At 44.7% G+C, this 230,686-nt stretch carries 242 protein-coding genes, 1 pseudogene, 1 riboswitch and 1 other annotated feature; of the genes and pseudogenes, 31 read left to right on the top strand and 212 right to left on the bottom strand.

The window, feature by feature from the left end; all coding sequences use genetic code 11:
* Window positions 1-47: 47 nt before the first annotated feature.
* The 4 genes from CXF70_RS12260 to CXF70_RS12245 form a co-directional block, all read right to left on the bottom strand.
* Window positions 48-677 carry a CBS domain-containing protein gene (locus CXF70_RS12260; RefSeq protein ID WP_084245474.1) on the bottom strand — a complete coding sequence of 210 codons (630 nt, stop codon included), beginning with the start codon at window positions 675-677 and terminating at the stop codon, window positions 48-50.
* A 60-nt stretch (window positions 678-737) separates the two neighbouring features.
* Entirely contained in the window at window positions 738-1,424 is a 687-nt protein-coding gene (locus CXF70_RS12255; RefSeq protein ID WP_101802900.1) for a LysM peptidoglycan-binding domain-containing protein, read from the bottom strand.
* 80 nt (window positions 1,425-1,504) lie between these two features.
* Window positions 1,505-2,932 (bottom strand): RecQ family ATP-dependent DNA helicase, encoded by a 1,428-nt coding sequence (locus CXF70_RS12250; protein ID WP_101802899.1) that lies wholly within the window; start codon window positions 2,930-2,932, stop codon window positions 1,505-1,507.
* Window positions 2,929-3,954 carry a YpbB family protein gene (locus tag CXF70_RS12245; RefSeq protein ID WP_101802898.1) on the bottom strand — a complete coding sequence of 342 codons (1,026 nt, stop codon included), beginning with the start codon at window positions 3,952-3,954 and terminating at the stop codon, window positions 2,929-2,931. The genes CXF70_RS12250 and CXF70_RS12245 overlap by 4 nt, the downstream gene beginning before the upstream one ends.
* Window positions 3,955-4,061: 107 nt before the next feature.
* Between CXF70_RS12245 and CXF70_RS12240 the strand changes: the two genes are divergently transcribed.
* Window positions 4,062-4,313, top strand: coding sequence for a ferredoxin (locus tag CXF70_RS12240; RefSeq protein WP_101802897.1), 252 nt, complete (start codon window positions 4,062-4,064; stop codon window positions 4,311-4,313).
* An 83-nt stretch (window positions 4,314-4,396) separates the two neighbouring features.
* Here the strand turns inward: CXF70_RS12240 and CXF70_RS12235 are convergent, their stop codons facing one another.
* The 11 genes from CXF70_RS12235 to CXF70_RS12185 form a co-directional block, all read right to left on the bottom strand.
* The gene (locus CXF70_RS12235; RefSeq protein ID WP_084245464.1) at window positions 4,397-4,978 is read right to left on the bottom strand and encodes an ECF transporter S component; all 582 of its coding nucleotides are present in this window, start codon (window positions 4,976-4,978) and stop codon (window positions 4,397-4,399) included.
* Between the two features lie 147 nt (window positions 4,979-5,125).
* Window positions 5,126-5,259: riboswitch (FMN riboswitch) on the bottom strand.
* A gap of 82 nt (window positions 5,260-5,341) precedes the next feature.
* Window positions 5,342-6,580 (bottom strand): GerMN domain-containing protein, encoded by a 1,239-nt coding sequence (locus CXF70_RS12230; RefSeq protein ID WP_101802896.1) that lies wholly within the window; start codon window positions 6,578-6,580, stop codon window positions 5,342-5,344.
* The gene (sigX, locus tag CXF70_RS12225; RefSeq protein WP_084245460.1) at window positions 6,570-7,103 is read right to left on the bottom strand and encodes an RNA polymerase sigma factor SigX; all 534 of its coding nucleotides are present in this window, start codon (window positions 7,101-7,103) and stop codon (window positions 6,570-6,572) included. Before sigX ends, CXF70_RS12230 begins: the two co-directional genes overlap by 11 nt.
* A gap of 45 nt (window positions 7,104-7,148) precedes the next feature.
* On the bottom strand, window positions 7,149-8,930 hold the full coding sequence (locus tag CXF70_RS12220) for an ATP-binding protein (protein WP_101802895.1): 1,782 nt from the start codon (window positions 8,928-8,930) through the stop codon (window positions 7,149-7,151).
* Complete coding sequence (locus CXF70_RS12215; protein ID WP_101802894.1) at window positions 8,923-9,639, bottom strand: response regulator transcription factor; 717 nt, start codon at window positions 9,637-9,639, stop codon at window positions 8,923-8,925. The genes CXF70_RS12220 and CXF70_RS12215 overlap by 8 nt, the downstream gene beginning before the upstream one ends.
* A 181-nt stretch (window positions 9,640-9,820) precedes the next feature.
* Window positions 9,821-11,005: a c-type cytochrome biogenesis protein CcsB gene (gene ccsB / locus CXF70_RS12210; protein ID WP_101802893.1), complete on the bottom strand. Its 1,185-nt coding sequence runs from the start codon at window positions 11,003-11,005 to the stop codon at window positions 9,821-9,823.
* Window positions 11,002-12,678, bottom strand: a complete 1,677-nt coding sequence (locus CXF70_RS12205; protein ID WP_101802892.1) for a cytochrome c biogenesis ResB family protein — start codon at window positions 12,676-12,678, stop codon at window positions 11,002-11,004. Before CXF70_RS12205 ends, ccsB begins: the two co-directional genes overlap by 4 nt.
* A 12-nt stretch (window positions 12,679-12,690) precedes the next feature.
* Entirely contained in the window at window positions 12,691-13,251 is a 561-nt protein-coding gene (gene resA, locus CXF70_RS12200; RefSeq protein ID WP_101802891.1) for a thiol-disulfide oxidoreductase ResA, read from the bottom strand.
* 89 nt (window positions 13,252-13,340) lie between these two features.
* Window positions 13,341-14,072: a pseudouridine synthase gene (locus CXF70_RS12195; protein WP_101802890.1), complete on the bottom strand. Its 732-nt coding sequence runs from the start codon at window positions 14,070-14,072 to the stop codon at window positions 13,341-13,343.
* A 31-nt stretch (window positions 14,073-14,103) separates the two neighbouring features.
* Complete coding sequence (gene scpB, locus CXF70_RS12190; RefSeq protein ID WP_101802889.1) at window positions 14,104-14,700, bottom strand: SMC-Scp complex subunit ScpB; 597 nt, start codon at window positions 14,698-14,700, stop codon at window positions 14,104-14,106.
* On the bottom strand, window positions 14,678-15,451 hold the full coding sequence (locus CXF70_RS12185; RefSeq protein WP_101802888.1) for a segregation/condensation protein A: 774 nt from the start codon (window positions 15,449-15,451) through the stop codon (window positions 14,678-14,680). The genes scpB and CXF70_RS12185 overlap by 23 nt, the downstream gene beginning before the upstream one ends.
* Before the next feature lie 59 nt (window positions 15,452-15,510).
* Between CXF70_RS12185 and CXF70_RS12180 the strand changes: the two genes are divergently transcribed.
* Window positions 15,511-16,011 (top strand): DUF309 domain-containing protein, encoded by a 501-nt coding sequence (locus CXF70_RS12180; RefSeq protein ID WP_101802887.1) that lies wholly within the window; start codon window positions 15,511-15,513, stop codon window positions 16,009-16,011.
* 2 nt (window positions 16,012-16,013) lie between these two features.
* On the opposite strand, the gene CXF70_RS12175 is transcribed toward CXF70_RS12180, so the two are convergent.
* The 7 genes from CXF70_RS12175 to CXF70_RS12145 form a co-directional block, all read right to left on the bottom strand.
* Window positions 16,014-16,373, bottom strand: a complete 360-nt coding sequence (locus CXF70_RS12175) for a GNAT family N-acetyltransferase (RefSeq protein ID WP_101802886.1) — start codon at window positions 16,371-16,373, stop codon at window positions 16,014-16,016.
* A 233-nt stretch (window positions 16,374-16,606) separates the two neighbouring features.
* Window positions 16,607-17,926, bottom strand: coding sequence for a diaminopimelate decarboxylase (lysA, locus tag CXF70_RS12170; protein ID WP_101802885.1), 1,320 nt, complete (start codon window positions 17,924-17,926; stop codon window positions 16,607-16,609).
* A 61-nt stretch (window positions 17,927-17,987) separates the two neighbouring features.
* Entirely contained in the window at window positions 17,988-19,292 is a 1,305-nt protein-coding gene (locus CXF70_RS12165) for a pyrimidine-nucleoside phosphorylase (RefSeq protein ID WP_101802884.1), read from the bottom strand.
* 18 nt (window positions 19,293-19,310) lie between these two features.
* On the bottom strand, window positions 19,311-20,495 hold the full coding sequence (deoB, locus tag CXF70_RS12160; RefSeq protein WP_101802883.1) for a phosphopentomutase: 1,185 nt from the start codon (window positions 20,493-20,495) through the stop codon (window positions 19,311-19,313).
* 68 nt (window positions 20,496-20,563) lie between these two features.
* Window positions 20,564-21,466, bottom strand: a complete 903-nt coding sequence (xerD, locus tag CXF70_RS12155) for a site-specific tyrosine recombinase XerD (RefSeq protein ID WP_101802882.1) — start codon at window positions 21,464-21,466, stop codon at window positions 20,564-20,566.
* A 100-nt stretch (window positions 21,467-21,566) separates the two neighbouring features.
* On the bottom strand, window positions 21,567-22,046 hold the full coding sequence (gene fur, locus CXF70_RS12150) for a ferric iron uptake transcriptional regulator (protein ID WP_084245431.1): 480 nt from the start codon (window positions 22,044-22,046) through the stop codon (window positions 21,567-21,569).
* A 103-nt stretch (window positions 22,047-22,149) separates the two neighbouring features.
* A complete protein-coding gene (locus CXF70_RS12145; protein ID WP_101802881.1) occupies window positions 22,150-22,701 on the bottom strand; it encodes an NUDIX hydrolase in 552 nt (183 codons plus the stop codon).
* Between the two features lie 83 nt (window positions 22,702-22,784).
* Between CXF70_RS12145 and CXF70_RS12140 the strand changes: the two genes are divergently transcribed.
* Both CXF70_RS12140 and CXF70_RS12135 read left to right on the top strand, forming a co-directional pair.
* Window positions 22,785-23,687, top strand: a complete 903-nt coding sequence (locus CXF70_RS12140; RefSeq protein WP_101802880.1) for an aldo/keto reductase — start codon at window positions 22,785-22,787, stop codon at window positions 23,685-23,687.
* Between the two features lie 286 nt (window positions 23,688-23,973).
* On the top strand, window positions 23,974-25,431 hold the full coding sequence (locus tag CXF70_RS12135) for a UDP-N-acetylmuramoyl-L-alanyl-D-glutamate--2,6-diaminopimelate ligase (RefSeq protein ID WP_101802879.1): 1,458 nt from the start codon (window positions 23,974-23,976) through the stop codon (window positions 25,429-25,431).
* 97 nt (window positions 25,432-25,528) lie between these two features.
* On the opposite strand, the gene guaC is transcribed toward CXF70_RS12135, so the two are convergent.
* The 3 genes from guaC to CXF70_RS12120 form a co-directional block, all read right to left on the bottom strand.
* A complete protein-coding gene (gene guaC / locus CXF70_RS12130; RefSeq protein ID WP_101802878.1) occupies window positions 25,529-26,512 on the bottom strand; it encodes a GMP reductase in 984 nt (327 codons plus the stop codon).
* Window positions 26,513-26,666: 154 nt separating this feature from the next.
* Window positions 26,667-26,876, bottom strand: coding sequence for a DUF3886 domain-containing protein (locus CXF70_RS12125; protein ID WP_233208628.1), 210 nt, complete (start codon window positions 26,874-26,876; stop codon window positions 26,667-26,669).
* Between the two features lie 13 nt (window positions 26,877-26,889).
* Window positions 26,890-28,074 (bottom strand): acetyl-CoA C-acetyltransferase, encoded by a 1,185-nt coding sequence (locus tag CXF70_RS12120; RefSeq protein ID WP_101802876.1) that lies wholly within the window; start codon window positions 28,072-28,074, stop codon window positions 26,890-26,892.
* 80 nt (window positions 28,075-28,154) lie between these two features.
* On the opposite strand from CXF70_RS12120, the gene CXF70_RS12115 reads away from it, so the two are divergent.
* Both CXF70_RS12115 and CXF70_RS12110 read left to right on the top strand, forming a co-directional pair.
* Window positions 28,155-29,054 carry a hydroxymethylglutaryl-CoA lyase gene (locus tag CXF70_RS12115; RefSeq protein ID WP_101802875.1) on the top strand — a complete coding sequence of 300 codons (900 nt, stop codon included), beginning with the start codon at window positions 28,155-28,157 and terminating at the stop codon, window positions 29,052-29,054.
* Window positions 29,055-29,067: 13 nt separating this feature from the next.
* A complete protein-coding gene (locus CXF70_RS12110; RefSeq protein WP_101802874.1) occupies window positions 29,068-30,033 on the top strand; it encodes an alpha/beta hydrolase in 966 nt (321 codons plus the stop codon).
* Between the two features lie 43 nt (window positions 30,034-30,076).
* Here CXF70_RS12110 and CXF70_RS12105 read toward each other — a convergent pair whose 3' ends face one another.
* From CXF70_RS12105 to yneA, 5 genes are all read right to left on the bottom strand, one after another.
* On the bottom strand, window positions 30,077-30,328 hold the full coding sequence (locus CXF70_RS12105; protein WP_084245413.1) for a YneF family protein: 252 nt from the start codon (window positions 30,326-30,328) through the stop codon (window positions 30,077-30,079).
* 125 nt (window positions 30,329-30,453) lie between these two features.
* A complete protein-coding gene (gene tkt / locus CXF70_RS12100) occupies window positions 30,454-32,454 on the bottom strand; it encodes a transketolase (protein ID WP_101802873.1) in 2,001 nt (666 codons plus the stop codon).
* Between the two features lie 86 nt (window positions 32,455-32,540).
* Entirely contained in the window at window positions 32,541-32,774 is a 234-nt protein-coding gene (locus CXF70_RS12095) for a DUF896 domain-containing protein (protein ID WP_084246794.1), read from the bottom strand.
* Window positions 32,775-32,831: 57 nt separating this feature from the next.
* Window positions 32,832-33,485, bottom strand: a complete 654-nt coding sequence (locus CXF70_RS12090) for a YneB family resolvase-like protein (RefSeq protein WP_084245409.1) — start codon at window positions 33,483-33,485, stop codon at window positions 32,832-32,834.
* On the bottom strand, window positions 33,482-33,799 hold the full coding sequence (yneA, locus tag CXF70_RS12085; protein WP_101802872.1) for a cell division suppressor protein YneA: 318 nt from the start codon (window positions 33,797-33,799) through the stop codon (window positions 33,482-33,484). Before yneA ends, CXF70_RS12090 begins: the two co-directional genes overlap by 4 nt.
* Window positions 33,800-33,961: 162 nt before the next feature.
* Between yneA and lexA the strand changes: the two genes are divergently transcribed.
* Entirely contained in the window at window positions 33,962-34,582 is a 621-nt protein-coding gene (gene lexA, locus CXF70_RS12080; RefSeq protein ID WP_084245405.1) for a transcriptional repressor LexA, read from the top strand.
* 73 nt (window positions 34,583-34,655) lie between these two features.
* On the opposite strand, the gene CXF70_RS12075 is transcribed toward lexA, so the two are convergent.
* From CXF70_RS12075 to CXF70_RS12065, 3 genes are all read right to left on the bottom strand, one after another.
* Window positions 34,656-35,396 carry a class I SAM-dependent DNA methyltransferase gene (locus CXF70_RS12075; RefSeq protein ID WP_101802871.1) on the bottom strand — a complete coding sequence of 247 codons (741 nt, stop codon included), beginning with the start codon at window positions 35,394-35,396 and terminating at the stop codon, window positions 34,656-34,658.
* 94 nt (window positions 35,397-35,490) lie between these two features.
* Window positions 35,491-35,685: a hypothetical protein gene (locus tag CXF70_RS12070; protein WP_084245401.1), complete on the bottom strand. Its 195-nt coding sequence runs from the start codon at window positions 35,683-35,685 to the stop codon at window positions 35,491-35,493.
* Between the two features lie 156 nt (window positions 35,686-35,841).
* A complete protein-coding gene (locus CXF70_RS12065) occupies window positions 35,842-36,042 on the bottom strand; it encodes a hypothetical protein (RefSeq protein ID WP_101802870.1) in 201 nt (66 codons plus the stop codon).
* A gap of 274 nt (window positions 36,043-36,316) precedes the next feature.
* Between CXF70_RS12065 and CXF70_RS12060 the strand changes: the two genes are divergently transcribed.
* Complete coding sequence (locus CXF70_RS12060; RefSeq protein ID WP_101802869.1) at window positions 36,317-36,553, top strand: hypothetical protein; 237 nt, start codon at window positions 36,317-36,319, stop codon at window positions 36,551-36,553.
* A gap of 35 nt (window positions 36,554-36,588) precedes the next feature.
* Here CXF70_RS12060 and CXF70_RS12055 read toward each other — a convergent pair whose 3' ends face one another.
* From CXF70_RS12055 to CXF70_RS12035, 5 genes are all read right to left on the bottom strand, one after another.
* Window positions 36,589-36,789, bottom strand: a complete 201-nt coding sequence (locus tag CXF70_RS12055) for a hypothetical protein (protein ID WP_101802868.1) — start codon at window positions 36,787-36,789, stop codon at window positions 36,589-36,591.
* A gap of 57 nt (window positions 36,790-36,846) precedes the next feature.
* Window positions 36,847-37,668 carry an STAS domain-containing protein gene (locus tag CXF70_RS12050; protein WP_101802867.1) on the bottom strand — a complete coding sequence of 274 codons (822 nt, stop codon included), beginning with the start codon at window positions 37,666-37,668 and terminating at the stop codon, window positions 36,847-36,849.
* Window positions 37,669-37,927: 259 nt separating this feature from the next.
* A complete protein-coding gene (gene glnA, locus CXF70_RS12045) occupies window positions 37,928-39,262 on the bottom strand; it encodes a type I glutamate--ammonia ligase (protein ID WP_084245391.1) in 1,335 nt (444 codons plus the stop codon).
* A gap of 39 nt (window positions 39,263-39,301) precedes the next feature.
* Window positions 39,302-39,685 (bottom strand): MerR family transcriptional regulator, encoded by a 384-nt coding sequence (locus CXF70_RS12040; protein ID WP_084245389.1) that lies wholly within the window; start codon window positions 39,683-39,685, stop codon window positions 39,302-39,304.
* Between the two features lie 96 nt (window positions 39,686-39,781).
* Window positions 39,782-41,014, bottom strand: coding sequence for a methionine gamma-lyase family protein (locus tag CXF70_RS12035; protein ID WP_101802866.1), 1,233 nt, complete (start codon window positions 41,012-41,014; stop codon window positions 39,782-39,784).
* Between the two features lie 107 nt (window positions 41,015-41,121).
* On the opposite strand from CXF70_RS12035, the gene CXF70_RS12030 reads away from it, so the two are divergent.
* Window positions 41,122-41,727, top strand: a complete 606-nt coding sequence (locus tag CXF70_RS12030) for a trimeric intracellular cation channel family protein (protein ID WP_084245385.1) — start codon at window positions 41,122-41,124, stop codon at window positions 41,725-41,727.
* Between the two features lie 51 nt (window positions 41,728-41,778).
* On the opposite strand, the gene CXF70_RS12025 is transcribed toward CXF70_RS12030, so the two are convergent.
* The 123 genes from CXF70_RS12025 to CXF70_RS11430 all read right to left on the bottom strand — a co-directional run bounded on the left by CXF70_RS12025 (window position 41,779) and on the right by CXF70_RS11430 (window position 157,117).
* Window positions 41,779-42,078, bottom strand: coding sequence for a rhodanese-like domain-containing protein (locus CXF70_RS12025; protein ID WP_101802865.1), 300 nt, complete (start codon window positions 42,076-42,078; stop codon window positions 41,779-41,781).
* Window positions 42,079-42,230: 152 nt separating this feature from the next.
* Window positions 42,231-42,455, bottom strand: a complete 225-nt coding sequence (gene hfq / locus CXF70_RS12020) for an RNA chaperone Hfq (protein ID WP_033544068.1) — start codon at window positions 42,453-42,455, stop codon at window positions 42,231-42,233.
* A gap of 10 nt (window positions 42,456-42,465) precedes the next feature.
* On the bottom strand, window positions 42,466-43,422 hold the full coding sequence (gene miaA / locus CXF70_RS12015) for a tRNA (adenosine(37)-N6)-dimethylallyltransferase MiaA (protein WP_101802864.1): 957 nt from the start codon (window positions 43,420-43,422) through the stop codon (window positions 42,466-42,468).
* Window positions 43,415-44,335, bottom strand: coding sequence for an alpha/beta fold hydrolase (locus tag CXF70_RS12010; RefSeq protein WP_084245377.1), 921 nt, complete (start codon window positions 44,333-44,335; stop codon window positions 43,415-43,417). Before CXF70_RS12010 ends, miaA begins: the two co-directional genes overlap by 8 nt.
* A complete protein-coding gene (locus CXF70_RS12005) occupies window positions 44,332-45,996 on the bottom strand; it encodes a glycerol-3-phosphate dehydrogenase/oxidase (RefSeq protein ID WP_101802863.1) in 1,665 nt (554 codons plus the stop codon). The genes CXF70_RS12010 and CXF70_RS12005 overlap by 4 nt, the downstream gene beginning before the upstream one ends.
* Before the next feature lie 12 nt (window positions 45,997-46,008).
* Window positions 46,009-47,502: a glycerol kinase GlpK gene (glpK, locus tag CXF70_RS12000; protein ID WP_101802862.1), complete on the bottom strand. Its 1,494-nt coding sequence runs from the start codon at window positions 47,500-47,502 to the stop codon at window positions 46,009-46,011.
* Between the two features lie 15 nt (window positions 47,503-47,517).
* Window positions 47,518-49,329, bottom strand: coding sequence for a DNA mismatch repair endonuclease MutL (mutL, locus tag CXF70_RS11995; RefSeq protein WP_101802861.1), 1,812 nt, complete (start codon window positions 49,327-49,329; stop codon window positions 47,518-47,520).
* A gap of 4 nt (window positions 49,330-49,333) precedes the next feature.
* Complete coding sequence (gene mutS, locus CXF70_RS11990) at window positions 49,334-51,859, bottom strand: DNA mismatch repair protein MutS (RefSeq protein ID WP_084245368.1); 2,526 nt, start codon at window positions 51,857-51,859, stop codon at window positions 49,334-49,336.
* A gap of 124 nt (window positions 51,860-51,983) precedes the next feature.
* Window positions 51,984-52,421 carry a YlbF/YmcA family competence regulator gene (locus CXF70_RS11985; protein ID WP_084245366.1) on the bottom strand — a complete coding sequence of 146 codons (438 nt, stop codon included), beginning with the start codon at window positions 52,419-52,421 and terminating at the stop codon, window positions 51,984-51,986.
* Window positions 52,422-53,969: a tRNA (N6-isopentenyl adenosine(37)-C2)-methylthiotransferase MiaB gene (miaB, locus tag CXF70_RS11980; protein WP_101802860.1), complete on the bottom strand. Its 1,548-nt coding sequence runs from the start codon at window positions 53,967-53,969 to the stop codon at window positions 52,422-52,424.
* Between the two features lie 100 nt (window positions 53,970-54,069).
* Entirely contained in the window at window positions 54,070-54,867 is a 798-nt protein-coding gene (locus CXF70_RS11975; protein WP_101803046.1) for a TIGR00282 family metallophosphoesterase, read from the bottom strand.
* Between the two features lie 65 nt (window positions 54,868-54,932).
* Window positions 54,933-56,489: a ribonuclease Y gene (rny, locus tag CXF70_RS11970; RefSeq protein WP_101802859.1), complete on the bottom strand. Its 1,557-nt coding sequence runs from the start codon at window positions 56,487-56,489 to the stop codon at window positions 54,933-54,935.
* A gap of 270 nt (window positions 56,490-56,759) precedes the next feature.
* Window positions 56,760-57,821 carry a recombinase RecA gene (gene recA / locus CXF70_RS11965; protein WP_084245360.1) on the bottom strand — a complete coding sequence of 354 codons (1,062 nt, stop codon included), beginning with the start codon at window positions 57,819-57,821 and terminating at the stop codon, window positions 56,760-56,762.
* A gap of 192 nt (window positions 57,822-58,013) precedes the next feature.
* Entirely contained in the window at window positions 58,014-59,249 is a 1,236-nt protein-coding gene (locus CXF70_RS11960) for a competence/damage-inducible protein A (protein WP_101802858.1), read from the bottom strand.
* Window positions 59,250-59,285: 36 nt separating this feature from the next.
* Complete coding sequence (pgsA, locus tag CXF70_RS11955; protein ID WP_101802857.1) at window positions 59,286-59,864, bottom strand: CDP-diacylglycerol--glycerol-3-phosphate 3-phosphatidyltransferase; 579 nt, start codon at window positions 59,862-59,864, stop codon at window positions 59,286-59,288.
* Between the two features lie 50 nt (window positions 59,865-59,914).
* On the bottom strand, window positions 59,915-60,796 hold the full coding sequence (locus CXF70_RS11950) for a helix-turn-helix domain-containing protein (RefSeq protein ID WP_233208627.1): 882 nt from the start codon (window positions 60,794-60,796) through the stop codon (window positions 59,915-59,917).
* A gap of 14 nt (window positions 60,797-60,810) precedes the next feature.
* Complete coding sequence (locus CXF70_RS11945; protein ID WP_084245354.1) at window positions 60,811-61,614, bottom strand: YmfK family protein; 804 nt, start codon at window positions 61,612-61,614, stop codon at window positions 60,811-60,813.
* A 108-nt stretch (window positions 61,615-61,722) separates the two neighbouring features.
* On the bottom strand, window positions 61,723-62,442 hold the full coding sequence (gene ymfI / locus CXF70_RS11940) for an elongation factor P 5-aminopentanone reductase (RefSeq protein ID WP_101802856.1): 720 nt from the start codon (window positions 62,440-62,442) through the stop codon (window positions 61,723-61,725).
* Complete coding sequence (gene yfmH / locus CXF70_RS11935; RefSeq protein ID WP_084245350.1) at window positions 62,439-63,743, bottom strand: EF-P 5-aminopentanol modification-associated protein YfmH; 1,305 nt, start codon at window positions 63,741-63,743, stop codon at window positions 62,439-62,441. Before yfmH ends, ymfI begins: the two co-directional genes overlap by 4 nt.
* Window positions 63,736-65,010, bottom strand: a complete 1,275-nt coding sequence (gene yfmF / locus CXF70_RS11930; RefSeq protein ID WP_084245348.1) for an EF-P 5-aminopentanol modification-associated protein YfmF — start codon at window positions 65,008-65,010, stop codon at window positions 63,736-63,738. Before yfmF ends, yfmH begins: the two co-directional genes overlap by 8 nt.
* A gap of 574 nt (window positions 65,011-65,584) precedes the next feature.
* Window positions 65,585-66,544 carry an ABC transporter permease gene (locus tag CXF70_RS11925; RefSeq protein ID WP_084245346.1) on the bottom strand — a complete coding sequence of 320 codons (960 nt, stop codon included), beginning with the start codon at window positions 66,542-66,544 and terminating at the stop codon, window positions 65,585-65,587.
* Between the two features lies 1 nt (window position 66,545).
* On the bottom strand, window positions 66,546-67,595 hold the full coding sequence (locus CXF70_RS11920; protein WP_101802855.1) for an ABC transporter permease: 1,050 nt from the start codon (window positions 67,593-67,595) through the stop codon (window positions 66,546-66,548).
* Window positions 67,585-69,144 carry an ABC transporter ATP-binding protein gene (locus CXF70_RS11915; RefSeq protein WP_101802854.1) on the bottom strand — a complete coding sequence of 520 codons (1,560 nt, stop codon included), beginning with the start codon at window positions 69,142-69,144 and terminating at the stop codon, window positions 67,585-67,587. The genes CXF70_RS11920 and CXF70_RS11915 overlap by 11 nt, the downstream gene beginning before the upstream one ends.
* 168 nt (window positions 69,145-69,312) lie before the next feature.
* Window positions 69,313-70,398, bottom strand: a complete 1,086-nt coding sequence (locus tag CXF70_RS11910; RefSeq protein ID WP_084245340.1) for a BMP family lipoprotein — start codon at window positions 70,396-70,398, stop codon at window positions 69,313-69,315.
* 47 nt (window positions 70,399-70,445) lie between these two features.
* Window positions 70,446-71,174, bottom strand: coding sequence for a GntR family transcriptional regulator (locus CXF70_RS11905; protein ID WP_084245338.1), 729 nt, complete (start codon window positions 71,172-71,174; stop codon window positions 70,446-70,448).
* Between the two features lie 175 nt (window positions 71,175-71,349).
* Entirely contained in the window at window positions 71,350-73,698 is a 2,349-nt protein-coding gene (locus CXF70_RS11900) for an FtsK/SpoIIIE family DNA translocase (protein WP_101802853.1), read from the bottom strand.
* An 82-nt stretch (window positions 73,699-73,780) separates the two neighbouring features.
* On the bottom strand, window positions 73,781-75,448 hold the full coding sequence (locus CXF70_RS11895; RefSeq protein ID WP_101802852.1) for a ribonuclease J: 1,668 nt from the start codon (window positions 75,446-75,448) through the stop codon (window positions 73,781-73,783).
* Between the two features lie 117 nt (window positions 75,449-75,565).
* Window positions 75,566-76,579, bottom strand: a complete 1,014-nt coding sequence (locus tag CXF70_RS11890; protein WP_233208637.1) for an aspartate-semialdehyde dehydrogenase — start codon at window positions 76,577-76,579, stop codon at window positions 75,566-75,568.
* Window positions 76,580-76,691: 112 nt separating this feature from the next.
* On the bottom strand, window positions 76,692-77,915 hold the full coding sequence (locus CXF70_RS11885) for a M16 family metallopeptidase (RefSeq protein WP_101802850.1): 1,224 nt from the start codon (window positions 77,913-77,915) through the stop codon (window positions 76,692-76,694).
* Between the two features lie 155 nt (window positions 77,916-78,070).
* Window positions 78,071-80,188 carry a polyribonucleotide nucleotidyltransferase gene (gene pnp / locus CXF70_RS11880; protein WP_084245328.1) on the bottom strand — a complete coding sequence of 706 codons (2,118 nt, stop codon included), beginning with the start codon at window positions 80,186-80,188 and terminating at the stop codon, window positions 78,071-78,073.
* 146 nt (window positions 80,189-80,334) lie between these two features.
* A complete protein-coding gene (gene rpsO / locus CXF70_RS11875) occupies window positions 80,335-80,604 on the bottom strand; it encodes a 30S ribosomal protein S15 (RefSeq protein ID WP_084245326.1) in 270 nt (89 codons plus the stop codon).
* 144 nt (window positions 80,605-80,748) lie between these two features.
* Window positions 80,749-81,693 carry a bifunctional riboflavin kinase/FAD synthetase gene (locus CXF70_RS11870; protein ID WP_101802849.1) on the bottom strand — a complete coding sequence of 315 codons (945 nt, stop codon included), beginning with the start codon at window positions 81,691-81,693 and terminating at the stop codon, window positions 80,749-80,751.
* A gap of 1 nt (window position 81,694) precedes the next feature.
* On the bottom strand, window positions 81,695-82,624 hold the full coding sequence (gene truB / locus CXF70_RS11865) for a tRNA pseudouridine(55) synthase TruB (protein ID WP_101802848.1): 930 nt from the start codon (window positions 82,622-82,624) through the stop codon (window positions 81,695-81,697).
* 66 nt (window positions 82,625-82,690) lie between these two features.
* Window positions 82,691-83,044 (bottom strand): 30S ribosome-binding factor RbfA, encoded by a 354-nt coding sequence (rbfA, locus tag CXF70_RS11860; RefSeq protein ID WP_084245320.1) that lies wholly within the window; start codon window positions 83,042-83,044, stop codon window positions 82,691-82,693.
* Window positions 83,045-83,062: 18 nt separating this feature from the next.
* Window positions 83,063-83,341: a DUF503 domain-containing protein gene (locus CXF70_RS11855; protein ID WP_084245318.1), complete on the bottom strand. Its 279-nt coding sequence runs from the start codon at window positions 83,339-83,341 to the stop codon at window positions 83,063-83,065.
* The gene (infB, locus tag CXF70_RS11850) at window positions 83,338-85,662 is read right to left on the bottom strand and encodes a translation initiation factor IF-2 (protein ID WP_101802847.1); all 2,325 of its coding nucleotides are present in this window, start codon (window positions 85,660-85,662) and stop codon (window positions 83,338-83,340) included. The genes CXF70_RS11855 and infB overlap by 4 nt, the downstream gene beginning before the upstream one ends.
* Before the next feature lie 4 nt (window positions 85,663-85,666).
* Window positions 85,667-85,987, bottom strand: coding sequence for a YlxQ family RNA-binding protein (locus tag CXF70_RS11845; protein WP_084245314.1), 321 nt, complete (start codon window positions 85,985-85,987; stop codon window positions 85,667-85,669).
* A 1-nt stretch (window position 85,988) separates the two neighbouring features.
* The gene (gene rnpM, locus CXF70_RS11840; RefSeq protein ID WP_084245312.1) at window positions 85,989-86,267 is read right to left on the bottom strand and encodes an RNase P modulator RnpM; all 279 of its coding nucleotides are present in this window, start codon (window positions 86,265-86,267) and stop codon (window positions 85,989-85,991) included.
* A gap of 20 nt (window positions 86,268-86,287) precedes the next feature.
* Window positions 86,288-87,415 (bottom strand): transcription termination factor NusA, encoded by a 1,128-nt coding sequence (gene nusA / locus CXF70_RS11835; RefSeq protein WP_101802846.1) that lies wholly within the window; start codon window positions 87,413-87,415, stop codon window positions 86,288-86,290.
* 19 nt (window positions 87,416-87,434) lie between these two features.
* On the bottom strand, window positions 87,435-87,923 hold the full coding sequence (rimP, locus tag CXF70_RS11830; RefSeq protein WP_084245308.1) for a ribosome maturation factor RimP: 489 nt from the start codon (window positions 87,921-87,923) through the stop codon (window positions 87,435-87,437).
* A gap of 136 nt (window positions 87,924-88,059) precedes the next feature.
* Window positions 88,060-92,367, bottom strand: coding sequence for a PolC-type DNA polymerase III (locus CXF70_RS11825; protein ID WP_101802845.1), 4,308 nt, complete (start codon window positions 92,365-92,367; stop codon window positions 88,060-88,062).
* Between the two features lie 760 nt (window positions 92,368-93,127).
* Window positions 93,128-94,831, bottom strand: a complete 1,704-nt coding sequence (locus CXF70_RS11815) for a proline--tRNA ligase (protein WP_101802843.1) — start codon at window positions 94,829-94,831, stop codon at window positions 93,128-93,130.
* Window positions 94,832-94,937: 106 nt separating this feature from the next.
* Complete coding sequence (gene rseP / locus CXF70_RS11810) at window positions 94,938-96,197, bottom strand: RIP metalloprotease RseP (RefSeq protein WP_101802842.1); 1,260 nt, start codon at window positions 96,195-96,197, stop codon at window positions 94,938-94,940.
* 41 nt (window positions 96,198-96,238) lie between these two features.
* On the bottom strand, window positions 96,239-97,384 hold the full coding sequence (gene dxr, locus CXF70_RS11805) for a 1-deoxy-D-xylulose-5-phosphate reductoisomerase (RefSeq protein ID WP_101802841.1): 1,146 nt from the start codon (window positions 97,382-97,384) through the stop codon (window positions 96,239-96,241).
* A gap of 14 nt (window positions 97,385-97,398) precedes the next feature.
* Window positions 97,399-98,190 (bottom strand): phosphatidate cytidylyltransferase, encoded by a 792-nt coding sequence (locus CXF70_RS11800; RefSeq protein ID WP_101802840.1) that lies wholly within the window; start codon window positions 98,188-98,190, stop codon window positions 97,399-97,401.
* A complete protein-coding gene (locus CXF70_RS11795) occupies window positions 98,187-98,978 on the bottom strand; it encodes an undecaprenyl pyrophosphate synthase (protein WP_084245294.1) in 792 nt (263 codons plus the stop codon). The genes CXF70_RS11800 and CXF70_RS11795 overlap by 4 nt, the downstream gene beginning before the upstream one ends.
* Before the next feature lie 150 nt (window positions 98,979-99,128).
* Entirely contained in the window at window positions 99,129-99,686 is a 558-nt protein-coding gene (gene frr, locus CXF70_RS11790) for a ribosome recycling factor (RefSeq protein ID WP_101802839.1), read from the bottom strand.
* Window positions 99,686-100,411 carry a UMP kinase gene (gene pyrH / locus CXF70_RS11785; protein WP_084245290.1) on the bottom strand — a complete coding sequence of 242 codons (726 nt, stop codon included), beginning with the start codon at window positions 100,409-100,411 and terminating at the stop codon, window positions 99,686-99,688. Before pyrH ends, frr begins: the two co-directional genes overlap by 1 nt.
* Before the next feature lie 80 nt (window positions 100,412-100,491).
* Window positions 100,492-101,376, bottom strand: a complete 885-nt coding sequence (gene tsf / locus CXF70_RS11780) for a translation elongation factor Ts (RefSeq protein WP_084245288.1) — start codon at window positions 101,374-101,376, stop codon at window positions 100,492-100,494.
* A gap of 88 nt (window positions 101,377-101,464) precedes the next feature.
* Entirely contained in the window at window positions 101,465-102,181 is a 717-nt protein-coding gene (gene rpsB / locus CXF70_RS11775) for a 30S ribosomal protein S2 (RefSeq protein WP_084245286.1), read from the bottom strand.
* 590 nt (window positions 102,182-102,771) lie between these two features.
* Window positions 102,772-103,551, bottom strand: coding sequence for a GTP-sensing pleiotropic transcriptional regulator CodY (codY, locus tag CXF70_RS11770; protein ID WP_101802838.1), 780 nt, complete (start codon window positions 103,549-103,551; stop codon window positions 102,772-102,774).
* A gap of 85 nt (window positions 103,552-103,636) precedes the next feature.
* The gene (gene hslU, locus CXF70_RS11765; RefSeq protein ID WP_101802837.1) at window positions 103,637-105,034 is read right to left on the bottom strand and encodes an ATP-dependent protease ATPase subunit HslU; all 1,398 of its coding nucleotides are present in this window, start codon (window positions 105,032-105,034) and stop codon (window positions 103,637-103,639) included.
* Complete coding sequence (gene hslV / locus CXF70_RS11760) at window positions 105,031-105,579, bottom strand: ATP-dependent protease subunit HslV (protein WP_084245280.1); 549 nt, start codon at window positions 105,577-105,579, stop codon at window positions 105,031-105,033. Before hslV ends, hslU begins: the two co-directional genes overlap by 4 nt.
* A gap of 14 nt (window positions 105,580-105,593) precedes the next feature.
* Window positions 105,594-106,487 (bottom strand): tyrosine recombinase XerC, encoded by an 894-nt coding sequence (xerC, locus tag CXF70_RS11755; protein WP_101802836.1) that lies wholly within the window; start codon window positions 106,485-106,487, stop codon window positions 105,594-105,596.
* A gap of 112 nt (window positions 106,488-106,599) precedes the next feature.
* Entirely contained in the window at window positions 106,600-107,910 is a 1,311-nt protein-coding gene (gene trmFO, locus CXF70_RS11750) for an FADH(2)-oxidizing methylenetetrahydrofolate--tRNA-(uracil(54)-C(5))-methyltransferase TrmFO (protein WP_101802835.1), read from the bottom strand.
* Between the two features lie 19 nt (window positions 107,911-107,929).
* Complete coding sequence (gene topA / locus CXF70_RS11745) at window positions 107,930-109,999, bottom strand: type I DNA topoisomerase (protein ID WP_101802834.1); 2,070 nt, start codon at window positions 109,997-109,999, stop codon at window positions 107,930-107,932.
* A gap of 101 nt (window positions 110,000-110,100) precedes the next feature.
* A complete protein-coding gene (dprA, locus tag CXF70_RS11740; RefSeq protein ID WP_101802833.1) occupies window positions 110,101-111,006 on the bottom strand; it encodes a DNA-processing protein DprA in 906 nt (301 codons plus the stop codon).
* Window positions 111,007-111,347: 341 nt separating this feature from the next.
* Window positions 111,348-111,713, bottom strand: a complete 366-nt coding sequence (locus CXF70_RS11735; protein WP_101802832.1) for a YhjD family protein — start codon at window positions 111,711-111,713, stop codon at window positions 111,348-111,350.
* A 55-nt stretch (window positions 111,714-111,768) separates the two neighbouring features.
* Window positions 111,769-112,509, bottom strand: coding sequence for a Panacea domain-containing protein (locus CXF70_RS11730; protein ID WP_101802831.1), 741 nt, complete (start codon window positions 112,507-112,509; stop codon window positions 111,769-111,771).
* A gap of 1 nt (window position 112,510) precedes the next feature.
* Window positions 112,511-113,197, bottom strand: a complete 687-nt coding sequence (locus tag CXF70_RS11725; protein WP_101802830.1) for a hypothetical protein — start codon at window positions 113,195-113,197, stop codon at window positions 112,511-112,513.
* 127 nt (window positions 113,198-113,324) lie between these two features.
* The gene (locus tag CXF70_RS11720; protein ID WP_101802829.1) at window positions 113,325-114,491 is read right to left on the bottom strand and encodes a LysM peptidoglycan-binding domain-containing protein; all 1,167 of its coding nucleotides are present in this window, start codon (window positions 114,489-114,491) and stop codon (window positions 113,325-113,327) included.
* Window positions 114,491-114,760 carry a holin gene (locus CXF70_RS11715; RefSeq protein WP_101803044.1) on the bottom strand — a complete coding sequence of 90 codons (270 nt, stop codon included), beginning with the start codon at window positions 114,758-114,760 and terminating at the stop codon, window positions 114,491-114,493. Before CXF70_RS11715 ends, CXF70_RS11720 begins: the two co-directional genes overlap by 1 nt.
* 24 nt (window positions 114,761-114,784) lie before the next feature.
* Window positions 114,785-115,138 (bottom strand): hypothetical protein, encoded by a 354-nt coding sequence (locus CXF70_RS11710; RefSeq protein WP_101802828.1) that lies wholly within the window; start codon window positions 115,136-115,138, stop codon window positions 114,785-114,787.
* A gap of 69 nt (window positions 115,139-115,207) precedes the next feature.
* Complete coding sequence (locus CXF70_RS11705) at window positions 115,208-115,450, bottom strand: hypothetical protein (protein ID WP_101802827.1); 243 nt, start codon at window positions 115,448-115,450, stop codon at window positions 115,208-115,210.
* Window positions 115,451-115,604: 154 nt separating this feature from the next.
* Window positions 115,605-116,294 (bottom strand): acyltransferase, encoded by a 690-nt coding sequence (locus tag CXF70_RS11700; protein WP_101802826.1) that lies wholly within the window; start codon window positions 116,292-116,294, stop codon window positions 115,605-115,607.
* Window positions 116,295-116,378: 84 nt separating this feature from the next.
* Complete coding sequence (locus tag CXF70_RS11695; protein WP_101802825.1) at window positions 116,379-119,150, bottom strand: hypothetical protein; 2,772 nt, start codon at window positions 119,148-119,150, stop codon at window positions 116,379-116,381.
* 48 nt (window positions 119,151-119,198) lie between these two features.
* Window positions 119,199-119,330, bottom strand: a complete 132-nt coding sequence (locus CXF70_RS18540; RefSeq protein WP_255400089.1) for a hypothetical protein — start codon at window positions 119,328-119,330, stop codon at window positions 119,199-119,201.
* Complete coding sequence (locus tag CXF70_RS11690) at window positions 119,331-119,600, bottom strand: hypothetical protein (RefSeq protein WP_101802824.1); 270 nt, start codon at window positions 119,598-119,600, stop codon at window positions 119,331-119,333.
* 11 nt (window positions 119,601-119,611) lie between these two features.
* Window positions 119,612-122,395: a phage tail spike protein gene (locus CXF70_RS11685; RefSeq protein WP_101802823.1), complete on the bottom strand. Its 2,784-nt coding sequence runs from the start codon at window positions 122,393-122,395 to the stop codon at window positions 119,612-119,614.
* Complete coding sequence (locus tag CXF70_RS11680) at window positions 122,392-123,831, bottom strand: distal tail protein Dit (RefSeq protein WP_101802822.1); 1,440 nt, start codon at window positions 123,829-123,831, stop codon at window positions 122,392-122,394. Before CXF70_RS11680 ends, CXF70_RS11685 begins: the two co-directional genes overlap by 4 nt.
* A 17-nt stretch (window positions 123,832-123,848) precedes the next feature.
* Entirely contained in the window at window positions 123,849-126,656 is a 2,808-nt protein-coding gene (locus tag CXF70_RS11675; RefSeq protein ID WP_101802821.1) for a phage tail tape measure protein, read from the bottom strand.
* Between the two features lie 11 nt (window positions 126,657-126,667).
* A complete protein-coding gene (locus tag CXF70_RS11670; RefSeq protein ID WP_101802820.1) occupies window positions 126,668-126,907 on the bottom strand; it encodes a hypothetical protein in 240 nt (79 codons plus the stop codon).
* A gap of 50 nt (window positions 126,908-126,957) precedes the next feature.
* Entirely contained in the window at window positions 126,958-127,371 is a 414-nt protein-coding gene (locus tag CXF70_RS11665; protein WP_101802819.1) for a hypothetical protein, read from the bottom strand.
* Between the two features lie 71 nt (window positions 127,372-127,442).
* The gene (locus tag CXF70_RS11660) at window positions 127,443-128,012 is read right to left on the bottom strand and encodes a hypothetical protein (RefSeq protein ID WP_101802818.1); all 570 of its coding nucleotides are present in this window, start codon (window positions 128,010-128,012) and stop codon (window positions 127,443-127,445) included.
* Window positions 128,013-128,429 (bottom strand): minor capsid protein, encoded by a 417-nt coding sequence (locus CXF70_RS11655; RefSeq protein WP_101802817.1) that lies wholly within the window; start codon window positions 128,427-128,429, stop codon window positions 128,013-128,015.
* A complete protein-coding gene (locus CXF70_RS11650; RefSeq protein WP_101802816.1) occupies window positions 128,426-128,893 on the bottom strand; it encodes a hypothetical protein in 468 nt (155 codons plus the stop codon). The genes CXF70_RS11655 and CXF70_RS11650 overlap by 4 nt, the downstream gene beginning before the upstream one ends.
* Window positions 128,886-129,203 (bottom strand): hypothetical protein, encoded by a 318-nt coding sequence (locus CXF70_RS11645; RefSeq protein WP_101802815.1) that lies wholly within the window; start codon window positions 129,201-129,203, stop codon window positions 128,886-128,888. The genes CXF70_RS11650 and CXF70_RS11645 overlap by 8 nt, the downstream gene beginning before the upstream one ends.
* Window positions 129,200-129,577: a hypothetical protein gene (locus CXF70_RS11640; RefSeq protein WP_101802814.1), complete on the bottom strand. Its 378-nt coding sequence runs from the start codon at window positions 129,575-129,577 to the stop codon at window positions 129,200-129,202. Before CXF70_RS11640 ends, CXF70_RS11645 begins: the two co-directional genes overlap by 4 nt.
* Window positions 129,578-129,586: 9 nt before the next feature.
* Window positions 129,587-129,889 carry a DUF7210 family protein gene (locus tag CXF70_RS11635; RefSeq protein WP_101802813.1) on the bottom strand — a complete coding sequence of 101 codons (303 nt, stop codon included), beginning with the start codon at window positions 129,887-129,889 and terminating at the stop codon, window positions 129,587-129,589.
* Between the two features lie 49 nt (window positions 129,890-129,938).
* Window positions 129,939-131,009, bottom strand: coding sequence for a major capsid protein (locus CXF70_RS11630; protein WP_233208626.1), 1,071 nt, complete (start codon window positions 131,007-131,009; stop codon window positions 129,939-129,941).
* A gap of 35 nt (window positions 131,010-131,044) precedes the next feature.
* The gene (locus CXF70_RS11625) at window positions 131,045-131,416 is read right to left on the bottom strand and encodes a head decoration protein (RefSeq protein WP_101802811.1); all 372 of its coding nucleotides are present in this window, start codon (window positions 131,414-131,416) and stop codon (window positions 131,045-131,047) included.
* 18 nt (window positions 131,417-131,434) lie between these two features.
* Window positions 131,435-132,211, bottom strand: a complete 777-nt coding sequence (locus CXF70_RS11620) for a scaffolding protein (protein ID WP_233208625.1) — start codon at window positions 132,209-132,211, stop codon at window positions 131,435-131,437.
* A gap of 97 nt (window positions 132,212-132,308) precedes the next feature.
* The gene (locus CXF70_RS18535) at window positions 132,309-132,440 is read right to left on the bottom strand and encodes a hypothetical protein (protein WP_255400088.1); all 132 of its coding nucleotides are present in this window, start codon (window positions 132,438-132,440) and stop codon (window positions 132,309-132,311) included.
* Window positions 132,441-132,631: 191 nt separating this feature from the next.
* Window positions 132,632-132,946 (bottom strand): transglycosylase, encoded by a 315-nt coding sequence (locus CXF70_RS11615; RefSeq protein WP_101802810.1) that lies wholly within the window; start codon window positions 132,944-132,946, stop codon window positions 132,632-132,634.
* Between the two features lie 16 nt (window positions 132,947-132,962).
* The gene (locus CXF70_RS11610) at window positions 132,963-133,991 is read right to left on the bottom strand and encodes a phage minor capsid protein (RefSeq protein ID WP_101802809.1); all 1,029 of its coding nucleotides are present in this window, start codon (window positions 133,989-133,991) and stop codon (window positions 132,963-132,965) included.
* Window positions 133,984-135,501 carry a phage portal protein gene (locus tag CXF70_RS11605; protein ID WP_101802808.1) on the bottom strand — a complete coding sequence of 506 codons (1,518 nt, stop codon included), beginning with the start codon at window positions 135,499-135,501 and terminating at the stop codon, window positions 133,984-133,986. The genes CXF70_RS11610 and CXF70_RS11605 overlap by 8 nt, the downstream gene beginning before the upstream one ends.
* Window positions 135,502-135,525: 24 nt before the next feature.
* The gene (locus CXF70_RS11600) at window positions 135,526-136,944 is read right to left on the bottom strand and encodes a DEAD/DEAH box helicase family protein (protein ID WP_101802807.1); all 1,419 of its coding nucleotides are present in this window, start codon (window positions 136,942-136,944) and stop codon (window positions 135,526-135,528) included.
* On the bottom strand, window positions 136,934-137,830 hold the full coding sequence (locus CXF70_RS11595; protein WP_101802806.1) for a terminase small subunit: 897 nt from the start codon (window positions 137,828-137,830) through the stop codon (window positions 136,934-136,936). Before CXF70_RS11595 ends, CXF70_RS11600 begins: the two co-directional genes overlap by 11 nt.
* A gap of 36 nt (window positions 137,831-137,866) precedes the next feature.
* Window positions 137,867-138,307: a hypothetical protein gene (locus tag CXF70_RS11590; protein WP_101802805.1), complete on the bottom strand. Its 441-nt coding sequence runs from the start codon at window positions 138,305-138,307 to the stop codon at window positions 137,867-137,869.
* A gap of 188 nt (window positions 138,308-138,495) precedes the next feature.
* On the bottom strand, window positions 138,496-138,984 hold the full coding sequence (locus CXF70_RS11585; protein ID WP_101802804.1) for a sigma factor-like helix-turn-helix DNA-binding protein: 489 nt from the start codon (window positions 138,982-138,984) through the stop codon (window positions 138,496-138,498).
* Window positions 138,985-139,151: 167 nt separating this feature from the next.
* Entirely contained in the window at window positions 139,152-139,358 is a 207-nt protein-coding gene (locus CXF70_RS11580) for a DUF3954 domain-containing protein (protein ID WP_233208624.1), read from the bottom strand.
* Window positions 139,359-139,376: 18 nt separating this feature from the next.
* Window positions 139,377-139,595, bottom strand: coding sequence for a hypothetical protein (locus CXF70_RS11575; protein ID WP_233208623.1), 219 nt, complete (start codon window positions 139,593-139,595; stop codon window positions 139,377-139,379).
* Between the two features lie 307 nt (window positions 139,596-139,902).
* A complete protein-coding gene (locus tag CXF70_RS11565) occupies window positions 139,903-140,082 on the bottom strand; it encodes a hypothetical protein (protein WP_101802802.1) in 180 nt (59 codons plus the stop codon).
* A 12-nt stretch (window positions 140,083-140,094) separates the two neighbouring features.
* Window positions 140,095-140,511 (bottom strand): RusA family crossover junction endodeoxyribonuclease, encoded by a 417-nt coding sequence (locus CXF70_RS11560; RefSeq protein WP_101802801.1) that lies wholly within the window; start codon window positions 140,509-140,511, stop codon window positions 140,095-140,097.
* Window positions 140,511-140,675, bottom strand: a complete 165-nt coding sequence (locus CXF70_RS18380) for a DUF6011 domain-containing protein (RefSeq protein ID WP_199172827.1) — start codon at window positions 140,673-140,675, stop codon at window positions 140,511-140,513. Before CXF70_RS18380 ends, CXF70_RS11560 begins: the two co-directional genes overlap by 1 nt.
* A gap of 13 nt (window positions 140,676-140,688) precedes the next feature.
* Complete coding sequence (locus tag CXF70_RS11555; protein ID WP_101802800.1) at window positions 140,689-141,012, bottom strand: hypothetical protein; 324 nt, start codon at window positions 141,010-141,012, stop codon at window positions 140,689-140,691.
* Complete coding sequence (locus CXF70_RS18465; RefSeq protein WP_233208622.1) at window positions 141,009-141,914, bottom strand: MazG-like family protein; 906 nt, start codon at window positions 141,912-141,914, stop codon at window positions 141,009-141,011. Before CXF70_RS18465 ends, CXF70_RS11555 begins: the two co-directional genes overlap by 4 nt.
* 39 nt (window positions 141,915-141,953) lie before the next feature.
* Window positions 141,954-142,259, bottom strand: a complete 306-nt coding sequence (locus tag CXF70_RS11545; RefSeq protein WP_101802799.1) for a hypothetical protein — start codon at window positions 142,257-142,259, stop codon at window positions 141,954-141,956.
* A gap of 271 nt (window positions 142,260-142,530) precedes the next feature.
* Window positions 142,531-142,683, bottom strand: coding sequence for a hypothetical protein (locus CXF70_RS18215; protein WP_158241194.1), 153 nt, complete (start codon window positions 142,681-142,683; stop codon window positions 142,531-142,533).
* A gap of 69 nt (window positions 142,684-142,752) precedes the next feature.
* On the bottom strand, window positions 142,753-143,523 hold the full coding sequence (locus CXF70_RS11535) for an N-6 DNA methylase (protein WP_101802797.1): 771 nt from the start codon (window positions 143,521-143,523) through the stop codon (window positions 142,753-142,755).
* Window positions 143,524-143,538: 15 nt separating this feature from the next.
* Window positions 143,539-143,670 carry a hypothetical protein gene (locus CXF70_RS18530; protein ID WP_255400086.1) on the bottom strand — a complete coding sequence of 44 codons (132 nt, stop codon included), beginning with the start codon at window positions 143,668-143,670 and terminating at the stop codon, window positions 143,539-143,541.
* A 38-nt stretch (window positions 143,671-143,708) separates the two neighbouring features.
* Entirely contained in the window at window positions 143,709-143,885 is a 177-nt protein-coding gene (locus CXF70_RS18210) for a hypothetical protein (RefSeq protein ID WP_158241193.1), read from the bottom strand.
* Window positions 143,882-144,448 carry a hypothetical protein gene (locus tag CXF70_RS11530; protein ID WP_145990725.1) on the bottom strand — a complete coding sequence of 189 codons (567 nt, stop codon included), beginning with the start codon at window positions 144,446-144,448 and terminating at the stop codon, window positions 143,882-143,884. The genes CXF70_RS18210 and CXF70_RS11530 overlap by 4 nt, the downstream gene beginning before the upstream one ends.
* Before the next feature lie 34 nt (window positions 144,449-144,482).
* Window positions 144,483-144,686 carry a hypothetical protein gene (locus tag CXF70_RS11525; RefSeq protein WP_101802795.1) on the bottom strand — a complete coding sequence of 68 codons (204 nt, stop codon included), beginning with the start codon at window positions 144,684-144,686 and terminating at the stop codon, window positions 144,483-144,485.
* A 1-nt stretch (window position 144,687) separates the two neighbouring features.
* Window positions 144,688-145,041 carry a hypothetical protein gene (locus CXF70_RS11520; RefSeq protein WP_101802794.1) on the bottom strand — a complete coding sequence of 118 codons (354 nt, stop codon included), beginning with the start codon at window positions 145,039-145,041 and terminating at the stop codon, window positions 144,688-144,690.
* Window positions 145,042-145,056: 15 nt separating this feature from the next.
* Entirely contained in the window at window positions 145,057-146,301 is a 1,245-nt protein-coding gene (locus tag CXF70_RS11515) for a DNA cytosine methyltransferase (RefSeq protein ID WP_101802793.1), read from the bottom strand.
* A gap of 3 nt (window positions 146,302-146,304) precedes the next feature.
* On the bottom strand, window positions 146,305-146,487 hold the full coding sequence (locus tag CXF70_RS11510; protein ID WP_101802792.1) for a hypothetical protein: 183 nt from the start codon (window positions 146,485-146,487) through the stop codon (window positions 146,305-146,307).
* A gap of 88 nt (window positions 146,488-146,575) precedes the next feature.
* Window positions 146,576-146,878 (bottom strand): hypothetical protein, encoded by a 303-nt coding sequence (locus CXF70_RS11505; protein ID WP_199172826.1) that lies wholly within the window; start codon window positions 146,876-146,878, stop codon window positions 146,576-146,578.
* The gene (locus tag CXF70_RS11500) at window positions 146,875-147,381 is read right to left on the bottom strand and encodes a hypothetical protein (protein WP_101802791.1); all 507 of its coding nucleotides are present in this window, start codon (window positions 147,379-147,381) and stop codon (window positions 146,875-146,877) included. Before CXF70_RS11500 ends, CXF70_RS11505 begins: the two co-directional genes overlap by 4 nt.
* Window positions 147,378-147,575, bottom strand: a complete 198-nt coding sequence (locus CXF70_RS11495; RefSeq protein WP_101802790.1) for a hypothetical protein — start codon at window positions 147,573-147,575, stop codon at window positions 147,378-147,380. The genes CXF70_RS11500 and CXF70_RS11495 overlap by 4 nt, the downstream gene beginning before the upstream one ends.
* 11 nt (window positions 147,576-147,586) lie before the next feature.
* The gene (locus CXF70_RS11490; RefSeq protein ID WP_101802789.1) at window positions 147,587-148,369 is read right to left on the bottom strand and encodes an ATP-binding protein; all 783 of its coding nucleotides are present in this window, start codon (window positions 148,367-148,369) and stop codon (window positions 147,587-147,589) included.
* Entirely contained in the window at window positions 148,350-149,210 is an 861-nt protein-coding gene (locus CXF70_RS11485) for a DnaD domain-containing protein (RefSeq protein WP_101802788.1), read from the bottom strand. Before CXF70_RS11485 ends, CXF70_RS11490 begins: the two co-directional genes overlap by 20 nt.
* Window positions 149,211-149,275: 65 nt before the next feature.
* Window positions 149,276-149,977, bottom strand: coding sequence for an MBL fold metallo-hydrolase (locus CXF70_RS11480; RefSeq protein WP_101802787.1), 702 nt, complete (start codon window positions 149,975-149,977; stop codon window positions 149,276-149,278).
* On the bottom strand, window positions 149,977-150,906 hold the full coding sequence (locus tag CXF70_RS11475; RefSeq protein ID WP_101802786.1) for a RecT family recombinase: 930 nt from the start codon (window positions 150,904-150,906) through the stop codon (window positions 149,977-149,979). The genes CXF70_RS11480 and CXF70_RS11475 overlap by 1 nt, the downstream gene beginning before the upstream one ends.
* Entirely contained in the window at window positions 150,907-152,880 is a 1,974-nt protein-coding gene (locus CXF70_RS11470) for an AAA family ATPase (RefSeq protein ID WP_101802785.1), read from the bottom strand.
* On the bottom strand, window positions 152,877-153,533 hold the full coding sequence (locus CXF70_RS11465) for a MerR family transcriptional regulator (RefSeq protein ID WP_101802784.1): 657 nt from the start codon (window positions 153,531-153,533) through the stop codon (window positions 152,877-152,879). The genes CXF70_RS11470 and CXF70_RS11465 overlap by 4 nt, the downstream gene beginning before the upstream one ends.
* Window positions 153,534-153,632: 99 nt before the next feature.
* A complete protein-coding gene (locus tag CXF70_RS18070) occupies window positions 153,633-153,995 on the bottom strand; it encodes a YqaI family protein (RefSeq protein ID WP_233208621.1) in 363 nt (120 codons plus the stop codon).
* Window positions 153,996-154,141: 146 nt separating this feature from the next.
* Window positions 154,142-154,372, bottom strand: coding sequence for a hypothetical protein (locus tag CXF70_RS11455; RefSeq protein ID WP_101802783.1), 231 nt, complete (start codon window positions 154,370-154,372; stop codon window positions 154,142-154,144).
* A gap of 17 nt (window positions 154,373-154,389) precedes the next feature.
* Complete coding sequence (locus CXF70_RS11450; protein ID WP_101802782.1) at window positions 154,390-154,764, bottom strand: hypothetical protein; 375 nt, start codon at window positions 154,762-154,764, stop codon at window positions 154,390-154,392.
* A gap of 279 nt (window positions 154,765-155,043) precedes the next feature.
* Entirely contained in the window at window positions 155,044-155,556 is a 513-nt protein-coding gene (locus tag CXF70_RS11445) for a helix-turn-helix domain-containing protein (RefSeq protein WP_101802781.1), read from the bottom strand.
* A gap of 88 nt (window positions 155,557-155,644) precedes the next feature.
* Window positions 155,645-155,950 carry a DNA-binding protein gene (locus tag CXF70_RS11440; RefSeq protein WP_369916942.1) on the bottom strand — a complete coding sequence of 102 codons (306 nt, stop codon included), beginning with the start codon at window positions 155,948-155,950 and terminating at the stop codon, window positions 155,645-155,647.
* Window positions 155,951-156,156: 206 nt separating this feature from the next.
* Window positions 156,157-156,879, bottom strand: a complete 723-nt coding sequence (locus CXF70_RS11435; protein ID WP_101802779.1) for a phage antirepressor KilAC domain-containing protein — start codon at window positions 156,877-156,879, stop codon at window positions 156,157-156,159.
* Window positions 156,880-156,895: 16 nt separating this feature from the next.
* On the bottom strand, window positions 156,896-157,117 hold the full coding sequence (locus CXF70_RS11430) for a helix-turn-helix transcriptional regulator (protein ID WP_199172825.1): 222 nt from the start codon (window positions 157,115-157,117) through the stop codon (window positions 156,896-156,898).
* Between the two features lie 149 nt (window positions 157,118-157,266).
* On the opposite strand from CXF70_RS11430, the gene CXF70_RS11425 reads away from it, so the two are divergent.
* The 5 genes from CXF70_RS11425 to CXF70_RS11405 all read left to right on the top strand — a co-directional run bounded on the left by CXF70_RS11425 (window position 157,267) and on the right by CXF70_RS11405 (window position 160,565).
* The gene (locus CXF70_RS11425) at window positions 157,267-157,698 is read left to right on the top strand and encodes a helix-turn-helix domain-containing protein (RefSeq protein WP_101802777.1); all 432 of its coding nucleotides are present in this window, start codon (window positions 157,267-157,269) and stop codon (window positions 157,696-157,698) included.
* 113 nt (window positions 157,699-157,811) lie between these two features.
* Entirely contained in the window at window positions 157,812-158,513 is a 702-nt protein-coding gene (locus tag CXF70_RS18460) for a coiled-coil domain-containing protein (RefSeq protein ID WP_233208620.1), read from the top strand.
* Between the two features lie 82 nt (window positions 158,514-158,595).
* Window positions 158,596-159,063 (top strand): ImmA/IrrE family metallo-endopeptidase, encoded by a 468-nt coding sequence (locus CXF70_RS11415; RefSeq protein ID WP_101802776.1) that lies wholly within the window; start codon window positions 158,596-158,598, stop codon window positions 159,061-159,063.
* A 14-nt stretch (window positions 159,064-159,077) separates the two neighbouring features.
* Window positions 159,078-159,266: a hypothetical protein gene (locus CXF70_RS11410; protein ID WP_101802775.1), complete on the top strand. Its 189-nt coding sequence runs from the start codon at window positions 159,078-159,080 to the stop codon at window positions 159,264-159,266.
* Between the two features lie 105 nt (window positions 159,267-159,371).
* A complete protein-coding gene (locus CXF70_RS11405) occupies window positions 159,372-160,565 on the top strand; it encodes a tyrosine-type recombinase/integrase (protein WP_101802774.1) in 1,194 nt (397 codons plus the stop codon).
* Between the two features lie 89 nt (window positions 160,566-160,654).
* On the opposite strand, the gene sucD is transcribed toward CXF70_RS11405, so the two are convergent.
* From sucD to CXF70_RS11280, 25 genes are all read right to left on the bottom strand, one after another.
* Window positions 160,655-161,557, bottom strand: coding sequence for a succinate--CoA ligase subunit alpha (gene sucD / locus CXF70_RS11400; protein ID WP_084245158.1), 903 nt, complete (start codon window positions 161,555-161,557; stop codon window positions 160,655-160,657).
* 18 nt (window positions 161,558-161,575) lie between these two features.
* A complete protein-coding gene (gene sucC, locus CXF70_RS11395) occupies window positions 161,576-162,736 on the bottom strand; it encodes an ADP-forming succinate--CoA ligase subunit beta (RefSeq protein ID WP_084245156.1) in 1,161 nt (386 codons plus the stop codon).
* A gap of 122 nt (window positions 162,737-162,858) precedes the next feature.
* On the bottom strand, window positions 162,859-163,650 hold the full coding sequence (locus CXF70_RS11390) for a ribonuclease HII (RefSeq protein ID WP_101802773.1): 792 nt from the start codon (window positions 163,648-163,650) through the stop codon (window positions 162,859-162,861).
* 97 nt (window positions 163,651-163,747) lie between these two features.
* A complete protein-coding gene (ylqF, locus tag CXF70_RS11385; RefSeq protein WP_084245152.1) occupies window positions 163,748-164,617 on the bottom strand; it encodes a ribosome biogenesis GTPase YlqF in 870 nt (289 codons plus the stop codon).
* Window positions 164,618-164,628: 11 nt separating this feature from the next.
* Complete coding sequence (gene lepB, locus CXF70_RS11380) at window positions 164,629-165,186, bottom strand: signal peptidase I (RefSeq protein WP_101802772.1); 558 nt, start codon at window positions 165,184-165,186, stop codon at window positions 164,629-164,631.
* A gap of 100 nt (window positions 165,187-165,286) precedes the next feature.
* Entirely contained in the window at window positions 165,287-165,631 is a 345-nt protein-coding gene (gene rplS, locus CXF70_RS11375; protein WP_084245148.1) for a 50S ribosomal protein L19, read from the bottom strand.
* 135 nt (window positions 165,632-165,766) lie between these two features.
* Window positions 165,767-166,492 (bottom strand): tRNA (guanosine(37)-N1)-methyltransferase TrmD, encoded by a 726-nt coding sequence (gene trmD, locus CXF70_RS11370; RefSeq protein ID WP_101802771.1) that lies wholly within the window; start codon window positions 166,490-166,492, stop codon window positions 165,767-165,769.
* Window positions 166,489-167,007, bottom strand: coding sequence for a ribosome maturation factor RimM (gene rimM, locus CXF70_RS11365; protein WP_084245144.1), 519 nt, complete (start codon window positions 167,005-167,007; stop codon window positions 166,489-166,491). The genes trmD and rimM overlap by 4 nt, the downstream gene beginning before the upstream one ends.
* Window positions 167,008-167,405: 398 nt before the next feature.
* Complete coding sequence (locus CXF70_RS11360) at window positions 167,406-167,639, bottom strand: KH domain-containing protein (protein WP_101802770.1); 234 nt, start codon at window positions 167,637-167,639, stop codon at window positions 167,406-167,408.
* 13 nt (window positions 167,640-167,652) lie between these two features.
* Entirely contained in the window at window positions 167,653-167,925 is a 273-nt protein-coding gene (gene rpsP, locus CXF70_RS11355; RefSeq protein WP_084245140.1) for a 30S ribosomal protein S16, read from the bottom strand.
* A gap of 93 nt (window positions 167,926-168,018) precedes the next feature.
* On the bottom strand, window positions 168,019-169,377 hold the full coding sequence (gene ffh, locus CXF70_RS11350; RefSeq protein ID WP_101802769.1) for a signal recognition particle protein: 1,359 nt from the start codon (window positions 169,375-169,377) through the stop codon (window positions 168,019-168,021).
* A 12-nt stretch (window positions 169,378-169,389) separates the two neighbouring features.
* Window positions 169,390-169,713 (bottom strand): putative DNA-binding protein, encoded by a 324-nt coding sequence (locus CXF70_RS11345; RefSeq protein WP_084246789.1) that lies wholly within the window; start codon window positions 169,711-169,713, stop codon window positions 169,390-169,392.
* Window positions 169,714-169,780: 67 nt separating this feature from the next.
* On the bottom strand, window positions 169,781-170,797 hold the full coding sequence (ftsY, locus tag CXF70_RS11340; RefSeq protein WP_101802768.1) for a signal recognition particle-docking protein FtsY: 1,017 nt from the start codon (window positions 170,795-170,797) through the stop codon (window positions 169,781-169,783).
* Window positions 170,798-170,813: 16 nt separating this feature from the next.
* Window positions 170,814-174,362: a chromosome segregation protein SMC gene (gene smc / locus CXF70_RS11335; RefSeq protein ID WP_101802767.1), complete on the bottom strand. Its 3,549-nt coding sequence runs from the start codon at window positions 174,360-174,362 to the stop codon at window positions 170,814-170,816.
* 3 nt (window positions 174,363-174,365) lie between these two features.
* Window positions 174,366-175,121: a ribonuclease III gene (gene rnc / locus CXF70_RS11330; protein ID WP_084245132.1), complete on the bottom strand. Its 756-nt coding sequence runs from the start codon at window positions 175,119-175,121 to the stop codon at window positions 174,366-174,368.
* A 133-nt stretch (window positions 175,122-175,254) separates the two neighbouring features.
* Window positions 175,255-175,491, bottom strand: coding sequence for an acyl carrier protein (locus tag CXF70_RS11325; RefSeq protein ID WP_033543709.1), 237 nt, complete (start codon window positions 175,489-175,491; stop codon window positions 175,255-175,257).
* 40 nt (window positions 175,492-175,531) lie between these two features.
* A complete protein-coding gene (gene fabG, locus CXF70_RS11320; protein WP_101802766.1) occupies window positions 175,532-176,278 on the bottom strand; it encodes a 3-oxoacyl-[acyl-carrier-protein] reductase in 747 nt (248 codons plus the stop codon).
* Window positions 176,275-177,210, bottom strand: a complete 936-nt coding sequence (gene fabD, locus CXF70_RS11315; RefSeq protein WP_101802765.1) for an ACP S-malonyltransferase — start codon at window positions 177,208-177,210, stop codon at window positions 176,275-176,277. Before fabD ends, fabG begins: the two co-directional genes overlap by 4 nt.
* Complete coding sequence (plsX, locus tag CXF70_RS11310; RefSeq protein ID WP_101802764.1) at window positions 177,207-178,199, bottom strand: phosphate acyltransferase PlsX; 993 nt, start codon at window positions 178,197-178,199, stop codon at window positions 177,207-177,209. Before plsX ends, fabD begins: the two co-directional genes overlap by 4 nt.
* Window positions 178,196-178,780, bottom strand: coding sequence for a transcription factor FapR (gene fapR, locus CXF70_RS11305; protein ID WP_101802763.1), 585 nt, complete (start codon window positions 178,778-178,780; stop codon window positions 178,196-178,198). Before fapR ends, plsX begins: the two co-directional genes overlap by 4 nt.
* Before the next feature lie 91 nt (window positions 178,781-178,871).
* Window positions 178,872-180,914, bottom strand: coding sequence for an ATP-dependent DNA helicase RecG (gene recG, locus CXF70_RS11300; RefSeq protein WP_101802762.1), 2,043 nt, complete (start codon window positions 180,912-180,914; stop codon window positions 178,872-178,874).
* Window positions 180,904-181,803 (bottom strand): L-serine ammonia-lyase, iron-sulfur-dependent, subunit alpha, encoded by a 900-nt coding sequence (gene sdaAA, locus CXF70_RS11295; protein ID WP_084245120.1) that lies wholly within the window; start codon window positions 181,801-181,803, stop codon window positions 180,904-180,906. The genes recG and sdaAA overlap by 11 nt, the downstream gene beginning before the upstream one ends.
* A gap of 16 nt (window positions 181,804-181,819) precedes the next feature.
* Entirely contained in the window at window positions 181,820-182,482 is a 663-nt protein-coding gene (gene sdaAB / locus CXF70_RS11290) for an L-serine ammonia-lyase, iron-sulfur-dependent subunit beta (RefSeq protein ID WP_101802761.1), read from the bottom strand.
* A gap of 183 nt (window positions 182,483-182,665) precedes the next feature.
* Window positions 182,666-184,318, bottom strand: a complete 1,653-nt coding sequence (locus tag CXF70_RS11285; protein ID WP_101802760.1) for a DAK2 domain-containing protein — start codon at window positions 184,316-184,318, stop codon at window positions 182,666-182,668.
* A gap of 18 nt (window positions 184,319-184,336) precedes the next feature.
* Window positions 184,337-184,699: an Asp23/Gls24 family envelope stress response protein gene (locus tag CXF70_RS11280; protein WP_084245114.1), complete on the bottom strand. Its 363-nt coding sequence runs from the start codon at window positions 184,697-184,699 to the stop codon at window positions 184,337-184,339.
* Between the two features lie 221 nt (window positions 184,700-184,920).
* Here CXF70_RS11280 and rpmB point away from each other — a divergent pair, with 221 nt between their 5' ends.
* Window positions 184,921-185,109: a 50S ribosomal protein L28 gene (rpmB, locus tag CXF70_RS11275; RefSeq protein ID WP_084245112.1), complete on the top strand. Its 189-nt coding sequence runs from the start codon at window positions 184,921-184,923 to the stop codon at window positions 185,107-185,109.
* A 489-nt stretch (window positions 185,110-185,598) separates the two neighbouring features.
* Here rpmB and CXF70_RS11270 read toward each other — a convergent pair whose 3' ends face one another.
* From CXF70_RS11270 to gmk, 12 genes are all read right to left on the bottom strand, one after another.
* Window positions 185,599-186,240: a thiamine diphosphokinase gene (locus CXF70_RS11270; protein WP_101802759.1), complete on the bottom strand. Its 642-nt coding sequence runs from the start codon at window positions 186,238-186,240 to the stop codon at window positions 185,599-185,601.
* Window positions 186,237-186,902 (bottom strand): ribulose-phosphate 3-epimerase, encoded by a 666-nt coding sequence (rpe, locus tag CXF70_RS11265; protein ID WP_101802758.1) that lies wholly within the window; start codon window positions 186,900-186,902, stop codon window positions 186,237-186,239. Before rpe ends, CXF70_RS11270 begins: the two co-directional genes overlap by 4 nt.
* Window positions 186,895-187,791, bottom strand: a complete 897-nt coding sequence (gene rsgA / locus CXF70_RS11260) for a ribosome small subunit-dependent GTPase A (RefSeq protein ID WP_084245106.1) — start codon at window positions 187,789-187,791, stop codon at window positions 186,895-186,897. Before rsgA ends, rpe begins: the two co-directional genes overlap by 8 nt.
* Window positions 187,792-187,805: 14 nt before the next feature.
* Window positions 187,806-189,788 (bottom strand): Stk1 family PASTA domain-containing Ser/Thr kinase, encoded by a 1,983-nt coding sequence (pknB, locus tag CXF70_RS11255; RefSeq protein ID WP_101802757.1) that lies wholly within the window; start codon window positions 189,786-189,788, stop codon window positions 187,806-187,808.
* A 2-nt stretch (window positions 189,789-189,790) separates the two neighbouring features.
* Complete coding sequence (locus tag CXF70_RS11250; protein WP_233208635.1) at window positions 189,791-190,540, bottom strand: Stp1/IreP family PP2C-type Ser/Thr phosphatase; 750 nt, start codon at window positions 190,538-190,540, stop codon at window positions 189,791-189,793.
* Between the two features lie 40 nt (window positions 190,541-190,580).
* On the bottom strand, window positions 190,581-191,927 hold the full coding sequence (rsmB, locus tag CXF70_RS11245) for a 16S rRNA (cytosine(967)-C(5))-methyltransferase RsmB (protein ID WP_084245102.1): 1,347 nt from the start codon (window positions 191,925-191,927) through the stop codon (window positions 190,581-190,583).
* Entirely contained in the window at window positions 191,924-192,856 is a 933-nt protein-coding gene (fmt, locus tag CXF70_RS11240; protein WP_101802756.1) for a methionyl-tRNA formyltransferase, read from the bottom strand. Before fmt ends, rsmB begins: the two co-directional genes overlap by 4 nt.
* On the bottom strand, window positions 192,853-193,362 hold the full coding sequence (gene def, locus CXF70_RS11235; protein WP_084245098.1) for a peptide deformylase: 510 nt from the start codon (window positions 193,360-193,362) through the stop codon (window positions 192,853-192,855). Before def ends, fmt begins: the two co-directional genes overlap by 4 nt.
* 19 nt (window positions 193,363-193,381) lie before the next feature.
* Window positions 193,382-195,778 carry a primosomal protein N' gene (gene priA / locus CXF70_RS11230; protein WP_101802755.1) on the bottom strand — a complete coding sequence of 799 codons (2,397 nt, stop codon included), beginning with the start codon at window positions 195,776-195,778 and terminating at the stop codon, window positions 193,382-193,384.
* A complete protein-coding gene (gene coaBC / locus CXF70_RS11225; RefSeq protein WP_101802754.1) occupies window positions 195,768-196,973 on the bottom strand; it encodes a bifunctional phosphopantothenoylcysteine decarboxylase/phosphopantothenate--cysteine ligase CoaBC in 1,206 nt (401 codons plus the stop codon). Before coaBC ends, priA begins: the two co-directional genes overlap by 11 nt.
* Window positions 196,974-197,047: 74 nt before the next feature.
* On the bottom strand, window positions 197,048-197,272 hold the full coding sequence (rpoZ, locus tag CXF70_RS11220) for a DNA-directed RNA polymerase subunit omega (RefSeq protein ID WP_084245091.1): 225 nt from the start codon (window positions 197,270-197,272) through the stop codon (window positions 197,048-197,050).
* A complete protein-coding gene (gmk, locus tag CXF70_RS11215; RefSeq protein ID WP_084245089.1) occupies window positions 197,272-197,892 on the bottom strand; it encodes a guanylate kinase in 621 nt (206 codons plus the stop codon). Before gmk ends, rpoZ begins: the two co-directional genes overlap by 1 nt.
* Before the next feature lie 133 nt (window positions 197,893-198,025).
* On the opposite strand from gmk, the gene CXF70_RS11210 reads away from it, so the two are divergent.
* The 4 genes from CXF70_RS11210 to CXF70_RS11195 all read left to right on the top strand — a co-directional run bounded on the left by CXF70_RS11210 (window position 198,026) and on the right by CXF70_RS11195 (window position 202,682).
* Complete coding sequence (locus CXF70_RS11210; protein WP_101802753.1) at window positions 198,026-199,690, top strand: Rqc2 family fibronectin-binding protein; 1,665 nt, start codon at window positions 198,026-198,028, stop codon at window positions 199,688-199,690.
* 183 nt (window positions 199,691-199,873) lie between these two features.
* Window positions 199,874-200,707, top strand: a complete 834-nt coding sequence (locus tag CXF70_RS11205) for a transporter substrate-binding domain-containing protein (RefSeq protein ID WP_101803035.1) — start codon at window positions 199,874-199,876, stop codon at window positions 200,705-200,707.
* A 157-nt stretch (window positions 200,708-200,864) separates the two neighbouring features.
* Entirely contained in the window at window positions 200,865-201,542 is a 678-nt protein-coding gene (locus CXF70_RS11200) for an amino acid ABC transporter permease (RefSeq protein ID WP_084245085.1), read from the top strand.
* Window positions 201,543-202,010: 468 nt separating this feature from the next.
* Entirely contained in the window at window positions 202,011-202,682 is a 672-nt protein-coding gene (locus tag CXF70_RS11195) for a nucleoside deaminase (protein ID WP_101802752.1), read from the top strand.
* A gap of 366 nt (window positions 202,683-203,048) precedes the next feature.
* On the opposite strand, the gene CXF70_RS11190 is transcribed toward CXF70_RS11195, so the two are convergent.
* The 7 genes from CXF70_RS11190 to CXF70_RS11160 form a co-directional block, all read right to left on the bottom strand.
* Window positions 203,049-203,480, bottom strand: a complete 432-nt coding sequence (locus CXF70_RS11190) for a VOC family protein (protein ID WP_101802751.1) — start codon at window positions 203,478-203,480, stop codon at window positions 203,049-203,051.
* Window positions 203,481-203,558: 78 nt separating this feature from the next.
* Window positions 203,559-205,250: an arginine--tRNA ligase gene (gene argS, locus CXF70_RS11185; RefSeq protein ID WP_101802750.1), complete on the bottom strand. Its 1,692-nt coding sequence runs from the start codon at window positions 205,248-205,250 to the stop codon at window positions 203,559-203,561.
* A 55-nt stretch (window positions 205,251-205,305) separates the two neighbouring features.
* Window positions 205,306-205,510 (bottom strand) — a binding site (T-box leader).
* A 15-nt stretch (window positions 205,511-205,525) separates the two neighbouring features.
* Window positions 205,526-205,840, bottom strand: a complete 315-nt coding sequence (locus CXF70_RS11180) for a TIGR04104 family putative zinc finger protein (protein ID WP_101802749.1) — start codon at window positions 205,838-205,840, stop codon at window positions 205,526-205,528.
* 34 nt (window positions 205,841-205,874) lie between these two features.
* Window positions 205,875-207,206, bottom strand: coding sequence for a D-serine ammonia-lyase (locus CXF70_RS11175; RefSeq protein WP_101802748.1), 1,332 nt, complete (start codon window positions 207,204-207,206; stop codon window positions 205,875-205,877).
* 108 nt (window positions 207,207-207,314) lie between these two features.
* The gene (locus CXF70_RS11170) at window positions 207,315-208,037 is read right to left on the bottom strand and encodes a 3-keto-5-aminohexanoate cleavage protein (RefSeq protein WP_101802747.1); all 723 of its coding nucleotides are present in this window, start codon (window positions 208,035-208,037) and stop codon (window positions 207,315-207,317) included.
* Between the two features lie 174 nt (window positions 208,038-208,211).
* On the bottom strand, window positions 208,212-208,493 hold the full coding sequence (locus CXF70_RS11165) for a hypothetical protein (RefSeq protein ID WP_101802746.1): 282 nt from the start codon (window positions 208,491-208,493) through the stop codon (window positions 208,212-208,214).
* Between the two features lie 101 nt (window positions 208,494-208,594).
* Window positions 208,595-209,038 carry a hypothetical protein gene (locus tag CXF70_RS11160; RefSeq protein ID WP_101802745.1) on the bottom strand — a complete coding sequence of 148 codons (444 nt, stop codon included), beginning with the start codon at window positions 209,036-209,038 and terminating at the stop codon, window positions 208,595-208,597.
* A 317-nt stretch (window positions 209,039-209,355) separates the two neighbouring features.
* Here CXF70_RS11160 and CXF70_RS11155 point away from each other — a divergent pair.
* Window positions 209,356-209,631: pseudogene (locus CXF70_RS11155) on the top strand (transposase); the annotation flags it as partial.
* Between the two features lie 193 nt (window positions 209,632-209,824).
* On the opposite strand, the gene CXF70_RS11150 reads toward CXF70_RS11155, so the two are convergent.
* Window positions 209,825-210,847 carry an alpha/beta hydrolase gene (locus CXF70_RS11150; protein WP_101802743.1) on the bottom strand — a complete coding sequence of 341 codons (1,023 nt, stop codon included), beginning with the start codon at window positions 210,845-210,847 and terminating at the stop codon, window positions 209,825-209,827.
* Between the two features lie 246 nt (window positions 210,848-211,093).
* Between CXF70_RS11150 and CXF70_RS11145 the strand changes: the two genes are divergently transcribed.
* Window positions 211,094-211,525, top strand: a complete 432-nt coding sequence (locus tag CXF70_RS11145) for a MerR family transcriptional regulator (RefSeq protein WP_101802742.1) — start codon at window positions 211,094-211,096, stop codon at window positions 211,523-211,525.
* A gap of 72 nt (window positions 211,526-211,597) precedes the next feature.
* The gene (locus CXF70_RS11140; protein WP_101802741.1) at window positions 211,598-212,446 is read left to right on the top strand and encodes an aldo/keto reductase; all 849 of its coding nucleotides are present in this window, start codon (window positions 211,598-211,600) and stop codon (window positions 212,444-212,446) included.
* A gap of 275 nt (window positions 212,447-212,721) precedes the next feature.
* Here CXF70_RS11140 and CXF70_RS11135 read toward each other — a convergent pair whose 3' ends face one another.
* On the bottom strand, window positions 212,722-214,851 hold the full coding sequence (locus tag CXF70_RS11135; protein WP_101802740.1) for a copper-translocating P-type ATPase: 2,130 nt from the start codon (window positions 214,849-214,851) through the stop codon (window positions 212,722-212,724).
* Window positions 214,852-214,988: 137 nt separating this feature from the next.
* On the bottom strand, window positions 214,989-215,192 hold the full coding sequence (gene copZ / locus CXF70_RS11130) for a copper chaperone CopZ (protein WP_029336157.1): 204 nt from the start codon (window positions 215,190-215,192) through the stop codon (window positions 214,989-214,991).
* Between the two features lie 272 nt (window positions 215,193-215,464).
* Here copZ and CXF70_RS11125 point away from each other — a divergent pair, with 272 nt between their 5' ends.
* Window positions 215,465-215,797, top strand: a complete 333-nt coding sequence (locus CXF70_RS11125) for a four-helix bundle copper-binding protein (protein WP_101802739.1) — start codon at window positions 215,465-215,467, stop codon at window positions 215,795-215,797.
* 59 nt (window positions 215,798-215,856) lie between these two features.
* On the opposite strand, the gene CXF70_RS11120 is transcribed toward CXF70_RS11125, so the two are convergent.
* From CXF70_RS11120 to CXF70_RS11110, 3 genes are all read right to left on the bottom strand, one after another.
* On the bottom strand, window positions 215,857-216,534 hold the full coding sequence (locus CXF70_RS11120) for a response regulator transcription factor (protein ID WP_199172824.1): 678 nt from the start codon (window positions 216,532-216,534) through the stop codon (window positions 215,857-215,859).
* Window positions 216,509-217,915 (bottom strand): sensor histidine kinase, encoded by a 1,407-nt coding sequence (locus tag CXF70_RS11115; RefSeq protein WP_101802738.1) that lies wholly within the window; start codon window positions 217,913-217,915, stop codon window positions 216,509-216,511. Before CXF70_RS11115 ends, CXF70_RS11120 begins: the two co-directional genes overlap by 26 nt.
* A gap of 98 nt (window positions 217,916-218,013) precedes the next feature.
* Window positions 218,014-218,919, bottom strand: coding sequence for a F510_1955 family glycosylhydrolase (locus CXF70_RS11110; protein ID WP_101802737.1), 906 nt, complete (start codon window positions 218,917-218,919; stop codon window positions 218,014-218,016).
* Window positions 218,920-219,133: 214 nt separating this feature from the next.
* Between CXF70_RS11110 and CXF70_RS11105 the strand changes: the two genes are divergently transcribed.
* From CXF70_RS11105 to CXF70_RS11080, 6 genes are all read left to right on the top strand, one after another.
* A complete protein-coding gene (locus CXF70_RS11105; protein ID WP_101802736.1) occupies window positions 219,134-219,748 on the top strand; it encodes a YdhK family protein in 615 nt (204 codons plus the stop codon).
* A 387-nt stretch (window positions 219,749-220,135) separates the two neighbouring features.
* Window positions 220,136-221,596: a UDP-N-acetylmuramoyl-L-alanyl-D-glutamate--2,6-diaminopimelate ligase gene (locus CXF70_RS11100; RefSeq protein ID WP_101802735.1), complete on the top strand. Its 1,461-nt coding sequence runs from the start codon at window positions 220,136-220,138 to the stop codon at window positions 221,594-221,596.
* Window positions 221,597-221,608: 12 nt separating this feature from the next.
* Entirely contained in the window at window positions 221,609-222,769 is a 1,161-nt protein-coding gene (locus tag CXF70_RS11095) for a D-alanyl-D-alanine carboxypeptidase family protein (RefSeq protein WP_101802734.1), read from the top strand.
* 153 nt (window positions 222,770-222,922) lie between these two features.
* Window positions 222,923-223,402 carry a TVP38/TMEM64 family protein gene (locus tag CXF70_RS11090; RefSeq protein ID WP_101802733.1) on the top strand — a complete coding sequence of 160 codons (480 nt, stop codon included), beginning with the start codon at window positions 222,923-222,925 and terminating at the stop codon, window positions 223,400-223,402.
* Between the two features lie 188 nt (window positions 223,403-223,590).
* Window positions 223,591-225,414: an asparagine synthase (glutamine-hydrolyzing) gene (gene asnB, locus CXF70_RS11085; RefSeq protein ID WP_101802732.1), complete on the top strand. Its 1,824-nt coding sequence runs from the start codon at window positions 223,591-223,593 to the stop codon at window positions 225,412-225,414.
* Window positions 225,415-225,618: 204 nt separating this feature from the next.
* Entirely contained in the window at window positions 225,619-226,485 is an 867-nt protein-coding gene (locus tag CXF70_RS11080) for a C39 family peptidase (RefSeq protein WP_145990723.1), read from the top strand.
* A gap of 169 nt (window positions 226,486-226,654) precedes the next feature.
* Here CXF70_RS11080 and CXF70_RS11075 read toward each other — a convergent pair whose 3' ends face one another.
* A complete protein-coding gene (locus tag CXF70_RS11075; RefSeq protein WP_101802730.1) occupies window positions 226,655-228,187 on the bottom strand; it encodes an FAD-dependent oxidoreductase in 1,533 nt (510 codons plus the stop codon).
* Window positions 228,188-228,610: 423 nt separating this feature from the next.
* Between CXF70_RS11075 and CXF70_RS11070 the strand changes: the two genes are divergently transcribed.
* The gene (locus CXF70_RS11070; RefSeq protein ID WP_101802729.1) at window positions 228,611-229,135 is read left to right on the top strand and encodes a hypothetical protein; all 525 of its coding nucleotides are present in this window, start codon (window positions 228,611-228,613) and stop codon (window positions 229,133-229,135) included.
* Window positions 229,136-229,327: 192 nt separating this feature from the next.
* On the top strand, window positions 229,328-230,686 hold a 1,359-nt coding region (locus CXF70_RS11065; RefSeq protein WP_101802728.1), incomplete at its 3' end, for an MATE family efflux transporter.

Genomic DNA, 230,686 nt, shown 5'->3' with positions numbered 1-230,686 from the left:
ATAAAGGGGCATAAGCAAGTTCTGCTTAAGCCCCTTTTATTTTCCTATTAATCTTCTGAAATATCCAGTACACGGAATCCGGATTTTTCAAGTTCTTTTACGAATTTATCAACATTGTCTTTTTTGCGGATTTTCAAGACGATTCGCCGTACGACTTTATCGGTTTCATCAAAAGTCACAAGTGAAATGACCGATTCTTTGAATTTTTCGATCAGCTCACCAAGACGACCGATGCGGCCTTCGGATTCAACAGACGTAAATGTGATGCGGTAACCGGATTTCTTCATACCGAATGCGCTTTGCAGCTGGTTAACCAGGTCAAAGCGAGTAACGATCCCAAGGAATTCCCCTTCTTCCACAACAGCTATGATCGGGAAATCACTTAGCTCCACTAAAGCTTTTTCATAGACATCATCCAGGCTAAGGAAAACATCTTCATTCACCAAAACATCTTTAACTTTTGTTGAACTTATGTACTCTTCCTTGCTTTGTCCTGCATTGAAGAAAGCCTTATAGGCATGGTACCAGGTGAAGATGCCTTTGAATTTATTGCCTTCCACTACCGGCAAGGCATCGACCGAAAATTTCTCCAGCAAATCCAGGCCAATCTGCACTGAATCCTCCGGTTTAACAGTATAGCATTTTTCTTTTTTGATCATTGCACTTTTTACGAACATTTGCCCACTCCTGTCTCATGATATGATTTAAGTTTTTACTCAATATAAGAGTACCCTCTATTATGGAAGGATTAACTTCTGTCCTGCATAAATTTCATTCGAACTCAAACCATTAGCTTGTTTGATTTTTTCTACAGCAGCTCCAGCTCCTGAAGCTCCATAATTATTCACCGCGATCCGGTACAAAGTTTCGTTGTCTTTTACAATGACCGTTTTCGCTCCAACAGCATCACTGCCCGCAGGTTCTTCCGGTTCAGGTGTACTTGGTGTTTCCGCTGCAGGCGTTTCCTGTTCTGCAGGCGTTTCACTTTCAGCCGGTTCTTCTGTTTCTTCAGGCGTATCTTCTTTTACTGTGTCATCCTTTTTCTCTTCAGCTGCCGCATCAGTTTCCTCGGATTTTTCGTCAGCGGCTTCTTCCGTTTCCTCGGCCACATCTTCCTCTGTTTCTTCCGGAACGAGAACTGAGTTTTCTTCAGGTGATGCCGTGTTTTCAAAACTTACTTCGTTTTCATTTTCCGCTCCGATCAAGGTGTCATTCGGCTCATAAACAAAAGCCACATATATCAGGATTGTTACCGGAATCAGGATGAAAATGAAGAACAATGCAGGCAATAAGAGATTTTTCCGTTTTTGGGTCTTCTGACTGCCTGTTTGTCGATGCGCTCTCCTTGACAGGGTGGAATTGCTATCCGTAATGATTTCCTGGCGATCTTTTTCCAAGGATTCACGATAATTTTTTTTGTCCATTCATTAATTACCCCTATCTTATCTGATAACTTCATTATGACGAAAAAAGTCCCATTTGTAAATGCCATAATAATACATTATTAACAAGGTAAGATTGCATTCAAGCGACTTTCCCATGTATCCAATACTTGAAAATCCTCAATTTTCCGGTGGGTAAGAAAGTCAGCAAAATTCAGATGATCATTGATGCAGCAGTTTTCCGGCTTGATATGCAATTGCTGATCAAAGCATTCCAGCACATATTCTCTAACACAGCTTTCCAAATTGATCAATTTCCTGATTTTAGCAGACTGTTTTATTTTTTCATTTTTTTGTTGTGCGATTTGAATAATGGTGTCTTGCTCACTTAAATGATTCTTCCAATAGGAAATCACTCTCAAAGAAGTTTCTCTTACAATCCCCTGATCGACCAATTGTGCCGGGTCACCTTCATTCTGGTAAATTTCCCTTATTTCATGGTTCGTTGGCAAATCATCCAGGACAAGGTTTTCAAGAAGATCCTCGTCTCCCGCAGCGTACAATAAGGTTGCCAGAGCCGGATCACCATTCCTGCCTGCTCGCCCAACTTCCTGAACATAGCCTTCTATGGAAGTCGGCACCTGAAAATGGATTACATGGCCAATATCCGGGATATGTACGCCCATTCCAAAAGCATTGGTTGAACAAACCCATTCCAATTCACCATTCTGAAATTGCTGCTGGACAAAAATCCTGTCCTGATGTTCCATGCCCCCATGATAGAACGCCGTACGGATTCCGGATAGGCTGAGAAGGTTGGATAATTCCTGGGATTTTTTCCGTGTACCGGCGTATATGATACCCGGTCCTTTATTGGCTGCCACAAAAGTGGTTAGCCACTCCAATTTCTCCTTGCCGTTTTCAAATTTCTTTATATCATAAGCAATATTTTTTCGGTCCATCGGGTGTGTATAGATAAATGGTTCTGAAAGCTTCAGATACTGTTTGATTTCCTCCGTTACTTTAGCAGTGGCAGTGGCGGTCAGCGCCAGAACCCGCGGATAGCCGAGAGCTGGCATAATTTCTGCTATCCTAAGATAATCCGGACGAAAATCAAAGCCCCATTGTGAAATGCAATGAGCTTCATCAGCAACAAGCAATGAAATGTTCAGTCCCATCAATTTATTTTTGATATAGGGCTGTACCAGCATTTCAGGAGAAATAAAAATAAAACGGTAAGTATTCAAGTTGTGCAGAATGTTTGAGCGCTCAGCAGGATCAAGGAAAGAATTGATAGCAGCCACTGATTTTTCCCCCATCTTTTTCAATTGAGCTACTTGATCCTGCATCAGCGATAAGAGCGGCGAAACAACCAGTACACTTCCTTCCATCAGATGAGCAGGAAGCTGGTAGCACATCGATTTGCCCATCCCTGTCGGCAATAAGGCGATTACGTCTTGGCCCCCAAGGATTTTTTCAATCACTTCCTTTTGTCCAGGACGGAAAGACGTAAATCCGTACGTATCAAATAATGTTTTTTCCAGATTCATAACGTTTCCCCCTTTTTCGCTAACGCAAGCCGAATTTGGAAGTAACCTGCCTCCGGTATGGCTTCTTTAATATCCCTCAGCCTTTTGGTATTCCGGGAATGGCTGACTGCAATTATCTTGCTGTAGAGACTTCCATCCATAAAAGCAAGAATATCGAACCCCGGGTCATTCATTGCCAGCTCTACAAAATGGTCTTCAATCGTACTCGTCTTCAACCCTCTCAAAGCGGCAATTTCTTCAAGGCTTTGGCCATTTCTGAAATAATATTCGGTCCTTCTTGCAGTTTCCGTCAAAGAAGATTGTTGGATGACACCCTCCAACAGTTCACTCATCATAGGAAACTGTCGGGTTTCCAGAACATCCATCCACGCATGCAATGTTTCAATCGCTTGCAATTGGACATCAATGACTTCCAATCTTTCTGCGGCTGCTATTTGTTCCCAGGTCAAACCTCCGATTTTAAATCCTGAAAGTCTTTGGACAACAATTCTTTTACCGGCAGCATCCACATCAACCTTCGACAGGCTGACTGCCAACTCTGTTTTGAAGTTCCGACAACTTGCAGCATCACGGTAATTAATTTTATGTAAATATTTTTTCACCCATTGCTGTATGTCTTCCGCAATCACTACCGGATCGAAAGCTCGCTGATTCTGATGAATTTGTGAAAGTGACTGGACAATCAAGGAAAGCCGCGCCATAAACAATTGTTCTTTTCCGCGATACTTCCATCCATTAAGCAAAGGAACCGGCGTCTGCAGTGCCATGGATGCTTCCGTCATTCTCACAACCTGTCCATCTGTTATGATGAACCCTTGTTCAAATAATTTTCGGACGGCTTTATCATAGACCTTTTTTTCTAATTTCGGCATAACCCCGAAATATGGATGAAGTTTATAATAGCCGATGTCCTGAATTGTCTGTCCGGATTTTTTCCCTTTTATCAAATGATAGGGTGAGGAAATCGTCCGCTCGCCATCCACCGCTTTTAAAATCGTGATAAGAATATCTTCAAATAACAAGACTGCGCCCCCTAGCGGTTTTTGGTTGAAAAACTACTCAAACACCTTTAGAATGAAAACGATAGTATAACTGAACTTGTTCGGAGATAAAGGAGAGGAATAAGATTATGGCTAAGTATACCATTGTCGATAAAGATACTTGTATCGCTTGTGGCGCTTGTGGAGCTGCAGCACCCGACATTTATGACTATGATGATGAAGGAATTGCGTTTGTTATCCTAGATGATAACATGGGGAACACTGAAGTTCCAGACGAATTGGAAGAGGATATGGAAGATGCATTTGAAGGCTGTCCAACAGATTCCATCAAAGTGGCGGACGCTCCTTTTGAAGGCGATCCATTAAAATATGAAGACTGATTATTGATTGTACAGAAAATCCCCTGAGAAAATTTTTCTCAGGGGATTTTCTTATTTCATCTATTAATATGTCGTTATTTATTTCAGGCTTGATAGAAAAGGCGCTGCTTCTCAATCCACCTGTGCATGCTGCTGAACATCAGCAGAACCACCAGCGTCAGTAAAATGCCTTTAATCAAATTGAACGGCAGAATACCCAAAACGATCGTTCCGAACAGTGCATTGCCGGTTTCAGCGGGCATATTCAGGAAATACGTGTACATTGGCAGAAATACCAGGTAGTTGAGAATGCTCATACCGATTGCCATTGAAAGTGTTCCGGCGGCCAATCCAAAAATCATGCCTTTTTTAGTCGAAATCTTGTTATAGATGTAATAGACAGGCATGAAAAATAAGATGCTTGTCGCAAAGTTCGCCAGATGTCCTACTGGGACGCCTGTCGGGCTTCCTTGGAATAACCAATCCAGCACGTTCTTAAAGAACGCTACCAGTATACCGGCTACCGGCCCCATTGTAATAGCCGCTATCAAAGCTGGCACATCACTAAAATCCACTTTCAAAAATGCCGGCAATGCTGGCAAAGGGAAATTAAACAGCATCAAGATAAATGAAATACTGCTCAGCATCCCGATTACAATCATCGACTGTAATTTTTTGTTCTTCATTATTCCTCTCTCCTTGTCGTGATTCACCAGAAGAAAGGCTTGGATCGTGTTGTTACATAGCAAATCCCTTAAGCCGAAAACCACTTAAGGGAGAAAAGGCACACTTAAAACAGCGTTCCGTTTACAGTAAACGACACACGTCCGCACCTTCACCTTCTCCCATCCAGACTATACTGTCGGCTTTGGAATCTCACCAAATCATGCGTTTTACGGCTCGCGGGCTTATGAACAATCGTTCAATTACCGCCGGTAGGGAATTGCACCCTGCCCCGAAGATGAATCGATATTTTATTGGATTACAAATTAATGATAATTGAAAAAAGGCGCATTGTAAACAGCTTTGCTTACAATGCGCCTCGTCTATTAATAATTATACTCCTTAATGTTTATCCCTGCAGGAACCGGTAATGGTTTCGTGAAATCATACTTGTTCCAGTTTGTATCCACGGTATTGGCAATCATCAATTCCTTGCCGAAAGAGTCCGCGGTCAGAACCATTCCTTCTATCAAGAATACTGCTTCTCTATACTCATAAGAATTGAAATCCACCGGTTCAGTAAACTCCACCGTAACTGTTCTGTCGTTTTCAGAAACGGAATACTCCAAATCCTGGGGCACGACAGATTCATATAGATCGTTCGGTGAGGATTTCATGGCTTCCAAAGCTGCTGAAACATTTTCATGCGGCATATCATAACCAGGTACAAGATAGCGTTCTGTATTTGCGGTACTATACGAATAGTAGGAGATATTTGTGATGCCAGGCTGAATCGCTTGAACCTGTCCTACCTGATCAAAATTCGCAGCATTTCCGGATTCGTCGACGATTGAAATTTCAGAGGCATCGGAAAACGTAGCTGCCAATGAATTGAAATAAACATTCATCGCGGCGGAAGCCATGTCGTATTCATGAGCAGCGGGCAATTCATGTTGAACCCCTTCTGCAGTCGCATCAATTGTTCCGCTGTATGGGTGATATTCATCAAACCCCAATGCTTCTTCATCAAGTTCGGCTGCATATCGATTATAGAGTTCAACTGCATCCACATCAGCGGTTCCAAAATCTTCCACCAACCGGTCCTCCCATATCACAAATGACACTGGGATAACAATAGCGTTTTCAGTCAAGCCCACAGTGAACAAGGAAATGCCTTCCAATTGCTCTTCATTAAGAGTAATTTCAGGTGGACCTGCGGCGGATTCCATAGCATTGAAAGAATCTGAACCTTCTTCTGAATCCGCTTCTTCAGAAGATTCCGTTGCCGCTGACTCCGATTCTGCACCTCCACTATCTTCCGTAGCAGATGAGTTAGCGTCTTCGCTTTCTGCTGTACTTTCTTCAGCACCCTCGCCTTCCGAACCGCTCATATCATAAGCACTCTCATCGCTGCTTTGGCCGAGCATGGACGCCAGCAGCACACCGAACGTGATAAATGCCAGAGCGGCAACTAGAAGCGGCACCCAGTTCTTCGATTTTTTATGGGGTCTTTCTGTTTTTTGGAGCCGTTTAAAAACTTCTTCTTTTGGTCTTTCGTCTTTGATAGCGGGGAAATCCTTTAACAAATTTTCGATGTTTTCTTCATCCCATTTGTTATTCGGCATTTTGCAATCCCCCTTCCTTTGCGGTTAATTTTTGGCGCAGGGATTTGATTGCACGGTGCTGGGTCGTTTTGACCTTTCCTTCTGACCAATCAAGGATTTCAGCAGTTTCGGCAATGGACAAATCCTGGAAGAAGCGCATGATGACGACCATTTTCTGGTCTCCTGTGCAAGTATCCAACGCTTTATATAATGAGAGCTTATCTTCATTCAATAAAGACAGTTCTTCCGGCAAACGCTCAGAAGAAGTCAACTGCTGCGTTTCCCAGTCGAAATGCTCCATCGAATGCTTTTGCCTCACTGAAGCTTTTCGGAAATGATCGATAGCAACATTTTTGGCGATGGAAAAAAGCCATGTCTTCTCAGTGCTTTTGCCTTCGAAACGGTCATAAGCCCGAAATACCCGAATATAAACTTCATGCATGAGATCTTCCGCAATATGGCGGTTCTTAACCAAATAAATCAGGAATTGGAAAACATCCTGATGGTACTGGTCATAAAGCCTGTGGAAAACGGAGTCATTCATATACTCCCCCCGTTCTTAGAATTAGTCGTTTTATGTCGAATTAAGTTACATTTTTTTCAATGGCAGCAGGAAAAAGAATGAAGTTCCTTTACCAAATTCACTTTCCACATCGATTACACCGTCGTGAGCCTTGACGATATTGCTGGCAATCGCCAATCCAAGCCCGGTTCCGCCTTTGCCGAGCGTACGTGCTTTGTCTGCTTTGTAGAAACGCTCAAAGACAAAAGCTTTGTCCTCTTCAGATATACCCGAACCTGTGTCATTGACGGATATCTTTGCAAAATTATTCTGTTGCTGCGCCTTCACAACAACCCTTCCGCCTTCTGGTGTATGGCGCAGCGCATTGTCGATAAGATTGGTCATTACTTGCTCAATTCTGTCTTCATCAATTTCAGCAGCTGTCCAATCATCAATATCCGTATCAAAAGACAATTCAATTCCATTTTCTTTCGCAGCCTGAGCGAATTTAAGGGTCATGCGCTCGATGACATTATTTAGCTGGACGACTTCTTTATAAAGTCGCATGTGTCCGGATTCCAGTCTGGCCAGATTCAGCAAATCTGTTACAAGCCGGCCCATCCGCTGAGATTCTTCATAAATGATTTTCGTCATTTCCCGGCGTTCTTCCTCCGTTGCACCGACATCATCAAGCAGAGCTTCGCTATATCCCTGAAGCATGGCTATTGGTGTCCGCAATTCATGGGATACATTGGAAATGAAGTCTTCACGCAGTTTTTCCAGTTTATGCTGTTCTGTCATATCATGCAGGACAGCCACAGCCCCACGGACCGAGTCGCCGCTGTATAGCGGGCTGAATGAAACTGCGTAATAAGCTCCTTCAATTTCAAGCTCTTCTTCCAGCTCTTCCTCAAAATGAAGAACGTGGTCCAGCATATGATACAGTTCGAGCGGAAGAGGCTTTCCTTCAGGAATCGCTTTTTTCAACAGCCAGTTTTCATGCAGCTTTTCTGCAGGGGGATTGCTGAGCAGGACAGTTTTATCTTGATTGAAAGTAATAACAGCATCAGCCATTGATGTCAAAATGCTGGATAATTGTTCTTTTTCCTGACTGATAACTTCGAGATGATGTTTTAATTGGCCGCCCATCTGATTGAATGCAGTTGCCAATTGGCCGATTTCATCTTTGGAAGTGGATTTGACTCTGGTATCAAAATTACCTTTCGCCAGCTCAAATGCACCTTCACGCATTTTGCGCAGTGGCGAAGTAATGCGGGAAGAAAGGAAGAATGCAAAAAATGTTGTAAGCAATAATGCGATGAAAGCTGACAGGAAAACGATGTTCGTGGTTCTCTCAGCCGTACGATCCATCACTTCAAGTGACTGGTAGATGAACACTGTTCCATGCAGTTCCTGTCCTGTCTGAAGCGGACTTGCTAAAACAATATAGGATTCCATTCTGTCTTCTCCTGACAAAGCAGGAAGAAGCATTTCCTTCATAACGGTTTCATCACTTTCAAAAACTTTCTGGAACGCAGGTTCATTCAGAATGCGTTCACGGATTTCATCGCCATTCATGCCGTCATGCAAAAAATAAGAACTTTCATATGGTGCTTCGGCGATGACAGCATTTGTTTCAGGACCCAGAATATCGTCGATGATGTTTAATGATATGTCCAAATTGCCATGTTCATTGAAAATACGGGCAATTGTAGCCGCTTCCTTATTCAAAGTTTCTTCAACCGTTTGGCTGTGATAATTTCCCAAAAATTCCAAAAGGAGTACAGTAACAATAAAAAGGACAAAGGAAACGAGAAGCAGGATGGTAATCCACAGCTTCCCGACGACACTATTCCATATTCTATTCATTGCCGACCTCGAATTTATAACCTACTCCCCAGACTGTCACAATCATTTTGGCAGCAGATTCCGAGACCCGGTTCAATTTTTCGCGAAGTCGTTTTACATGTGTATCAACTGTCCGAAGGTCTCCGAAGAAATCGTAATGCCAAACTTCTTTGAGCAGATGCTCCCGGTCAAAAACTTTATCCGGTGCTTTGGCAAGGAAATAAAGCAACTCGTATTCTTTAGGAGTCAGGTTCACTTCGGTACCGTCAGCTGTGACCCGGTGAGCATCATGATCAATCGTCAGATGCGGAAACACGACTAGATCTTTGGAAACAGTTGAATTGGCGGATGGCGAATAGGCGGATGAGCGGCGAAGAATCGCTTTTACCCGCAGCACCACTTCCCTTGGACTGAAGGGTTTGACGATATAGTCATCAGCTCCGGATTCAAAACCTTCGACCCGATTCGCTTCTTCGCCTTTCGCAGTCAGCATGATAATTGGGGTCATTTTAGTTTCACGCAGTTCCGTCGCTACTTCAATCCCACCTTTTTCAGGCATCATCAAATCCAGCAGGATGCAGTGATAGTCTTTTTCAGTGGCCATTTCAAGGGCTTCAACGCCATTTTCCGCTTCTTCGACAAGGTACCCTTCGCGCTCAAGGTACATTTTCAACAACCTGCGGATCCTTTCCTCATCATCGACAACCAAAATTGTAATTTCCTCAGACATCGTAATCCCTCCAACTTTCTTCTATTCTTACATTGTACCGATAACATTTCCAAAAATAAATAAAAATGGGTTTCTATATAAGCAGTCAAATCTTATTGAAAAAGCGGATGGAGAAAAATAATGCTTTTTCTCCATCCGCTTTGATTTGATTCCTTTATAAATTCATATGGCTCCGTACCTGTTACGCGTAAGAGTGAAGACCCGCAATAATCAGGTTGACGGCCACCAGGTTGAACATGATGATCGCAAATCCGACAACACCAAGCCAAGCGGATTTCTCCCCTTGCCATCCTTTACCCAGACGCAAGTGAAGATAAGCAGCATAGAACAACCAGGTGATGAGGGCCCATACTTCTTTTGGATCCCAGCCCCAGAAACGTGACCAGGCAATCTGCGCCCAGATCATCGCAAAGATCAATGCACCTAACGTAAACAATGGGAAACCGATGATTACAGCACGGTAATTGATTTCATCCATCAACTGCAGGCTGACGTTTTTGACGAACGGCTTGAAGATTGCCGCAATGCGTTTGCGTGCAAGCAGCCGGATCAGCCAGTACAGAATTGTTCCGACGAAGAACGACCATAATACTGTCGTAATTTTGCTGGCATTGATGATTGCCGGGGTTTCGAAAAACGGCTCCATAGCGCCTTCAGTCAACGAAGTGTATTCATTCATCCCGACTAACGGCGGCATGTTATACGTTATGGAAGACTCATTGCCATCCTTATTGACGTAAGTGAAATCAGCCTCGTAACCCGTCAGTGAGAAATAGCTGCTGGCAATTACAAAGCCCATCACCACAACAAGTGAATACATAATAGCTTCAAGCCAGAAACGCTGTTTCGACTTTTTGTTCATATCAACGACTTTTAAAAGATAAACCAGTCCCGCTCCTGCACTGATTGCAAGTATTCCTTCTGCAATTACGACGGTACTGACGTGAATTGCCAGCCAGTTTGTCTGCAAAGCAGGAATCAGCGGACTGACTTCGCTTGGGAACATACTGGCGAATGCAATGATCAATAATGCAACCGGAAGTACGATCATACCAAGAACCGGTGTTTTATAAAGCAGGTAAAGGACGATAAATCCACCTACTAATGTCATTCCGAAAGCTGTCGTGAATTCAAACATATTGCTGAGTGGTGCATGCCCGGTTGCTGCCCACCGGGTTATAAAATACCCGAGATGTGAGAAGAAACCGATTAAGGTGATGATGAAAGCAATTTTCCCCCAGCGGCCTTCGGATTTAAATGATCCTTCCTTATTGCCTCTGACTGCTCCACCAAAAACAAATGTGGCAATCAAGTACGCTACAAAAGCAACGTACAATAAATTTGAACTTATTTCCTCCATTGTCATGACAATTCATCACCTTCCAGTTTCTGCTCTTTCTTCAGCTTTTCCTGCTTCTCAATTTCTTCCTGCTGGTCAATATAAGGAGGAAGTGATGCGAAGGCGGAAACCTGATCCAGATCTTTCTTTAAACCAAACCAGTTTTTATTGGTATGGCCTGCTAATACCAGTCCGCCGTCCTCTTGTTTTTGAATCCAGAAACGGCGGTGGTTGAAGTACATGCCTTGCGCTACACCTATCATAAAGATCAGGCCGCCAAGACCAAGAATCGGCAATGTTCTGTCTTTACGAATGGTCAGTCCCGAAACATCGCGGGTTTCCGCACTCTGGAATGTTAACTTATACTGGTTTTCTCCCAGAGGTTCAATCGTATTTTGAATGACGATGAAGCTGACTTCACCGTCGGGAGTTTCAGGTGTAAACATTCGTACAAGGAAACCTGGGTTATTCGGAATTGGTGTTTCTGTTTGAGGTTCACCATTTTCAAATCCTGAAAAGTCAGGATAATAGCCGAGCAGATCTACACGTGTGTCATTGCCCAAATCATAGGATTTCTCAGGGTTGACAAGGTCGATTGTGAGCGAACCAAGTGATTCCTCAGTTTCTTTATTCGTCAGATCGAATGTCATCGCTCTCAGTTCGTTTTGACGGAAGTCCATCTGGTAAACTGCGTAGCCATCAAATTTTAAGGGCTGATTGACCCGAATCGCATGCTCTTTAACTTCTTCCATCTCGTCAGTAGCTCCCGGCAGACTTTCTTCCGGTGTCTGATAGAGGACGATGTCCGTCTGATAATTTTTGGCTACGGATCCTACACGATCGATTGCTTCTTCGAATTTCGCATCTTCGCCTTCACCTGTGTAGGTTTCCATTGTGAAGTTTTTGTTTTCTAGGAAGTACCCCGGTGTATCGGGAATAGCCCGCGTTTCACCTTCACGTATCCAAAGCGTTTCGTCCACATAGAATCCAGGCATCATACGCAGCATAACACCAAACAGGAAAATGATGAGGCCTATGTGATTGATGTAAGGGCCCCATCGTGAGAAGCGGCCTTTTTCAGCGAGAAGGCCATTCTTATCCAGTGTAACCTTATACTTCAAATTCTTCAGCTTTTCTTCCGCTTTTTGCATCGAATCCTCAGGTGCAGGACCTTCAGCGTAAATGCGCTGTTTGTTCATAAAGCTGCTGTGGCGCAAAACACGCTGGTTTTTTAATGAACGGTATAAAGGCACGAATCGGTCCAGACTGGCCACAATAAGAGAAATAGCCAGCATCCCGACTAAAAGGATGAACCAGGCAGAACTGTATAAATCATGGAAACCGAGGAAATGATAGATTTTACCGATTTCACCGTAAACATCTGCATAATATGCTTTAATGGTGGCATCATTTCTGACTGGAACATTTACATATTGAGCTTGTGGCAGTATCGTCCCGATTGCTGCTGCAATCAGCAGGATTACGATGATAGAGACTCCGACTTTAACGCTCGAAAAGAAATTCCAGACTTTGTCTATAATCGATTTGTTATAAGTTTGAGATCGACGGGCAGTTCCTTCATAACGCATGTCCGCCAATTTCTTATTTTGTTCTTCTTCTGTCAAAGAACGCCCGCAGGATTCACATAATATCGTCCCCGGCGGATTGACATGGCCACATTTACATTGCATTTTTTCCATCCCAAAAACTCCTTATTGAGGTTTGATTTCTTCCATGAAGCCTTTTATATCCTGTTCCGACATTTCACCGGTGACTATCCTCTGGATGTCGCCTTCCGGATTGACCAACACGGTTGTCGGCAACGGGCGGATATTGTAAGCCGTCATAACCGACTTTGATCTGTCTATCGCTATCGGAAAGGATAAATCAAAACGGTCAGCGAATGACTGCACTTCGAAATCAGATTGGGCGATATTTACTGCAAGTATATGGACGCCTTGATCTTCATACTCTTTATATTGTCTGTCCATAGCCGGCATTTCCTTGACACAAGGTTCACACCAAGTGCCCCAGAAGTTCAGAAATACTCCTTCGCCTTTGTAATCGGAAAGTTTATGTCGGTTGCCCTCCATGTCTTCCAAAGCAAAGTCAGGCGCTTTATCGCCTACTTTAAGCACTTCCACATCATCAGCTGTTACGCTGTTGTAGATGGTGTATCCGATTGCCAGCACTAGCAAAGATAATATAGCTAAACGCATAAAAGCGCGATTTCTTTTTCTATTCGTTTTTTTTGCTTTTTTGTCTTCCGCCATGCTTTTTTCCTCCTCCGAGGTCATTGATGAACCAATTATAGCAAAGTTTCATAGGCAAAAAACCTGGAGTTTTGAAGGGTTTGTGAACGTTAATGCCTCTTTCCGGTTTCAGCCATCACCCGCAGCAATTTCACTTCATGGGCGGTTAACTGGCGTGATTCACCGGCATTCAAACCGTGCAAAGTAAGGAAGCCGAACTGTTCGCGGCTCAGTTTTTGGACTGGGTAGCCGATTGCTTCGAACATTCTTCTGACCTGCCGGTTCCGTCCTTCATGGATGGTTATCTGGACGATTCCCTTTCCTTGTTTCTTATCACCGGACAGAAGTTTCACTTTTGCCGGTGCTGTCATACCATCTTCAAGCTTAAAGCCGCGTTCAAGTTTCTGAAGGTCCTCCTTGGCCGGAATTCCTTTTAACCGTGCTACATAAGTTTTGTCGATTTCATATTTCGGATGTGTGAGGATATTCGCGAATTCACCATCGTTCGTCATGATCAGCAATCCTGAAGTATCATAATCCAATCTTCCAACCGGATAGATCCGTTTGTCGACATCATCGAAAAAGTCTGTTACCACTTTCCGGTTTTTGTCATCGGTCACCGCAGAGATGACACCGCGGGGTTTGTATAATAAATAATATACTTTCTGTTCTTTTTCCAGTTGAACGCCTTCAACTTCAATAGTATCGGATGAAGAAACTTTAGTGCCCAATTCCTTTACCACTTTACCGTTCACGCGTACTTTGCCATCCAAAATCATCTGTTCCGCTTTACGTCGTGAAGCGACGCCGGCATGTGCCAGCATTTTCTGCAATCGTTCCATAAATTCACCCCGTCTAATTTAATCTTCTCTTTTATACTTTTGCTTCTTCTTTGAATGCTTCCTGGAATTTGGTCATGAAAAGATCCGTGTCGCCGTCGTCCTGGTCGCCTTCCGCTTCTTCAGGAAGCGCAGGCAATTCATCCAGATTTTTCAATCCGAAATAATTTAAAAATTCACTGGTCGTTCCGTAAAGGATAGCTCTGCCTGTTCCCTCAGCTCTTCCCACTTCCTGGATAAGCGCTTTGCCGGCCAGTGTGTGAAGCGCTTTTTCACTTTTTACGCCTCTAAGATCTTCAATCTCAACCCTTGTGATTGGCTGTTTATACGCAATGATGGCTAAAACTTCCAATGATGCCTGCGACAGCGATTGGACAGTAGGATTTTCAACAAGCCGCTGAATCGTGTCAGCAACTTCTGTTTTAGTTACCAATTGATAAACTCCAGCCAATTCTTTTATCGTAATGCCTGAGGTCCCGGTTTCTTCATATCTTTTACCCATAACAGCAATTTCATCTTTGATATCTTTTTCTTCGGCTTCTGTTAAGAATTCCAACTGTTTCATCGATAATCCATCGTCCCCTGCAACAAACAGCAATGCTTCTATTTTACTCGAAAGATGCGTCATCATAATCCCACGTTTCCTTTCTAAGCTCGACCATCAGATCGGTGAAATTTTTTTCCTGATCGACCGCCACAACTTGCCGTTTCATCAGCTCCAGCAGCGACAGGAATGATACCACCATCACAGTCTTATCATCGGAAGGGAATAGTTCAGTGAACGGCGTCCTGCCTTTTGCAGCTTTTAAAGTATCGACAATGGATACCATCTGGTCCTTAATGGAAATTTCCTGACGGGCAATCCTTGCTGACAGCGGAGCTTTCAGTTTCTTTCTCCGCATCAGTTTTTGGAATGCTGCCAGCATATCGTATGCATTCACTTCAAGGTCGATATTTTCGAATGGAGCCAAAGTTTGATACTCCGACAAGTCCATCGGCGGTTTAGTGAAAATCGCTGCCCGATTAGCTTCCAGTTCCTTCAGCTGCCCGGACGCTTCTTTGAATTTCCTGTACTCGATAAGACGTGAGACAAGCTCATCTCTTGGATCCTGATCTTCAAACTCATAATCCGGATCTTCAAGGTCGCCCTGGTGCACAGGCAGCAGGGTTTTACTTTTAATCGCCAGCAAAGTTGCTGCAAAAACAAGGTATTCACTTGCTTCATTTAACTCAAGGACTTGCATTGCGCGAATATGCTCCATATACTGAGTAGTGATTTGTGAAACCGGTATATCGTATATATCAATTTCCAAACGGTGTATTAAATGCAATAATAAATCCAGAGGCCCTTCAAAAGCCTCAATCTTTACTTCATAGGACATCCTGCCAACCACCTGACTGTTAAAGATACTCAATATATTATAGTAGAAAGGGGATCAAAATGCACCCACTCCATCACCCGCTCTTTATCCAATACATTATACACTTTAATTTTCATGAAGATTATTTTGAATGCCATGAAGTAGGGGAAGAATACTGGAAAAGTGTCGCACCAAAAGATAAGATGCATCCTCTGGCAGGCTGGATCCAGATGGCAGTCGGCATGTATCATTGGCGCAGAAGCAATTATCCAGGTGCTTTGCGCTCGTTTATCCGCGCAAAAGACAAACTTTCAGATGCAGGGATCTGGACGGAAGGATTCGATGGCACTGTGCTTGCCGAACAATTGGCCGATGCCATAGATGGAGTAACAACACGCCGTGAATTCTCTGCTTATCAACTTCCAATCGTTTCTGATGAACTGACAGCTGAAGTCAGCCGTTATATGACAGAAAACCCGTCAGAAACCCTTGAACCCTATTACCTGATGCATAAACACAGATTGCGGGACCGAACATCCATCATAAATTTAAGGGAACAAAAAAAAAGGCGGAAACTTTAAAATTAAAGTTCGCCTTTTTTTTGTGGACATTTTGTAAGGAAAGCTTCAGTTTCTTTTGTTGCAATCATCTCGCGGTCCTGCATGATCTGTTGGATCTTCTCGATCATCGCATGCCCTATGCCTTCTCCACGATGGGATGGGTTAACGGAAATGTGATGAATGATGAATCGGCTTTCGTCAACTTCAACGCCAAGCAATCCGACGAAATCCTCGCCCTTTTTCCAGAGGTATAACTGCCAATCAGGATTTTCTTCGTATATATGCATAGTCTGCTGCAGCTTTTTAAGCTCACGCTCTTTCGGCATGAACGACAGCAAACCCATCGCTATTTTCTCGAATGATTTTTTGTATCTGAATAACATAGTAATCCCTCGTTTTCTTCTTGAAACAACTTAACTTATCCTACTATATTCTAATCAATAACTCAAGTCTAGGAGAAAAGCGACCTGAAGTCTGGACACAATGAAAAGCTCACCGCTCAATCCTCAAAATCAGACACCCGGAACCTGATCTGCAAAGAAAATCCAATACACGACTCCCCAGCCGATAGCCATCAGCAATAACATTAGAAGCAGTATGATATTATTCTTTTTCATTACAGTTCCGCCTTTACGCCATATTCAAGATCCAGGCTGACAATGTCTTCATGTGTTTCACGTCTGACAGCGAGCTGATGCTTCCCATTTTCAGTGAATACTACTGCAGGACGGGCAATCCGGTTATAATTGCTGGCCATTGAATAGCCGTATGCACCCGTACAGAAAACAGCCAGAATATCCCCTGCTTCCGCTTTCGGCAAAGTTGCCTGTTCAATCAATTTATCCCCGGATTCGCAGCATTTTCCTGCCACCGTGTAAGTTTCAGACAATGCCTGGTGCCCTTTATTGGCAATCATCGAACTATAAGCAGCACCATATAAAGCAGGTCTGATATTATCCGACATTCCCCCGTCCACCGCAATGTATTTCCGTATTTCTGGTACTTCTTTCATCGAACCGATGGTATATAAAGTTGTGCCGGCGTCTCCTACAAGTGAGCGCCCTGGTTCAATCCAGATTTCAGGAACAGGAAAACCGGATTCTTCCGTAATCTGCTTGACCGTATCGATCATTTCCTTCACATATTGTGATGGCTCAAGCGGCTGGTCTTCTTCTGTATAACGGATGCCGAAGCCGCCGCCCAGATTCAGTACTTTACATTGATAATTAAATTCTGTTTGCCATTCAGCCATTTTGGATACCAGCTTGCCGGCTGCCAAGCGGAACGCTGCTGTATCGAAAATTTGGGAGCCGATGTGGCAATGGAGGCCCAGCACATTTAAATATTCATGGTCATATGTCTGTTCAAACGCTCTGTCTGCCTGCCCATTATTCAGATCGAAACCGAATTTCGAATCTTCCTGGCCGGTTGTAATATAGTCATGCGTATGTGCTTCTATACCCGGTGTGACCCGCAGCAGAATATTCATCGGCTGTTTCAACTCTTCCGAGAGAAGTTTCAGCTGTCCGATTTCATGGAAGTTATCAACTACGATGCAGCCGATTCCTTCTCTAAAAGCCATCTGTAATTCATCCAGGCTTTTATTGTTCCCGTGAAAATGGATTTTTTCTTTAGGGAATCCGGCTTTTACCGCAGTAAACAATTCCCCTCCCGAAACGACATCGAGGGATAAGCCTTCCTGAGCCGCGACCTGATAGATGGCGATACTGGAAAAAGCTTTGCTGGCATAGGCTACCTGATAACCGATGCCGGCGGATTCGAATGTTTCCTGAAATGCACGAGCCCGTTTCCTGAACAGCTCGATATCATAAACAAAAAGTGGAGTTCCGTATTCTTTGGCCAATTCGATTGAATCAACCCCTCCGATAGTTAAATGGCCTTGCCCGTCAATGGCTTGTGTACCGTATAAATGCATAGTCACCCTCCTGGAATATGTATTCGAAAAAATCTTGCCGGGAAAACCCGGCAAGATTCTTTTAGTCAGTAATCAATTTTGAAATCAGTTGGATTTTCTCAACCGCTTCATCTTTGAATTCTATACTATTATATAACATTTCTGTGCATTTCGCGATATCCTCTGTATTTGAATAGACAGTTGCGATTGCTTCGCCTTTTTTGACGAAATCGCCGACTTTCTTATGGAGAACGATGCCGACCGCCAAATCGATTTCCGATTCTTTCGTCGCTCTTCCTGCTCCGAGGACCATTGCCGCTGTACCAATTTCATCAGCTTCCATAAAGGAGATATAACCTTCTTTTTGTGAAGGTACTTTTTTTACGAATTTTGCCTGCGGCAATAAGCTGACGTCGTCCACTACTGCAGGATTACCGCCCTGTGCTCCGATGAACTGGCGGAAGATATCCAACGCTTTACCGTTTGCGATAACTTCTTCCAGCATGTTGCGCGCCTCTTCCAGGCTGTCCGCTTTTCCGCCGACTACAACCATCTGGCTGCCCAGAACAAGGCAAAGTTCGGTAAGATCTTCAGGCCCTTTGCCCTGCAACGTTTCAATGGCTTCTTTGACTTCAAGTGCATTACCGATCGCAAAGCCAAGAGGCTGGCTCATATCGGAAATGATCGCCATTGTCTTGCGTCCTGTTGCATTGCCGATGCCGACCATGGCATGCGCCAATTCTTCAGCGTCTTCAGCTGTTTTCATGAATGCGCCTTCGCCAGTTTTGACATCAAGTACGATGGCGTCCGCTCCGGCAGCAATCTTCTTGCTCATGATCGAACTTGCAATCAACGGAATGCTGTTTACAGTAGCCGTTACATCACGAAGTGCGTAAAGCTTTTTATCTGCAGGCGTCAAATTGCCGCTCTGGCCGATGACTGCCACTTTAATATCATTTACCTGCTTGATGAAATCTTCGGTGGATAATTCCACATGGAATCCTTCAATCGCTTCAAGTTTATCTATCGTACCGCCTGTGTGGCCCAGTCCACGGCCGCTCATTTTCGCTACCGGCACGCCGCATGCAGCAACCAATGGCCCAAGCACCAATGTCGTTGTATCCCCGACACCGCCAGTTGAATGTTTATCTACCTTAATGCCGTCGATTGCCGACAAGTCGATCTGATCGCCTGAAGCCGCCATGGCCATTGTAAGATCCGCACGTTCACGGTCGGTCATGTTCTGGAAGTAAGTGGCCATCAGGAATGCGCTCATTTGGTAATCATCGATGTCGCCTGCTGTATAGCCCGTTACTATAAATTGAATTTCTTCTGTCGACAGTTCAAATCCGTCTCTTTTTTTCTCAATCAAATCTACCATTCTCATGAATGTCATCCGCCTTTTTTATTTTAATTTGGATAGGAAGCTTGTGCCGAATTCTGGCATCGGGACGGAAAAGTTCTCCGCAATTGTTGCGCCGATATCTGCAAATGTAGATCCGTGCCCCAATTCTTTCCCAGTTTCGAATCTTGGTGAATACGCCAGCAATGGGACGAATTCGCGAGTATGGTCCGTCCCTGGGAAAGTCGGATCATTGCCATGGTCTGCAGTGATGATCAACAGATCATCATTACCCATTTTTTCAAGCACTTCAGGCAAGCGGCGGTCAAATTCCTCCAATGCTTCTCCATATCCTTTAGGATCGCGGCGATGTCCGAACAATGCATCGAAATCGACCAGGTTAAGGAAACTCAAGCCATTGAAATCTTCTCCTGCCACAGCAGCCAGTTTATCCATTCCATCTCCATTATCTTTTGTGCGCAATGCTTTCGTTACACCCGCTCCATTGTAAATATCATCGATCTTGCCGATGGCAATTACATCTTTGCCATTATCTTTCAACTCATTCATGACTGTGCGGTTAAATGGAGTCAGTGCATAATCATGACGGTTTGAAGTCCGTTTGAAAGCACCTTCTTCTCCGATGAACGGACGGGCGATGACTCGGCCAACCAGGAATTCAGGCGACAAAGTCAATTCACGCGCTATTTCACAGATTTCATATAATTCTTCAAGAGGCACGATGTCTTCATGAGCCGCAATCTGAAGCACGGGATCAGCAGATGTATAAACTATGATCGCCCCTGTTTCCATGTGTTCCGCACCGAGCTCATCCAGAATCTCGGTACCGCTCGCCGGCTTGTTGCCAATCACTTTACGGCCGGTTTTCTCTTCCAGCTGTGCAATCAATTCCTGTGGAAATCCTTCAGGATACACTTTAAATGGCGTGTCGATGTTTAAGCCCATGATTTCCCAGTGCCCTGTCATCGTGTCTTTGCCGACAGATGCTTCCTGAAGCCTTCCATAATAGGCTTCAGGGGCAGAAACTGGTGAAATCCCCTGAACAGTCTTAATATTCCCAAGGCCCAGTTTTTCCATATTCGGCATATTGAGTCCGCCGATTGATTCTGCTATATGGCCAAGGGTATCCGAACCGGTATCCCCGAACGCTGCCGCGTCTGGAGCTTCACCGATCCCTACTGAGTCCAAAACAATTAAATGAATGCGGTTAAAAATTTTATTTGTCATTTAACATCCTCCTTATTTACAATTATATTCTATCATATATTCCACTATTGTCAGATGTCAGACCTATTCTAAGCTCTCGGATGAAATTGGGAGTATACGTCTTTTAATCTTGTTTTGCTTACATGAGTATAGATTTGAGTCGTGGAAATATCGGCGTGTCCCAACATTTCCTGCACCGCGCGCAGGTCTGCGCCGTTTTCGATTAGATGTGTGGCAAATGAGTGTCTTAATGTATGCGGTGTCAATTCTTTCTGAATGCCAGCTTTTTGTGCATGCTGCTTCAGTAATTTCCAAAAACCCTGCCTAGTAAGTCTTTTACCCCGTTGGTTGATGAATAATGCGTCAGTTGTCACACCTGTTTTCGCCAGTTCGCTGCGCGGGCCAGATAAATAGTCTTTGCAGGATGCGAGTGCTGATTTGCCCAGTGGAATAATACGCTCCTTGCCGCCTTTCCCGAAGCAGCGGACAAAGCCCATGGTCAAATTGACATCTTCCATATCGAGATTTATGCATTCGCTTACACGCATGCCACTGGCATACAACAATTCAAGCATCGCCTGATCTCGCTTTCCATTGGCTTTTGAAGTATCGGGTGCTTCTATCAGTGCATCAACTTCTTCAATCGATAATACATTCGGCAATTTTTTGTCCATTTGCGGCATTTCAAGGTGTACTGTCGGATCTTTATCCACAATACGTTCCCTGATCAGAAACTGATGGAACGAGCGAATAGACGAAATATGCCTTGCCACAGTTCTTGAAGACATGGTGGTCTCCTTCAAGTGGCTGAGGTGATTCAAGATATGTACTCTTTCCACATTACGCAGTGAATCCAATTGCTCCACTTCTTTTAAATATTGGAGGTAACTTTTCAGATCGCGCTCATATGAGGTTAATGTATTGGCAGCAAGTTGCCGTTCGACTCTCAAAAACTGCAGATAATCATCCAATGCATCTTTTCCGTATTTCATTGTCCACGCCTCCTTCGTTTATCTCAATTCCCTTGTGCCGATATCTAAAAATCACTTCATATAAACGAAATGAAACAAAAAAAACGGCCATAACTGGCCGTTACTCCCCATCGCCTCGATTTTCTGGTGAATCCTGTGAGCTGCGGTCATGGCAGCGCCAACAGATGCCATGGAAAGTAAGACGATGGTCTTTAATTTGAAAGTTCCAGCGTTTTTCTACGACATTTTCTACATCTTCCAGTAAATCTTCCTGTATTTCATCCACTGCCCCACATTCAAGGCATACGAGATGGTGATGGAAATGCGCGGCGCCTTCCTGACGCAAATCATAGCGTGACACGCCATCACCGAAATTTATTTTGTCGACAATTTTTAATTCAGTCAATAGCTCCAATGTCCGATAAACTGTAGCCAGCCCGATTTCCGGTGCGATATCCTTCACTAACAGATAGACGTCTTCTGCACTTAAATGGTCCTCTTCATGGTCTAGCAAAACTCGAACTGTCGCTTCGCGCTGTGGCGTCAATTTATAGCTCGCAGCGTGTAATTGCTTCTTGATCCGATCAATCCTGGTTTCCATGCGACGCCCTCCCTCAAACTGACTCCATTATATCAAATGTCAGTTCTCAATTACAAGGATCCTTGCCGCGATTAATTATAATCATTATAAAGTACGAATCGTACTAATTCTCAATTGATAATCGTTGTTTTGCCCAAAGCACGGCAAAAGCAGTTTTCGCATCAAAGATCCGGTTGTCCTGCATCATTTTTTCTGCTTCTTCAATCGATACTTCCAGCAATTCGACGAATTCGTCATCATCGAGTACTGCTCCTGATTCGGCTTTTCGCAGTCCTTCAGCTAAAAAGAGGTGTATGACTTCATCCGCGAATCCTGGAGATGTAGAGAATGATTGGATCAACTCGAGCGATTCAGCCGTATAACCGGTTTCCTCTTCCAGTTCCCGCATAGCAGTCGTTTCAGGAGCCTCCCCCTTTTCAAGCTTGCCAGCCGGGACTTCGATGATCGAACGCTCCAACGCTTTTCTGTATTGCTCCACCATGATGATTTTCTTATCCGGGGTTATTGCCAGTATCGCCACTGCACCTGGATGTTCGATTAATTCGCGCTTGGATGTATGACCATTGGGCAATGTGACTTCATCCACTTTTAAATTAATGACCTTTCCTTCATAAATACGTTCAGAACTGATTGATCTTTCTTCAAATTTTTTCATGCCGCGCCTCGTTTCATTTGTGGTTTTTCTAACGCAAAGTATACCATAGAAAGAACATCAATCTTATAACGGGGTGAAGCAAATTGAGAAAGAGAAGATTAGGAAACAGCAGTCTTAATGTCAGTGAAATTGCGCTCGGGTGCATGTCTTTGCCGGACAATCCGAAAGAAGCGAAGGCTATTGTGGACGAAGCGCTTGATTTTGGCATAAGTTATTTTGATACCGCCGATTTTTACGGCAAAGGGCAAAACGAAGAACTTGTGGGTCGAAGCCTCGGAGGCAAAAGGCAAGACATAATTTTGGCCACTAAAGTCGGCAATGAGTGGAACGAGGAAACAGACGATGTAACATGGAATCCATCTGCCGTCTATATCAAATCGCAAGTGCATAACAGCCTCCGCAGGCTGAAAACGGATTATATCGATTTGTATCAGCTGCATGGCGGAATGATAACCGATCCTTCCGATGAAACAATCGATGCGTTTGAATCGTTGAAAAAAGAAGGGGTGATACGGGAGTACGGCATTTCGTCAATACGGCCGAATGTCATCAGACGTTTCTTGAAAAATAGCGACATCGCATCCATCATGATGCAATTCAGCCTTCTTGACCGTCGTCCCGAGGAATTCCTTGATGAGATCGCTGAGGCCGGGGTGTCTGTAGTGACTCGTGGATCGCTGGCCAAAGGTCTATTGACTTCCGAAGCTTTGGTCCGCGCTGGCGATACTGATGGCTATATGGATTACAGCCAGCCTGAACTTCTGGCAGCTCTTAAAGAACTTCTTTCTATTGAAAACAACTTAAACGCACTGGCGCTTCATTCGGTGCTGCAACACGATACAGTTGCATCGGTTGTGGCCGGCGCAAGTTCACCTGATCAAATACGAAATACCATCGCCGCTTACGACAGTGCAATTTCTGCCGAGCAAATCGAAGCTGCCGGCTTGATCACCAAGCAGTCAAGGTATAAAGAACACCGTGAATAAAAGAATTTTCCTTATCTCTAATAATCCAAAATAATGCAAGGGGCTGATACGATTTTAATTGTATTCGCCCTTCTTTTGTAATAGACTGAATAGTAAGAATTATTCGTATAATAAAAAAGTAGTAGTGCTAAAGTTGCTTGGTTTCAAATCAATGGCATGCTCTAATGGTATAAGGCCCTCGCCTTTCAATAATTGAATCACGATGTATATAAACAGCCAGAAGATGTTCAGCCACCCCAGATAAGCTGAGTGTAAAAAATTATCGATAGAAAGGTCAGCATATCTAATGAAACTAACTCAACTAATTAAAGGACTCATACCCCAAAACAGCATAGAAGAAGATTTACATGACCTGGTTATCAAAGGCATAGCTGACAGCTCCCAGGAGGTCGAAGAGGGGTTTGTTTTTATTGCCATAAAGGGCTATAAGGACGATGGGCACAATCATATCGCGCACGCTATTCAAAAAGGCGCCACGTTAATAGTCGGTGAACAGGAGCTGGAAGAATTGCCTATCCCTTATCTTCGTGTGGAAAATGCACGGATGGCCCTAGGAATCCTTTCCAAAAACTTCTATGGAAATCCTGCCAGCGGCAAGTTGATGATCGGCATAACCGGGACTAATGGCAAAACAACAACCAGTTATCTTGTAAAGCATCTTCTTGAGCAGAATGGCATTACATGCTCCGTTATGGGAACAATACAAAATATCGTCAATGGTGAATCGATTAAAAGTGCCAATACCACCCCCAGTTCGCTGATCCTGCAAAAATTGCTTGCAGAAAGCCATGACGATGCGGTCGTGATGGAAGTCTCTTCACACGGATTGACTCAACATCGTATAGAAGGAATCGAATTTGATGTCTGCATGTTTACGAACCTTCATCATGAACACCTCGATTATCACGGGTCAATGGAAAGTTACTACGAAGCTAAGTCAATTCTTTTCGAACATCTGAAGCCGACGGGTACAGCAATCATAAATACAGATGATGAATGGGGAGAAAAGCTGGACCGGGAACTCCGTGCAAAAGGACGGGACGTCTGGAGCATCGGACAGGCTCAGCACAGCAGATTCCGTATAGAGTCTTTCGACATGGAGCATTCGACCCTTTGTTTGGCGGGCGAAGAAAAAACATTAATCCAGTCTCCTATGGCAGGCATCCATAACATCTATAATTCGCTGATGGCATACGCAGCTGCTTTGGCGGTTGGTGTAAAAAAAGATGATATCCTCTCCAGTATAAAAAATTTTCCGGGCGTCGAAGGCAGATTTGAAACATCCAAAACTGGAAAAGGCGTTATTGTAATTGTAGATTACGCTCACACGCCCGATGCGGTTTTTCATTGCCTGACCACCGCCAAAGAAGCAGGTGCCAACCAGATTACACACATCTTCGGCTTCAGGGGTGACCGTGATTCTTCCAAGAGACGGGAAATGATCGAGATTACATCGAATATCAGTGATCGGTATATCATAACCACTGATGATCTGAATTCAGTGCCCGCTGAAGAAATGCAGTTGCATTATATAGAATTGAACGAGCAGTACGGCAACGAAAAAGGGCTCATTCAGATGGACCGGACAAGGGCGATTAAAGATGCGATCGACAGCAGTTCCGAAGGCGACTGGGTTGTGATAACCGGAAAAGGGCATGAAAAATACAGTCATCAATTCGAGCTGCCGACTGAATCCGATAAGGAAACGGTGAAATTCATGGTTGAACCGCCAAGCGCCGAATGACTGGCCGCTCCTTTTTGACATATTGAAAAACCGCTGTGGAAAGAAGAGTTGCCTCACTCTTTCCACAGCGGTTTTATTTATGGTCTAAAGTTTTCTATCAATAAACCTTATCACCGTTAAAGATTGAATTTTTAACAATTACATAATCCACATAGCGGATGGCTTCCAGTTTATCCCCGCCTGCATAAGAAATGGACGATTGCAGATCCTGCTCCATTTCAGTTAGCGTGTCCTGCAGTGACCCCCTGTATTCCACATACAACCGTTTACCTTCCACATTCTTCTTTTCCCCTTTTTGGAATTCAGAAGCAGATCCGAAATATTCTTTGTATAACACTCCATCTGTCTCCACTGTTTCCCCTGGAGATTCTTCATGGCCAGCGAACAATGACCCGATCATCACCATGGAAGCTCCGAAACGAACTGATTTAGCGATATCCCCATGTGTACGTATTCCACCATCAGCGATTATCGGTTTGCTTGCTGCTTTTGAGCATAATCTTAATGCCGCCAGCTGCCAGCCTCCGGTTCCAAAACCAGTCTTGATCTTTGTGATACATACTTTTCCGGGTCCGATCCCGACTTTCGTGGCGTCCGCTCCCGCATGTTCCAACTCTCTGACCGCCTCCGGTGTACCAACGTTCCCGGCAATGAGAAAACTTTCAGGCAGCAGCCCTTTAATGTGTTTGATCATATTTATGACCGAATCGGAATGGCCGTGCGCCACATCAATCGTAATGTACTCCGGCACTAATCCTTCATCAGCCAACTGCTGGATGAAGCTGTATTCTTCTTCTTTTACGCCTACACTTATGGATGCAAAGAGATTCCGGTTCTGCATATCCTTCACAAAATCAATGCGCTGTTCTGGTTTGAACCGGTGAAGTATATAGAAATAATCATTTTCCGCAAGGTATACCGCAATTTTTTCATCGATGATCGTCTGCATATTGGCAGGCACAACCGGCAGTTTAAAGCTGCGGCCTCCGAACTTGACTGATGTATCACAATCAGAACGGCTATTTACAATTGCTTTTGCAGGAACTAACTGAATATCTTCGTAATCAAATACATTTTCCATCATTAACACTCCTATATACGAACATTTAATTTAAATCCATAGGTTATCGTACGTCATTTGAGAGCGTATTGCAAGTGTTCGATATACAAAAAATTCACGTGATAAAAAAAGACCCGAAGCTGCTGACGCATGCTCCGGGACACTCGAATTCAAACTAATATTTACCGCCTTGGTCGCCATGCTTTTCCAGTAGTTCAGCGAAAGACATATTTTTTTCACGCTGTTTCTTTTCAAAAAGCCGTTTGGCTTCTTCCTCTTCCCTTCGCTGCTGTTCTTCAGCCTGCAACGCTTTTTTAGTATCTTTCAGCTTTGCCAATACTTCGTCATTGAATAATGAATTATCCTGATTTTCCTTTTTTGCCAATAAAAACAGCTCCTTATGCGCGTTTAACGATTGTGGCGACTCCTTGGCCCCCGCCGATGCACAAGGTTGCCAGTCCTGTTTTGGCGTCACGTTTCTGCATTTCATGTAAAAGTGTGACAAAAATGCGTGTTCCGCTCGCTCCAATCGGATGTCCGATTGCAATAGCCCCACCGTTGACATTCAAAATTTCGTGGTTGAATTTCAATTCGCGGTCGACTGCAATGGATTGAGCGGCGAATGCCTCATTCGCTTCGATCAACTCGATGTCTTCCAGCGTCATATCCGCTTTTGCCAAAGCATTTTTGACTGCTTGAACCGGTCCGATGCCCATGATTGAAGGATCTACTCCCGCATTGCCGTTTGCCGCAATAGTTGCGAGAGGTGTCAAACCAAGTTCATCCGCTTTCGCTTTTGTCATTACAACTACCGCGGCAGCCCCGTCATTGATGCCTGATGCGTTTCCGGCTGTTACACTGCCGTCTTTTTTGAAAGCCGGACGCAATTTGCCCAGTTTTTCTTCTGTTGAAGAGGCTTTAATATATTCATCTTGTGAGAAAACAATCGGATCCCCTTTGCGCTGCGGAATTTCAACAGGTACGATTTCGTCCTGGAATTTGCCCGCTTCAACCGCAGCAGCAGCTCTAGCCTGCGAACGCGCTGCGAATTTGTCCTGCTCTTCCCGTGAAATCCCATACATATCGCAGAGATTTTCAGCAGTGTTGCCCATATGGTAATCGTTGAAAGCACATGTCAGTCCATCTGAGATCATGCTGTCGACAACTTTCTGGTCGCCCATACGGAATCCGCCGCGTGCATTTTCAAGCAAATAAGGTGCACGGCTCATATTTTCCATTCCGCCGGCAACAACGATTTCAGCATCGCCCGCAAAAATTGCCTGATACGCTAAATGGATCGATTTCAGCCCTGAACCACAAACTTTATTGATTGTCATGGATGGAACAGTTTCCGGCAGGCCGGCATTGATAGCCGCCTGGCGTGCAGGGTTTTGGCCCAAGCCCGCCTGCAGGACGTTGCCCATGATCACTTCCGATATTTGATCAGGTTTTAAAGATGCGCGATTTACCGCTTCTTTTATAACGATAGCCCCGAGTTCCGTGGCCGGCACATCTTTTAGACTCCCCTGGAATGCTCCAACAGCAGTTCTCACTGCGCTTACGATTACGATTTCCTGTGACATTTTCCTTTTCCCCCTTGTTTGATTGAAACTGGTTGCTCTTTTATCCCCCGCATAGATACAATGGAATCAGGGGGGATACTATGTTAAGTTTACCAAAAAAAGTTACGATTATCGAGGTCGGACCGCGTGACGGCTTGCAAAATGAAAAGCAGCTGGTTGCAACCGAAGATAAATTGCAGTTTATCGAAGGGCTTCAGCAAGCCGGCGTGGAAGAAATGGAATTGACTTCTTTCGTGTCACCTAAATGGGTGCCTCAAATGGCGGATTCAAAAGAAATCGTGGCCGGCACTAAAAAAATGGGCCGCCAATTTGTGCTGACGCCGAACGAACGAGGAATCCAATCCGCGTTGGAAGCCGGCGCGGATGCACTTGCCGTATTCGTCGGAGTTTCAGATTCTTTTAATAAGAAGAACATCAATAAATCTACAGCAGAAAGCATGGAAGCTTTAAAACCGTTGATCCACAAACTGAAAGAGGATGGCATTTTTGTCCGGGCCTGTATATCGACAGCATTTTACTGCCCATTCGAAGGCGCCGTGAAACCGGAAGACACTATCCGCTTATGCCGGCAGTTCGTTGATTGGGGTGTCGATGAATTGAGTGTTGCCGATACAATCGGCATGGCAAATCCTGCTGAAAGTTATCGTTTATTTAAACAATTAAAAGAAGCTTTTCCAACAACTTTGATCACTGCCCATTTCCATGACACACGGAAAATGGCGTTAGCCAATATTTTCGCCGCCTTGCAAACGGGCGTCGACCGCTTCGACACATCAGCCGGCGGTTTAGGAGGATGCCCTTTTGCACCCGGAGCCACCGGAAATGTCGCCACGGAAGATGTCGTCAACATGCTTCATCGCATGGACATCGAAACCGGCATTGACTTAGATCTATTGTCCAAAGCAATTGAAAAAATCGAATCCCATGTGTCAAATCCGATTAATACGGGAATATATACTTTATACAAAAACCGTTCTTAAAGGAGCTTTGGCTATGAGAAGACGAATTCTTCAAGTATCGGCGGCAATATCTAGCACTTTTACACTATTGGCGACTGCTGCAGGAATCCTTGCCAGCAATCGGCTTATGTATGTTAAGAAAAAGGACGAAGAGCTGATACTGGAGCGTGAAACCTCAGCCAAGCGTTACGATGAAGTTTGGTATGCCAATGTAAAGAAAGAAGAACGATGGATCGAGTCGGAAAACGGCTACAACGTACATGCTATTTTCCTTGAACCCCACGACACTGATCATTATGTCATCATCTGCCACGGGGTTACCGAAACGAAAGTGAACTCATTCAAATATGCTCGCATGTTCGAGGAGCTGGGTTACAATTCAGTGGTCTATGACCATAGGCGCCACGGAGGTTCAGGCGGCAAAACGACCAGTTTTGGACATTATGAGAAGTTTGATCTGAAAGCGGTGGTCGATATGCTTAAAGAGCATGTCGGTCCAAAGCTGGTTTTCGGCATCCATGGCGAATCCATGGGAGCCGCCACAACACTGCTTTATGGAGGGATGCGTGATGATGCCGCTTTTTATATTTCCGATTGCGGCTACTCAGACATTTCTGAACAGATCCTTCATGTGATGCAAACAACCACACCGCTCAAGACGCCGCTTGCTTTGAAACTTGCCGGCTTTTTCATGAAATTACGGGATGGCTATCATATCAGTACAGTTTCACCCCGTGAAGCGGTCAAATTGATCGAAAAGCCCGTCCTTTTCATCCACAGCTTGCCTGATGATTTCGTCCTACCTGAAATGAGCATCGAAATGCACGGGATTAAAAAAGGGCCGAAATCTTTGAAGTTGTTTGATAAAGGTGCCCATGCCCAGTCTTTCAATGAGAATCCGGTGGAATACAAAGAAACGGTCTCTGAATTCCTTAACAATCATGGAGTCAATCCTGCAGGAAAGAATAAGGACAGCGCCCTTACGGCAGCGTTGAAATAAAACAATAAAATCCAAACAAAAAAAGCACTCAGCTGAGTGCTTTTTATTTTTTAGCCGTTTTAACTTTTTTATCAGGCTTAGTAGACGCTTTATTCATTTGAGTCATCATTTGATTGATTTTCTTCTGAGATGGTTTTTGTCCCATTTGCATCATCATGATGCGGAGCATTTCTTCGTTAATCGGTGGATTGTCTTGCAGATATTTCATCATGTAACGACGTGCGATGAAGAATCCAAGAGCAACACCTGCGAGCAAAGCGAAAATCACGATTACGATCCAGATCCATGTATCCAAAATTATTACCTCCCTCGTGTTGCTTAAATATAATAGTACACCCAGAAAATTATACTATAAAACAAGCTCACTGACCATAACAAGAAAAAAAGAAAAAGCGGGAGCTTATTCGCTCCCGCAACTTATTATTCATTGATCAACATTTTGACTTTGGCTGCTACATTTTCCGGAGTGAAACCGAACTCTTCCATAATGCGCTGACCTGGAGCACTTGCTCCGAAACGGTCAATCGCCAGGACATCGCCTTCATCCCCAGTGTAACGATCCCATCCAAAAGATGAGCCCATTTCAATGGCAAGACGTTTCTTGACAGTCGGCGGGATAACGGATTGTTTGTATTCCTTATCCTGCTTCTCGAAGCGATCCCACGATGGCATTGAAACAACGGATACAGTAATCCCTTCTTCCGCCAATTGTTTTTGCGCTTCAACAGCAAGGCTCACTTCTGATCCTGTCGCAAGCAATAAAGCCTGTGGATTCTCAGCGCCTGAAATCACATAAGCACCTTTTTCAACGCCTGATGCCGAAAGTTCACCAGTCTGCTCCAGTACAGGGAGATCCTGACGGGAAAGGACCAGCAGCGTAGGATGTGATTTAGCCGTAAGAGCCAACTTCCATGCCTGTTTCGTTTCATTGGCATCAGCCGGACGGATCACGTTCAGATTCGGCATTGCGCGAAGAGATGCCAAATGCTCAACAGGTTCATGCGTCGGTCCGTCTTCTCCAACAGCAACACTGTCGTGTGTAAATACGTATGTGACAGGCAAGCCCATCAATGCTGATAAACGGATTGCCGGACGGACGTAGTCACTGAATACGAAGAAAGTACCGCCGAAGACGTGTAATCCTCCATGCAGCGCCATACCATTCAAAGCAGTTCCCATTGCAAATTCACGGACACCGAACCAGATATTGCGACCTGATGGATTTTCAGCGTCAAAATCGCCGCCATCTTTGATATTCGTTTTGTTAGAACCGGCCAAATCAGCACTTCCGCCGAAGAATGAAGGAACTGTTTTAGCGATTGCGTTGACCATGTCGCCTGATGATGAACGTGTCGCCTGTTTCTTGCCGACTTCATATTCAGGGAATTCCGCTTCAAAGTCTTCTGGAAGATCACCTTGGATGGCAGCTTTTAACTGTGCAGCCAATTCCGGATGTTCTGATTCGTATTGTTCGAATAATTTATTCCATTCAGCTTCCGCTTTGCCGCCAAGCTCATCGGTCGCTTTTTCGAAAGTTTCGTATACTTCTTCCGGTACATGGAAATCCTGGTCGAAAGTCCACTCGTAATATTCCTTTACAAGTTTCATCTCGTCTTCGCCCAGTGGAGCACCGTGCGCATCGGCTTTACCGGATTTATTAGGTGCACCGTAACCGATGACAGTCTTCACTTCAATTAAAGTCGGTTTGTCGGAAGATTGTTTAGCTTTTGCGATCTTCTCTGACAAATCATCCAATTCATTGCCGTCTTCCACTCGAAGATAATTCCAACCATATGATTCGAAACGCTTACGGATGTCTTCAGAAAAACTCATGCTGAGATCTCCATCAAGCGAAATATCATTGCTGTCATAAAGAACAACTAATTTGTTGAGCTTCAAGTGGCCTGCCAGTGAAATCGCTTCGCCAGCAACGCCTTCCATCAAATCTCCGTCTCCGCATAACGCGAATGTATGATGATCCACTACATTCATTTCGTCTTTATTATAAGTGGCGGCTAAATGTTTTTCTGCCATAGCCATACCAACAGCCATACCAATTCCTTGCCCAAGAGGACCTGTTGTTGCTTCTACTCCCACTGTGTGGTGATATTCAGGATGTCCTGGAGTTTTAGAATCCCATTGACGGAAATTCTTGATCTCGTCCATTTCAAGTCCGTAGCCACTTAAATGAAGCAAGCTGTATAGAAGCATCGAGCCGTGTCCTGCTGATAAGACAAAACGGTCACGGTTGAACCACTCAGGATTTTTCGGGTTATGGTTCATGTGTTTCGTCCACAAAGTATATGCCATTGGAGCTGCGCCCATCGGCAAGCCAGGATGGCCTGAATTCGCTTTTTCAATCGCATCGATGGATAGTGTGCGAATTGTTGTTACTGCTAGTTGATCTGTATGGTTCGACATCGTAACATCCTCTCTGATACAAAAATTTACTCCCTTTCTAGTTTAGTCAACAATAGAAAAGAATACAACGAAAAAGAGAATAAGTATTAATTCAAATACTTATTCTCTCGGTTATTTTTGACCTTTTCCGGAGTCACATCATTTCCGTTCGGATCTATTACTGTAACGTTTTCAATAGTGCCTCTCATCGTCTTGCGGAACGTCTGCAAATATTCCTGTCTTAATGCACTTTGTTCCTTGGCCTCTTCTATTGATAAGCCATCAGTTTTTGACTTTTTGGCAAGTTCATTGATTCGATTCATTTTTTCAGGTATTAACATATACATCCGCCTTTCTCCCTTCATATGGTATAAAAATTGAAAGGCAGTTGCAAGAATTTAGTTTTGCGATAGTTTCTGAAACTCCCTGTACCGTCTGTGCACAGTAGCTTTACTGGCCTTATAGCCGAAGCCCTCAAGGGTAACAGCAATCTCATGGAATGTCAGCCCGCTGTTTTTCAGGCTGACAATCTGATCCAAAGGCAATTCCAGTCTTTCCCTGCCCTGCGGATTGCCTTTTCCTTTCAAATTCTTCTCTGGCTTGTAGCCGTTTTCGACCGCCCGCCTCATGCCACGTTTAATCTTGGCATTATGTATTTTCCGTTGGTATTCTTCAACGATGGCCAATATTTCCAGCACCATATCATCCATATCATTCAAGGCAATCTGCCCTTTGTCCGACAAGGTATATACTTCAACCCCATATTTTTTCATGACATGAAGAAGCGCTATCCTGGCGTGTCCTCTGCCAAGACGTGTTTCATCCTGGACAAAGACAGCATCCAACTTCTCTGTCTTGATGCTGTTAAGCATCTCCAGCAATCCATCCCTGTCCATTTCATAACCGCTGTGTTGATCACGAAAAATTCGCTCCACTAAATAGCCCTGCTCGAACGCAAATTTCAAAAGTTCCTCTTCCTGGCGGTCGAGCGATGTTTCCTGTGCTTCTTTATCCGTGCTCACACGGCAATAAATGAAAGCTTTTTTCTTCATTCGGAATCACTCGCCAATTTATAAGTCCCGTCCGGCACATAATCCAGATGCTCATCAGGAATTTTCAGAGTCTGTCCTGCTGTAATGATCGGTGCATTCAATTTATTTTCTTTCATAATTCCATCAATCCATTCGTGATGTGGTATATTGCCGCTGTATTCATCGGCAAGCGTCCATAAGGTGTCCCCTTGTTCGATTTTAAGCTGGACCATATGGGCCTCTTCACTATTATGGGAGAGTGCTGAATAAAATGAAAGGATAAGTACCAAAGTGAAGAATAGGAAAACAAATGAATTTCTACGAATGTAAGCCATTGAAATCTCCTCCTAGAATATGTGTTCGGAATGTATGTTCTTATAATAATGCGAACACGTGTTTTTGTCAAGGCGAAATTCGAACCTATGTTTGCATTTCATTGCCCAAGTTGATATAATAAAAGTAGAAAATAAGAAGTTCAAATAAAAGAGGTGAAACTGTTGAAGAAAGTATCGAAACGCCAGGAAGATATCTTGACTTTCATCAAAGATGAAGTGCGTGAAAAGGGTTATCCACCCTCCGTCCGTGAAATCGGCGAGGCAGTTGGTCTGGCATCCAGTTCTACAGTCCATGGCCATTTGGCAAGACTTGAAAGCAAAGGGCTTATCCGACGTGACCCGACAAAACCAAGAGCGATCGAAGTTATATCCACTGATGAAGCGCTTATCGACAAAAGCCCGGTGCTGCATGTTCCGTTAATCGGTAAAGTAACCGCAGGGCAGCCAATCACAGCTATCGAGAACGTTGAAGAGTATTTCCCGCTACCCCAATCCTATGGTACTGATGATGATCACATCTTCATGCTTGAAATCATGGGTGAAAGTATGATCGAAGCTGGCATACTCAACGGCGACTATGTCATCGTCAAGCAGCAGCAGACAGCAAATAACGGCGACATAGTTGTAGCGATGACTGAAGAAGACGAAGCAACTGTCAAACGTTTCTTCCGGGAAGACAATTATTTCCGCTTACAGCCTGAAAATTCTTCAATGGATCCAATCATTGTTGAAAGTGTATCCATTTTGGGCAAAGTTGTAGGCGTTTACCGTCAGATCCAATAATATACAGAAAGAGCCAAAGGCATGCCGCCTTTGGCTCTTTCCTTTATCCATAATGATTTTAATTTCTTTAAGCTCAGCTTTCTCCTTTGCTGCAGGAAAAGACCAGTATAACCGGAATTCGTTTACGCCTTTCAAATTCCCCTGGATCCGTAAAGTTAGCTTTTTCAGGCTGTCCTTCTTTCAGGGAATGTATATGGAAGCCGGCTGAAATCAGGGAAGAAAAATAATTTTCAATTGTCCGGTGGTATTTCACCACATTCTTTCCGATCCACGGCTCATTTCGGGCGCCTTGTTCGAAATAGTTGTCAACTACCCAATCATTCCTTCTTTCTCCACCGCTCTTGCTTTTGAATGATGCAGTCGTTACCGGATGCTGTACACTGAATATGAATCTGGCCCCTTCTTTCAACGTTTTGGCAATTGATTTGAATACTTCATCAAGATCTTCTATATAATGAAGAGCCATTCTTGAAATAACAATCTCGTAGGCCATTTCCGGGTATTCAAACTTTTCCATCGATCTGTGAAAAACTTCGGCCCGGGTGCCGTAAAGATTTGTTTTTGCCAAATTTACCATGGCTGCAGAACCTTCAACCCCTGTATAAGCTTTTGCTCCTTTTTTCAGAAGTTCTTTTCCGTACCTTCCATCCCCGCAGCCTAAGTCCAATATATGTGCATCTTTTAAGTCATTCATGAATCCATTGATGATCGGCCCTTCGATTGCATTGTTCGGACTGTCCGGACGTGAACGCCTTTTTAAATAGCTTTCCAGAAAATCCTGTTCCTCATACGCAAGTGATCCTCTATATTCCATTTTGCATCCCTCTTTCACATGTCATCAATTTTAAATTTACCGGTATAGTTCCGACCCAGAAAAAAACGCTGCGGGAAGCAGCGTTTCAAAGGAATCATAATTCAGATACGATGATATATTTCACCATATTTATCGTGATGCGGTAAACATTCTTATCATTGTCATCACGGAATTCATATGTACCGTTTGTCGGTATACCGCTCAATGCAGAATCTTTGCTTGTAGCTTTAACAGTATGTGTCAGTGTGTTCCCTTGGTCAAAATAAAAATCAATCTGGAAATTTTTCATAAGTATTGCCTCCCGTCGTCTCATAATATCTCACTATACAGTTTATCATAAGTGGACAGTCGAACCGAATTTGGACCAAAAACATGTCATCAATACAAGAAACCCCGAATCCGCCCTAGTTTTCAGGCAGCTTCGGAGTTTCAGGCATAAACCATTTTAGAATAATGAATCGGTTTTTCTTTGCATGTCCACCCACCATTGAATATGGGCCCGGTCAAACACAATCCTATTGCCGTACGGCTTACTATGAGGGATCTTTCTTGCCAATAAGAATTCATTGATCTGCTGTTCCGTCAGCGGGTACCCCACTGAATCCAAATAAACGAGCAGATTTTCTATTCCTTGGATTTTGCCCATTTAATCACCTCCCACAAAATCCTCCTTAGCTCTAAAGAAGATTCAGTACGAGTTATTAAAATTTATGGCATATATCATTATACCCAACAAATATTGATTTCTAACCTAATCTGCAATTTTTTATTTTTGCACTGCTTTTTACACAACCCTGTTAGAATGAACTGTTAGTATTTTTAACCATTTTATGGTACAATGATGATATTCAATAAATGAGTTTATGGATTCCTAGAGACTTTTCTTAGTCACTTTCCATATAAGGAAAGGGGCTTTTATTTTGTCAATTGAGTACATCATCAAAACACTTGAGACAATGCGTTATTTTGGAATAGCATCCATTTCGGAAACATTCAGCAATGGAGCAACAGAAAATTTTACAGTCCATTACCAGGCGGAAAATGTACATTTCGTAATAAGTTCTTCCTTAACCGATAATGTCATTACTTTCGAATCAGCCGAATCAGCCGCTGAATGGATTCACGAAAAAACCAGCCAAACAATAGCTCAAATTTAAATACAAAAGCACGGCACACAGATGCCGTGCTTTTTCTAATTCACTTCCAGTTCTCCGTATTCCATCTTTTTTTGCATGCCGCAATTTTTACAGATAAAAATGGCAAGTAAAGTTTCGTCATCGCCCTTCTCTTTACACAGCAAATCAAAATCTTCCTCCCCGCAGGAAATACATGCATCTGAAGCATTGTCTCCCTGATTGTTTAACAATTTAAATTCCTTCCAGCTGCCAAACACCGTCCATTCCTCCTATGTCAGCAAATCAGATCTTTTATATGCCAATTAATGTCTTCATTATTTTAATGCTTGCGGTAAAGTACTATATACTTGAATGTCCTTAAAATCAATTCCCAATTCTACAGCAGTTTTCGCAATGACAGGGCTTATACCGGATAACGCTGTCTCGACACCGATCAGTTTCAGCCCGCTGATCATCTGGAAGATCTGGTTCGCAACCATGGTATCAATTACAGCCACTCCTGAAATATCAATGAATAACTTACTGATCGAAAAATTCATTGCTTGAGTCATAGCGTTTTCGAACATCATTTCCGACCGGGAAGAATTGATTTCCCCCACTAACGGAAGTAATGCGGTGTTTTCGGAAAGACGGATGACAGGTGCACTGATCTGATCCATCAGATCTTCTTGCTTCTTCCAGCGGCGGCTGGCCGCTTCCGTGCTCTTCACCGTATATTCCTGGATGATTTTGCTTATCGTTTCCACTATCGCTTTGTTCCAAACTGCCACTTGTTCAAGTGTAACCTTATCTTTATTGGCAACAGTGTATTGTCCCACAAGATCCAGATACTGGATCTGGGTACGGAAGAACTCTTCAATCACCGACGGGAGCGGTGTATCAAGATGTGCATCGTCATTGGTGACTTCGGCAATCCATTCATCAAATTCGATCAGGAAATCGGCTTCTTCTTTCTCGAACATCGAACAAAAATGCACATGGAAGCCATGATTCTGCTCACGGAGCTTTTTCACTTCAGCCGGATCTGTCGAGCCATAGACCCCTTTTTTATTTTTATCAAGTGTGGCGTACCACTCTTCAGTCAGTTCATCTGTCTTACTGCACAGAAATTGATGGAGCTCCTTATTTATTAGCATGCCTTTACCCCTTTTTGTCATGAATTCTTTTTACTGTGAGGAAAGAGACATGGAATGTTATCCAAATCCCCTTATAAGTTACAATACAATATTCCTTTTGAAATAGCATCAAGATTTATTTTGCAGAAATCCTGCATATTTTATTAATCCGAATTCCTGGAGAATAGGCTGCAACTATATGCACCTAGAGGTGTTATACCCTTCCAGCAAAAATAAAAACCGCCGAAGCGAAATGCTTCGGCGGTTTTCGGACTTAATATTAATACATTTTCAAATACTGTTCCCGTTCCCAAGGGTGTACAGTAGTTCTGAACATATCCCATTCGATTTCCTTCGCTTCCACGAAATTCTTCAGAATATGCTCCCCTAAAGATTTCACCATAACTTCATCAGATTGCAATTCCTGCAATGCTGCATATAAAGTGCCCGGCAAATCTTCAATTCCTACAGCCTGGCGCTCTTTTTTGTTCATCGCATAGATGTTGCGGTCAACCGGTTTAGGTGGAGTCAGTTTGCGTTTGATCCCATCAAGACCTGCACCAAGCAGTACTGCCATTGCTAAATAAGGATTAGCTGCAGGGTCGACTGATCTCACCTCAACACGAGTTGAAAGGCCGCGTGAAGCCGGGATACGGATTAGCGGACTGCGGTTCTGCCCTGACCAAGCTACGTAGCAAGGAGCTTCATACCCGGGAACCAAACGTTTATAACTGTTCACTGTCGGGTTCGTTACAGCTGTAAAGCCTTGAGCATGCTCAAGGATCCCTGCCATGAACTGGAATGCCGTATCACTTAACTTCATGTCGCCATCTTCATCAAGGAAAGCATTCTCTTTGCCGTTGAACAATGAGACGTTCATATGCATGCCCGAACCATTGACACCGAATAACGGTTTCGGCATGAATGTCGCATGCAGGCCGTGTTTTCTGGCAATTGTTTTTACAACCAGCTTGAACGTCTGGATATCATCACATGCTTTGATAGCGTCTGCGTATTTGAAATCGATTTCGTGCTGGCCAGGTGCCACTTCGTGGTGGGAAGCTTCAATTTCAAAGCCCATTTCCTCGAGTTCAAGTACGATGTCACGTCGGCAGTTTTCACCAAGGTCCATCGGCGCAAGGTCAAAATATCCACCGTGGTCATTCAATTCAAGAGAAGGTTCTCCTCTTTCGTCCAGTTTAAACAGGAAGAATTCCGGTTCTGGCCCGAGATTAAAGTGAGTGAATCCAAGTTCTTCCATCTCTTTCAAAATGCGTTTAAGGTTGGTGCGGGGATCTCCTGCGAAAGGCGTTCCATCCGCATTGTAAATATCACAGATTAACCGTGCCACTTTTCCTTTACCGGTGATCCATGGGAATACCACCCACGTGTCCAGGTCAGGGAACAGATACATATCCGATTCTTCAATGCGGACAAATCCGTCGATTGAAGATCCGTCGAACATCATTTTATTGTCCAATGCTTTTTCAAGTTGTGATGTTGGAATTTCAACGTTTTTAATAACTCCAAGAATATCGGTGAATTGAAGGCGGATAAAGTTTACATCCTCTTCTTTTACTAACCTTTGAATGTCTTCTTTTGAATACTTGCCCATGCTCTTTTCACTCTCCTATAAGTTTTGTATGACCCGCTTCTAATGATAGAACCGGGATAGATCACCTTGTCTGAGTCCGTGTCTGTCATGAGGTTTCCCAGGCATCATTTCTTCCCTGAAAATCCTGCGCAAGTCATCATCGCTGATCGCTTTGGGTTCAGCCATGACATTCTGCGGCTGGTTTTTCAATTCAAACATTTTTTTAATGCCTGCGATGTTAAGGCCCTGATCCAGGAAATCTTTGATTTCAAGGAGGACATCGACATCATTCAGCGAAAACATGCGCTTATTGCCATCTGTCCGGGCCGGGCTGATCAATCCGTGTTCTTCATAGTAGCGGATTTGACGGGCAGTTAAATCTGTCAGCTGCATCACTATGCTGATCGGCAAAATCGGCATAGTCCGACGGACGCGATTCGTCATATTGTTCACCCTTTTACTTGTACTTCATTTATAAGTATAAGAGATGTTAGGTTTCCTGTCAAACTTATGTTATATAATCTTACATAAAAATTCCACTTACAGTAATTGTTTCTTTCTCAAATCTTCTACTGCGTTAACCACTGCAATTCTAACATGTTCATAAGTTAATCCACCTTGTATAAAAGCAGTATAAGGCGGACGGATGGGACCATCTGCTGTCAATTCGATGCTGGACCCCTGAACGAAAGTTCCGGCAGCCATGATGACATCGTCTTCATAGCCTGGCATATAAGCAGCTTCCGGCAGGAATTGAGCGTTTACTGGCGAGTTTGCCTGAATGGTGCGACAGAATGCAATCATCTGCTCCGCTGTTTCAAATGACACGGATTGAATCAGATCAGTGCGTTTGTCTTTGTAATGCGGAGTCGTAGCCATTCCCGATTCTTCAAGGAGCGCCGCTGTAAAAATTGCCCCTTTCAATGCTTGTGAAACGATATGCGGTGCCATGAAAAAGCCTTGGTACATATCCCGCAGCGTGTTAAGCGACGCTCCTGCCTCTCCACCTATACCCGGCGAAGTCATACGATAAGCGCATTTTTCCACTAAATCGTGACGTCCGGCAATATAGCCGCCAATTTTCGCCAGTCCACCGCCAGGATTTTTAATGAGCGACCCGGCAATCAGGTCCGCTCCAGCTTCAATAGGTTCCCGCATCTCGACAAACTCTCCATAGCAATTATCCACGAAAACTATCGCATCCTTCTTAATGCCACGGACTTTCTCTATCATTGCCTCGATTTCATCCACTGTAAATGAAGGACGGGTATCATAGCCTCTTGAACGCTGGATGGCGAACACTTTCGTCTTGTCTGTGACCGCCTCTTTGATTTTATTCCAGTCTGGCTGATTGTTTGAATCCAGATCGATATGGCTGTAACCGATGCCGAAGTCGCGCAACGATCCTGTATCCTTATCGCCGCCGCTGACAATGGACTCGAGTGTGTCATATGGTTTACCTGTAATATAGAGGAGTTCATCACCCGGACGGAGAATGCCGAACAGGGAAATAGTGATGGCATGAGTTCCGGAAATAATCTGAGCGCGCACCAATGCAGCTTCGGCTTTAAAAACTTCCGCGTACACTTTTTCCAATGTATCCCGGCCTTCGTCATCATAGCCATAGCCGGTCGACGGGTTGAAATGGTGGTCGCTTACTTTCTGGCTGTGAAAGGCCAGCAGCACTTTTTGTTGGTTGAGCAATGCGGTATCATCAGCAAGGCTTAACTGAGCTTGAATTTTCTGTTCGATTTGTTTTATGTAATTCAGCATGGGAATCTCCATTCTTTCTTTTATTAGTTCTATTATTGACATTAGCTTGAAATTGCGTCAAATTCTGCTACAATTCATAGAGTTGAACATTGCGGGAGGGAAATTGAATGGCTTGGGAAGTATTAAGTGCGATTGGTACCATCGCTTTTGCTATATCTGGTGCAATCATCGCTATGGAAGAGGAATACGATATATTCGGCGTCTATCTTCTTGGCGTTGTCACAGCATTTGGCGGGGGTGCCGTCCGCAACCTTTTAATCGGGGTCCCTGTTTCCGCTTTATGGGAACAGGAAATGATGTTTCAGCTCGCGCTGGTGTCAATCACGCTGGTATTCCTGTTTCCTCACCGTCTTTTAGGGCAATGGAACCGATGGGGCCATTTTTTTGACGCAATCGGCTTATCGGCTTTCGCTGTTCAAGGGGCATTGTACGCCGTTGAATTAAATCTGCCGGTGTACGCTGTAGTCGTAGCGGCGGTTCTTACCGGTTCCGGAGGCGGAATCATCAGGGACATGTTGGCCGGCAGAAAGCCATTGGTGTTGAAAGCGGAAATTTATGCTGTCTGGGCGGCAATGGCCGGTTTGTTGATCAGTGTGGATTTGATCAGGAATGATATTTTTCTGTATATCCTGTTCGCGGTCATAACAGCGCTGCGTATTCTATCCTATACTTATAAATGGCGTTTGCCTTCAAGAAAGATTACTTCTGCATAAAAAATGCCGTCCGGTTTTTACCGGGCGGCATTTTTGTATTGCACAATTATTTCAAGCCTGTGTTTCGCCATTCCAGTTTAGCATGCCGCCTTCAACATTCGTCACGTCAATCCCTTGAGCTTCCAGGAATTCTGTCGCACGGCCACTGCGTGCTCCTGATCGGCAAACCAGATAATATGGCTGGCTGCTTTCAAATTCACCTGCTCTGTCGGCAATTTCCCCCAATGGAATATGTACGGCGCCTGGAATCATTCCAGCAGCCACTTCATCGGCTTCACGAACGTCTACGATGCGCAATTGCTCACCGGATTCAATACGGTTCTGCAACTCATCAGTCGTTATCTTTTTCATAATACACACCTCCGGCTCATTAGTTTCCTAGTAAAATCCTATAGCCTAGACAAGTTGCTGTCAATTAAAAAGCCGGCCATACAAATGGCCGGCTTCCTGCTTTTCTCTGTCCAGACTCCAGCGGCCCAGCCCCTTGAGTCACTTTTCGGTGATTATTCCTGGTGTTCAATCGAAACCGCTTTAGCGGGTGAAAACGTAGAGATTGCATGTTTGTAGATCAATTGCTGTTTGCCGTCTGTTTCAACCAGCACCGTAAAATTATCATAAGATTTAATGGTTCCTTTAAGCTGGAAGCCATTCAGTAAAAAGACCGTAACAAAAATATTATTTTTACGTAGCTGATTCAAATAGACATCCTGGATATTTACTGGTTTCATGAAAATCCCCCTATTTCCCCTGTTCTGGTTTTTGTTCACCAATTAACTCAATTCGACGTCCACGATCGTTTTCCTGCATAATCTGTCGAATATTTTCAATATTATCCCTTAAGTTACCCTGGCCGTCAATCCAGAATACCGGAAGTTTATTGCGAAAATAAGTAAGTTGCCGTTTCGCATAGTTCCGGGAATTCTTTTTCAGCAGCTCAATGGCCCTGTCGAATTCCAGTTTCCCATCCAGATATGCATAAATCTCCTTATAGCCGATTGCTTGGATGGACTGAACATCTCTGATTCCCCGTTCACGAAGAGCTTCGACTTCCCGTATCAGCCCATCCTCCATCATCGCATCAACTCTTCTGTCAATTCGCTCATATAAGAGAGCTCTTGGAATATCAATGCCCACTATCAATTCATTGTACATCGGTTCAAGTGCCAGTGACCGGTCCACTTTTTGTTCACTGCCAAGAATGATTTCCAGCGCACGGACCACGCGCCTCGTATTGTTCGGGTGAATATCGGTTTCAGGGTCCAACTGCATCAGTTTTTCGTGCATATGCAACGGACCGAATTCCTCCAGCTCGGTATAGAGTTCATTTCTTAAATTTTCATCCACCTGAGATTCGGAAAAACGGTAGTCGAATAAAACAGCCTGAATATATAATCCGGTTCCTCCGACAATTATCGGTAGTTTACCCTTCTGTTTAATCTCTGAAATCTTATCACGCACCAGCTTCTGGTATTCAGCAACAGAAAATGGCTCTTCCGGATCTTTGATATCCAGCAGATGATGAGTTACTCCCGCCATTTCTTCCGGCTTCACCTTAGCAGTGCCTATCGACATATCCCGGTAGATCTGCATGGAGTCCCCATTGATGATCTCACCATTGAAAGCTTTTGCAAGCTCAATGCCAAGAGCGGTTTTTCCAGACGCAGTCGGACCGACAATGGCCATTACTTCAATCATTTAAAGCCATCCAATCTGCAAGCACATTAAAATAACGCTTCTTGTCAATTTCATGGAGAAGTTCGTGGCGTGCCTCTTCCCCAAGGAATATTTTAATCGAATGGATTCCAGCTTTTCTATATTTCGCCGCGGCAGCGAAAAGGTCTTTTCCTTTATGCCCTACAGGATCATTGGATCCGCTGATCAGGAGTATCGGCAGGTCATGGCGGATTTTGGCTATTTCCTCTTTCCTGTTGATCATCAGCATCCCTTTGAATAAGTCGGCGAAAAATTGATTGGTGGAAACGAATCCGCTCATCGGATCCGCTTCATACTTGGCAACTTCAGAAGAATCCCTGCTCAGCCAGGCAAATGCCGAGCCTTCATCTTTGAAATCCTTGATGAAAGGACCAAAAACAAGTGAACCGATCGCTTTACTTTTTTCATCCTTGCCATTCAATTTGCCATTCAACGTCGCTGCAAGAATACCAATCTTCCCTGCTGCACCCGGATTGCCGCCTGTGCCTGAGAACACTGCGCGGGAAACTTTGTCGCTGTATAGCTGAATATAGCGTCGTCCAACGAATGAGCCCATGCTATGGCCGAGAAGAATGAGCGGCAAGTCATCGATTTGCTGCTGGATTTCAGTAATAACTTCATCTGCATCTTCGACCACCCGTTGAAAACCATTTTGTTCCGCAAAAAAGCCTTCCACACCATTTCTTTCCGCCGTTCGGCCATGACCTCTTTGGTCATGGCCAGATACGATAAATCCGCGGTCCGTCAAGAACCGGATGAATTCCTCATAACGCGCAATATGTTCCGCCATCCCGTGGATGATATGGACGTGGGCTGTCGGCTTTTCCGGAATATATAATTCATAATAGATTTCATGTCCGTCTGAAGCTTTTATAAAATTCTTTGTTATTTTCACTGCGGCATTCCCCTCCCAAAGCGGGTAGCTTTATCGATTTCTTCGAGCAACTCTTTGCGGTATCGCACTTTTTGCTCTTCGCTGTAATTCAAGTGCTTACCCATATAATCCAATACCTGCTCTTTATATCTCATTACATCTGCTATATGGAAATACAGATCTCCTGTACGTCTGATGAAGAAATCGCTTGGTGTGACTGCCATTTCATCTTCCATTGCATAAGACACTACAGCCGCCAACACATCCGGCAGTCCATCCCTATGCGGTTCTGCTGAACGCTTCCAATAATGCTCGAATACTTTTCCGGCATTGGTTCCGAAGAATTGAGCGAACATCCGTCCCTCTTCGGGTGCGAGTCCAAATTGTTCAGACTGAAGCGCCATGGAACTTACAAAACGGGGGAAGTTTTTGGAGCCACCGAAGTCACCGCCTGAAAGCGGCAATTTCTTGGTGACCGATTTTCCGAATTTCTTGTGGCTGTCTTTTTCCAAGGATTTTATTACACGGTCAGTTATGGCTTCAGCCATTTTGCGGTAACCCGTCAGCTTGCCGCCAGCAATTGAAATTAATCCATTCTCTGATTCCCACACTTCATCTTTCCGGGAAATTTCAGATGGATCTTTGCCTTCTTCGTAAATCAACGGCCTGACCCCTGCCCAGGTGGATTCCACATCTGAATGTCCAAGAGAAGTTGACGGAAACATATGGCGGAGTGCATCCAAAAGATACGTTACGTCTTCTTCCGCAGCGGCCGCTTCTGCAGGATCTCCATCATAGAAGGTATCCGTCGTGCCGATATAGGCTTTGTCATCCCGTGGAATCGCAAAAATCATCCTGCCATCCGGCGCATCAAAATACACAGGCTGGCGCAGCGGGAAAGTCTGGCGGTCGACAACGATATGGACCCCCTTAGTCAAACGGATCTGCTTGTCGGCAGCTGTTGAATCGATGTCCCGTATATCATCCACCCACGGACCAGCTGCATTCACAACTTTTTTCGCTTCAATAGCCACTTTAGTTCCATTAATTGTCTCTACCGCTTCCACACCGGAAACCTTGCCGTTTTTATACAGGAAATCTTCCGCTTTTACGTAGTTGAGGCAAAGAGCTCCCAGTTCATCGGCTTTTTTCAGGATTTCAAGTGTAAGCCTCGCATCATCTGTCCGGTATTCGACGTAATAGCCGCCGCCTTGAAGACCTTCACTTTTGAGCAGCGGCTCTTTTGACAAAGCTTCATCCGCTGTCAGCATTTTGCGCCGCTCCCCTTTTTTGACGCCGGCCAAATAATCATAGACCCTGAGACCGACTGAAGTGGTCAACGGTCCGAATGTGCCGCCTTTGTGAAACGGCAAAAGCATCCATTGCGGTTCCGTGACATGCACCGCGTTTTCATAAACGACCTCCCGTTCACGTCCAACATCACGCACCATCTTCACTTCAAATTGCTTCAGGTAGCGGAGGCCGCCATGAATCAATTTGGTTGATCTGCTCGATGTTCCTGAAGCGAAATCATTCTTTTCAATCAGAGCAACCGATAACCCGCGCGATACAGCATCCAGAGCGATTCCTGCTCCAGTTATGCCGCCGCCGATTACCACCAGGTCGAATTGATACGTATTTAATTCTTCAATTTTTTGTTGGCGAAGTTTGGCTGAAAACATCTAATACACCCCTCATCTGCTGAACTCCCGGGTAGCGGCTACCGCCTTTTTCCACCCTTTGTATAGATTGTCCCTGTTTGCTTCATCCATATTCGGTTTATAGATCTTCTTCGTTGAATCCAATTCTTTTATATCGTTTAGATTTTCCCAAAATCCTGTTGCTAAACCGGCCAGATAAGCTGCCCCAAGCGCCGTTGTTTCATTGAGCCTCGCAAGTTCCACATCTTTTTGCAGAACATCACTTTGAAATTGCATCAGGAAGTCATTGGAAACCGCACCGCCGTCAGCCCGCAGCATTTGGATCTCAGTCCCGGAATCCTGTTCCATGCAGTCGAGCACATCTTTCGTCTGGTACGCCAACGATTCCAGCGTCGCCCGGATGAAATGTTCTTTTTCCGTGCCTCTTGTCAGGCCGAATACGGCACCCCGGGCTTCAGAATCCCAGTAAGGCGTCCCCATACCGACAAAGGCGGGCACTATATAGACTCCGTCGGTCGATGGCACCCGCTTGGCATATGCTTCGGAGTCAGCGGCGTTTTTCAGCATCCGCAACCCGTCCCGAAGCCATTGAATGGCAGAACCCGCTACAAACACACTGCCTTCAAGTGCATAGACCACTTTTCCGTCCAGACCCCATGCGATTGTCGTCAGCAGGCCATTGGCAGATTTCACAGCCTCTTCCCCTGTATTCATCAGCATGAAACAGCCTGTGCCGTATGTATTTTTAGCCATGCCCTTTTCTACACAGTGCTGGCCGAAAAGCGCGGCTTGCTGATCCCCGGCGATGCCTGCGATCGGTACTTTCTGTCCGAAGAAAACACTGGGATCTGTTTCACCGTAAATTTCAGAAGAAGATTTCACTTCCGGAAGCATCCCCACCGGAATGCCGAGTTTCCCGCAAATTTCCTCGTCCCATTTTAAGTCGAAGATATTATACAGCAAAGTTCTCGAAGCGTTGGAATAGTCTGTGACATGCACTTTGCCATCTGTCATTTTCCAGATCAGCCACGTATCGATCGTTCCAAACAGCAAATCACCTTTTTCTGCTGCATCTCTGGCACCTTCGACATTGTCGAGTATCCATTTGACTTTGGTGCCTGAAAAATACGGATCGAGCAGAAGGCCCGTTTTATCACGGAACCATACTTCCAATCCTTCTTTTTTCAAATCATCAATGATTGATTGGGTCTGGCGCGACTGCCATACAATTGCGGGGTAGACCGGCTGGCCGGTATTTTTATCCCATACCACGGTCGTCTCCCGCTGATTTGTAATGCCGATGCCTGAAATCTGGGTTTGTAAAATACCGCTTTCCGTCAATGCCGCAGCCAGGACAGATAAGACCGATCCCCAGATTTCATTGGCATTATGCTCGACCCAGCCCGGTTTAGGATAGGATTGCCTGAACTCTTTCTGAGATGTATGGACGAGTTCACCTTGCTTATTGAAAAGAATCGCGCGCGAGCTTGTCGTTCCTTGATCAATGGATAGGATATAGCTTTCCAAACCAGCATACCTCCTCTAATTCATAACTCTCTTGAACATCTTTTCTACATCATAGGTCCTGAAATGGATGATAACCGGACGGCCATGCGGACAGGTGAATGGCTGCTCTGCCTTTTTCAGATCTGCCAGCAATTGCTCCATATCCTGTTTTTGCAGATAATGGTTCGCTTTTATGGACCTTTTGCAACTCATCATGATTGCTGCTTCTTCACGTAATTTTTTTACATCCGCACGGCTGCCATTCAGTACCTGCTCAATCAGTTCTTCGACAATTTCCTGTTCAAAACCTTTAGGGAACCAAGTCGGGTGCTCGCGCACAATAAAAGAGGAATCACCGAAGATTTCTAAAAAGACGCCTGTTTCCGCGAGGCTTTCCAGGTTTTCCTGCAGCCTCAGCGCTTCATCCCGACTATAATGGAATGTCAGCGGCAACAGCAGGGACTGCCTTTCCATGGCGTCTGCCTGTCCGACCCTCTCTCGGAAATATTCGTATTTGATGCGTTCCTGTGCTGCGTGCTGATCAATCAGATAAAACCCGTCTGAACTTTGGGCGACGATATATGTGCCATGAATCTGACCTACCACTTCCAGTTCAGGAAACTGCGGACTTTCCTCTATTCCCTCAACTTCAGGCGAATATTCCTTTTCTACTGGATTCTGCTCCGGAAATACATCAGGTTCTGACAATAACGTGTTTTCGATCAGAGGTTCAGCCTTTTGGAAGACTGGTTTTTCAACTGGCCTCTGTTCGTTAACTGTAGTGGAAGTTTTCCAAAGATCCATCTGCATCGAATGGGCAGATGCCTGTTTCTTCGGTTTCGGTTCATCGATGACCGGGGCCCGCACGGCAGAGCTGATGGCTTGTCGGATCGTCTGGTAAATCAGCTCCATCAATTCCTTTTCCTTGCTGAGGCGGATCTGCTGTTTCGCCGGATGGACATTGACATCTGTTAAATAAGGATCCCCTTCAATATTCAGCACGGTTATCGGCTGGCGTTCCAGCGGAAGGAATGTATGATAAGCCCGGTGGACCGTCGTAGCGATGGCATAATGTTTTACCCACCGCCCATTGACGAATAAAGAGATGTAATTTTTATTGGCGCGAGTGATTTCCGGCAATGATGTATAGCCGGAAATTTTATAATCCTGGGATTCCCCTTCAAAAGGAATCATTTTTTTCGCGATGGCAATCCCGTAAATATCCGCCAGGACCCGGCGAATTTCACCGCTGCCGGAAGTCTGCAGAATCGTTTTGCCGTCGTGCACCAATTTGAAAGCCACTGACGGGTAGCTGAGTGCGAAACGGTTCATCAGGTCTATTGTATGACCGAGTTCCGTTTGCAATGTTTTCATATATTTAAGCCGCGCAGGTGTGTTGAAAAATAATTGTTCGATTTTAATATCAGTTCCCTGACGCAAAGCATTTGGTCGGCTTTCAATCATCCGACCGCCTTCCAGGTGGACAAAAGTTCCGTCCGAACCGTCGGAAGTCTGCAAGGTCACTTTGGACACCGAGGCAATACTCGCCAGCGCCTCACCGCGGAAACCGAGTGTCCGTATCCGGAACAGGTCGTGCTCATTTGCAATTTTGCTGGTCGCGTGACGGGAAAAAGACAACAAAGCATCTTCACTGTCCATTCCCGCTCCGTTATCGATGATGTGAATCGATGTCAATCCAGCTTCTTCAAGCAGGACCTCCACCGCATTGCTGCCGGCATCAATGGCGTTTTCCACCAATTCCTTTACTGCTGAAGTTGGCCGTTCAACGACCTCACCCGCAGCAATCTTATTTGATAAGGGTTCATCCATCAAGCGGATCTTTCCCATAGAATCACTCCTTCCGGCTAAGCTTTAATTGCAGATCATTAATCATCTGCAAGGCTTCAAGCGGTGTCATCGAAGATATTTTAGCATCTGCGATAGCTTGAACCACTTCTTCAGAATCTGTATCACGCTCATCAAAAAACGATAATTGTTCGATATGCTGTGTCTGCTGCTTCTTTTCCGCTTCGAAATTCTTCAGCAATTCCCGGGCTCGCGTGAGTATTTGCTGCGGCAGATTGGCCAGCTCGGCTACATGTATGCCATAGCTTTTGTCAGCCGGACCTTGCTTCACTTTATGAAGGAATACAACTTTTCCGGATTGCTCCATCGCCGCAACATGCACATTATTCAAGCGTTCAAGTGATTGGTCAAGCGCAGTCAGTTCATGATAATGCGTAGAGAATAATGTGTTCGCCCCGATGTTTTTATGGATGTATTCGATCATTGACTGTGCCAGTGCCATACCATCGTAAGTTGAAGTGCCCCGACCGATCTCATCGAACAGCAGCAGGCTGCGTTCGGTTGCATGTGTAATGGCGTACTGGGATTCGAGCATTTCGACCATGAATGTACTTTGGCCTGAGACAAGATCGTCCGCAGCGCCGATCCGTGTGAAAATTTGATCAACAATCGGCAATTCCGCGGAATCCGCCGGCACATAGCTGCCGACCTGCGCCAGTACTATCGTCAACGCCACCTGGCGCATATATGTACTTTTACCTGACATATTGGGCCCTGTAATCAACAGCATATTGCTGTCTTCAGTCATTACGCAATCGTTCGGCACATAATGCTGCCTGTTCAGCATTTTCTCCACAACCGGATGCCGGCCTTCGAGTATCCGGATTTCACGGCTGTCGGTAAACTCCGGTTTCGTGAAGCGGTATTTTTCCGCTACGTCCGCAAAACTGAGGAATACATCAAGCGCACTGAGTGACGATGCAAGCTGCTGGATGCGGGAAATATACTGTTTCACTTCATCCCGTATCACTGTGAAAAGCCGATATTCCAGATCCAGGCTTTCTTCTTCGGCTGTCAGGATCAACGTCTCCTTTTCTTTCAACTCCGGAGTGATATAACGTTCGGCATTTGCTAATGTCTGTTTGCGTTCGTATCGTTCCAAATCAGCCAAGTGCATATTGGCCTTCGAAATCTCAATGTAATAGCCAAAGATACGGTTATAACCGATTTTCAAGGATTTTATGCCTGTTTTCTGGCGCTCCTGCTGTTCAAGCTGAGCTATCCAGTCTTTGCCGTTCCGCGAGGCATCCCGGAATTCATCCAATTGCCTATTGAAGCCTTCACGGATGACACCGCCTTCTTTTGCCGATAATGGCGGATTGTCACTGATCGCTTCCAGCAGTTCACAAACTTCGCCGCAGCGATCCAATTTACCGGCGAATTCCGCTAAATGCGAATTGCCGGATTGCGTCAGTTCTTCGATGATTGCCGGCACTTTCTCAAGTGAGCTTCTCAGCTGCGCCAAATCACGCCCGCTCGCGCTGCCAAAGGCGACACGCCCGCTCAGCCGTTCAAGGTCGTAAACTTCCTTCAGCGCATTCTGCAATTCCACACGAGTGAAATATTGCTCAATAAGGGATTCCACCATCTGTTGGCGGAGTTCGATACGGTTCCTGTTGGCAAGCGGCTGATGAAGCCATTGCTTCAATTTCCGGCTTCCCATTGCGGTTACCGTTTCATCCAAAAGCCATAATAATGTCCCTTTCGTTTCGCCGCCCCGGATTGACTGCAGCAATTCCAGATTGCGTTTCGAATGGAAATCTATGCTGAGCAATTGCCCTTCTTCGCTATAAACAAAAGGCTGTATATGCTCGAGCGATTGTTTTTGGGTACGTGCAATATATGTCAGCAAGCGATGGCTGCTGCCGGTAAGATCGGCAGGGCAGTGCTGAATCAGAGACCGATCCAGTTCATACACAAATTCCATCGGTTCGATTGATAACAGCAAATCCTGTGCATCTTCGTTCAGCAGCAGGAACAGGGAATCGGAAACCACCAATTCACGGATACCGAGAGACTGTAATTCCTGGAGAAGCGCTTTACCTTGCCCCATTATGTATGTGGCTGTCGATTCCCCGGTTGATATATCTATGTACGACAATGAAAAGCCACCCGGCAATTCTTCGGCCGCTGCAATAAAATGATTGGATTTCGAATCCACACTTTTGCCTTCAGTATGGGTGCCGGGTGTAATGAGTCTCACCACTTCACGCTTGACGACACCTTTTGTCAATTTCGGATCTTCCACTTGTTCACAGATCGCCACTTTATGGCCTTTCGCAATCAATTGATCTATATAATTTTTCGCGGCGTGATGCGGAACCCCGCACATCGGAATACGTTCGTCCCCATTGCCGCCCCTGCTGGTCAACGTAATTTCAAGCAATTGGGATGCTTGTAAAGCATCATCGAAAAACATTTCATAAAAATCGCCAAGCCGGAAAAAAAGGAATGCGTCCTGATAATCCGCTTTTACCTGTAGATATTGCTGCATCATTGGTGTAATCGCCATTTTAAAACCTCTTTCGGAATCAATTCTTCGTTTCTTCATTATAGCAAAAATACACGGAGAAAAGAAAAAACCGAAAGAGCATCAGCTCTTTCAGTTTTCCTTTATCGATTTTCAATTTGGTTGTTTATGAACAGCTGCTGCTGCCGCCTTTTGCATCCGCTTGCACTTTTGAACCTGTTTCACCGCGCAGCAGATCTCCGCCTGTATCAGTGATGATATTGTTCGTCACCTGGTTGGCGATTGCAGTCGAAACCATTTGAAGCAATGAATTGACATCGCTTTGGGATTGTTTGAATTCCTGTACAATCGGCACTGCGTCAATTTCATCTTCAATTTTCTTGATTTTGCCTTCGATCAATTCCAGTGCCCTTTCCTTGCCGTAATGCTGGAAATTGACCGCTTGTTTTTGAAGGCTTTTCAGACTCGCGATCTTTTCTCGGATCTGTTGGTTTTCATTGATCTGTGCTTCGGCGCGCTTGAAGAAATCCACTTCTTCAGTCTCGGCGATCATGTCTGCCACTTCACGCGCTTTTGCTACGATTTCATCTTTTGTATAAGTCATCTATTGGACACCCACTTCTTGGCCGGCGGCAACTTCAATCAGTTCCCCGTTCAACGACCATGTTTTAGTTTCAGTTATTTTCACTTTGACGAGTTGACCGACAATCGACTTCGGCCCGACAAAATTGACCAGTTTATTTTTTGCTGTATAGCCGGATAAGACATCGGAGTTTTTCTTGCTTTCCCCTTCAACCAGCACTTCGACCACTTGGCCCTGGTAAGATTGCATGGCGGCCAGCGCTTGCTCCTTGACCAGTTCATTAAGGCGCTGCAGACGCTCCTTCTTTACTTCCATCGGGATATTGTCTTCCATTTTCGCAGCCGGAGTCCCTTCCCTTGGTGAATAAATATAAGTGAAGGCCATCTCGTATCCGATTTCCCGGAACAGAGACATCGTTTCTTCAAACTGTTCATCGGTTTCATTGGGAAAGCCGACAATTATATCAGTTGTCAATGACACTGTCGGAATGGCAGCCCTGATTTTATGGACCAATTCGATATATTGTTCCCGCGTGTACTTGCGGGCCATTATTTTCAGCATACCCGTCGAACCTGATTGTACAGGTAAATGGATATGGTCGACAAGATTTCCGCCTCGCGCCAGCACTTCTATCAAGTGTTCATCAAAATCTCTTGGATGGCTTGTTGTAAAACGGATACGAGGAATATCGATTTTGCGCAATTCCTCCAGCAAATCACCCAGCCGGAATTCGAGATCCTCAAAATCTTTGCCATAGGCATTGACATTCTGTCCCAGCAAAGTAACTTCCTTGTACCCTTGCGCAGCCAATTGCCGCACTTCCTGGATAATATCCTCCGGTCTTCTGGAGCGTTCTTTGCCTCGCGTATAAGGAACGATGCAATAGGTACAGAATTTGTCACACCCGTACATGATATTGACCCACGCCTTGATATTGCCCTTGCGCACTTTCGGCAAGTTCTCGATGACGTCCCCTTCTTTGGACCAGACATCCACGACAATCTCTTTCGATTTATAGGCGTTATCCAAAATTTCCGGTAGACGATGGATATTATGCGTCCCAAAAATCATATCGACCTGATCGTAGGTCTTCAAAATTTTATTGACGACGGATTCCTCCTGCGACATGCAACCGCAAACGCCGATCAATAAATCAGGGTTTTCCAGTTTCAATGGTTTGAAATGACCCAGTTCACCAAAAACTTTGTTCTCAGCATTTTCCCTGATGGCACAAGTATTCAGCAGAATGACATTCGCATCCTTCACAGAATCGGTGATCTCATAGCCGAGTTCCAGCAGTATACCGGCGATCACTTCGGTATCATGTTCGTTCATCTGGCAGCCATAAGTGCGGATATAGAACTTCCGCCCTCGGCCCATGTTTTCAAAACGGGGATCGATCGCAAAATTATCCACGTAGGATACCTGCTCTTTTCCGCGTTTTTTTGCGTCTTTCAGGGAAGGCGCGGTATAGACATTTTGAAAGTATTGGCTGTAATCCTTTTCGTGTTTTCCAGCCGATCCGGCAGCCGTTACTTGACTTGAAAGTAAACGCTGGTCTTCATTCATGAAAAAACCCCTTTCAATCATACCGTTATTATACTGAAATCAAAGACGTTCCTTCAAGCCGATTGCAGGAATTGTCGGAGAATCGTCACCAACTGACCGTTTATCCGCGGAACGGGTAATCATCATTAATGTAAATTCGTTCGCAGGATATCGCCTTCCCTGTCTCATCATCAATTTCAGTGAAAAAGCCACTGACTACGGAACGGCCGCGTTTTGGCACTTCGAAACGGGTCGGCATATTGGTCTTGAACCGGTAGAGCACTGAATCCTTGCTCATCCCCAGCACTTCATCATAGGGGCCGGTCATGCCGACATCCGAGATATAGGCTGTGCCGCCCGGCAAGATGCGTGAATCAGCAGTCTGGACGTGAGTATGTGTGCCAACTACCACTGAAGCACGGCCGTCAAGATGCCAGCCCATCGCGATTTTTTCACTGGTTGCTTCTGCGTGAAAATCAACGAAGACCAGTGGCGAAACGGCTTTGGCTTCCGCCAGCAGCTCATCCGCTTTTTGGAACGGATCATCGTGCGGCGGCAAGAATACCCTGCCATGCAAATTGATGACAGACAAAGTCTTGCCATTTTTCGTCAACGTCGCCATTCCGCGGCCAGGTGCTTCCGGTGAAAAATTCGCCGGACGGATTAAATAATCCACTTCATCAATAAAATCAAAAATCTCTTTCTGGTCCCACGTGTGATTGCCCATTGTCACCATATCGACGCCCATGAAAAGGAGATCCTGGTAAATAGCTTTCGTGATGCCCCTTCCCGCTGCAGCATTTTCACCATTCGCGATTACCGCATCCGGCATGTATTTTTTCTTCAGGCGCGGCAAATAAGACTCCAATGCATCACGTCCGATCGATCCGACAATATCTCCAATAAATAAAACTTTCATGCTCTCACCTTTTCCCATAAGAAAAAGGCTTCTTTGAATAGACATTCATCGAAGCCTTTATCCTATTATTTTGCGTATTCAACTGCTCTTGTTTCCCTGATTACGGTCACTTTGATATGTCCCGGATAATCAAGCTCTTCTTCGATCCGTTTCCGGATGTCGCGAGCCAAACGGTGTGCAGTCATATCATCAATCTGTTCCGGTCTGACCATGATGCGGATTTCGCGTCCTGCCTGAATAGCGAATGATTTCTCAACGCCTTCGTAGGATTCAGAAATCTCTTCAAGTTTTTCCAGACGGCGGATATAGTTTTCCAATGTCTCACTTCTCGCTCCCGGACGTGCCGCTGATAGGGCGTCCGCCGCTGCAACGATCACCGAAATGATCGATGTCGCTTCGGTGTCTCCGTGGTGGGAAGCAATACTGTTGATGACGACCGGATGCTCTTTGTATTTGGTTCCAAGTTCAACCCCGATTTCAACATGGCTGCCTTCAACTTCATGATCAATCGCTTTACCGATGTCATGAAGCAATCCTGCGCGGCGTGCCAAGGTGACATCTTCGCCAAGTTCCGCTGCCATCAAGCCGGAAAGGAATGCGACTTCCACTGAGTGCTTGAGGACATTCTGTCCGTAACTTGTGCGATAACGCAGACGGCCAAGGATTTTGATCAAATCGGGATGCAGATTATGTACCCCAACGTCAAATGTGGTTTGTTCACCAATTTCACGGATTTGCTCATCTACTTCGCGTCTGGACTTTTCAACCATTTCTTCGATTCGGGCCGGGTGAATACGGCCATCTGACACCAATTTTTCAAGTGCCAATCTTGCTGTTTCACGTCTGATCGGATCGAATCCTGACAGAATTACCGCTTCCGGTGTGTCATCGATGATCAAATCGATTCCTGTCAGTGTTTCAAGCGTCCGGATATTACGGCCTTCACGGCCAATAATACGGCCTTTCATCTCATCGTTAGGCAAGTTGACAACAGATACTGTCGTCTCTGCCACATGGTCTGCTGCAAAACGCTGCATAGCCAATGATAAGATATTTTTCGCTTTCTTATCGGACTCTTCTTTTGCACGGGCTTCCGTTTCTTTCACCATCACTGCAATATCTGTTGAAAGTTCGTTCTCAACTTGCTGGAGGATGATTGACTTGGCTTCTTCGCGTGTCAAAGAAGAAATCCGTTCCATTTCGGATTGCTGCTGTTGAACCAATTCTTCAGCTCTGCTCTCCATCTGTTCAATATGCTGTTGTTTTTCAGCGAGGGCTTCATCTTTCCGTTCAAGTCCCGCTTCTCTTTTGTTTAATGCATCATCCTTGCGATCTAAATTTTCTTCTCTCTGCAACAGCCGATTCTCTTGTTTTTGAATTTCTGATCGGCGTTCCCGAATTTCAGATTCTGTTTCAGTACGCAATTTGTGATTTTCGTCTTTTGCTTCCAAAAGGGCTTCTTTTTTCAGTGCTTCTGCTTCTTTCTTCGCATCTTCTATAACTTGCTCTGCAGAGTTTCTCGCACCTGCCATTTTGGACTCATTTGATTTTTTCATTACAAAATAACCAACAAACACACCGACGAGGATACCAAGCAAAGCGAAGATGATCACGTATTCCATTCGGACACCTCCTCTTGCTATTCGTTTTAATGGTTCACAATAAATTAAATTTTCGTGCTTCTCAAACGCTGTAAAAATTATAAAATTATACAGTTTTAATTGTATAGATGGACCTTTAAAGTGTCAACCCGGTGACAAGCCTTTAAAATAGCTTTGCGAGTGGATATTCTATTGTTTTGATATGTCACTTCCCTATGCTGGATCCCGGCAATAAAATAAGAGCCGTTGGACAAAGCATACGCTTTGGTCCAACGGCTCTTCTATAAAGACTTATTCGTCGTCCTCGTCGATCAAAAGGTTGAACTCTTCCGGCTCTTCTTTTGAAGCAGCAATCGTATAGGATGCAGCGGCCATTCCGTATTGCTCACGGATTTTTCCAGCAATCTCATTTCGGATATCTGCGTGGTCACGCAGGAATTGCTTCGCGTTTTCACGGCCTTGTCCGATGCGTTCTTCTTTATACGAATACCAAGAACCGCTCTTTTGGATGATTTCAAGCTCCGCACCAATATCAACGATTTCACCTTCACGTGAAATCCCTTTTCCGTACATGATATCGACTTCAGCTGTGCGGAAAGGCGGGGCAACTTTGTTTTTCACAATTTTGATCTTCGTTCTGTTACCGATGATGTCGTTGCCTGATTTCAAAGCTTCAGCACGGCGCACTTCCATACGGATGGAAGAATAGAATTTCAATGCGCGTCCACCAGTTGTTGTTTCAGGGTTACCGAACATGACACCAATTTTTTCACGAACCTGGTTGATGAAGATGACAATCGAATTCGATTTATTGATGATACCGGATAATTTACGGAGAGCCTGAGACATCAGACGGGCTTGGAGACCCATGTGGGAATCGCCCATTTCGCCTTCGATCTCCGCTTTCGGTACAAGTGCCGCAACAGAGTCGATGACCACAATATCAACCGCTCCGCTTCGTACTAATGCTTCAGCAATTTCCAGAGCCTGTTCACCAGTATCGGGCTGGGATAATAATAATTCATCGATGTTCACGCCAAGGTTCTGCGCATAGACAGGGTCAAGCGCATGCTCAGCATCAATGAATGCCGCTGTTCCTCCAGTAGCCTGCACTTCCGCAATAGCATGAAGTGAAACAGTCGTTTTACCTGAACTTTCAGGACCATAAATCTCGATGACACGGCCACGCGGGTATCCACCTATTCCAAGTGCAGAGTCAACTGCCAGTGAACCACTGGAAACCGACGAAATATTCCGGTCGCTTTTTTCACCCAATTTCATGACTGAACCTTTACCAAATTGTTTTTCAATTTGTTTTAACGCAACATCTAACGCTGCTTTACGATCGCTCAAAAGAAATCCTCCTCTTAATAAAAACCAATTTTTCTACCTGTTTCTAGTATACTAGGTTATTGAGAAATACACAAGAAAAAAGCGAACGTTTATTCGCGTTCGCATTTTAAATTATATTTTTAAGACCTCTATATTGAGCATATCCGATTTTTGAAAAAGAAAAACGCGCAAAAATAAATTTTGCGCGTTTTTTTAACGTGATAGTGTTCGTATTAAATAATGCAAAGCCAATTTTACGGTACGGATCCGGTTTGTGTTGCGCATTCCGGATAATTGAAGCCTATAGGCATCGCTGCCTGATTCCGAGGAGATGCCGATCCATACAGTGCCAGCCGGCTGACAGCCGTGCGCATCAGGTCCCGCTACTCCCGTCAGGCCGATGCCGAAGTCAGTGCCGAATTTTCTGCGTACATTTTCCGCCATTGCGACAGCTGTTTCTTCGCTGACAACTCCATGCGTTTTAAGCAGTTCTGCATCGATATCGAGCTGGCTGACCTTAATTTCCTCGTTATAAGCAATCACACCGCCTGAAAGGACAGCGCTGGCACCAGGAATAGAGGCCAGTTCTGACTGGAACAGCCCAGCGGTGAGGCTTTCCGCAGCTGAAATCGTCTTGTTCTGCTCTTTCAGCAAATCTACGGCCCGGGATGTCAAGGAATCGTCATCGTAGCCATACAGATATTCACCGACAACATCGAGAATCTCTTTTTTTGTCTCATCAATCAATTTCCAGGCTTCTTCCGCCGTATCTGTTTTCGCTGTAATGCGAAGAGTCACTTCGCTGGCGGATGCCAGAGGTGCAATCGTCGGGTTGGTCTGTTTTACAAGAATATGATCCAACCGGTCTTCAAGTTCCGCTTCCCCTATCCCATAGAAACGGAGAACATGGGAAATGATCACATTTTCCTTGTTAAGCATCCGGACCAACTTCGGTTTCGCCTCGAATTGGAACATCGGCTCTATTTCGTGCGGCGGGCCCGGCAACAGGATATACACCCTGCCTTCATGTATATAAAGCATGCCTGGGGCCATTCCATTTTCGTTGACCAGCACTTCACTGCCTTTTAGGATCAAAGCCTGCTTCCGGTTATTTTCAGTCATCGGACGTTTTGCACGCTCGAAATAGGCTTCAATCGAGTCCATCGCCAATTCATCCATTTCAAGGGTGGTGCCGAGATGCCGCGCAATCGTCTCTTTAGTCAGGTCGTCCTTAGTAGGACCCAGTCCTCCGGAGAAAATGATGAGATCCGCCCGGCTTTCGGCAATCTGGATCGCTTGTTCAAGACGGTCCGGATTATCACCGACAACTGTATGGTAATAAACATTAATCCCGATCTCAGCCAGGTGTCCCGATACAAAACGGGCATTCGTATTTGTAATTTGTCCAAGCAGCAATTCTGAACCGACTGCTATGATTTCTGCATTCATACGGGCACGCACCTTCCATTGATTTCTTAAGAAATTTTATTTGGATGCCAATAAAGCTTTCCGGTTTGCATAGAAATAATCCCAACCGGACCATACTGTGAAAATAAGTGCGATGTAAAGCATGATCATTCCAAATGGAAGGCCGATCAAAGTGAAAATCATATCATATAGAAGCAAAGCGGAAATTGCCAGAATTTGTGCAGTGGTCTTGATTTTGCCAAGGCCGCCAGCTGCAACCACTTCGCCTTCACCGGCCAATACAAGGCGCAGCCCTGTCACAGCGAATTCACGGCTGATGATGATGATGACGATCCACGAAGGCGCAAAACCAAGTTCAACCAGAATAATCAAAGCCGCTGACACAAGCAATTTGTCAGCTAACGGATCAAGGAATTTGCCGAATGTCGTTACCAGATTGTATTTCCGGGCATAGTAGCCGTCAACCCAATCCGTCAATGAAGCAAAAATGAAAATCAAACCTCCGATAAAATGGCTGACAGGCAAAGTGGCACCTAACAGCGTCATTTCGCCCCATCCAAAATCAATAAGCATAAATATCATAAAAACCGGTATTAAAAGAATGCGTGAAACTGTTATTTTATTTGGTATGTTCATAATGCTTCCCCTTCCTTACTTTCAATAAAAATAGCCATCTGTATAGATGGCTATTCAGCGTCTGTAAAATCGATGACAATGTTCTGGGTTGTCAGATCCTGCTGATACTCAATCGGCTCACCGTTCAGCGAGAGTTCCACATTAGGCGCTGCACCAAGGCGCAGCCGTACCTGTGAGGCTTCCGACACATCCAATGTTTCACTTTGTCCAGCCTGCATAGTAGCTGCTGTCATAAGGTTTTCGCCGTTTTCATCAGTGGCGCCAACCCATGAAGGACCAGAAACATCAATAACAAGCTCCCGCTCAGCCGGACCTGTCCACTGGTAAGTAGTAGTTTGGCCTTCTGTTCCAGTAACTGAAATTTCGGTCTCCGGTTCAGCAGGCTCTTCTTCTTCCGGCTGTTCTTCTGCAGCTTCATCTTCTGCAGGTTCTTCTTCCTCTGTTGGTGGAGGGGAGTTTTCAGAAGGGGCTTCGTATTGCAGGCCATCGTCGTTTTCCGTTGCTTCATCGGTTGGATCATTTTCTGCCAGCATATTATAGAAGAACCACATCACAAAAATGATCAATACAATGAATAAAGCGACAATGATCATCGGCATCTTTTCATTTATTCTGCCGGAAGATGATTTCGACATCGACTGCCTGCGTGACCGGGCTGGTGCAGCCATCGGTTTGCTGACTTGCTCTTTCGTCGTTTCCGGCATTTCGGATTTATGCTGTTCAAGCAGTTCATCAGCGTTCAGCCCGACAGCATCAGCATATTGTTTTATAAAAGCGCGAACATAGAATTGACCGGGCATCATGCTGTAATTGCCTTCTTCTATTCCCGCCAGATAGCGTTTCTGTATTTTGGTTACATCCTGAAGATCTTCCAGGCTGTACCCTTTAGCGATTCTCGCTTCTTTCAGGCGAGTACCCATTTCATTCAACACGATCACCTGCCTGCCTAAAAATTAAATCCGCCGCCAAACATATCGTCAGCCTGGCTCTTATCATTCACAAAATTGTTTTTCTCCATCACTTCATAAGTGATTTCCTCATCGGGATGATGGCGCAATTCGATAATATAATCAAAATCCTCGATGCTGTATTCGGATTGCTGTATAAACATGTCCGGATGCTCAACCACTTTAATAGTAGGCATCCGCATCATTTCCCGGACAAGCTGCATATGCCGCTCATCATGTGCACGTCTGGTGACGATGCCATCCAGTATGAAAATATTATTTTCATTGAATTCATCACCCATCAGCTGATTTCTGACAGTCTGCTTGATCATGGTCGATGAAAGGAAAATCCACTTCTTATTGGCACTGACGCTGGCAGCTACGATGGATTCCGTTTTCCCGACCCGTGGCATTCCGCGCAGTCCGACGAGTTTATGGCCTTCCTGTTTGAAAATCTCAGCCATGAAATCGACCAGCAAGCCCAGTTCATCCCTGACAAACCGGAATGTATTCCTGTCATCCGCATCCCGTTGTATGTATCGGCCATGACGAACCGCCAGGATATCGCGTAATTTGGGTTCACGGAATTTGGTCACAGCGATCGTTTCGATCGTGGAGACGATCTGTTCGAAACGTTCAAGCTGAACATCATGCTCCGCGCGCAGAAGCATACCACGGCGTCCCTGGTCGACACCGTTGATTGTGACGATGTTGACGCGCAGCATCCCAAGCAGTGAAGCTATATCTCCCAGCAAACCCGGCCGGTTCACTTGGATTTCGTATTCAAAATACCATTCTCTCATTAAGCGTCCGACCTTTCGCTGTCAATTTCTTATTAATTCCCTATCCTCTATAATAGCTGATTTAATGCTGCAAGAAAAGGGTTCATCAAAAGAATAGGCATTATGGCGCTACATATGCCAGCCGCCGTTTATGCGCAATGTCTGCCCGGTCATGTAATCAGCTTTTCCGCTGACCAGAAAGTCCACCATATCGGCTACGTCCTGAGGTTTGCCGAGCCCCAGCGGAATTTCTTCACGCAGGGATTCAATTTCTTCTTGTGAAAAATCATTATTCATCTTGGTCATGATAAACCCGGGTGCAACGGCGTTGACCCGGGTGCCGGAATAGGCCATTTCTTTGGCATAGGCTTTAACAAAAGCCAATTGTGCGCCTTTAACTGCAGAATAGGCCGTTTCCATGGATGCTCCTATTTCACCCCAGATGGAAGAAATGAAAACTATATAAGTATTGGAATGGCGCTGCAGCTTCGAAGACAGCTGCCGAATGGCCGAAAGCGGATTCTTTACGTGGACCAGCCATAATTTTTCCATGTCTTCATCATGCGTATCCGCCAGCATTTCAACCAGTGCCTGGCCGCTTGCCACAACAATACAGGATACATCAAAAATCTGTCCGGTGAGCTTTTCCGCTCCGTCCGGCAATGAAAGATCCGCCTGGACTGCTGAAAATTCCGATTGCGGGAAGGCATCCCTTAATTGGGACGCCAAATCGTCCACCGGGTTTGTATTCCAGTGAAGATAAAGCGACCAGCCGGATGCCGCAAGCGTCCGTGAAATGCTTTCACCCAATTCACCGGAAGCCCCCATTACAAGGGCGAATTTCTTCACTGTGCTTCCTTCTTATCAGGAGACTGGATAGTGAACACGGATTGCTGGCTTTCCGCACTGACAAGCGAAAACGCTGCCTGCAGGTCAGCTACTTCAATCTCTTCGAGAGTCGGCACAACATCAAAAAGATTCATGCCATTGAATGTATAGCGCGTAAACTGATTGGCGATATATTCGGGAGAATTTAATGCACGCAGGAAAAATCCGATTTTCTTACGGCGCATACGGTCAAGATCAGCCTGCCCAAATGGCCATTTCTCTACAGCATTCGCGATTGTATGTTTTATTTCAGCGGCCAGCGTTTCCGGTTCTGCCGTATCAGATCCGATAATGGCGTAGCCGAAACCGTTCTCCAAGGAATAATCGAACGAATAGGATTCATCGATCCAGTTCTTTTCATATGCATGGTGATAGAAATCGGAAGTGCGGCCAAACAGCAATTCGAATGCCAGCTCTGCTGCCAGTTCATGCTTCAGCATTTCTTCACCCTGCAAATCCATTTTTTCCGGCTTAATGCCGACAAAGACTTTCGGCTTTTGAACACTCATATTCAAAACACGTTCTTTGATCGCCACTTCCAATGGCTCCTCAGGGAAAATCCGTTCGATTTCCTGTGCATCTTCAAACGTTTTACGGTCCTGGTTTTCTTTCACCAGTTTCATCATCTGTTCAGGGTCGACAGCCCCCACCACGAAAAGAACCATATTAGAAGGATGATAGAAAGTATTGTAGCAAGTATATAAATGTTCAGCCGTTATATCCTGTATCGAATCCACAGTTCCCGCGATATCAATTTTAACCGGATGGTTTTTGTACATGTTCTCGATGATGCCGAAATACAGGCGCCAGTCGGGCTGATCATCATACATCGTAATTTCCTGCGCGATGATGCCTTTCTCTTTTTCCACTGTTTGTTCTGTGAAATAAGGTTCCTGGACAAAATCCAGCAGGGTTTCGATGTTTTCATTTATTTGGCCGGTTGCTGAAAACAGGTAAGCTGTCCGGGTAAATGACGTATAGGCATTTGCAGAAGCACCTTGCTTGCTGAACTGCTGGAATATGTCCCCTTCCTCTTTTTCGAACATCTTATGCTCCAGGAAGTGGGCGATGCCATCCGGCACTTTAATCGCTTCTTTTTCTCCTCGCGGTACAAAATGATTGTCAATTGATCCGTATTTAGTAGTGAACGTGGCAAATGTCTTGGAAAAACCTTTCTTGGGCAGGATGAAAACTTCCAGGCCATTTTCCAGTTTTTCGTGGTATAAGGTTTCGTCCAATTGTTCGAATTCCACTTTATGCATCAATTTCACTTTCCTTTCCTGACAGGAAATAAGTCATTTCCAGGCTCAGTTGCTTAGCTGCGTCTGCTATATCTTCTTTTGTGATTTTATTCCATCGGCTGATCAGGTAATCAGGTTCAAAATCCTCTGTCAGTTCCATATACTGGTCATAAATATCGATTTGTCCGCGCGCGGAATCAAGTGCTTCGGTCAATTGATTGGTTAGAAGCGCCTTGGTCTGGCCGAACTCGACATCTGTAATATTTCCTTTTTTAACTTCTTCCAGCTGCTCAAGAATCAGCTTAACCGCTTTTTCCTCAAGTTTACCGTCAATCCCCGCCAGCACAAACATCAAGCCGAACTGGGAAGAATAGGAACTGGATACATAATAAGCCATACTTTCTTTCTCACGGATATTGACGAAAAGTTTTGAGTGGGCATATCCGCCAAAAACGCCGTTCAGCAATTGCATTACCGGAAATTTCTCATCGCGGAAAGTGACAGGACTGAAGAAAGCCATATGCAGTTTACCTTGCTTCATATCCTCGAATTCGGCAACGCGCTGCTGCGCAGGTTTTTCCAGCTCCATGGAAGGTGCCGCCACCGGTTTTTCACGATCGGCAAAATGGAAATAATCACGGACATAATCAGCTATCAATTCCGGCTTCACGTCTCCGACCGCATAGATCTCCACTTCATTGGCTTCGATCATCGTACGGTATTCCTCCATCAGCTTCTCATTTGAGATCTTTTCAACTTCTTCGATTGAACCGTTAGCCGGAATCGAAGCAGGATGTTCCGGCAAAGCAAGATCCATCATCCGCTGTTGGGCGTAACGCGTCTTATCATCAAAAATCGATTCAATTCTTTCCTTGACCGCATTTTTTTCGCGCAGGAAAATCGACTCCTTGAAAAGGCCGTGTTCGGTATTCGGCTTGAACAGCACAAGATACATCAGATTCAAAACTTTTTCCAGAACGCCTTCTTCTGACAAATACTGATCGTTGACTGTTTCGACATTCAAACTGACGATATGTTCATTGCCGCGCTTTGAAGAATCCATGTATAAAGATGTGCCATAAAGGTCGTCCAGCACCATACGCAAAGCCGTATGGGATGGATAGGCTTCATTACTGTGCTGCAGGACATTCGCAAGAATCGACCGGGCCGACGCTTTTTCTTTTGATAATTTATCTTTAAACTTTATTGAAATATTAATGGTTTTGAATTGTGTTGTTTCATTGACGTGAACGTTCACGCCTTTCGCAAGCCTGATAGTTTCAAACATTAATGAATCCCCTCTCATCGTTCATTCTTTTACTATACCGAACCTTTTCCTTTAAATGCAAATAAAGAAAAGCGACGGTGCCCGTCCAGCATCTTAAAGAGAAAGAGCCAATGCAATTATTGCTTTTTGGTATCTTATTGAGAAAGAAAGCTAAAAAATCGATATTCCGCAAAACAGCTCCGCTTTCCTGGTGGCTCGCGCTGAGCTAACTCGGGCTCGTTCCACTTCGCCCGAGTGGATCTCAGCACTTCACTTAGTCACCTGGGAGTCTTCGCTGTTTTACTCCATATCTCAAAGATGCTTTCTAATAAGTAGAAATTTAAACAAGTCAATTAGAAGTGAAAAAACCGACAAACAGATTCTGCATCACACCAAAATGAAGTGGAAGGCGACGAAGGGAAAGATGTGTTCCTGCATCGCTTCGCTTTTACGCCGCAAAGGTTTTTCGTATTTCGAAGCCAGCGCAACGTTGCAGAGACACGAGCACAAGGTATTCGTAACGACTGAAGAAATCAACAGTTTCTCGACAGACTAAAAAAGAGCCGTCGCATTGACGGCTCTTTGGTCTGTATGATTAACGCTCACCTTTGATATAAGGTTTACCGTTCGCTTTCGGCGCGTTCGCCTTGCCGATAAAGCCGGCTAGTGCAAGAATTGTCAGCACATATGGCAATATCAGAAGGAATACATTTGGTATTTCCTGAATGTAAGGAATGGATGAACCAGCGATACTTAATGATTGAGCGAGTCCGAAGAACAAAGCGGCTCCCATCGCACCCAGTGGATGCCATTTCCCGAAGATCATCGCGGCAAGCGCCATGAATCCTTGTCCATTGATTGTGGCATGTCCGAAATCATTGGAAATGGTTTGTGCGTAGATGGCACCGCCGATTCCTGCAAGAGCACCGGAAATCATTACTGCGATATAACGCATTTTTGTTACATTGATCCCCATCGTGTCAGCCGCCATCGGATGTTCACCGACAGCTCTCAAACGGAGTCCGAACGGTGTTTTATAGATGACGAACCAAGCAACGATCGCAACAGCTATCGCAAAGAATGATGTGTTATAGATTGATTTGAAGAACAGATCTCCGATGAATGGAATGTCGGATAATACCGGCACATTATAACGCGCAAAGCGCTCGGTGATGAAATCCGTCTGCCCTTTACCGAAGATTTTTTTAACAAGGTACAGAGATAATGCGATAGCCAGCAAGTTGATGGCAACACCCGACACAACCTGATCCGCGCGGAACGAGATTGAAGCTACTGCGTGGAGCAATGACAGCAATAATGCTGCTACCATTGCCGCTACAAGTGCCAGCCATGGAGTTGCACTGCCGAACGTATCCGCAAAGAACAAATTGAACAGGATGCCGGTAAAGGCACCGATGACCATCAAACCTTCAAGTCCGATATTGACGACACCGGATCTCTCGGAGAATACTCCGCCGATCGCGACAAGAATTAGCGGTGCAGCATAGAATATCGCCGAAGGAACGATGAAATACAAAGCTTCCAGGAAAGTCATATTACTTCGCCTCCTTCTTCTTATTTGCTGCCCGCAGCAACAGTAGGCGGATGATGTAGCCGGAAGCTACGAAGAATATAATTACAGCAATTACAATTTCAACGATTTCCAATGGGATTCCCGCTTCGTTAGGCATATTCAATGCACCATACTTCAGTGAACCGAATAATGTAGCCCCGAAAATAACACCAAGCGGTGTGTTCATTCCCAATAAGGCAACGGCAATCCCATCAAAACCGATTCCCGTGAAACCGCCTTTTGAAGATACATACTCAAATGTACCAAGTGCTTCCATCGATCCTGCCAACCCGGCGAAAGCACCAGAAATGACCATTGCCAGAATGATGTTTTTATTGACGCTCATACCAGCATATTCAGAAGCGTTCTGGTTGAAACCGACCGCTTTTAATTCATAGCCGAGTGTAGTCTTTTCAAGAATCAGCCACATCACACCGACCATGATCAGCGCCAGCAGGATGCCGTAATGCAGACGTGAGAATTCTGTCAGATTCTGAAAGAACTCTGAACGGAGAGATGCACTTGTGAAAATTCGTTCAGTCCGGTCTCCGCCGTCAGATACTGTTTTGATCAAAGCATTCGTTACATGCAATGCGATATAGTTCATCATGATCGTCACTATTACTTCGTGTACACGGAACTTCGCTTTTAATAGGCCCGGTACAAACCCCCATAGCGCACCGGCAACTGCAGCTGCCAAGATTGCCAATGGCAAGTGGATGATTTTCGGCAGTTCTACAGCTACGCCTACATAAGCCGCTGCGAACCAACCGACGATCAATTGCCCTTCAACCCCGATATTGAAAAGTCCAGAGCGGAATGCAAATGCTACAGCAAGACCCGCAAGTAAGTATGGTGTAATTTGACGGAGAGTTTCTCCTATTGTATATAAATCCCCAAAGATTCCATTCCATAAAGCTGTATAGCCTATCAACGGGTTATATCCGCTGACCAGCATGATTATAGCTCCGACCAGCAAGCCCAGAATAACGGAAACAAGGGGGACCAGGATATTGGTGACTCTATTCGACATGCTGATCCTCACCTTCCTTCAATTCGCCTTTTTTATTGTCATCGATTTTATGGCCGGCCATCAACAGCCCGAGCTCCTGCTCCGTTGTTGTTTCCGGAGTCACAATATCAACGATCTCACCATCATGGATGACGGCGATCCGATCCGAGACGTTCATAACTTCATCAAGTTCAAATGAAATCAATAAGACAGCTTTGCCGTTATCGCGCTGTTCAATGAGACGGCTGTGTATGAATTCAATAGCCCCGACATCAAGTCCGCGTGTAGGCAAGGCGGCAATCAAAAGATCCGGATCGCGGTCAACTTCACGTCCGATGATCGCCTTTTGCTGGTTTCCGCCTGAAAGTGAACGGGCCAGTTCATGCGGCCCTTGTGTACGGACGTCAAAGTCAGCAATTATCTGTTTTGCTTTTTCGTTTATTTTGTTGTAGTCAATGATGCCATTTTTGGAGATCGGTGATTTATAGTAAGTTTGAAGTGCAATGTTATGGCCAATCGGGAAATCCAGAACCAGACCATGCTTATGGCGATCCTGCGGAATGTGCCCGACACCTGCTTCAGTCACTTTACGCGGTTTCAATCCGGTAACATCTTTTTCATTGATGAAAATTGTACCGCTTTTCACTTTTCTTAGACCTGTAATGGCTTCGATAAGTTCTGACTGTCCGTTGCCGTCAATTCCTGCAATACCAACAATTTCACCTTTTCGCACATTCAGATTCAAGTTCTTCACTTTCGCGACTCCACGGTAATCAAGAACAACCAAATCACGGATATCCAACACTTCATCTTTAGGGAAGGCAGGACCTTTTTCTGTTTTGAATTCGACCTGGCGGCCAACCATCAGGGAAGCAAGTTCGTTCGGATTTGTATCTGCTGTAACGACTGTCCCAATCCCTTGCCCTTTTCTGATAACAGTGACGCGATCGGATACATCCATGATCTCTTTCAGTTTATGGGTGATGAGAATGATCGATTTTCCTTCTGCGATCAGACGTTTCATGATCTGCACCAATTCAATGATTTCCTGCGGAGTCAAAGAAGCGGTCGGCTCATCGAAAATCAGGATTTCTGCCCCGCGGTAAAGCGTTTTCAATATTTCCACACGCTGCTGCATCCCAACTGAAATATCTTCGATGATTGCGTAAGGATCGACATTCAAACCGTATTGCTCTGATAATACCTGTACTTTATCCGCTGCATCTTTTTTGTTTGTAACACCCATCTTGGTCGGTTCCGATCCAAGGATGATATTCTCTGTAACGGAAAAATTCTCGACCAGCATAAAGTGCTGGTGTACCATTCCAATCCCCAGGTCATTGGCTACGTTTGGGTTTGTGATGTCCACTTTTTTCCCACGGACTCGGATTTCTCCGCCTTCTGGCTGATAAAGACCAAAAAGGACGTTCATCAATGTCGATTTCCCAGCACCATTTTCTCCCAGCAAGGCATGGATTTCACCTTTTTGCAATTGCAGGGTGATGTTGTCATTAGCGACAAAGTTTCCGAACTCTTTTCGGATGTTCAGCATTTCAACAACATATTCCACTGTTTTCACTCCCTCGAAAACTGTTAAATTCTCTTATATTAATTAATACAGGAAAGGTTTCCATATAAAAAACCTTTCATCTATTAATTTTTCTGTAAATTTAGGCGAAAAAAAATCATAAAGACCGGTTGAACCGGTCTTTATGAGAATGACCGTGAAAATTGAAGATTATTCCACAGTTTCTGGAACTGTAATATCACCATCAATAATCTGCTGCTTGAATTCTTCGATTTGCGTCATGATGTCCTCAGGAATAGCTCCACGTGAATCTGCAAGATCGATACCGTCGTCAGCAAGACCGTAAACAACAGTTTCGCCGCCTGGGAATTCTCCGTTCATTGCTTGTTCAGAGATGTTGAAAACTGCGTTGTCAACACGTTTAAGAACTGAAGTCAAAGTGATGTTTGCATCGCCGACTTGTCCTTCGTCATATTGGTCAGAGTCAACTCCGATTACCCAAACGTTTGCGTCTGCATCTGCTTCTTTACGCTCTTTAGCTTCAGTGAATACACCATTTCCAGTTCCGCCGGCAGCGTGGAAGATGATATCAGCTCCGCCTTGGTACATACGGTTTGCAGTAGTTTTACCTAATTCCGCTTTATCAAAAGCACCTGTGTATTGAACATCAACTTCTACGTCAGCATTAGCAGCTTCAACACCTGCAAGGAATCCAGCTTCGAAACGCTCGATTACAGGAATATCCATGCCGCCTACAAATCCGACTTTACCTGTTTCAGTCATAAGAGCAGCCGCAACACCTGCAAGGAAAGCACCTTCTTGTTCTTTGAACAATACGCTAGCAACGTTATCAGCTTCAACTACAGCATCAATGATAGCGATTTGAGCATCTGGCTGTTGTGCAGCGATTTCAGCTACTGCGCCTTCCATCAGGAATCCGATGCCGAAAACGACATCGAAGTCACGGCGGATCAAGTTGTTCAAGTTTGTGTTGTAGTCTGCATCACTTTGTGACTGGAGGTAGTCAAATCCGCCGTCACCTTTTTCAAGTCCGTTCTCTTCACCGAATTTCTGAAGACCTTCCCAAGCTGACTGGTTGAATGATTTGTCATCGACACCGCCGACGTCAGTAACCATTGCTACCGAAAAGTCACTTGTTTCTTCAGTGCCTTCTCCGCCTTCTCCGCCGTTTCCAGTGTCAGTTGAAGAAGTGTCTTCGTCGCTTCCGCAAGCAGCAAGCATTGTACCTGCAGCCAGCATAAGTGAAAGACCTAGACCAAATTTACGTTTTGTCAATGTAATAACCCCCAAGGTTTTTTTGATATTAGCAGGAATAGTTTGTTTTACACACGTTTTCGAACTACATGGAAACTGAATTTATCAGCTCTGAAATAGTTCTTCGAATAAAGCACCACTTGATCGTCTGTATCATAATGGAGCTGTTTTAATACCAACAATGCAGTTTCAGGATCGGTTTCCAAAATCGGAGACGCATCTTCATGGTAGCCGACCGGATCGATATACGTCACTGCATAACTAATATGTGTTTCTCCACTTTCCTCTATTGCGGAGAAAATGGAGCTTTCGGCACGGCCCAGGAAATCTTCCGGCAAAAAGCTGGAAAGAACTTTGTCGATGCAATAAACGACAGGTTCACCATTCGCTGTCCGAACCCTTTCAATTGTAATTACTGAATCTTCAGGATTGCAATGTAAGCGTTTTATATCGTCCTCAGAAGCAAGGCTTTCGGAAGTACTCAGATAAATCGAACCAGGTTCCATACCGGCCTGCCTGATTGTCTCCGAGACACTTGTCAATTGTTCGATCCCTGATGTAAATAAGGGTTTCGGATTAACAAATGTACCGACGCCATGTCTTCTTACTATAATATTATCCTCTTCCAGCAGCCTGAGCGCTTCCCGTAAGGTGGCGCGGCTGACCCCAAGTGTTTTCGCCAATTCGAATTCGGAAGGCAACTTTTCTTTCTCTTTGTATATTCCGGCAGCAATATCCTGCTTCATCCGATCGATCACTTGGAGATACAATGCCCGATGATCCGATTTAATTGTCATACGATTCACCACCAATGACAGAGATCAGACATCTGATGTAAAACATTCCTACTAATCAAAATTACTATAACACTTATTTCCACCGAAATAAATAGTGTTTTGTCGAATTTCGCGAATTTTTCAGTCTGAAGCCTTGTATGATGTGCGTAATATGTCACGAAATTTTTGTTCTTGTTTAATATTCTTCCTGCTTTTGAACTAAAACAGTGCGGGGCTTGCTGCCTTCATAAGGGCCAACCACTCCACGCTGCTCCATTTGATCGATGATCCGGGCAGCGCGGGAATAACCTACACGGAAGCGGCGCTGCAGCATGGATACGGAAGCAGTCTGCATCTCGGTCACCAATTGCACCGCTTCATCATAAATTTCATCCGTTTCATCATCAATGCTGGTTTCTTCCACATCGGATGGAATCATATCCTCCTGATACTGTGCTTTCTGCTGCTCAATGGCAAAGTCGACGATTTTCTCCACTTCACTGTCTGAAAGAAACGCTCCTTGCACCCGAACCGGTTTGGATTGACCGGCCCCCAGAAACAGCATGTCTCCGCGGCCAAGCAATTTCTCTGCTCCACCCATATCCAAAATCGTCCGCGAATCTATGGCGGATGATACCGCGAATGCAATGCGTGATGGAATATTGGCTTTGATAACGCCCGTTATTACGTTGACGCTTGGTCGCTGAGTCGCGATGATCAAGTGGATACCGGCTGCCCGCGCCATTTGTGCCAATCGGGTGATGGCATCTTCCACTTCGTTCGAAGCGACCATCATCAGATCGGCGAGCTCATCGACGATTACGACGATGAATGGCAATTTCGGGTGTTTGTCTTCATTTTCTTCATTAAACACTCTTACATATTCGTTATAGCCTTCGATATTTCTTGTTCCGGTATGGGAGAACAATTCATAACGGCGCTCCATTTCAGATACGATTTTCTTCAATGCCTGCGCTGCTTTGCGCGGATCGGTTACGACCGGCGCCAATAGATGCGGAATGCCATTATAGACATTCAGCTCAACCATTTTTGGGTCAATCATCATCATTTTCACTTCGTGAGGTTTTGCACGCATGATAATACTTGTGATAATGCCGTTGATACAAACTGATTTCCCGCTCCCGGTCGAACCTGCTACAAGCAGATGGGGCATCTTATTCAGTTCTGTCATGACCGCTTGTCCTGTGACGTCACGTCCCAGACCGAAGAGCAGTTTAGAATCCGGTTTATTGTTTTCTTCTGATTCCAGTACTTCACGCAGGCTGACGACTGCCACTGTGGAGTTCGGAACTTCGATGCCAATGGCGGATTTGCCTGGAATCGGAGCTTCAATCCGGATATCTCTTGCAGCGAGGGCAAGTGCCAAATCATCGTGCAGGCTGACAATTTTACTGACTTTCACGCCGGTGTCAGGCAAGACTTCATATTTTGTGACAGCAGGTCCCAAATGCACTTGCGTCACTTTCGCCCGCACGCCAAAACTCTGGAATGTTTTCTCCAGTTTTTTTGCATTCTTCTGGATGCCGGAATATTCCCCGCTTTGATCACTGTGCGGCGGCAGCGTAAGAAGGTCGATTGGCGGCAGCTGGTACTCCTCGTTTTCCATTTCTTCCGCTGTCGTCAGCAATTGCACTTCCCCGGATGAATCTGATTCTTCGGTTTTCGGCTCCACTTGTTTTAAAGGTTCCGCCTGTTTCGGTTTCACATTTTCAGTAAATGCCGAAATGATCGGTTCCTGCGGTGTTTCCATATAAACCGAATCATCTGTGTAATCATAAGAATTTGTGTTGGCATCTTCATCGTAGGACTGGATCTCCTCTTGGGTGCCACTCGCTTCTTCTGCTCTATTATTGGGTTTAGCTTTCTTGCTTTTATTCGCGGGACGGCTGAACCGCTGCCCGATTGACTGTAAAACAGGGCGGAAACTCGGAACTTTTTCAGCGATGAATGGTGCTGCCACTTTTCCTGTCAGTATAATCATTCCGATGGACAGCAGAATTAACGCAATTATCCAGGTGCCGGCTGTTTCAAACAGCACATGCATCATCGCATACAGCATAGCACCCACAATTCCACCGCCAACAGCCGTATATTCGGTCCAGATGGTGCCGCTGACCTGAATCGAATTAACAGTTTCCCCCATCACGTTTGCGGAAGTGATCGGCAAAATCGAACCTGCTGCCCAAATCAGATGGCAAATGAGGAAGACGCCGGTCATCAAAAAGAGGGTCCCTATCGTCTTGCGGAATTGCGGCTTTGGCCATGTCCGCCTTACCATGATGAAAACCGCTAGGGCCACCAGCACCAGAGGTATCAGAAAGGCCAGATAGCCTGTCAGATACTCGGCGGTATTATAGAATAACCGTCCCACTCTCCCTAACTGGAATGCCATCAAGGCAGCTATGCCCAGCATCACGATGCCGAAAATTTCAAAATAGACGGCTGGCATCTGTTGATTATTCTTTTTCTTGGCTTTCGGTTTTACAGTCTTCTTCTTTTTCTTTTTCAACTCACTGCGAGGCATTTCGTTCCCCCATTTCCTATGTAATCGAAAAAGGATTTCCCCCGATAGTTCGGTATGGAAATCCTTTTCCTTTTTCTCTATCTTAATATTCCATAATAATCGGGATGATCATTGGACGGCGTTTCGTTTGCTGGAACAGATAGGAATTCAATGTGTCCCGAATTTCCTGTTTAATGTTATTCCATTCGAATGTATCTCGCGCTACATATTTTTCAACGACTTTTGTCACCAATTTCGCCGATTCATCCATCAGCTCTTCCGATTCGCGTACATAAACGAATCCGCGGGATATCATTTCCGGACCGGAAGCAATTTTCTTCTGTTTGCGGTTCAAGGTTACAACGACAATGAAAATGCCATCCTGTGAAAGCAATTTACGGTCGCGCAGGACGATATTCCCGACATCACCGATTCCGATGCCGTCGATTAACACATTTCCTGCCGTCACTCTTCCGCTCATGCGGACTTTGCCTGCTTTATATTCCACGATATCCCCTTTATCGGCGATAAAGATTTCGGATTTGTGCAAACCGACCTGCTGAGCCAATTTGGAATGGGCAATCAGCATTTTGTATTCTCCCTGGATCGGGATGAAATACTTCGGCTTCATCATGTTCAGCATCATTTTCAAGTCTTCCTGGCTGCCGTGGCCGGATACGTGGACTTTTTTACTGGATGTCAGCACATGCGCGCCGGCTTTAGCCAGTTTGTTCATCGTTTGATACATTGGAACTTCCATTCCCGGTGATGGGGTGAAAGTGATCAGCACCGTATCCGTCTCTTTGATGCGGACGTCTTTATGCTGCTTGCGCACCATTTTATCCAAAGCTTCCAATGGTTCCCCCTGGTTGCCTGTAACGATGATGACAATTTCTTCGTCTCGATGGTCATCCAGTTCTTTCAGGGAGATCACTGTATCTTCACCGGCGTCCAAATAGCCGAGGCGAACACCGACTTCATAGCTGCTTTCAAGACTTTTCCCTACTACTGCAACTTTTTTGCCGGTTGCCCGGGCAATATCGAAAACCTGCTGGATGCGGATGAAGTTTGATGAATAAAGCGACACCAATATTCTCCCTTCCGCTTTACGGAATTCTGATTGAAGATGGTCGGCAACAACTATTTCGGAAGTCGTGTAGCCAGGGCGTTCCGCTTCAGTGGAATCGGACAATAGCATAAGTACGCCATCTTCGCCCAATTTAGCCATTTTAGCGATATCCGGACGGTAACTGCCTTTAGCCGACTGGTCGAACTTAAATTCGCCTGTATGGACAATGGCACCTTCGGAAGTATGGAAAACGATGCCAATCGCATCAGGTATGCTGTGTGTCGTATGGAAGAACGTCACATGCGTTGTGTCAAAATTCATACGGCTTTTGTTTGTCACTTCGAAAAATTTCACTTGTTTCAAAGATCCCTGTTCTTTAACATGTTCTTTTGCAAGGCCGATCGTCAATTTCGAACCATAGACAGGAGCCTGCACTTTCTTCAGCAAATAGGCGATGGAGCCAATTGCGTCTTCATGGCCGTGTGTAAGGAAAATCCCTTTGACACGGTCCTTGTTCTCTTCCAGATACGTTACATCCGGAATGACGATATCCACTCCGAGCATTTCATCTTCCGGGAACATCAATCCGCTGTCGACCACAAAAATATCTTCGTCGATTTCAATAACGTACATTGCTTTGCCGATTTCTCCGACGCCGCCTAAAGGTATTACTCTGATGATTTCATTTTTAATTTTACTCAATTTATTTCCTCCTAAAAAAATTCGCCCGTACACATCCATAAAATTCATTATACGGGAATTGAACTTAACAGTCCAAAGAAAAAATAAACCGGCGTGGCGGCCGGTTCATTTTTGAGGTCAGATTATTTTTTCTTCAATCAGCGCTTCTGCAATTTGCACTGAGTTCAATGCTGCGCCCTTCACTAAATTGTCTGAGACCACCCATAAATGGAAGCCTTGCGGATTATCCAGATCCGGACGGATGCGGCCGACAAAAACTTCATCAAGTCCCGCAGCCATAAGCGGCATCGGATACAATTGCTGTGATGGATCGTCCTTCAATTCCACTCCCGGAGCAGCCGCAATGGCCTCCTTCACTTCCTGGAGCGTCGGAGCTGCCTCTAACTCAACATAGACAGATTCCGAATGGCCTGTAACCACCGGCAGCCGCACACAGGTCGCTGCTACTGAAAGGTTGTTGTCATGCATGATTTTTTTCGTTTCATTGATCATTTTCATTTCCTCAAGCGTATAGCCATTGTCAGCAAAAACATCAATCTGTGGTATCGCATTATATGCGATCGGATAATGTTTCTCGGCTGATTTAACCGGAAGCATTTTAGCGTCAGCATTCACTGCCTGATCGAACCCTGCGTCAGCCTGATGTTTCAATTCATTGATTGCATCTATTCCAGCACCTGATACTGCCTGATATGTAGAAACGACAATCTTCGCCAAGCCGAATTGCTCTTTTAACGGCTGCAGCGCGCAGACCATCTGGATGGTCGAGCAGTTCGGATTTGAAATGATCCCTTTATGAAGTGACAAGTCGCTTTTATTGACCTCAGGCACGACCAGCGGAACTTCGGGATCCATCCGGAACGCACTCGTATTATCGATGACAATTGCTCCGCGCTTTACAGCCTCCGGAGCAAACTTCTCGGATACGCTGCCGCCTGCGCTGAAGAGGGCGATGTCTATCCCTTCAAATGATTCCGGCACCGCTTCTTCCACTGTATAGGTATTGCCTTTAAAATCTATTTTACTGCCCGCAGAACGGCTGGATGACAGGAAACGGATTTCGTTTACAGGAAACCCGCGCTTTTCCAATTGATCCTTCATTTGCTGACCAACGGCTCCTGTTGCCCCCATGATTGCTACGTTATAGGTTTTCACTCGACTCTCTCCTTCAAAGATAATTTGGATTATTGTATCATAATTCAGCTATCTGCCGCATTAAAATATTGAAAAAGCATCCTCAATTTTAAGAGGATGCTTCTTTTGAACGTATGATTGATAATGCCGGTCCCTGTTGGAGCAGTTCCAATGTGTACTGAACTTTCTCCATCGATACGCCTTCAATTTTCTTCAGCACATCCTCAAAGGATATATGCCTGCCCATAAGCAGTTCATGCTTGCCGTTGCGGCTCATGCGTGAGCTGGTACTTTCCATCCCAAGCAGCAGATTGCCTTTGAACTGCTCTTTGGAATCATCCACTTCCAGCTGTGTCAGGCCGTCCGACTGCATATGACGGATCGATTCCATGATTTTTTCCTGGAGTTCCGGCAGCTGCTCATTTGATGTACCGCCGTAAATCGCAAGAGTGCCGTGGTCCGAATAAGCTGAGTGATAGGAATAAATCGAGTAAGCGAGTCCCCGCTCCTCCCTGATTTCCTGAAACAGCCTGGATGACATCGTGCCTCCCAGAATATTGTTCATCACTGCTAAATCGTAAAGATGTGGATTGTTTATTAACATTCCCGGAAAGCCTAAGCAAAGATGCCCTTGTTCAATATCTTTGTATTTAATGGACTTTCCTGGAATGAACTCAGGTTCTGTATAATTTTTTTGCTGCCGGACTTTTCGGAAACTGCCAAAAAGTTCTTGGATTTTTCCGATTAATTCTGGCTTTATATTCCCCGCCACTGACACGACAGTATTCGATGGGATGTAAAATCTGTCCATGAAAACTCGGATCAGTTCAGCGTCGAAAGTCTGCAGAGTCTCTTCTATACCAAGGATCGGTGCACCGATGGAATGTCCAGGATACATTACCCGCCATAACTGCTCATGTACATCATCATCCGCCATATCTTCGGTCATGCTTATTTCTTCAAGCACCACTTGCCGTTCCCGCTCGATTTCATCAGGTTCCATATTGGAATTGAAATACATGTCCGCCAGTATATCGACTGCGCGATCCGCATGTTCATCGATAACTTTCGCGTAATAACAGGTATACTCTTTTGAAGTATAGGCATTGATGTCTCCGCCGATACGGTCGAATTCCCTGGCAATATCCTTTGCGCTCCGGGTGGGTGTGCCCTTGAACAGCATATGCTCGATAAAATGGGTCATGCCATTCTCTTCGGGGCTTTCATCACGCGATCCGACCTTGACGAATATTCCGACTGCTACAGATCTGAAATGCGGAATCTGTTCTGAAACGATCCGTAAACCGTTTTCACAAGTATAAGTATCTGCCACTCTTTAAATCCCTCCAATAAGAAAAGCGTAAGCGCCCGTTAAGCGGTGAAGTCTAGACGAAACTCCGCTCCTCCATAGTTCTTTAAAAACTAAATACATCTATTTTCTTTTAAGAAATAAGAAAAAAATTGCCAACTTTCGTCGGCAATTTTCATTTACTCCTGATTAGCTTTTTCAGCTTGTTCTTTTTCTTCTTTCAGTACAATCTTGCGTGACAGGTTGACTCGGCCTTGACGGTCGATTTCAATGACTTTCACTTTTACAACTTGATCCATTTTGAGGACATCTTCAACTTCCTTCGTCCGTTCTTCCTGGATTTCAGAAATATGAAGCAAGCCGTCTTTGCCTGGGAACAGTTCAACGAATGCGCCGAATTTCTCGATCCGTTTCACTTTTCCTTCGTAATATTCTCCAACTTTCGCTTCGCGCACGATGTTTTCGATCATCGCTTTCGCTTTCGCGTTCATTTCTTCATCAACTGAAGAAATAAAGATGGTGCCGTCTTGTTCTGTATCAATTTTGACGCCTGTTTCATCAATGATCTTATTGATCACTTTACCGCCTGGTCCAATCACATCGCGGATCTTATCAGGGTTGATCTTAACCATGATGATCTTCGGCGCAAATTTGGACAATTGCTCTCTCGGTTCAGAAATTGTCGCAATCATCGATTCAAGAATATGGATACGCCCAATTTTCGCCTGTGTCAAAGCCTCTTCCAGGATTTGACGGGACAAGCCATCGATTTTGATATCCATCTGAAGCGCTGTAATGCCTTCAGCAGTTCCGGCAACTTTAAAGTCCATGTCACCCAGGTGGTCTTCCATTCCCTGAATGTCGGACAATACTGTGTAATTATCACCTTTTTTGACAAGCCCCATTGCAATACCTGCTACAGGCGCTTTCAAAGGAACACCAGCGTCCATCATTGCAAGAGTTGAAGCACAGATACTTGCCTGAGAAGTTGATCCGTTTGATTCCAGAACTTCTGCTACCAGACGGATTGTATATGGGAATTCTTTTTCATTCGGAATAACCGCTTCAAGGGCACGTTCCCCAAGAGCCCCGTGGCCGATTTCGCGGCGGCCCGGTCCACGAAGGAATCCAGTTTCACCGACAGAGAACAACGGGAAGTTGTAATGATGCATAAAACGTTTTGTGTCTTCGATGCCAAGGCCATCGATAATCTGTACGTCGCCAAGTGCCCCAAGCGTACAAATGCTCATCGCCTGTGTTTGTCCACGTGTAAACAAACCAGAACCGTGCGTGCGTGCCAGCAATCCGACTTCTGATGACAATGGACGGATCTCTGATGGTCCGCGCCCGTCAGGACGGATTTTTTCATCCGTGATCAAACGGCGAACTTCATCTTTGACCATCTTATCAAGGATTTGTCCCGCTTGTTTTTTAACATCATCAGCTGATTCTTCGTATTGTGCCATAACGCGTTTTTTGATTTCGTCGATCGCTTCGTTGCGCGCCTGCTTTTCATTGATCTGAACAGCAGTGTTCAACTCTGCTTCCACTTGGCCTTTGATCGTTGAAGAAAGCTCTGCATCCAATTCGTATAATTGGATTTCAGATTTTTCTTTCCCGACTTCAGCTGCAATCTCTTCCTGGAACGCGATCAATTTCTTGATCTCTTCGTGTCCGAACATGATTGCTTCAAGAATGATTTCTTCCGATACTTCTTTCGCTCCCGCTTCAACCATATTGATGGCATCTTTCGTGCCTGCCACTGTCAGATTGATGGAACTTTTCTCAAGCTGATCGTTTGTCGGATTGATAATGTATTCACCGTCGATCAAACCAACGATAACGCCAGCAATCGGACCGTCGAACGGAATATCCGAAATCATTAACGACAATGAAGATCCGAACATTGCAGCCATTTCAGAAGGGCAATCCTGATCAACGGACATAACCATTGAGATTACCTGCACTTCATTGCGGAAGCCATCAGGGAATAAAGGACGGATCGGACGGTCGATAAGACGGCTCGTCAAAGTCGCTTTTTCAGAAGGACGGCCTTCACGTTTGATGAAGCCTCCTGGTATTTTACCGACAGCATAAAGCCGTTCTTCGTAGTTGACAGTCAACGGGAAGAAATCCAGCGGCTTCGGCGTTTTTGAAGCTGTGGATGTAGACAGTACTGCTGTATCGCCATAACGGATCAACGCTGCTCCGTTTGCCTGCTTAGCCAATTGGCCAACTTCGACCTGCAATTCGCGGCCTGCCCAATCGAATTTGTAAACCTTTTTAGTTTGCTCCATAATCGAGCTCCTCTCTCTTTCAGGATATAGACAATTTTATGTATCCATTACTAGTAGTGTATCAAAAAAGCATACGCTGTGCATGCAAGCGGAAAATTTTATCCATAAAGAAAAAGCGGGACGAATCCCGCTTTCACTGATTGCTATTATCGGCGTAGGCCAAGTCTTGCGATTAATTCGCGGTAACGAGCTACGTCGTTTTCACGAAGGTATTTCAACAAGTTACGACGGCGTCCAACCATTTTGAATAGACCACGACGTGAGTGATGATCTTTTTTGTGAGTACGTAAGTGCTCATTCAAGTTGTTGATGTCTTCTGTAAGAATGGCGATTTGAATTTCTGCAGACCCAGTATCTGTGTCATGCACTTTGTATTCATTGATCAATTCATTTTTACGTTCTTGAGTAATTGCCATACTGTTTCCACCTCCTAATTTCTGATAGCCCCAATTACCGAGCAAACGTTGGTGATTCGATTGCCAAGCAACGGTTAGTACATTCAGTACTCATAAATCATAGCACACGGCAATTTGAAAATCAACCGATCTTCCCGCTTGATATCATCCAGCGAAAAACGTGATGGCTTCCTGTTTGTCTTTTTCAATTTGCGCTTTCAGTTCATCGATGCCGGAAAACTTCTTTTCGTCCCTGATTCTTTTATGCCAATCGACCGTTACCCGTTCGCCGTATATATCTTTATCAAAATTAAAGATATGCACTTCAATTACGAGCTGCTTGTGGTCCGGGTCATTGAAAGTCGGTTTGTAGCCTACATTGCAGACCCCGTCATATAGTTCGTCCTGGACATAAAGACGGACAGCGTAGACACCTCTGCCTGGTATGAACGTCCCCAGATCAGGTTCCACATTTGCAGTCGGAAAGCCGATGGTGCGCCCTCTTTTATCGCCATTCACAACCGTACCGGAAACTTTGAATGGGCGCCCTGATAAACGGCACACTTCTTCGATTTCACCCGATTTCAAGTGATTGCGGATGCGGGTGGAACTGATTTTTTCCTGGCCGTCTTCCAATTTCCCGATGACACTTACGCCAAACCGTCCATCCGAATAGCTCTGCATCAGATCCATAGATCCCTGGCCTTTTGCGCCGAATGAAAAATCAAAACCGGCAGTCACATGGACAACCCCAAGATCTTCGATAAAATGGCTGATGAATTGTTCCGGCTGCAATTGCGCAAAGTCGGACGTAAAGCGGACGATGAAACAAACATCGATATCCATACCATTAAGTATTTCCATTTTTTGCTGCATAGGCGTTATGTAGAACACTTCTTCCTTCCGGCCGCCTAAAACCAGTGAAGGATGCGGATCGAAAGTCATTACAGCAGATTTCACACCTAATTCCTGCGCTTTTTCTACAGCTTCTCCGATTACTTTCTGATGCCCTTTATGAACTCCATCAAAGAAGCCGAGTGCCATGGATAGCGGGCCCAACTCTTCTTCCGGCTTCATATGATTGGGAAAATTCAAATGGAAGATTTTCATTTTACACCTCGTCTTCTGTCGGCAGACCGAACATTTTTTCCGGTTTCATTTTCCCCTTTTTCTCCGGATGTTTCTTATACAATGCAAAAGGATTGTCGTTCAATGTAAAAACAAGCAATTCATTTTTCTCCAATAAAGGATGCATATCCATAACTTGCCCATTTTTCATTGCAAAAACCATTTTCGGGTCAACTTCCACTGAAGGAAAGGCGCTTAACCCATACATCAACGGTTTCAAGAAACGTCCGATAGTTCCATTTTGAGCAATCTCATCGACCTGTGCAAGCGTTAAGCAATCTGCTTGTTTAAATTTGCCTGATTCGGTTCTTGTCAATTTCGACATATGGGCGGGGTAGCCAAGAGCCTCGCCTATTTGCACGGCAAGCGTACGGATATATGTGCCTTTGCCACATTGGATGCGGATGCGGAAATGGATATCGGTACCGGTCCATTCTGCGGCGTTGTCCAACAGCTCAATTGAGTGAATCCACGCTTTTCTGACCGGGCGCTCGACCGCTATACCGGCTCTTGCGTATTCATACAGTTTTTTGCCATTCACTTTTACTGCAGAATACATTGGCGGAATCTGAGTAATCTCTCCAGTCAACCCTTCTAAGACGGCAAGCAGTTCCTGCCTGGTAATTTTCTTCTCCTGCTGGTCCCGATCCACCACTTCACCAGTGGCATCTTCTGTTTCAGTCGAAAAGCCGATTGCCACTTCAGCTTCGTAGGTTTTTCCTTGATTCGTGATGTATTCCGCCACTTTTGTGGTATTCCCTATACAAATCGGCAAAACCCCGTCCACTTCAGGATCCAGCGTGCCGGTATGGCCCACTTTTTTTGTTTTCAATATTTTACGCAATTTAAAAACACAATCATGCGAAGTCATGCCTTTCTCTTTCCACAAAGGAAGTATTCCGTTAATGGCCATTTCTTTCAACCCCTTACTGATATGTAAAAAAGCCTGCAATCTAAGAAATAGACAGCAGGCCTGGTTTTATTGTTCGTCTTTCGGTTCTTTGATATCCCGCAGCAGACTGTCGATCCGATTTCCGTATGCCACTGAAGTATCGAATTCAAATGATAGTTCAGGCGTTTTGCGCAAACGGATACGCTGGCCGATTTCTGAACGGATAAATCCTTTGGATTTCGATAAGCCGAGCAATGTCTGCTCTTTTGCAGCATCATCACCCAATACACTGATATAAACTGTCGCTTGTTGGAGATCTCCGGTAACTTCTACATCCGTTACCGTGACAAATCCGATTCGCGGATCTTTCAGCTTGCGGCTGATGATATCGCTGAGCTCTTTTTTCATTTGTTCGCCTACACGATTCGAGCGCATTGTCATTGCTTATTCACCTCGTTCTTACAGATATTCTTGATGATGTTCAAGACATTCCCACATCGGATTGCTCTCCAGATAATACAGCACTTGCGCCATTTCCTTTTCAGCCATTTCTTTTGAGGAAGAAACAGTGACAAAGGCCAGGCGCGTGCGCTGCCATACATTCTGATGGTCAATTTCCGCAGCGGAAATATTGAACTTTTGTTTTGAACGGGTCAGCATGCTTTTCAGCACTGCCCTTTTCTCCTTCAATGAATGCGCCGACGGTATGAAGAATTCGCATTCCATGTAAAGGATCATTTCCGTTCGATTTCTTCCATAACATAAGCTTCAATGATGTCGCCTTCTTTGACATCATTGAAATTCTTGACTGTGATACCGCATTCGTAGCCTTTAGCCACTTCTTTGGCGTCGTCTTTAAAGCGTTTCAATGTATCCATTTCACCTTCGAAAACAACAATTCCTTCACGGATGACACGAACTCCGCTGTCACGTGTGATTTTACCTTCAGTTACATAACTTCCGGCAATTGTTCCGACTTTAGATACTTTGAATGTGCTGCGGACTTCCGCCTGGCCGATAACTTTCTCCTCAAATTCAGGATCAAGCAAGCCTTTCATTGCAAATTCAATTTCTTCAATTACTTTATAGATGATGCGGTGTAAACGGATGTCCACGCCTTCAGCTTCTGCTGCGCGTTTGGCATTGGCATCCGGACGGACGTTAAATCCGATAACGATGGCATTGGATGCCGCAGCAAGGGAAATATCCGATTCCGTAATAGCACCAGCACCCGTATGGATGATTTTGACGTTTACGCCTTCTACATCGATTTTCAGAAGTGAAGCAGCCATTGCTTCAACTGCCCCTTGAACGTCAGCTTTGACGATCAAGTTCAACTCTTTCATCTCACCTTGTTTCAATTGATCAAAAAGATTATCAAGTGTTACGCGGGTTTTCTCTGAACGTTGAACCTGCAAGGCTGAAGTAGCACGGCTTTCACCAACAGAACGGGCTGTTTTCTCGTCTTCGAACACGACAAAACGATCGCCTGCCTGTGGCACATCATTCAAACCGGTAATTTCAACCGGCATTGATGGACCCGCTTCTTTTACGCGGCGGCCAACATCCGAAACCATTGCACGGACGCGACCAAATGTGTTGCCGACTACAATCGGATCACCGACATTTAACGTACCGTCCTGTACCAGAAGTGTGGCAACTGAACCGCGGCCTTTATCAAGCTCAGCTTCAATAACTGTGCCGATAGCGCGGCGTGAAGGGTTGGCTTTCAATTCCCCTACTTCAGAAACAAGCAGAATCATTTCAAGCAATGTATCGATGCCTTCACCTTTTAACGCTGAAAGTGGAACAAAAATCGTATCTCCGCCCCATGCTTCCGGAACAAGACCGTGTTCAGTCAATTCCTGCATAACGCGATCAGGGTTGGCACTTGGCTTATCCATTTTGTTGACTGCAATGATGATTGGAACTTCAGCAGCTTTGGCATGGTTGATCGCTTCAACTGTCTGCGGCATTACACCATCATCAGCTGCAACAACGATAATAGCCAAATCCGTCACTTTCGCTCCGCGTGCACGCATTGTCGTAAATGCTGCGTGACCAGGCGTATCAAGGAAAGTGATTTTCTTGCCGTCTTCAACTACTTGATAAGCGCCGATATGCTGTGTAATCCCGCCTGCTTCTCCTGCCGTCACTTTCGTGTGGCGGATCGAATCAAGCAGAGTTGTTTTACCATGATCGACGTGTCCCATGATTGTCACTACTGGTGGACGTTCTTCGTTCAGCGTTTCATCTTCCGGTTCGAAGTAGACTTCCAGGTCAGTTTTATCAACCAGGATTTCTTCTTCCACTTCCACTTCATACTCCGCACAGATCAATTCAATCGCATCTTTATCAAGTTCCTGGTTAATGGTAGCCATTACACCAAGCATGAATAATTTTTTGATGATTTCAGATGGTTCACGGCCTAATTTTTTCGCCAATTCGCCAACTGTCAATGATTCTGTAAAAGTGATTTTCGCCGGTAATTCCTTCTCTTTTTTAGGCATCGGCGGCAGTGGGTTCACTGGACGCTGCTGTTTGCCTTTTCTATTGCGGTTCTGACCGCCGCGGCCTGGACCGCCGCCACCCGGACGGTTGGAATTGCGCTGTCCTGGTCCTGCTGTCGGTTTTGCAGCTTTAGGTGTGAAGTTAGACCCTGTTTTTGCCGGAGCTGCATTTCTTTGGCCGTTGCCTTGCGAACGCGATTGCCCCTGGCTTGGTGCAGCCGCTGGACGTGACTGTCCAGGACGTTGTCCCTGCCCAGATGGACGTGAGCCGTTTTGTCCGCCTTGCGGACGTGATTGGCCTTGGCCAGACGGACGCGAACTTTGTCCTTGCGAACGGTTCTGTCCTTGGTTTTGTGGTTTAGTTGGAGCTGGTGCTGTTGAAGCGGATGAAGATTTCTTATAAATGCCGTCCAATTTTGAAACAGCGTTGTCCTCTAGTGTCGACATATGATTAGTTACTGAAATATCCATTTTTGATAATTGCTGGATGATCTCTTTACTTGGTTTATCTACTTTTTTCGCGTATTCATGTACTCGAATTTTGGTCATCTGCTCACCCCCGGTTATTTTCATCGAACAAGCTTTTCAGTTTTTTGGCGAAACCTGCATCGGTGATCGCCATAACTACACGCTCTTCTTTGCCGACTGCATGCCCAATTTCGAAACGGGTTCCGAAAATTTGCAGGTCGACTTTATAATAGCTGCATTTATCCTGCAGTTTTTTCATTGTGTTTTCCGAAGCGTCTTCAGCCAACAACACCAATTTTGCATTGCCTTTGCGCACTTCATTGATTGTCAGTTCTTCTCCTGTAATCGTCATTCTTGCTCTTGTCGCAAGCCCGAGGATTTGCAGGATTTTCTGTTTTGTTTCCATTTTACTTCAACTGCTCTCTTAGAATGACCCGCAGCAATTCTTCATATATCTCCTCTGGCACTTTGACTTCCAATTGGTTGTCGAGCACCTTTTTCTTTTTGGCCGCCGCAACAGCTGCCTCAGATTTGGAAACATAAGCTCCTCGCCCTGATTTTTTACCGGTCAGATCGACGCTCACTTCGCCTTCCTTGGAACGCACGACACGGATCATTTCTTTTTTAGGATGCATCTCGCCTGTTGCTACACACTTCCTGAGTGGAATTTTCTTCTGCAGAGCCAACGGACATCACCTTATCTTTCTTATTCTTTTTCGTCGTAGAAATCGAAATCATCGCTTTCATCACCGGACTCAACCAGTTCGATGTCAGCATCCGGATTAGGATAAATGCCCATCTCACGGGCATCTGTCTCACTCTTGATATCAATTTTCCATCCAGTCAATTTGGCAGCAAGACGTGCATTCTGTCCGCGTTTGCCGATTGCCAGTGATAATTGATAGTCAGGCACGACAACTGTCGTAGACTTCTCTTCTTCATTCACCTGGACATCAAGCACTTTTGAAGGGCTGAGTGCATTGGCTACAAATATCACCGGCTCCTCTGACCATTCAACGATATCGATTTTTTCGCCACTGAGTTCATTGACGATAGTCTGTACACGTGCCCCTTTTGAACCGACACATGAACCTACCGGATCAATATCTTCACGGTGAGCCATTACAGAGATCTTTGAACGATCTCCTGCTTCGCGGGCAATCGATTTGATTTCAACAATGCCGTCATAGATTTCAGGCACTTCAGTTTCAAACAATCTGCGCAATAAACCCGGATGTGTTCGTGATACAAACACCTGAGGTCCGCGTGTAGTCCGCTCAACCTTGGTAATATAGACCTTGATGCGATCATGCGGCTGATATGACTCATTCGGCATCTGCTCAGTCTGCGGAAGGACCGCTTCAACTTTACCAAGGCCGACATACAGGTTGCGGGCATCCATGCGTTCAACAATACCGTTGACGATGTCATCTGCGCGATCGACAAACTCTTCAAAAACAAGACCTCGCTCAGCTTCACGCACACGCTGGGTAACTACTTGCTTGGCTGTCTGAGCAGCGATACGGCCAAAGTTGCGCGGCGTCACTTCTTCTTCCACGACATCCCCGACTTCATATGCAGGATTGATGGCATGAGCGTCTTCCAAAGATATCTGCAGACGATCGTCTTCCACTTCCTCGACGACATCTTTTCTGGAATAGACAAGCATCGTTCCCGTATTAAGATTCAAATCCACACGGACGTTCTGCGCTTGATTGAAATTGCGTTTGTATGCAGTCACTAATGCCGCTTCTATCGCTTCGATCAAGACATCACGCGAAATACCTTTTTGTTTCTCCAATGCCTCTAAAGCATTCAATAACTCACTGCTCATTTTTTATTCACTCCTAGGTTCATCGATCAGGTTTTGCTGAAAAATCAATTGCGAGACGGATTACAGCAATTTTCTGCCTTGGTATCACGATTGTTTTTCTGCGGGTTTTGATTTTAACTTCAATTTGGACTTCTTCATCAGTATACGATTGCAGATAACCTTCAAACTCTTTTGCATCCAAAATCGGCTCATAAGTTTTGATATAGATGAATTTACTGATAGCATTCTCAAAATCTTTTTCTTTCTTCAATGGGCGCTCTGCTCCCGGTGAAGATACTTCAAGGAAATAATTCTGCTCAATCGGATCCAGTTCATCCAAAATTTCACTCAATCGTTCGCTGACCAGCGCGCATTGATCAATATCGATCGGCGCATCCGGATTGTCCACGTAGACGCGCAAAAACCAGCTGCGGCCTTCTTTGACAAATTCCACATCAACCAGTTCAAGATTCAGCTCATCTGTAATGGGCTTTGTGATTTCTTCTATTTGTTCTGTAATTTTGCTCATACATGCCTCCCGCAATTCAAAGTTTCATTTTATGTCTTTACAAACAGAAAAGAGCGGGAGAACCCACTCTTCTGCGACAGAGCTATCAGTAAATGTTACTACAATAATACCATGATTGGCACACCAGTGCAACTGACTAGAACAGCGACAGCTGGTTGGCTTCAGGCATTCCTTCAAGACATCCGTGATCATCCATGTATTCAATGATGGTTTTGGAAACCCGTCCACGCTGCTGAAGGTCTTCTTTCGAAAGGAACGTCCCTTGCTGGCGTGCAGCAACAATCGATTTGGCTGCGTTCGTTCCGAGGCCAGGTATGGCATTGAATGGCGGAATCAGCGTATTGCCGTCGATGATGAATTCATCGGCCTCCGATTTATAGAGGTCCACTTTCTGGAACTTGTAACCGCGTTCGGTCATCTCGAGCGCAAGTTCCATGACCGTCAATAAGTTCTTCTCTTTTGTTGATGCTTCCAGCCCTTTGGCATTGATGTCAGCAATCACTGAACGGATTGCATGGGAACCTTTAGCCATCGCATTGACATCGAAATCTTCCGCGCGGACTGTAAAGTAAGCCGCATAATAAAGAATCGGGAAATGCACTTTGAAATATGCGATTCTGACTGCCATTAGAACATAAGCGGCAGCGTGGGCTTTCGGGAACATGTATTTGATCTTCTTACATGATTCGATGTACCAGTTCGGAACACCTTCTTCTTTCATCGCCGCTTCAAATTCCGGAGTCAGTCCTTTACCTTTACGGACTGCTTCCATTATTTTGAATGCCATCGACGATTCGAGTCCCTGGTATATCAGGTAAACCATGATATCATCACGGCATCCGATTACATCCGACAATTGGCATGTACCGTTTTTGATCAATTCCTGTGCGTTACTCAGCCATACGTCCGTTCCGTGCGACAGGCCAGATATCTGTACTAGCTCAGAGAAAGTCGTCGGTTTCGTTTCTTCAAGCATTTGACGCACGAAGCGGGTACCGAATTCAGGTATGCCGTAGGTCGCAGTTTTGCACCCGATCTGTTCTTCCGTAACACCGAGCGATTCAGTGCCGGAGAAAATCTTCATCACTTCAGGGTCATCGGTCGGTATCGTTTTCGGATCGATGCCGGACAAATCCTGTAACATACGGATAACGGTCGGATCATCGTGACCGAGAATATCCAGCTTCAATAAATTATCATGGATCGAATGGAAGTCGAAATGCGTCGTTTTCCATTCCGAATCCTGGGCATCCGCAGGGAATTGAATGGGAGAGAAATCATAGATATCCATGTAATCCGGCACTACGATAATTCCACCCGGATGCTGTCCGGTGCTTCGTTTTACGCCTGTACAGCCTTGGACGAGACGGTCAATCTCCGCTCCACGTATGGTCATATCCCGGTCATTGGCATATCCGCGCACATAACCGTAAGCTGTTTTCTCAGCAACGGTCCCGATTGTTCCTGCACGGAAAACATTGTCTTCCCCGAATAATTCCTTGGTGTAATTGTGGGCTTTCGCTTGATACTCACCACTGAAGTTCAAATCGATATCCGGTACTTTATCGCCTTTAAAGCCGAGAAACGTTTCAAATGGAATATCCTGTCCTTCTTTTTTATAAGGAACATCGCAATCCGGACAGTTTTTGTCTTCAAGGTCAAATCCTGAGCCGACAGAACCATCGTCGAAGAACTCGGATTTTTGGCATTTCGTGCAGATGTAATGCGGCGGCAATGGATTCACTTCTGTGATTTCCGTAAGTGTCGCCACTAAAGAAGAACCGACAGATCCACGTGAACCGACCAGATAGCCATCATCCAGAGACTTTTTAACTAGTTTATGCGAAATCAAATAAATAACCGCGAAACCGTGTCCGATAATTGATTTTAATTCCTTTTCAATGCGTGCTTCAACGATTTCAGGCAGCTGTTCGCCATAGATGCTTCGCGCCATATTGTAGCTAAGCTCCCTGACTTCTTCATCTGCCCCTTCAATTTTAGGTGTGTAAAGATCGTCTTTGATCGGTTTGACTGTGTCGATCATGTCGGCGATTTTATTGGAATTCTCCACTACGATCTGCATAGCCGTCTCTTCACCCAAAAAGTCGAAGGCGTCGAGCATTTCATTGGTCGTGCGGAAATGGACTTTCGGAAGCTTCGTCCGGTTCAACGGATTGGCCCCGCCTTGCGATCCGATCAGCACCTGACGGTAGATTGCGTCATTCTCATCCAGGTAATGGACGTTTCCTGTAGCAACCAGAGGGATTCCCAGTTTTTTGCTGACTTTCACCAGTTTTCGGATGATATCTTCCAGATTCCATTCATCACGGATCATTTCACGTTCGATCAGTGGTGCATAAATGTCTTTCGGATGGACCTCCAGATAATCATAGAACTGAGCGGTCCGTTCCACTTCTTCCATCGACTTCTGCATAACCGCTTCAAAAACTTCCCCTTTATCGCAGCCGGAGCCGACAAGAAGCCCTTCACGGTGTTTCTGCAGAAGCGAGCGCGGAATCCGCGGCACACGGTAGAAATAATTGATATGGGAAGCGGATACCAGCTTGAACAGATTTTTCAACCCCGCGTCGTTTTGTGCCAATAAAGTCACATGAGTCGGCCGTGAGCGCTTATAAGCATCACCGGCTCCTACATAATTATTGAGTTCATCATGATAAAGGATCCCTTTTTGATGAGCTTCCTTCAATAGATGTGTCAGCAAATACGATGTTGCTTCCGTATCGTAGATCGCACGGTGATGCTGGGTGAGTTCAATGCCGAATTTCTTCGCCAGTGTATTCAACCGGTGATTCTTCAATTCGGGGTGGAGCATACGCGCCAATTCCAGTGTGTCGATTGTGGCATGCTTTTTGTCGATGCCGTATTTTTTATAGGCGACATACAAAAAGCCCATATCGAACGAGGCGTTGTGGGCAACCATGATATGATCCCCTGCCCATTCATGGTAATTGCGGATCACTTCTTCCACTTCCGGCGCGTCTTTCACCATATCATCAGTGATGCCGGTCAAATCGATCGTCGTATCCGATAATGGATGATGCGGATTCGCAAAGCTTTCGAATTTATCGATGATCTGCCCGCCTTTGATCTTTACAGCTGCAAGCTCGATAATCGTATCGTATACCGCGGATAACCCCGTCGTCTCCAAGTCGAACACCACAAAAGTTTCTTCTTCAAGCAGCGCATGCCGTTCTTCAAACGCAATCGGCACACCATCATCAACCAGGTTCGCTTCCAACCCGAATATCGCTTTGATGCCATGTTTTTTGCTGGCGGCATATGCGTCCGGGAAAGACTGCACCCCTGCATGGTCTGTAATGGCAATGGCGGGATGGCCCCATTTCGCAGCCTGTCCCACAAGTGCGTCCACAGATGACACTGCATCCATCTGGCTCATCGGTGTATGGAGATGCAGTTCCACCCGTTTTTCGGAAGCTGTATCCTGGCGCAATTGCGGCTTCACTTCCACCATATCCTGCGCCATCATGACCAGGTCGCGGACAAACGTATCCATCTGGATGGAACCACGGGCTTTCAGCCACATGCCTTTTTTAATGTTCTTCATCAATTCGGCATCTTCTTTGTCACGGGAGAACATTTTCACGAGAAGTGAATCTGTATAATCCGTAATTTTGACCGTCAAAAGGGAACGGCCGCTGCGCAATTCACGCACTTCAGCATCAAACACGTAGCCTTCAACGGTAATCCGCCGTTCTTCATCAATGATGGACTGGATTTCAGCGATCGGTTCATCCGGCTTGATATTGCTGCCCATCTGGAATGGACCTGCTGGTGCACCGTTCTCTTTCCGGTCCGTCTCTCTCTTCTTCATATCAGATAAAGCTTTTTTGGCCATCTCTTCTTCCTCAGCTCGGCGTTCTTCCATGAATGCTTCGTGCGCAGCCTGCTGATCGTCTTCCGTCAATTGAAAGTCGATAGCAATTCTGGGGAAGCCGAATTGCTGGTATACATTGGCCAATTTATCCGTGTATTTGGATTTTAGCGCCATCATTTCATGTTCATGACCACAATTCAGCATCATTTTATTGCCGTTCCACTGGGGAGCTTGTCCCAGCAACCGTTCACGGAGCGGTGGGGCCATATCAGCCAATTCATCAACAGCGTAGCGCCAATAGGCTGAAATCAATTCAGTGTCTGTCTGGGCATCATCCGTTATGATTGTCAGCTGCACAGCTGCAATCGGAGAAAAGGTGGAATGCAACCGCTCTTTTAATAACAGGAACAGCTTTATCGGCAGTACTTTTTGAAGTTTCACTGTAAAGCGCCAGGTCCGTTCTTTCTTATGGACCGTCATCCGTGTCAATTCAGCCTCCTCGAAAAAAGGCATATGTACGTCATCTGTCAAATCGAGATGCTGAAGAAGTAGCTTTAAACGCATCTTAGGATCTTGCTGGTTTGTCATAACTATCCCCTTCGCTCTTATATTAATAAAACCGGTTATACCGGATGTCTAGAAACTGTCGACTTCTTCAATCATTGCGCTCTAGGCGGAAGCTTTCCGCGGGGAGCGGCCTGAGCCTCCTCGTGCGCTTCGAAAACCGTATGCTCCTGTCTCTGCATCGCTGCGCTAGCTTCGAGACATGAAAAACCGTTGCAGCGTTCCACGCTTCGTCGCAAAGGTTCGACCGAATGAAGTTCGGCCAAACCTTCCCTGCGGGGTCTCAGGACTCGCTCTTTTTCCCGCAGGAAAGACATTGACCGAAGCTTGCGAGGGCAAGTCTTTGCGACGAAGCAGCGAAGCGATGCAGGAGCACATCTTTGCCCTTCACCGCCTAGCGCTCCATTCTGGTTTCATGTAGAAGCATTATGAATATCTTTTTACCTGTTATAAATTAATTATGCAACTCCATTAGAGAAGGCTAACAGAGATATGAAGCAAAACAGCGAAGACTCCCAGGTGAGCAGGCGAATGCCGACGAAGTGCAAGATCCACTCGAGCGAAGTGGAACGAGCTCGAGTTAGCTCAGCGCGAGCCACCAGGAAAGCGGAGCTGTTTTGTGGAATATCGGTTTCCTAGCTTTCTTTCTCAACAAGCTATTTATAACCGGCTGTCTATTTATCTTTTTATCTGCAATTTCTTTTCCGATTCCCTCGAAGGAAAAGAAGAAAAAGAAAGGAAAGCACAGCTTGTGCTTTCCTTTCATTCTATCAGATTTTGCGGTTTATTTTTGAAAAAATTGCTGTAATTGATCGAGCAGTTCGTCTTTATTCCACTCAAACGTCTCACCGGTGCTGCGAATCTTCACTTCCAAAATTCCTTCCGCCGCTTTCTTCCCGACTGTCAGTCTAACAGGCAGGCCGATCAGATCGGCATCTGTGAATTTAACACCCGCGCGTTCATTGCGGTCATCAATCAGAACTTCGTAGCGGTTGGACTTCAATAATTTATAAATTTCGTCAGCTGTTTCTCGCTGCACATCATCTTTGACATTGACCGGCACCACATGTATATCGTAAGGTGCGGCAACAGGCGGCCACGTAAAGCCGTCATCGTCATTGAATTGTTCAGCAACAGCAGCAACCACACGTGAAACCCCGATGCCATAGCAGCCCATAATATAAGGAACCGCACGGCCCTGGTCATTCAGAATCGTCGCTTTCATGTCTTCACTGTAGCGTGTTCCTAATTTGAAGATATGTCCGACTTCAATACCTTCAGCAAATTTAATTGTGCCTTTGCCATCCGGTGAAGGGTCTCCTTCTTTGATGAAGCGCAGATCTGCATATTTTTCGACATCAAAATCCTGTCCAGGCGTCACATTTTTGAAATGCTGCCCTTCTTCATTTGCGCCAGCGATGCCGTTGACGATTGTTTTGACAGCATTGTCAGCAAATACACGGATGCCTTCCGGCAAGGAGACAGGACCGATCGAACCGATTTCACAGCCGATCAATTGTTTCACTTCTTCCGGAGTCGCCATTTCCACCACTTTTGCATCAGCAGCGTGTTTCACTTTAACGTCGTTAATTTCGTGGTCTCCTCTTGACAAAACGACTACGAAATCGTCATCCGCTTTAAAGACGAGGGTCTTGATGCAATTTTCAGTGCCTGTTCCAAAGAACTCCGCTACTTGAGCGATGGTTTTCTGATCAGGTGTTGCCACTTTTTCCATCGCTTCAGCCGCTTCAGCCGGTGTCTCATATTCAACGTTCACTTGAGCCATTTCAATATTTGCTGCATAAGAAGACGAATCCGAATAAGCGATCGTATCTTCCCCGATTTCAGACAGTACCATGAATTCATGGTTGTCTTTGCCGCCTATCGCTCCGGAGTCAGCGATTACCATACGGAAATTAAGGCCCAGTCTCGTGAAAATATTCGTATAAGCCTGCATCATGACATCATACGTCTCATCAAGGCTTTCAGTTGTAGCATGGAATGAATAAGCATCTTTCATCAGGAATTCGCGGCCACGCAGCAAACCGAAGCGCGGACGTTTCTCATCCCGGAACTTCGACTGGATCTGATAAAGGTTCAGGGGCAATTTTTTATACGATTTGATTTCGTCGCGCAAAAGGTCTGTGATGACCTCTTCATGTGTTGCGCCCAGAGCAAATTCGCGGCCATTGCGGTCTTTCAGCCTCATCAATTCGTCGCCATATGAATACCAGCGGCCTGTTTCCTGCCAAAGCTCTGCCTGTTGCATCGCCGGAAGGAACACTTCCACGCTGTTCGCGGCTTCCATTTCTTCACGGATAATCGCTTCCACTTTGTTCAATACACGTTTGCCGAGCGGCAGGAAAGAATAGATACCACTCGTGTTTTGACGGATAAAACCCGCACGGAGCAATAATTGATGTGATCTGACTTCTGCATCTGCAGGTGTTTCACGTAAAGTAGGGATAAAAGTTGCTGATTGTTTCATTCCAAAATACACCTCAACTGACTGATAAATTTTTAAATGCGTTTTTATTATATAGAGAAAGAAGAATACCAGTTAAAAATTAACCAATATTCTCCGTCTTAACCCATTAGAAGAAAAACTTCTGTATATCATTCCATGTGACGACGATCATCAGCAGCATAAGCAGCATGATGCCGACAAAATGGACCATGCCTTCTTTCTGGCGATCTACCGGCTTGCCTCTCAGCGCTTCGAGGATGAAGAACATGAGACGTCCGCCGTCTAAAGCAGGAAGCGGCAATAGATTCATAATCCCCAAGTTGATGCTCAGCATACCAGCCCAGCTCATCAAAGTGAAGATTCCGTATTGCGCGACTTGTTCTGTTGTTTTATAAATCCCGACAGGACCTGATAAGGCATCTATCGTAAATTGGCCCGTTACGAGCATACCCAGCAAACGGAAAATCTCCTTGAACCAGAAGACAGTCGTTTCAGCGCCGTAAACGAATGAGCCGAAGAAATCCTGTTCTCTCGGACTTTCATAAAGAACCCCGATAACACCGACATCTCCCTGTTCCTGCTCGACCAGTTCCGGTGTAATGGTGAATTCAACTGTTTCTCCTTGGCGTTCAACAACGAAATCCAAAGCATTTCCTGCTTCATCCTGTACCGATTTAACAAGATCATTCCAGCTGGCGATATTAGTGCCTTCGACTTCTGTTATCAGATCGCCGGCTTGCATCCCCGCTTCCTCGGCCGGGCTGTCATCCGTAACTTCCGAAATGACAGGTTCATTCGTCGGAACTCCTTGCAGAAGACCGATTGCCGTAAAAATGAAGAAAGCAAGTATGAAGTTGAACAGCGGTCCCGCGAAGATTGTCATGAAACGGTGGCCGATGCTTTTTGAATCGAATTGACGGTCATGCGGAGCCAAAACCGTCTCCGCGCCATTCTCTTCGACTACCGCGTCTCTCGCAACCTGAAGGCGGACAAGGCGATCCTCTTCGTCATAACCTTTAATATAAAGTTCTTTTTCCAGATCCGCTTCTTCAACTTCAAGAAACATGATATCGGGATACATGGTTTTTTGATTCAGAATGATTTTTTTGGCCAGACCATCCTCATCAAGCAATACACCGATACGGTGACCCGCCTGCAGAATGATGCGGTCCATCTCTTCACCGGCCATGCGGACGTAGCCGCCGATCGGCAGCAAACGGACGGTATACAAGGTTTCCCCTTTTGTGATGCCCAGAATTTTCGGACCCATGCCGATTGCAAATTCGCGAACCAAAATGCCGGCTCTCTTCGCAAACAGGAAATGGCCCAACTCATGGAAAAAAACTAAAGCGCCGAAAATTATGATAAACGATATGACTGTTTCCATTTGAACCCATCCTTATAAACCTTTTCGGTTTTAATCTTTAGTTATTTTAGCATGTTTCGGACTGATTTTCTTGTTTCAGAATCGACGTGCAGAATCGTTTCCAGATCCGGAGTTGATGTCGGTTTATGCGCATCCATAGCACGTTCGATCATTTCTTCAATTTGCAGAAACTTGATTTCTTCATTTAAGAACATGGCTACTGCCTGCTCATTGGCTGCGTTTAGTACAGTGGTCATTGTTCCACCGATACGCCCTGCGTCAAACGCCAATTGCAAAGCATGGAAACGTTCATAATCCATCTGCTGAAAATGCAGTTTGCCGATCTCAGGCAGATTCAAACGCTTGGCGTTCGGACGCTCCAGGCGTTCCGGATAGGTCAGCGCATATTGGATTGGAACGCGCATATCAGGAGTACCGAGCTGCGCCATTACACTGGTGTCACGGAATTCCACCATTGAATGGATGATACTTTCCCTGTGGAGGAGAACTTCAATGTCATCGTAATCAAAATTAAAAAGTACGTTTGCTTCTATTACTTCGAGCCCTTTATTCACCATTGTCGCCGAGTCGATCGTAATTTTCGCTCCCATCGACCAATTAGGATGGTTCAGCGCTTCCTTGACCGTAACGTTTTTAAGGTCATCCCTTGTAGAATCCCTGAAGCTTCCGCCAGACGCTGTCAGAATCAATTTGGTTGCCTGCTCAATTTTTTCACCATTCAGCGATTGGAATAAAGCGGAATGCTCGCTGTCAACCGGTAGAATAGATGCGCCATAACGCTTGGCGTTTTCCATAACCAGATGGCCGGCTGTAACAAGCGTTTCCTTATTGGCAATGGCGATCGTGCGGCCCAGCTTTATCGCTTCAAGTGTCGGCTCGAGCCCCACACTTCCGATGACGGCGTTTACCAGCACATCCGTATCAAAAACTGCCGTCTCAATCAAGCCCGAATTTCCCGATACGAAAGCAGTTTGGGGAAATTCGCCGCGAAGAACAACCGCATCCTGTTCATTTTGAACACACACAATTTCGGGACGGAATTCTTTGATGAATTTTCTAGCTAATTCCATATTTCGGCCGGCTGAGAATCCAACCAGCTTGAATTCTTGAGGATGCTCTCGGATAATATCTGTTGTCTGGACGCCGATCGAACCGGTCGCTCCCAGTAAAATAATTTTTTTGACCATTCAGGATGTCCTCCTTAGATGAAATGTAGAAAATGCAATAATGGCATAACGAAAAGAATACTGTCAAAGCGGTCTAAGATACCACCATGTCCCGGCAGGACCTTACCTGAATCTTTTACGTTGAAATGCCGTTTCAGTGCAGACTCGACCAAGTCACCCATCTGCCCGAAAACAGACGCAACGATTGTGACGAGTATAATTATGTAGACTGGTTTATTCAAATCAACGAAGAAATTGAAAACCAATGCAGCGACGACGGCATACAAGATGCCCCCTACAAACCCTTCAATTGTTTTATTCGGTGAAATTTCTGGCCATAGCTTCCGTTTACCGAATTTCCGCCCAGTGAAATAAGCGCCTGAATCTGTAAACCAGACGACCAATAATGCGTAAATCAGAACAGCCAGGCCTTCTTCTCTTGTTTCAATCAGATAGAGGAATCCCATCCCGACATATAGGGTGCCAAGGATTGCAAAGGCGGCGTCATCGAATGTAAAGCTGTTTTTAACGATTACAGTATGTATTAATAGCAAAATGACCGCGATAAAAGCGAATTCAACTTTTGTATATCCCGTCCAGCCTGAAACCTGGAGGGTCCACTCACCTGGCATCATGAAAGCATATAACGCCAAAAGGGAAATAAGGCCGGGTACACTCCAGAGTGTGCGGCCTTTCATCTTCAATAATTCCTGGAAACCGATGGTTCCCAGTATCAACACTAAAATAGTAAAAGGAGTCCCGCCTAAAATAACAAATGGTATGAATAATGCAAAAGCGATTGCTCCGGTAATGAGACGCTGTTTCACTGTGCTTCTTCCCCTTTCAATCCTCCGAATCGGCGATTTCTCTTTTGGTAATTTTCAACCGCATCGATTAAAGAATCTTCATTGAAATCCGGCCACAATGTATCAGTGAACCAAAATTCGGTATAAGCCAGCTGCCAAAGCATGAAGTTGCTTAAACGAACTTCTCCGCTGGTACGTATCAATAAATCCGGTTCCGGCAATGACTTTGTCATAAGCCCGGAACTGATATGTTCCTCTGTAATGTCTTCGGGGTCCAAAGTTCCTGCAGCCACTTGAGCGGCAAGTTCTTTTACCGAGTCCACGATTTCCGACCGGCTTCCGTAGTTCAATGCGAAATTCAAAATAAGGCCAGTATTATCTTTTGTAGCTTCCTTTGCTTTCGAAATTGCTTTCAATGTATGTGCAGGCAGATTTGTATGGTCGCCCATCATTTCCACTTTTACGTTTTCAGCGATTAATTCCGGTAAAAACGTCGAAAGAAACTCTTCCGGAAGCCTCATCAGAAAATCAACTTCCATTTTTGGCCGTTTCCAATTTTCTGTGGAAAATGCATATAATGTCAATACGTCAACGCCGAGATTATTGGCCAAACGGGTGATTTTCCGTACAGTCTTCATTCCTTCGTGATGTCCAGCGACACGCGGAAGTGAACGCTTTTTCGCCCACCGGCCGTTGCCATCCATAATAATGGCTATATGTGAAGGGATAATCCCATCTTGGACCAGCGACAGGCGATCCAAATCACCGATCACAGTTTCCGTATTTCGTTTTAATAATTTATTTATCATAATTAATCCTCCACCTATTACAAATCGGCATGTCTATTGCTTATCATATCAAAAAAAACGCTATCGTGCTTTATCTTTCTCGATCACATTTTTTTTGGCATGAAAAAGCGCCCTGCTATACAGGACGCGTGAAAGCTTATGAAGTTCGATTTATACTTCCATAATCTCTTTTTCTTTATCTTTCGCCATATCGTCGATTTTCGCGATATTCGAATCCGTCAGCTTCTGGACATCATCGGAATAGCTGCGCAAATCATCTTCTGTGATTTCGCTCTTCTTCTGAAGCTTCTTAAACTCATCGTTCGCATCGCGGCGGATATTACGAACATTCACTTTAGCAACTTCCGCTTCTTTTTTGACATCTTTGACGAGCTCTTTACGCCGCTCTTCAGTCAAAGCAGGTACAGCTAAACGGATGACCGAACCATCGTTCGACGGGTTCAGGCCGATATCCGATTTTAAGATCGCTTTCTCGATGTCACCCAGCACAGACTTGTCATATGGCTGAATCATGATCATGCGAGCTTCCGGAACCGATACACCAGCTACCTGATTAATCGGAGTAGGTGCTCCGTAGTAATCGACTGTAACTCTGTCTAAAATAGACGGAGTTGCACGGCCAGCGCGGATTGAAGAAAGTTCGCGTGAATAAGCTTGAATAGCATTCGTCATTTTTTCTTTGGTTTCATTCATCACAGATTTCGGCATTATATGTCTCTCCTCACAACTGTTCCGATTTTTTCACCTTGAACAGCCCGTTTTATATTACCATTTTCCATAATTGAGAATACTACGAGTGGGATATCATTGTCCATACATAGTGTGGAAGCAGTAGAATCCATTACTTGCAGGCCTTGTTGAATCACTTCCAAATATGATAACTCTTCATATTTAACAGCTGTTGCATCAGTTTTCGGATCGGCTGAGTACACGCCATCCACATTGTTTTTCGCCATCAGGATGACGTCCGCCTCAATTTCAGCAGCCCGAAGTGCAGCCGTTGTATCAGTAGAGAAATACGGATTGCCGGTCCCTGCTGCGAAAATTACAACCCGCTTCTTCTCAAGATGGCGGATTGCCCGTCTGCGAATATAAGGCTCAGCGACCTGGCGCATTTCAATAGAAGAAAGAACACGGGTTTCCACATCCTGCTTCTCAAGGGAATCCTGCAAAGCAAGTGAATTCATCACAGTTGCCAGCATGCCCATATAATCGGCAGTTGCGCGGTCCATGCCCATTTCAGAACCGATTTTCCCTCTCCAGATATTGCCTCCGCCAACCACTACGGCAACTTCAACGCCAAGTTCTACGACGTCTTTTACTTGAGCGGCTACAGATTTAATGATTTCAGGAGATAATCCGAAACCTTGTCCACCTGCCATCGCTTCTCCACTAAGTTTTAATACAATGCGTTTATACTGCTGAACACTCATCGGTACCCTCCATTTTAACTATTTATTGAAAAATAGGGAACACCTTTCAGTGTTCCCTGAGGTCAAACTATGAAAATGAATTATTTTTTGTTTACTTGGCTCATAACTTCATCAGCAAAGTTATCTTCGCGTTTTTCGATTCCTTCTCCAACTTCATAGCGGATGAATTCTTTTACACTGCCGCCAGTTGAAGCCACGAAATCACGGACTTTTTGATCTGAGTTTTTAACGAAAGCCTGGTCAAGCAAGCAAACGTCTTCGAAATATTTGCCAAGACGGCCTTCGACCATTTTTTCAACGATTTTTTCAGGCTTGCCTTCGTTCAATGCTTGCTCAGTCAATACTTTACGCTCTTTTTCCACTTCTTCAGCAGAAACTTCATCACGTGAAATGTATTGAGGGTTCAAAGCAGCAATGTGCATTGCAATGTCGCGTGCAGCATCAGTATCAGTAGTGTTTTCAAGCATTACCAATACAGAAATGCGGCCGCCCATGTGAAGGTAAGGACCGAAAGCGTCAGCATCTGTTTTAGTGCGGATTTCAAAGCGGCGCAAAGTGATTTTTTCACCGATCTTCGCGATTGCGTTTGAAACGTGGTCCGCTACTGTCAAACCGTTAGACATTGTAGAAGAGTTTGCTTCTTCGATTGATGCCGGTTTAGTAGCCAAAAGGTGTTCGCCCAACTCTTTAACAAGTGTTTGGAAACCTTCGTTTTTAGCAACAAAATCAGTTTCAGCGTTTACTTCGTAGATAACTGCTTCGTTTCCTTCAACCATGATTGAAGTAATACCTTCAGCAGCAATACGGTCCGCTTTTTTAGAAGCGCTTGAAAGGCCTTTTTCACGCAGGAAATCCAACGCCGCTTCCATATCACCGTTTGTTTCTACAAGTGCTTTTTTGCAGTCCATCATACCTGCACCAGTTTTTTCACGCAATTCTTTTACCATTTGAGCTGTAACTGCCATGATTAAATTCCTCCTTAGGATATACGTTTTCTCAAAAAAAGGTGATAAGAGGGTTTGTGGCCGCTTATCACCTGTGCTTCATTGTGAATTACTCTGCAGCTTCAGCTGGAGTTTCTTCTTCTTCTTCCGGTTTAGACTCTAGCAAAGCATCAGCCATTTTACCAGTCAAAAGTTTTACTGCGCGGATTGCATCATCGTTTGCAGGAATTACATAATCGATTTCATCTGGATCACAGTTCGTATCAACGATACCAACGATCGGAATGTTCAATTTCATAGCTTCTGCTACTGCAATGCGTTCTTTGCGCGGGTCAACTACGAACATTACGTCCGGAAGACCGTTCATATCACGGATACCGCCAAGGAATTTAACAAGACGATCGTGTTCTTTATTCAATTGAACAACTTCTTTCTTCGGAAGAACTTCGAAAGTTCCATCTTCAGACATGCGCTCGATTTGTTTCATGCGATTCACACGTTTTTGGATTGTGCCGAAGTTAGTAAGTGTTCCACCCAACCAACGCTGGTTGATGTAGTAGTTGCCAGAACGTTCTGCTTCTTCTTTGATAGCGTCCTGAGCTTGTTTTTTCGTACCAACGAAAAGTACCTTGCCGCCATCTTCGCCCACTTGTTTCATGAAGCTGTAAGCCTCTTCCAATTTGCGGACTGTTTTTTGAAGATCGATGATGTAGATACCGTTACGCTCAACGAAAATATATTTTTTCATTTTCGGGTTCCAACGGCGAGTCTGGTGGCCAAAGTGTACACCAGCTTCAAGCAATTGTTTCATAGAAATTACTGACATGTGTGTTTCCTCCTGATAGGTTATTTTTTCCCTCCGCATTCTTCTTCTTTGAACCGTTACCCAATAAGGGCACCAGCGGAACAAATCCGAATGCGTGTGTATTTAACACCATTTGAAATTATACCACGCCACTGTTCCATTCCGCAACAAGTTTCTCCTAGAAATAAAAAATGTGCTAATAACCGATATTCCGCAAAACAGCTTCGCTTGCCTGGGGGCTCGCGCTGAGCTAACTCGTGCTCGTTCCACTTCGCCCGAGTGGATCTCAGCACTTCGCTTATTCCCCTGGGCGTCTTCGCTGTTTTGCTCCATATCTCAGATAGCTTTCTATAAGAGAACACTTAAAATAAAATATTGAGTGAAAAAGTAGGCACTTTAATATTATGTAGAACTAGAATGAAGCGGCAGGGGGCGACTCCTACGGGAATAAGAGCGAGTCCTGAGACCCCGCAGGGAGCGCAGCGGACGAGGAGGCTCAGGCCGCTCCCCGAGGAAAGCGTCCCCCTGGAGCGTAATGATTATAGAAATCAATAACTTTTTTCGACATAAAAAGACACCGGATAAAATATCCGGTGCCTTCTGAATCAGTCTTAGTTCATTTTCAATTGCTCAAGCTCAGCAAGGAATTTCGTGTTCAGGACTTTGATGTACGTCCCTTTCATCCCCAGTGAACGTGATTCGATGACGCCGGCACTTTCAAGTTTACGAAGTGCGTTGACGATTACTGAACGGGTGATTCCCACACGGTCAGCGATTTTTGAAGCGACAAGCAAACCTTCGTTGCCGTCAAGCTCTTCAAAAATGTGTTCGATTGCTTCAAGCTCACTGTAAGACAGTGATGAGATCGCCATTTGAACAACAGCTTTGCTGCGTGCTTCTTCTTCGATGCGGTCGCCTTTTTCGCGAAGGATTTCCATCCCGACAACTGTTGCACCGTATTCGCCAAGAATCAAATCATCATCCTGAAATTCAGCGTCGACGCGTCCAAGCAACAATGTACCAAGACGTTCGCCGCCACCGATGATCGGCACGATTGTAGTCAGGCCGTTTTTGAACAATTCACGTTCTTCCACAGGGAAGATTGTGTGTTCGCTGTTTACATCCAGGTTAGCGGATGTTTCGTTGATGTTTGAAAGATTCTGTGTGTATTCGATCGGGAACTGGCGCTCTTCAAGCATGCCTTTCATCCGTTCGTTTTCAATCTGCTGGTTGATGGCATAGCCTAGGACTTTACCTTTGCGGCTGACAACGAATGCGTTGCATTCGATGACTTCGCTCAAAGTTTCCGCCATGTCCTTGAAGTTTACCGGCTTGCCGGCTGCTGCTTGCAGCATAGAGTTGATGCGTCTCGTTTTTCCTAATAAATTCATTATAATGAACCTCCTACATAATTCGTACCGTATTTATTCAATATTCTAAAGCTTTTTACTCTTTAAGGGAACTGATTTGACTTATTTACAGGATAAATTGTGACAAATCTTTGTTTTTTGCCACATTTTCAAGTTTATCGTTCACATATTGAGGTGTTATGTCTATTTGCGCAGGGCTTATTTCAGAAGCTTCAAAGGACAGGTCTTCGAGCAGCCGCTCTAAAATGGTATGCAATCGGCGGGCTCCGATATTATCGGTATCCTGATTCACTTCATACGCAATTTCCGCTAGTCTGACGATTGAGGCATCATTGAATTTTACCACAACTCCCTCTGTTTCGAGAAGCGCTTTATATTGATTCAGCAAAGAATGTTTCGGTTCCGTCAATATTTTGACGAAATCGCCCACTTCCAGCTTCTGCAGCTCCACACGGATCGGGAACCGGCCCTGCAGTTCAGGAATCAGGTCAGAAGGCTTGGACATATGGAATGCCCCCGCCGCAACAAACAGCATATAGTCTGTTTTCACCGCTCCGTACTTTGTGGAAACGGTCGAGCCTTCGACAATCGGCAGAATATCCCGCTGCACACCTTCACGCGATACATCCGCTGAAGACGAGTTATTCTTGCTGGCGATCTTGTCCATCTCGTCAATAAAGATGATGCCGTGCTGTTCTGCCCGGTCAATCGCTTCACTTGCCACTTCTTCATCATCAACCAGTTTCGCCGCTTCTTCTGCAGCTAAAATGCGTCTGGCCTCTTTCACTTGAAGGCGGCGTTTTTTCTTTTTCTTCGGCATCAGGGAAGATAAGGCATCCTGCATATTCGCGCCCATCTGCTCCATGCCGGAACCTTGAAGGGCATCAAACATCGACGGCGCGTTTTCCAGCACCTCGACATTCAGCCACTCGTCTTCCAATTTCCCCGCTTTCAAATCTGCAGCGATTTCCCGTCTTTTCACGCGAACTTCCACTTCAGCAGTCGGCTCTTCTTCATCCTGATCGAATTTTTGGCCGAACATCATCTCAAGCGGATTTTGGCTTGCCTGCTTTTTCTTCATCGAAGGAACGAGCAATTTTACAATCCGTTCATTGGCGGCAGCTTCCGCTTTGCCTTTCACCGCTTCGAACTTCTCTTCTTTCACGATTCTGACTGCAGCTTCCACCAAGTCACGCACCATCGATTCCACATCGCGTCCAACATAACCCACTTCGGTGAATTTCGTCGCTTCAACTTTGATGAAGGGCGCGCCTGTCAATTTAGCGATGCGTCTCGCAATTTCCGTCTTTCCGACACCTGTCGGCCCGATCATCAGGATATTCTTCGGGATCACTTCGTCACGCAGCTCCTCATCCAGCCGGCTTCTTCTGTAGCGGTTGCGAAGTGCGATCGCAATTGACCGCTTGGCATCTTTCTGGCCTACTATATAGCGGTCAAGATGTTCCGTTATCTGTCTGGGTGTCAGATCTGTTTGGGTTTTCATTTTGACAGCTCCTCCACTACGATTTGATGATTTGTGTAAACACATATATCCGCTGCGGTTTCCAGCGCTGATTGCGCGATCTCTTTGGCAGACATATTGTCGCCGGCATATTTCTTCAAGGCGCGGCCCGCCGCCAACGCATAATTTCCGCCTGAACCGATAGCCAGTATCCCGTCATCCGGTTCGATCACTTCACCGGTTCCGGATACCAGCAGCAACTCGTCTTTATTCATGACGATCAGCATCGCTTCCAGCTGGCGCAGCATTTTATCTCCACGCCATTGCTTGGCCAGTTCCACTGCAGCCCGCTGAAGATTTCCGTTGTACTCAGTGAGTTTGCCTTCGAACATTTCAAAAAGAGTGAAAGCATCAGCCACTGAACCGGCAAAGCCCGTCAAAACCTGGCCATTATATAAAGTACGTACTTTTCTTGCTGTATGTTTCATGACAACGGCATTGCCGAAAGTCACTTGTCCATCACCTGACATTGCGCATTCGCCGTTGTGGCGTACCGCGAATATCGTGGTGGCATGAAATTGTTCCATCAGTATTCCCCTCTCTATGCCCGCGGATGTGAATTCAAATATGTTTTCCGCAAATGCTCTTTTGTCACGTGTGTATAAACCTGGGTGGATGACAGATGGGAATGCCCAAGCAATTCCTGAACTGTCCGGAGATCCGCGCCATTATTCAACAGGTGGGTAGCAAAGCTGTGGCGGATCATATGGGGATAGATATTGGAATTAGCCGATGCCTTTTTCATGCATTCGGTCAATATATGGCGTATCCCCCGCGCCGTCAGAAGATCTCCCCGGTTATTGACAAACAAACCATCGTGGTCCGTGTTTTTCATAAGCTTAGGACGAACTTCATCGATATAATGTTCCAATGCGTCATGCGCAAATTGCCCATAAGGTATGTAGCGCTCTTTTCGGCCTTTCCCCATCACTTTGACAATCTGCATGCTGCGGTCCAGATCCTTCATCCGGATGGAAACGCATTCGCTGACCCGCATGCCGGTTGCATATAATAGCTCCAGAAGCGCGGTATTGCGGATCGACAGCTTGTCTTCGCCTCTGACCGATTCAAACAGAACAGCCAGCTCTTCTTCGTAGAAGAATTGAGGCAGCCTTTCTTCTTTCTTCGGATGGTACAGTGAACGGAATGCTTCTTCGCTCAAGCCGAATTCCCGATTGCCGTATTTGAAAAAGGATCGGATGGCTGAGATTTTCCGGGACACGGTCGTTCTGGACATTTGTTCATTATATAATCTCGTCACGTAATTGCGGGCATGCAGATATTCGACCTGCTTCAGATCGTAGACGCCTTCACTCTCCATGGCCTGAAAAAAACCCGCTAAATCATGCTCGTAATTAAGCACGGTGAGTTCTGAATAATTTTTTTCCAATTGTATATAACTGATGAAAGACCGGACCATTTGCTGTTTATCCATCTCGCTGTCCCGCCCTTTCCAATCTGCCGCGCCTGTTCAGATGTGATTTCATCATTACAGCGCAATAATAAAAAGCCTCTAAATTATATCAAAATTCAGAGGCCTTTATCAATTAAACTGTTACTGTATTCATATAATTTCGAATTGATTCGAGAGCCCGGTTCGCGTGTTTTTCAGCGCGTTCCTGTTTCGAACGGATGCGCTCACCAAGGTCCGGGAACAAACCGAAGTTGATGTTCATCGGCTGGAAGTTTTCACCGTCAGCTTCCGTGATGTAACGAGCCATGCTTCCTAGTGCTGTATCAGCCGGGAAGATGACCAGTTCCTCACCCAGAGCCAATTTTGCAGCGTTGACCCCTGCAAGCAAGCCGCTTCCAGCTGATTCGACATAACCTTCCACGCCTGTCATCTGACCGGCAAAGAAAATATTAGGATTGGCTTTCAATTGGTAAGTCGGTTTCAACACGCGCGGAGAGTTGATGAATGTGTTGCGGTGCATCACACCGTAACGGACAATTTCAACATTTTCCAGACCAGGAATGAGTTTCAAAACTTCTTTTTGAGGTCCCCATTTCAAGTGCGTCTGGAATCCGACAATGTTATAAAGCGTGCCTGCAGCGTCATCCTGACGAAGCTGAACAACTGCATAAGGCCGTTCGCCTGTTTTCGGATTTTCAAGTCCGACCGGTTTCATCGGACCGAAAGTCAATGTTTTTTCTCCTCGGGCAGCCATCACTTCGACTGGCATACATCCTTCAAAGTAGATCTCTTTTTCAAATTCCTTCAATGGCACAACTTCAGCTTCAACCAGCGCCGTGTGGAACCGCTTGAATTCCTCTTCTGTCATCGGGCAGTTAAGATAAGCGGCTTCGCCTTTATCGTAACGCGATTTCAAATAGACTTTATCCATATCGATGCTGTCTTTCTCAACGATCGGTGCGGCAGCATCATAGAAATAAAGATAATCTTCCCCAGTCAATTTACGGATCTTTTCAGCAAGTGCCGGTGATGTCAACGGACCTGTCGCAATGATTGTGATGCCTTCCGGAATTTCCGTCACTTCTTCATTGATCACTTCAACCAGCGGGTGATTGCGGACTTTATCCGTAACCGCTCCCGCAAATTCATGGCGGTCTACTGCGAGTGCTCCGCCTGCAGGGACAGAAGCTTTATCGGCTGACTCGATGATGACCGAGTCCATCATCCGCATTTCTTCTTTGATAACGCCGACTGCATTGGTCAGCGAATTAGCGCGCAATGAGTTACTGCATACCAGTTCAGCGAATTTGTCTGTGTGGTGAGCCGGAGTTTGCTTGACCGGCCGCATTTCATATAAACGGACATTGACTCCTCTTTTGGCGATTTGCCATGCAGCTTCACTGCCGGCGAGTCCTGCGCCGATTACATTGATGGTTTTTGTCATTGTTGAACACCTCAGTTAATTATTGTACTTCTTCCTGATAATCACAATTTACACAATTGATCTGGACGCCTTTTTTCACTTTCTTTTCAACCAGAAGGCTGCTGCACTTCGGACATGGACGCTCTATCGGTTTATCCCATGAGACAAATTCACACTCAGGATAACGTTCGCAACCATAGAAGATGCGTTTTTTCTTACTCTTCCGTTCGACAATCTCACCTTTTTTACATGTAGGGCATGTAACACCTGTATGCTTGACAATCGCTTTCGTGTTGCGGCATTCAGGGAAATTGCTGCAGGCCATGAATTTGCCGTACCGGCCAAGTTTGAAGACCATCGGCGATCCGCAGTGTTCACAGTCTTCTCCAGCAGGTTCATCTTTGATCTGGACTTTCTCCATTTCATTTTCAGCGACTTCAACGTCTTTTTCGAAGTCTTTGAAGAATTCCGCTATAATGCTTTTCCATTCCACATCGCCATCTTCGACACTGTCGAGATCGTGCTCCATTTTAGCAGTGAATTCGATATTCAGAATATCCGGGAAAAATTCCAGGACAAGGCTGTGGACAATTTCCCCAAGCTCAGTCGGAATAAACCGTTTGGCGTCAAGCGTTACATAGCCGCGTTTCTGGATCGTGTCCAGCGTTGGCGCATAAGTTGACGGGCGGCCTATCCCCAATTCTTCGAGCGTTCTCACAAGACGCGCTTCCGTATATCTTGGCGGCGGCTGCGTGAAATGCTGTTTGGGTTCGATGGCGACAGCTTTGACTTTATCGCCTTCTTCCATTTCAGGAAGAATATTGTCTTTGTCTTCAGTTTTGTCATCTGTGCCTTCAACATAAACTTTCATGAAACCAGGGAATTTCACCTGAGACCCGTTGGCGCGGAATACGGCTTCTCCGTTCTGCAGTTCCGCCATTACCGTATCAAGTACAGCCGGACTCATCTGGCTCGCTACAAAACGGTCCCATATCAATTTATAGAGACGATATAAATCCCGGGACAGGATACTTTTCAATGATTCCGGAGTGCGCATCACACTTGTCGGCCGCACCGCTTCGTGGGCATCCTGTGATTTGGATGACTGCTTTGCTGCAGCCGTTTTTGTTACATACTCAGAGCCATATTTCTCTTCGATGAATTTGATGGTATCCTGCTTGGCTGTATCTGAGATCCGTGTTGAATCCGTACGCATATACGTAATCAGACCCGTAATCCCTTCTTTGCCGACCGCTATACCTTCGTAAAGCTGTTGTGCAAGCATCATGGTTTTCTTGGCACGGAAGTTTAATTTTCTTGCTGCTTCCTGCTGCAGAGAGGATGTTGTGAAAGATGGGGATGGATTTCTCTTTCTCTCTTTTTTAACGACGCGGTTGACAGTGAAATTCTTGCCTTTCATCGTCGCCATGACCGCTTTGACATCATCTTCATTTTGCAATTTCATTTTTTCTTTTGCATTCCCATAAAACTGGGCTTCAAAATTCTTTTTCGCTTTTTCGAATTCACCTGTGATAGACCAATACTCTTCCGGTTCGAATTCTTTTATTTCATTTTCACGATCGATGACCAGGCGAAGCGCCACTGATTGCACACGGCCCGCCGATAATCCTTTTTTCACTTTTTTCCACAATAACGGACTGATGCTGTAACCGACGAGACGGTCAAGAACCCGTCTTGCCTGCTGTGCATCGACAAGATCCATATCGATTTTGCGCGGTTGCTTAAACGATTCTTTAATTGCATCTTTTGTAATTTCGTTGAAAACAACACGGCAATCCGAGTCAAGATCTACGCCGAGTGCATTTGCCAAATGCCAGGCAATCGCTTCCCCTTCTCTGTCGGGGTCAGCCGCGAGAAAGACTTTCTTCGCTTTTTTCGCTTCTTTTTTCAAATCCTGAAGAATTGGGCCTTTCCCCCGTATCGTAATATAGCGGGGTTCAAAATTATTTTCCACATCAACAGCCATCTGGCTGCGGGGTAAATCACGCAAATGCCCTAAAGACGCGCGGACTTTATACTTCTTGCCCAAATAACGCTCGATTGTTTTCGCCTTTGCTGGCGATTCCACAATCACTAAAAAATCCGACATAAAACTCCTCCTCATAGAGGTTTCTTAAACTTTTACATATTGTATAAATAAGAAATACCTATGCAAAATGTATAACAGTTTTTGTGTTAATGCAAGGCATTTCATTTTATCGACTTATTTAGAACCTGAATTTCCCGGTATTCTTCCAGCACCTGAAGTGCGTTCCAAACTGGTTTTGCACCTTCATAAATGAGTTTATGCGGACCAGCCGATAGGGCTGAATCGATATTCCCCGGGACCGCAAAAATATCCTTGCCATGTTCAAGGGCATGTTCAATCGTACTGAGCGTACCGCTTTTCACTTCCGCTTCCGTGACCAAAACCCCTTTCACCAAACCACTGATGATGCGGTTGCGCATCGGGAAATTCCAGCGTTTCGGCTGTATATAAGGCGGATATTCGGTTATCGATAATTGAGTTTCTTCTATTATAATATTCAATTCACCGTTCTCTTTCGGATACGGATGCATAAAGCCGCTGCCGGTAACAGCAATTGTTTTGCCGCCGCAAGCTATAGCAGTCCGGTGCGCCATCGCATCGGCGCCTTTAGCCAATCCGCTGACGATTATAAAACCCGCTGCCACAATATCCGGAATGATCTTATCCATCGCTTTTTGTGAGTATTTTGAAGCTTTTCTGGCGCCGATAACACCAAGCCGGTCTTCATCCAATAAATAATCTATATTGCCCTTGGCATAAATGATGGATGGTGGATCGATCAATTGAAAAAGACTTTGCGGGTAATTGGGATGGTTATAAGATATGGGGATTATCTTATGCTTTTCATACACGTCAGAATAGGAGGTGTTTAGTGATTTTCTGTAAGCGGTTTTCAGATTCGCCGCCGCTTCCGGCTTTATGCCGAGCAATTGACTGATTTCCCAGGCTGGCCTGCTTTCCAGATATTCCAGTGCCGGATCATCGAGCATCAGCCTTTTTAAGCGATCGAGTGGTCTGGGGTAAACATAATGCAGCGCCATCAACCTTTGTTCAAACAATGAATCCATAAAGTTCCTCCATTCTTTTGGATGCCTGACAAAGATGAAGTGCGACTTAAGCTTAATAGTAGCCTGACTGGGAGATCATGTAAACAGTTGTTGGAATATTATCTTTATTCGTTGGGAAAAGCAAAAAATCAAAAACGCGAAACCAATTAAGGTTCCGCGTTTCAAATGATTAATGTGTTTTACAAGCGTCGTATGTATGTCGGTTTTTAGAGTTTTTCATATTCACATTCATAAGTTTTTATTTCGTGACTATTATATAGTAGAAACTCAATCGCCTTTCGTAAACTTTCACAAATAACCGTAAATGATGTGCGAGAATATGTGCGAGTTGTGCGAATTTATTATAAATCTCCTTGCATTTGCAAATACATTGCCAGCAATTCCTCGGTCCGATTGCGCAAACGGACCTTCAAGTACTTCCGCTTTTCTTCGTAGCCTCTAAAGTGGAATTCATACACGATGAATAAATCGTCTTCTTCGATCTTCAACACCTTATATTTCCGTTCTCGAATATAAGCGTTCGTTTCCCGCAAATCTTTCTCCACCGTTTTCACCGCTTGATCAATCAGTTGCAGATACGGCCCAGGTAATTTGAAGTCGCCTTTTTCTATACGCTCTCGGTCCTTCAATAAGATAGTCAAGACCATCGGCAAGTAGATGAAATTTTCGAAGTGATAGATATCGTCTCTGGACATTAATGCGCTCATTGAGTTTACCTCCAGAAATTTAGTGAAACAAAAAGCCCCCTATGCAGGGAGCAATTTAATCCTGGGCGTATGCAAGAATCACTTCATCTGTGATCACTTTGTTCGAACCAGGCTTATATACTTGGAACCAAGGTTTTCCTTCTTCATGAGTAAGGTCAACTAACTGCCAAGCTGTCAAATCACAATATTTCATTAAAACATCATGTATAACATTTATTGTTGTAGCTCCGTGCTCAGAGGTCAAAACCCTCATGAACGATGGACTTACACTTAAATCAGATGAATTAATTATAATACTGTCATCTTCCTCATAAGGGATTTGCTGTGAGCCATACTCCCTGAAGAAATCATAAACCGTCTCTACGACAGGTCCGTGTTTCCAAGCGTAAATTGGATCTTTAAATAATTGCTCTCCCGTTTTTATCAGAAACTTTTCATATGACAGGTACAACAATTTTTGTAATTTCAAAGGACTCATTGGTGATACAGTTAATATATATTTCGCGATATCTATTGCACCAAGTTTTTGCTCAGCTGTGATTAAGTCGATAAACTCTTCTTTGTTGTGAGTCACAATTATTCCTGCAAAATAAGAATCCGACTCCACTACAGACTCCCATTCGGGCGAATCTGTTACGATTTTGTGTACACCAAGCTTAATATCTCCATGCTTCTTTTTTAATTGGCTAAGAAATTTTTGAACAGTGGCTGTCTCAAAATTATCTTCACTATAATGCCAAGCAATTCGGAATCCTTTGGTATATAGGCTGGCTATTGCGATGAAGTGTTTATACATTTCATTTAACCTCCTCTATCCGCGGTAGATCATGATAATTCTCTACCCACTTAGTATAACCTTGTTTATGTATAGAATGCGAACAAATGTTACTTTCTGTATCTTCCGGGTTCCAAATTTGCAGTTCCCAAGGAAAATATTGATTATTGCCATTTGTAAAATATGCATGAGTTGCTTTGTAATCATTTTTAGATGCGTTATAGATTCTAAATGACTCTATACCGACCGTTTCGCTTATATCTTTAATTACGGCGTCACTATGATTGAAGTTCTCTATCCATACCCTTACACCAAATAAATCATTCAAGCATTTCTTAATATTGACTCTGCCTTTTTCATTTTTATCACTCATATAATGCAGGAGTTTGGCTACTCTTGAGTCTGGTGCTTTAATTCTCATGTTCATATCAAATTCTAATCCGAAGAAGTCTATAGCTGGATCATATAAAACAGGAATTAATCCCTCGCAGTAATCATCCATATAGTTGAGGAATTTTGTATCGAGAATCAAATTTTCTTCATCACTTGAATCTGATACAGCTGAGCAAACGTGGCGAATTTGTTTGGTTTTAAGGTTATAGGTATTAGCAATTGGATCCAGCCAGGCTTTCGAGTGTGTATTATGTAGTAAGTTCATATGTGTTATTAAACTCGTTAGTGAACTGATATCGACTAATTCTGTCTTCACATTACACCTCCGCAATAAATATATCGGCAACTTTTCTCTATTATAAACAACAAATTAACTAATTCATATATTTAGTCAAATAAAAAAAGCCCCCGGCCGATGTGGACGAGGGCTTTCAGCATCTTACTTACTTCTTAATGATTTTCGCTCCGGTGGACGGTGCAACATAAATATTACGTTTGCCTTTGCTCGTGTTGATTGTCACGACATTCGACATTGGTTTTCCCAGTACTTCATATTCTAATCCCCCGAATCGTTGAGGAGTTAGGCTCCAGTCGCTGTTTTCAGCTATTGGTTGCACATTTGTTCTGTACGTTCTCCAAGTGGCCGCGGACTTTGGCAATTGCACATATTCCTTTGTTGCTTTTGCTTTAGCTGCTACGTCTGTTTTCTTAACCCACGAAAGAATTTCCTTCAATAGAACACGGTCTGACTTAACCTGCAGCACAGTATACTTTCTGCCTTTCACGCTGGCAGGAATCGATTCGCCGGTGGCGTATTTGCTGGCAGATGTGCTCAGTGTAACAGACTGACCTTCTTTTAATTCTACTCTTGGTGCCGGTGCAGAGACTTGCTTCACTTCTTCTTTCACTGCGGCACCTTTCGCTTGGCCAAGCTTGATGATCTGTCCGATTTTCAGATTCTTATAATCGACCGTCGGGTTAGCAGCAATTAGATCCGCCACTTCGATGCCTTCCAGATTATTGGCGATATTCCAGAAGGTGTCGCCTTCCTGAATCGTATAGAATCCAGGTACTGCAGTTACAGGTGCTTTGTGGTCCAGGAACTTGAATGTTGCCTTGTAGTCGAATACACAGCACGCTTTCCAAGAATACCCTGGCATTTCATGATGTGATTTATCTTCATAGCCAACTTCATCAGCTTCAAGCGCCGCCTGCAGCTCATCGATGGTCGCTTTCACATAATCCGGCAGCCTTTCATTCCGATAGTCTCCAGCCACACAGATGCCCAATGAATAGTCATTTGCATTACCGGCGTGATATGTGCGACGGTCGAAGTCATGTGCCCAAACAATACGTGCTCGTTTGCCGTCTGGTGTATCAATCACATTTTTCGGTTCAATCACGATTGCATAAGCGACCCCTGGCCAGCCGTTCGCTTCGATGTGGTATTTGGCAAAGCTAGCTGCATCGGATCCAGTTAAGTGCGAAAGCGTAAGGGAGTGGTGCCATACCCGGGTGCTGATTTTCTTGTTCCGCGGACCGTAGTTCCGAGCTTTCGGCAGGCTATTTCGCAAGTCTACTAAATTCGGTAACGCTTTGAAATTCTTCATTAGTATTTCTCCCCCTTCGATTCACCATCGCGCTGCTTCACGACTTCATATAATCCGGTGGCCGTCAGCCCAGCAAGAGCACCAGCCCATAAGCGTAAAGTTAATTCCAAGTCACTAAATGGTTCTGCAGCAAAACCAACTAACAAGCCGATAAACAAAGCAATAACCGGCACGATATTAAGCGGCGTGTTCACCGCTTTTTTTACAACTTCCGTTAGTGCTGTGATGATCGGTGTTAATATCGTTACCAGTAATAGAATTTCTGTCATTGCGTTCATAATAAATTCCTCCTTTTATTTTGATGCCATTTCCAAAATTACATATAAGATACTGCCGGAACTTAATAGCAGGGCAGTTACTTTCCCCGCGTATTCCCAAAACTTCTCGGTTTTTGTTTTCTTTAATTCATGCCTTCTCGCATTTTCTTCGTTTTTAAATCCCGATTGCGCTTTGATCAATTCGAATTGGTTTTTGATTGTGTCACGGAAAACATCTTGTGTGGATTGACTGGTTTTCCATATTGTGTTTTCAAGATTGACGTAATTATTCTCCACTTTTTCCATCCGCTGTTCCAAAGCAATAATGCGCTCACCGTGGTCTTTGACTGTATCAAACATGGATAGATCCTCTCCTTTTGTCCCTGACATCCTTAACCCCCTCTGTCTCTGTCTTCGCAAAACAAAAAGAGCGCCCTAGTGGACACTCTCGGTAAATGCTTATAATTTTAAGTTTCTCGTGCGGATCATCGCTTGCTCTCGTCTTTCGATGAGGTATTGTCTTTCTTCCACTTTTGTTATCGGATAGTAATCGACCAGGCTGCCACCGATATAATCTTGCTTGGTTTCATCAAAGTTAAAAACGATCCGCACAACTTCCTTGCCGTTTTGTTCAAACCGGATAATGCACCGGTCTTCCGGCTTGTCATAGAAGACCCAGTTTTCTTTTATTTGTACCTGCATTTTGATGCCCCTTTCCCCTAACTGATTTATTCGACATAAGTCTCGAAAAAACCTTGTCCTGTGGATACGGAAAAAGAGCACCTGAAATTAGGCACTCTTTAAGGGTAAAACCGAAATTGTCACTACCGAGAAGTTGGTTCCTACTGCCATGTATTCATTCGTAAATTCTTTTGCGATCCCATGTTATCGACTCTTTAACAACTTTTGCAGGCAGTCCTGTAGCTATGCTATTTACAGGAACATCTTTTGTCACAAGTGACCTGATGCCAATGATGCTATTAGATCCGATGTTGACACCTTTCAGTATTTCGACATGCGCTCCAATCCACACATGATCCTCAATTCGAATGTCTTTCGCGTAATTTAATCTTTTATTAGTTTCTAAGTCAAGAATGGAGTGAGAGTCACCATTCCTAATATCAACACTAGACGATATCATACAATCGTTTCCTATTTCTATTTTGGAATTAGGCTCGGTTACAGCGATGTGCGCATTTTCTATCGTAGTATCAGCGCCGATTGAAATTAAACAGTTTTCATCTTCAAACCATAACTCGCCCGATTTGATAATACATTCTTCCCCAATAATTAATTTATGACCGGTACCCCGCATGAATATTGTTACGTTTGATATTTTTGCGCCTTTCTTTACCACTACCTCGTTTGAGTCGCCAACAATATCTATTCTCACATTCCTTAAAAATGCTTTTTCATTAATAAACTTGTTGTTACTGCCTTTAATAATTTTGGTGTTTTTAGGAAGTCCGTGCTGTAAAAACGAAGCCGTTTTCCATAACCCATAATTATTTTTTATTTTCTTTTTTAACGATTTTTTAAACTCCAAAAAAAACGCCCCTCGCACATTTATTTACCTAATACTAACATATACGAGGGTCTTTTTTATTGAAAATTTAAAAATGTATTAAAATCACTCGAAAACAATAGTGCGGTGTTTTTCTCCATCTATTGCAGTGTTATCTATCCAAAAAACAAAAACTCGTCCGTTTTTATCTGGACCGTGCACAGAAGACACTCCATAAGGCGTTTGCCTATCCCCGCCATCAAACTCCCATAGTGTGTAATAATCTTTTCCGTCTGTCTTGAAAACACCAATCTTACCAGTTCCCACGCTTGTATAATCGTGCGAAATTCTACTACCAAAATATGCGTATGGCGATGCCGTATTGTGGACGATGCTTGGCTGAGAAGTCCATCCGAAAATATACTCACCAGGAGCATATAAATACTTGAAGTCAAGATGCGCTACGAAGTTAGCGGGTGTAACTCCTTCGCTTTGTCGTTCATATTTATACGTGCCAATGACTTCTTCTTCATCCGTTCCAAATAACACGCAATCCGGCAAGGGGATGATAGTAGTCATGCGATATCGACCCTTCGCATGAGTTTCCCATGTATCCCCGAAATCCCTTGTCCAATAAATTCGCTGACTTGCATACTTATCACCTGTTGCAACCCAAATTAATTGTTCGTATGGGTCGTATACAATTGAATGGGTATGGTCAATCACTTCAAGTTGTTCTGGCAATAGGCTGATTTTAAATGTTTTTCCGTAATCCGTTGAGATAAATACTTTGTTGCCCAATGAACCAACAGGCAGTTTATACTCTCCCACCAGCAATATATTGTTATACACATACGCCCTTGACGTGTTTGTATGATGCCCTTGCCCACTAAGTTCGCTAGTTAATAATTGAAAGTTCCCTTCAGTTTCATCACTTAACCAGATACTACCATTGTCCAAAACTACAAAGATACTGCCGTTTTGCAACTTAAAGACATAATCAAAGCCATTCGGAAATGTGTGTAGGGTCTCGAATGTTATGAAATCGACTGTTTTTTGAAGTGTCAATCCTTCGTAACAATACACAACCCCGTCATGCGTGACCTCTAAAACATTTTGATTTTCATACTCTGTCACTTTATTTATCGGTAAATTTTCATACAACTTGCTTCCTGTTTCTTGGGGAGCTGCATTCTCCGTTCGAACCATTAGCTTTATTGTTTCTTTTGTGATGTTAGCCATGTTTTCCGGATAAGGAACAATTGCGGGTGCCGATAACGTGTAGAATACCTCAATATTTGCATTATCCACAAAATCTTTGGCATCATCTAACATTAAAAACCTATTTTTTTCTGTTACGAGATAAAGATTATTGGCGTTCTTGGTATGCCATCCAATGCGAGCGATATCATCCCAGTTCGAAGCCACCAATTCGAATTCACCGTTATCGAATTCGCCTGTTACAGATGTGTTTAGCGCGTTAATTCCCGGCCACAAATCAGCATTAGGGAAGTGGGTCTTTGATATTACCAACAAATCCACGTTAGTCCCTCTCGTAATCGAACTAACTATATCACCTTTTAACAAAGTTCGGCCAACTTCTTTTACAAAGCCATCTGCTGTAAATGAATTCCTGCCTTGAGGTAAATCAAGTTCTGCGAATTCTTCTGAAAAATCTATTTCAGGCAGGGTTTTTAAATCGATGATTGATTTTGTGTTAGCCGATAAGTCATAAGGATAAGGAGTAACCTCTGGTACGGCTAAGCTATAATAAACCTCGCCAATAGGATTAGTCCAAAAATACTCTCTCATCGCTACCTCAGTTGCAAACCTATCCTTTGTTATAAATAAAAACAAAGTAGTAGAGTTCTTAGCGTGATATCCGGCATTTTCTGATCTGTCCCATCCGTTATTAATAATGCGGACTTCACCCTTATCAAATTCACCTAATACCATAGTGTTCTCCATAGATTTATTTGGCCATGCGACAGCGTTCGGGAATCTTGTTGATTTTGTAAACGAGATATAGTCTACATTAGCCCCTTTCACAAAACTAGCGATCATAGGCTCTTTTAAGATAACGTGTCCTACTTCTTTCGTAAATCCATCTTGAGTTAGATAATTCTGCCCCTGTGGCAAGTTTAACTCTTCGAAATTGCTTAGCAGTTCGCTGTATGATAACTTTTCTGGTGTTATCGCTTTCGGCTTGACGTTTTCAGAACCTACTGCGTTTAATCCGACAACCGCAACTGCTCCTCCTGTAAAAAGTTGTTTTGTTTCAGTATCCATTTCGTTGACGTTGATTGGTTGAATATCGGTATTTAGTCGAACCTCTTCTTTTTCTGCTTTATCTGCCAACTTCTCGGTAGTTTTTTGGTTGAAAGCACGTAGACTAGCCTCACCCATTCGTGCTAAAGCGACCTCACTATCCTGAGTTACAGCTGCTACAGCAACATCGAAATCTTGCTGCATCTTATTTGTAAACTCTGTCTGAGCTGCTTCGAATTGAGCAACTGTCTTGCCACTGAAACCAACATAATCCAGGTCATCAGAACTTCTTATGAAGAATAGTTTCCCTTCATATTCACTGGTTGGGAACTTTTGTCGATAGGTAGCATCAGCAGGATCTGTGACAGTGATCTCCATCCACATCTCACCATGTCCTATGTTCTCAGAAATTGAAAATTGTAAGGTACTATCCGTTACATTAAAGCTACCCGAAGTCTCATATACAATTCCCTTCTGTCCGATGATTTTTACATTGATGACTTTCCCGGATAGATCAACAACTTCACCTTCTGAATTCCTTGGCGTGAAAGCAAGTGTGTCAAAGTGTCCTTGTCGTAAAACTGTTGCCCCTTTAACCATATCAAGCCGGGTTATATCTCTATTTATCATAATTGACCTCCTTTTTTGTCAAAATAAAAAAGCACCCAGTTAAGGTGCTTAGGCTGTTTGTTGAGGTGTGGCCAATATCATATCTGCTTCTGCTTCTGTTAAAAACTTAGGTACACAGCGACTAATATAAGCTTCATCAACTTTTTTCATAATCCACATGTTCAGTAAGAATCCGTACATTTATATCCCTCCCATGAGTGACATATCGATAAGCGACAAAAGAGCGTTTTCCATTTCGTCAAGCCGCCTCTTATATATTTCCAATTCTTCTCTTTCACTTAAAGCTTGTTGGTCCCACTCAGCTCCGTTAGCCAAAATGAAAACATCCATATTTCGAACCCCGCTAAACTTAAAGATTTCATGACCATTTGTATAACCGATGATATCGGTCTCTGTCTTAATAATTTTTTCGGCCTCGTATACTTTGTCAGCAACCTTTAAAGTTTTCATACTAGTACTCCTCACTCATAGGTTATTTCCAGTCGTGCCGTCTTGCTCAATTTGACATATGAGCCACCATTGATTCCAAGTCCCTTATAAGAGCCATTCTGAAAGCCTGCGTGAAACGAAGAAGGTAACGTAATCCAGCGAGTTTCTCCTACCTTGATGCCAGCTGCGTAATTGACCGACTGCAGAGATACGTTACCCGAGGGCCTACTTGTTGACCCGTGCGGACGGATGACCACGTTTTGTGCGGCATACGTTCCTCCAGAAAGTCGTGTGATTTGTAATCGGATCCTCTTGATGGTTTTACCTGTCACATCACTCGATGGTGCCGTTCCAAAGATGAAGGCGCCGGTAAATGGGCCGTATCCCGACCAGGAGCCTTGTGTTACAGCATTTCCGTAATTGGAACCAGAATCCCATAAGCCGCCGAAGTCTGCTCGCCATGTACCGGATCCGGAATTGGCTGAATATGTTTTGGTTGCTTCGACTGGTGTTGGTGCTGGTGGTGTTGGCGGTATTGGGAATGTCCAGGATCCTTTTACTGTGCCGCCTTGATATTCATCATAATCAGCAAGCTCTCCTGTTGGCGCTGTACCTGCGCCCGATATTCTACCTGTTCCAATTGCTCGGAACGCAAATTTTTTAGCGGTTCCACTCATATTTGTAGCATGGGCAGAACCGCCCTGCGCTGCACTTATTCCGTAATCGATATTATTAACCACGGTATTATCCACATCCACATGCCCTAAAGCTCCCACCCGAACAGCGATTTGTGTACCGCCAGAAACACCGTTTATTTCACAATCCCGAACTGCGCCTGCACCAAAACTATAATCGACGGCTGCGTAGGTGTCTGTCGCATTAATTTTCAAACGATCCAGATAGACCGAAGTGCTGTTATGTTGTACAGTGATTTTCCCGAAAACCGTATTCTGTCCGCCGTCATTGTCAATGGTGATGCTACCATTTCCAATAAAACCCGCGACCATTAACTCCTCATGGAAATCATGGTTATACGCCAATACAATCCGAACACTGCCATCGAAACTTTTAGGGATGCGATTGACGGCCTCCTGTATTGTTCGTAATGGGGCATCCCATCTTTCGGTGCCGGTATTCTCGTCTGACGGCTGGACACCATCAATCGCTTCCGAAGCAACCCAGAATGTCAACATCATTCCACGAAAATCTGCGTATTCCAGTTTGTTTGGTGCGTCCAGATAACCGACACGCGCTTCTTCTGTTCCGAAGTAACCGGCTCGCAGTTCGGATGAAAGTTCACCCGTAGCACTCAGCACCTGCAAGATTCCTTCTTTGTTATCTTCGCCGCCAAGAATGATTTCAGAGCCACGGATAATGCCGGCAAATGTCAGGTTTCCAAATTCGTCTACAAAGAATACATCGCGAAATTCACCAGTATCAGTTGGTCGAGATTGAATGTAAATTCCTCTAGTCGCATTGAATTCGGTTTTTACCAATCCATCTGTTCGATCAATCGTCAAACCGAACTCCGGCGACATAGTGACACCGTTGTATTGCTTGCCAACAACGACACCGCCAATTTCAGCAGCACTTGATGGTGCAAACTTTTTCCATGTGTTTGTCTGGAAGTCGAAAGTGTGAGGCACATTCAGAACAGTGTCTGCCTTAAAACTTGTATCTATCCAGACGGTTTTGGGTTGTCCTGGTGGAGGAATATCACTTTCAATAAGCTTCACGCCATAAAGTCGCTGTAAGGCTCTAAATGTACGCTTGGCATCCTCTTCTGAAAACGTCTCCACTTCTCCGATGGTATACGTCTTCAAGTCAGGATTGACTATCGAACGTTTAATACCGATTACACGTGCAGAAGCATAAAGCGGCGGAGAGAACTGAGGGTTCTTTATAAATAAAGAATACCCGAGAGTTACCTTTTCACCTTTGAATGTTTGTTCTATGGAAGCTGCAGTAATCTCATATTCCATAACAGCCGCAATTCGTTTGTTAAGCTCTGTCTCTGTCAGTTGATCCAACCGTTCTTGTGTCATCTCTTCATCGTTGCTCTCTGGCACATAAACTCGAGTAACATGCTGATTCTGATCGTTCCACCTTTGGAAAGCTTCCTCATTTTCTACAATCGAAGTAAGATAGGTGCCATCTTTTCTTGTCGGTCCGATACCAATCAAGCGTGTGGCAATACGGCCGGTATGCTCAATTACATTAGTACTGATCAAATCCCGTCCATAAACAACTTCCTTAACTCCTTCTTCGCCAATTCGCACCAGGAAGTCTACATATCTGCCAGTAAATCTTGTTCCACTTAACTCTATCCGAACATCAATTTCAACCTCAAAGGTCTTAGCTAATAACCGCAGGAATGCATATGCTCCCATGTGTTCTTCTACAACAACTGAACGGATCCGAATATCTTGAAAGACTCCAAGTCTGTATTTTGTATATTGCAAAACTTCGCTAGCCAATTCTTCCAGAGTACCTGTATAGGTTCCGGGACCAACTATATAAGCAGTATCCATTTCTGTGTAAGCTGCTGTTCCTATAACAGTTTTTTCATCGTCGATTGTTTGAGTTTTGTGAATGATAAATTCATGAAATCCATTTCGTTCAGATGGTATAAGGAAGCGTCCTCGCTTAGAGAAAAATTCAGCCTCCTTAATATGGGAGTCCATCGAAAATGTGAAAGAATGTTCGCCTACCAACTGATGGATGTGTTCATCAAAGAAGAACGTTCTGTGCCCACGGTTATTCAATTCACCAAGCCGAGTATTTGTTTGCGGGTCAATCGCTATGATTTTGGTCATCGGCTTCTCTCCCTGGTAATCACTCGTCCCTCAACTTTATCATCAGGTTGCATAACAAGAGTTGTTCTTCCTTTTGGCAAATCAAAGTAATCACTGAAGTGGTCCTTCAGGTCTTCTCGGACTTCCCCGTTGATCATCACAACACCTTCAATCGTGTCGATTACGATTTTATCGTCTTTTTTCGCCATGACTGGAATGCCTTCTGGAGGATCATTCAATCTCCACACTTTTAAGCCGCCAATTCTCATATCGGCTTGACTCGTACTGGTACCCGGCCATTTTCTGATGGCGACTTGAATCTGAGTGATTTCATTCATATATTCATTGGCTTTGTCTGTATAAACGTACCAATTAGATATCTCTTTATGGACGCCTTTTGAATTGACAAGTGCAAAGTAAGGTCTGAATCGATTACCATCCCGCCATAGACGAATGATGCCTTTAAAGTTGTTCCAGTTATTCGGATAGTCAGCCGATTGGTGCTTTTCAACTTTGCGTCCATCGACATTTCCTAACTGAAATTTTGATTGGTTTCTTTTGATAGTACGCCAAACGTCTTCCATCCCAATCTTTGCAACCGTATTACTAAATGCATCTAGAAAATAGACTTCAATCATTCCAGTCTCCTTGGAAACATTGAGCAACTCGATTGGAATATCCGCTTGGAAATTTTGAACTGGTTCCGGTAATGATCGGCGCACAGAGGGCCCTTGCCAAGCGTGAGGTTCTATAGCCTCACCGAAATTTTGTGCTTCAAATCCAGCTTGGGTAGCAATCATCGTTCCGCCTACATAGCCATTGTCTACAGTGCTTGCAACACTCCACCCTAACATTGTTTGCATCGTGTCATTAAGAATTAACGTGGTTCTGTTATATACTGGTGAAGAAATTGGAGCTGGTTCACCGATTCGGAAGTAAGCTTTGTCAGAAATGATATCCAAGTGAGTAATATCCTCTTTCACATCGATTTCATAAACCGGAGAAACTTCAGCATTTCCATTATTAGCTATCGTTACAATCCCGTTTTGGAAGTAATCGATGTTTTGACTGCCATAAACATGTGGATCTGCACAGATGAAATTTAACGTAACTTGCCCATATGAATTCATTTCTCTAGTCTCAATATCACCATCAAGCTCGGCCATGTACATCCGTCCCGATTCTTGTTCAAATTCCAGTGATTGAGGTTTTTCCTGAACAAGCATGCCGGTTAACTCATCCAACATATCGAGCCATTCGTCGTGTGACGAAGCTTCTAATTCTACTATTGCGGTTATCGGTCTAACTCCGGTTTCGTAACCTCTTGATTTTCCTCCTGGAAGACCAGGGACCATAATAGTCTTCCTACGTATAGGCGCTATTCTTCCGACTTTAAGCGAGATTACTGAAACACCTTTACATTTTTCACCTGCAAAACTCATTCCTCTGCCATGCATAATATCACCTCATTCCCTTAGCTATGATGGCTTTTCAATTCCTGTTTCAATTTTTGGCTTTCCTTAACGTATGGAGCTACCATCTGTCCGACTTTTCGTTCACTCATTACAATGTCATGACCCGCTTCCGTAGCTTCCGCAATTCTTAGGAGCGTCTGAACGATTTCCCGGGTATTTTCTATTCCGTTTTCTTCATTCGTATTCTGAGTATGACCAGCATCAATGAACCTCATCAAATTCGCTTGTTGAGATTCAGTCAGCACCATTTCATTTCTAAGTAACCGCGCATCAACTTCATTGTGCATTGGAGCATTAAGCATGGAGTTTAAACTATCCATTACGCTGAAAGCTGGACCGCCTGAATGCAATTTAGGTAACGATGGACGACCTGCAATTCCACCTGAATGGTAATCTAGATCCGGCAGCCGTTTTAATGACTGACCGCCTTTATTTCTTGCAGTCCCGCCGACTGTTCGAATCGTTACGGTTTTTGAGATGCCTTTGCCTAATTCAGCATTCATTGCACCAGCTGCGCCAGTTATGTCAAACACCTTTTGCCTAGCAGTTTCAAGCGCAGAAATCTTATCGTTAATTGCGTTCACAGCTTGTCGATACTCCCCTGTATTCCTTGCGCTAACAGGTGTATTCTTTTCAAGTTCCCGGCGTTCTTGTATTAATTTAAGCTTTGCATTATCTATGGCTTCAAGTTCTTCACCTTTTTTAGAGTTTAAACCAACTTGCGCTAGTGTAATCTCAGCTATCTTGTCTTTAGCTTCCTGAAGCTTGCCTATCTGTTCATTAGTTAGGTCAAGTTCTTCCATTTTTTTAATGATCAATTCAGCTTCTTCAGCTTTCTCACGTTTGGCGCCTTCAATTACCGCTTCTTGCTGTGATATTTTCCCTTCCAACATAACTGCTTCACGATCGTCTCCTGCTGCTTTCGCTTCGTTATACTGCCTTTGATAATCATTAAGCGAAATTTGCGCAGTCAATATTGTTTGATCAAGAATCCCTTTATTTTCAGCCAACCCATTAATCTCTTCTTGCAGCTGCTTCTGAGTCCGTAGATTTTCCGCTTCATTAGCTTCCGCTTTTGCTAACTGTGCTTCTAGCTCAAGCTCAATCTTGCGTGCCATCTCTGCATTCAACCCTTTGGCGGCATCAGTAGAGTCCAACAATGCATAACCTTGATCACTAATTGTTACAGTAGCCTCTGGCATAACAGCAATCAGATCATTATTGAGTTGTAGAAATTCGTCAAATTCCGTATTAGTTAAAGTGGATTTTTCAAGCAATGCAGCTTGTTCGTCTTTTAAAGCCGTAAGGATAGCAGGGTCTGTGGTTTGTTTCATCAGGGCATTAATATCAACAAATCGTTGAAGCTCGTCACCAGTAAGTGACATAGATCCTTTCAATTCATCAAATCGAGCAACGCTATTTTGGAGTTGTGTTTGTTCCTCAACAAGCGCATCGGCTGTTTCTAGCGTCACTTCATTCATGCCTTCTTTCGCTAATATAGCCGTCCCCACTACTCCGCTTAATAATGAAATACCAATCACGGCTGCTCCAACTGGTGTAAGAGCAAAAGCAGATAGAGCAATAGATAATTTACCGAGTGTAGAAAGGGCTAGTGCAATACCTGAAGTTATGGCCGCAAAAGATAGAGTCAATTTAATACTTTCTCCATCAAATTCACTAATCCACTCAACAAATTCACTACCAAGTTCAATGATTTCCTTGAATATCGGTAAGAATTCATCTCCGATTTTTATTCCAAGAGTCTCCATTGCACCGCCAAATTCCTCCCAGGCACCTAGAACATTATCCATCATAATGTCTGCAGTTTCTTTAGCAGCTCCTGCACTGTTTTCAAGACTTTCAGTCATTTTATCAATAGTCTCAGGTCCAGCGGCCATTAGCGAGATCATTCCTGCTGACGCTTCAGTACCTACTAATTTCGCAACAGTAGCAACTTTTTCTGCTTCTGTCATACCTTCTGTCGCTTTTTGAAGATCCCTCACGATTTCCGATAGACCTTTAGCATTCCCTTCTGCATCTCGCATAGAGAAACCGAGTTCGTCCATGATTTTTTCTTGTGCCTTTGCCGGATTATTTAAAGCGAGTAAAGCCGCTCGTAAAGCTGTACCTGCTGAAGAACCATCGAGACCAGCATTGGTCATTACCCCAATACCTGCAGATACTTCTTCGAGAGATATTCCAAGAGCACTTGCTACTGGTCCCACATATTTCAATGCATAGCCCATGTCTTCCATGCCTGCTGCGGAAACGTTCGCGGTCATAGCTAAAATATCAGCTACGTTCGATGCATCTGAAGCTTCCATTTGAAATGCATTCAATGCTGATGCCACAATTCCGGATGTTAACGCAAGGTCCGATCCTGATGCCTCAGCTGCACTGATTACACCAGGCATAGCAGCCATTACTTCATTAACGTTGAAGCCCATAGCAGCCATATCTTCCATACCAACTGCAACTTCTGATGCGGATTTAGATGTAGTAGCACCTAAGTTCATAGCAGTTTCTTTTAACTTTTGAAACTCGGAATCCGTAGCCCCCGAAATAGCTTTTACACGACTCATTTGTTTCTCGAAATCTGCAGCAATTTTCACAGATCCACCAATACCGGCAAGGACTGCACCACCGACAACTAAAGAAGCTTTTTGAATGCCTTCGAAGTCACGCGTCAGGTTCTTACTGGAGTTGGATGTCTTGCTCAACTCTGAACGGGCTTCACCCATTCGTTCTCTGAACCCGGACGCATCCATCGTAATTCGCCCTCTTAATTCACCTATACTTGCCGACATTTCTCCACCTCCTACCCTTGCATACTTCTCAGTTGTTCCACTTTGCCGCGGTCGAATTTATTCATATCTGCCGTTGAACCTTTAGGCAGGAAAGGCTTGATAAAGCTTCTGTACTCTTTGTCTTCCATCGTTCTGTTATTGGAAGCCATCATCAGATTCAGCAAAGTGATCTTCTCGAGATTTTGTTCGGTCCTTTTCTTCTCAATTAATACTGGAATATCTACCATATAAAAGTTGTTTTCAATATCCACTTGCGTAACCCCTAATATCGAACTGGCATTCAATAAAAAGTCATCAGTAGTTAAACGGCCTTCTCCCGTGTTTCCGGTTCCTCCGGCTGGTCCACCTGATGTTTTGGCAGAAGGCCCTTTATGTTTTTTGAAACTTCATCCAGGCGATTTTTCTTAACCGTATAAAATACGTATTCAATCAATTCATCTAATCCAGCATTATTGAATAAATAATCTGATTCAATACCGCTAAGTTTCGAAACGATTTCAATCATTTCTTCAAGCGCTAGATCAAAAGCTTCGATCAGATAAGCGGTTAAGTTTGCTTTGGGAGCTGTGATAACTTGAAAAGCTAATCCCGGAAGCATATCAATTGCCGAGAACACTTCTTTCCATAGTGCAGGCGTCAACTTTTTAACGTGCGCCTTTTTATCCCCTAAATAGACCACATCTTTATTAGTTAATAAGTGCTTTAATGCGTTCATTTATTTCACCCGTTTCTTAAGGAATAATAAAAAAGCCCTCCAAGTGGAAGGCTTTCTTCAATTTGATTTTATTAAGGTGTGGTTGGCGCAGCAGGAATTGCTGTAACATCTCCCATTACATACAACAAACCTTTTTGAGATAAGTCTGGATAACCTACATACGTTAAATTCGCAATACGTTCATTTTCAGCATTGTAAGTATATTCAGGATCAGAAATTGGTGAGGCTAAAGGAATTGTAATCCAATCGTTTGGTGTAGCTTCTGGATCAGTTGGCTTCACAATTAATTTACGTGCATTTTTCGTCATATTATGGCCAGCTTGCGAATACACTTTCAACTGCTTCTTTGTCGGATCAGTTGCATCTTCGATGTATTCACTATTAGGTGTAGCCGCCGCAATTCTCTTTAGGTCGTTTAGTGCGAAGGGAATTACCACTTGGCAAGAACGTCCTTTAAAAACAGATTTAACAATCGTGTCACCGTATTGATCTACCGTAACATCGTGCTTTGTCGATGCTGAAGAAAAGACAATACCACCTTTTGTAATGTCGAAAATTGTAGGATCTGCTCCTTCTAATCCATCGTAATATTCTACGATTCCTGGGCCGAGTGGTACATCGATGTATTGATTATTTGCCATTTATATTGCTCCTCTCACATTAGGTTGTAGCTTGAAATTAAAATTCGTCGAGAATGTTGGCCGGTCATGAATGTCTAATCCAATTGGAATTGGATTAGATTGTTGAGCTCGACTGTAGTAAATAGTGTTTCCACCTATCCGGTAGTTTGTTTTCTGGTCCAGACTGTTAATTAACTTTTTCGCCAACGCTTCGGTCTTTTCCATTTCCAATGGGTTTAGTTTGTGACTCTTCCCTTTGACTACTACTTGAAAAGAGGGATATTGAATGGGCAAGTCCGGGTCGCTGCTATAACCACCCGTATTGAAAACAAATAAGGCAGGCAACTGACTTTCATCCACATCTGGAAGGTGATTAGCGTCGGGGAAAACATTGAAATTCAAACTTGTTAAGTATGCAATAAATTCTTTTCCACTCAAATAACACCACCTCCAAATTCCATGGCATTTGCCAACTCCCTCAATACGGTCTGTTCGTTAATTTCTATGGCATGCTGCAAAAACTTCTTACCTGGCATAAAGCCTTTATGCGGCCCTTTACTCATCGTGGCTGGTCCAGGTGTGAAATTTACCACTTGTCCAGATTTTGTTTTACGGAATCCTTCATGTTGCGCCCAAGCATAAGGAGCAACTTCTGGACTTACCGTTACTCCAAAGTCGATGAAAGTGGTGGCTAAAGTTGTTTTCACAGTTCCAATATCAAGTGCTGCTTCTAAATCTCCTGAATCGATAGGCGCCAAACGCCGAGCATCTTGTATGACCTTTTCAGCCAAACGAGTTAAAACTCTATCAAGGTTTTTAAAGAAAGCAATTTCTTCTTGGTTCAGAATATCCGTCATTTCATCAATACCTGAAAGTTCGAAAGAGAATCCGTTATCAGCCATAAACAATCACCTTTTTCACATCATCGGTACCCAATACTTTTTTGATTTCATAATGAAGTGGACGAATGGTGATTTCTTTTCCCATTTGATTTTTATAAAGAAACTGATCAGCTGCACCGATTTTTTGAGCACCTTCTAGATGAATTTCAATATTTGACTGCACTTCTTCACCTTGAGCATTTTTAATGATTTTCTGTTCTTCAATAACTTTAGCTTTTTTACTTTCATCAACGAACCAGCTGACTCTTCCCCAAGCATCAACCGTGGCTTTCTTATGAATGATATCTGCCGGATATCCAAAAAGACTCATAACAAACTACCGCCAAATTGTGGTGGAAGTACTTCGTCTTCTTCTGAAGCAGCAAGTTCAAAGATAGGCACTCCCAAAAGGTCTCGGACATCCGGTGAAACCTTATCTCGTTTGCTGTAATCAATTCTCTCACCCGAGTCTGTAACTGCTTTAACACCCTGCTTCTGGTATTTAAGAGCTGGATCTAGTCCTTGTAACTCCCAGATTGATTGGTAGGCAACAGTTTCATCAGTTAGAGGCTCTTCTGGATACCAACGGACTAAATTCCGCGAAGCTTGGACTACCGCTAAATCTTTCTTAATAGCTTCGTCCCAAGCCTGGGAATCCAGAATATTTAATGCTATCCATACATTCACAGTTTCAACTGTAGGCATTATTAAAACCTACTTTCCGGATTCGTCTTTTTTCGATGCTTTCTTATCTGCTTCGGCTTTTGCTTTTTCCTCTTCTTCAGCTTTAGCGGCTTCTTCAGCGGCTTTTGCCTCAGCTTCGGCTTTCTCTTTTTCTGCCGCTTGCCGCTCACCTTCGAGGCGTGCCTTTTTGTCTGCTTCGGATTCTTTGATTTCCTCAGCAATACCAAGAGAAATTAAACGTTCGCCGTCTTCCTTCTTTACTTTTTTCAATTCATTGCCTGGTTCATGCCATTTGCCATTATGTTTTACATTTGCAGAAACTTTAAGATCCATCTGGACACTTCCTTTCTAAAATAGGTAAGACCCCAAGAAGGGGCCTTCCTTAAATGACTGTAGCAGCTACTACTGAATCGTTTTGACCGAATGCCGGGAACGCAAGGTTTACACCGATTGTTTCCACACGGATCGGATGCTCATTGACTTTGCGGAAAACAAAAATTCCGTTTTCGTCTGTATCAACAGCATCGATTTCATTCATCATTTCTTCAGTAGTTTTCGCCCACAGGTAATCACCAAGAGCGCCATCAGGAAGCAATACAAAACGGTCCTGCGGCATCATACGAACCGACGAGAAGCTAACCTTACCGTTTGATAATGCTTTGTTCTCAGTGCGAGCCTGAGCATCGTAAGCAATTACAAGCGGCAAGCCTTGAGAAACCAACAAAGTCTCCAGCTGCCCTGGGCTCAATTGCGGCGGGTTGGCCGTACCTGACGGATCACCGTGGTAGGCTTTACGCACACTTAGGTTTTGTTGCAAGAAGCCAATGACTTTACGTGAAGCCATTGCTCGTGAAAGGACAATGCCTTTGTCTGCAGCTTCTTCAACCCAGCGACGAATGTCATCAAGCGGCGTGGCATTTACTGTGTCAGACCATAGATCAGTACCGCTAAGTACAGGTTTCTGAGTATCTTCATAGCCAAAGTCAGCTGAGAAGATCACACCGCCTTCTGTGTATGAAACTTTACCAGTTGATATGGCTTGCATCGCAATCCATTCTTTACGAGCTTTGATTGCGTCGACTGCATAAGCTGCATCATCGAGCTGTGTGCGGCGGATTTCAGATAATTCACCTGAACGGAGACCGCTTTGTAATAGCAAACGAACCAATTTCTCATCCATTGCACGACCGCGCTGGATTTTAGGGATTTGAACACGTTGACCGGTCATTCCTTCGCGGCTGCCGTATTCTGTTTGAGTTCCGAGTTCACCAATTTGGGCCATTACCGGCAATCGTGAACCTTCGCGGATGACATCCACAGTCAGTTCAGAAGTTTCGCGGGCCGGGAAGAAAAGATCAGATAGATACGTATTCGGTGTAGCAATATTGCGTGAGTAAGTTAAAAGCTCAGTACTTGAAAGAGCTTGTTCAAGATTCAATAATTCTGGTGGCATTAAAACCATCCTTCCGTTTCATAAATTTGATTTGATTAAGAGAAAGTAATAAGCGGCATTTTCCCGCGAAGTGCATCATCAACAGCAACTGGAATCCGTTCAGTGATGACTTTCGCGACTTCGTATCCACCTACAACATGATCACCATCAGTCACATCTACACTTGCTTTCAAAATGACAGAAGGGCTTTGTGAACCATCTACTCCTGCCGGGTTATATGGAACATACTTACCATTTGCAAGCTTGGCTAAAGGCATGCCTTTCTGGATTGTCTTCTTGCCATCCGTAGCCGTTACTGCACTTGAATCAATTGTGATGCCGTTAATGACTTCGCGAACCACTTCATAGCTCGCTAGGATTTCAGGTTCATCCGATACGATGAATTGTGCTTTTGGGTTTAAATTCATTTAGAGTTCCTCCGTTTCTTAATTGCGTTTCCAAGGATCGTTTGCAGCAGAGACAGAAACCCCACGTGATTGGGCTTCTTTCTTAATTTGTTCCAAGCGTTCTTTTTCAGTCCGCTTCTTCTGGTTGTTTACATCAGCCCCGAAATTATTGCCACCTGTATTCTTGAGCAGATGTGGTTTTTTATCCGCCAATGCTTGTAGTGCAGCTTCGACTCCTACAAGGTCGCCTTTGTCATCTTCTTTAACAGCCGATAGATCCGCTAAGGCAAGCGCATCTTCGTAATCAGCAAATTCGAGTTTATTTGCCACCAATTTAACCTCGGAATTCAGCAAGCGTTTAAAGGTTTTCTCCCTCTCGCCCTTCAACTTCTCTTCAACGATTTCATCAATGTTAGGCTCTCCGGAATCACCCGGCTTTTTGTTCGTATCTGCAGGAGGCTTAATAGCAGCTTGCATTGCTTCGACTGAATCAAAGCCAAGGCTTGTCGCTAAAGCTTTTTGACCCGCTTTTTCTGCTCGACTAAGACGCTTATTGAAATCGTCTTTGGTTTTGAATTCAGCGAATGGCTTGTCTTTACTATCAACGCCATCACCTGAACCTGAGCCGCCGTTGGTCCCATCACCGCCGTCTCCTCCATCACCAGCGCCTGCGCCATCTCCACCGTCACCTGAATCAGCAAAGAATTGCAGGTCTAGCTTCAGTGGTTCGTTAGGATAGAAATCAACATGGTTATCTTTATTTCTAACAAAAAGCCCTTTGATGAATGCGAAGATCATTAACATGTATAGTTTCATAGTTCCTCCTGTTTAAAGCCGTCAGTGTGGCTATAGATTCCATAGCAGCTTTTATTAATGCCATCAGTAGGTTTGGGCATGTGATCTTATTATTGAACTACTTTTTCTTCGGACGGTGCTTTCTGTTCTTTTGCATGGTTTCTTTGAACCACTTTTTATTGTTTTGTGGTTGCAAGAAGTTAGCTCCTGCGTATGAACCTGGATAGAATCCATTTAATTCTGGTACCATATATCACTCACTCCTTCTAACAGAATTAGTGACACGCTAACCCAGCCAGTCCCGTGTCATGCGGTCGCCCCAAACGATGGCTTGCGTTCCCTTGCTATTTAACCGATAGCTCGAAGATGGTGGATCACCAGCCTTTCATGATTTTGACATGCAAGAAAACAAATCCATCACCCCTTTCAAAACTATGGAACCTACTCTTTCGGTTTAGTAATATCAGCCTTAAGTTTTTCCATGGCCTTTTTTATTTCTTTATGCATTTTATCTACTTCATCGACTTTTTCCTTGTACGTGGCTGGAGAACTGTATGCAGCATGTTCTCTTAATTCTTTGCTCAAAATTCGAACTTCCTTTTGAAGGCTTCTAACTTTTTGATCCGTCACATAAGAGGTATACCGCTTTTTGCATTTAGGACAGATGAAGTAGTGCTCAGTTATGTCAATCCCGTGAGTACGTTTTTTCATCTTAATTTCAAATTTCCTTGAGCATTTATCGCATGTGGCTTCCATGTTAACCAGCTCCTTATTAAATCATCGTTCCAAATCTTCTAAAGTCCTCCTGCCAATCACGGAACTTCTGAGTGTTACGCGCTTTGTGGCTGGCGAATGTTTTTAAATCAGGTAAGTCAGGCATTCTCGATTTGTAGCGCATCCATTGTTTACGGGTTTCGTTCTTTCTGGATGTTGTCAGCTGCATCTCTTCATATTTTTTAATATTGGCTTCGCTTCGATTATCGACGAATGGCCGATTTGATGTGATGAGCATTTCAGATACATCCGCTGCCGTTTGATATTCCTCATTCCAGGGATAAGCACTATGAACGCAATGACCATGATAAGGCGGCCGCCTATCCAATCTAGGGAATCGACGGTCATTTCCGCTTATGCTGTAGACCCTGCCTTGATATTGAGCACATATGGAGCAAGTTATCCCGACGCTATTGACGTATAGCAAATCCTGTCCGTTTTCCGTCATACGATTAATGGCGCCATCGACATGAGCTTTGCGTTGAAAATACTGAATCGTCCCCGCCAAATACTTGTCGACAGGAACACGGGCACCGTTTGCAGTTATAATGCCGGTAATGCCCCTTTCTGTAGCTTCAGCGACTGCAAGAGCTGTTGCCTCACGTCGAGTCTGACCTTCAATCAGAGAACGCTGGTTGGCTCTCCGAGTAATCTCTTCAAGCCGTCCCTTCACATCGGCAGTCATATGGTCAGTTGCCTCTAAAATCGTGTAGAACATGTCGTCTGTAATGTTTTGAACTGCTTCTCGATGTATGGCAGTCGAGAAATTCCCTTGTACATTCCGGACGCCTTGCACCTTCAACTCTTCCACTGTTTCGCTTGAACCTAGTTTGTATGCCGCCTCGATAATATCTAAAATTAATTCACTAGATTCACCTTGTGCTTCCGCAACAATTGTTTGTGCCTGCTGCAGTAATTCAAGTTGGCGCCTTTTTGATAGGCCGTCACTAATTGAGTGGATGACTTCTAGGATGTTTTGACTCGATTGCTCATACAAAGCAATAAGAATTGCAATCTTCTTATTCATTGCCCTCACCTATTCTTGTTCTCGGTGGCTGCGTAAATGTAGGATTCATGGAATTGACCACTTGCTCATCCTGAATTTTCCTGATTTCATCAGCAATTGCTTTTTCCGACCAGGTTGGATGAATCTCGCGGACAGTAGCTTCAAGTGATTGAACACCATCAGAGTATTTCTTGGAAGCTTCCTCGCCAGTTTCAGACTGTGCTTTCGGCAGCATATCTCTCCAATCAATGATCGGATCGGCTACCTTAAAACTGGTGTTGCCTAATGAGTTCTCAAGTAATGCACATTTTCGTAATGCATCTTTAATGGCTTCATCAAACTTGTCACGGATAGCTTCTGACTTGATGACTGACTGAATCCATTCATACAAGATTGCTTTTGCTGACATACTGCCAGAAGCCGAACCAAGACCAACAGCAGTAGCAGCAGTTTTAGAAACGGCCATCATATATTCAATCAATCTGGACACATGCTTAAATGATTGTTCGGTCTGCGCGTTCCATGTAATATACATGGGCACTGCTCCGTTCTTTTCGTCATAAGATACAACTTCGATATCAGAATTACGGACAAAGCGGCCGCCATAATCTTTGTTATTTTTGCCAGCTACCGTTTCCCATAATCGACTAGGTATTGCGAGCTTTGGCTTACCATGCTTCTCGAAAACGATTGAATCGCGTGTGATGGTCCAGTTCACTTCTTCCTGGATGACATCCACGTTCCGTAAACCTGAGCGGCCGCGCGGCTGTGATAATGTTTCATCATTTGCTAAGTAGCCACACATCAACTCATTCATGTTCTTAACTTCGAAAGATGCCGGTTCGGTTAATTGATGATCGAGTTTATATTGCTCGTAGTCCTGCTCCTCATCGACCTCGGTACCGTTCATTAAGAAAACATGCTGTGTGAGGTAAAGGTTTCCATTGCTGAGCCTCTGCCGCTCCACTCGAAGATAGCTTTCATCGCCGCGCTCCTCTAACCAAGAAACGTCGGCACCGAGTCCATCTTCGTGTTCGAAGTACATGTCTGCTTCCTTCCACTCAAACCAAACACCTTTAGCTTCAGTGCGTCGAATCCGGTAAGCGACACCGCCATCAACCTGATGTGAAACAATGGCCGCCCACAATTTACTTTTTACCTTCGACGTTTTGACTACAGCTGCAATGAAATCTAGATACGCTTTATCGACTTCTTCATCAGCAGATATATTGCCTAGGGATCTGTTAATCAAGTCAGCTGGCAATTCCGCAATAGAAGAAGCGAGGTTCACAATTACATAATGCTGAGTTGAAGACTTGTCGATCAGCTTCCCTTTGATGCTGTAGCGATTGTTATTCCGCTTTACTGTAAGATTTCTCGCTGCCACTTTTGTTTGATTGCCAATATCCTGGGCACGCGGGAAAATGTCTTCATGATTCCCTTCGTAGAGCTCACGATAATATTGCATTTTTTCGTAGTCATCAGCGAAAGGTTCAGGCGGGAATTTCTTCTTCGTATACACAATGGTCATCGTCTCACCTCCACTTCTCTATTTTTACCAACCACTCGGACGCTCATAAGTCCAAGGCATTTCTTCATCAGATGCAAATGCAAGCGCAACGGCGTCCGCTCTATCGGGAGATTCAAGGCCGCGCTTCTTCATATCCTCTTTCCGCTCCAATGCGATTTTGCCTTTGCTTGTCATCCGATACTTCCGAGTAGTTAATTGCTGGATCAGCTTCTCATCATCAGGAAACTGCACTGTGGGCTCTTTGCCTTGTAAGTATTGGCTTAGGTTCTCCTGTAGCCAGTCACGAACAGTCGCCCATATTTCAGTACCTCTGTTGTCGTAGTGCTCCGAGTCCTCAGCGCGTCTTCCGTTACCTATTGGTTGGATACGGAAGGAGAAAGGAAATACTTCTGTGCGAAGCGCTTCTTCCAATTGATCTGTTACACCTCCACCGACACCATCATCATCCACCTTGACCACTACATCATTAATTAGCGGGTAAAGCCTGTGGTAATGGCGAGCGGTTTCAATAATGCGACCGGATGTTTCCGATGTGCCTTGTTTGTGATACCCCTGCAACTCAAACAACCGGCCACCTATGCGCGGTGCTATGACTGTTTCATCATCACCGTAACGGGCAACGTCAACTCCCAGATGCAATACTCTGCTCTGAGGTTCTACTACGGTTTCAGCAGCTGTCTCAGGTAGTTCAAGGGGAATGAATACATCAGGCTCTGCTTTAGGAAACTCTCCGAATACCCGAATGCGTACTGCATCTGATTCCTTGCCGTACTTCCGGATAAGCCGTTCAATGTTATCTTTGCTCGCCCTTGGGGAATCCCAACTGCTAACCTTATGAGTTTTGTAATCCATCCGATCCTTGTGATGAGAATCGTAGAACACGCCGCTGGTCCGCGTCGGGTTTCCCATCATCAGCAACTTATTTTCTAGCCCCGATAAGGTACCGAGAATTGCTTCCATGATTTTATCCGCTACACCTGAAGCTTCATCAACGACGAAAAGCATGTACTCTTCGTGGAAGCCCTGCATGTTCTCAGGCTTCGTAGCTGTCCGGGCAGTAGCAAACCATCGCTCCTCATTGCCAATCATGTAAACCTTCGTCTTCGTCCATTTGAGGAAGTTCTTCACCAGTGAATTCTCCATCCACTTGGCAACCTCGGCCCAAAGAACATCATTCAATTGCTGACGCGTTGGAGCGGTACAAATGACTTTTGGGTTTGGCCGGCAGCATAAATACCAAAGAATTGCCGCAGCCTCTACCCCTGTTTTACCAACACCTTGACCGGAGCGGACGGAGACGGCTGGGTTATGCGCTAAATCATTTAGTACTTTCTTCTGCCATTCATCCGGATAAAACTCCAGTATGTCTTCAGCAAATGCGACAGGATCATCCCAATAGACTTCAATCAAGTCGACCAGGACGTTATATGGTTTAGTGGTCATTTGCTTCACCACTTCTCATTTGCTTCCTGCGATCAGCCACATCTTTCAATGCAGATACCCAGTCTTTGCTCACACTGCCGTCGTTGTCTCGCTTGATGTTTTCTGCTTCGGCTTGAGCTTTGACGATATCGGCTTTGAGTTTTTCTTCCTGCAGCTTCTGCTTGTCTTTATCAGACAGCAAATCGAAATATTTGGATAGCATTTCGAGGGCTTTCATTTTGTCGGCCAGCTTAACTGATACTCCGTCGCGGCCTTCTTTTACTTCTGTCAGGATTGTTCCGTCGACTTCAACTGATTCATTCAAGTGGACGTAACTGAATGTTTGTTTCTTCACATTTCCGTTAGCATCAATCTTCGGCCTTCCGTTTTCGTCATAAACGACTTCTTCATCTCGACCAAAAACCACAAAGTCGGTAATGTCGGAAAATGCAATATCGATGTATTTCTGCAGGATGTCTTTTACACTCAACTTAATCTCTGAAGTTTGCTCTTCTTTCATTCTGTCTATCTCGGCTGTTATCTTAGGATTTCTCAGATGCCGATGTCCCTCAACCATTGCGGTGGAGTACGCACACTCATAAACCTTCTGATAAGCCTTAGTAGCGTTGAAGTACTTGAGATAATAAAGACAGAACAGTTGTTGTCGATCATTAAGACCATCCGCTTCAATCGTCACTATCTTCTCTGCTTTGGGTTTAGTAACGTTACTTTTCGAATTAGTAACGTTCCCTTTCGAAGGTTCCCATTTATCCTGGCTTTTCCACTTTCGAATCTGTGTGTCCGAGACACCTAATTCCTCAGCAATATCTTTCAGCTTTTTAGAGTCGTTACTCTCTTTCCAAATCTGATAGGCTTCTTCTCTGCGCGGATCTCTTTGTCTGGCCATCTACATCACCTGCCGCCCCCTCTTAAATACATTTCTTTATTCTTCAATCCACTTACGATCAATAAGATTTGGAGAAGCGTAATATCTGACTACTCCGTTTTCTTCGTATTCTTTGAACCCGTATTTTTTCAATCGACGGTAAGCAGACTGTCTTTTGGAGTCTTCAAATCCTACAAACAGCATTTCATTGGTCTTCATCGAATCTCTGAAATCTAAAATGATTTCTGCTGCTCTTTTAATTCCTTCGAGACCGCAACGACCGGTTGATTTTGAGTCGTAAGGATTCTTTGCTGATAAGAACCATTTCTTTGCTTGCTTCCTCGTTTCAGTAATGACGACTCCGACTTGCCAGGAGATAATGTTTTCTCCCATGATGACGGCTTGATTACGCCAGAAGAAAACATTGAGCAATTGCCCATTACTTAATTCCACGCAATAGCGAAATTCAGATTTCTTCCGTTTTACCAAGTCTTTCAAAGGCATTCGCTCCTTCACGCTATGTGCTTCGTGAGTCATCAAAACAATCGCCGGGCACTTAATTTCGCCCGTTATCAGATATGGGGCTGAGAAGGGATTTGCTGTTCGTCCGGCATCCCCTCTTTTTTTCTCCCCTTCATTCGTAAGGCATACGTAAGGGACGCGTAAGGGAACAAAGTAAACAAATATTAAGAGACTCTCGCCTTAACCTTCTTCCTTGCTTGCTGAATATAATATTGGACAGAACCTTTACTGAGCCCTAATTCCTGAGCAATAGTCCCCATGCTGATGCCGCTTGCTTCGTGAAGTATGTAACATTGTCTTTCGCGAAAAGAAAACGAAGCGAAAATATCTGCAAGAATAATCTTTTCCTCAGCCGTCATGTAAAGCTGCTTCGGTCCTTCTTCCAGCTGTTCGGTAATATCCGGAATAATGTCCATCGACTCAAATGAGCGCTTTTGATAAATGCTCTTGATATCGATGCCTTTATAAGTGCCAGGTTGTCTCCCGGTCTCCATCCATTCCATGGAATACGCCATGCTCTCAATCATGCTGTTAATCTGGGTGAGATCCTGCTTATCGAGAAAGTTCTTACGATCTAATTGGTCGCGGCGCCGTTCCAAATCCTTCTTCCCAATTCCATACTCATGCAACAAATCATCAGCCCAGATTTTCATAGCGCTACCCCTCTTTCTAAAATGGCAAATAAAAAAGGACACAAATCGAGAGCGTTTGCTCTTGATTTGCATCCAGTCGGTTCTTCCGTAGTGGATTAATATATGGTTTTTTCGACTTGCTAATTTATCTAATTATACCATATCCAACCGACGAACTATTCTATTTTTCAGTCATTATTTCCAATTTCTTTTTTGTGACCTAAGCGGATTCGATGAGACCTTACAACATCAAGCACAATACCGCGTTTCCAGATGATTTCATCAGTACCGCTTTCCATTGGATTGAGTTTAGTCGCCACTCCATCCTTCACAACATAAGCAGCGTTCTCTCTCAAATCAATTTCAGCAATCATATCCTCGTCTCTAGTTGTCATAATTGACCTCCCTCAAAGTCATAGTCCGAAGACTCCTTGCTCTCTTTTCTTAATCAAACTTCTCTCAGCGTGATCCATAACTAGTAAAACAACTTCCGATGGACGCCGCTTCATCTTCTTGGCCATGTTCTCGACGCTGATGCCTGCCTCCCACATTTCCTTAAAATCCTGCAACTCATTCTCCTCAAAGATAAGGTTCAGCTTCAAGGTGTCGTCTTCGAACAGATAGTAACTCACGGCGATTCCTCCTTCGCCTGTTTATTAAGAAATGAAATCCGTTATCGGTTTTGCAGTTCTATTTGTCCAGTTGATTTCTGTCATGTCATTATTTTTGAAAGGATATGCCATTTTCACTCCTGATGCGTTTGGATCCACATACCCCCAAGAATTTGTGTCCCGATATTTTTTCGGTTTCAGCGTATAGCAGAGTAACCATTCCGACTCCCTATCCCTGACTACATACCGGTACCCTCGACCGTGCAAATCTTTTAAGAGTTTCAAGACTTCTGGGCGGTTGCGGATTTCGGTTATGGACTTCATCCTCTCAGTCATCCTCGTCACCCCAAATGATGTTATATTCTCCCGGATGCAGCTTTTGGAATTCAGCCGTAATCCCTGTCTTCAGTCCGTCCCGATAGCCAGTATTGGCTCCACGTTGATAAGCAATAGCGTTTGTAATACCGAAGAATATGGCTGCGGCCAATCCCCAGAGAATTGCTGTCATAAACTCTCCCCCTCAATATGTGATATGCACAACGACCCTCGGCACCATGCTGTAGAATTTCCGAATGTTCATGCTGATTACCTGGCTGTCATCATGCCAAATCACTTTATTCAAGCCGTCCTTCACACCTTTTATATAATTGTCGACATCCGGCTTTGTGGTCGGAAGTAATATGCCCTTCTCGATTAATTCCAATTTCGGCTTAGTCTGATACTTCTTTGGAATCGATCGGTAAAAATCAACGTTCAAGTGAATCGGACCTTCAATCAATTCCTTCGGCGCATGCTGCGCCGCAACCATTCGAACATATCGCTTGAAGTCCCTCGACTTCGCGGGATCATAGAGAACCGTTTTGCCGGAAAATGACTTTCCGGCACGAGGTCTCCCCTGGGCGACTGGATCGCCCATGATTTCAAATAGTAATTGCATTAACGTTTCACCTTTTCCTGATAAGCTAGTTCTTCATCCATCGTAATTTGGATCCGCAAGAATTCGGCATCGGCTTCTTCCTGTTTCCGTTTGCAAGTCGGACCATAGCCAGCTTCAATACTTTTGAGTGTTTTTAATTTCCGATTGCACCTATTGCACACCATTTCCTTCGCACCTTTACTTTCGAGATTTCACCGGTTCTGTGGCAGCTCTATAAGGATCTATGCCGCGATTAACCCGGGAGTGATAGTTCGGGAGACTGATTCCGTTTTTCTTAGCTAGCTCCCGCATTTTAGCAGCCTCTGTTTGTTCCTGTTCGAGTGGTCCCGACAGCACCTTTCCACATGAACGTAATTCTGCAAATACAGGACATTCCTCACAAATACTTGTCCATGTTTTGTTCTTTGTGGTCGCTTCATCACACTTCCGGCAGTTCTCGCTAAGTAGATCCTCAATTCGAAAAGTAGCGGCCACCCGCGTTCCTTTCGTTAATGTTTTCATGTCACCAGCCCCGAGACACTTTCTTGTTCTTCCAAGACCTGTTCAGCAATTGCTGAGGAAACTGCGGCTACGTGAATCAATTCCTCATACAGGTTGCTGGCATCCGTTTCCTTGCCCCAACCTTTGGCTTTCTGCATAGCCTGTGCCACTTCTCCAACTTCCTCTGTCAGAATCATTAGCCAGTCGCCAAATGTATGGCGCTGATGCCCCCATTTCTCATTCTGACGGTGCCTTTCAGATATCACATCGGCATTAACTTTTAGGATGAGCTCATGGTATTGCGCATTCTGTTTCGCTTTCTCCACTTCTTTACGAAGAAGTTCTTTTTCATCGGTGTCCTTGCAATGTTGTTCCTCTAGCCAAGATTTCTCTTTTTCTAATTTGGCAACTTTTTGACGTAATTGTTCTTCCGAAGTTGAATCTGAAACATCAAACTGTTCGACTACTGGCTCTGAAGCCTTAATTTCATATTTCTTTGTCATGTTCTCAGCTGTTGCCAGGACCTCTGATTTCATGTCCTCGGACATTTCTTCGGTTAACTCTTTCACACGATCCCAACCAGAAGCAGATTCCTTCTTTTCCGCCGGCTTCTTCTCTGCCAGTTTCTCCTGAAGCTTCTTGTTCGGGCTGTATGAATCTGATAGACGTTCCTTCGGTATATCGTTTTCCTTCAGCGGCTTAACTTCATCGTCTTGGATTTTTACAGTTTTAATGGTTCCTGATTTTTTACCGCGAAGACCGTAGTCTTTGCCGATCAAACCGTTTTCGTGTTTCCATTTGTTCAACTGGTTCTGATCCATGTCGTAGTTTTTTGCGATACTGGCATCCGTTCTCCCCTGTTGTTTGAAAAATTCATAGCGGCCGACAGTCAACTCTTTCTTTGTTTCTGCTGCAGTTGTCAAATTACTTCCTCCCTTTTTCACTACCGTTATTTGTGCGTACTATTCATAAATCTTGTAAACTTCCCCTTCATTATTAGGCTTTAATTCGATGACACTGGGAAGTTTGTACAACTGTATGTCGAAAGAGTGGACAAAGAATAGATACGTTTTACGTTCAACAAAATACAAGTTCTTTTTCCTACTTTCTCCATAAGCCAGCGAATCAAAGGTCTGAAAGTGATTCCAATAGTCATATTCAGAAAACATCCTCACACGCATTAAGATACTTTGAAGTTCCCACTTGCTGATGCCTGGAAAATCTTTTGAGAATTTTTCATAAGTTACATCGGAAACTACTAATTCCACTTTTTCACCTCTTCACTTTATGTGCGTACTTTTTTCTAGTTGGAACTATGTTCAAGACAATAGCGTTTTTTAATTCAGAATCGTTTTCGAGTATAAATTTCTCTATTTCGTTTAAATTAGGCTTTCCTGAAAGTTGTAGTTCGATGGAGCCAAAGCCACTTAATCCACTAATTTGACTGAAATTATATGAAACGAAATACCATTTAGATATTCTATTTTTGTAATTTCTATAATGTCGGACGTTCATAGAATCACCCTTCTTTTGTGCGTACTACTTGTTCTCCTCTTCTTCTAAAGCATTCATTTTGTCTAATGCTTCTTCCAATCCGTAAACAAAGCCACGCTCCAATTCCGTTGTCATACCTGTGCTTTTGCCATATTCGATTGTCTTTTTGATTTGCTCTTTGAGATTTTCCCATTTCATATTGACCACTCCTTTTGGTTCAACCTTGCGGTACATTGTCCGCATTATTGTCCTTATTTGTCCGCATTATTAAAACAGTGTGAGCTGTTCAACCTTCTCGAATGCCGTTATTTCTTCAATGCTTTCAATCTCCGGCACTTCGACTAACTCCACAGGCTCTTTTACGCCTATCCCTCTGCCGGCGAATAAGAAGTATCCTGGAGACTTCCAAACACCTCTGGTTTCAAGCGTTAAGGTGTCTCCATGAATAACCTGGATATTTACGCCGAGCAATGACAGCTGAATATATGTCATGTGGACTGCCTTAATATCAATGTCTTGAGCAACTACCCGCATCGCCTGCTGTGGATTATAGCCGCGCTTTTTGATTTCTTCATACAGCGCAATAAGTGTTACCCCGCCGCCGCTTGTCGGCTCGTTGACTGTGACATATCCCTTTTCTTTCATGATGTCATCGAACTTTTCGTCGAGTGTCATTCGGGCCATCATTCTCGCTACGTCAGAAGGAGTGAAGAACTGGCCCTTCCATGAGTTGTAAAGTTCCAGTTCCATGAACAATTGCCCCAGGTAATCATCCGGCTTGTCTTCCAGTGCGACGATCAGCATGGCCCACAACTTAGCGAACAGGTTTGCTTCTTCAGGCTTATACTTGCCGATGATTTGCATATAGCGCGCTTCCCTTTTTTCGTATTGCTGCCGGTCTGCTGAATTTGAAATCGTGATGGCTATCAGTTCAAGGAAGTCTTCAAACAAATGTGAGACTTCATAGTGATAGCGCATCGATTCAAAAATCTTTACCATCGGCTTAATATGATTGGTTAACGTTTTAATAATGATCACCTCGACTTTTCGTCATTACGCTCTTTCTTTAAGCTTTTCAGCAGCTTCAAAAGCCGTGATTTCCTTGTCCAGGTAATGTGCATTGAGCTTGTATGAAATGAATCCGATCACTAAACAAATTCCGATTGCGGTGAAAAATATCCCCATCTTCGTCAGCCCCTTTGTTTAATATCACAAGACCTCAACTAGTAACGCCGGTTCGGTATGGCTCCCTCGTATTCCAACCGGTCCCGTATCTCAATGGCTTCAAGTAGCGTGCATTTCACAATTGACTGGATAGCCGAGACGCCGAAGATCCGGCAGTCTCTTGATGGTGTCCAGTGAGGTATAGCAGCTATGACTTTTTCGTATTTTTCGTTCACTTCGAATCACCCGGAATAGCCTTGAATGATTCGGCTGGGTAGATGCCATTTAGAGACTTATTTCTATAAAATTTCAGTGTTCTCTCTAGCCCTATTAATCTGCCAGGAACATCATACTCTCCGACTTTTATGGGTACATTCAAATCGGTAACAACAATGTCACCATAATGAAAGGCTCCCACTTCATCCCGACCAAGCGTTTTCTTCCAAAAAATCTCTTCTGGTGTAGCAAAACGTGCATTTTTCTTTTGAACACAAGTTGTAATATGACTGCCCCAATATCCGTAAAGGTGTTTTCCATCTTGATTTGTCACTGTAATGACTGGGCAGTTTTTAGAATTAACATCAATTACTTCGCTTCCCAGCTGAAACTTCGGCTGTTCCGGTTCGATTTCATAGCCGATTAATAACGCTCGGGCAAATTGTTCAAGTGTCAAGCGGTTTAGACTTTCATTTCTTTTGTCAGTCCACTTGGTTGTTGCATGATAATTTAATGCAGATTCAACATCAGAACGATTTTCAATCGCATCCGCCTGTTCCTTCGTCAATTTAACTTTCTCCATAATCTTGACCTCCTCGATTGGCCCTTTATATATTTCAGTCATCAATAATTTCCTCCGTACCGCGGCCGCCGCATGTTGGGCAGTCGCTGTTATTGGTAATGTATTCCGGATACTTATTTCCAGAGCCTTTGCAGCCGCTGCACAATCGCCATTGAACAGATGGCATTGGCCGGTCTAACAATCCAGTGGCAAATGCTCTTTCGAGATCCGCTGACGTTACTGCATGCCATCCACCCATTTTAAAAACCTACTTTCTTCGCTATTTGCGCTTCCAGTTTTCCTTTCCATTCAGGAATGCTGATGGTCATATCATCTAAGCGCAATCCCTCTGATATGCGTAGCTCTTCAACTTCACTTTCAAGCCATTTCTGAGCTTCTGTGTAACTGATCATATCGCCTGGCTCCACTCCCTTAAGATGCAGCCAGTAAAAAAGAAAAGGATTCGCTGGATTTCTTTCAAAGAACTCCGGTCTTGCTTCACTGGTTTTTGGATATTCATTTACCGGCTTTACAGGCAAAGGAATAGGAGTGGTTTTAACTAATGGAGCTTCGTCGACCTCGTCCTCTAAATCAAATAAGCTAAGTTGACTCATAAAAGAACCTCCTGATTAATTTGCTACCGGCACTTTGTATCTTGAATTCTCAACGCTCATTTCCGGCAGGTTCGCTCTGACCAATGCATCAGCAAACGGCGGTGGAACACTGTTGCCAACCCGTTTGATTTGTTCCGACTTCGTGCCGGGATGCAGATAATCTTTCGGAAATCCTTGTCCAGCGAACAGTTCATGGGGCTGAAGCATTCTTAATCCGATATCTGTGATCTGGTAGCCGTTCGTCTTGATGGCTGTCAGTGCGAATCGATCTTTGGTAGTGATCGTATGCAGCGGCTCTGACAATCCCTGGGCCGTACTCTGGCCGTAATACTTTGTCAGGAACGCTGTGACCAATCCAAATCGATTACCGCCCGCTGTTATCGTGTGCAAAGGAGAATCCAATGATAGACCGCGAACTTCCTTCTCACTCTGCTCAGTGTAGTAACTAATCAGGAAGGCTGCTTTGTGTACATCAGGGACCATGAAAGGTTCGGGATTCTTCACTACAAATCTTTCGAGCCCTCGCTCAATCCGTTTTAGCGTATTCTTCACCAATGGTGTTTTCCGCTCGAAAATTGATGGTGCTCCTATACTCCAATCAATAATTTCACTGGCTGCTCTCCAAGGCTTCAACTTACCGATATGGACTGCCGGACTTTGTGGATCTCCGTGTGTCGGTTCCGGCCATGTAATCGGCTTACCATCACAGCGAGCAATCATAAAGAATCTTTTCCGAATGGTCGGTGCCCCGTAATCGCACGCTGTCAATGCCCGAAACTCCACTTTATAGCCCAGCGACTCAAGCGCTTTGACAAAGCTGTTAAAGGTGACGCCGCGCATTTCTTTGACAGGTTTGCCGCCTTCAATCGGGCCCCAATCTTTGAACTCTTCCACGTTTTCAAGCATGATTACTCGAGGCTTTACAGCAAGCGCCCATTTCACAGCAATCCATGCAAGACCTCGGATTTCCTGTTTGACCGGCTGTCCGCCCTTCGCTTTTGAATGATGTGTGCAATCCGGGCTGAACCATGCAAGCCCTACTTTGCGACCTCTCACAGCTTCCACTGGATCCACATCCCAAACCGATTCACAATAATGCTCAGTATCCGGATGATTCAGCTTGTGCATCGCAATAGCAGCTGGATCATGGTTGATGGCAATATCGACTGATAAGCCAGTAGCCATTTCAATGCCGGTACTGGCCCCACCACCGCCGGCAAAATTGTCTACAATGATTTCTCTGAACATATCCAGTTGCATCACTCAATCCCCTTTTTGCGTTGAAATAACGAAAGCATTCAGCTCTGTGTAAGTTATGCCTTGCTTTTCTTCCTCTGATGTCCACTGGATAAAAGCGGTTCGGAAACCACAGTGGTATTTCACAGCACGAGCTGCAACAAGATCCGCGAGACGTTTTAGGAAGACAGGTTTGTTTTTTACAGTCATCATTTTTCCTCCTTCAATTGTTTTCCATTGCATAAGGTTTCAATGATCAAGTTAAAAGAAAATATTGACAATGAGATTTTCAAAAAAATTAGAAGGGAAGATTTGGGTCCTCGTCCTCTTCTAAATCATCTAGATCCGCAAACATTACTGTGTTGAATTCTTTGCCTGGGAACTCTTCAAATTCGACAGTTGAAGTTGAACGTCCAACATAAATTTCTTTAACGGTAAGGACTTGATGTTCTTTGATAATGCTTTTTGCGAGTTCCAATTCGTTAGTCCGTCCATTAGCCCCCAAGAAGAATACAGACCTTCCGGCCGGACTCTCTTCTGTACGGAAGCGTTTGTTGAATGCGTAAGTATCGATTCCGCCTATTAATGACATGGTTTTCATTTGGCACCCTCTTTCAGATATGGCAGTTTATTAAGCTGATCCCTCAGTTCCTTCAAGTTTTCAAGATTAGTGAATTGGATTTCGGAGTCAATCTTTTGGAAATGAATTAGTTTCTGACGGTAAGATTCCGGTATTCTCCTGTCGTGAAAAAGGTTATTTGCTACGAAATGTTTTACGCTTGTTCCGTACTTATGCTTATAGCGTTTTGAGATTAAAATCCATGCTCCGCCGAATCCTAAGAAAGCGCTTTTCGGATCACAAACAAGTGGCCGCCCGTGATCTTTGTGATAAATAGCTTCTGGAGTAACGAAAGTTTCAAGGCCGTTATAAGTCAACTCCTCTTCCGACCGCAGCCATGTTTCAAAAAAGTTCTCACATGGCTCGCAAATGAATTCTCCATGTTTTTCATATTGCGCAATTATGAGTTCTCGAGTGTTATCTCCGCGTCCTACACCGCATGCCACGCAACAGTTGTGAAACAAAGGTTCTTTAATTTCAATCATGCTGCAACCTCCCCGCCTATATGCATTTGAAAAGCCAGAAGAGCAACTTCACGGTCTGGATGAATCTCTTTCAAAAGATTTTCGAAACGCTTTTCAATGGCTTCGTCTTTACATCCAGTTGCTTGCCAGCTGCCAGCAGTCATCAGTAACAGGTTTAGAATGTATTCACGGTATTGTTCTGGTGTTTTATTCACCTGACTTCCTCCTATCCTCTGAGTAAGTGATCAAATTTTGATAAACGCTCTTTTGCTACGACACGGCGGTAACTGGTAGCTTTGTTTTCAATAGATTGTGAGATTTCTAAAATTCGATCATATGATCGCTTGCCTAACTGTCCTGCCAATTCTTTTGGTTCCATGTTTGATGTGGCCATGATCGGCTTATTTCGACGGTATCGGTTATCAATAATCAGGAATACAATTTCCTGAACCCAATCGCTTGTCTTTTCTGCGCCGATGTCATCGATAATCAAGAGGTCACAGGTGTTTAAGGCTTTCAGAATCTGCTGTTCGTTTTCGTTATGCCCTTTATTAAAAGTATTTTTGATTTTCTTCAACAGATCCGGCATGGATACGAAAACCACTACTTTTCCTTGTTTACGTAAATGATTATGAACAGAAGCTGCCAAGTGTGATTTACCATTACCAGGTATGCCCCACAGCAAGATGGACTCTAATCCGAATTCGTTAAAGTTTTCTGCATAGTATCGTGAAATCTTCTCCGCATTTTCGGCACCCGGGCGAGATTCAAAGTTATCGAAGTTAGCATTTTCAAACCGGTCACCCAAGTCACTGATCGAAAATAACTCCCGGACTTCTCTTTCGCGCTGCGCATTCTTATAAATTTCAAGTTCGGCTTTTTGAAGATCCGCTTCACATTTACAGACTGGCTGCACCCATCGGTTTCGACCTAAGACTTCGATTTCCATAGCCGGTACAAACTCTCCACAATGCGGGCATTCTTTGCCTTCAGAGTGAGAGTCCGTCATATTCTTCGTTATCAGGTCCTGAACTATGTTTCGGAGTGGTTCCATTCGAGTTCCCTCGCTTCCGTCTTTCAAATTCTTTATCTGCAGCTACAACATCAGACATCGTTTTGACTCGCTGATCACGCCAGCTTCGTAAGATTTCGTCAGTAAAGTTCATTTTGTTTCGGGCATTCGCTTCAACAGAACGCTTTAAGGCTTCACAAACCAGTTCTTCAGAAGATTCATCAATCATGATGGATAATCGATTTCCGATATGAGGAACTAAGGGTGAAATATTTTCTTCATAGAAGCGAAATGCCATTCCGGGAGAATCAGCAGCAACAACTTTTTCTTGTTCTGTTTCTTCTTGTTGTTGTTGATCTTTATTATTATCCTTATCATTATCTTTCTCTTTATCTTTACGGCTGAGTATCTCGGGACTATCCATAGACCTTGTATACTGTATCGATACCTTATCTGACTTCACTTTATTTGCAGTTTTTAAATATGCTTGTGCAAAAGGTTGATGTTTCACTTCGTTCAGTTCCAATTGAACTCTGGCGACGACTTTAGGACTGTTATTCCAGTTGTATTTGGCCCAGTTGATAATATAGATTTCTTTCGTTGGTTCGTGGTACCTGATTTTGTCATATTCGATGAAGCGACTTAACAGCTTTTCGACGGTCTCTCGGTTGTATCCGGTTTCTGTTTCTATGATCCGCTTAGGCAATTCGTAGATACCTATCTGCGAAGATTTGCTGTTGGTCATAAGGTAAATGTAGAAGTATTTCTCTTCTGGTGTTAATTCCAAAACAAAAGCATCAGTCCAAAAACTCACCTGCACTTGCCGATACTTGCTCATTCCATTCCACTCCTCATACTTGCTATAAAAACTGAAGAGAGAGCCCTCACTCTCCCTTTTCATTTCTAAGGGATGTAAATCATCTTGCCTGTCAGCTCCGCTACTTCTTGACGGAACAGTTCTTCGTTGCTGTTGGAGTCTGATAAGTGAAGCAGCCAAATCTCCTGAAGCTTTGAAAGATCATTCGCTTTCAGAAATTCTTTCATGTTTTCTAAGGAGAAATGCGACTGCATCAGCCGGTTTCTTAGAATCTTTGGCGTACGCCCAGATTCAATATTTTCATCAAGTATCTTTTGAGAGTAGTTGCATTCCACCATCAAATGCGTAAGGCCGTTGAATTTGTACTTGATGTAATAGGTATCTGTAGCAAACAGCAATTTATCGCCTGCCGTATTTGCCAATAAGAAGCCAAACGGCTCTGAAACGTCATGCTGCACGTCAAACGGCAAGATCGTCCATGTCCCTATCTGAAACTGTTTCTTGTTTTCTATCGCTTTCAGACGATGATGTTCGATGCCTAAAGCCTGTTTTGTACCTGGTGAAAGGTAGCAGTCGATGCCGCCTTTCAAAACCTCGGATAAACCACCACAGTGATCTTTATGCTCATGTGTAATTAAGCAGCCTTTAATGCCTCGGGTCTGGAAATTAAGCTTTCTTTGAATGTCTTTAAATCTGATTCCTGCCTCCAGAAGAAGAGGAGTATGCCCATCCGTAATGTGGTAGCAATTCCCCTTCGATCCAGTAGCAAATGTTGTAATTTCAATCATTAGAAGCCAGGTCCTTCCGACTCACCTTCTGATGTGGGTTGTTCTTGTGGTTGAGAGGCGGACTCTTCAGAATCAAATTCAATATCAACTATCGGCTGCTGATTCTTCTCAGGTTTTATATCCAGTGTTTCTTTGTTTGCATTTTGCTTAATTTCATACTCGGGATTCAGTTCTTTCCGTTCATTGTCGTACTCATTTTCAGTAGTTCGGTTAATTGCACCGATGAACAAATCACTGTCATCAGAAGTATTAATGAATGCTTTAGCAGCCCGATTGATAACGGTCCGTTTTGCCATTTCCTGCGGGTATTTGTTCTGAACGGTCGCCATACTTGATTGCGACCATGATGTCTGAATTTCAGCCATTGTCATAACCGTCAGGAATTGAACTCCATCCTCACGTTCGATGATGCAGTAAGCACCTTCGATGTCTTCTTTCTTGCCTGTAGCAGCTTTCCAGTCTACTTTGTGCGATTTGAATGCCAGTTGACCGCGCTCGTTATACTCTACTTCGAAGTCTTCACCTGTCCAGATGACGTTTGCCCAGATGTCTTTTACACCCTTCATGCGCTTGATGACCGCTTGAGTACCGTGATAAGAACGGATAAACTGCATCTTGTCTCCGTACACAATGAAGTAACCTTGATTTTTAGCGACGCTTAGTGCCTGGATAGCCATATCTTGCAATGAAAAAGCGACACTCTCTTTTGTTGCGCTGTCGATCAGAGCAGTTTTCTTCTTGAAATCAACCTCGGTTAATTTGAAGTAGGCCGCTTGAACCGCATTGACAATTGAATAGTTTTCCGGAATATTAATTTGGTTTCTTTCAACCATGTTTTGTACCCTTTCAGCTACTTTCGTCACCATTGCATTTTGCTTATTTGATTCAACGGGCAGGTTTTCTGGGTTTTGCTGTGCTTGATTCGTCACTTAAATTGCCTCCTCTAATTCAATATTTTCAACTCGTAATTTCTTGTCCGGCTCAGAAACGACCAGGCTGATCAGTTGGGCTTCGGTATCGATCAACTTAGTAACGGCTTCGGCATTATCTACAAAGATTGGCGCTTTAATTCCATGGAATTCCGATAGTGTATTAATGATGTCCAGTCCGACATTGATGCGAGCTGCATTGTTAAGGCCGGAACTGTAAGGAACTCCCTCATACACGGTTTCACAGACTTCCTGCAGACCGCCGTTGATTTGTTCTTCAAATAGTTTGAAGCGTGCGAATTTGAATTTGGCATTGATTTTTTCTTCCATAATCCGTACTTTCGCTCGAATGAATTCATCTGTCAGGAAGAGGTGATGCTCCAGTTTTTCAAATTCAGCTGCTAGCTGTTCTTCCTGGTCTTTAAGTTCCTGCATACGCTCTTTTAAGTTATTTACATTGGCGTATCGAGCAATTTCAGCATTTAATTCCGCGCGTTCAGCTTTCTTCTCGGTAATTTCATCACCAATGTCTCCAGCAGCATCCTCAGCTCGATCTTTTAACTCTGCTATACCGTCAAGTAAGTGTTCACGTGTTTCATTCAATTCTTGGTAGCGTTGGTTTTCTGAGGCATCCTGAACCTTGCTTTCTACTGTAGTAAGTTCTTCTGTGAGTTTTGCAATAGCTTTTTCTTTAGCAGCAATAGGTTCGCTTAAATCATCGATTTCTTTTTGCAGTCGAGCCACTTCATCTTCATATTTTTTCTTTTCTGCGGCGCCGCGTTTTCCATCTTCCTGAATATTTCCTAAATCTGTTGATTTACGGGCATTGAACTGAGCCAATGCCTTATCCTTGGCGGATTGCACTTTTTCTTCCGGTAGTTCCTGTCCGCATGTTGGACATTCGCACTCAACTTCATGAGTGAATTCTTCTTTACTCCGCTCTTGCCACCGATTCCGCAATTCACTTAAAGATTTTTCTACACGTTGAATCTGTTCTTGGTTAAACTGCTGTTGGCTTTCAGCTGAACGTTTACGTGATTGGAATGTCTGAAGATTCGACTGTTCTTCTTGAAGCTTGGCCCGCAAGCGGTACACTTCATCCTTTGAACCGCTTTCCAGTTCGCGTTTCAGGTTATGGATCTCCATTTCAACTTTCTGCAGTTCACCTTGCTTAGTTAGTACTGCATTGCCGGTCTTAATGGCGCTAACCTGCCCCTGCAGCTCCTCGATTTCATCGTCTAGCTGTAGAACTTGCTTACGCAGTTCCGGAACATTTCCATCCCCTTCAGGAATAGATTTTTCAATTTCGTTAATCCGGATTGGAATACGGTCCAACTCGTCATTGATTGCCTTTCTGCGGGCATTGACTGTCTTCCTGAAATCTTCCATGGACTTGCCTTTCAGGATCAGTTCCAAGCCTTTCAGCTCGTTGTTAGATTTAAATATTTCAGTATTAGAGACTTCACCGCTGATGCTGAGGAGTATCTTTCTCCGATCCTGCCATTTCACTTGCTCATTAAAATAAGATGGTGAAGTAAGCAATTTGAAGATTTCTTCTTCAACGATGGTTTCAATTCGCTTGTTGAATTCGCCTTTCTTCAATGGCGTACCGTCTAAGAAGTAATTTGTTTCGTGACCTGTAAATTCTGACGCGCTGGATCCACGTTTTTGTGTCCACTTTTCTCGATATACTTTGCGAAGAGTGAGTGATTCGTTATCCACAGTTAATCCACACTCGACTTCGTGATCGATCATATGTTTTTCCTTGCCGTTTTCTAAGGTCTTGATGCCAAAATCCTTCTTGTTCTGACTATCCTTGTCGAACAGCAGCCATGTAAAAGCCGAGAACAGCGTGGTCTTTCCAGTGGCGTTATCACCGAAAACTTTCAAGTCTTCACCATTGGCCTTTAAAGTAAATTCCTTAACACCCATGAAATTTCGTAAAGTCAGCCATTCTAATTTAATTTCTTTCATCGTGCTCGCCTCTTTCCTACAGGAGTTTTAAATGCTTTATCAACAGACCATCCGTATTGGTCTAAACGCGCTCGTAAAGTTGTGTAATTTATATCCAGAGAATCGCTCCACTCTTTCAGAGTCATCTTCTTACCCGAAAACTCAATAACTCGATTATCCGATTTGTTCAGGTTTTGAATAGCGACCGGAACCCACTGGCAATTGCCGGGCTCATAATTTCCGTCACCGTTTTTACGATCCAGCGTGTGCGTGTCTTGATAGCCGTTTTCAACTGCCCACCTATGGAAGTTGATATAAACTCTCCAATCTTCACAGACCGTGATACCGCGGCCGCCATATCGATTGTATTTTGTAGCTTTAGGATTAAAGCATCGTTGCTTCATGTTCCGCCAGATTGAATAAAGTCTTGGTGTCCGTCCCTTTCCGTTCGAAGAGAAAGAGTGTACCGTGTTGGCTTTCAGTAAAGCGGCTTTCTGGATACAACCACAGCTTTGCGTGCTACCTCTTTTTAAGCTCGAGGCGATTACGGTTGTTTCATTTCCGCAGTCGCATTCACAAAGCCACTGTTGTCGATATTGATTATCGCGACCGGTCATCCGTATGCATGTTAGTTTGCCAAATCTCTTGCCGACCAGTTCATCAGATACTTTCATGACTGTTCCTCCCGAGATATGCTATAATCAGCATATAAATTCTTTACACGTCACTCCACGCCACATGGGGACGGTGAGCCGGTTGCTTCTGCAGCCGGCTTATTCTATTGCCCTGCAAAATTCAACTTGAGCTACTTCAATCAGATAATCTTCAACGTTATCTTCTAACACCACTCGGCCAGCTCCGTCCTGAAACCATTTATCTCCTGTGCGGATCTCTGAGCCAAAGTGATCTTCAATCGGATGATCAATTACAAGCTTTAAAAATCCATTTTCAACCGATTCTTGCGAAGCAATCTCTTTTTCCAGCCATTCTCTGTTAACTGGTGCGTCAGCATGCCAGCATGTGCGGCTAATCAGTTCGTCAACAATTCTTCTTGCTGAACGATCAGAGAGATTATTCATGCGGTTTTCTAATGCTTTGGCATCAATGTATTCCTGCATACTTTCAATATTTCTCATGACTCACACTCCTTTTCATTTATTTGATCATTCCAGATGACAAAGCTAACCTGCTTTGCATTTCATATTGGTTCGATTCAGCAAGTTGCCGCTTTCTTTTGGCTAAAAACAAATGAAACGCTTTTCTCATTCAGGTACACCTACTTTCACAATTTTATTGAGATGCCTTCCTGGTGAAACTTAACTTCATATCCGTGAAGCCTGAGAAGTGTGACGATAAAAATGGCTTCCCTGGTGGTACCAAGCTTTTCATTGACGATGAAGACCAATCTTGCTCCAGTGATCGCCGCTTCATGAATCATGCTGCGAATGCCATCCATCATGGCTGATTTGTCGAATTCGGCTAAGCTGAGAGCTGCTTGTCCTTGAGCTGTCATGTGTTCACTTCCATTCTTTAATGGTGTTCATAAGGTAATTCATGCATCGGAAACCCTCGTTTGATAAAGTCTTTAAACTTTTCAAACTTATCTAAGTAGCAAAGTTCTCCGTACATCAAATGCATATCTTCGCGAGTTAAGTCCATTTCGAAATACTGATTTACTCGTTTGAGTAGCATGTTAGCCTTTCTTTTCTCTAAGCCTTTTCCGATTGGTCTACATAGAGCAAAAACTACAAAAGTTTTTACATCATCCATATCTTTGCAAGTCTTGATAGATACATAAGTATTGGTCGGTTCATCAATAATCATTTCTTGATACCTGTTCAAATAATCAACTTGAAATTCTTGCATGAATTTAAATACTTCGCTGTAGTCCAGTTCCTCATTCATTTCTTCACCCTCTTTCCGATGGTTGAATCCCATCAATAAGACCAGGAACGAAAGGGGATGACACTCCTGGTCTTATTGACGAGAGCCAAAGCTCTCGATATAATTGAGGTAACATACTTAATTAATTCGGCGATTGATGTTGGACGCATCAATTGCTATTTTTTTGTTCATTTTTAAGGTTCTGGTCCATACCTCTACACATCAGGTAGATCAGGAAAGCAATAAAGACTAAGAAACAAACTGAAAAGTAAATGTGCATTGGCTCGTTCAATTCCATCATCATTGAACATATCCTTTCGCTTGAAGTTCTATATAATGTCTATTCCAAACTTCGTTGTAGCTGAGTCCAGCTTCTTCACATAAGACAGCGAGTGTGTGTTCAAGTGCAGTGATCGCTTCGGCAATGTGCTCGGCGAGCAATTCCACATTAGGGCGTTCCCACTCCGAAATATTCTGCAGCGGCTTGGCGAAACTAAATTCTTCAAGTGTGCCGAGAACTTCCTTGACCTCTTCAATCGTCTTTTCACGAATGGCTGACCGGTGTCCGTCAAAATTTGGACCGTTCAAGCGTATTGGGCCTGTTTTGGTATATTCGTTCCGGATGGCAATGGCGAACCAAGGATTTTGCGTTTTGGCCATCAAACTTTGTGATATATCAGCAGGTACTTTTACATGCCCTCGCTCATATTTGGATACTGATTCCCTCGATACATTTAACTCCATTGCCAATTGTTCTTGTGTCTGGCCGTTACGCATTTCCTTCATGCACTGTGTTAACGGTGACTTTTTCATATCTTCTCTTCCTTTCTGATTTTTAATTCACATTTCATATGCAAGTAGACTCTATGTAGACCGCCGTTTTTATACGGCGGATGTATAATTAACTTACAGAGCGAATACGAGTGGCTTTCGGTTGAATACCTTGCGTATTAGCTTCCACCCATTTCAGTAACTCCTCTGTGTAGATCTTCACTCCAAACTCTCTGCAAACTGGAAAATCCGGTCTGCCCATCAGCTCACTCATTTTTGTTTCATTGATCCGCAGAAGTTCCTTCGCTTCTTTACGGGTTAGAAAGTGCGGCAACTCTTCCCTCGGTTTTAAATGCTTTGTCGCTGCATCAACCTCCTCTCGGATGATGCTCCGTAAATCCTCAACGGACATAGTAATGAGAGTTGTTTGTTCCACGATTGTCATCCTCCACTCTGGGGCGTCCCTCACGCCTTTTTTTCTATTTATGTGCGAACTCCTATTTGTTCTTTTGATAGGCTATCCACGAATTTTTTACTATTACCGCAATCGTCACGCCCACCACCGTTATAAAAGGACGTAACCAAAATCCTAAAATAAAAAATATTAAATACTCCACGCTACCACTCCTTTTGGTTCAACCCTCAGATAGCTTTGCTCCCTGCCAGCAACTTGTTGATAAAGTAAAACTGCCCTTTGCCGGTCACTTTCGGCGTGTATTTCAAATACGTGCTGCCATCGCTCGATGTATGCAGACGGGTCGTAACCTCGAACAACTTCAGTTCCATTGCTTTTTGCGAAGGCTTATTCCAGTAAGCGTTGCTGCTAAGTAAGTAACCCTTTTCCCTCAAAATTTCAAATAAGCGATTCTGACCGATATCCAATCCTCTTTGACAAAGAATCGTTGCCAGGTCTTTGATCAGTACAGCGTTTTCGCTGACTTGAATAGCTTCTGCCAGGAAGACTTTCTTTTCATCAGCTTTGACTTTCGCTTCAAGCTGAACGATTTTCTGTTGCTGGAAGTCCATAGCTCGTTTGATGACCATTTCCGGGCTATTCCAAAGCTTTTCGATTTGAAGAAAATACTGACGTGCCTCTTTTCCTTTTTCAGAGCGTTGGATCATGGCAATTTCTTTGGCCATGTCGAGTTTGATTTGGTGGTCCATAATCTCGTGTTCACGGCCATGTGATGTTGTTCTTTTTTGAACGACTTCAACAAAATCGACTTCTTTTTCGAAACCATATTCCGTCATGCGGTTAAACCAAATATCGTATCGAGTACCTACCTCTAAGAATTCATGTAGATCACGACCGCTTAATGTAATTTCTCCCGTGGTATCTTGCGAAGTTCGAATTAATTCATTCATTTAACCCTCTCCCTTCTTATACTGCTGAGCGCTTTTGTTTCGAATCGACGACTTCTTCTGTAAAAAAAATAGTCCAGTGAAAACCAAATGCATCAGCTATTCTTTTCGCAACTTTAACTGATGGATTCCTATTGCCAACCTCGATATTAGCGTAGGCGCCTCTCGAAATACCGATAAGATCTGCAGCTTCTTGTTGTGTTAAGTGACCTCGCTTTTCGATAAGCCATTCTCTTTCCAATTCTTTCACCTCTTTTGTTTCGTTTTGTATTCATATTCCAATAATATATTCGAAATGAAACAATGTCAACAAAAATATCGTCTTTTCGAAACATTTCTTTTTTGTTTCTTATTGAAACGTTATAATTGAAATATTAGGAGGTGCCGAAAGTGTTTAACAAAAGACTTCAGCAACTTAGAAAGTCGATTAATCTTACTCAAAATGAATTAGCAAATAGGCTGAGTATTAATAGAGGCACTTATGCCAATTACGAACGTGGGCACCGTCAGCCTGATTATGATACCTTGCAACGAATAGCCGATTATTTTGATGTTTCAACTGACTATCTTCTCGGTCGTACTGATAACCCGAAGTTTATAGATTATAATAATATAGACGGAGAATACAAAATTAGGTTAAACAATGGTGAGGAAATTAACGTGAGCCATTTAAATAATTATCAACAAGCCATACTCCAATATGCTCTTTCGCAACATGAAGTGTCTTTTGAAAGTAAACCGGCTGATATTGTAGAATTACTTGAAAGCTTTGAGGCTTTTTATTTACGAGATTTAGCTCTAAAAAACAATAATAAGGAATAATTAACTATACTGTTATCTATGCCCCTGCTTTGATTGCAGGGTTTTCTTTTTAGCAACATAGAAATATTTAGCATATATGGTTATCAATGAATAATTTTTAAGGGGGTTATTAAATGGAGAAAAGAAAAGATCTATCTCAAAAGATTCTAAAGTCGAAGTGGACATGGTTAGTTGCGGGACTATTGTTTGTCCTAGGGATTGGCTACGGCATGGGTAATACGAATGCAGCTGTACCGCTCGGTGATAAGAAAGTTACTTACGAAGAAATGGAAAAGGAGATTGCAGCTAAAGAATCTGAACTAGCAGCTGTCATCACTGAAATTGAAGCTAAAGAAGATGAGCTTGAGGCTACTAACAGCAAAAATGATGATGTGCTTGATGAGATAAAAGAGAATCAAGCGAAATTCGATGAAGCTATGGATATCTCTAAAAAGAAAAAAGATTTACTAGCAGAAATCAAGAAAGCTGAAGGTCAACTGAGCTCGAAGAAGGAAGAATTAAGTTCCCTGGATTCACAAATAGCGAGTAAGAACGATGAGTTAGCTACAGTTGATCAGTTGATTAAAGAAAAAGATGAAGAGCCGATTCAATTGAGTGCCGGAACTTTCATTGTGGGGCAAGATGTACCGCCTGGCAGGTATAAAGCTGAACCTGTTGGACGCGGAAGTAACTTCCAGACTTACGACGATAGTGGGAGCATAGACGTGAATACTATTCTGGGTGGCACTTACGGAGAAGCTGAATATATATTTTATGTATTCGACGGATATATCATTGAAAACCATTCAACTGCTACTCTAACACCAGTCGAATAATTCCCATTTTTAGATTTATTTGCCCTTTTAGGGCTTTTCTTTTACACTTAATAAGAACATACGTTCTGAAAGGGGCGCTTTGATGAATTATACATATAACATTTTAGAGGATTACGTTAAAAATTTATTGCATCGTATTGATGTATATCACCCGCACCAAATGGAAATAGAAACGATTGCAAATCGCCTGGGTCTTGTCGTTATTTATACTCCCTTCAGCTCGATGAGAGTTGGCAAAACAATTTCACTGGATAGTAGAGCTGAAAACAAAAAACAATGGCAGAGTTTCGCTCACGAACTGTGTCATGTCCTCTGGCATTACGGAAATCAAATCACCATGCCGATGACTTGGGAGGTATACCAGGAAGCTAAAGCTCGAAATTTCGCGCTAAACTTCTGTGTTCCCTCTTTTATGCTGGATGAAATTAAGTTGCCCATTTACCACCGGGAAGCTGTTTGGATGATCATGGAGACGTTTCAAGTAGATAAGGACTTTGCAGAGCAACGACTGGAACAATATTTAAGAAACTTGAAAGCAGCCAACTATTGAAATGAGGGATAGATATGAAAAAAGAATTCTATATTCCATTCAAAGACCTCGGTAAACATCAGGAATTATACCCGCGTGCTATTCCACTAATTGGACGCATCTTCGAAATGGATGGCGAATTTTTCGGAGAAATTAAAGGTTATTGTGATGAATTTGGCAATCCCACAGAAGGACCACCAATTGAAGCTGAAATTTACCATTAGTGAGGTTTGGCAAGAAAAAAATTCACATTTCCAACACTAGCTACCCCCAAAATTACCGGTAGCCTTTATTATTCAATGATATGGTGAACCGGAGGAGTGTATGCCATGAAATGTAGAAAATTAGAGAATGGCAAATGGGAATGTTATGCCGAAGGGCCGCGTGATCCGATCACTAATAAACGAAACCCTATACGTCGCCAGTCGGTCAAAAAAAGTACAGCTCAGCGGAAGGTAAAGGAAACACTGGAAGCGTTGCAGTCAGGGATTGATGGACAAACAGCTAATCATCTCCCCTTCCGCGAAGTCGCTGTTGAATGGATGGACGTTTACGAGCAATCAGGCGTGAAGAAAAGCACTGTACGTAGCCGGCAGTCAACGGTTAATCTGTTGAATACTTACCTGGGCGACCTTGCTATTGGTCGGATCACGCACAAGGTCATTCAGGACATGATTATGGACCTTCATCGAAAAGACTTCTCCAAGTCCTTGCTTACGCATGTAAAAGTCACGGCCAATTTCATCTTTCGTCATGCCCAGAAGCAACGGCTGCGCATGGATAACCCGGTGGACCACATTGTTATTCCGAGACGCCGCCAAACTGTAGAAGAAATAGAGAGTGAGGAAATCAAAGAAAAGTACTTTGAACGTGACGAATTGGAACGCTTCTTAGCTGCTACACGAACTGACGGACTCATCTTCGATGAAGAATGGTTCTTCTTAATTGCCTTTACCGGATTGCGAGCTGGCGAGCTGTGCTCCCTTCGCTGGTCAGATATCGATTTTGAAGAAAGTCAGATCCGAATCACCAAGACAATGGATAGTCCAGGTGCCATAAAGGACTACGAGCTAACTCCGCCAAAGTCTGTGCAATCGATCCGTATCGTGGATATAGATGATAACGTGATCAACATGCTCAAACGACTAAAGCTGAACCAGTTGGAAAGTCGGATGAAGTTCCGGAAAGATGCTGAAAACTACCACGACAAGAACTTTGTGTTTTGCCGGCAGAAGACCGGTTATCCGTTTTCGACCAAGTTTCTATATCGCCGCTATTTACGCTTGTGCGAGAAAGCTGGCATCACTAAACTAGACGGGCCGCATATTCTCCGCCATACCCATGTGACGATGCTGACAGAAGCTGAAGTGGATCTAGACACGATAATGAACCGGGTCGGTCATGCGGATGCCAAGACCACTAAAAATATCTATACGCATATCACGAAGAAGATGAAAAAGAATGCATCGAAAAAAGTGGAGATTCATTATGGAGAGATTTTTTCTGCGTATTTTGAAGCCTAGTGTGCGAGTTTTGTGCGAGTAGTGGAATTTCGGAGAAAAAGAAAAGCCAGAAACGCTGTATTATCAACGTTTCTGGCTTATTTTATTGATTAATGTGTTTTACAAGCGTCGTAAAGACCTTTTTCTTTGATCACTTTGATCAAAGTTTCACCGATAACTGATGGAGTGTCTGCAACTTCGATTCCAGCAGCGTTCATTGCTTTGATCTTATCTGCAGCAGTTCCTTTACCTCCGGAAATGATCGCACCAGCGTGGCCCATGCGTTTTCCTTCTGGAGCAGTCTGTCCGCCGATAAAGCCGACAACAGGTTTAGTCATGTTAGCTTTAACCCATTCTGCAGCTTCTTCTTCAGCAGTACCACCGATTTCACCGATCATGACAACAGCATAAGTGTCTTCGTCTTCATTGAATTCCTTCAATACATCGATAAAGTTTGTGCCGTTTACAGGGTCTCCGCCGATGCCGACAGCAGTCGATTGGCCGATTCCTTCTTCAGACAATTGGTGAGTCGCTTCGTACGTCAACGTACCAGAGCGTGATACAACACCGACATGTCCTTTTTTGTGAATGTAGCCAGGCATGATGCCGATCTTACATTCGTCCGGAGTGATGACACCCGGGCAGTTAGGTCCGACAAGACGTGTTTTCTTGCCTTCCATATAACGCTTCACTTTTACCATGTCCAATACAGGAATGTGTTCAGTGATGCAGATAGCCATGTCCAGATCAGCTTCCACTGCTTCAAGAATTGCGTCAGCAGCAAAAGGAGCCGGTACATAAATTACAGATACATTAGCACCTGTAGCTTTTACGGCATCTTCAACTGTGTTGAAAACAGGTACGCCTTCAACTTCAGTACCGCCTTTGCCTGGTGTTACACCCGCAACGATTTTCGTTCCGTATTCAAGCATTTGCTTTGTATGGAAAAGGGCAGTTGACCCTGTAATTCCCTGTACAAGCACTTTTGTGTCTTTATTAATGTATACACTCATTTTTGTCCCTGCCCTTCTTTAGCCTACAAGTTCTACGATCTGTTTCGCGCCATCCGCCATAGTGCCGGCAGCTACGATGTTCAGACCTGATTCGTTCAGCAGTTTTTTACCAAGTTCTACGTTCGTTCCTTCAAGACGGACAACTAATGGCACTTCAAGGCTGACTTCTTTAGCAGCTTGAATAACACCTTCCGCAATGATGTCACACTTCATGATACCGCCGAAAATGTTAACGAAGATCCCTTTTACATTCTTGTCAGAAAGAATGATCTTGAAAGCTTCCGTTACTTTCTCAGCAGTGGCACCGCCCCCAACGTCAAGGAAGTTAGCGGGTGAGCCGCCGTAATAGTTGATCGTATCCATTGTTGCCATAGCAAGGCCGGCACCGTTAACCATACAGCCGATGTTTCCATCCAATGAAATGTAGCTCAAGTCATACTTGGAAGCTTCGATTTCTTTGGCATCTTCTTCATCGTAATCGCGCATTTCCATGATGTCCTGATGACGGTATAGCGCGTTTGCATCGAAGTTGAACTTCGCATCCAAAGCCACTACCTGTCCGTCGCCAGTTACAACCAATGGGTTGATCTCAACGATTGCAGCATCTTTTTCCACATAAGCCTGGTAAAGGCCCAGCATCAATTTGGCTGCTTTGTTTACAAGCTTTGCCGGGATGTTCATGTTGAATGCCATACGGCGAGCCTGGAAACCAGTCAAACCGACAACAGGATCGATTTCTTCATAGAAGATTCGCTCCGGTGTGTTTGCTGCTACTTCCTCGATGTCCATTCCGCCTTCTTCTGATCCCATCAAGTTGACTAGGGAAGTTTCACGGTCAAGAACCAATCCAAGATAGTATTCTTTTTCGATGTTGCTGCCCGCTTCGATGTAAAGACGCTTAACTTCTTTACCTTCGGGACCTGTTTGGTGAGTCACAAGCGTTTTGCCAAGAAGTTCCTTAGCGTACTCGCGCACTTCATCCAAGTTTTTAGCCAGCTTGACGCCGCCTGCTTTGCCTCGTCCACCTGCGTGGATTTGAGCTTTTACAACGACAACATCCGAACCAAGTTCTTTCGCTGCTTTGACTGCTTCTTCAGGTGAAAAAGCAACATGGCCTTCTGGAACTGATACGCCATATTGTTTCAGGACCTGTTTTCCCTGATATTCATGGATATTCATCTGTCATCCTCCAATCAAACATCTGTCTCTTAATTTTATTGCCTTTACCATTGTATTAAAGTTGCCACAAAATGTCCACAGTAGACAGCCAAGCTAATGAATACTTGAAATATTCAATCACTTCATTCATTCATTTTCATTGCACCCGCCTGCTCCACAATCCCTTTTACAGGTTCGAAAGTGCGCCTGTGAATCGGAGTTATACCGAGCTCATTAATTGCCTGCACATGTGATTTTGTTCCATATCCGGCGTGCTGTTCGAAACCATATCCAGGATATTCAGCCGCATACGCTTCCATTATGGCGTCCCTTCCTGTTTTGGCCAAAATGGAGGCAGCTGCAATCGACAGACTTTTGGCGTCCCCTTTGATAATCGATGCACAAGGAATTCCGACATCGAGCTGCATGGCATCGGCGAGAATGATCGACGGCGCAGGTTCAAGTAATATCGCGGCTTCAGCCATTGACTGCTTTGTTGCCTGATAGATATTCAATCGGTCAATTTCTTCAGGAGGCTGTATATGTACAGCATAGCTTACAGCCACTTTTTTTATTTCCTCGGCAAAAAATTCCCTTTTCGCTTTCGGGATTTTTTTTGAATCATCAAGCCCGAGAAGTGTCGGGCAATGGTCAGGAAGTATGACGGCTGCCGTCACAACCGGTCCAGCTAGCGGACCTCTCCCTGCTTCATCGATCCCCGCCACGGTCCAATCAGGACTTTCTTTGAATGAATGGTCGAATTGCTGTTTGAGTTCAAGGTTCTCGAATAACTTTTCCTGAAGTGACTGTTTGCGTTTCCAGGAAGCCAATAATTTTTGGACAGCCTTTCGTTCATCCGTTTCCAATTCATCGATCCAAGGCTCCCACTTTTTTGTCTCGCCCAGTTTCTCGCGTATGATTTTAATCGTTTGCATCCCGCTGCTCCTCCCGTATCGCCAACTGCCGACTTTGTTAAAAATAAAAGAGGCTGCCCGGAATCGGATCAGCCTCTTTCATTTGCCTGCATTGTTGTTACGCCTCTTCTTCCACTATCATTTCATCTTTATAATCAAACGTGACTCGTCCAAGGTATTGATTGCGGATGTCCCGTACAATCGCTTCGGCGGTCATCTCATAATCCACTTCGCCTTCATGCGATACAAAACGGCGCTTTTTGGCAATGTGGTCAAAGGTATGGACAATTTCTTCATCGATATGATCGATTCCATAACGCTCTTTCAAACGCTCCGGATACCGCTGTTCCAAAAATTTAAGGGCATAGATGGCCAATTCCTGCATTTGGATGACAGAATCTTTGATGGCTCCGGTCACCGCCAATTTAAAACCGGTTTCAGGGTCCTCGAATTTCGGCCATAGAATACCTGGAGTATCCAGCAATTCAATTTCCTTACCAACCTTGATCCATTGCTGCGCTTTTGTCACCCCGGGCATATTCCCGGTTTTCGCAAGGCTCTTTTTAGCGAGACGGTTGATCAAAGTCGATTTGCCTACGTTCGGGATCCCGACAATCATGGCACGGATAGCGCGGGGTTTGATCCCTTTTGCAATCATGCGGTCCCATTTTTCGGCGAGGATCTCTTTTGACGCTTTCGTCACCAGCTGCAGTCCTTTGCCTTCAAGCGAGTTGATGGCTACTGCACGTGTTCCTTGTTCTTCAAAATAGTGGATCCACTTTTTCGTTTCTGCATCATCGGCCATGTCCATCTTGTTTAAGATGATCAGCCTTGGTTTCTGCTGAATCACCTGATCGATCATTGGGTTGCGTGATGATAAAGGCAGTCTCGCATCAACAAGTTCAAATATGATATCGACTAATTTCAGTTTTTCAGTTACTTCTCTCCGGGCTTTCGCCATATGCCCCGGAAACCATTGAATCGTCATAAAATCTCTCCTTACTTAACAAGTCCAGCTTCTTCGAATGGCCAGAATACCAGGCTTGTGTTGCCGACGACCTCTTCCATCGGAACTACTCCGATAATCCGGCTGTCCTTGCTTGCCCGGCGATTATCGCCCATTACAAATACTGTTCCTTCCGGTACAGTACTGGAATTTATCTTTTCTTCAAGCGTAAAATCTTCTGTTAATGTGCCACTGACATCTTTTTTGTAGTCGTCCAGATACGGCTCATCTATTGGTTCACCGTTAATATATAATTGGTCATTTTCATAAGCGATATGATCACCCGGCAAGCCGATGATCCGCTTGATATAATCTTTTTCTTCAGGCGCATGAAAAACGATGATGTCAAACCGTTCCGGATTCCCAATATTATAGCCAATTTTATTGACAATCATGCGGTCTCCATGTTCTAGCGTCGGCATCATCGACTCCCCATCAACCACAATCGGCGTAAAAAGGAATATACGGATAATTGCTGCAAGACCGAACGCGATCAATAGAGCTTTCGACCATTCCCACACTTCGTTTTTCTTTTTCGCTTCTGATTCCATGCGCGTTCCTCCCTATGCTTTGTGCTTTAATTGTACAAGGATATTTCCATTTAAGCAAAAAAGAAAGAGGGCGCGGACGCCCTCTTTCTGCATTGCAATCTTATCTGATTTCTTTGATGCGAGCTGCTTTACCGCGAAGGTTGCGCAAGTAGTACAGTTTCGCACGACGAACTTTACCGCGACGGGTAACTTCAAGTTGAGCAATTTTTGGTGTGTGTACAGGGAATGTACGTTCAACACCAACACCGTAAGAGATTTTGCGGACAGTGAATGATTCACTGATCCCGCCTCCGCGACGGCTGATGACAACTCCTTCGTATACCTGAATACGTTCGCGTGTACCCTCGACAACTTTAACGTGGACGCGGACAGTATCACCAGGACGGAAATCTGGGAGATCCGTACGAAGCTGTTCTTTTGTGATTTCTGTAATAATGTTTTGCATGGTTTTCTCTCCTTCTACAGATGCTCTTGCATTCATAAGCCGATTGCAGCGGAACACCGTGATCCTGTACTTCACATAAAAGTACAGACTCCATGTTATCACTAAGCAACAGCATTTGCAAGAGATAATCTGTGATCATTTTCTATTTTTCAAGTCATCCAAAATCTTCTTCTGTTCATCAGTTAGGTCGATTTTCTCCAGCAGATCCGGACGGCGTTCGAGTGTTCTTTTCAGTGTCTGTTCCTCGCGCCATTTATCGACTTTCCCGTGGTTTCCGGAAGTCAAAACATCAGGCACTTTCCACCCGCGGTATTCAGCGGGTCTTGTGTACTGTGGATGCTCCAGAAAACCTGTCGAAAAAGAATCCTTAACAGGCGAATCCGCATTGCCGAGCACGCCGGGCAGCAGTCTTACTACACTGTCGATGACAGTCATGGCCGCCAGTTCCCCGCCAGTCAAAACAAAATCGCCGATTGAAATCTCATCAGTCACCAGATGTTCACGGATCCGTTCATCGTATCCTTCGTAATGGCCACAGATGAAAATCAGTTCCTCTTCCTGAGCAAGCTCTTCCGCTTTTTTCTGTGTAAAGCGTTCACCTTGCGGGCACATCAGGATGACACGGGGCTTCCCTTGGCCAGAGAGCGCTTCTACAGCGTTGAAAACCGGTTCGGGCTTCAGCACCATTCCAGCACCGCCGCCAAATGGATAATCATCCACCTGGCGTTTATTATCGGCAAATTCCCTGAAATCGGATACTGCAAATGTTACAGCATTTTTTTCCTGGGCTTTCTTAAGCATCGACTGGTTGAAAACACCTTCGAACATGGCTGGGAATAATGAAAGAACATTTATTTTCATTCGTTCAACAAACCTTCCATGACTTCAATCGTCACTTTTTTCTCTTCGACATCAATGTCCTTGACGACATCTTCGATATACGGGATATAATGCTTCTTGCCGGCTTGAGGTGTGATTTCCCATACGTCATTCGCACCGGTTTCCAGGATTTCGGTGATTTTGCCCAGTTCACGGCCTTCGTCAGTGAAGACTGTACAGCCCAAAATTTCATGGTGATAGAACGCGCCTTCTTCCAATTCCGTCAGGTCATGTTCAGCAATTCGCAGATACGAATCTTTGAACTCTTCAACCATATTGATATTAGGATAGCCTTCAAATGTCAGCAGTTCAAAATTCTTATGCTGACGATGGCTCGCAATTTTGACCATGATCGGCTTCTTTTCATCTTTCTTAAAAAGGCCCAGTTTCGTCCCTACTGCAAAACGTTCCTCCGGAAAATCCGTGCGGGATAAAACACGCACTTCTCCGCGGATTCCGTGGGTATTGACGATTTTGCCTACATTAAACCATTCCACGCGCAAACATCCTTTCGTGTCTCTTACATTAAATATTATTATGTTATCTATTTTTTCATGAAATCGCTCCAGGTGGACGCTTTCCGCAGGGAGCTGCCTGAGCCTCCTCGTCCGCTTCGCTACCTGCGGGGTCTCAGGACTAGCTCTATATCCTGCAGGAGTCGCCACCTTCCGCTCTTTCATTTGAAAGTTTTATTAAGAGATATGGAGCAAAGCAGCGCAGACTCCCAGGTGAGTAAGCGAAGTGCTGAGATCCACTCGGGCGAAGTGGAGCGAGCCCGAGTTAGCTCAGCGCAAGCCACCAGGAAAGCGGAGCTGCTTTGCGGAATATCGGTTGAGTCATTCAAACACTGCCTTCTCCAAGAAAAAAGGAAGGAACCGGGGCTCCTTCCTTTTACTCAATCCACAATATCGAGGTAAGTTTTTTTCTTATGATGATTGCCTGCTGCTGAATACACGATAGCGCGGATGGCTTTCGCCACACGGCCTTGCTTACCGATCACTTTCCCTGTATCTTGCTGATGCACGGAAAGCTTGTAGACAATACGGCTATTATTTTCGTCAATTTCAATACGAACTTCTTCCGGATGATCAACCAGCGGTTTCACAATGGTTTCAATCAGCTGCTTCATAAGAAAGTCTCCCTTACTTGTTTAATTTGTCGTTATGGAATTTCTCCATAATGCCTTTTTGAGAAAACAAGTTACGAACAGTGTCAGATGGTTTAGCGCCATCGTGAAGCCATTTCAACGCCAATTCTTCGTCGATTTTAACTTCAGCTGGAACTGTCAGCGGGTTGTAAGTACCTACTGTCTGGATTTGACGGCCGTCACGTGGAGCACGTGAGTCAGCTACAACAATACGATAGAAAGGAGATTTTTTAGCTCCCATACGTTTTAATCTAATTTTTACTGCCATTTCTTAAAGCACCTCCGAATAGTTTCACACAAGATATTATATTAGCAAGCTTTAAATAGTTTGTAAAGTATTTTTTCTTAACACCTTATAAAATTATTTAAAAAGTGAGTCCAGGCCTGGCATTGACATCTTTTTCTTGCCTTTTTTCGAGCTCATGCCGGACATTTGTTTCATCATTTTCTTCATATCTTCGAATTGTTTCAACAAGCGGTTGACGTCCTGAATCGACGTCCCCGATCCGCGCGCGATCCGTTTTTTCCGGTTCGCGTTGATGATTTCAGGCGTTGTTTTCTCCTGTTTCGTCATCGAATAGATGATGGCTTCTACACGGCCCATTTGGCTTTCATCCACTTTTGCGTTTTCCAGCCCTTTGATTTTATTGGCGCCGGGCAGCATCTTCAGGATTTCATCCAATGGCCCCATCTGTTTGACCTGTGCCAGCTGTTCCAGGAAATCATCGAACGTAAATGAAGACGTACGGAATTTCTCTTCGAGCTGTTTCGCTTTTTCTTCATCAACATTAGTCTGCGCTTTTTCAATCAGCGACAGCATATCGCCCATTCCGAGGATCCGTGATGCCATGCGTTCCGGATGGAATACATCCAAAGCATCCAGTTTTTCGCCCATACCGATGAATTTGATCGGCTTTTGCGTTACAGTACGGATAGACAATGCCGCCCCGCCGCGTGTATCGCCGTCAAGCTTCGTCAGGACGACTCCCGTGATACCGATTGCTTCATCAAAGCTTTGTGCCACGTTCACTGCATCCTGCCCGGTCATGGCATCTACAACCAGGAAGATTTCATCCGGTTCCTTCAATGCACGGATATCCTTCAATTCCTGCATCAGCGTATCGTCTATATGCAAGCGGCCAGCCGTATCGATAATGACTGTATCCAGATGTTCCGCTTTCGCGTGTTCAATCGCCTGACGTGCAATTTCAACCGGTGATATGTCCGTCCCTTTTGAAAAAACCGGAATAGTCAGCTGTTTGCCGACTGTTTCCAATTGCTGTACAGCCGCCGGACGGTATACGTCAGCCGCTACCAATAACGGTTTGCGGTTATGCTTCTTGCGCAGCAATCCCGCCAGTTTTCCGGTAGTGGTCGTTTTACCTGCACCTTGCAGACCCACCATCATGATGACTGTCGGCTGTTTGGTTGAAAATTCGATTTTGCTCTGCTCGCCGCCCATCAATTCCGTCAATTCATCCTTGACGATTTTGACGACCTGCTGGCCCGGTGTCAAGCTGTCCATGACATCTGAACCGGCAGCACGTTCACTTACTTTTTTAACGAATTCTTTTACTACTTTTAAGTTAACATCCGCTTCGATTAAAGCGAAACGGACTTCACGCATCATATCTTTAACATCTGCTTCAGACACTTTACCTTTGCCCTTGATCTTAGTCATGGTGCCTTGCAGGCGTTCGGATAAACCTTCAAATGCCATTCGTTCCGCCTCCTAATCCCATTCTTTCAGTTCACTGAGGAATTTATGGATGTTTTCTTCAGTGAAAGGGTTTTTTTCGAATGTCGAAACCAGTTCCTGCCGACGCTGAAATTTATCGAACAGCTGGAGCTTCGCTTCGTATTCCTCGAGCATCGCTTCAGTACGGCGTATATTATCGTAAACCGCCTGTCGCGTAATATTGTATTCTTCGGCAATTTCACCTAAAGAATGGTCATCCAAATAATACAGCATCATATAACTGCGCTGTTTTGGCGTCAGCAATTCCTGATAGAAATCGAATAGATAGTTCATCCGTGTCGTTTTTTCCAAACCCATCATGTCTGCTCACCCCGTTCATACTACACACAACATTACTGAAAACGAAATCAACCGTCAAGTAATTTTACTTGTCTGCAGCATCCTCTTCCATTTCCTCTTCCTTATCCAAACCTTCGGCAAACAGCCCATAAACATATTTCTGTGGATCGAACGGCTGAAGATCGTCCATTTTTTCACCCAGACCGACAAATTTGACAGGGATGTTGAGTTTATTGCGGATAGCCAGAACGATACCGCCTTTTGCGGTGCCGTCCAGTTTAGTCAGTACGATGCCCGTAACTTCCGTCACTTCTTTGAAAGTCTGTGCCTGGATCATCGCATTCTGTCCGGTTGTGGCATCAAGTGCCAGCAGCACTTCATGCGGAGCACCCGGAATTTCACGCCCTAACACACGGTGGACTTTTTCCAGTTCATTCATTAAATTGACTTTGTTCTGAAGGCGCCCCGCCGTATCGCAGATCAACACATCCACACCGCGTGATTTCGCCGAACGCACGGCATCATACATGACAGCTGCAGGATCTGAACCGGCGGCTTGCTTGATCACATCCACACCGACCCGCTGTCCCCAGACATCCAATTGCTCGATTGCTCCGGCACGGAAAGTGTCGCCGGCCGCAAGCATGACGGATTTACCTTCATTTTTCAAACGGTGGGCCAGTTTACCGATAGTCGTCGTCTTGCCGACACCGTTTACGCCAACCATTAAAATGACGGTCAAGCCATCGACAAATTTGATTTCGTTCAGTTCAGGTTCGCCTGCCTGATAAATTTCCACCAGTTTTTCAGAAATGACGGATTGCACGTTGGAAGTGTCCCGCACATTTTTGCGCTGTACTTCATAGCGCAATTCATCCATCAATTCGAGAACGGTTTCAAAGCCGACATCCGCCTGCAAAAGGACTTCTTCAAGTTCCTCGAAGAAATCTTCATCCACTTTGCGGTATTTCGCCACTAAGTCGTTTATGCGTGAGGTAAACCCCGTACGCGTCTTTTCCAGACCCTCTTTATACTTTTCGGTTGATTGTTCCTGCTCGGCGTTGCCGGCAAATTTATCTTTCAGCTTCTTGAAAAAACTCACCAGATCACTCCTCCATTTATAATTGTTCCTGCAGTTTTACAGATACGAGTTTTGATATTCCTGATTCCTGCATCGTGATGCCGTAAAGGACATCGGCACCTTCCATCGTCCCTTTTCGGTGTGTGATGACGATGAACTGTGTATCTTCACTGAATTTCTTAAGATATTGGCTATAGCGCACTACGTTCGATTCATCGAGTGCAGCTTCCACTTCATCCAGGATACAGAACGGAACCGGCCGGATATTCAGGATGGCGAACAGCAGCGCAATCGCAGTCAACGCCCGTTCCCCCCCTGACAGCAGACTGAGGGCCTGCAGTTTCTTGCCCGGCGGCTGTGCGATGATTTCCACACCGGTCGCCAGCATATCCTGTGGATTTGTCAGCACAAGATCAGCTGAACCGCCGCCGAACAATTCCTTGAATACCCGCTGGAAATGGCTTCGGATGGCATGGAAGGTTTCATCAAAACGGGTCGTCATCTCTTCATCCATTTCGCGGATGACTGTCCGCAATGTTTCTTTTGCCTCGTTCAAGTCATTTCGCTGCTCCGTAAGGAAGTTATGGCGTTCAGCCACATGTTCAAATTCCTCGATAGAGCCGATATTGACCGGACCCAGTTCTTCAATCGACTGTTTAAGCAATTTGACTTTCTTGCGCACAACATCTTCTTCATCCGCCAGTTCAAATTGAGTCGCCTGTTCAAGTGTCAATTCATAATTATTTTCCAACTGGCCGATCAGATTCTGTACCTGAACATCCAATCGTGTAGCTTTCACTTCACAGATACGGATCGCTTCGACAAACCCTTTATGAAGGCGCTGGTATTCTTTCAGCTCTTCTTCCAGTTCAGTTAATTGGCTTTGGTTTTGGATTCGAAGCTCTTTTAACTCACTGATTTTCTGCATGCCCATTTGTTTTTTGCTGGACCATTTTGAAATTTCAGCTACGATCTCTTCATCTGAATAGACTTTTGCCGCTTCTTCGGATTGCAGCCACTCAAGTTCGGACTGGATTTCCTTCAGCTTGCGGTCGCTTTTCTCTTTTCGGACAAGCAACTCAGCTTCACTGTCCGTCAATTGGTTGACCCGTTCCTTCATGACAGCGAGCTGGGACTTGTGGTCGGCGAATTTTACCAGCACCGCGTCCCGGGCGCTTTCATTCTGCTGCTTGAACTGCGTCAATTCTTCGATACGGGCGGAAGTTCCGTCCAGCTCAGAAGTGATTTCATCGAGACGGCTGGAAGCAGTTTCTTTGCGCACCGTCACAGCATCCAAATCGGATCCTTTGTTCTTTTGCTCGGCCTGAAACACCTTGAACCTTTCTTTTGTGGTGTTCAAGACTGCATTGATTTCCCGAAGTGTCATCGCGCGTTCTGATTCCAGGTCACGATATTTTTCACCTTCAGACCGTAAATCATTCAATCTGCGTTCTGTCGTGTGGACTTCAGACTGTTCTTTCTGCACTGTTTTTTCTGCAACGGCAATCGTCTGTGCCAGCTCTTTGGACTGGACAAGCAATTGCTCAAGTTCCGCTTTACGGGTGAAGAATGAGGCTTGGGTTTTATTGGCTCCGCCGGTCATCGAACCGCCGGCATTGACGATATCCCCTTCAAGCGTCACGACCCTGAAGCGGTTGCCTGTCAACTTAGCGATCGCTGTAGCGCCTTTCAGATCTTCCGCGATAATGACATTGCCGAGAAGATTTTCGATGATCATATTGTAAGCCGGGTCATAGTCCACCAGCTCGAACGCAACTTTAATAAACGCCGGATGCTGGCGAATTGAAGATAAGGTGTGCTCCGGTATGGTTCTCGGCTTCATCACCGTCATCGGCAGGAAAGTGGAGCGTCCGGCGCGTTTCTCACGAAGGAACTGGATTGCTTTCCGGGCATCGTCTTCGTTTTGGACGACAATATGCTGACTGGAAGCGCCAAGCGCAGTTTCAATCGCTTTCGCATAGTTCTGGTCTACTTGCGCGATTTCCGCCACCGCTCCCACGATCCCGGTCAATTGTCCTTTTTCACGTGCTTGAAGCACTTCCCGCACTCCTTGGAAAAACCCGGAGAAATCGGCTTCCAATTCCTGGAGTGTGTCAATTCTTGATTCCAGTTGCTTTTGGGATTGATAGGCTTGAAACAGCATATTCTGCTTTTTGTCGAAAGCTCCCTTGATTTGCAGGTAGCTGTTTTCTGTTTCACGGTATAATCGGCGTTTCTCTTCCAACAGCTCTTTGATCGTATCGTATTTGTTCTCGGCTTCTTCTTTTTCCTTCTCCAGCTTTTCGAGCTCAGCACTGAAATCTTGTTGCTGCAAAGCGATTCTGCTGGTGGATTCAGATAATTGCCGTTCCTGCAAATCGATATTTTTCAATTCATTTCTGACAGTAGCCTGCTCATTCATCAATTCTATATAAAGCGATTTGAAGGATTCGATTTCATTTTCAATATCCGCTGGCGTTCTGCTCAATTGTTCTTCCAGTTGCCTGATGGCATTTTTAATTTTCTGCTGCTCGGCTTTTCTTGCATCCAACAGCTTCAATTGCTCCTGATGCTTTTCAGCCAGCACTTGATTCTCCGCCATTTCGGCATCCAGATTTTCTTTCAGCTGGCTCGCCTGCCGGTCTGCATTATGCTTTTTCTCGGACATCAGCAGTTTGCGGCCTTCCCATTTCTCGGTTTCGGAGCTCGCTTCAATCAGACTGCTTTGTTCCGCATCTATTCCGCTGTCGAGTTCAGCAATCTTCTTTCGCAGACTGGAGACAGTTTCTTCTTTTCTGCCGATTTCAGCCGCCAGTTCCTGTTCCTTGGCGCTTTGCTCAGCAGCGTCTTTGCCAAGTTGTTCAAGTTCCTGTTTTAAACGGTTTGCGTCGAACGCCAATAAAGCGATATCCGCATCCTTGAGTTCAGCACTCATATCCAGGTAATCCCTGGCCGCGGAAGCCTGAATCTGCAGTGGTTCCATCCTGCCATCGAGTTCATGGAGAATATCCAAAACCCTGTTGAGGTTTTCATCCGTTTCATTCAATTTCAATTCAGCTTTTTTCTTGCGCTGTTTATATTTCAATACGCCTGCAGCTTCTTCAAAAATGGAACGGCGTTCTTCAGCTTTGCTGTTGAGGATTTCATCCACCCGTCCTTGCGAAATGATCGAGAAAGCTTCTTTGCCGAGTCCGGAATCCATGAACAGATCGGTGATATCTTTTAAACGGCAATTCTGCTTGTTCAACAGATAAGCACTTTCCCCACTTCGAAAAACCCTTCTCGTTACGCTGACTTCGCTGTAATCGAGAGGGACCCGTCCGTCCGTATTATCCAAGACCAAAGTAACTTCGGCAAAATTCAGTGGTTTCCGTGAATCACTGCCGGCAAAAATGACATCTTCCATCTTTCCGCCACGCAATGATTTCGCGGATTGTTCACCGAGGACCCAGCGGATTGCATCAGTGACGTTACTCTTTCCGCTGCCATTCGGTCCCACAACTGCTGTAACTCCAGGAACGAAGTCGATGCCGATGCGATCAGCGAACGACTTGAATCCCATGACTTCCAATCTCTTCAAAAACATTCTCTAGTCCTCCATTGCTTCCTGCAATTTACGGATTGCCAGCTGAGCTGCCTGCTGTTCCGCTTCTTTTTTGGATCGTCCGTTTCCGACGCCCAATTCTTTATCGGCCAAAGTGACGCGTGTAACAAATATGCGGCTGTGTGCCGGTCCTTTTTCATCGATGATCTCATAGCTCAATGTCCCTGAATTTTTCTGCTGCACGATTTCCTGCAGTTGGCTCTTATAATCCATCACATGCGAAAAAGCACCGATTTCCACTTTCGGGAACAGAATCACTTCCAGGAATGAAACGACCGGTTCAAGCCCCTGATCCAGATACAACGCCCCGATGAATGATTCGAAGACATCAGCAAGAAGTGCGGGACGTGTTCTGCCGCCAGTCAGTTCTTCGCCTTTGCCGAGCAAAATATATTTGCCGAAATTCAATTCATTCGCAAACAGGACAAGAGACGGTTCACAGACAATGGATGCCCGGAGTTTCGTCAATTCACCTTCGCTCATATCGGGATACTTCATGTATAGATAATGGGACACCGATAATTCCAGGACGGCATCGCCTAAAAACTCGAGCCGTTCGTTATCCGTGAATTTTTTTCTTCGATGCTCATTCACATAAGATGAATGAGTGAAAGCTTGATAAAGCAGTGCAGGATTACGGAAGTTGACATCCAGCTCTTTTTGCAGCTGGTCAAAAGCATTTTTCACACTTTCCTTCAGCACTCCCGGCTTTTGTTGGTTGAGGTTTTTTTTCATTGCCATTTTTATCTGCCTTCCTATGTTGTTCTTCCGTCAATTTTACCTTTTTTCCAGCTTTAACGCAAAAATAGAATTGACGCACAACCGCTTAAGCTGTAAGCGATTGTGCGTCAAGGTCATTTCATCTTAATAAGATTTAAGCCTGTTTTTTCTCAATGTAAGAAACTGCGTCTCCTACTGTAGACATGCCTTCTGCATCTTCATCAGAAATCTCCATGTCGAATTCGTCTTCAAGTTCCATAACCAATTCAACTACATCCAATGAATCCGCACCAAGGTCTCCTGTGAATGAAGCTTCAAGTTTCACTTCGTTCTCTTCTACACCTAGACGATCCACGATTACTTTAGTTACTCTTTCCAATACTGTTGCCAATGTCGTCACCTCCCCTCAATGCAGTATACAGAATTACAAATTACATGACCATCCCGCCGTCAAGGTGCAATGTCTGCCCTGTCATATAGGACGCTTCATCAGAAGCCAGGAATAACGCGGCTTTCGCCACTTCTTCGGGTTTTCCGAAACGGCCAAGCGGTATTTGGGCCATCATGGATTGCTGAATCTCTTCATTCAATCCATCCGTCATCTCCGTTGTAATGAATCCTGGAGCCACAGCGTTTGCGGTAATCCCACGGCTCGCCAATTCACGCGCTGTTGTCTTAGTGAGACCGATGACACCCGCTTTGGAAGCGACATAATTCGCCTGTCCGGCATTGCCCATGACTCCGACAATCGAAGCGATATTGACAATCCGGCCCGAGCGCTGCTTCATCATCTGGCGTGTGACGGCTTTCGTGCAAATAAAAACACCTTTTAAATTGGTATTGATTACGTCGTCCCATTCATCATCCTTCATGCGCATCATCAGGTTATCACGTGTAATTCCTGCGTTGTTCACAAGGATATCGACTGTCCCAAAATGAGAGATCGTTTTATCGACCATGGCTTTGACTGCATCCGCGTCTGCCACATTCGCTTTTACAGCAATGGCTTTTCCGCCATTTTCTTCTATCGCTTCTACGACTGCTTCCGCTTTTTGCTGGCTGCCGCTGTAATTGACTACGACATTCGCACCCGCTGCTGCGAACCGCTTGGCGATTTCAGCCCCGATGCCTCTCGAAGCACCAGTGATGATGGCTGTCTTACCAGTTAAGTCGCTCATTTTTTCAGCTCCTCTATCACTTTTTCGCATGATTCGACGTCATTGACCGGCAATACAGTCACCGAACGGTCAATTTTCTTAACCAATCCGCTAAGCACTTTACCTGGGCCAATTTCGACAAAAACTGTCACACCCAATTCGATCATTTTACGAACCGATTGCTCCCATAAAACCGGAGAGTACAATTGGCGGACTAAAAGATCCTGGATTTGCGCAGCGTTTGTTTCCGTTTCCCCCGTGACATTGGCTACAACCGGAACATTGGCATTCATCAGAAATGCCTTGCTCAGAACTTCCGATAAATCCTGTGACGCGGGACGCATCAATTCAGAATGGAACGGGCCGCTGACATCAAGTGGAATCGCCCTTTTCGCACCATTTTCCTTAGCCAGCCTGCAAGCTTCTTCAACTCCAGCTTTTGTTCCTGAAATGACGATTTGACCAGGACTGTTCAAATTGGCCAATTGGACAACACCAACTGAATCAGTAGCCTGATTCGTCACTTCTTCCAGTTCTTTCGCATCCATACCAAGGATGGCAGCCATCGTTCCCTCGCCTGCCGGTACCGCCTCGTTCATGAAAAGTCCGCGTTTGTGGACGATTTCCACAGCGTCCTCAAATTTCATGACACCCGAAGCCACTAAAGCGCTGTATTCCCCAAGACTGTGGCCCGCTGTATAGGAAGGTACAATCCCTTCGCGCGCCAAACGTTCCGTAATCATCGCGCTGACCGTCAGCAAAGCCGGCTGTGCATTGTATGTAAGGGTCAATTCTTCTGATGGGCCTTCGAGCATCAAAGTGGATAATTTCATGCCAAGGGCTTTATCCGCTTCGTCAAAAAAGTTCCGGCTTCTTTCATCGCTTAAAAAGGTTTCGCCCATCCCGACTGTCTGGGAACCTTGTCCCGGGTAGATAAATGCTATTTTTGTCATTCCGACTGCTCCTTTTTCACCGTGTTGTAAATTGTTCCGGTCACATCATACTCGATCATCGTGCGGGTTTGGCGAATGGCATTGAAGAAAGCGGTGCTGTTTGAAGAACCGTGTGCTTTAATCACAGGCGCTTTGAGGCCGAACAGCCCGGCTCCGCCGTACTCACTATAATCCAGCATGCCTTTCAAACCGCGCATATCATCTTTAACAAGTGCAGCAGCCAATTTTGTTTTCATTGATGACATGAAAACATCTTTGATCATCGCGAACACATTCATCGCTGTGCCTTCAATCGTTTTCAGCACCATATTTCCGGTAAAGCCATCCGTTACAACAACATCAGCCACCCCATTAAGTAGATCACGGGATTCCACATTGCCGACGAAATTGATCGGTGCTTCCTTCAATAAAGGAAAGGCGGCTTTCGTCAAGTCGTTCCCTTTCTTCTCTTCAGTTCCGATATTAAGCAAGCCCACCGTAGGATTCTCGATGCCGCGTACTTTCTCAGCATAGATGCTGCCCATGATGGCGTATTGCACCAGATGCTCCGGACGCGCTTCAGCATTCGCTCCCATATCCAGCATAACGAAACCTTTGCCGTCAATGGTCGGTAATGTCGGCGCCAATGCTGGCCGGTCGACACCATCGATGCGTCCGACTATAAACAGCCCAGCCGACATCAATCCACCCGTATTGCCGGCTGACACACAAGCATCCGCTGTGCCATCTTTGACAGCCTGTGCCATGCGCACCATCGAAGCGTCTTTCTTTCTTCTGACAGAACGAACCGGATCGTCTTCCGCTTCAATCATCTCTTCACAATGGAAAACCGTTAAGCGATCATGGTCTTTCAGGAATTCCTGCATTTTTTCCTGGTGTCCAAACAACTGAATCTCCAGATCCTTAAATTCATCAAGCGCCTTGTAGACCCCTGCGATTATTTCTTTCGGGGCGTTATCTCCGCCCATTCCATCAACAGCTATCTTCATCCAACTTCACCTTCACTTTGTTCCGTCATTCGATACATTTCAAATGTACCAATAAAAACTGTCACTTGGTCAACCGTTGAGACCACTTTTACAAAAGCACGGTTCTTTTCAGGCTGCCTCTCGATGACAGTCGCTTTTGCCACGATCCGCTGTCCGGCTTTCACCGGCCGCAGAAACTGCAATTCGGATTTTACGGTCAATGCCAGCTCTTCATTCATAATCGCTACAGCCAGTGAATTGGCCTGCGCAAAAAGGTGATGGCCTCTGGCAATTTGGTTGCGCTGAAAAACATGTTCCTGCTTGACGTCAAAAATCGAAATCGCTTTTTCATCCAATTCAATATCAATGATCTCTCCGATCACTTCATCGATCGGCAGGGATTTCACTTCATCTTCAAAAGTCTTGACGGCCACATGCTTGATCCGCTCACGCAGTTCAGGTATCGACAATTCCATCCGGTCGAGCCGGATCGTCTGGACGCTGACATTAAACTCAGCCGACAATTCCTCATCTGTCACGAACGGATTATCATTTATCGATTCCTTTAAAGCAGTTTGCCGTTCTCTTTTTGTTCTTTTCACATTGTCACCGCCCGCTATTAGCACTTGGTACTAATATCAGTATATTGGCTATAAAAAAAGAATGCAAGGGCTAATGACAAGCCCTGCATCCTTAATCCAGCCGTGCCATCGACAAAGCGCCCGATTCCTCGAGCATCCTGCGCAGACATGCCGTTTCACCACTCGTCCAAAATTCATCACTGTTCACAAGGCTTTCAGCATCTTTCCTTGCCGTCTCCAATGCTCTGTAGTCATGGATCAGATCAGCCATTTTGAATTCAGGCAAGCCACTTTGTTTACGGCCGAAGAAATCTCCCGGCCCCCGGAGTTTCAAATCTTTCTCTGCCAGCACGAAACCATCGTTCGTTTCGGTCATTGACGTCATTCGTTCCTTGCCGATTTCCGTTTTCGGATCGGCCAGCAGCACACAATAGGATTGCTCGCTGCCCCGTCCGACACGTCCCCGCAATTGATGCAGCTGGGATAAGCCGAAACGTTCGGCGTCATAGATCAGCATGAAGGATGCGTTCGGTACATTGACCCCAACTTCGACCACTGTGGTTGAAACCAGAACTGCGATTTCCCCTTCCGTGAACGATCGCATCGTTTCTTCCTTTTCATCCGAATGCAAACGTCCGTGCATCAGACCGACAGTATATTTGCCATGGAAATAACTCGATAACTGGCTGTAAAGTTCAACTGCATTCTGGAAATCAAGTTTATCCGATTCTTCAATCAGCGGACAAATGACATAAGCCTGTCTGCCAGCGGCAAGTTCCTTTTCCATCCGGCCGACGATTTTACCGAACATGTCCTTCTTCATCCAAAACGTCTGAATCTCTTTTCGGCCGACCGGCATCTCATCGATTACTGAGACATCCATCTCACCAAAAGCCGAAATGGCCAACGTCCGGGGAATAGGCGTCGCTGTCATAAACAGGACGTCCGGATTATAGCCTTTATCTTTAAGCACCCGCCGCTGGTCGACACCGAAGCGGTGCTGCTCATCTGTTATGACGAGCCCCAGTTTCCTGAACTGCACATCCGGCTGGATGAGCGCGTGGGTTCCGATCAGGATATCGATTTGACCCGCTGCCAATTGATCGAGTATCAGTTGCCGTTTCTTGCCTTTGACTGATCCGGTCAGCAAAGCGATTGTTACAGGAAACGGTTCAAACCATTCCGCCAGTGTATTGGCGTGCTGTTCCGCCAGTATTTCAGTCGGCGCCATCAACGCCCCCTGCAATCCGGCAGTCACAGTGGCATATAAGGAAATAGCTGCCACGACAGTCTTACCAGAGCCTACATCCCCTTGCAGCAGACGGTTCATACGGAAAGGCTCTTTCATATCCTTCGATATTTCGTTGACGACCCGTTTTTGGGCCTCGGTCAATTCATAAGGCAGCGATTGCACAAAATTACGGACTTTATCGACATCATAATCAATAAACGATCCGCCTTCCTCTTCCCGGTTCTTTTTGCGCAACGCCTGCATTTTTAATTGGAACATCAGCAGCTCCTCGTATACAAAACGGCGGCGGGCCTGTTTCAATGATTCACCGTCAGGCGGAAAATGAACCCATTCGAGCGCTTCTGATAAAGGCGCCAATTTGTATTCCGCCAAAAATTTCGATGGGATGCATTCCTCGAGATCGTCTTTTGCCAAATCGAGGGCCTGCCGCATCAATTTCCGGAAAGTTTTTTGATGCATCGAACCTTTCAGGCTGTAGACAGGCTCAAAATCGGCGCCGTCTGTACGCGGTCCAAGCGAGTGGTTGGACACGGTGATGATCTGGCGGCCGCGGTCCCATTTCCCGGTCAATGTCACGATTTCGCCGATATGCAATTTCGTTTTGACGTAATGCTGGTTGAAGAACACGGCTTTGATCAGATGGCGGCCCACCATCACCTGTACTGTTGTCCTCGATTTATTTTTTCCTAAAAAAAGGACGGAAGGCTCGCTTTCGACCCTTCCCTCCACGGTTACTCGTTCATTATGCGGTGTATCCACCAGATCCTTCAGCTGAAAATCTTCATGGCGGTACGGAAATGTCATGATCAGATCATGGATCGTTTCAATGTTCATTTCCTTCAACGTTTCAGCTGCCTGTTTGCCTACACCCTTTAGGACGGCGACAGAATCCTTACTTGCCACTGCCGACTACCGATCCGCCGAAAATTTTCGATTCCAGCCATTTTCCGGTAGGTGTAGCCGCGAGTCCGCCTTTCGCGGTTTCCTTCAACGCACTCGGCATCGACTGGCCGATTTCAAACATCGCACCGATGACTTCATCGCATGGAATGCGGCTGGTTACGCCGGCCAAAGCCATGTCTGCAGCTACAACAGCGTTGGATGCGCCCATGGCGTTCCGTTTGACACACGGAACTTCCACTAAACCGGCAACCGGATCACAAACTAGGCCCAGCATATTTTTCATCGTGATGGCAAATGCTTCTGAACTTTGCTGCGCTGTGCCGCCGGCCATTTCCACTATCGCCGCTGACGCCATCGCCGCCGCTGAACCGACTTCCGCCTGGCATCCGCCTGCCGCTCCGGAAATCGAAGCGTTGTTCGCAACGACAAATCCGAATGCGCCCGAAGTGAATAAATAACGGATCATCTGTTCACGGGTCGGGTTCAATTGGTTCTTAACCGCAAATAAGGTACCCGGCACTACGCCTGCAGAACCTGCAGTCGGTGTCGCGCAGATGGTGCCCATCGCTGCATTCACTTCATTCGTCGCTACCGCTTTGCTGACTGCGTCGAGCATCAGCGGGCCTGACAGCGTATTGCCTTTTTCAATGTATGCCTGCAGGAGCACAGCGTCTCCGCCTGTAAGGCCTGAAACGGAATGTACGCCTTTCAGCCCTTTTTCGACCGCTTCTTCCATCACAGTCAGATTGCGTTCCATCTGAACCATGATATCTTCACGGGAACGCTGTGTAATCAGCATTTCCTGTTCAATCATGATTTCTGAAATCAATTTATTTTCATTTTCTGCACGTTCAACCAATTCTTTAACGTTACGGAATAAAACATCCATTCTCCGTTCCTCCTGTTCAGTCAGCGATCCTTGTCACTTGCGTAATATTCGGCAGCTGCCGTAATTCATCCATTATAAAAAGGTCCACGGTCTGGTCGACTTCGATGACCATCAATGCCATTTCGCCTTTTTGGCGTCGTGACACTTCCATATGGCCGATATTGATATCGTATTTATAAAGGCAGTTGGAAACGTTTGCAATACTGCCCGAGCGGTCATCATGGACCACAAGGATTGCCGGGTGATTTCCGGAAAGCCGTAACGGAAAGCCATTAAGCTCAGTGATTTCAATCTTTCCTCCGCCGATCGAGATGCCGACCATCGACATTTCGGAACGGCTGTCCCCGATCACGATCCTTGCTGTATTCGGGTGGTCGGTGTGGCCGGTTTCCGGGATGAACTCAAAATCCATGCCCGCTTCTTTCGCTTCTTCAAAAGAAGTTTTGATGCGTTCATCGTCTGTATCATAATCCAGAAGGCCGCCTACGATGGCGACGTCTGTGCTGTGTCCTTTATATGTTTCGGCGAAAGAGCCGTAGAGATGGATCTTTGCCCATTCCGGCTGGCGCCCGAATAAATCCCTGGCCACTCGGCCGATGCGGGCAGCTCCCGCAGTATGCGAAGAAGATGGCCCGATCATGACCGGACCGATTATATCAAAAACAGATTTGAACTTCATGGCTCAAACCCCTTTCTCTCAATTTGCGTATAGTTCCAGTTTACACGATTTAACGGCTTTAGACAAAGATAATAAAGCATATGTTCTTATAGCGTTAAGGCATCGGAAGAACTTCCACCATAAAAATAGCCGATGGAGAAAAAGGCTTCACCTTTTCTCCATCGGCCAGTATGTGCTGATCTTTTATTCAACTGAAATAATATAAGGATACAGCGGCTGTTTACCGTTATGGATTTCAACTTCCACTTCATCATTCAACGATTCGATGAATTCACCCAGCTTTTCAGCGTCAGCTTCCGTGACGTCTTCGCCGTAAAGAATCGTCACGATTTCAGAATCAGCGTCGATCAGTTTCTTGGCCAATTCTTCAGTCACACTTTGCAGGCTCTTGTCGGATACCACGATTTTGCCTTCCGAGATGCCCATGAAGTCATCTTTTTTAATGGTGATGCCGTCAATCGATGTGTCACGGACGGCGAATGTCACCGATCCCGATTTCACATGCTTTGAAGCACCCGCCATTGTTTCGCGGTTCTCTTCGACCGACGCCGATGGATTGAATGCCAATAAAGCGGCCATACCTTGGGGAACGTCTTTTGTCGGCACGACAGCGGCTTCGATTTCCAGGATTTCAGCCGCCTGTTCAGCGGCCATGATGATGTTTTTATTGTTCGGCAAAATCAATACGCGTTCAGCCGAAACCGAACGGATTGCGTTAACGATATCTTCTGTCGATGGGTTCATCGTCTGACCGCCTTCGATGACATAAGACGCACCGATGCTGCGCAATAATTCCGCAACGCCTTCGCCCATCGCTACAGTCACAACTGCATATGGATGAACAGCTTCTTGCTTTTTACCTTCTTTTTTGAAATCTTCTCCGACAATATCGATATGCTGCTGGCGCATATTTTCGATTTTCATACTGATCAGGCTTCCGTAATCCTGGCCATATGTAAGGACCTTACCTGGTTCTTCCGAGTGGATATGGATTTTCGCGACTTCATCGTCAGCGATGACAAGAAGTGAATCGCCATAAGCACTAAGATCGGTACGGAATTCTGCTTCATTGAATTCTTTTTTGCCGTCTTCGAATTTAACCATGAATTCTGTGCAATAACCGAATTCAATATCCGCAGTATCCATGAAACCGGCTATGTTCTTGTGATGCTCTGCACTGACAAGATCATTCATGGAATCATTGACGTGCTTCTCAGGCAGTTCTTCGCCTTTCAAAGATGCCAAAAACCCTTCATATACATAGACAAGCCCTTGGCCGCCACTGTCGACCACGCCCACTTCTTTCAATACCGGCAACAGGTTCGGCGTCCGCTCAAGTGAAGCTTTGGCTTCTGTAACGATGCCTTCAAAAAGGACGATGATATCCGATTCATCTTTTGCCAGTTCCATTCCTTTAGCCGCTGAATCTTTGGCAACCGTCAGGATGGTCCCTTCAACCGGTTTCATCACCGCTTTATAGGCAGTTTCAACCCCATGCTGAAAAGCCTCAGCCAATTGCTTTGCCGATAACTCACTTTCGTTCGCAATCGATTTGCTGAAGCCTCTGAACAATTGGGACAGGATAACGCCAGAATTTCCGCGCGCTCCCATCAATAGGCCTTTTGACAAAGCGGAAGCCGTTTTGCCGATGTGCTCCTGCACATTCGCTTCCGTCTCTTTTGCCCCTGATGTCATGGATAAGTTCATGTTCGTTCCCGTATCGCCGTCAGGCACCGGAAAAACGTTTAATGCATCTACATAATCCGCGTTCTGGAACAAATGATGGGAACCCATCTGCACCATTTCCGCGAATTTAACTCCGTTTAATGACTTCATAACCGCTTCTTCCTCCTCCTACGGGTTCGTAACACGAACTCCTTGAACATAAATATTTACAGCCTTTACAGGCATACCGAGCGTTTTGGTAATCGTGTATTTCACTTTTGACTGAACCTGGTATGCGACTTCCGAGATTTTCGTGCCATAGCTGATGATCACGTACATATCGATGTTAAGATCAGAGCCTTCCTGGCGCACAATGACACCTTTGGCAAAATTCTCTTTTCTCAGGATATCAGTAAGGCCGTCGCGTATTTGATGTTTTGTTGCCATTCCGACAATGCCGTAACATTCGATTGCCGCTCCGCCAGCGATTTGAGCAATCACATCATTGGAAATATCGATTTGACCATAGTCATTTTTTATTTCAATCGACATTAAGAATTCCTCCTTGAGTCCTATTTCACTCTTTTCATTCTACAACAAACCCCTATATAAGAAAAGCGGACGTTTTCAGGTGTAAAGGTTTTTTTCTTTAAAGGGTGTCAAAATTAGTTGCAAACGCCAAATGTCTATGGTAAATTATTAAAGTATGTGAAATGAAAAACGAACTGAAATTCTATCATAATTTTCAGCTTCACTTGTGAGGAGGTACTTACATGGCTAAAGTATGTGCAGTAAGCGGACGTAAAGCTCGCGCCGGAAATGCTCGTTCACACGCAATGAATTCGACAAAACGTACATGGGGAGCAAACCTTCAAAAAGTTCGCATCCTTGTTGACGGCAAACCGAAGCGTGTTTGGGTTTCTGCAAGAGCATTGAAATCAGGAAAAGTTGAGCGCGTTTAATCGTTCTCATGATTAATGCCAGGTCTGACAAATGTCAGCCTGGCATTTTTTCGTGGGGATTTTTCTTTCTATATAAGTTGAACTAAATATTCTCTATAAGTTAGGAGTAATTCCAAACGCTATATTCCGCAAAACAGCTTCGAAGACATTAGCCGAAGCATGCGAGGCTAAGTCTTTGCGACGAAGCAGCGCAGCGATGCAGGAGCACGATTATTAGGATTTACTATATACAGTGCCTAATACCTGTCTCCGCTGTTTTGCTCCATATCTATAGAGATTTCTCTAGCGCCGGCGCGCCGCCGGAGCAGGCGAATGTCGTCGAAGCAGAATAAGAGTAGTCTTCTCGGCTTATTGCGGGAGGCAAGGTTCGCCATACAAAGATGGCGCGACCTTTGCGACGAGCAGTGCGCAGGAGCATAATCTTTGCACTGTCCAAAGCGCCGAAGCGTCATAAAAACCGATACTTAAATTCAACCTGTACATTAACTTCTATTCATCCGCACTCTCAATCATGATGCAGTTTCCTTCTATAAAAGAGACAACTCCTGCATGTTCGAGTTCGTTGCTGATGAAACGCGTGGATCCGAAGGGAATCGTTTCGTCCGCTACTTCGTATTTAAAACCTGTCAGGCTGAAGCCTTTAATTTCTTCGGCGAACGGATAGAAGGAAATATAGCGGTAACGGCTGCTCCGCAGGATTTCATGGCTGCCCGCTTCCAGAAAGCGGATGCGGTTCTGTTTATTGATCAGGAAAAATTGAGTTCCAGGGTACTTCAGATGGAAGCCATATATGGCATGCAATGCACTCATATAATGATCCAAACGGCCGCCTGTCACGCCTGTGACGATCACAATTTCAGGGTCATAGGCCATCGCTTCTGCCAGCGCCATTTCGGTATCGGTTTCATCCTTGTCCGGAGAAGCAGGCTGCAGATCCGGAAAAACCCTTTTGATCCGCGCGAATTGCTCTGGTGATACAGAGTCGAAATCCCCTACGGCTGATGACGGCACAATCCCCTTATCCATCAGCGCAATTGTTCCGGCATCCACTCCGATAAATGTATCTTCCGGCCATACTGAAAAGTCCGGCAATTCGCTTGCCGGACCTCCTGCTATGATGATGACCTTCACGAGATCGCCTCTTGACCAGCCTTTTTGATGCTTTGCAAGGCTTTCGTACGATCTTCTTTTCCATATATAGCCGATCCTGCCACAAAAACATTAGCTCCTGCTCTGGCACAATCGACAATTGTTTCCTCATTGATGCCGCCATCAATTTCGATGTCGATTTCAAGGCCTTTTTCTTTGATGATCTTAGACAGCTGTTCGACTTTCGGCAGAACCGACGCGATAAACTTCTGTCCTCCAAAACCAGGATTGACTGTCATTAACAGCACTAGATCGATATCTTCCAAAATGGGCAGAATCGCTTCTACCGGTGTATGCGGATTTAAAACAACTCCAGGTTTCACGCCAAATGAGCGGATCAATTGGATGGTTCTGTGCAGATGGGGGCTCGCTTCTACATGTACCGTGATGTAATCAGCTCCCGCTTTTGCAAAATCTTCTATATACCGGTCTGCGTTTTCAATCATCAAATGGACATCGAACGGCAGCTTTGTCAACGGCCGCACTGCGCCCATGACGGCTGCGCCAAATGAAATATTCGGCACAAAATGGCCATCCATCACATCGATGTGAATCCAGTCCGCTCCAGCTTTTTCAACTTCCAACACTTCTTCGCCCAGCTTCGAAAAGTCTGCGGCCAATATGGACGGTGCAATTTTAATCATTGGAATACCTCGGCTTTCTTGTCATGATTTCTTCCAGGAATTTCAAGTAATGTTTATAGCGGTATTCAGGAATTTCTCCGGTATCCACCGCTTTCTTGATAGCGCATTTGGGTTCATTGAGATGCAGGCATTCCCTGAATTTACAGGCGTTGGATCTTTCTGCCATTTCAGGGAAGCAGCCCGACAGTTCCTCTTTCTCAATTGTATCAAAATCAAAGGAGCTGAATCCGGGCGTGTCCGCCAGCAGACCACTGTTGACTTCGATCAATTCAACATGCCGGGTCGTGTGTTTCCCCCGGTTCAATGCTTTCGAAATATCATCGGTCTTCAATTCCAGCGAGGGCAGGATCGTATTCAGCATCGTTGACTTGCCGACACCAGATTGACCCGCCAGCACGCTGGTCCTGTTTTCAAGTACGGGCATGAGCCGTTGCTGAAGTTCAGGGTCATCGATGAAAGTCGGAATGACTTCGTAGCCGATTTTTTCATAATCCGCAATATAATCCATGATTGCCGATCTTTCTTCATCATTCACCAGATCCATCTTGGTCAGGCAAATGACCGGTTGAATGTCATGGGATTCAATGGCAGTTAGAAACCGGTCCAGCAGAAGCGGATGAAAATCCGGTTGTTTTGCCGAAAAAACAAGAATTGCCTGGTCGATATTTGCTATTGGAGGACGGACAAGTTCATTCTTGCGGTCGTACACATGAAGAATCGTCCCTTCCAAATCATTGTCAGCTTTATAGTCCACAAAATCCCCCACCAATGGCGAGATCTGCCTGTTGCGGAATACACCGCGTCCACGGCACTGGATATAACGCTCACCGTCTTCGTCCAATACATAATAAAACCCGCTGAGCGCTTTTCTTATTTGACCTTTCGGCATACGTTCCCTCCTTCTTACTCCACATTATTGTATTCGATCGTTTCTTCATTGATGATTCTGCCGTCCCGTACAATTCGGTACACCGCCCGATTGCCTTCAGAAATCTGCAATTGGATGCGGCGTTCAGCGTCTTCGGTAATTGTAAATTCTTCTACGGGATCAGCCATTGTCCGTGTTTCATCCTGGATATAAATCTGAACCGTCTGTTCTACCGGCTCTTCGCCTTCTTCCGCTGGTGTTTCAGGTTCGTAAGGGATCCGGACTGTATGGATGTAGGTTTTTTGCGGCAAAGGCGGTGGTCCGGATGACAGCACAACATCAATTGCGCCTCCCGCTTCCAGCTCGCTGCCAGACGCCGGAGTCTGAGAAAGCACCGTACCGGCTGCAGCCTCACTCGACGGTTCATCGCCCGTAATATTGATATGGAAGCCGGTTGAGCGGGCATATTCACTGAGCGCCGCTTCATCATAACCTGACAAATCGTCAACCTGTCGCATATCTTTTCCTTTGCTTACGACAAATTCTATTTCCGTTTCACTTGGAATCATTTCGCTTCCTGCTTCGGGAGTCTGTTCAAGAATCGTTCCCGCAGGTTCATCCGAAAACTCTTCTACAGGCGTGACAGAAAGAAAATCACGCGCGTTGAGAAGTTCCATTGTCTGTTCGATGTTACGGCCGACATAATCCGCCATTTCAGCAGATTCTTTTCCGAGGCTCAAATACAATTGGATCTCCGATTCCACGCTTCGCATTTTACCGGCTTCCGGAATCGTACGAATCACTGCCCCTTCTTCGACTTCATCTGAATAGCGTTCCTGTTCTTCACCGATCACAAAACCATATGATTCCAGTTCTTCAATCGCTTCGTCCCGCTCCATACCCGAAACATCCGGTACAGCTGCCTGCTTCGGACCGAAAAGATCCGGAAATGCCAGAGCAACAGACAAACCGGCTATGACAAGAAAAAGCAGTATGCCGATAACCCATGGCAATTTCTTTTTCTTTTCCTTTTTTGGCGGTGTTTGTTTCTTATTTGCTGCCGAACCTTTTGTTTTGGCAGGGCCGTTCGTGATCGTTTCTTCCGCGTTGACATACGGAGACGAATCTTTTATGGCCGGCATCGCGCGTGTAGCGTCTTCATCTATCGGCACGGCAAACTTGGGTTCATTCAAACGCTCGGGCAATAAAACAGTCGACAGATCTTCGTCCATCTCATCCGCTGACTGATATCGATGCTGCGCATTTTTCGCGGTAGCTTTCAAAACGACATTCTCAAGGCTTTGCGGAATCGTCGGTACGATTTCACGAAGTGACGGTGTTTCGGTCTGCAAATGCTTCAAAGCAATCGAAACCGCCGATTCGCCTGAAAACGGCAATCGTCCTGTCAGCAATTCATACATGACAATTCCCAGGGAATAGATATCCGATTTTTTTGTGGCATTGCCGCCCCTCGCCTGTTCAGGTGAAAGATAATGGACAGTGCCCAGCACCGAATTGGTCTGCGTATATGAAGTTGCACTCAAAGCCATCGCAATACCGAAATCGGAAATTTTCACATTGCCTTCTTCATCCATAAGAATGTTCTGCGGTTTGATGTCACGATGGACAATTTGATTGTGATGGGCGTGTGCCAATGCGGACGCCAATTGCTTCATAATCTTCACTGCGCGTTCCGGCGCAATCGGTGAATGTTCGATTATGTAATCTTTTAAAGTTTTTCCGGGTACATATTCCATGACCAGATACGGGATCGCTCCGTCTTCCCCGACATCAAAAATGTTGACGATATTCGGATGGGCCAGGCTTGTGGTCGACAAAGCCTCGCGCTGGAATCTTCTGCGAAGTTCTTCTTCATTCGAAAAATCGTAGCGCAGCATTTTGATGGCGATGTCCCGGTCCAGAATCATATCATGGGCAAGGTAGACATTCGACATGCCGCCTCCGCCGATCAATTCCTTTATCTTATAGCGGCCATTGATATTTCTGCCGATCAACATAATTACACCTCCCCAGCTTTCGAGGCAAGAAGAACAAACGAAATATTGTCTTCTCCACCCTTGTCATTGGCGAGATCAACGAGGTCTTTCCCTTTTTGCGATAAAACTGCAGAGGTACCGACAATATCCGCAATTTCTTCTTTCGAGACTTTATTGCTCAGTCCATCGGAACAGATCAGGAGATACGAAGAATCGCTGAGTTCCAGCTCGATCATCTCCCCTTCAATTCCTGATTCTGTGCCAAGCGCACGTACGATCCAATTCTTTTTCGGATGGTCTTCCGCTTCTTCTTCACTGATTTCCCCGTTATCGACCAGCACATTGACATAGGAATGATCCCTTGTGACCTGTTCAGCTTTGCCGTTGAACGTGTACACACGGCTGTCGCCGATGTGGCAGATAACGCAAAAACGATCTTCTATCAAGGCGGCGATCAATGTCGTCCCCATCCCCTTGCATTCAGGATGGTCTCCGGCATAATTGAAGACTTCACTGTTGATGAAGCGGATTTTTTCATCAAGCCACCTTTTCTTGCTCGAAGTTGACACGAATTCCTCACTGTCAGCATCCATGAAGAGCTCGCTTAACGCTGCCACCGTCATTTCACTGGCGACATCACCGGCATTATGGCCACCCATTCCATCTGCCACCAGAGCCAGCATCAGCCCATCCGGCCGTTTGAGGACCGCTACACGATCTTCGTTAACTTCCCGCTTTTTTCCAGTATCACTTTCCATGACATATTGAAACAACAATTTCTACACCTCATCCCAAGTCAATTCGGTTTGCTGATCATTCCACAACAGCAGATTTACGGAAAGCGGCGATGAAAAATCCATCGCTTCCGAAATCCTGAGGAAATACCTGTACAAAGCCGGTATGTTTAATGCCGAGCGCTTCAGGCAATGAAACCTGGATTTTTTCCATATCCGGATGTTCCTTCAAAAACCTTTCAGCAGTGCCGCGGTTCTCCATATTATCAACAGTACATGTACTGTAAACCAATATGCCGTCCGGCTTCAGCAATTGTGCAGCCTGATCCAGCAACTCAATCTGGATTTCCTGCAATCTGCTGAAATCCTCTTCTTTTTTCGTATATTTAATATCCGGTTTCCGTTTGATCACTCCGAGGCCGCTGCAAGGCGCATCCACAAGGACGCGATCGAACTGTTCCTTGCCGAATCGCTCGACACTCTTCTTGCCGTCGCCGACATCCGTTTCAATTACGGTATGGCCCAGGCGATCGGCGGATTCCTTGATCAATTTCACTTTATGCGGGTGGAGGTCCATTGAATAGAGGATGCCTTCATTGTTCAGCTTTTCAGCGATGTGAGTCGATTTACCGCCAGGAGCGGCGCACATATCCAGCACTTTCATGCCCGGTTCCAGCTGCAGCGCGTAAGACGGCAGCATCGAACTCTCGTCCTGGATCGTGATGAAGCCTTTTTCAAAAGTGGCTGTTCTGGCCGGTTGTCCGCCAGTTACCACAAGACATTCCGGGATGATTTTACTCGGAACCGCTTCAAGCCCCTCGGATTCGAGCATTTCAATCGCTTCCTCCACTGTTGCGCGGACGGTATTCACCCGTACAGTCTGTGATGGGATTTTATTGTTTTCCAATGCCATTTCGCGCGTCTTTTCAAGACCGAACTGCTCAGCCCAGCGTTTGATCATCCAAGCCGGATGGCTCGTTTCAATCGAAATTTTCTCGATCGGATCGGCAATCGTGTTGAATGACCGGACACCGGAACGCTGCACGGACCGGAGAACACCATTTACTAAGGAAGCGACTCCTCCGTGACCGCGCCGTTTGGCGATTTCAACCGCTTCATGGACGACGGCATGGGAAGGGATGCGGTCGAGGTAAACGATCTGATATAACGACATCCGCAATAAGGTTTTGACCCAAGGTTCAATTTTCCCTTTTAAGTACGGTTCCAGATAATAATCCAAAGTCATCTGATGCTGCAATGTGCCGTACGTGATTTCCGTCAGCAAACCTCGGTTTTTCGCAGAAATCCCGTAGCTTTCAATCGTCTGATGCAAAAGAAGGTTGCTGTAGGCCTGCTTATTTTCGACTGCCCAAAGGATGGAAAATGCAGCATCGCGTACATTGCCGTGCAATTTTTTATTTTTCATTCAAATAAATCTCCTGCCTGAATTTTAGGTCCGGTCAAATAATCCTTGGCCGACATCCGTTTTTTGCCGGCTGGCTGCAATTCCGTAATTGCCAGAATTCCCTTGCCGGTCTGGACGTGTACAGCATCCTCTGTCAGTCTGACCACTTCGCCTGGATTTCCAGTTCCAGTGTCCTCGGCTATTTCCGACCACCAGATTTTCATATTGTCCTGCTTGAAACTTGTATAAGCAACCGGCCACGGATGAAGCCCGCGCACCTGGTTGTAGATTTCCTCAGCTGACCGGTTCCAGTCGATCCGTTCCTGCTCACGCGAAATATTGCGCGCAAATGTGACGAGCGATTCGTTCTGCGGAATGCGCTCGTTCGTTCCTTCTATAATAGAAGGCAAAGTCGCTTTCAATAATTCCGTTCCCGCTGCGCTGAGTTTTTCGAACATGCTGCCGGTATGGTCGTGCTTCTCAATCGGCACGGTTGTCTGTGAAATGATATCTCCCGCATCCAGCCGGTCCACCATATACATGATGGTGACGCCGGTTTTTTTCTGCCCATCGATGATCGCCTGGTGGATCGGAGCGCCTCCCCGGTATGCAGGCAATAAAGAAGCGTGTACGTTGATGGCACCCAGTTTCGGGGTTTCCAATATTTCAGTCGGCAAAATCTGTCCGAACGCAGCAGTTACCACCAAATCCGCTTCCAGATCCAGCACGGCTTGCAGTTCTTCAGGATTTTTCAGTTTTTGCGGCTGGTAAACAGGCAAGCCAAGACGCAGTGCCTCTTCTTTGACGGGCGTAGGTGTAAGCACTTTTTTTCGTCCAACGGGGCGATCCGGCTGTGTCACAACAGAAATGACATCGTAGCCTTCTTCAACCAGCATGCGGAGAATCGGAACGGAAAAAGCCGGAGTCCCCATAAATACGATTCTGGTCAAATGGATTCCTCCTCTTCTTCCTGCAAACGGATCATTTCATCCAATTCTTCCTGTGTCACATATTTCGTGATTTTGCTGGTGAATAAAACGCCGTCCAAATGATCCATTTCGTGAAGGATCGCACGGGCTTCATAGCCTTCCGCTTCAAGTTCATACCATGAACCATCCCGTTCCTGCGCTTTTATCTTGATATGGTCGTACCGTTCCACTTCCCCGAATACACCCGGGAAACTCAAACAGCCTTCAATATCAGTATCGGAACCTTCGTATAATACGAGTTCCGGGTTGATCATCTCGATCGGATCCTGACCTTCACGGAAATCGACAATGGCAGCCCGGACTGCAGTCCCCACTTGGGGAGCCGCAATTCCGACACCATCCGCTTCGATCATCGTTTCGTACATATCGTCCAGCAGAACGGACAGATTTTTGTCGAAAGTCGTTACAGGTTCACAAGATTTTTCAAGTACATCGCTGGGATGTTTTACGATAGGTCGTATAGCCATTTTCAGTTCCTCTTTTCTTTTACATCACCGAAGTCGGATTCATATCGATTGCCAATGTGGCCCCTTTTTTCAGCCAGTCGGAACGATAGATCTTGATCAATTGCTGCATCACTTCGGTCAGTTTCGGTTCTTTTTTGTATTTTATCAAACATTGATACCTATATCTATTGTTGACGCGGGCGATCAGCGAGGCAGAAGGGCCTATGATGACAGTTTGGTCCGACAATTGCTCCCGTAAATATTCAACCGTCTGACCGGCATATTCTGCCACTGTCATCAGGTCTTCATGTGTGAACTGGATATTCACCACATAATAATAAGGCGGATATCCGCTTGCCCGGCGCATCGCCATTTCCTGATCATAGAACGGTTCATATAATTGGTCTTTCGCTAAGGTGATTGCGTAATGCTCAGGCGTATAGGACTGCACAAAAACGGTTCCCGGCAATACGTCACGTCCTGCCCGACCGCTGACCTGGGTCAGTAATTGATACGTTTTTTCGGCTGCCCGGAAATCAGGCAGATGCAAAGTCGTATCAGCTGACAGCACGCCAACCAACGTGATGTTCGGGAAATCCAGGCCTTTGGCAATCATCTGGGTGCCCAGCAGAATATCCGCTTTCCCTTCACCAAAGGAATTGAGGATCTTTTCATGAGCGCCTTTATTGCGGGTTGTATCTACATCCATCCGCAAAACCCTTGCTTCAGGCACGAGTTTCGCCAGCTCTTCTTCCACTTTCTGTGTGCCTGTACCAAAAAACCGGATATGCTCACTTTCACATTCCGGACAAGTATGCGGCACCCGTTCATCGTAGCCGCAATAATGGCATTTCATCATTTCGCTCGAACGATGATAGGTCAATGAGATATCACAATTCGGGCATTGCATGACCGTTCCGCAATCGCGGCAGAGAACGAACGAAGAATAGCCCCGTTTATTCAGGAATAAAACCGTCTGTTCCTTTTTCGCCAACCTGTCGCGGATCGCATCCGCCAATTGGACCGAGAACATCGACCGGTTGCCGGTTCTCAATTCTTCGCGCATATCGACGATGTGGACTGCTGGCAACGGCTGATTTCTTGCGCGTTTTTCCAGCACCAGCAGTTCGTACACGCCTTTTTGCGCGCGTGCATAAGATTCCAGCGAAGGGGTCGCGCTGCCCAGAATCACCGGGCAGCTGTGATATTCACCGCGCCAAATAGCCAGGTCGCGTGCGTGATAGCGCGGCGAATCATCCTGTTTATAACTGGATTCATGCTCTTCATCGAGAATGATCAGGCCCAGATTCTCAAATGGCGCAAAAATCGCTGATCTTGCACCAACGGCCACTTTCACTTCGCCGCGCTGGATTTTGCGCCATTCATCGTATTTTTCACCGGCAGACAAGCCGCTGTGGAGAACGGCGACCATGTCGCCGAAGCGTTCCTTGAAGCGCAAGGTCATTTGCGGTGTCAATGAAATCTCGGGAACCAGCATGATCGCTTCTTTCCCTTCCTTCAGCACCTGATCGATGGTCTGCAGGTAAATTTCCGTCTTGCCGCTGCCGGTTATTCCGTGCAAAAGAAACGTTCTTGGCGAGTTCAACGATTTATCGATGGCATCAAAAGCCTTCTGCTGGGCTTCCGTCAGCACCAGGTTATCTTTTTTCTCGATTTCCGTCAGCATCTTCGGATCGCGGTATGTTTCGACATTCGATAAATCAGCCGCACCTTTTTCAGCCAGACTGTAGATGGTCGGCAGCGTAACGCCGGCTATTTTTTGAAGTTCGGAAGATTCAATGGAAAGTCCCGGGTTCTCTTTCATGAAATCCATCAGTTTCAACTGCTGCTTCGCATTGCCGCGTATATCAATGGATTCAAGTTTTTCAACAGAATCCGAGATATGGATCATCCGCACTTTTTTGACAGCCGTCTGCTGCTGGATATTGGTATCTGCAATGATAGTCCCTTTATCCAATTCTTTTTTGATCAAGCCGAATACATCTTCAGCATCCTGGCTGCGGATGAAAGGCTTGTTGCCGAAATAAGGATGAAGGCGCGAATCGACCGCTTCCAATCCGCTTGCCAGCACGAAGCGTTTTTCGTATTTCGCCCGCAATGCGGCCGGAACCATGACTTGCAGTGCATCTATTTCAAAACAAACCGTCTGTTCTTTCATCCAAGCCGCCATTTTCAACAGCTCAGTATTCAGCACCGGAACGACATCCATCAACTCATGGATGGGCTTCATGCGGCCCGGATCGAAATCGGACTTTTCTTTAATATTGGTGATGAACCCCAGCACTTTTCTGTTTCCAAAAGGCACTTTCACCCGCATGCCCGGCTCTGCCAATGCTTCCAGCTTTTCAGGAATCAAATAGTCAAACGGCCGGTCAATCGGATGCGCAGCAACATCAACAATAATTTCAGCGATCATTTCGCATTTCCCTTTCAACAATCAGCTTCAGTAATTGGCGTGCCAATTCCTGTTTCGGAAGAAGTTCGAATGATTGTTCGAAATCCCCTTTTCCAAAAATCGTCACTTTATTGGTATCCGATTCGAATCCTGCCTGTGACTCGGTCACATCGTTGGCAATGATGTAATCGGCGTTTTTCCGATCAAGTTTGCTTTTCGCATAATGGGTTACATCATTCGTTTCGGCTGCAAATCCAATGAGGACCTGCCTGCCTTTTTTAGTCCCGAGATAATGGAGGATGTCCGCTGTCCGCTCGAGTTCCAGCGAAGCGTCACCTTCCTGTTTTTTCATCTTTTGTCCGTGCAGGGTCTTCGGCCGGTAATCGGCGACTGCAGCTGTTTTGATGACAAAATCCGAATCGGCATATTCCTCTTTTACCGCCTGCAACATATCTTCCGCGCTTTCAACCATGATCCGTTTTACGCCTGACGGTGCCGGCAAAGACACCGGACCGCTGATCAGGATGGTTTCAGCTCCAAGTTCAGCTGCCGCCTGCGCCATGGCATATCCCATTTTGCCACTCGAAAAGTTCGTCAAAAAGCGGACCGGATCAATGCGTTCACGGGTCGGCCCTGCTGTCACCACCACTTTTTTACCCTTCAACAGCATTTCGCGGCTAAAAAAACCATTCACCAGTTCTGTAATCTTTTCAGGTTCCTCGAGACGCCCTTTCCCGACATAACCGCAGGCGAGGAACCCTTCCGATGGTTCGATGAAACGGATGCCGTCGTCATGCAGCCGCTGGATATTCCGCTTAACTGCCGGATGGTCATACATATGGACATTCATCGCCGGTGCAATCCAGATGGGAGCCGTTGCCGCCAGCAATGTGGTCGTCACCATATCATCCCCGATGCCGTTTGCCAGTTTGCCGATGACATTGGCAGTCGCCGGAGCCACAATGACGAGGTCCGCCCAATCCGCCAAATCGATATGGGCAATAACAGATGAATCCTTCTCATCGAACGTATCATAAAAGACATCGTTCCGGGACATGACCTGGAACGTCAGCGGCTGTACAAATTGGCGCGCCGATTCCGTCATGATGACTTTCACGTCCGCTCCCGCCTGAGATAACTTACTGACAAGCGCAACCGCTTTATAAACAGCGATTCCCCCGCTCACGCACAATAAAATCCTACGATTCGCCAACAACGCAAACACCCTTTCTAAACAACAAACTCCCAAAGAACAAATTTGCTCTGGGAGTCGTAGGTTGTGATTAATGGTTAAATTTCGTCTTCATAAATAGCTGTTTCATCCTGGCGCACTTGCGTCAAAGCACCTTCTGCAATTTCTTCAAGCGCTTTGCCTACAGGTTTTGCAGATGTGTATTTTGAAAGTTTCTCATCGCCATTTTCGTGCAATTGGCGTGCCCGCTTGGAAGCCAACGCCACCAAAGAGTATTTTGAATCGATACGGCTTTTTAATTTATCAACGGATGGGTATAACATCATGCATTCTCCTTTAGCATATCAAAGTATCTTTTTTCTACACGTTCACGCTTGCAATGTTCAGCGATTATAATGGCGTTGATGCGGTCACAGGCGTTTTCCACTTCGTCATTCTCAACCACGTAATCATAGAGGTTCATCATTTCAAGTTCCTGTCTTGCCGCCCCTAGCCGTGAAGCGATGACTTCATCGGATTCGGTTCCACGGCCGACCAGCCGCTCCTCAAGTTCGGAAAGACTTGGCGGCGCCAAAAAGATGAACAGGCCATCCGGCACTTTATCCCGCACTTGCGCAGCTCCCTGCACTTCGATTTCAAGGAACACATCACGGCCCGCGTCACGCATCTTATTGACGTATTCGAGCGGGGTGCCGTAATAATTTCCGACAAACTCAGCATATTCAAGCAGTTGACCCTGTTCGATCAAATCCTCGAATTCGTTGCGTGTCTTGAAAAAGTAATCGACTTCATCCACTTCGCCTTCACGCGGCGACCGAGTCGTCATCGATATGGAGTATTCATAATTTGTATCCGGCTGTGAGAACAGCTCTTTTCTGACTGTGCCTTTGCCGACCCCGGAAGGCCCTGATAACACGATCAGCAGTCCGCGTTGTTTTCTCATTTCTTTAACCACCTTAACCACCGCCATTAGATCCGGTCTATATTCTTCGTTTTGTAACTAACTGTCTTATTATATCATAATACACGGCAGAAATGATAAGATGGAACAAAACGATTTGAAAGAGGGATTTTTCATGGCATTTGATGGATTATTTACAAAAGCGATGACCAGTGAACTGCAACAGCTGGTCAGCGGCAGAATTTCAAAAGTTCATCAGCCCAATCAGCTTGAACTGCTGCTCCACATCCGCTCACAAGGAAGCAACCATAAATTATTGATCTCGATCCACCCATCATATTCACGGATCCATTTAACGAAAGAAGCGAATACCAACCCTTCTGAACCCCCGATGTTCTGCATGCTTCTCCGCAAGCATATCGAAGGCGGCGTCATTACAGAAATTTCCCAGCACGGAATGGACAGGCTCATCATATTGAAAATCAAAGCAAAAAATGAAATCGGCGACGACATCGAGCGTGAACTGCATGTCGAAATGATGGGCAGGCATTCGAATGTTATCCTGGTGGATTCGGAACGGATGATGATCCTCGACAGCCTCAAGCATTTGCCGCCGAGCGTCAACTCATTCCGCACAATTTTGCCGGGACAGCCATATATCTTTCCGCCATCCCAGGACAAACGGGATCCGTTTATCAATTCGGATGCACTCATAAATTTGGGTGAAAAGGATTTGGTCCAGGAGTACGCCGGATTTTCTCCGCTGACCGCCCGTGAGTTGCATCACCGATTGGCAGCAGCTGGGGACAAGGAAGCGGCCGCTGCAAAATTCCTCGCAGATTTCAGCCAGGAAAATCCTGCAGGGTATTATGTTGAACAGGACGGCAAAAGTTATTTCTCCGCGACTCCGCTGGAACATTTGGCTGCGCCGGGTTTGAGCTATCCGAATCTTGGTGACTTGCTTGACCGCATGTACTACGCGAAAGCAGAGCGCGACCGCGTCAAACAACAGGCAGGCGATTTGGAGCGATGGCTGCAGAACGAAATTTCAAAACTTAAATTGAAATTGAAGAAATTGAAGAAAGAGCAGGATCAGGCAGAAAAACGTGACCTTCTCCAATTGAACGGTGAACTGATCATGGCCAATCTCCACCGCATCCAAAAAGGCATGAAGGAAATTGAAGTGGACAATTATTATAATGAAGAAAAAGTGTTGATTCCACTCGATCCGCGGAAGACGCCGATCGAAAACTCCCAGAAGTTTTATTCGCGTTACCAGAAAGCCAAAACTGCTCTGGTCAAGACCCAGGAACAAATCGATAAAACCGAAGACGACATCGCTTATTTTGAAACGCTGATGTCACAAGTGCAGCAAGCGGGCATTTCCGATATTGAAGAAATCCGTGAAGAGCTGGCCGAGCAGGGTTATATGAAGGCACAGAAGTCGAAGAAGAAGAAAAAGCCGACAAAACCGTCTGTCGAGCCTTACGTTTCAAGCACCGGCATCCCAATCTCGGTAGGTAAAAACAATAAGCAGAATGATTACGTCACGTTTAAAGTAGCTTCGAAATCCGATACCTGGCTGCATACAAAGGATATTCCTGGCTCTCACGTCATCATCCACGATTCAGAGCCGGATGAAGAAACCATCCTTGAAGCTGCCACGATTGCCGCCTATTTCAGCAAGGCACGGGAGTCATCTTCCGTTCCCGTGGATTACACTGAAGTCAGGCAAGTGAAAAAGCCGAATGGCGCAAAACCCGGATTCGTCATCTATTTTGAACAAAAAACGGTTTTCGTCACACCGGATGAAGAACTCGTCATCAAATTGAAGAAATAATTTTGCAGCAGCCGTCAGCTTTTGGGAGACGGCTGCTTTTTGTTGACATAAGATTATTATTTGCATTAAGTTGAAGGAATGTTCTGTGTTTTAAAATTCAGTCTCTCTTATATTGCCCTCTTACACGCTTAATGCTATGTTTTTAAAGGACTATAATATTTGGAGGTAATTTTTATGGTGAAAATGAAAAAGATGTTCTTTGCCCCTGCGCTACTGGCAGCTACAGCGCTGGTAATGGCTGCATGCGGCGGAGATGAAGATACGGCAACTGAAGAGAAAACGGCATGGGATGAAATCCAGGAAGAAGGCACATTGACTGTTGCGACTTCCGGTACTTTATTGGCAACATCTTTCCGCGACGCGGAATCAGATGAACTGACCGGTTTTGAAGTCGAAGTTGCGCGTGAAGTGGCTGAGCGCCTAGAACTTGAAGTCGAGTTCAAGGAAATGGGCTTTGATGAAATGCTGACAAGTGTACAGACTGGCCAAGTCGATATTGCAGCCAATGACATTGAAATCACAGAAGACCGCGCTGAAGAGTTCATCTTCTCGACTCCTGTAAAATATTCATACGGCACAGCGGTTGTCCGCAAAGACGACCTTTCAGGAATTTCTTCACTTGAAGATCTTGAAGGCAAAAAAGCGGCAGGCGCATCCACTTCCATCTATATGGAAATCGCCCGCAGCTATGGCGCTGAAGAAGTCACTTACGATAACGCATCAAACGAAGTCTATTTGCGCGACGTTTCCATCGGGCGTACAGACGTCATCCTGAACGATTACTACCTATCAACTTTCGGTGTCGCAGCGTTCCCGGAACTCAACATCACTATCCACCCGGACATCAAATACGCTCCATCTGAAGTCGGTCTTGTCATGAATAAAGACAACGAAGAACTGGCTGAAAACGTCAACCGTGTTCTCGACGAAATGCTTGAAGACGGCACCATCACTGAGCTATCAGAAGAATTCTTCGGTGGAGCTGACGTGTCGGTTAAGCCGGATATTGAGGAGTAGAGAAAAGCGACAGCGAGAGATAACTCAAACTTGTTTGCGTTTATCTCTTGCGACGAAGCTAGCGTAGCGATGCAGAGACAGGAGCAGCATTTTCACCTAAGTGTTATCTATGGAATTCTGCACTGTATTAAAAGATTATTTTAAACGGAGGGGTTCGATGAATGAAATTGAATGGGGATTGCTGTTCGATCCGGCTTTGGCGATCGAATCCCTCCCCTATGTGCTTGAAGGCATCTGGTACACACTGCTTATTTCGGTCGTCAGCATGCTTTGCGGATTGATCATCGGATTTTTCCTGTCGCTTGCCCGGACATCTCCGGTCAAGCTCATGCAATATCCGGCGAGACTTTACATCTCCTTTATGCGCGGCGTACCGATACTCGTGATTTTATTCCTTTTGTACTTCGCATTGCCGGTCATCGGCATTGAATTTACAGCGGTACAGGCAGCTTTAATCGGCTTCAGCATCAACAGTGCCGCTTACATCGCGGAAGTATTCCGGTCATCACTCGCTTCAGTCGACAAAGGCCAATGGGAATCTTCAACCGCGCTCGGGCTAACCTACTGGCAGACAATGCGGCGCATCATCCTTCCGCAATCGGTGCGGATTGCCGTGCCGCCGTTATCCAACGTCTACCTGGACCTGATCAAGGCATCTTCTTTAGCCGCAATGATCACCGTGCCGGAAATCTTCCAGAAAGCGCGGACAGTCGGAGCCCGCGAATATGATTTGCTGACGCTGCTGATCCTGGTCGCATTGATCTACTGGGCAATCTGCTCAGTCATGACGGTGCTGCAAAATTATCTCGAGAAGCGATATGCGGATTATCTATAGAATAAAACAGGCGGTCGCGTGAATTAGCGGCCGTCTTTTTTATGGAGAAAAAGTGGGATGGATTTTAAATAAAGTCGCTGTCACTTGCCTATTATTCCCAATATTATTTATACGACGGCTTATGCATGAATCATTTAAATTTTATCAGCGATTTTCATAAGTTTATCGGCGATTTTTGGAGGTTTATCGGCGATTTTTTTCTGTTTATCAGCGATTTTTAAGCGTTTATCGGCGATTCTTTCATTTCGGCAATAAAAGCACAATTAAAAAATCCTTAATTTCAACTCTCCTAATCTGAAGTTTAAATCTGTTAAATATTTGTGTCAGCTCATTATATAAGAACCCACACTTCTTTCTTTTCATTTACTCCATACATAAAATTCCATTGTTTTATTTTTGCAGGAACTATGTAGAGCTTAAGCGAATTCAACATAAGATCTGAAAAATGATTCAAGAGGAGATTATTTAATGACTTGGTCTAAAATACCGCGAGTATGGCAAGAATGTTTTGAAGAAGCATGGAAATCATTCCAGGAAGGCTCCCGGCCAATTGGAGCTCTGGTTACAGATGGAGAAGGCAATATTATTGCTCGTGGAAAAAGTGCAGCTTTCAATAAATTGAAGGATAGCGTCATTTCAAACAATGAACTGGCTCACGCTGAAATAAATGCTATGCTACAACTGGACAATAGAATTTATACAAAAAGAAGCACATTTACCCTATACTCCACGATGGAGCCATGCCCCTTGTGTTTTGGCGCATTTTATATGAGCGGCCTCCGTAATCTGAAGTTTGCTGCGAAAGATAAATGGGCAGGCAGCACAAACTTGAAAGACGCCACACCCTATATGAGTTTGAAAGCGATAAAAATAGAACAAACTATTTATTGTCTAGAGCAATTGTCGATCGTGTTAAATATTTATTTTGAATATATGATCCACTTCGGAAAAGACTCAGCAGTCACCAATAGTTGGAAAGAAGATTATCCTGCTGAAGCAAAAGTGGCTGAAAAATGGTTTGCAGAAAGAAAATTGAATTCCCCTCTTCACATGGAGGTTTCAGAAGTTTTTGGAATGCTTCAAGATCAATTGGATATGCAGATATTAGGTTCAGTTCAGATAAAGGCTAAAAAAGTCTGATCCGATGGGAATTTGCTCTACTGGATTTCAGCTTCTGAATTAATATTCACAGAAAGATTATCTCAATTTGAATAAAAGCTCTAAGTGAGCAGCAATATTTTCCATTAACTTTTTTGAATCGAAATATCCTAAAGCCGCTTCGATTTATCTTCGATTATTTTGGTTTTATCGTCGATTTTCTTGAGTTTATCGTCGATTTTTTCAGGTTTATCGTCGATTCTCAAGCGTTTATCTTCGATTCTATGATTCCAGCATTAATATTACGAAAAAAAAGCCCTCTATTTCATCACGCTGAAATAGAGAACTTTTTTCTGTAAAATATTTCCTCTTCCCGCTCATACAAAAATCCCACCCACTCAACAACCCTCAACCATAAAATTCCTCGTCCCCATCATCATCATTCTCCGGCATATACATGACTTCCCATAAATGTCCGTCGATGTCTTCGAAACTCCAGCCGTACATGAATTCGTTGTCCATTTTATCGTTGGAGGCGGAACCGCCTGCCGCCAGCGCGTTTTGAACGATTTCGTCAACGCCGGCCCGGCTGTCTGCGGTGATCGAGACGATGACCTCCGTGCTGGCAGCTGAGTCGCATAACGCTTTTCCTGTGAAGCTTTTGAAAAATTCGTTAACAAGCAGCATCACATATATATTGCGGCCCACTATCATACATGCGGCTTTTTTGTCCGTCATCTGTTCATTGAATTCGAATCCGATATCACCAAAAAATTGCATGGATCTGTCCAGGTCTTTTACGGGCAAATTAATGAAAACATGATTGGATTGAATCGCCATGGTTTTCTCCTTTCATTTTCAGCTATTGCCTATAGTATTCGAGGGAGAGCGGAAGTGTCCTGCAAGATGCGTAAAATTTTACATTTCATCTGGCGCCTGGATTCCGAGCAAACGGAGACTTTCCTTCAGCACCACGGTCACTGCGAAAACAAGAGCCAATCTTCCTTCCAGCTGCACATCATCCTCCAAAACTTTCACGTGGCTATAGTATTTATTGAAATCCTGTGCCAGTTCGATTGCGTATCTCGCAATAACGGAAGGTTCGCTTTGCTCAAAACTTTTCAATATTGCCTCCGGAAATGCCATCAAATCCTTGATGACTTCCCAACTGTAGCTGTCGTCCAATCCAACAGGCATAATTTTATCCGCGGCCCGTCCCGATTTCCGCAATATCGAGCAGGCTCTTACGTGGGTGTACTGGACGTAAGGTCCCGTTGCTCCTTCAAAACGCAGCATGGCTTCCAGTGAAAACTCGACGTTATTCTGCCTCTCCGTCTTCAAATCGTGGAAAATCACTGCCCCGACGCCCACCATTTGTGCCGTCTCCGTTTTATTCGCCAGTGCCGGATTCCGCTCTTCGATATTCTTTTCCGCCAGCTTGATCACGTCTTTTAACACCTTATCCAATAAAACCACTTTGCCTTTACGCGTCGACATCTTTTTCCCGTCCTTCAAGATGAAACCGAATGGGATGTGTTCCATCTCATCCGCCCAACTGTAGCCCATCTTTTTCAGCACCAGCTTGAGTTGCCGGAAATGCAGCGTCTGCTCCTGCCCAACCACGTACAGCGATTTCGCAAAATGGTAATTCTCTTTTCTGTATAGAGCGGCCGTCAGATCACGAGTGCCGTAAAGCGTCGCGCCGTCACTTTTCCGGATCAGAAACGGCGGCAGCCCTTCTTCTGTCAAATCCACGACTTCCGCGCCTTCGGACTCCGTCAGCAGTTCCTTCGACTTCAGCAAGTCGATGGTCGCAGCCATCTTGTTGTTATAAAAGGCTTCTCCGGCAAACGAGTCGAAATCCACTCCCAAAAGTTCATATACTTTATTGAATTCGCTCAGCGATTCATCTTTAAACCACTTCCACAATCCCTCTGCTTCCGAATCGCCGTTCTCCAATTGCCAAAACCACTTTCTGGCCTCATCTTCCAAAGCCGAATCTTCCTTTGCTTCCTCATGGAATTTGATATACAACGCCAACAGCTCAGGAATCGGATTTTCCTTCACTGCCGCTTCATCGCCCCATTTTTTATACGCGACGATCAATTTTCCGAACTGCGTGCCCCAGTCTCCCAAATGATTGATCCCCACTGCTTTATATCCAAGCTTTTCAACGATTTTAGCCAATGAATTTCCAATCACCGTCGATCTCAGGTGGCCCATCGAAAAAGGTTTTGCAATATTGGGGGATGAAAAGTCGATGGTGATATTTTTGCCTTGACCGAGCCCGCTCCCGCCATATGCCGCCTTTTCTTCCACGATCGTTTGCAGCAACTCTTTACTGACGGCTGATTTTTTCAAGAAGCAGTTTACATATGGTCCTGCAGCAACGACATCATCGAACACAGGATGTTTTATCCGCTCCGCCAACTCCTCTGCAATCATATGCGGTGCCTTGCGTAGTATCTTCGCCAATGAAAAGCAGGGAAACGCCAAATCACCCTGGCCATCAAACTTCGGTTTTTCAACTAAACCCATTATCTTCCCTAAATCCATGCCACCATCCAGATTTTTCTCGATTTCCTCTGCAAACAATTTGTTATAATCCATCGTTCCACTCCTCCTGTTTCCCGGTAAAAAAGAAAAAACCCCGTCTCTAATGTGAATTAGAGACGGGGTTCCCGCGGTACCACTCTGATTGCCCGATCATCGGACCTGCTTAAAGCGGTAACGGCGCCAGCCGACCTGCCCTACTCGAGTTCAGGCGGTTTCTCAGATATGCGGTTCGGTATACTTCGGCCGCCAGGCTTCCACCATCCCCGGCTCGCTTCGACACTCCATATACCTACTCTTATCTTCCCAGAATTTAATGTATTTTTGTTATCTTACCGATTTCCATAATTTGTGTCAATGCTTGATTCAACTTTTTCATATTTAAGGAGAAGTGGCAGGCCTGTTGAAACCAGGACAATCACAGCCACAATCGGCAACATGACTCTTCCCAGCTCCAGACTCTGCATATAAATCGAAATATAAATCACGGGCACCAGCAGCAATAAAACTGCCAATAGCCGAGAGGCACTGGCTACTTTATGCACTGTACCGCATTTCCGGCAACTAACCGGCCGAAAAGCGAGCCATAACGATTGATAAAGCTGGTTCCATTTGAAAGCTTGCTTGCAGTTTTCGCATCTCTGCATTCTTCCGGCTCCTTCTTGCTAAAAAAATGATCTTTTATTCGCGTAAATTTTTGCCTTTTTCGTACATCGCCTGCATATTTTCCTCAGGCACCAAGGCACCACCGGTAGACCAGGCGATGTGCACAGCCTTGTCGGGATCCACACTGCGCGAAGACAGATATTCATCCTGGCTCAATTTCACAGGACCAAGCAAAGATGAAGCCGCTGATGGCTCAACAAAAATATCATCGCCGTCAGCCAGAATCGCCAGTAACCGGTAAAGTTCATCATCCTCAAGCGTATAAATGCCGCTGATCAAATTTTCACTGATCGACGATGCGAAACTCGATGGCCTGCCGACTGCAAGCCCGTCGCCTTCAGTCAGATTATCGATGCCGAAATCCTGGACGCATACTTTTTCTTTTTGGCCTGTCATCAAACCGATCAAAACGGAAGGTGAATGCGTCGGTTCCACAAAGAAGCAATGGACGGCATCTCCATAGATCTGCTTGAGCCCGAAAGTGATGCCGCCCGGCGAACCGCCAACACCGCATGGCAAATAAACGATCAGCGGATGTTCCGCATCAATAGTCAAATCCAAGTCATCCAATTGTTTTTTCAGCCGGAAAGCCGCTGTGCTGTAACCAAGAAACAGGTGCCTCGAATTTTCATCATCGACAAAATACGCCATCGGGTTCTCTTTCGTCTGTTGACGTCCCTCCAGAATGGCTTCACCGAAATCGCCTTCAAATTCATGGACGATGGCGCCTTTAGCGCGAAGCAAGTCCTTCTTCCACGCTTTCGCATCAGCTGACATATAAACCGAAACGGAAAAACCGAGCTCCGCACTGATTATGCCGATGCTGAGTCCCAAATTGCCTGTCGAACCCACACCGATTGAATATTGGCCGAAGAAATCCTTGAACTCCTTGGATGCAAACTTGCTGTAATCATCGCCATCACTGATCATGCCATTCTCCAGCGCCAATTGCTCCGCATGATGCAGCACTTCATAAAAGCCGCCGCGCGCTTTGATCGATCCCGCGACCGCGAGTTCATTGTCACATTTCAGGAACAGTCTGCCGGGAATTTTTATGCTGTACGTGGTTTCTAAAATGTTTTTAGTTGAGGAAATTTCTTTCAATGGTGACTCGATGATTCCTCCAGCTTCTGCCGTTTCAGGAAACGCTTTCGCCAAAAAAGGCGCAAAGCGCTGCCACAGCTCCTCCGCTCCTTGCATATCCTCTTTCGTTACGGCCAGTTGTCCGAGATCCGAAGTCTTCGTTTCATTCGGATTCAGCCATAACACCGGCCGAAATTCCATCACGTCGGATAATAACGGGTACTTCTGCTGCCAATCGTTGAGTTGCTGTTGCGTAACTGCCATTGGAATCATCCTTTCTGCTGAGTGACTGCTTCTCTCCTCATCATACATGAAAATATCGATGATTTCAGTTTCTGTAGTGAATGCATTTAGGGGAATCCACATTTAGATTTACAATGCAGCTTGCCCCAACTTTAACTGTCTATATAGTTCAACATTTCCCGATGCCCTTACCCCATTCCTCAAAACCAATGTATCCTCCAGGCCAATTCGCACTCCGTAATCTTGGGACAGGGCATTATCAATTACCGCCCATGTATTTATCCCTTCTCCGTGATGCACCTGTTCCAATGAATGATTATGTTCGGCTATAAATGCGCTGATCTGGATAGCTTGGCGAATTGTTTCCTCTTCTTCTTCGAAGAAAATCTCAATCAGAACTCGTTCACAAAACAGGTCCAGCTTATGCTTCACAAAAATTTCGGCGTCGTTGAGACTCCAAATCCCCGCTTCCGGTTTAATCCCTTTATTCTTCAGCAAATTCCAAAGTTCTAAGCTTCCAGGCTCTGAGAGATTCACTGAAATATAATCCGGCCCGAATTCCCATTCTCTGATATTCCGGTATCGCCTCTCCGGAGTCATCCCGTTAAACAAATTCGAACTTAAGCCGATTTTTATATCCGGAAAGTGCTGCCTTAAAATCCGCATTTGCGGTGCAAGTAGACGGTTTTCGAATGTCTCCATTCCCTCGCTGTCCCTTAAATGAACATGAAAATGCTGCACTCCAAGCTTCCTCACTGCATGAATATCGGCTATAACCTCATCGAGCGTAACAGGGATTCCAGCGTGCTCCTGTTTGGTGCGTCCTCCGTTCAAACAAACTTTTATGACCACGCTTAAACACTCCTTTTATAAAATGAAGAACCACTGTCAATCAAGGAATTGGAACAATACGAAATAAATTCTATAAATATTCTTCGATTTCCTTCCTGGCATTCGATTTATGCAGCCATTCAAAATTAAGCATTTAATAAAAAGCAGAAACTTAATTTCTAAGTTTCTGCTTCACTAAACTATAAAATACAGCAAGAAGGCTCCGATAAAATTCGGCAAAGCGAGCAATAAGATCGTATTCGATAAATTGATTGTATTATCCAATTTAATTACAGCTAAATTTCCCAGCACAGGTGCTGATGAGCTGATAAAACCTGTTTTTAAAAAGCCTCCGAGCAATATGCCGGCAATGCCTACTATTCCCGTCACATTCATTGCAATTTCCAAGTTATTGTTCATACCGAAAAAACCTGTCAGTATAACAAAAATCGAAGTCCCTAATAGTATCCTTTTCATAACTTCCCCCCGTCTGTTAATAGCTCAATCATGCTAAATTAAATCAATCAAAATTTAAATAGTGTAAATCCAATGATTGATGATGATTTCATTTTTATAAATCATTCAACAATTACCGAAAAAGCGTAATTGCCGTCTCCTTCTTTCCACAATGCTGTTATGTGATAAACATAGATGCCTTTCTCTTGTGGAATTGTAATGGAATCATGTATAAGTTCAATTTCTTTACTAGTGTCTCCATCAATCCATTGCTCGATTTCCAGTGTGCCATCAAGCGGTTCCCTGAAAAAATCAATTCCGATATTCTGTTGCGGAGAAACCGATGCAGGATCATGTTCTTCTGCCATATCTAATGGAGTCGTATGAATAAAATCTGCACATTGAGCGAATATCATTCCGTGCCAGCAATACGAACCTTGCGTAGTCGGTATCTCTTCCCCATTCACTGTTACTTTTGGGGTTGGCGGTTCCATCTGAAAGGGCTCGATAATTGCTATGGCTAAAATCAGTACAGCAAAAATAACTGATTTAGGAAATTTACTCATTGTACTTCCCCCTTTACTTCCATTAGACAGGTTTGTTGGCTAGAAGTTACAAGTTTAATAGTTTAAGATGAATTTTTTGTCTAACACTCATTAAATCTTTTTTCTCAATCTCCGCAGTTTCGCCTACCACTCTAAAACGAATAGTCTTCAGCGTAATGCATACCGCTTTCTGAATCACTATAGGTGGTAATTTCGCAGTGCATATTGGTTGTGGGCATTGGACTGCTCCTTCAGAATTTGATTTTATTTACCAGAATTCAATATATACAGCAATGAAAGATTTATTCTAAAAGCGGACCAGCAATCCCAGCCAATATTATCAGCACCGTGCCTGGGTGAAAGCGTTAAAGGAACAACGGATCTTCCAAAGCATGTCCCGGAAAGGGACCTGTGCCGATAATGCGGCCATGGAAAACTTCTTCGGCCTCCTGAAGCAGGAGATGTATTACGGAGAAGCATTGATGTCATACGAAGAATTAAAACAGCGGATCGAACAATACATCACCTACTACAACAACGATCGCATCAAACGAAAATTGGCCGGCATGAGCCCGGTGCAATACCGAATACATGCCAGCCAATTAGCTGCGTAAATAAAACTCTAACTTTAAGGGGTCACTACCTTCTGCACGGCCATCACCTCTCTTTCTATAGTTCTGTTCTTTATCAATCTGGAATAAAGCGGAATTTTTCGATGAACTGTCTCAGTATTAATATCAATTGAAAGTGGAGCATGTTACAGCAGTTCACCTTATCATTTCTTATTGCTAAAATCGGCCACCTCTTTTAATTACCAGCAAATATTTCTGTCAGCCATTTATCATACTGGGGAATCCAGCCACCTTTTGCTCCAAAACCATGCGGGGTGTCCTGAAGCACCTGGTAACGAACTGCAACTCCTGCCTGTTCAAGTGCTGCTATATTCGCTTCGAATTCATCCACAAAAGGATCTCCTGTTCCATAGACGAAATAGGTTGGCGGCAAATTCGATGATGAAAGCTTATCTATATCTTTGGATGCCACACTAAGTCTTCCATAGAAAGAGTAAATCATTCCTGCTGCTGAGGCGTCAGCGGATATTTCATCCAGCTCATCCGGTATATAAACGGAATCCAAAGCTGTCCCATTTGTCAATCCATCATAATTGATAAGCAGTTCTCCTGCCTGAATGCCTCCTGCGGAGAATCCCATAACCGCGATATCTTTTGCATCAATCCCATATACTTCTACATTTTCCCGCACAAACCGGACGGCTCTTCCAAGATCCAGCGCTCCTTCCTCCTGTGTATAAGGACGAAGTCGGTAATCCACTACAAAAGACTGATACCCCAGCTTACTCAATTCTTCTGCCACCGGCAGGGTGTCAGTGTAATTCGCCCGCAGCGAAAATCCTCCTCCTGCAAGGAGCAGTACAGCTCCCTTTACTTCAATTCCTTCTGGTACCGGAACGGATGTTAGAAAAGGTCTGAATGAGGGCTCATCAAAATAATTCCCACTGTTTTCTGTATAACTTGTTTGAGCCGGCACATTTCCTTCTTCCCAAAGATAAAGCCGCTGACTGTTTTTACTATCTGCTTCTACCGTAGAAACGGTATCTGTCGCCTTTTCTGGTTCCGGGTTTTTTTCATATGGACTATTTCTTGTAAAAGTAATATCCTGCTCACGAACTCCTGGTGCTCCAGTATCTTCTATTGCTTTTATCACTTCCACTTCATCACCTTCAATTTGATCTTCCGAAGAATCCGGGGCATTTCCACACGCATTCAAAAACACACTTATCATCACAAGAGCTGTTAATTTCGTTTTCATCAGAACCCTCCCGTCATTTATGCAGAAATTCAACTATTCCTAATACACTCTCTTTGGACAAGGGACTTAACAGCAAAATATAAGTGTGAATTTTTAAAAAATTTTTATTAATCTTCATTATGTACCACTAAAAAATAAGCTGGTATCCTAATCTTATTAAATGTTTGCCTAATCCTATCAAAACAATAGGGAAAATTCATAACGGCGTGTAAGATGAAATTATCAAAAGCTAAGGAAGGCGATACCATGAACAGTAAACAAGTGGCAGAAATGTTTGGCCTGTCGATCGATACACTCAGGTATTACGAACGCATTGGTGTGATTCCTCCAGTCACACGGGGTGAAAATGGCTACCGAAATTATCAGACGAATGATTTGAATTGGATCTTTCTGGCCAAGAGCCTCCGTTCAGCTGGACTATCCATTGAGTCGCTGATTGAATTTGCGGACCTGGCCAAATTAAGTGAAGTGCAGAATGTGGCCGGCGCTCAAAAACAAGTACTGAAAAATCAATTAGACGAAATCGATCAGAAAATCAAGGAAATGAACGGGATACGTGCTCTTTTAAAATATAAGCTCGATACGTACGATGAGCATTTGATCCAATTCAAAAATGGCGAATTGACACCTGATAACGTTGAGAAGCTATGGGAAATGAAACAATATATAAAAATATAGGCATTGCCCTTGCTATGGAGTCCACTCCATAGTTTAAGGTAAGAGGGAATAAAATTTTAAGGAGGCAATACTATGCAAACAGTAAAGCTCAATAATGGCGTCGAAATCCCGATTCTCGGTTTTGGCGTATATCAGATTCCCCCTGCAGAAACAGAACAAGCGGTGATTGATGCAATTAAGGCGGGATACCGTCATATTGATACAGCACAAGCGTATGCAAACGAAACAGAAGTTGGTTCAGGCATTAAGAATTCAGGTGTAGCTCGCGAAGAACTTTTCATCACAACCAAGATTTGGGTGGAAAATGTCTCGTATGATGGCGTCATGAATTCTTTCCAAGCTTCACTTGACCGTCTTGGTATGGACTATGTGGACCTGTTATTGATTCACCAGCCGTACAATGATGTCTATGGTGCATGGCGCGCGATGGACGAGCTGCAAAAATCAGGAAAAATCCGAGCAATCGGCGTCTCAAACTTCGCTGTAGATCGTATTGTGGACTTATCCTTGTTTAATGAAACTAAGCCTACGATTAACCAAATCGAGATTAATCCATTCAACCAGCAAACAGAAGCGATCGAAGCGCTCAAAGCGGAAGGGATTGTACCTGAAGCATGGGCGCCTTTCGCAGAAGGCAAAAATGACATTTTCCAAAATGAAGTACTCAGTGAAATCGGGAAGAAATACAATAAGTCAGTCGCTCAAGTTATTGTCCGCTGGCTCGTGGAACAAGACATTGTGGTATTGGCGAAATCGACCAAACTGGAACGCATGTCAGAGAATATCGATGTCTTTGATTTCAGTTTGACGGACGAAGACAAAGCTGCCATTGCAACCCTAAACATCGGTGAAAGCCAATTTTTCTCCCACTCTGATCCGAATATGATTAAGATGCTGGCAGATGCCAAACTAAATTTTTAATACTTGATAACAGAGAGTAACAGCAACCTTTTTGCCAATATAGAAAAAGCACAGCTAAATTTTAATTAGCTGTGCTTTTTCTATTTGCTTTGAGTAACCTACTTCCGATAAGCGATCATATGTTTACTAAAAAACTATGTTTAATTACCCGAAATTTTTAAACCTCTATTCGACTTTAGCCTCTGACAAGACTTTTCCCCGAAAAGTTAAAGAAAATTCAACTTTTGGAGAACCCAATTCCCAGGTACGACTTTTAAATGTTGTGTTAAAAAGATTTAATTCTTTAGTTTTAATGCCATCGCATTGATAGCCACGATAACCGTGGACACGGACATCAGAACCGCGCCTGCTGCAGGAGCCAACGTAATCCCAATGGATGCTAAGATTCCCGCAGCTATGGGAATGGCAATAAAATTATAACCGGCTCCCCATACGAGGTTCTGTTTCATTTTACTGGTTGTTTTATTAGCCAATTCGATAAAGGATTCTATATCTCCTGGATCCGATTGCGTCAAAATCACATCAGCCGAATCGATGGCGACTTGAGTTCCGGCTCCGACTGCTATCCCAACGTCTGCTATTGCTAGGGAGGGCGCATCGTTTACGCCATCGCCGACCATGATGACAGTCTGCCCTTTGTTTTTCAGTGATTCCACTAAATCATACTTATCTTGTGGAGATTGATTGGCTCTGTATTCAATGCCCAGTTCCTCAGCCACCCCTTGGGCGGCCGTTTCATTGTCACCCGTGGCCATAATCGGTTGGATCCCATTATGTTTCAATGCTTGAATCAACGTTTTACTCGCTTCTTTTAATTCATCACCTAAGGCGACCGTACCGATGGGTTTCCCGTCTTCAACCAGGATACTTAATGTGGCCCCTTTCGGAACATCCACTGCTACATTCCTTCCAAATGCCTTTTGGCTGATCAATCCGTATTTGCGGCCATTGGCGTTTCCTTCCACACCGGCACCCGACACGACATCAACCGAATCAAAGCGGACAGGATGAATCCCCTGTTTTTCAGCATAATGGATGATTGATTGGGCGATTGGATGGCTCGATCCGCCTTCAATCCCTGCCATTAAAGCCGCGAGTTCAGGTTCGGTATGTTGACCATCCAGTGTTTCCATGTTCAAAACTTTAAATTCGCCAGTAGTCAATGTACCCGTTTTATCCAGTATCATTACATCAGCCTTAGTTGCCAGCTCCAATGCTTCCCGGTCTTTTACCAACAGCCCGCGGCTTGCACCTAAACTGGTGCTTCGTGCAATAACCAGCGGAATGGCAAGGCCGAGAGCGTGTGGACATGCAATGACTAATGTCGTAACCGTAAAAAGAACAGCAGTTTGAATGTCAGCAATGTACAGCCAAACGACAAAAGCGATGAAAGCCGCCGCAATGGCGATATAAAACAGCCAGCCGGCTACTTTTTGAGCCAGGTTTTCAGCTCTTGAAGGTTGATCCTGCGCCTGGCTTATCAGGGCTTGTACTTGGGAAATGAACGATTGGTCGCCGGTTTCCTGTACTTCAAGATACAAGATGCCTGCACCGTTCGTGGAACCGCCGATTACTTTGTCTCCGGCTCCTTTTTCAATGGGTTTAGATTCCCCCGTCAGCAAAGCTTCATTGATCCGCGAGGTGCCTCTTTTGATGATGCCATCGGCAGGGACGTTTTCTCCGGCCTGAACCCGTACAAGGTCTCCGACTTTCAGCTCATTTACGGGACGCGTCTCGATCGAATCATCTTCCAATACCACATGTGCATCTTTCGGCACCAATTCGGCGAGCGATTTTTGCGCGTCTCCTGCTTCTCCGACAGCCTTCATTTCGATCCAGTGTCCAAGGAGCATGATCAACAGCAAGGACGCGAATTCAAAGAAGAAATCCATGATGTGATCGCCGGTTACGTAGCGTGCCAGCACGGCGTAAATGCTGTACAAATAGGAAACGGATATCCCTAATGAAATAAGGGCCATCATGCCCGGTGCTTTTTCCTTAAATTCAGCGATTGCACCTTGATAGAAGGGTTTTCCGCCATAAACCAATAAGATAGTTGCTAATACAGCGACCACAATATCCGAGTATGGAAAAGTAAATTGGAAAGGAAGCCGAACGTCCATCATCGGCGACAATAATAGAATGACAATGCCCAAGGGCAGCGACTTCAGGAAAATTTCTTTGAAATTCCCATGATGGTGATGTCCATGGTCACTATGATCGTGGCCACCATGATTGTGATGGGCATGATCATCATGAATTTTGGCAGGATTGCTGTCGTCTTGAATGCCTTCTTTCACTTGGTCTTCATGGTACGAATGCCCAACATGTTTGGAATGATCCATTTTACTGTGATCTACCTGTTCGTCTTGATGGTGGTGATGGTCTTTATCATTTTTAGCCATTCAGTGCGCCTCCTCCAAACTAGTGGTTCTTATCCTATTTAACCCTATTTACACTCTTAACATTCACAAAGTTCTTGCCGAATATACCACGCGGGGGTATATTTCATTTAAAAGTAAAGAGTGCTGTGAAAGCACCCTTATACGACGTCATACCCTTGTTCTTCAATCGCTTTCTGAATTTCGTTTAATGATGTCTTGGCAGTATCATAGTCTACTGCCACTTCGCCTTTTTTAAGATCAACTGTCACAGATGAAATCCCTTCGAGTTCACCGACGCCCGTTTCAACCGAGTTTGCACAGTGGCCGCAGGACATACCTTGTACTTTTAATGTTTCAATCATTATTATTCCTCCTAAAGTAATATTTCCTTAAACTTAACATACCCCTATAGGGTATATCAAGTGTTTAGTATCATTTTACTTTATCGCTGTTTCCATGACTCTAATTTAGAAGTTCACAATGACCCCCCAAAAAAACCGCACCATTGATTTTAATATTTGATTACTTGTCTATAAAATGTGCAGTTTCTATGGAGTTTCGGTATTTCTGTTTAGTTTGGAAAGGAGAGGGAAATCCAGTAAATGAAGCAAAAATAAGAAATGGAGGTTTTAACATGGCTCATGAACAACATCAGGAATTGATTCGGGCATTACATGATTGTGCAGCGGAATGTAACCATTGTTTTGACGCTTGTCTGCAGGAAGAAGATGTGAAGATGATGGCCCAATGTATTCGATTAGACCGTGAATGTGCAGACATTTGCGCATTTCTGGAACATGCAATTACCCGCAATTCGCCGTTCGTTTCCGAACTGGCAGCCGTTTGCGCAACTATTTGTGAAGCATGCGCAGATGAATGCGAGAAGCACGCCGACCATCACGACCATTGCAAACGCTGTGCGGAAGCTTGCCGCAGATGTGCAGAAGCTTGCCGTAACGTTGCGTAATTTACCCGAAAAGGCTCATTGGAGATATTTTCCGATGAGCCTTTTATCTTTATCTAGTATTATTCCATTTCATTGATCCATTTGTAGCCGATTCCCCAAACGGTGAGGAAATGTTCATCGACTGGAAAACCGGACTGGCGGATTTTTTCCCGGACATTTCGCACATGGGAATCGATGGTCCGCCCTTCCGTCTCTGAGTCAAATCCCCAAATCAACTGAATCAATTGTTCTCTCGTGAACACTTTGTCGGCATTTTTCATCAAGTGGCCAACCATCAGGAATTCTTTCGGCGTCAATTTGATGGAATGTTTATCGTACGTTAATTCGAACCGGTCTTCATCCCATAACAGTCCCTCTACTTCAATTGTGTTTTTCGGGGTTCTTCTGCGCAGCAATGCTTTCATCCGGGCTAGCAATTCTTCTTCATTAAACGGTTTTGTGATGTAATCATCTGCACCTAGATTTAAACCTTTTATGATGTCCTCCTGCTGTTCCCGGGCTGTCAGCATAATGATTGGTACATCCGAAAATTTCCGAATTTCGCGGCACAATTCCCAGCCATCCATATCAGGCATCATGATATCGAGTAAAATGATATCAAACACTTCCTTTTCTAGATAGGCGAGCGCTTCGTGTGCACCTAATGCTTTTTTACAGAGGTACCGATGCGGCTGTAAATATAAAGACACTAAATCCAGCATTCGTTTTTCATCATCCACCAACAGTACTTTCTGCAAGCGAATCCCCCCTTTTCAATTCGATTTGGACAGTTGTCCCTTTTCCATGCTCACTACGGAGCGTGATATGGCCGTCATGCGCCTCGACAATTTCTTTGGCAATCGCTAACCCCAGACCACTTCCCCCGTATTGTCTGGATCTGGATTTGTCTACCCGGTACAATCGTTCAAACACAAACGGAAGATCTTGTTCCTGTATGCCTTCCCCTTGATCGCTAATATTGATCGTAATCGTTTTTTCGTCCTGGGTTCCCCTCAGTGTTACTTGTGTTCCTTCAAGGGAGTGTTTTCGGGCATTGTCCAATACATTCAGCAATACTTGCTGAAAACGCTCGGGATCAATGGAAGCAACGATTTCTCGTTCGCAGTGAATAGATACCGAGATTCTTTTCTCGTCAAAAGCTGGACGGACCAAAGCAACGACTGATTGAAAGAGGACTTCTAAAGAAAATTCCTCTTTTCTGATTGAAAACTGATTGTGATCCATCTGTGCCAGTTCAAACAACTGACGAATCAATTCGGTCAAATGTGCCGTCTCTTCCCGAATAATGGAGATGTATTCCCGTTTCTCTTCCTCAGATGCAGCTGGGCGGCTCGCAATATCAGCATATCCTTTGATATAGGTCAGCGGTGTCCGCAACTCGTGGGAAATGCTGGCTAAAAACTCATTCCGGGCATTTTTTAAACGGTCCAAATCATTGGAAAGTGTAGTGATGGCATTCGCCAGCTCGCCCAGTTCATCATTTCGGTCGATATTCAATTTGACCTCGTTGTTTCCATTGCTCAACTGCTCTGTCGCTTTCTTCATCCGAATCAGCGGCAACGTAATCAGTCGTGATAACAAAAAAATCGTGACCACGGTTAACCCGATCGCAATCAACCCCACGACCAGAAATTGATTTCTCAGATGACTTACCATCTGTTTGATATGGCTCGTTTCCGCAAACATGAACACATGGCCTTGATGTTCTCCGGCAACCGTAATCGGACTGTCGGTCGCAATAAATTCTTTTTCGTTCCATCTCTCTTCAACTATTTGCCCTTCTTGTGGCACTTCACCAAAGTCGGTGTGTTCCAAAACTTCCTGCATCTCCGGTTCAATTGAATCGGAGTGAATCAGTTCGTTGCCATCTGCATCGGTTATGATAACGATGAAATCGGAAGCGGATTCCATGAGGGCAACATGATCCAACGTTGCCGGTTCAAAGCTGCCGGCCAATACTTCACTGTGTGTATTGCCTCGTGCGAGTAGATTCGTCATCACTTCATCCACCCGTTCATTGACAAACGTCACGTATAAAGTCAAAAACAGAACCGACTCAATGATGATGATAAAAACAAAAAAAAGTAATCCAATTTTTAACGCAAGTTTATTCAGCATGGCGTCCCTCTTTAAGACCATTCGGTTTAGCGCATCTTGCAGCCGGCTACCCCAAAAGTCGTTGAATTGAATTCGTTAAACCGCTTTTTCAGTTTTCGTTAATCGGTTTTTCCCTCTTGCAGCAATGCTTCCCAGGTCTGTGATCCGTCTTCCGATAAGTAGGCCTGCCCTTGCAATGTATAGATGGCCAGTTCCGACACGTCATTCGGGTTTTGTGCGATAAAAGCGATGGCATCTTCCGGAAGATCCGGTATATTCAATGTCTCCAGCTCTTCATTTTCAATCGTATACTTTATCAATGCCGCCGTTGTCCCATAGCTCCCGAAATACAAAGCGTCTCCGGTGAAGTGCACCGCTGTGCCTGTTTCACTTTCCGCTGTAATCGCCTCAAAGGTTTCTCCGCCATCCCGTGAAATATAAACACCTGCCGCAGTAGCTGCAGCAACGAAGTTCGAATCGGTCGGGTGAAGGGCAAGCGCAGTGACTTCACCTGCTACCCCTGCCGCGTCGACCGGTTCCCATGATTCTCCTTCATCATTACTTTTGTAAAACCCTGCTTCCAGCAAGGAATTTTTTGCCGGGTTAAGCAGGAAAATGTCATGGCTGTTGTATCCTACGGCCATGGCATGGAAGTCCGTTTCTCCTTGGAAAGCAATCTCTTCCAAGGTTTCTCCGCCATCAAGACTACGTTGAATCCCAAGCGGGTTGGGCAAGTCTGAATCCGCGCTCGGGTGTCCGGAAGAATAAAAGCCCTCGTCTATGGCGTTAAAGCCCATGTAGTCGTAAACATTATCCGTTGTTTCAAACCATTCGCCCTCGCGATATATCTTGGGGCCGCTGTGTGAAGCAAAATACAAATCCTTTCCACCTCCTGCATAGCCCATTCCGTGGACATGGCTTAACTCCCCTTCAAACGGTACTTCGAATGATTCCGTTGTATTATTGGTGCATCCTGCTAACAAAGTTAGGGATAGAAGTGCATTCACCAGTATTCTCTTCTCCATCTTTATGTCCTCCAAATTTATCGGTTTTCTGAATTTTTTTATCTTAACATACGTACTTAAACAGTCTAACGGAAATGTTTCAATTTTTTGTGCAGAAACTCTGTTTCACCCCCTATTTATTCCACTCTTCAAGAAGATGACATCTTTTCTGCACAGCAAATGCAAATTATTAAGATAGACTGAGTGAAAGACGAACAGAAAGAGGCGATTTAATATGACAAAACGAAACTTACTTATGGGGGCTGCATCGGTGGCGCTTGCCCTTACGTTGAGTGCATGTTCAGACAATGCAGAAGATGGTTCAGCAACAGAAAGCCACGAAAATATGGAAATGGAAGAGAATACGGGCGAAGAAATGCCGATGGACAGTGGATCTGAAGAAGATATGGACATGGATATGGATCATTCCGGATCAGGCGAAGTCCCTGACGGATTACAAGCGGCAGAAAATCCGACTTATGAAGTCGGAAGCCAGGTCACAGTGGAAGCAGACCACATGGCGGGGATGCAGGGAGTTGAAGCGACAGTGTCCGGAGCTTTTGATACGACGGTCTATTCCATTTCGTACACACCGACAGATGGCGGTGAACCAGTTGAAGATCACAAATGGGTCGTTCACGAAGAGCTTGAAAATCCCGGCGAAGAGCCGCTGCAGCCCGGAACAGAAGTTACGGTGAATGCAGATCACATGGATGGAATGGATGGAGCCAATGTGGTCATCGACTCGGCTGAGGAAACGACGGTTTATATGATTGATTACACAGCCTCTACAGGAGAAGAAGTGACAAACCACATGTGGGTGACAGAAAGTGAAATTACTGCTGAATAACTTCTATTACATTTAATATAGCTATTTGAATGAGAAAGCTATCTGTGACCAGATAGCTTTCTCATTTTGTGCTAGTGACAGTCTCAATTACTCAATTTCGTTTCTGACTTTTTTGCTCACTGTGGTTGTACTAGATTTTATCTTGACCTTTTTTCTCCTGTATAAAACCTGTGTTCATTCGAATAACAGAAGACTTATGTGAAATTATCTGCGAAGACAAAAACAAGCACTTTCGTTACAGTAGATTCAAAAATGATTGTTACATTTTCATATCAAGCAGGTCATTTTCTTTACACTTCTTACCTGCTTCCAAATCTGCACACTTTCTAAATACTATTTGGTTAATATAAATCGATTATAAAGAAGGTATCGGAGAGGTTTTGAAAAATGAAATTAAGTTATTTATTAGATGGTATTGAACTGAAATCTCTATCTAACCATCTGGCTCCAGACGTTAATATTCAAGGGATTTCAGACAACTCACAAAATATCAATGAGGGTGATTTATTTGTTGCCGTTGAGGGTTTTGAAAAAGATGGCCATCAATACATTGATAGCGCACTGAAAAAGGGGGCCATAGCGGTAATAGGAGAACAGCCCATCGCCAGTTTACCTGTACCCTATATACAAGTTGAAAATAGTCGGCAAGCACTTGGGATACTTGCCGGAAATTTTTATGGCAATCCATCGAAACACAAAACAGTAATCGGCATTACGGGCACAAACGGCAAGACAACGACGTGCTATATGCTAAAACATATTTTGGAAAGCAATGGGAAGTCCTGTTCCGTGATTGGTACTTTACAGAATATTGTAAACGGCGAAAGAATTCAAAGTTCCAATACTACTCCCAGTTCCCTTGTTTTACATAAGCTTTTATCTATGAGCCAGGATGAGGTCATCATTATGGAGGTTTCATCCCATGCGTTAACCCAGTGGCGGACAGAAGGCATTGAATTTGATTTTTGTCTATTTTCCAATCTGCATCCTGAACACCTCGATTACCATTCCACGATGGAAGAATACTTTACGGCAAAATTGCTGTTGTTTAACCAGTTGAAAGCCAACGGTAAAGCTATTGTGAATCAGGATAACCCCTGGGGTGTAAAACTAACAAAGATTTTACGGAGTAGAGGAAAAACCGTTTGCACGATTGGCGAGTCCGAAGAAAACCACCTTCGGATTTCGAGTTTGAATTCAGAAGAATCCAGTGCTTTGGTTGAGACGGATAACGAATATATGACCGTCCATTCTCCCATGAACGGCGTACACAATATTTACAACACGTTAATGGCTTATCTGACTGCGAAGTTAATAGGTGTAAACCAAAGTGATATTCTTCGCTCTATCGGTGAATTCAAAGGTGTTGATGGACGATTTGAAATCTATAAACTAGTGAACGGCGTCACCGTTATCATTGACTACGCGCATACACCTGACGCGATTTCTTACTGCTTAACAACAGCAAAGCAGCAAGGAGCCCAAAAAATAACGCATGTTTTCGGGTTTCGGGGTAACAGAGATGCGAGTAAAAGAAAAGCCATGCTATCACTCACAAACAAGTTAAGCGACAAATACATTTTGACACTGGACGACTTAAACGCTGTTCCTCCTGCTGAAATGATAACGTCTTTAAGAAACTTGCATGACGCTTACGGAAGTGACAAGGGAGACATTGTTCCTGATCGCACTTTGGCCATTAAACAAGCGATAGAAGACAGCCAGTCAGGTGACTGGGTTGTGATTACAGGCAAAGGACACGAGAAGTATCAGCAAAACTTCCATCTGCCGACTGACTCGGACCGGGAAACAGTCAATTTTATAACGAAGTTGAATGAAAAAAATTAACCAGGAGTAATTATGAAAAAATTAGTTGCTGTTTCAACAATTCTAGTTATGATCCATACACTATTCGCATCTGCCGTTTTCAGTAAAACTATTGCCCCTCCCCTCCCAGTCCTATCCAGTGAAGCAGCTATTGTGATGGAGGCAACTACTGGGCAAGTCCTTTACGAAAAGAATGCACAGTCACAGATGTATCCTGCCAGTGTAACAAAAATCGCCACAGCTATTTATGCGATTGAGCAGGGGAATTTAAATGATGTCGTCACAGTCAGTCAAAAAGCACGAAGTACCGAGGGCACCCGGGTTTACTTGGAAGAGGGCGAACAAGTGACTTTAGAAAAACTGTTGCTGGGGCTCTTGGTCAACTCCGGAAATGATGCCGGCGTGGCCGTTGCTGAACACATCAGCGGCAGTGTTGAATCGTTTGCTTCTGATGTAAATTTATACTTAAAAGACGTAATCGGGTTGCAGGATACGAACTTTGAAAATCCCCACGGTCTTTTCGATCCCCAGCATGTAACTACAGCCCAAGACTTGGCGGAATTAACCAGATATGCGACGAAGAACGAAGAATTCATGAAAATGTTCGGAACAAAAGAACTGCCGTGGAATGGCGAATCCTGGGACACCACTCTGTATACGCATCATAAACTGTTACGGGAAAAACCTTATGAAGGCGTAACAGGCGGTAAAAATGGTTTTGTTCCAGAAGCAGGGGTCACGCTGGTAACGACAGCCGGTAGAGAAAACTTGGATTTAATTGTCGTTACCTTGAAAAGCAGCTCAGAAGCAGAAGCTTACAGTGATACGGTTCAGCTATTGGACTTTGGATTCGACAATTTCGAGACTTCCAGCATTCCAACGAACAGTAGCTTTTTTGCCGGAGAAGCAGAATACGTTACGCCCCGAGAAATAGCTTATACGCATCAAGCAGATGAACAAGTAGCAATCGATGTAACAGAAGACGGCAAATTAAGGATTACCGATCAAAACGGCATTCTTTTGTCTTCTTATCAGTTCCCGGTTATCGGTGATGCTGCGCAAAGCCGTTCCTCTATTCACCAGGACTCTCGCTCATTTTTAGAACAAGTTTTTTCGAATGCCTTCTATTTGTTAGTAATAGTCGGTAGCATGTTGAGTTTTCTGTATTATCGAGTAAGGAAAAAACGACTGTAGAAAGCACTTCTCTGTCATAAAATTGTGCTCACTTGAAACTTTTTAAACACCACCAATTTATCAATCTTTTTAACAGTGCAGGAGGCGGATCATACCATCAACATTCAATTCCCTGTTTTTGAGTTTCTGCTTTTACTCATTTTTAACATAAGCATGGGTGCAGTCGGCTTTTTCCCAAGCTTTCTGCTCACCGCCCTCAATATCAGTTCTTTCGGGTTAACCTTGGGAACAATCCTCTCATTGTCGGGGGAAATTTTCGGTGCAGTCCTCGGATTTCACTTGTATCGATTCGGGTTTGCAAAAATCAATCCCAAATGGTTGAAGCGGTCGTTTTGGAGGTGCATCCAAAGTTCTTCGATAAGTCGTGTTTTTTGGGTAATCATCTTGCTGCGCTTAGTTCCTTTTGTCCCCTCAGGTTTAGTGACAGCAGGTGCTGCCTTAACACCCATTCCAGGTGGCTTATTCATGATTGCCAGCACCATAGGGAAGATTCCGGCCGTTTCTCTCGAAGTGGCTGTTGTCTATGGCCTGGTAGAATCCATACCTCCCGGTTACCAGTACGGCTTTTTTATTTTGATCCTTCTATCGTTTCTCTTGATCTGGGCAAAGAATAAAAGAAAAAACTCTTTGTGATATTAGCAACTATTTCAGAAAACACCTATAGGCACTGCCGGTTTTTCAGTAATGAAAAGTGTAGAAACGATAATCCACTTTCGTAAATTGTATATAAATTCCTTTTTAATTTATGCATAGAATCTGCACATTAAAAATTTATAATACGGAAGTTCAAAAATATTAAACAATGAATGGAGCAACAAATTATGTGCGGATTTACAGGATTTATTGGTGAAACGAATAATTCGTCAGCCGTTTTGGAAAAAATGATGAACACTATTATACACCGTGGACCTGATTCCTCAGGCATGTTTATTGATAATAATACAGCTTTAGGCTTTCGCCGCCTAAGCATTATCGATTTAGAGGCAGATAGTCAGCCCCTGTACAACGAAGACGAATCATATGTGCTGATCTTCAATGGGGAAATTTATAACTTTATGCAACTTCGCGAAGAACTTATCGCCAAGGGGCACGTTTTCATTACACATACAGACAGTGAAGTTCTTATCCATGGATATGAAGAGTTTGGGGAGAGGTTGATAGAGAAACTGCGCGGGATGTTTGCTTTTGTGATATGGGATCGTAAAGAGGAAAAGTTATTTGCTGCGCGTGATATGTTTGGCATCAAACCTTTCTATTATGCAAAAATGAACGGAACCCTTTTATTCGGTTCTGAGATCAAAAGTTTCCTGCCACATCCCCACTTTAATAAAAGATTGAATAAAGAAGCGTTGAAGCCATATCTCACTTTTCAATTTCCAGTATTAAATGAAACATTCTTTAAAGATGTCTTTAAATTACCTGCGGCTCATTATATGACCTATCAAAACGGAGAAATTAGCGTTCAACGCTATTGGTCACCTGAGTTTAATCCTGCTGACCAACAACCGTTGGATAACATGGTTGATGAAATAGATCAAGTGGTCAGAGAATCCGTACAGGCGCATCGAATAAGTGATGTTAAAGTCGGTTCCTTTTTATCCAGTGGCGTAGATTCCAGTTATGTCGCGTCAATCTTAAAACCTGATAAGACTTTTACAGTTGGTTTCAGCGACAAAAATTTCTCGGAAATCGACAACGCCAAAGCATTATCTGAAGAGCTTGGTATTGATAATGTAAATGAAATTCTAGATTCTGAAAAATGCTTTGATAAGTTGGAAGATATCCAATACATGATGGATGAACCCCATTCCAACCCCTCTATTGTTCCCTTGTACTTCTTGGCTGAAATGGCGAGCCGTGATGTGACAGTTGTTCTTTCCGGAGAAGGAGCAGACGAATTGTTCGGAGGTTATGCAGAGTACGACACCACATCCTCCATGAAAAAGTACAAGAAACTTCCGAAGTTGATGCGTAAACCACTTGGCATGATGGCCAAACAGCTCCCTGAAGTAAGAGGGAAAAATTTCTTAATTAAAGGCGGGCTCTCCCCTGAAGAATGGTTTATCGGCCAAGCAAAAATATTTGAAGAAACAGAAGCTCATGGCATTTTAACAACTGAATATAACCGGGCTCCATCCGTCAAAGAAATTGTCAAGCCTTATTACGACCGGGTTAAACAAGAAGATGATGTGACAAAAATGCAGTATCTGGATCTCCATCTATGGTTAGTGGACGATATTTTATTGAAAGCAGACAAAATGAGTATGGCCCACTCCCTTGAACTTCGTGTCCCTTTCTTAGACCGGGAGGTTATGAATGTGGCTGCCAAGGTGCCGGTAAAATACCGGGTAAATGATATCGACACAAAGTATGCCTTCCGTTTGGCAGCGGGACGAGCTTTACCTGCAGAATCTGCGAACCGCAAAAAGATTGGGTTCCCTGTTCCTATCCGCCATTGGATCCGAGAAGAACGGTACTATGTGAAGATCCAAGCCTATTTTGAAAGTGCAAATGCCGCCCAATTCTTTGATCAACAAGAAATAATGGCTTTATTAAATGACCATTATCAAAAAAAAGCGAACAATGCCCGAAAAATATGGACGATTTTCATGTTCTTGATTTGGTATAAAAAGTACTTCGATTGATCGCCTGTCTTACATTCACTCGTTAATGGAGGTGTTCGTTTGAAAACATCCCATAAGTTTTTGCGGTTCTTGTTCCTGGTTATCTTATCTTTTTTTATTATCGGATTTAGTCCTGCATCGCTGGGTATCTCCATAAAAAAACTCGTGACAGAGGGCTTTGAGTTGAATAACCCCCAGCAGAATGACTCTTCCAGGAACTTTTTATTGAAAAATTCCAGAAACGGCCTGCCGTTGGAAAATTATCGAATGTACATCATTGACGCCGGCACAAGCACATTGAGGGACTCTGTAAAATCCGATGATGCCGGTGAAATGAACGTAGAAGAATTGGTGGAGGGAAAAGAATATTGGCTAAGAATCATAGCTGAGGATGAAGATTCAACCACCTTTAGAGTGGCAGAAGAAACTTCTTATGTACATGAAACAGCCAGCTCGCCGGTTGTGATAGAGACATACGCCGAACGTGAAGCAAACCGCCTCGGCATACCAACGGTTCGACAAAATCCGGAACTTCCGAATGGTTGTGAAATCACCACTTTAACAGCCGTTCTCACCTATCACGGCCTAAAAACCACAAAGACGAAAATGGCCGATGACTACTTGCCTAGAGCACCTTTAAAGTATCAAGAAGGCAAACGGATTGGACCGGACCCTCATCAGGCTTATGCCGGTGATCCGCGAAATACAAATGAGGCTTGGTATGCATTTGCCGGCCCCATTGTTGAAGCCTCCAAGAAAATTATTGATGATAAAGGAAGCCGTCTAATCACGAAAAATGTCAGCGGAAGTTCACGTGAGGAAATTCTTTCTTATATGGATCAAAATATTCCCGTAATCGTTTGGGTCACACTCGATTTGTCGCCACCCATCACATCCGGCGGCTGGTATATTGATGGAACTGATGAATTCCACTCTTCATTCATTAATCTGCATACAGTCGTGTTGGACGGTTGGAAAGATGGGGAAGTCACTGTTATGGACCCCCTTAAAGGACTTGTCACCCATCCGGAAGATAAATTTTTTGAGAGTTACGAAGCACTTGGAAGCCAGGCGGTTCTTGTCAAAAGGTAATTCCCCTCTTACGGACTGCAGTAATACTCTACTTTTTCATTTCGTGTTACCAAAGCTGCCAATATAGTAACGCCCTGAGTGAAATGAAATTCCAGACAAATAAAAAGTATGGCGGAGCCTGTTTGGCCGCCATACTTTTTACTTGTTTCTGGTTCAAAATCACTTTTGCTTATTCTCTCATTTTCTTTAAAGGCTTTGTTGCGGGTCCTTCCACTACATCACCGTTATAGGAAAAGCGAGATCCGTGACATGGGCAGTCCCACGTGCGTTCCGCGTTGTTCCAATGTGTCTGACATCCCATATGAGTACAAGTGGTATCCACGACATGGAAATCACCTTGTTCATCGCGGTAAGCGCCGGCCCGCTGTTCGTTATAATTGATGACTTTCCCTTCATCTATTTGCAAGTCCGTGAACTGCCCGGCTGGTTTTTCCGCTTTGTCTTCCGCAAACATTTTACCAAGATGAAAACTCTCTTTAGTGAGCTTTTTCATGCCCGGCTCCTTAATCGGCCGTAAAGGAGAGAACGTCTCCTCGTACTTTGAACCTCTCCCACTGATCAAGTTTGTTAATAACTGGCCGGCTAAAATACCCGAACTCATCCCCCATTTGCGGTATCCGGTCGCCACAAACACATTCTCCATTTCTGTTGAATATCTGCCGATATACGGTATCTGATCGAGAGTAGCTGGGTCCTGAGCTGACCAGCGATAAGGGACTTTTTTGACTCCAAACGTCTGATTCACAAACTGATACAGCTGATTATAGCTTTCTTCTGTATTCTGTTTGTGTCCCACATAATGACCATAGCCCCCTGCCAAAACCAGTTCCTTGCCCTCTAACTGAATGGAGCGTAGGGAATGGGCAGGTTGGCCGGCGTTGACATACATGCCACCCGGATATTCCTTGTCTGTTTCTGCCGCAATGCTGTATGACCGGTTAGGACTCAAGCGTGCATAGTAAAACCCTTCTTTATCATAAAAAGGATAGTGGGAACAGACAACCAAGTAATCTCCTTCCACTCTTCGGCCTTCCCTTGTGACGGCGACCGGACGCTTATTCGATTCAATATCGTCTACCCTTGTGTTTTCAAAAACCCTGCCACCTTTTGCAACAATTTCTTCAACCAGGGGTTTAAGAAACTTAACCGGATTGAACTGTGCCTGATGATTCATGACAACTGCCCCCAGATTGTGGACGTCAAGAGGAATGTTATCTATGAATCCACCATCAATACCTATCTTTCGATAAGCTTCCGCTTCTTCTTTAACTTTCTCCTGTTGCTTTTCATCTTCGGCAAAAACATACGCTTTTTCTTCAGAAAAATCACAGTCAATTCCTTTTTCAGTGATTATGTTTTTGACATATGAAATAGCTGCCTCATTTGCCTCATAATAAGAATTCGCTGTCTTGCTACCCTCGTTTTGAAGCAGGTAGTCGTAAATGAGACCGTGCTGCGAAGTTAACTTTGCCGTCGTAAAACCTGTTGTTCCACTTAAAAGACGTCTTGCTTCAACTAAAGTAACGCGGTATCCCTCGATGGCCAGCAGATAAGCTGTCATAATGCCCGAAATTCCCCCGCCTATAATGACGACATCCGTTTCACAGTTTTCCTCTAGCGAAGGAAAGGTCGGGAATTCCACTGAATCAAGCCAGTAAGATTCTGAACGATCAGGGATGTTAAGCGCCCTGTTTTTACTCATCAAGATTCCTCCTTTCAAACATAGGAACAGAAAACTTTAACTTTGAGAATTTATTGATTTGTAAACACCTTATTGAGACGAGCGTTAATAACAGAGACAGCAAACAGAACTTTGTATCTCTTGTTACCGCAATAAATATGATTCTGTTTACAGCTAGTACTTGCTAGCCTTTTCAATTTTTAAGACTTCTTCTTAAAATTTAGCGCTTAATTTTATCTACCCGTCATTTTCTGGCATAAACTGATGGGTCGTATCCAAACTGGGTAAAGTGGATTTTACTTGTCTATTCTGCAAGCCATTTACATTTATAAAGCATTTATTCCCGAAAGAAATTATGCATTTTCTATGGAGTTTATGAGGAAAAGGGAAGGGTAGAAGTTTATATAGCAACAAAACAATAACCATACGAAAGGATGTTTTTTTATGTTATTACCATCTACAGATACCGGGTTACTCACGTCACATCTAGAAGCACATGATGGACTCATTTCAACAGTTAAAATGCACTTGAAGGAAGTAGAAAACCCATTTCTTCACCATTTACTTAGTGTAAAACTAAAGACCATGCAAAGTCATGTATCTGTGATGTTGGAAATGATTGATCCAGATAAAAACGACTTTTCAGAAGTGCCACCATTGGAAGAACTCTCAAACAGTACAAGCAGCGAGGAGAAAAAACAGAAAGCAGCCACCGAGATGGAAATTCATTTAGCACTTCAAGCAAAAGCCACTACACAATCAATGGCGATGGATAACTTTATTTCTGCTTTAAAAATGAAAAATCCCGAAGTCAAAACGGCGCATGTGGAGATGGCACTTCAACAAATGCAACTATTGAAAGAAGTAACTACGTTTTTAAAAGAAAATGAAGCCGAAGTCACACCCTTCAGCAATCCCGACGAGCAACGAAAAGTGTTAGAACATTTTAGACATATGAGAAGTGAATAATAGTCTGAAAAATCAATTCCATAATGTCTTCCTTTAGAAAGGAAACCAGGAACCTTTTAAAACTCAGCTAAATACCCGAGTGGCAACTTCTGTATTGCAGCATTGCATTCTAGAGTTCTCAACAATTGAAATAGGGCACACATTATGTGTGCCTTTGTTTTTTGAGGGAGGGTTCCGGAAAGGAGAAAATTGATGAAAGAGAACTTGCTGGTTGATCAACCTCTTCAACCAAAAACGGATAAAGAACGGCTGAAGGTTATTGTCGTTTTAGCGATACCTGCCGTGATTGAGAACTTCTTTCAAACATTATTAGGGTTTGTGGACACATATTTTGTTTCCCAAATCAGCCTGGCAGCCGTTTCAGCAGTCGGCATCACAAACGCAGTCCTCGCAATTTACTTTGCCCTCTTTATGGCAATCGGTGTTGCGGCTAATGTTCGAATAGCTAACTTCCTGGGGGCAAACCAGCCTGAAAAGGCACGCCACATTTCCCAGCAGTCCATTATCCTAGCAATCCTTTTTGGCGTTCTGACCGGCTTGGCTACATGGTTCTTTGCAGAACCGCTGCTTCGTCTAATGGGCATCGAAGAAGAAGTCCTGGAATTAGGATCGCTGTATTTCCGGATTGTGGGAATTCCTTCCATCATCATGTCTTTGATGTTTGTAATGAGTGCAATTCTAAGAGGAGCTGGTGATACCAAAACGCCGATGATGATAAGTATAGTCATCAATGGCATCAATGCTGTGCTTGATTATGTTTTGATATTCGGTTTTTTATTTATTCCGGAACTTGGAATTGTCGGTGCCGCCATAGCTACAGTAATCTCCCGCTTAATAGGGAGCTTAGCTCTATTTTATTATGTAAACAAAGAAAAAGTGTTGGCGTTCAGAAAAGATTACTGGCACCTGGATAAAGGCCATCTAATGGAACTCTCAACACTCGGCGCCCCTGCCGCAGGGGAACGATTGGTCATGCGGGCCGGTCAAATTGTTTACTTCGGTTTTGTGGTAGCACTTGGAACCAATGCCTTTGCGGCTCATCAGATTGCCGGTAACGTTGAAGTCTTTTCCTATATGATTGGGTATGGCTTTGCTACCGCAGCAACAATTCTGGTAGGTCAACAGATTGGCGCCGGCAATTTGGCAGAAGCCAGAAAGTATGCAAAACTTTCCACCCAAGTAACCGTAGTGTTCATGACGCTCCTGGGAGCAGTCTTGTTCTTCTTTGGAGATTGGGCCGCCTCTTTCTTTACAGAAGATCCGGAAGTAATCAGCGATATTGGGACTGCATTGAAAATATCAGGTGTTTTCCAACCTTTTCTTGCGGTGTTAATGGTCTTGACCGGTGCGTTTCAAGGGGCGAACAACACAAAATTCCCGATGTATTTAACCGCTTTTGGTATGTGGGCCGTCCGGACACTGTTGGTATACCTCTTAGGAATACAATTGGGATGGGGTCTGGCTGGTGTATGGATTGCGATAGGCATTGATATCGCTTTTCGTGCGGTAGTGTTGGTGATTCAATTCAGTCGCGGCAGATGGATGGCACTT

Source organism: Planomicrobium sp. MB-3u-38 (assembly GCF_002836425.1).
Classification (GTDB): Bacteria; Bacillota; Bacilli; order Bacillales_A; family Planococcaceae; genus Planococcus; species Planococcus okeanokoites.
The sequence above is the reverse complement of the archived record's forward strand: the minus strand, read 5'-3'. Positions and strand labels throughout refer to the sequence as shown.

Excerpts from the sequence above, each read along its gene's own strand:
- CXF70_RS11845 (WP_084245314.1), bottom strand. The coding sequence starts at position 85,987 with ATGGAAACAAAACAGAAAATCCTGCAAATCCTCGGGCTTGCGACAAGA.
- truB (WP_101802848.1), bottom strand. The coding sequence starts at position 82,624 with ATGGCCATTAACGGAATACTTCCTTTGTGGAAAGAGAAAGGCATGACT.
- CXF70_RS12220 (WP_101802895.1), bottom strand. The coding sequence starts at position 8,930 with ATGAATAGAATATGGAATAGTGTCGTCGGGAAGCTGTGGATTACCATC.
- asnB (WP_101802732.1), top strand. The coding sequence starts at position 223,591 with ATGTGCGGATTTACAGGATTTATTGGTGAAACGAATAATTCGTCAGCC.
- CXF70_RS12110 (WP_101802874.1), top strand. The coding sequence starts at position 29,068 with ATGAGAAGACGAATTCTTCAAGTATCGGCGGCAATATCTAGCACTTTT.
- hfq (WP_033544068.1), bottom strand. The coding sequence starts at position 42,455 with ATGAAACCAGTAAATATCCAGGATGTCTATTTGAATCAGCTACGTAAA.
- CXF70_RS11465 (WP_101802784.1), bottom strand. The coding sequence starts at position 153,533 with ATGAAAGTATCTGATGAACTGGTCGGCAAGAGATTTGGCAAACTAACA.
- rpsO (WP_084245326.1), bottom strand. The coding sequence starts at position 80,604 with ATGGCAATTACTCAAGAACGTAAAAATGAATTGATCAATGAATACAAA.
- CXF70_RS11110 (WP_101802737.1), bottom strand. The coding sequence starts at position 218,919 with ATGGAGAAGAGAATACTGGTGAATGCACTTCTATCCCTAACTTTGTTA.
- rbfA (WP_084245320.1), bottom strand. The coding sequence starts at position 83,044 with ATGACAATGCGCTCGAATCGTGTAGGCGAACAAATGAAAAAAGAGCTC.
- fabG (WP_101802766.1), bottom strand. The coding sequence starts at position 176,278 with ATGAGCGACTTAACTGGTAAGACAGCCATCATCACTGGTGCTTCGAGA.
- CXF70_RS12240 (WP_101802897.1), top strand. The coding sequence starts at position 4,062 with ATGGCTAAGTATACCATTGTCGATAAAGATACTTGTATCGCTTGTGGC.
- CXF70_RS11125 (WP_101802739.1), top strand. The coding sequence starts at position 215,465 with ATGGCTCATGAACAACATCAGGAATTGATTCGGGCATTACATGATTGT.
- CXF70_RS11450 (WP_101802782.1), bottom strand. The coding sequence starts at position 154,764 with ATGAATGAGGAACTGGACTACAGCGAAGTATTTAAATTCATGCAAGAA.
- CXF70_RS11905 (WP_084245338.1), bottom strand. The coding sequence starts at position 71,174 with ATGACAATTAAATCGGATCATCGGGCATTGTATCTCCAAGTGATCGAT.
- CXF70_RS11715 (WP_101803044.1), bottom strand. The coding sequence starts at position 114,760 with ATGACAGAAATTCTATTACTGGTAACGATATTAACACCGATCATCACA.
- CXF70_RS11975 (WP_101803046.1), bottom strand. The coding sequence starts at position 54,867 with ATGAAAGTTTTATTTATTGGAGATATTGTCGGATCGATCGGACGTGAT.
- miaB (WP_101802860.1), bottom strand. The coding sequence starts at position 53,969 with ATGAATGAAGACCAGCGTTTACTTTCAAGTCAAGTAACGGCTGCCGGA.
- tsf (WP_084245288.1), bottom strand. The coding sequence starts at position 101,376 with ATGGCAGTTACAGCTCAAATGGTAAAAGAATTGCGTGAAAAAACTGGT.
- pknB (WP_101802757.1), bottom strand. The coding sequence starts at position 189,788 with ATGTTGATCGGCAGAAATATCAATGGCCGCTATAAGATAAAGGAATTG.
- CXF70_RS12235 (WP_084245464.1), bottom strand. The coding sequence starts at position 4,978 with ATGAAGAACAAAAAATTACAGTCGATGATTGTAATCGGGATGCTGAGC.
- CXF70_RS12215 (WP_101802894.1), bottom strand. The coding sequence starts at position 9,639 with ATGTCTGAGGAAATTACAATTTTGGTTGTCGATGATGAGGAAAGGATC.
- rpoZ (WP_084245091.1), bottom strand. The coding sequence starts at position 197,272 with ATGTTATACCCATCCGTTGATAAATTAAAAAGCCGTATCGATTCAAAA.
- rpsB (WP_084245286.1), bottom strand. The coding sequence starts at position 102,181 with ATGTCAGTAATTTCTATGAAACAATTGCTTGAAGCTGGTGTACACTTT.
- CXF70_RS18070 (WP_233208621.1), bottom strand. The coding sequence starts at position 153,995 with ATGAGAAATATTGAAAGTATGCAGGAATACATTGATGCCAAAGCATTA.
- sigX (WP_084245460.1), bottom strand. The coding sequence starts at position 7,103 with ATGAATGACTCCGTTTTCCACAGGCTTTATGACCAGTACCATCAGGAT.
- CXF70_RS18380 (WP_199172827.1), bottom strand. The coding sequence starts at position 140,675 with ATGGTGTGCAATAGGTGCAATCGGAAATTAAAAACACTCAAAAGTATT.
- CXF70_RS11100 (WP_101802735.1), top strand. The coding sequence starts at position 220,136 with ATGAAATTAAGTTATTTATTAGATGGTATTGAACTGAAATCTCTATCT.
- CXF70_RS11160 (WP_101802745.1), bottom strand. The coding sequence starts at position 209,038 with ATGAGTAAATTTCCTAAATCAGTTATTTTTGCTGTACTGATTTTAGCC.
- CXF70_RS11560 (WP_101802801.1), bottom strand. The coding sequence starts at position 140,511 with ATGCAATTACTATTTGAAATCATGGGCGATCCAGTCGCCCAGGGGAGA.
- nusA (WP_101802846.1), bottom strand. The coding sequence starts at position 87,415 with ATGAGCAGTGAGTTATTGAATGCTTTAGAGGCATTGGAGAAACAAAAA.
- CXF70_RS11615 (WP_101802810.1), bottom strand. The coding sequence starts at position 132,946 with ATGGAAGCCACATGCGATAAATGCTCAAGGAAATTTGAAATTAAGATG.
- CXF70_RS18535 (WP_255400088.1), bottom strand. The coding sequence starts at position 132,440 with ATGGTACCAGAATTAAATGGATTCTATCCAGGTTCATACGCAGGAGCT.
- sdaAA (WP_084245120.1), bottom strand. The coding sequence starts at position 181,803 with ATGGATGTTTTATTCCGTAACGTTAAAGAATTGGTTGAACGTGCAGAA.
- CXF70_RS11515 (WP_101802793.1), bottom strand. The coding sequence starts at position 146,301 with ATGCAACTGGATATGTTCAGAGAAATCATTGTAGACAATTTTGCCGGC.
- CXF70_RS11090 (WP_101802733.1), top strand. The coding sequence starts at position 222,923 with ATGGGTGCAGTCGGCTTTTTCCCAAGCTTTCTGCTCACCGCCCTCAAT.
- CXF70_RS11530 (WP_145990725.1), bottom strand. The coding sequence starts at position 144,448 with ATGGAGAAAGTTAAATTGACGAAGGAACAGGCGGATGCGATTGAAAAT.
- hslV (WP_084245280.1), bottom strand. The coding sequence starts at position 105,579 with ATGGAACAATTTCATGCCACCACGATATTCGCGGTACGCCACAACGGC.
- CXF70_RS11145 (WP_101802742.1), top strand. The coding sequence starts at position 211,094 with ATGAACAGTAAACAAGTGGCAGAAATGTTTGGCCTGTCGATCGATACA.
- priA (WP_101802755.1), bottom strand. The coding sequence starts at position 195,778 with ATGATCGCTGAAATTATTGTTGATGTTGCTGCGCATCCGATTGACCGG.
- sucC (WP_084245156.1), bottom strand. The coding sequence starts at position 162,736 with ATGAATATCCATGAATATCAGGGAAAACAGGTCCTGAAACAATATGGC.
- CXF70_RS11925 (WP_084245346.1), bottom strand. The coding sequence starts at position 66,544 with ATGACTTTCCTGGAAGCTTTGTATTTCATCGTTCCTTCGGCGATATTC.
- rpmB (WP_084245112.1), top strand. The coding sequence starts at position 184,921 with ATGGCTAAAGTATGTGCAGTAAGCGGACGTAAAGCTCGCGCCGGAAAT.
- CXF70_RS12260 (WP_084245474.1), bottom strand. The coding sequence starts at position 677 with ATGTTCGTAAAAAGTGCAATGATCAAAAAAGAAAAATGCTATACTGTT.
- CXF70_RS11825 (WP_101802845.1), bottom strand. The coding sequence starts at position 92,367 with ATGACAAACCAGCAAGATCCTAAGATGCGTTTAAAGCTACTTCTTCAG.
- CXF70_RS11195 (WP_101802752.1), top strand. The coding sequence starts at position 202,011 with ATGACTTGGTCTAAAATACCGCGAGTATGGCAAGAATGTTTTGAAGAA.
- CXF70_RS11620 (WP_233208625.1), bottom strand. The coding sequence starts at position 132,211 with ATGAAACTATACATGTTAATGATCTTCGCATTCATCAAAGGGCTTTTT.
- CXF70_RS11140 (WP_101802741.1), top strand. The coding sequence starts at position 211,598 with ATGCAAACAGTAAAGCTCAATAATGGCGTCGAAATCCCGATTCTCGGT.
- CXF70_RS11505 (WP_199172826.1), bottom strand. The coding sequence starts at position 146,878 with ATGAAAACCATGTCATTAATAGGCGGAATCGATACTTACGCATTCAAC.
- CXF70_RS11870 (WP_101802849.1), bottom strand. The coding sequence starts at position 81,693 with ATGAAAATCTTCCATTTGAATTTTCCCAATCATATGAAGCCGGAAGAA.
- CXF70_RS11075 (WP_101802730.1), bottom strand. The coding sequence starts at position 228,187 with ATGAGTAAAAACAGGGCGCTTAACATCCCTGATCGTTCAGAATCTTAC.
- CXF70_RS11695 (WP_101802825.1), bottom strand. The coding sequence starts at position 119,150 with ATGATAAATAGAGATATAACCCGGCTTGATATGGTTAAAGGGGCAACA.
- CXF70_RS11815 (WP_101802843.1), bottom strand. The coding sequence starts at position 94,831 with ATGAAACAATCAGCAACTTTTATCCCTACTTTACGTGAAACACCTGCA.
- yfmF (WP_084245348.1), bottom strand. The coding sequence starts at position 65,010 with ATGTTTGAAACTATCAGGCTTGCGAAAGGCGTGAACGTTCACGTCAAT.
- sucD (WP_084245158.1), bottom strand. The coding sequence starts at position 161,557 with ATGAGTGTATACATTAATAAAGACACAAAAGTGCTTGTACAGGGAATT.
- CXF70_RS12145 (WP_101802881.1), bottom strand. The coding sequence starts at position 22,701 with ATGAAAAAATTTGAAGAAAGATCAATCAGTTCTGAACGTATTTATGAA.
- ccsB (WP_101802893.1), bottom strand. The coding sequence starts at position 11,005 with ATGACAATGGAGGAAATAAGTTCAAATTTATTGTACGTTGCTTTTGTA.
- CXF70_RS11390 (WP_101802773.1), bottom strand. The coding sequence starts at position 163,650 with ATGCAAACGATTAAAATCATACGCGAGAAACTGGGCGAGACAAAAAAG.
- CXF70_RS11650 (WP_101802816.1), bottom strand. The coding sequence starts at position 128,893 with ATGGCTGATAACGGATTCTCTTTCGAACTTTCAGGTATTGATGAAATG.
- CXF70_RS11190 (WP_101802751.1), bottom strand. The coding sequence starts at position 203,480 with ATGGCGATTCAATCCAATCATGTTTTCATTAATTTGCCCGTAAAAGAC.
- CXF70_RS11985 (WP_084245366.1), bottom strand. The coding sequence starts at position 52,421 with ATGACTTATACAAAAGATGAAATCGTAGCAAAAGCGCGTGAAGTGGCA.
- CXF70_RS11730 (WP_101802831.1), bottom strand. The coding sequence starts at position 112,509 with ATGTATAAACACTTCATCGCAATAGCCAGCCTATATACCAAAGGATTC.
- CXF70_RS12195 (WP_101802890.1), bottom strand. The coding sequence starts at position 14,072 with ATGGAACGATTGCAGAAAATGCTGGCACATGCCGGCGTCGCTTCACGA.
- dxr (WP_101802841.1), bottom strand. The coding sequence starts at position 97,384 with ATGGTCAAAAAAATTATTTTACTGGGAGCGACCGGTTCGATCGGCGTC.
- CXF70_RS11795 (WP_084245294.1), bottom strand. The coding sequence starts at position 98,978 with ATGATAAATAAATTATTAAAACGAAATACGGAAACTGTGATCGGTGAT.
- CXF70_RS12065 (WP_101802870.1), bottom strand. The coding sequence starts at position 36,042 with ATGGGCAAAATCCAAGGAATAGAAAATCTGCTCGTTTATTTGGATTCA.
- rsgA (WP_084245106.1), bottom strand. The coding sequence starts at position 187,791 with ATGCCGAAAGGTCAAATAAGAAAAGCGCTCAGCGGGTTTTATTATGTA.
- CXF70_RS12005 (WP_101802863.1), bottom strand. The coding sequence starts at position 45,996 with ATGTTTTCAGCCAAACTTCGCCAACAAAAAATTGAAGAATTAAATACG.
- CXF70_RS11205 (WP_101803035.1), top strand. The coding sequence starts at position 199,874 with ATGAAAAAGATGTTCTTTGCCCCTGCGCTACTGGCAGCTACAGCGCTG.
- CXF70_RS11645 (WP_101802815.1), bottom strand. The coding sequence starts at position 129,203 with ATGAGTCTTTTTGGATATCCGGCAGATATCATTCATAAGAAAGCCACG.
- pnp (WP_084245328.1), bottom strand. The coding sequence starts at position 80,188 with ATGGAGCAAACTAAAAAGGTTTACAAATTCGATTGGGCAGGCCGCGAA.
- CXF70_RS11410 (WP_101802775.1), top strand. The coding sequence starts at position 159,078 with ATGAAAAAAGAATTCTATATTCCATTCAAAGACCTCGGTAAACATCAG.
- CXF70_RS12230 (WP_101802896.1), bottom strand. The coding sequence starts at position 6,580 with ATGCCGAATAACAAATGGGATGAAGAAAACATCGAAAATTTGTTAAAG.
- ylqF (WP_084245152.1), bottom strand. The coding sequence starts at position 164,617 with ATGACGATTCAATGGTTTCCGGGGCATATGGCGAAAGCCCGGAGAGAA.
- CXF70_RS12040 (WP_084245389.1), bottom strand. The coding sequence starts at position 39,685 with ATGACGAATCGCGTCCGTCGGACTATGCCGATTTTGCCGATCAGCATA.
- miaA (WP_101802864.1), bottom strand. The coding sequence starts at position 43,422 with ATGATTGAAGTAATGGCCATTGTCGGTCCGACTGCGTCTGGAAAAACC.
- CXF70_RS12095 (WP_084246794.1), bottom strand. The coding sequence starts at position 32,774 with ATGTTAATACCTGAAAAAATGAATCGAATCAATGAACTTGCCAAAAAG.
- fabD (WP_101802765.1), bottom strand. The coding sequence starts at position 177,210 with ATGACAAAAATAGCATTTATCTACCCGGGACAAGGTTCCCAGACAGTC.
- CXF70_RS11445 (WP_101802781.1), bottom strand. The coding sequence starts at position 155,556 with ATGAAAAAGTCACCGTTAACACAGTGCATGAAGGAAATGCGTAACGGC.
- CXF70_RS11525 (WP_101802795.1), bottom strand. The coding sequence starts at position 144,686 with ATGGGTGGATGGCATGCAGTAACGTCAGCGGATCTCGAAAGAGCATTT.
- CXF70_RS11500 (WP_101802791.1), bottom strand. The coding sequence starts at position 147,381 with ATGATTGAAATTAAAGAACCTTTGTTTCACAACTGTTGCGTGGCATGC.
- yneA (WP_101802872.1), bottom strand. The coding sequence starts at position 33,799 with ATGGCTTACATTCGTAGAAATTCATTTGTTTTCCTATTCTTCACTTTG.
- def (WP_084245098.1), bottom strand. The coding sequence starts at position 193,362 with ATGGCTATACGACCTATCGTAAAACATCCCAGCGATGTACTTGAAAAA.
- CXF70_RS11605 (WP_101802808.1), bottom strand. The coding sequence starts at position 135,501 with ATGACCATTGTGTATACGAAGAAGAAATTCCCGCCTGAACCTTTCGCT.
- rpsP (WP_084245140.1), bottom strand. The coding sequence starts at position 167,925 with ATGGCAGTAAAAATTAGATTAAAACGTATGGGAGCTAAAAAATCTCCT.
- CXF70_RS11135 (WP_101802740.1), bottom strand. The coding sequence starts at position 214,851 with ATGGCTAAAAATGATAAAGACCATCACCACCATCAAGACGAACAGGTA.
- CXF70_RS11595 (WP_101802806.1), bottom strand. The coding sequence starts at position 137,830 with ATGGCCAGACAAAGAGATCCGCGCAGAGAAGAAGCCTATCAGATTTGG.
- CXF70_RS11855 (WP_084245318.1), bottom strand. The coding sequence starts at position 83,341 with ATGATCCTTTACATGGAATGCGAATTCTTCATACCGTCGGCGCATTCA.
- CXF70_RS11095 (WP_101802734.1), top strand. The coding sequence starts at position 221,609 with ATGAAAAAATTAGTTGCTGTTTCAACAATTCTAGTTATGATCCATACA.
- CXF70_RS11945 (WP_084245354.1), bottom strand. The coding sequence starts at position 61,614 with ATGAGAGAATGGTATTTTGAATACGAAATCCAAGTGAACCGGCCGGGT.
- trmD (WP_101802771.1), bottom strand. The coding sequence starts at position 166,492 with ATGAAAATAAATGTTCTTTCATTATTCCCAGCCATGTTCGAAGGTGTT.
- CXF70_RS12075 (WP_101802871.1), bottom strand. The coding sequence starts at position 35,396 with ATGGAATATAGAGGATCACTTGCGTATGAGGAACAGGATTTTCTGGAA.
- CXF70_RS11115 (WP_101802738.1), bottom strand. The coding sequence starts at position 217,915 with ATGCTGAATAAACTTGCGTTAAAAATTGGATTACTTTTTTTTGTTTTT.
- CXF70_RS11960 (WP_101802858.1), bottom strand. The coding sequence starts at position 59,249 with ATGAATGCAGAAATCATAGCAGTCGGTTCAGAATTGCTGCTTGGACAA.
- rnc (WP_084245132.1), bottom strand. The coding sequence starts at position 175,121 with ATGGCAATGAAAAAAAACCTCAACCAACAAAAGCCGGGAGTGCTGAAG.
- glnA (WP_084245391.1), bottom strand. The coding sequence starts at position 39,262 with ATGGGCAAGTATTCAAAAGAAGACATTCAAAGGTTAGTAAAAGAAGAG.
- CXF70_RS11280 (WP_084245114.1), bottom strand. The coding sequence starts at position 184,699 with ATGTCGATTGAAATAAAAAATGACTATGGTCAAATCGATATTTCCAAT.
- CXF70_RS11360 (WP_101802770.1), bottom strand. The coding sequence starts at position 167,639 with ATGAAGCAGCTGATTGAAACCATTGTGAAACCGCTGGTTGATCATCCG.
- pgsA (WP_101802857.1), bottom strand. The coding sequence starts at position 59,864 with ATGAACATACCAAATAAAATAACAGTTTCACGCATTCTTTTAATACCG.
- CXF70_RS11685 (WP_101802823.1), bottom strand. The coding sequence starts at position 122,395 with ATGACCAAAATCATAGCGATTGACCCGCAAACAAATACTCGGCTTGGT.
- CXF70_RS11565 (WP_101802802.1), bottom strand. The coding sequence starts at position 140,082 with ATGACAGCAATTCTCTGGGGATTGGCCGCAGCCATATTCTTCGGTATT.
- CXF70_RS12120 (WP_101802876.1), bottom strand. The coding sequence starts at position 28,074 with ATGTCACAGGAAATCGTAATCGTAAGCGCAGTGAGAACTGCTGTTGGA.
- trmFO (WP_101802835.1), bottom strand. The coding sequence starts at position 107,910 with ATGACAAAAACCATCAATGTAATCGGCGCAGGACTCGCCGGCAGTGAA.
- rseP (WP_101802842.1), bottom strand. The coding sequence starts at position 96,197 with ATGGAAACAGTCATATCGTTTATCATAATTTTCGGCGCTTTAGTTTTT.
- argS (WP_101802750.1), bottom strand. The coding sequence starts at position 205,250 with ATGGATTATAACAAATTGTTTGCAGAGGAAATCGAGAAAAATCTGGAT.
- CXF70_RS11070 (WP_101802729.1), top strand. The coding sequence starts at position 228,611 with ATGTTATTACCATCTACAGATACCGGGTTACTCACGTCACATCTAGAA.
- dprA (WP_101802833.1), bottom strand. The coding sequence starts at position 111,006 with ATGGATTCATTGTTTGAACAAAGGTTGATGGCGCTGCATTATGTTTAC.
- CXF70_RS11480 (WP_101802787.1), bottom strand. The coding sequence starts at position 149,977 with ATGATTGAAATTACAACATTTGCTACTGGATCGAAGGGGAATTGCTAC.
- plsX (WP_101802764.1), bottom strand. The coding sequence starts at position 178,199 with ATGAAGATAGCTGTTGATGGAATGGGCGGAGATAACGCCCCGAAAGAA.
- CXF70_RS12135 (WP_101802879.1), top strand. The coding sequence starts at position 23,974 with ATGAAACTAACTCAACTAATTAAAGGACTCATACCCCAAAACAGCATA.
- CXF70_RS11490 (WP_101802789.1), bottom strand. The coding sequence starts at position 148,369 with ATGACGGACTCTCACTCTGAAGGCAAAGAATGCCCGCATTGTGGAGAG.
- infB (WP_101802847.1), bottom strand. The coding sequence starts at position 85,662 with ATGACCAAAATTCGAGTACATGAATACGCGAAAAAAGTAGATAAACCA.
- sdaAB (WP_101802761.1), bottom strand. The coding sequence starts at position 182,482 with ATGAAGTTCAAATCTGTTTTTGATATAATCGGTCCGGTCATGATCGGG.
- tkt (WP_101802873.1), bottom strand. The coding sequence starts at position 32,454 with ATGTCGAACCATACAGATCAACTAGCAGTAACAACAATTCGCACACTA.
- gmk (WP_084245089.1), bottom strand. The coding sequence starts at position 197,892 with ATGAGAAAACAACGCGGACTGCTGATCGTGTTATCAGGGCCTTCCGGG.
- CXF70_RS11165 (WP_101802746.1), bottom strand. The coding sequence starts at position 208,493 with ATGAAAAGGATACTATTAGGGACTTCGATTTTTGTTATACTGACAGGT.
- smc (WP_101802767.1), bottom strand. The coding sequence starts at position 174,362 with ATGTTTTTGAAGAGATTGGAAGTCATGGGATTCAAGTCGTTCGCTGAT.
- CXF70_RS12070 (WP_084245401.1), bottom strand. The coding sequence starts at position 35,685 with ATGAAAAATTTCCAGATTGATTTTTATTTTGACCAAGGGAACACACTG.
- CXF70_RS11210 (WP_101802753.1), top strand. The coding sequence starts at position 198,026 with ATGGCATTTGATGGATTATTTACAAAAGCGATGACCAGTGAACTGCAA.
- CXF70_RS11630 (WP_233208626.1), bottom strand. The coding sequence starts at position 131,009 with ATGCCACCAGAATTATTGAATCTTGAACAAGCTCTTTCAAGTACTGAG.
- CXF70_RS11180 (WP_101802749.1), bottom strand. The coding sequence starts at position 205,840 with ATGCAGAGATGCGAAAACTGCAAGCAAGCTTTCAAATGGAACCAGCTT.
- CXF70_RS12180 (WP_101802887.1), top strand. The coding sequence starts at position 15,511 with ATGCACCCACTCCATCACCCGCTCTTTATCCAATACATTATACACTTT.
- lepB (WP_101802772.1), bottom strand. The coding sequence starts at position 165,186 with ATGGAATCAGAAGCGAAAAAGAAAAACGAAGTGTGGGAATGGTCGAAA.
- CXF70_RS11640 (WP_101802814.1), bottom strand. The coding sequence starts at position 129,577 with ATGCCTACAGTTGAAACTGTGAATGTATGGATAGCATTAAATATTCTG.
- CXF70_RS12050 (WP_101802867.1), bottom strand. The coding sequence starts at position 37,668 with ATGCTAATAAATAAGGAGCTCCATCAATTTCTGTGCAGTAAGACAGAT.
- rimP (WP_084245308.1), bottom strand. The coding sequence starts at position 87,923 with ATGAGCAAAATTACAGAACAAATAGAAGAAATCACAAAGCCCATTACA.
- CXF70_RS11675 (WP_101802821.1), bottom strand. The coding sequence starts at position 126,656 with ATGTCGGCAAGTATAGGTGAATTAAGAGGGCGAATTACGATGGATGCG.
- CXF70_RS11735 (WP_101802832.1), bottom strand. The coding sequence starts at position 111,713 with ATGAGCGCATTAATGTCCAGAGACGATATCTATCACTTCGAAAATTTC.
- CXF70_RS12205 (WP_101802892.1), bottom strand. The coding sequence starts at position 12,678 with ATGGAAAAAATGCAATGTAAATGTGGCCATGTCAATCCGCCGGGGACG.
- frr (WP_101802839.1), bottom strand. The coding sequence starts at position 99,686 with ATGCCGAAATCTGTGATGAATGAAACCAAAGAAAAAATGACGAATGCT.
- yfmH (WP_084245350.1), bottom strand. The coding sequence starts at position 63,743 with ATGCATAAAGTGGAATTCGAACAATTGGACGAAACCTTATACCACGAA.
- CXF70_RS11665 (WP_101802819.1), bottom strand. The coding sequence starts at position 127,371 with ATGAACGCATTAAAGCACTTATTAACTAATAAAGATGTGGTCTATTTA.
- CXF70_RS11890 (WP_233208637.1), bottom strand. The coding sequence starts at position 76,579 with ATGGGGGCAACAGGAGCCGTTGGTCAGCAAATGAAGGATCAATTGGAA.
- CXF70_RS12165 (WP_101802884.1), bottom strand. The coding sequence starts at position 19,292 with ATGAGAATGGTAGATTTGATTGAGAAAAAAAGAGACGGATTTGAACTG.
- CXF70_RS11600 (WP_101802807.1), bottom strand. The coding sequence starts at position 136,944 with ATGACCACTAAACCATATAACGTCCTGGTCGACTTGATTGAAGTCTAT.
- CXF70_RS12090 (WP_084245409.1), bottom strand. The coding sequence starts at position 33,485 with ATGAAGAAAAAAGCTTTCATTTATTGCCGTGTGAGCACGGATAAAGAA.
- topA (WP_101802834.1), bottom strand. The coding sequence starts at position 109,999 with ATGTCGGATTTTTTAGTGATTGTGGAATCGCCAGCAAAGGCGAAAACA.
- CXF70_RS11345 (WP_084246789.1), bottom strand. The coding sequence starts at position 169,713 with ATGGGTTTGGAAAAAACGACACGGATGAACTATCTATTCGATTTCTAT.
- xerC (WP_101802836.1), bottom strand. The coding sequence starts at position 106,487 with ATGGATAAACAGCAAATGGTCCGGTCTTTCATCAGTTATATACAATTG.
- CXF70_RS11175 (WP_101802748.1), bottom strand. The coding sequence starts at position 207,206 with ATGGCAGTTACGCAACAGCAACTCAACGATTGGCAGCAGAAGTACCCG.
- CXF70_RS11520 (WP_101802794.1), bottom strand. The coding sequence starts at position 145,041 with ATGAGTCAACTTAGCTTATTTGATTTAGAGGACGAGGTCGACGAAGCT.
- CXF70_RS11485 (WP_101802788.1), bottom strand. The coding sequence starts at position 149,210 with ATGAGCAAGTATCGGCAAGTGCAGGTGAGTTTTTGGACTGATGCTTTT.
- CXF70_RS11680 (WP_101802822.1), bottom strand. The coding sequence starts at position 123,831 with ATGCATGGCAGAGGAATGAGTTTTGCAGGTGAAAAATGTAAAGGTGTT.
- CXF70_RS11415 (WP_101802776.1), top strand. The coding sequence starts at position 158,596 with ATGAATTATACATATAACATTTTAGAGGATTACGTTAAAAATTTATTG.
- CXF70_RS11920 (WP_101802855.1), bottom strand. The coding sequence starts at position 67,595 with ATGTCGAATAGAGTCACCAATATCCTGGTCCCCCTTGTTTCCGTTATT.
- codY (WP_101802838.1), bottom strand. The coding sequence starts at position 103,551 with ATGAATTTATTAGGAAAAACGAGACGCATCAACTCTATGCTGCAAGCA.
- CXF70_RS11580 (WP_233208624.1), bottom strand. The coding sequence starts at position 139,358 with ATGACAACTAGAGACGAGGATATGATTGCTGAAATTGATTTGAGAGAG.
- CXF70_RS11660 (WP_101802818.1), bottom strand. The coding sequence starts at position 128,012 with ATGGCAAATAATCAATACATCGATGTACCACTCGGCCCAGGAATCGTA.
- mutS (WP_084245368.1), bottom strand. The coding sequence starts at position 51,859 with ATGGCGATTACACCAATGATGCAGCAATATCTACAGGTAAAAGCGGAT.
- CXF70_RS12035 (WP_101802866.1), bottom strand. The coding sequence starts at position 41,014 with ATGCTGAATTACATAAAACAAATCGAACAGAAAATTCAAGCTCAGTTA.
- CXF70_RS11625 (WP_101802811.1), bottom strand. The coding sequence starts at position 131,416 with ATGAATTTAAACCCAAAAGCACAATTCATCGTATCGGATGAACCTGAA.
- resA (WP_101802891.1), bottom strand. The coding sequence starts at position 13,251 with ATGGCGGAAGACAAAAAAGCAAAAAAAACGAATAGAAAAAGAAATCGC.
- CXF70_RS11900 (WP_101802853.1), bottom strand. The coding sequence starts at position 73,698 with ATGCCTCGCAGTGAGTTGAAAAAGAAAAAGAAGAAGACTGTAAAACCG.
- CXF70_RS18530 (WP_255400086.1), bottom strand. The coding sequence starts at position 143,670 with ATGGGGATATTTTTCACCGCAATCGGAATTTGTTTAGTGATCGGATTC.
- CXF70_RS12030 (WP_084245385.1), top strand. The coding sequence starts at position 41,122 with ATGGCTTGGGAAGTATTAAGTGCGATTGGTACCATCGCTTTTGCTATA.
- CXF70_RS12185 (WP_101802888.1), bottom strand. The coding sequence starts at position 15,451 with ATGTCCTATGAAGTAAAGATTGAGGCTTTTGAAGGGCCTCTGGATTTA.
- CXF70_RS11555 (WP_101802800.1), bottom strand. The coding sequence starts at position 141,012 with ATGAAAACATTAACGAAAGGAACGCGGGTGGCCGCTACTTTTCGAATT.
- rsmB (WP_084245102.1), bottom strand. The coding sequence starts at position 191,927 with ATGAAAAATAAAAAATTGCACGGCAATGTACGCGATGCTGCATTTTCC.
- CXF70_RS12255 (WP_101802900.1), bottom strand. The coding sequence starts at position 1,424 with ATGGACAAAAAAAATTATCGTGAATCCTTGGAAAAAGATCGCCAGGAA.
- CXF70_RS11610 (WP_101802809.1), bottom strand. The coding sequence starts at position 133,991 with ATGAATAAGAAGATTGCAATTCTTATTGCTTTGTATGAGCAATCGAGT.
- CXF70_RS12175 (WP_101802886.1), bottom strand. The coding sequence starts at position 16,373 with ATGTTATTCAGATACAAAAAATCATTCGAGAAAATAGCGATGGGTTTG.
- rpe (WP_101802758.1), bottom strand. The coding sequence starts at position 186,902 with ATGATTAAAATTGCACCGTCCATATTGGCCGCAGACTTTTCGAAGCTG.
- mutL (WP_101802861.1), bottom strand. The coding sequence starts at position 49,329 with ATGGGAAAGATCCGCTTGATGGATGAACCCTTATCAAATAAGATTGCT.
- rny (WP_101802859.1), bottom strand. The coding sequence starts at position 56,489 with ATGGAATACGTGATCATCTTCGCTTTGCTTGGTATCCTCGTCGGTGTG.
- CXF70_RS11470 (WP_101802785.1), bottom strand. The coding sequence starts at position 152,880 with ATGAAAGAAATTAAATTAGAATGGCTGACTTTACGAAATTTCATGGGT.
- CXF70_RS11200 (WP_084245085.1), top strand. The coding sequence starts at position 200,865 with ATGAATGAAATTGAATGGGGATTGCTGTTCGATCCGGCTTTGGCGATC.
- CXF70_RS11710 (WP_101802828.1), bottom strand. The coding sequence starts at position 115,138 with ATGTCAGGGACAAAAGGAGAGGATCTATCCATGTTTGATACAGTCAAA.
- CXF70_RS11635 (WP_101802813.1), bottom strand. The coding sequence starts at position 129,889 with ATGGATCTTAAAGTTTCTGCAAATGTAAAACATAATGGCAAATGGCAT.
- CXF70_RS11585 (WP_101802804.1), bottom strand. The coding sequence starts at position 138,984 with ATGAAAATCTGGGCTGATGATTTGTTGCATGAGTATGGAATTGGGAAG.
- CXF70_RS12025 (WP_101802865.1), bottom strand. The coding sequence starts at position 42,078 with ATGAAAAAGATAACGACTGATGAGTTGCAGAACCGTATTGAATCCGGT.
- lysA (WP_101802885.1), bottom strand. The coding sequence starts at position 17,926 with ATGCATTTATACGGTACACAAGCCATTGACGGGCAAGGCCATTTAACT.
- guaC (WP_101802878.1), bottom strand. The coding sequence starts at position 26,512 with ATGGAAAATGTATTTGATTACGAAGATATTCAGTTAGTTCCTGCAAAA.
- CXF70_RS18460 (WP_233208620.1), top strand. The coding sequence starts at position 157,812 with ATGGAGAAAAGAAAAGATCTATCTCAAAAGATTCTAAAGTCGAAGTGG.
- CXF70_RS11285 (WP_101802760.1), bottom strand. The coding sequence starts at position 184,318 with ATGAAGTCATTAAACGGAGTTAAATTCGCGGAAATGGTGCAGATGGGT.
- CXF70_RS18215 (WP_158241194.1), bottom strand. The coding sequence starts at position 142,683 with ATGAAATGGGAAAATCTCAAAGAGCAAATCAAAAAGACAATCGAATAT.
- hslU (WP_101802837.1), bottom strand. The coding sequence starts at position 105,034 with ATGAAAACCCAAACAGATCTGACACCCAGACAGATAACGGAACATCTT.
- fur (WP_084245431.1), bottom strand. The coding sequence starts at position 22,046 with ATGGAAACCAGGATTGATCGGATCAAGAAGCAATTACACGCTGCGAGC.
- CXF70_RS11705 (WP_101802827.1), bottom strand. The coding sequence starts at position 115,450 with ATGCAGGTACAAATAAAAGAAAACTGGGTCTTCTATGACAAGCCGGAA.
- CXF70_RS11435 (WP_101802779.1), bottom strand. The coding sequence starts at position 156,879 with ATGAATGAATTAATTCGAACTTCGCAAGATACCACGGGAGAAATTACA.
- CXF70_RS11405 (WP_101802774.1), top strand. The coding sequence starts at position 159,372 with ATGAAATGTAGAAAATTAGAGAATGGCAAATGGGAATGTTATGCCGAA.
- xerD (WP_101802882.1), bottom strand. The coding sequence starts at position 21,466 with ATGAAATACGGAAAAGATGCATTGGATGATTATCTGCAGTTTTTGAGA.
- CXF70_RS11455 (WP_101802783.1), bottom strand. The coding sequence starts at position 154,372 with ATGACAGCTCAAGGACAAGCAGCTCTCAGCTTAGCCGAATTCGACAAA.
- rplS (WP_084245148.1), bottom strand. The coding sequence starts at position 165,631 with ATGCAAAACATTATTACAGAAATCACAAAAGAACAGCTTCGTACGGAT.
- scpB (WP_101802889.1), bottom strand. The coding sequence starts at position 14,700 with ATGATGACGCATCTTTCGAGTAAAATAGAAGCATTGCTGTTTGTTGCA.
- pyrH (WP_084245290.1), bottom strand. The coding sequence starts at position 100,411 with ATGAGTGTTCAGCAGTATAAACGCATTGTATTAAAACTTAGTGGAGAA.
- CXF70_RS11510 (WP_101802792.1), bottom strand. The coding sequence starts at position 146,487 with ATGACTGTAAAAAACAAACCTGTCTTCCTAAAACGTCTCGCGGATCTT.
- CXF70_RS11690 (WP_101802824.1), bottom strand. The coding sequence starts at position 119,600 with ATGAAAACTTTAAAGGTTGCTGACAAAGTATACGAGGCCGAAAAAATT.
- copZ (WP_029336157.1), bottom strand. The coding sequence starts at position 215,192 with ATGATTGAAACATTAAAAGTACAAGGTATGTCCTGCGGCCACTGTGCA.
- deoB (WP_101802883.1), bottom strand. The coding sequence starts at position 20,495 with ATGACAAATAAAATTTTTAACCGCATTCATTTAATTGTTTTGGACTCA.
- ffh (WP_101802769.1), bottom strand. The coding sequence starts at position 169,377 with ATGGCATTTGAAGGTTTATCCGAACGCCTGCAAGGCACCATGACTAAG.
- CXF70_RS11150 (WP_101802743.1), bottom strand. The coding sequence starts at position 210,847 with ATGAAAACGAAATTAACAGCTCTTGTGATGATAAGTGTGTTTTTGAAT.
- CXF70_RS12250 (WP_101802899.1), bottom strand. The coding sequence starts at position 2,932 with ATGAATCTGGAAAAAACATTATTTGATACGTACGGATTTACGTCTTTC.
- CXF70_RS18540 (WP_255400089.1), bottom strand. The coding sequence starts at position 119,330 with ATGTACGGATTCTTACTGAACATGTGGATTATGAAAAAAGTTGATGAA.
- CXF70_RS12115 (WP_101802875.1), top strand. The coding sequence starts at position 28,155 with ATGTTAAGTTTACCAAAAAAAGTTACGATTATCGAGGTCGGACCGCGT.
- CXF70_RS11720 (WP_101802829.1), bottom strand. The coding sequence starts at position 114,491 with ATGAAGAATTTCAAAGCGTTACCGAATTTAGTAGACTTGCGAAATAGC.
- CXF70_RS11105 (WP_101802736.1), top strand. The coding sequence starts at position 219,134 with ATGACAAAACGAAACTTACTTATGGGGGCTGCATCGGTGGCGCTTGCC.